General features: G+C 57.0%; 172 protein-coding genes, 3 tRNA genes and 3 pseudogenes (1 of these 178 running past the window's edge). 92 read left to right on the plus strand and 86 right to left on the minus strand.

Features of this window, described 5'->3' with window-relative positions; translation table 11 throughout:
- Nucleotides 1-10 precede the first annotated feature (10 nt).
- Together ACIX8_RS10320 and ACIX8_RS10325 are read right to left on the minus strand one after the other, a co-directional pair.
- A complete protein-coding gene (locus ACIX8_RS10320; protein ID WP_044176528.1) occupies nt 11-715 on the minus strand; it encodes a hypothetical protein in 705 nt (234 codons plus the stop codon).
- Between the two features lie 87 nt (nt 716-802).
- Nucleotides 803-1,390, minus strand: a complete 588-nt coding sequence (locus tag ACIX8_RS10325; RefSeq protein WP_044176530.1) for a hypothetical protein — start codon at nt 1,388-1,390, stop codon at nt 803-805.
- Nucleotides 1,391-1,553: 163 nt separating this feature from the next.
- Here ACIX8_RS10325 and ACIX8_RS26525 point away from each other — a divergent pair, with 163 nt between their 5' ends.
- From ACIX8_RS26525 to ACIX8_RS10335, 3 genes are all read left to right on the plus strand, one after another.
- Nucleotides 1,554-1,787, plus strand: a complete 234-nt coding sequence (locus ACIX8_RS26525) for a tyrosine-type recombinase/integrase (protein ID WP_223295552.1) — start codon at nt 1,554-1,556, stop codon at nt 1,785-1,787.
- A 95-nt stretch (nt 1,788-1,882) separates the two neighbouring features.
- Nucleotides 1,883-1,974: transfer RNA gene (locus ACIX8_RS10330), tRNA-Ser, on the plus strand.
- A 220-nt stretch (nt 1,975-2,194) separates the two neighbouring features.
- Entirely contained in the window at nt 2,195-3,763 is a 1,569-nt protein-coding gene (locus tag ACIX8_RS10335; protein WP_223295509.1) for an FAD-dependent oxidoreductase, read from the plus strand.
- A gap of 56 nt (nt 3,764-3,819) precedes the next feature.
- Here ACIX8_RS10335 and ACIX8_RS10340 read toward each other — a convergent pair whose 3' ends face one another.
- The gene (locus ACIX8_RS10340) at nt 3,820-5,682 is read right to left on the minus strand and encodes an APC family permease (protein ID WP_014265285.1); all 1,863 of its coding nucleotides are present in this window, start codon (nt 5,680-5,682) and stop codon (nt 3,820-3,822) included.
- Between the two features lie 94 nt (nt 5,683-5,776).
- Complete coding sequence (locus ACIX8_RS10345) at nt 5,777-6,280, minus strand: GNAT family N-acetyltransferase (protein ID WP_014265286.1); 504 nt, start codon at nt 6,278-6,280, stop codon at nt 5,777-5,779.
- A 173-nt stretch (nt 6,281-6,453) separates the two neighbouring features.
- On the opposite strand from ACIX8_RS10345, the gene ACIX8_RS10350 reads away from it, so the two are divergent.
- The 3 genes from ACIX8_RS10350 to ACIX8_RS10360 are packed head-to-tail and all read left to right on the plus strand — an operon-like array spanning nt 6,454 to nt 7,596.
- A complete protein-coding gene (locus tag ACIX8_RS10350) occupies nt 6,454-7,023 on the plus strand; it encodes an RNA polymerase sigma factor (RefSeq protein WP_014265287.1) in 570 nt (189 codons plus the stop codon).
- 10 nt (nt 7,024-7,033) lie between these two features.
- Entirely contained in the window at nt 7,034-7,378 is a 345-nt protein-coding gene (locus tag ACIX8_RS10355; RefSeq protein ID WP_014265288.1) for a hypothetical protein, read from the plus strand.
- Between the two features lie 17 nt (nt 7,379-7,395).
- Complete coding sequence (locus ACIX8_RS10360) at nt 7,396-7,596, plus strand: hypothetical protein (RefSeq protein WP_014265289.1); 201 nt, start codon at nt 7,396-7,398, stop codon at nt 7,594-7,596.
- 46 nt (nt 7,597-7,642) lie between these two features.
- On the opposite strand, the gene ACIX8_RS10365 is transcribed toward ACIX8_RS10360, so the two are convergent.
- The 3 genes from ACIX8_RS10365 to uvrB are packed head-to-tail and all read right to left on the minus strand — an operon-like array spanning nt 7,643 to nt 10,295.
- Nucleotides 7,643-8,068: a type II toxin-antitoxin system VapC family toxin gene (locus tag ACIX8_RS10365; protein ID WP_014265290.1), complete on the minus strand. Its 426-nt coding sequence runs from the start codon at nt 8,066-8,068 to the stop codon at nt 7,643-7,645.
- Nucleotides 8,068-8,268: a hypothetical protein gene (locus tag ACIX8_RS10370; protein WP_014265291.1), complete on the minus strand. Its 201-nt coding sequence runs from the start codon at nt 8,266-8,268 to the stop codon at nt 8,068-8,070. Before ACIX8_RS10370 ends, ACIX8_RS10365 begins: the two co-directional genes overlap by 1 nt.
- Before the next feature lie 35 nt (nt 8,269-8,303).
- On the minus strand, nt 8,304-10,295 hold the full coding sequence (gene uvrB, locus ACIX8_RS10375; RefSeq protein WP_014265292.1) for an excinuclease ABC subunit UvrB: 1,992 nt from the start codon (nt 10,293-10,295) through the stop codon (nt 8,304-8,306).
- A gap of 31 nt (nt 10,296-10,326) precedes the next feature.
- On the opposite strand from uvrB, the gene ACIX8_RS10380 reads away from it, so the two are divergent.
- Both ACIX8_RS10380 and ACIX8_RS10385 read left to right on the plus strand, forming a co-directional pair.
- Entirely contained in the window at nt 10,327-10,926 is a 600-nt protein-coding gene (locus ACIX8_RS10380) for a histidine phosphatase family protein (protein ID WP_014265293.1), read from the plus strand.
- 93 nt (nt 10,927-11,019) lie between these two features.
- Nucleotides 11,020-11,736 (plus strand): annotated as a pseudogene (locus ACIX8_RS10385) (ABC transporter ATP-binding protein); the annotation flags it as partial.
- Nucleotides 11,737-12,131: 395 nt separating this feature from the next.
- On the opposite strand, the gene ACIX8_RS10390 reads toward ACIX8_RS10385, so the two are convergent.
- The 9 genes from ACIX8_RS10390 to ACIX8_RS10430 all read right to left on the minus strand — a co-directional run bounded on the left by ACIX8_RS10390 (nt 12,132) and on the right by ACIX8_RS10430 (nt 20,859).
- Nucleotides 12,132-12,680, minus strand: coding sequence for an N-acetyltransferase (locus tag ACIX8_RS10390; protein ID WP_014265295.1), 549 nt, complete (start codon nt 12,678-12,680; stop codon nt 12,132-12,134).
- The gene (gene argH / locus ACIX8_RS10395; protein WP_014265296.1) at nt 12,673-14,184 is read right to left on the minus strand and encodes an argininosuccinate lyase; all 1,512 of its coding nucleotides are present in this window, start codon (nt 14,182-14,184) and stop codon (nt 12,673-12,675) included. The genes ACIX8_RS10390 and argH overlap by 8 nt, the downstream gene beginning before the upstream one ends.
- Before the next feature lie 132 nt (nt 14,185-14,316).
- The gene (gene argG, locus ACIX8_RS10400) at nt 14,317-15,657 is read right to left on the minus strand and encodes an argininosuccinate synthase (protein WP_014265297.1); all 1,341 of its coding nucleotides are present in this window, start codon (nt 15,655-15,657) and stop codon (nt 14,317-14,319) included.
- Between the two features lie 58 nt (nt 15,658-15,715).
- Nucleotides 15,716-16,159, minus strand: a complete 444-nt coding sequence (locus ACIX8_RS10405; protein WP_014265298.1) for a DMP19 family protein — start codon at nt 16,157-16,159, stop codon at nt 15,716-15,718.
- A gap of 17 nt (nt 16,160-16,176) precedes the next feature.
- Entirely contained in the window at nt 16,177-17,313 is a 1,137-nt protein-coding gene (gene argF, locus ACIX8_RS10410; protein ID WP_014265299.1) for an ornithine carbamoyltransferase, read from the minus strand.
- A complete protein-coding gene (locus ACIX8_RS10415) occupies nt 17,306-18,568 on the minus strand; it encodes an aspartate aminotransferase family protein (protein WP_014265300.1) in 1,263 nt (420 codons plus the stop codon). The genes argF and ACIX8_RS10415 overlap by 8 nt, the downstream gene beginning before the upstream one ends.
- A complete protein-coding gene (gene argB, locus ACIX8_RS10420; protein WP_014265301.1) occupies nt 18,565-19,347 on the minus strand; it encodes an acetylglutamate kinase in 783 nt (260 codons plus the stop codon). Before argB ends, ACIX8_RS10415 begins: the two co-directional genes overlap by 4 nt.
- Nucleotides 19,344-20,426, minus strand: coding sequence for an N-acetyl-gamma-glutamyl-phosphate reductase (argC, locus tag ACIX8_RS10425; RefSeq protein WP_014265302.1), 1,083 nt, complete (start codon nt 20,424-20,426; stop codon nt 19,344-19,346). Before argC ends, argB begins: the two co-directional genes overlap by 4 nt.
- Entirely contained in the window at nt 20,419-20,859 is a 441-nt protein-coding gene (locus ACIX8_RS10430; RefSeq protein ID WP_014265303.1) for an arginine repressor, read from the minus strand. The genes argC and ACIX8_RS10430 overlap by 8 nt, the downstream gene beginning before the upstream one ends.
- A 202-nt stretch (nt 20,860-21,061) precedes the next feature.
- Between ACIX8_RS10430 and ACIX8_RS10435 the strand changes: the two genes are divergently transcribed.
- Together ACIX8_RS10435 and ACIX8_RS10440 are read left to right on the plus strand one after the other, a co-directional pair.
- Complete coding sequence (locus ACIX8_RS10435) at nt 21,062-25,609, plus strand: glutamate synthase large subunit (RefSeq protein ID WP_014265304.1); 4,548 nt, start codon at nt 21,062-21,064, stop codon at nt 25,607-25,609.
- A gap of 167 nt (nt 25,610-25,776) precedes the next feature.
- Nucleotides 25,777-26,925 (plus strand): trans-sulfuration enzyme family protein, encoded by a 1,149-nt coding sequence (locus ACIX8_RS10440; RefSeq protein ID WP_014265305.1) that lies wholly within the window; start codon nt 25,777-25,779, stop codon nt 26,923-26,925.
- 78 nt (nt 26,926-27,003) lie between these two features.
- Here ACIX8_RS10440 and ACIX8_RS10445 read toward each other — a convergent pair whose 3' ends face one another.
- Entirely contained in the window at nt 27,004-29,178 is a 2,175-nt protein-coding gene (locus ACIX8_RS10445) for a hypothetical protein (protein ID WP_014265306.1), read from the minus strand.
- 204 nt (nt 29,179-29,382) lie between these two features.
- Between ACIX8_RS10445 and ACIX8_RS10450 the strand changes: the two genes are divergently transcribed.
- From ACIX8_RS10450 to ACIX8_RS10480, 7 genes are all read left to right on the plus strand, one after another.
- Nucleotides 29,383-30,546, plus strand: a complete 1,164-nt coding sequence (locus ACIX8_RS10450; protein ID WP_014265307.1) for an acyl-CoA dehydrogenase — start codon at nt 29,383-29,385, stop codon at nt 30,544-30,546.
- Nucleotides 30,547-30,710: 164 nt separating this feature from the next.
- Nucleotides 30,711-31,202 (plus strand): pantetheine-phosphate adenylyltransferase, encoded by a 492-nt coding sequence (gene coaD / locus ACIX8_RS10455; RefSeq protein WP_014265308.1) that lies wholly within the window; start codon nt 30,711-30,713, stop codon nt 31,200-31,202.
- A complete protein-coding gene (locus ACIX8_RS10460; protein WP_014265309.1) occupies nt 31,202-31,828 on the plus strand; it encodes a class I SAM-dependent methyltransferase in 627 nt (208 codons plus the stop codon). Before coaD ends, ACIX8_RS10460 begins: the two co-directional genes overlap by 1 nt.
- 48 nt (nt 31,829-31,876) lie before the next feature.
- Nucleotides 31,877-33,070: a pyridoxal phosphate-dependent aminotransferase gene (locus ACIX8_RS10465; RefSeq protein ID WP_014265310.1), complete on the plus strand. Its 1,194-nt coding sequence runs from the start codon at nt 31,877-31,879 to the stop codon at nt 33,068-33,070.
- 57 nt (nt 33,071-33,127) lie between these two features.
- Nucleotides 33,128-34,276: a mannose-1-phosphate guanylyltransferase gene (locus tag ACIX8_RS10470; protein ID WP_014265311.1), complete on the plus strand. Its 1,149-nt coding sequence runs from the start codon at nt 33,128-33,130 to the stop codon at nt 34,274-34,276.
- 14 nt (nt 34,277-34,290) lie between these two features.
- Nucleotides 34,291-35,733, plus strand: a complete 1,443-nt coding sequence (locus ACIX8_RS10475) for a phosphoglucomutase/phosphomannomutase family protein (RefSeq protein ID WP_014265312.1) — start codon at nt 34,291-34,293, stop codon at nt 35,731-35,733.
- Nucleotides 35,730-36,398, plus strand: a complete 669-nt coding sequence (locus ACIX8_RS10480; protein ID WP_014265313.1) for an HAD-IA family hydrolase — start codon at nt 35,730-35,732, stop codon at nt 36,396-36,398. The genes ACIX8_RS10475 and ACIX8_RS10480 overlap by 4 nt, the downstream gene beginning before the upstream one ends.
- Before the next feature lie 5 nt (nt 36,399-36,403).
- Here the strand turns inward: ACIX8_RS10480 and ACIX8_RS10485 are convergent, their stop codons facing one another.
- The 3 genes from ACIX8_RS10485 to ACIX8_RS25935 form a co-directional block, all read right to left on the minus strand.
- A complete protein-coding gene (locus ACIX8_RS10485) occupies nt 36,404-39,769 on the minus strand; it encodes a TonB-dependent receptor (protein WP_014265314.1) in 3,366 nt (1,121 codons plus the stop codon).
- Between the two features lie 363 nt (nt 39,770-40,132).
- Nucleotides 40,133-40,903 carry a 3-deoxy-manno-octulosonate cytidylyltransferase gene (kdsB, locus tag ACIX8_RS10490; protein ID WP_014265315.1) on the minus strand — a complete coding sequence of 257 codons (771 nt, stop codon included), beginning with the start codon at nt 40,901-40,903 and terminating at the stop codon, nt 40,133-40,135.
- The gene (locus ACIX8_RS25935; RefSeq protein WP_014265316.1) at nt 40,903-41,046 is read right to left on the minus strand and encodes a hypothetical protein; all 144 of its coding nucleotides are present in this window, start codon (nt 41,044-41,046) and stop codon (nt 40,903-40,905) included. The genes kdsB and ACIX8_RS25935 overlap by 1 nt, the downstream gene beginning before the upstream one ends.
- Before the next feature lie 216 nt (nt 41,047-41,262).
- Here ACIX8_RS25935 and ACIX8_RS10495 point away from each other — a divergent pair.
- The 3 genes from ACIX8_RS10495 to ACIX8_RS10505 all read left to right on the plus strand — a co-directional run bounded on the left by ACIX8_RS10495 (nt 41,263) and on the right by ACIX8_RS10505 (nt 45,362).
- Nucleotides 41,263-41,339 (plus strand) — tRNA-Met (locus ACIX8_RS10495).
- 136 nt (nt 41,340-41,475) lie between these two features.
- Nucleotides 41,476-42,717, plus strand: coding sequence for a S41 family peptidase (locus ACIX8_RS10500; RefSeq protein ID WP_014265317.1), 1,242 nt, complete (start codon nt 41,476-41,478; stop codon nt 42,715-42,717).
- Between the two features lie 176 nt (nt 42,718-42,893).
- Nucleotides 42,894-45,362, plus strand: a complete 2,469-nt coding sequence (locus ACIX8_RS10505; RefSeq protein WP_014265318.1) for a penicillin-binding protein 1A — start codon at nt 42,894-42,896, stop codon at nt 45,360-45,362.
- 530 nt (nt 45,363-45,892) lie between these two features.
- Here the strand turns inward: ACIX8_RS10505 and ribF are convergent.
- The 4 genes from ribF to ygfZ form a co-directional block, all read right to left on the minus strand.
- Complete coding sequence (gene ribF / locus ACIX8_RS10510) at nt 45,893-46,861, minus strand: bifunctional riboflavin kinase/FMN adenylyltransferase (protein WP_014265319.1); 969 nt, start codon at nt 46,859-46,861, stop codon at nt 45,893-45,895.
- The gene (locus tag ACIX8_RS10515; RefSeq protein WP_014265320.1) at nt 46,861-47,664 is read right to left on the minus strand and encodes an MBL fold metallo-hydrolase; all 804 of its coding nucleotides are present in this window, start codon (nt 47,662-47,664) and stop codon (nt 46,861-46,863) included. The genes ribF and ACIX8_RS10515 overlap by 1 nt, the downstream gene beginning before the upstream one ends.
- 3 nt (nt 47,665-47,667) lie before the next feature.
- Complete coding sequence (locus ACIX8_RS10520) at nt 47,668-48,339, minus strand: DUF1844 domain-containing protein (protein ID WP_014265321.1); 672 nt, start codon at nt 48,337-48,339, stop codon at nt 47,668-47,670.
- A gap of 116 nt (nt 48,340-48,455) precedes the next feature.
- Nucleotides 48,456-49,409 carry a CAF17-like 4Fe-4S cluster assembly/insertion protein YgfZ gene (gene ygfZ, locus ACIX8_RS10525; protein ID WP_014265322.1) on the minus strand — a complete coding sequence of 318 codons (954 nt, stop codon included), beginning with the start codon at nt 49,407-49,409 and terminating at the stop codon, nt 48,456-48,458.
- A gap of 114 nt (nt 49,410-49,523) precedes the next feature.
- On the opposite strand from ygfZ, the gene ACIX8_RS10530 reads away from it, so the two are divergent.
- On the plus strand, nt 49,524-51,125 hold the full coding sequence (locus ACIX8_RS10530) for a hypothetical protein (RefSeq protein WP_014265323.1): 1,602 nt from the start codon (nt 49,524-49,526) through the stop codon (nt 51,123-51,125).
- Nucleotides 51,126-51,394: 269 nt separating this feature from the next.
- Here the strand turns inward: ACIX8_RS10530 and ACIX8_RS10535 are convergent, their stop codons facing one another.
- Nucleotides 51,395-53,641 (minus strand): tetratricopeptide repeat protein, encoded by a 2,247-nt coding sequence (locus ACIX8_RS10535; protein WP_190273765.1) that lies wholly within the window; start codon nt 53,639-53,641, stop codon nt 51,395-51,397.
- An 86-nt stretch (nt 53,642-53,727) separates the two neighbouring features.
- Here ACIX8_RS10535 and ACIX8_RS10540 point away from each other — a divergent pair, with 86 nt between their 5' ends.
- On the plus strand, nt 53,728-54,564 hold the full coding sequence (locus tag ACIX8_RS10540) for a hypothetical protein (RefSeq protein WP_150110567.1): 837 nt from the start codon (nt 53,728-53,730) through the stop codon (nt 54,562-54,564).
- Nucleotides 54,565-54,566: 2 nt separating this feature from the next.
- On the opposite strand, the gene ACIX8_RS10545 is transcribed toward ACIX8_RS10540, so the two are convergent.
- From ACIX8_RS10545 to ACIX8_RS10555, 3 genes are read right to left on the minus strand one after another with little or no spacing between them, the layout of a single operon-like run.
- Nucleotides 54,567-56,060 (minus strand): efflux transporter outer membrane subunit, encoded by a 1,494-nt coding sequence (locus ACIX8_RS10545; protein WP_014265326.1) that lies wholly within the window; start codon nt 56,058-56,060, stop codon nt 54,567-54,569.
- Entirely contained in the window at nt 56,044-57,297 is a 1,254-nt protein-coding gene (locus ACIX8_RS10550; RefSeq protein WP_014265327.1) for an efflux RND transporter periplasmic adaptor subunit, read from the minus strand. The genes ACIX8_RS10545 and ACIX8_RS10550 overlap by 17 nt, the downstream gene beginning before the upstream one ends.
- Nucleotides 57,294-60,470 (minus strand): efflux RND transporter permease subunit, encoded by a 3,177-nt coding sequence (locus tag ACIX8_RS10555; protein ID WP_014265328.1) that lies wholly within the window; start codon nt 60,468-60,470, stop codon nt 57,294-57,296. Before ACIX8_RS10555 ends, ACIX8_RS10550 begins: the two co-directional genes overlap by 4 nt.
- Before the next feature lie 137 nt (nt 60,471-60,607).
- Between ACIX8_RS10555 and ACIX8_RS10560 the strand changes: the two genes are divergently transcribed.
- The 4 genes from ACIX8_RS10560 (at nt 60,608) to ACIX8_RS10575 (ending at nt 65,050) form a co-directional block, all read left to right on the plus strand.
- On the plus strand, nt 60,608-60,892 hold the full coding sequence (locus ACIX8_RS10560) for an ArsR/SmtB family transcription factor (protein ID WP_223295510.1): 285 nt from the start codon (nt 60,608-60,610) through the stop codon (nt 60,890-60,892).
- 81 nt (nt 60,893-60,973) lie between these two features.
- Nucleotides 60,974-61,471 carry a NuoI/complex I 23 kDa subunit family protein gene (locus ACIX8_RS10565; RefSeq protein WP_014265330.1) on the plus strand — a complete coding sequence of 166 codons (498 nt, stop codon included), beginning with the start codon at nt 60,974-60,976 and terminating at the stop codon, nt 61,469-61,471.
- Between the two features lie 163 nt (nt 61,472-61,634).
- A complete protein-coding gene (locus ACIX8_RS10570) occupies nt 61,635-63,362 on the plus strand; it encodes a TldD/PmbA family protein (protein ID WP_014265331.1) in 1,728 nt (575 codons plus the stop codon).
- Nucleotides 63,359-65,050, plus strand: a complete 1,692-nt coding sequence (locus tag ACIX8_RS10575) for a metallopeptidase TldD-related protein (RefSeq protein WP_014265332.1) — start codon at nt 63,359-63,361, stop codon at nt 65,048-65,050. Before ACIX8_RS10570 ends, ACIX8_RS10575 begins: the two co-directional genes overlap by 4 nt.
- A 10-nt stretch (nt 65,051-65,060) precedes the next feature.
- Here ACIX8_RS10575 and ybaK read toward each other — a convergent pair whose 3' ends face one another.
- From ybaK to ACIX8_RS10595, 4 genes are all read right to left on the minus strand, one after another.
- Complete coding sequence (ybaK, locus tag ACIX8_RS10580) at nt 65,061-65,546, minus strand: Cys-tRNA(Pro) deacylase (protein ID WP_014265333.1); 486 nt, start codon at nt 65,544-65,546, stop codon at nt 65,061-65,063.
- A 17-nt stretch (nt 65,547-65,563) separates the two neighbouring features.
- Nucleotides 65,564-66,268: an ATP-binding cassette domain-containing protein gene (locus ACIX8_RS10585; protein WP_014265334.1), complete on the minus strand. Its 705-nt coding sequence runs from the start codon at nt 66,266-66,268 to the stop codon at nt 65,564-65,566.
- Nucleotides 66,269-66,275: 7 nt separating this feature from the next.
- Nucleotides 66,276-66,725, minus strand: coding sequence for a cytochrome c maturation protein CcmE (locus ACIX8_RS10590; RefSeq protein ID WP_014265335.1), 450 nt, complete (start codon nt 66,723-66,725; stop codon nt 66,276-66,278).
- Nucleotides 66,726-66,805: 80 nt separating this feature from the next.
- A complete protein-coding gene (locus tag ACIX8_RS10595; RefSeq protein WP_014265336.1) occupies nt 66,806-67,924 on the minus strand; it encodes a Gfo/Idh/MocA family oxidoreductase in 1,119 nt (372 codons plus the stop codon).
- Between the two features lie 385 nt (nt 67,925-68,309).
- Here ACIX8_RS10595 and ACIX8_RS10600 point away from each other — a divergent pair, with 385 nt between their 5' ends.
- From ACIX8_RS10600 to ACIX8_RS10610, 3 genes are all read left to right on the plus strand, one after another.
- Nucleotides 68,310-69,806, plus strand: coding sequence for a TolC family protein (locus ACIX8_RS10600; protein ID WP_014265337.1), 1,497 nt, complete (start codon nt 68,310-68,312; stop codon nt 69,804-69,806).
- A 2-nt stretch (nt 69,807-69,808) separates the two neighbouring features.
- Nucleotides 69,809-71,050 (plus strand): HlyD family secretion protein, encoded by a 1,242-nt coding sequence (locus tag ACIX8_RS10605; RefSeq protein ID WP_014265338.1) that lies wholly within the window; start codon nt 69,809-69,811, stop codon nt 71,048-71,050.
- 172 nt (nt 71,051-71,222) lie between these two features.
- Complete coding sequence (locus tag ACIX8_RS10610) at nt 71,223-72,179, plus strand: VTT domain-containing protein (protein ID WP_014265339.1); 957 nt, start codon at nt 71,223-71,225, stop codon at nt 72,177-72,179.
- 84 nt (nt 72,180-72,263) lie between these two features.
- Here the strand turns inward: ACIX8_RS10610 and ACIX8_RS10615 are convergent, their stop codons facing one another.
- On the minus strand, nt 72,264-73,004 hold the full coding sequence (locus ACIX8_RS10615) for an energy transducer TonB (protein ID WP_014265340.1): 741 nt from the start codon (nt 73,002-73,004) through the stop codon (nt 72,264-72,266).
- Nucleotides 73,005-73,161: 157 nt separating this feature from the next.
- On the opposite strand from ACIX8_RS10615, the gene ACIX8_RS10620 reads away from it, so the two are divergent.
- From ACIX8_RS10620 to mpl, 10 genes are all read left to right on the plus strand, one after another.
- Nucleotides 73,162-74,391: an acyltransferase family protein gene (locus ACIX8_RS10620; protein ID WP_044178350.1), complete on the plus strand. Its 1,230-nt coding sequence runs from the start codon at nt 73,162-73,164 to the stop codon at nt 74,389-74,391.
- Between the two features lie 48 nt (nt 74,392-74,439).
- Entirely contained in the window at nt 74,440-76,029 is a 1,590-nt protein-coding gene (locus ACIX8_RS10625; protein ID WP_014265342.1) for a UbiD family decarboxylase, read from the plus strand.
- 24 nt (nt 76,030-76,053) lie between these two features.
- On the plus strand, nt 76,054-76,791 hold the full coding sequence (locus ACIX8_RS10630) for an acyloxyacyl hydrolase (protein ID WP_014265343.1): 738 nt from the start codon (nt 76,054-76,056) through the stop codon (nt 76,789-76,791).
- 59 nt (nt 76,792-76,850) lie between these two features.
- Nucleotides 76,851-77,714: an S-methyl-5'-thioadenosine phosphorylase gene (gene mtnP / locus ACIX8_RS10635; RefSeq protein ID WP_014265344.1), complete on the plus strand. Its 864-nt coding sequence runs from the start codon at nt 76,851-76,853 to the stop codon at nt 77,712-77,714.
- Between the two features lie 100 nt (nt 77,715-77,814).
- Nucleotides 77,815-78,741: a PfkB family carbohydrate kinase gene (locus tag ACIX8_RS10640; RefSeq protein ID WP_014265345.1), complete on the plus strand. Its 927-nt coding sequence runs from the start codon at nt 77,815-77,817 to the stop codon at nt 78,739-78,741.
- Nucleotides 78,738-80,459 carry a hypothetical protein gene (locus ACIX8_RS10645; RefSeq protein WP_014265346.1) on the plus strand — a complete coding sequence of 574 codons (1,722 nt, stop codon included), beginning with the start codon at nt 78,738-78,740 and terminating at the stop codon, nt 80,457-80,459. Before ACIX8_RS10640 ends, ACIX8_RS10645 begins: the two co-directional genes overlap by 4 nt.
- A 69-nt stretch (nt 80,460-80,528) precedes the next feature.
- Nucleotides 80,529-81,305 (plus strand): MgtC/SapB family protein, encoded by a 777-nt coding sequence (locus ACIX8_RS10650; protein WP_014265347.1) that lies wholly within the window; start codon nt 80,529-80,531, stop codon nt 81,303-81,305.
- Nucleotides 81,302-82,117, plus strand: coding sequence for a diaminopimelate epimerase (gene dapF, locus ACIX8_RS10655; RefSeq protein ID WP_014265348.1), 816 nt, complete (start codon nt 81,302-81,304; stop codon nt 82,115-82,117). Before ACIX8_RS10650 ends, dapF begins: the two co-directional genes overlap by 4 nt.
- 55 nt (nt 82,118-82,172) lie before the next feature.
- Nucleotides 82,173-83,066: a S66 peptidase family protein gene (locus ACIX8_RS10660; protein ID WP_014265349.1), complete on the plus strand. Its 894-nt coding sequence runs from the start codon at nt 82,173-82,175 to the stop codon at nt 83,064-83,066.
- A gap of 2 nt (nt 83,067-83,068) precedes the next feature.
- A complete protein-coding gene (gene mpl, locus ACIX8_RS10665; RefSeq protein ID WP_014265350.1) occupies nt 83,069-84,547 on the plus strand; it encodes a UDP-N-acetylmuramate:L-alanyl-gamma-D-glutamyl-meso-diaminopimelate ligase in 1,479 nt (492 codons plus the stop codon).
- Here the strand turns inward: mpl and ACIX8_RS10670 are convergent.
- Nucleotides 84,544-85,203 carry a leucine-rich repeat domain-containing protein gene (locus ACIX8_RS10670; RefSeq protein WP_014265351.1) on the minus strand — a complete coding sequence of 220 codons (660 nt, stop codon included), beginning with the start codon at nt 85,201-85,203 and terminating at the stop codon, nt 84,544-84,546. The two genes, mpl and ACIX8_RS10670, sit on opposite strands and share 4 nt — an antisense overlap.
- A gap of 116 nt (nt 85,204-85,319) precedes the next feature.
- Here ACIX8_RS10670 and ACIX8_RS10675 point away from each other — a divergent pair, with 116 nt between their 5' ends.
- Nucleotides 85,320-86,006, plus strand: a complete 687-nt coding sequence (locus tag ACIX8_RS10675) for a lysophospholipid acyltransferase family protein (RefSeq protein ID WP_014265352.1) — start codon at nt 85,320-85,322, stop codon at nt 86,004-86,006.
- A 37-nt stretch (nt 86,007-86,043) separates the two neighbouring features.
- Here the strand turns inward: ACIX8_RS10675 and ACIX8_RS10680 are convergent, their stop codons facing one another.
- The 9 genes from ACIX8_RS10680 to murQ form a co-directional block, all read right to left on the minus strand.
- Entirely contained in the window at nt 86,044-86,742 is a 699-nt protein-coding gene (locus ACIX8_RS10680; protein ID WP_014265353.1) for an SPOR domain-containing protein, read from the minus strand.
- Between the two features lie 23 nt (nt 86,743-86,765).
- Nucleotides 86,766-87,440: a hypothetical protein gene (locus ACIX8_RS10685; RefSeq protein ID WP_014265354.1), complete on the minus strand. Its 675-nt coding sequence runs from the start codon at nt 87,438-87,440 to the stop codon at nt 86,766-86,768.
- Nucleotides 87,437-87,925, minus strand: a complete 489-nt coding sequence (locus ACIX8_RS10690; RefSeq protein WP_044176546.1) for an NfeD family protein — start codon at nt 87,923-87,925, stop codon at nt 87,437-87,439. Before ACIX8_RS10690 ends, ACIX8_RS10685 begins: the two co-directional genes overlap by 4 nt.
- A gap of 62 nt (nt 87,926-87,987) precedes the next feature.
- Nucleotides 87,988-89,610: a tetratricopeptide repeat protein gene (locus tag ACIX8_RS10695; protein ID WP_014265355.1), complete on the minus strand. Its 1,623-nt coding sequence runs from the start codon at nt 89,608-89,610 to the stop codon at nt 87,988-87,990.
- A gap of 8 nt (nt 89,611-89,618) precedes the next feature.
- A complete protein-coding gene (locus ACIX8_RS10700; protein ID WP_014265356.1) occupies nt 89,619-90,164 on the minus strand; it encodes a Uma2 family endonuclease in 546 nt (181 codons plus the stop codon).
- A 44-nt stretch (nt 90,165-90,208) separates the two neighbouring features.
- On the minus strand, nt 90,209-91,489 hold the full coding sequence (gene murA / locus ACIX8_RS10705; protein ID WP_014265357.1) for a UDP-N-acetylglucosamine 1-carboxyvinyltransferase: 1,281 nt from the start codon (nt 91,487-91,489) through the stop codon (nt 90,209-90,211).
- Between the two features lie 78 nt (nt 91,490-91,567).
- A complete protein-coding gene (locus tag ACIX8_RS10710; RefSeq protein WP_014265358.1) occupies nt 91,568-93,664 on the minus strand; it encodes a pyrroloquinoline quinone-dependent dehydrogenase in 2,097 nt (698 codons plus the stop codon).
- 72 nt (nt 93,665-93,736) lie between these two features.
- The gene (locus tag ACIX8_RS10715) at nt 93,737-94,171 is read right to left on the minus strand and encodes a hypothetical protein (RefSeq protein WP_014265359.1); all 435 of its coding nucleotides are present in this window, start codon (nt 94,169-94,171) and stop codon (nt 93,737-93,739) included.
- Nucleotides 94,172-94,532: 361 nt separating this feature from the next.
- Nucleotides 94,533-95,459: an N-acetylmuramic acid 6-phosphate etherase gene (gene murQ / locus ACIX8_RS10720; protein ID WP_014265360.1), complete on the minus strand. Its 927-nt coding sequence runs from the start codon at nt 95,457-95,459 to the stop codon at nt 94,533-94,535.
- 150 nt (nt 95,460-95,609) lie between these two features.
- Between murQ and purH the strand changes: the two genes are divergently transcribed.
- From purH to ACIX8_RS10740, 4 genes are all read left to right on the plus strand, one after another.
- A complete protein-coding gene (gene purH / locus ACIX8_RS10725; RefSeq protein WP_014265361.1) occupies nt 95,610-97,187 on the plus strand; it encodes a bifunctional phosphoribosylaminoimidazolecarboxamide formyltransferase/IMP cyclohydrolase in 1,578 nt (525 codons plus the stop codon).
- 151 nt (nt 97,188-97,338) lie between these two features.
- Complete coding sequence (locus ACIX8_RS10730) at nt 97,339-99,429, plus strand: tetratricopeptide repeat protein (protein WP_014265362.1); 2,091 nt, start codon at nt 97,339-97,341, stop codon at nt 99,427-99,429.
- A 25-nt stretch (nt 99,430-99,454) separates the two neighbouring features.
- The gene (gene dgt, locus ACIX8_RS10735) at nt 99,455-100,624 is read left to right on the plus strand and encodes a dGTP triphosphohydrolase (protein WP_014265363.1); all 1,170 of its coding nucleotides are present in this window, start codon (nt 99,455-99,457) and stop codon (nt 100,622-100,624) included.
- 94 nt (nt 100,625-100,718) lie between these two features.
- Nucleotides 100,719-100,793: transfer RNA gene (locus ACIX8_RS10740), tRNA-Glu, on the plus strand.
- Nucleotides 100,794-100,915: 122 nt separating this feature from the next.
- Here ACIX8_RS10740 and ACIX8_RS10745 read toward each other — a convergent pair.
- A complete protein-coding gene (locus ACIX8_RS10745) occupies nt 100,916-102,061 on the minus strand; it encodes a tyrosine-type recombinase/integrase (protein WP_014265364.1) in 1,146 nt (381 codons plus the stop codon).
- 129 nt (nt 102,062-102,190) lie between these two features.
- On the opposite strand from ACIX8_RS10745, the pseudogene ACIX8_RS26530 reads away from it, so the two are divergent.
- From ACIX8_RS26530 to ACIX8_RS26535, 3 genes and pseudogenes are all read left to right on the plus strand, one after another.
- Nucleotides 102,191-102,442: pseudogene (locus ACIX8_RS26530) on the plus strand (NAD(P)-binding domain-containing protein); the annotation flags it as partial.
- Nucleotides 102,443-102,515: 73 nt separating this feature from the next.
- On the plus strand, nt 102,516-102,737 hold the full coding sequence (locus ACIX8_RS26175; protein ID WP_044176551.1) for a hypothetical protein: 222 nt from the start codon (nt 102,516-102,518) through the stop codon (nt 102,735-102,737).
- A 114-nt stretch (nt 102,738-102,851) separates the two neighbouring features.
- Nucleotides 102,852-103,016: a YbhB/YbcL family Raf kinase inhibitor-like protein gene (locus ACIX8_RS26535; protein ID WP_223295512.1), complete on the plus strand. Its 165-nt coding sequence runs from the start codon at nt 102,852-102,854 to the stop codon at nt 103,014-103,016.
- 231 nt (nt 103,017-103,247) lie between these two features.
- On the opposite strand, the gene ACIX8_RS10760 is transcribed toward ACIX8_RS26535, so the two are convergent.
- From ACIX8_RS10760 to ACIX8_RS26330, 4 genes are all read right to left on the minus strand, one after another.
- Nucleotides 103,248-104,633 (minus strand): amidohydrolase family protein, encoded by a 1,386-nt coding sequence (locus ACIX8_RS10760; protein WP_014265365.1) that lies wholly within the window; start codon nt 104,631-104,633, stop codon nt 103,248-103,250.
- Between the two features lie 91 nt (nt 104,634-104,724).
- Nucleotides 104,725-105,960, minus strand: coding sequence for an MFS transporter (locus ACIX8_RS10765; protein ID WP_223295513.1), 1,236 nt, complete (start codon nt 105,958-105,960; stop codon nt 104,725-104,727).
- Between the two features lie 115 nt (nt 105,961-106,075).
- Nucleotides 106,076-107,386, minus strand: coding sequence for a glycerate kinase type-2 family protein (locus ACIX8_RS10770; protein WP_014265367.1), 1,311 nt, complete (start codon nt 107,384-107,386; stop codon nt 106,076-106,078).
- Between the two features lie 728 nt (nt 107,387-108,114).
- Nucleotides 108,115-109,137: a sigma-54 interaction domain-containing protein gene (locus ACIX8_RS26330; RefSeq protein ID WP_014265368.1), complete on the minus strand. Its 1,023-nt coding sequence runs from the start codon at nt 109,135-109,137 to the stop codon at nt 108,115-108,117.
- A 213-nt stretch (nt 109,138-109,350) separates the two neighbouring features.
- On the opposite strand from ACIX8_RS26330, the gene ACIX8_RS10780 reads away from it, so the two are divergent.
- Complete coding sequence (locus ACIX8_RS10780; protein ID WP_014265369.1) at nt 109,351-111,675, plus strand: winged helix-turn-helix domain-containing protein; 2,325 nt, start codon at nt 109,351-109,353, stop codon at nt 111,673-111,675.
- 99 nt (nt 111,676-111,774) lie between these two features.
- On the opposite strand, the gene ACIX8_RS10785 is transcribed toward ACIX8_RS10780, so the two are convergent.
- On the minus strand, nt 111,775-112,110 hold the full coding sequence (locus tag ACIX8_RS10785; protein WP_014265370.1) for a winged helix-turn-helix transcriptional regulator: 336 nt from the start codon (nt 112,108-112,110) through the stop codon (nt 111,775-111,777).
- Nucleotides 112,111-112,395: 285 nt separating this feature from the next.
- Here ACIX8_RS10785 and ACIX8_RS10790 point away from each other — a divergent pair, with 285 nt between their 5' ends.
- The 12 genes from ACIX8_RS10790 to ACIX8_RS10845 all read left to right on the plus strand — a co-directional run bounded on the left by ACIX8_RS10790 (nt 112,396) and on the right by ACIX8_RS10845 (nt 123,731).
- A complete protein-coding gene (locus tag ACIX8_RS10790; RefSeq protein ID WP_014265371.1) occupies nt 112,396-113,136 on the plus strand; it encodes an SDR family oxidoreductase in 741 nt (246 codons plus the stop codon).
- An 87-nt stretch (nt 113,137-113,223) separates the two neighbouring features.
- Nucleotides 113,224-114,135, plus strand: a complete 912-nt coding sequence (locus ACIX8_RS10795) for an SDR family oxidoreductase (protein WP_014265372.1) — start codon at nt 113,224-113,226, stop codon at nt 114,133-114,135.
- Nucleotides 114,136-114,169: 34 nt separating this feature from the next.
- Nucleotides 114,170-115,297: an alkene reductase gene (locus ACIX8_RS10800; protein ID WP_014265373.1), complete on the plus strand. Its 1,128-nt coding sequence runs from the start codon at nt 114,170-114,172 to the stop codon at nt 115,295-115,297.
- Nucleotides 115,298-115,344: 47 nt separating this feature from the next.
- A complete protein-coding gene (locus tag ACIX8_RS10805) occupies nt 115,345-116,520 on the plus strand; it encodes an NAD-dependent formate dehydrogenase (RefSeq protein ID WP_014265374.1) in 1,176 nt (391 codons plus the stop codon).
- Nucleotides 116,521-116,613: 93 nt separating this feature from the next.
- Nucleotides 116,614-117,090 (plus strand): nuclear transport factor 2 family protein, encoded by a 477-nt coding sequence (locus ACIX8_RS10810; RefSeq protein ID WP_014265375.1) that lies wholly within the window; start codon nt 116,614-116,616, stop codon nt 117,088-117,090.
- A gap of 117 nt (nt 117,091-117,207) precedes the next feature.
- A complete protein-coding gene (locus tag ACIX8_RS10815; protein ID WP_014265376.1) occupies nt 117,208-117,837 on the plus strand; it encodes a hydrolase in 630 nt (209 codons plus the stop codon).
- A 98-nt stretch (nt 117,838-117,935) separates the two neighbouring features.
- Complete coding sequence (locus ACIX8_RS10820) at nt 117,936-118,688, plus strand: SDR family NAD(P)-dependent oxidoreductase (protein WP_014265377.1); 753 nt, start codon at nt 117,936-117,938, stop codon at nt 118,686-118,688.
- Between the two features lie 74 nt (nt 118,689-118,762).
- A complete protein-coding gene (locus tag ACIX8_RS10825) occupies nt 118,763-120,484 on the plus strand; it encodes an FAD-dependent oxidoreductase (RefSeq protein WP_014265378.1) in 1,722 nt (573 codons plus the stop codon).
- 153 nt (nt 120,485-120,637) lie between these two features.
- Nucleotides 120,638-121,441 (plus strand): alpha/beta fold hydrolase, encoded by an 804-nt coding sequence (locus ACIX8_RS10830; protein WP_014265379.1) that lies wholly within the window; start codon nt 120,638-120,640, stop codon nt 121,439-121,441.
- A gap of 88 nt (nt 121,442-121,529) precedes the next feature.
- Nucleotides 121,530-122,339 carry an SDR family NAD(P)-dependent oxidoreductase gene (locus ACIX8_RS10835; RefSeq protein WP_014265380.1) on the plus strand — a complete coding sequence of 270 codons (810 nt, stop codon included), beginning with the start codon at nt 121,530-121,532 and terminating at the stop codon, nt 122,337-122,339.
- 98 nt (nt 122,340-122,437) lie between these two features.
- A complete protein-coding gene (locus ACIX8_RS10840) occupies nt 122,438-123,262 on the plus strand; it encodes an inositol monophosphatase family protein (RefSeq protein ID WP_014265381.1) in 825 nt (274 codons plus the stop codon).
- 31 nt (nt 123,263-123,293) lie between these two features.
- Complete coding sequence (locus ACIX8_RS10845) at nt 123,294-123,731, plus strand: RbsD/FucU family protein (protein ID WP_014265382.1); 438 nt, start codon at nt 123,294-123,296, stop codon at nt 123,729-123,731.
- A 116-nt stretch (nt 123,732-123,847) separates the two neighbouring features.
- Here the strand turns inward: ACIX8_RS10845 and ACIX8_RS25205 are convergent, their stop codons facing one another.
- From ACIX8_RS25205 to ACIX8_RS10875, 6 genes are all read right to left on the minus strand, one after another.
- Nucleotides 123,848-123,991 carry a YjbQ family protein gene (locus ACIX8_RS25205; protein ID WP_083836661.1) on the minus strand — a complete coding sequence of 48 codons (144 nt, stop codon included), beginning with the start codon at nt 123,989-123,991 and terminating at the stop codon, nt 123,848-123,850.
- A gap of 23 nt (nt 123,992-124,014) precedes the next feature.
- Nucleotides 124,015-124,260 carry an NAD(P)H-binding protein gene (locus tag ACIX8_RS10850; RefSeq protein WP_044176557.1) on the minus strand — a complete coding sequence of 82 codons (246 nt, stop codon included), beginning with the start codon at nt 124,258-124,260 and terminating at the stop codon, nt 124,015-124,017.
- A gap of 1,656 nt (nt 124,261-125,916) precedes the next feature.
- The gene (locus tag ACIX8_RS10860; protein ID WP_190273766.1) at nt 125,917-130,359 is read right to left on the minus strand and encodes a cellulose biosynthesis protein BcsC; all 4,443 of its coding nucleotides are present in this window, start codon (nt 130,357-130,359) and stop codon (nt 125,917-125,919) included.
- A 95-nt stretch (nt 130,360-130,454) separates the two neighbouring features.
- Entirely contained in the window at nt 130,455-131,579 is a 1,125-nt protein-coding gene (gene bcsZ, locus ACIX8_RS10865) for a cellulose synthase complex periplasmic endoglucanase BcsZ (protein WP_014265386.1), read from the minus strand.
- Nucleotides 131,576-135,943, minus strand: a complete 4,368-nt coding sequence (bcsA, locus tag ACIX8_RS10870) for a UDP-forming cellulose synthase catalytic subunit (RefSeq protein WP_014265387.1) — start codon at nt 135,941-135,943, stop codon at nt 131,576-131,578. The genes bcsZ and bcsA overlap by 4 nt, the downstream gene beginning before the upstream one ends.
- Nucleotides 135,940-136,842 carry a ParA family protein gene (locus ACIX8_RS10875; protein ID WP_014265388.1) on the minus strand — a complete coding sequence of 301 codons (903 nt, stop codon included), beginning with the start codon at nt 136,840-136,842 and terminating at the stop codon, nt 135,940-135,942. The genes bcsA and ACIX8_RS10875 overlap by 4 nt, the downstream gene beginning before the upstream one ends.
- 122 nt (nt 136,843-136,964) lie before the next feature.
- Here ACIX8_RS10875 and ACIX8_RS25210 point away from each other — a divergent pair, with 122 nt between their 5' ends.
- The 5 genes from ACIX8_RS25210 to ACIX8_RS10905 all read left to right on the plus strand — a co-directional run bounded on the left by ACIX8_RS25210 (nt 136,965) and on the right by ACIX8_RS10905 (nt 144,114).
- A complete protein-coding gene (locus tag ACIX8_RS25210) occupies nt 136,965-139,760 on the plus strand; it encodes a response regulator (protein WP_014265389.1) in 2,796 nt (931 codons plus the stop codon).
- Nucleotides 139,757-140,698: a diguanylate cyclase gene (locus tag ACIX8_RS10885; RefSeq protein ID WP_014265390.1), complete on the plus strand. Its 942-nt coding sequence runs from the start codon at nt 139,757-139,759 to the stop codon at nt 140,696-140,698. The genes ACIX8_RS25210 and ACIX8_RS10885 overlap by 4 nt, the downstream gene beginning before the upstream one ends.
- Nucleotides 140,699-141,159: 461 nt before the next feature.
- The gene (locus ACIX8_RS24545; RefSeq protein ID WP_190273767.1) at nt 141,160-142,281 is read left to right on the plus strand and encodes a GGDEF domain-containing protein; all 1,122 of its coding nucleotides are present in this window, start codon (nt 141,160-141,162) and stop codon (nt 142,279-142,281) included.
- A 21-nt stretch (nt 142,282-142,302) separates the two neighbouring features.
- On the plus strand, nt 142,303-142,509 hold the full coding sequence (locus ACIX8_RS10895; protein WP_223295514.1) for an oleate hydratase: 207 nt from the start codon (nt 142,303-142,305) through the stop codon (nt 142,507-142,509).
- 1,215 nt (nt 142,510-143,724) lie between these two features.
- A complete protein-coding gene (locus ACIX8_RS10905; RefSeq protein ID WP_044176567.1) occupies nt 143,725-144,114 on the plus strand; it encodes an Arm DNA-binding domain-containing protein in 390 nt (129 codons plus the stop codon).
- 139 nt (nt 144,115-144,253) lie between these two features.
- Here the strand turns inward: ACIX8_RS10905 and ACIX8_RS26335 are convergent, their stop codons facing one another.
- Entirely contained in the window at nt 144,254-147,679 is a 3,426-nt protein-coding gene (locus ACIX8_RS26335) for a beta strand repeat-containing protein (protein ID WP_150110570.1), read from the minus strand.
- Between the two features lie 932 nt (nt 147,680-148,611).
- Between ACIX8_RS26335 and ACIX8_RS10920 the strand changes: the two genes are divergently transcribed.
- Nucleotides 148,612-149,040 carry an OsmC family protein gene (locus ACIX8_RS10920; RefSeq protein ID WP_014265394.1) on the plus strand — a complete coding sequence of 143 codons (429 nt, stop codon included), beginning with the start codon at nt 148,612-148,614 and terminating at the stop codon, nt 149,038-149,040.
- Nucleotides 149,041-149,179: 139 nt separating this feature from the next.
- Here the strand turns inward: ACIX8_RS10920 and ACIX8_RS10925 are convergent.
- The 3 genes and pseudogenes from ACIX8_RS10925 to ACIX8_RS10935 form a co-directional block, all read right to left on the minus strand.
- Nucleotides 149,180-150,181 (minus strand): annotated as a pseudogene (locus tag ACIX8_RS10925) (nucleotidyl transferase AbiEii/AbiGii toxin family protein).
- Nucleotides 150,174-150,527: a DUF6088 family protein gene (locus ACIX8_RS10930; RefSeq protein WP_014265395.1), complete on the minus strand. Its 354-nt coding sequence runs from the start codon at nt 150,525-150,527 to the stop codon at nt 150,174-150,176. Before ACIX8_RS10930 ends, ACIX8_RS10925 begins: the two are co-directional and overlap by 8 nt.
- Before the next feature lie 701 nt (nt 150,528-151,228).
- On the minus strand, nt 151,229-151,543 hold the full coding sequence (locus ACIX8_RS10935) for a tyrosine-type recombinase/integrase (protein ID WP_317623998.1): 315 nt from the start codon (nt 151,541-151,543) through the stop codon (nt 151,229-151,231).
- An 88-nt stretch (nt 151,544-151,631) separates the two neighbouring features.
- On the opposite strand from ACIX8_RS10935, the gene ACIX8_RS10940 reads away from it, so the two are divergent.
- The 4 genes from ACIX8_RS10940 (at nt 151,632) to ACIX8_RS10955 (ending at nt 156,640) form a co-directional block, all read left to right on the plus strand.
- Nucleotides 151,632-152,246, plus strand: coding sequence for an ECF-type sigma factor (locus ACIX8_RS10940; RefSeq protein WP_014265396.1), 615 nt, complete (start codon nt 151,632-151,634; stop codon nt 152,244-152,246).
- A complete protein-coding gene (locus tag ACIX8_RS10945; protein WP_014265397.1) occupies nt 152,236-155,070 on the plus strand; it encodes a serine/threonine protein kinase in 2,835 nt (944 codons plus the stop codon). The genes ACIX8_RS10940 and ACIX8_RS10945 overlap by 11 nt, the downstream gene beginning before the upstream one ends.
- A 34-nt stretch (nt 155,071-155,104) precedes the next feature.
- Nucleotides 155,105-155,749, plus strand: coding sequence for a rhodanese-like domain-containing protein (locus ACIX8_RS10950; protein ID WP_014265398.1), 645 nt, complete (start codon nt 155,105-155,107; stop codon nt 155,747-155,749).
- 357 nt (nt 155,750-156,106) lie between these two features.
- Nucleotides 156,107-156,640 carry a sigma-70 family RNA polymerase sigma factor gene (locus ACIX8_RS10955; protein ID WP_014265399.1) on the plus strand — a complete coding sequence of 178 codons (534 nt, stop codon included), beginning with the start codon at nt 156,107-156,109 and terminating at the stop codon, nt 156,638-156,640.
- Between the two features lie 222 nt (nt 156,641-156,862).
- On the opposite strand, the gene ACIX8_RS10960 is transcribed toward ACIX8_RS10955, so the two are convergent.
- Nucleotides 156,863-157,279, minus strand: a complete 417-nt coding sequence (locus tag ACIX8_RS10960) for a secondary thiamine-phosphate synthase enzyme YjbQ (RefSeq protein WP_014265400.1) — start codon at nt 157,277-157,279, stop codon at nt 156,863-156,865.
- Between the two features lie 48 nt (nt 157,280-157,327).
- Nucleotides 157,328-158,440 (minus strand): hypothetical protein, encoded by a 1,113-nt coding sequence (locus tag ACIX8_RS10965; RefSeq protein WP_150110571.1) that lies wholly within the window; start codon nt 158,438-158,440, stop codon nt 157,328-157,330.
- Nucleotides 158,441-158,877: 437 nt separating this feature from the next.
- On the opposite strand from ACIX8_RS10965, the gene ACIX8_RS10970 reads away from it, so the two are divergent.
- Complete coding sequence (locus ACIX8_RS10970; RefSeq protein WP_044176577.1) at nt 158,878-162,300, plus strand: TonB-dependent receptor; 3,423 nt, start codon at nt 158,878-158,880, stop codon at nt 162,298-162,300.
- Nucleotides 162,301-162,528: 228 nt separating this feature from the next.
- Nucleotides 162,529-164,877, plus strand: coding sequence for a GH92 family glycosyl hydrolase (locus tag ACIX8_RS10975; RefSeq protein ID WP_150110572.1), 2,349 nt, complete (start codon nt 162,529-162,531; stop codon nt 164,875-164,877).
- Between the two features lie 65 nt (nt 164,878-164,942).
- Here the strand turns inward: ACIX8_RS10975 and ACIX8_RS10980 are convergent, their stop codons facing one another.
- Both ACIX8_RS10980 and ACIX8_RS10985 read right to left on the minus strand, forming a co-directional pair.
- The gene (locus tag ACIX8_RS10980) at nt 164,943-165,644 is read right to left on the minus strand and encodes a hypothetical protein (RefSeq protein WP_014265404.1); all 702 of its coding nucleotides are present in this window, start codon (nt 165,642-165,644) and stop codon (nt 164,943-164,945) included.
- 145 nt (nt 165,645-165,789) lie between these two features.
- Nucleotides 165,790-166,431, minus strand: a complete 642-nt coding sequence (locus tag ACIX8_RS10985; RefSeq protein WP_014265405.1) for a TetR/AcrR family transcriptional regulator — start codon at nt 166,429-166,431, stop codon at nt 165,790-165,792.
- Nucleotides 166,432-166,551: 120 nt separating this feature from the next.
- On the opposite strand from ACIX8_RS10985, the gene ACIX8_RS10990 reads away from it, so the two are divergent.
- The 4 genes from ACIX8_RS10990 (at nt 166,552) to ACIX8_RS11005 (ending at nt 169,694) form a co-directional block, all read left to right on the plus strand.
- Entirely contained in the window at nt 166,552-167,331 is a 780-nt protein-coding gene (locus ACIX8_RS10990) for a VOC family protein (RefSeq protein ID WP_014265406.1), read from the plus strand.
- A gap of 96 nt (nt 167,332-167,427) precedes the next feature.
- Nucleotides 167,428-167,913, plus strand: coding sequence for a VOC family protein (locus tag ACIX8_RS10995; protein ID WP_014265407.1), 486 nt, complete (start codon nt 167,428-167,430; stop codon nt 167,911-167,913).
- Between the two features lie 141 nt (nt 167,914-168,054).
- Nucleotides 168,055-168,414: a hypothetical protein gene (locus ACIX8_RS11000; protein ID WP_014265408.1), complete on the plus strand. Its 360-nt coding sequence runs from the start codon at nt 168,055-168,057 to the stop codon at nt 168,412-168,414.
- A gap of 188 nt (nt 168,415-168,602) precedes the next feature.
- Nucleotides 168,603-169,694, plus strand: a complete 1,092-nt coding sequence (locus ACIX8_RS11005) for a mechanosensitive ion channel family protein (RefSeq protein WP_014265409.1) — start codon at nt 168,603-168,605, stop codon at nt 169,692-169,694.
- Nucleotides 169,695-169,851: 157 nt separating this feature from the next.
- Here ACIX8_RS11005 and ACIX8_RS11010 read toward each other — a convergent pair whose 3' ends face one another.
- The gene (locus ACIX8_RS11010; RefSeq protein WP_014265410.1) at nt 169,852-171,366 is read right to left on the minus strand and encodes an alkaline phosphatase family protein; all 1,515 of its coding nucleotides are present in this window, start codon (nt 171,364-171,366) and stop codon (nt 169,852-169,854) included.
- A 236-nt stretch (nt 171,367-171,602) separates the two neighbouring features.
- Between ACIX8_RS11010 and ACIX8_RS11015 the strand changes: the two genes are divergently transcribed.
- The gene (locus ACIX8_RS11015; RefSeq protein WP_014265411.1) at nt 171,603-173,279 is read left to right on the plus strand and encodes a multicopper oxidase family protein; all 1,677 of its coding nucleotides are present in this window, start codon (nt 171,603-171,605) and stop codon (nt 173,277-173,279) included.
- Nucleotides 173,280-173,295: 16 nt separating this feature from the next.
- Here the strand turns inward: ACIX8_RS11015 and ACIX8_RS11020 are convergent, their stop codons facing one another.
- Nucleotides 173,296-174,087, minus strand: a complete 792-nt coding sequence (locus tag ACIX8_RS11020) for a TIGR03435 family protein (protein WP_014265412.1) — start codon at nt 174,085-174,087, stop codon at nt 173,296-173,298.
- A gap of 304 nt (nt 174,088-174,391) precedes the next feature.
- On the opposite strand from ACIX8_RS11020, the gene ACIX8_RS11025 reads away from it, so the two are divergent.
- From ACIX8_RS11025 to ACIX8_RS11035, 3 genes are all read left to right on the plus strand, one after another.
- A complete protein-coding gene (locus ACIX8_RS11025) occupies nt 174,392-175,039 on the plus strand; it encodes an HD domain-containing protein (RefSeq protein WP_014265413.1) in 648 nt (215 codons plus the stop codon).
- Nucleotides 175,040-175,065: 26 nt separating this feature from the next.
- Complete coding sequence (locus tag ACIX8_RS11030) at nt 175,066-175,986, plus strand: NADP-dependent oxidoreductase (RefSeq protein ID WP_014265414.1); 921 nt, start codon at nt 175,066-175,068, stop codon at nt 175,984-175,986.
- Between the two features lie 192 nt (nt 175,987-176,178).
- Nucleotides 176,179-177,756 carry a Gfo/Idh/MocA family protein gene (locus tag ACIX8_RS11035; RefSeq protein ID WP_223295516.1) on the plus strand — a complete coding sequence of 526 codons (1,578 nt, stop codon included), beginning with the start codon at nt 176,179-176,181 and terminating at the stop codon, nt 177,754-177,756.
- Nucleotides 177,757-178,028: 272 nt separating this feature from the next.
- Here the strand turns inward: ACIX8_RS11035 and ACIX8_RS11040 are convergent, their stop codons facing one another.
- Nucleotides 178,029-178,694 carry a trimeric intracellular cation channel family protein gene (locus ACIX8_RS11040; RefSeq protein WP_014265416.1) on the minus strand — a complete coding sequence of 222 codons (666 nt, stop codon included), beginning with the start codon at nt 178,692-178,694 and terminating at the stop codon, nt 178,029-178,031.
- Nucleotides 178,695-179,307: 613 nt separating this feature from the next.
- Here ACIX8_RS11040 and ACIX8_RS25940 point away from each other — a divergent pair.
- Nucleotides 179,308-182,745 (plus strand): hypothetical protein, encoded by a 3,438-nt coding sequence (locus ACIX8_RS25940; protein ID WP_014265417.1) that lies wholly within the window; start codon nt 179,308-179,310, stop codon nt 182,743-182,745.
- A gap of 219 nt (nt 182,746-182,964) precedes the next feature.
- A complete protein-coding gene (locus ACIX8_RS11050; protein WP_044178389.1) occupies nt 182,965-184,410 on the plus strand; it encodes a GH1 family beta-glucosidase in 1,446 nt (481 codons plus the stop codon).
- Between the two features lie 96 nt (nt 184,411-184,506).
- Here ACIX8_RS11050 and ACIX8_RS11055 read toward each other — a convergent pair whose 3' ends face one another.
- Nucleotides 184,507-184,695 (minus strand): hypothetical protein, encoded by a 189-nt coding sequence (locus tag ACIX8_RS11055; protein WP_014265419.1) that lies wholly within the window; start codon nt 184,693-184,695, stop codon nt 184,507-184,509.
- A gap of 77 nt (nt 184,696-184,772) precedes the next feature.
- Nucleotides 184,773-185,642, minus strand: a complete 870-nt coding sequence (locus ACIX8_RS11060) for a Rossmann-like and DUF2520 domain-containing protein (RefSeq protein ID WP_014265420.1) — start codon at nt 185,640-185,642, stop codon at nt 184,773-184,775.
- A gap of 173 nt (nt 185,643-185,815) precedes the next feature.
- On the opposite strand from ACIX8_RS11060, the gene ACIX8_RS26540 reads away from it, so the two are divergent.
- Nucleotides 185,816-186,364 carry an RBBP9/YdeN family alpha/beta hydrolase gene (locus ACIX8_RS26540; protein WP_014265421.1) on the plus strand — a complete coding sequence of 183 codons (549 nt, stop codon included), beginning with the start codon at nt 185,816-185,818 and terminating at the stop codon, nt 186,362-186,364.
- A gap of 90 nt (nt 186,365-186,454) precedes the next feature.
- Here the strand turns inward: ACIX8_RS26540 and ACIX8_RS11070 are convergent, their stop codons facing one another.
- Nucleotides 186,455-188,941 carry a S9 family peptidase gene (locus tag ACIX8_RS11070; RefSeq protein WP_014265422.1) on the minus strand — a complete coding sequence of 829 codons (2,487 nt, stop codon included), beginning with the start codon at nt 188,939-188,941 and terminating at the stop codon, nt 186,455-186,457.
- Between the two features lie 205 nt (nt 188,942-189,146).
- Nucleotides 189,147-189,530, minus strand: coding sequence for a hypothetical protein (locus ACIX8_RS11075; protein ID WP_014265423.1), 384 nt, complete (start codon nt 189,528-189,530; stop codon nt 189,147-189,149).
- Between the two features lie 609 nt (nt 189,531-190,139).
- Here ACIX8_RS11075 and ACIX8_RS11080 point away from each other — a divergent pair.
- Entirely contained in the window at nt 190,140-191,570 is a 1,431-nt protein-coding gene (locus ACIX8_RS11080) for a DUF418 domain-containing protein (protein ID WP_014265424.1), read from the plus strand.
- 290 nt (nt 191,571-191,860) lie between these two features.
- Here the strand turns inward: ACIX8_RS11080 and ACIX8_RS11085 are convergent, their stop codons facing one another.
- The 5 genes from ACIX8_RS11085 to ACIX8_RS11105 all read right to left on the minus strand — a co-directional run bounded on the left by ACIX8_RS11085 (nt 191,861) and on the right by ACIX8_RS11105 (nt 199,821).
- On the minus strand, nt 191,861-192,103 hold the full coding sequence (locus ACIX8_RS11085) for a hypothetical protein (protein ID WP_014265425.1): 243 nt from the start codon (nt 192,101-192,103) through the stop codon (nt 191,861-191,863).
- 225 nt (nt 192,104-192,328) lie between these two features.
- A complete protein-coding gene (locus tag ACIX8_RS11090) occupies nt 192,329-193,159 on the minus strand; it encodes a GDSL-type esterase/lipase family protein (RefSeq protein ID WP_014265426.1) in 831 nt (276 codons plus the stop codon).
- Nucleotides 193,160-193,243: 84 nt separating this feature from the next.
- Nucleotides 193,244-195,589 carry a GH92 family glycosyl hydrolase gene (locus ACIX8_RS11095; RefSeq protein WP_014265427.1) on the minus strand — a complete coding sequence of 782 codons (2,346 nt, stop codon included), beginning with the start codon at nt 195,587-195,589 and terminating at the stop codon, nt 193,244-193,246.
- A 30-nt stretch (nt 195,590-195,619) separates the two neighbouring features.
- The gene (locus tag ACIX8_RS11100) at nt 195,620-196,912 is read right to left on the minus strand and encodes a glycoside hydrolase family 71/99-like protein (RefSeq protein WP_014265428.1); all 1,293 of its coding nucleotides are present in this window, start codon (nt 196,910-196,912) and stop codon (nt 195,620-195,622) included.
- 173 nt (nt 196,913-197,085) lie between these two features.
- Nucleotides 197,086-199,821 (minus strand): RICIN domain-containing protein, encoded by a 2,736-nt coding sequence (locus ACIX8_RS11105; protein ID WP_014265429.1) that lies wholly within the window; start codon nt 199,819-199,821, stop codon nt 197,086-197,088.
- A 158-nt stretch (nt 199,822-199,979) separates the two neighbouring features.
- Here ACIX8_RS11105 and ACIX8_RS11110 point away from each other — a divergent pair, with 158 nt between their 5' ends.
- A complete protein-coding gene (locus ACIX8_RS11110) occupies nt 199,980-202,157 on the plus strand; it encodes a polysaccharide lyase family 8 super-sandwich domain-containing protein (RefSeq protein WP_014265430.1) in 2,178 nt (725 codons plus the stop codon).
- A gap of 24 nt (nt 202,158-202,181) precedes the next feature.
- On the opposite strand, the gene ACIX8_RS11115 is transcribed toward ACIX8_RS11110, so the two are convergent.
- A complete protein-coding gene (locus ACIX8_RS11115) occupies nt 202,182-205,448 on the minus strand; it encodes a glycoside hydrolase family 2 protein (RefSeq protein ID WP_190273769.1) in 3,267 nt (1,088 codons plus the stop codon).
- A 161-nt stretch (nt 205,449-205,609) separates the two neighbouring features.
- Entirely contained in the window at nt 205,610-207,163 is a 1,554-nt protein-coding gene (locus ACIX8_RS11120; protein ID WP_014265432.1) for a VWA domain-containing protein, read from the minus strand.
- A gap of 255 nt (nt 207,164-207,418) precedes the next feature.
- Here ACIX8_RS11120 and ACIX8_RS11125 point away from each other — a divergent pair, with 255 nt between their 5' ends.
- Nucleotides 207,419-211,348, plus strand: a complete 3,930-nt coding sequence (locus ACIX8_RS11125) for a TonB-dependent receptor (RefSeq protein WP_014265433.1) — start codon at nt 207,419-207,421, stop codon at nt 211,346-211,348.
- A 133-nt stretch (nt 211,349-211,481) separates the two neighbouring features.
- On the opposite strand, the gene ACIX8_RS11130 is transcribed toward ACIX8_RS11125, so the two are convergent.
- Together ACIX8_RS11130 and ACIX8_RS11135 are read right to left on the minus strand one after the other, a co-directional pair.
- On the minus strand, nt 211,482-212,495 hold the full coding sequence (locus ACIX8_RS11130) for a LacI family DNA-binding transcriptional regulator (RefSeq protein WP_014265434.1): 1,014 nt from the start codon (nt 212,493-212,495) through the stop codon (nt 211,482-211,484).
- A gap of 61 nt (nt 212,496-212,556) precedes the next feature.
- A complete protein-coding gene (locus ACIX8_RS11135; protein ID WP_044176585.1) occupies nt 212,557-213,267 on the minus strand; it encodes a hypothetical protein in 711 nt (236 codons plus the stop codon).
- 354 nt (nt 213,268-213,621) lie between these two features.
- Here ACIX8_RS11135 and ACIX8_RS11140 point away from each other — a divergent pair, with 354 nt between their 5' ends.
- Together ACIX8_RS11140 and ACIX8_RS11145 are read left to right on the plus strand one after the other, a co-directional pair.
- A complete protein-coding gene (locus ACIX8_RS11140; RefSeq protein ID WP_044176586.1) occupies nt 213,622-213,918 on the plus strand; it encodes a hypothetical protein in 297 nt (98 codons plus the stop codon).
- Between the two features lie 240 nt (nt 213,919-214,158).
- On the plus strand, nt 214,159-214,482 hold the full coding sequence (locus ACIX8_RS11145) for a hypothetical protein (RefSeq protein ID WP_014265436.1): 324 nt from the start codon (nt 214,159-214,161) through the stop codon (nt 214,480-214,482).
- Between the two features lie 55 nt (nt 214,483-214,537).
- Here ACIX8_RS11145 and ACIX8_RS11150 read toward each other — a convergent pair whose 3' ends face one another.
- Together ACIX8_RS11150 and ACIX8_RS11155 are read right to left on the minus strand one after the other, a co-directional pair.
- Entirely contained in the window at nt 214,538-215,335 is a 798-nt protein-coding gene (locus tag ACIX8_RS11150; RefSeq protein WP_014265437.1) for a HugZ family pyridoxamine 5'-phosphate oxidase, read from the minus strand.
- 84 nt (nt 215,336-215,419) lie between these two features.
- Nucleotides 215,420-216,550 (minus strand): YncE family protein, encoded by a 1,131-nt coding sequence (locus ACIX8_RS11155; RefSeq protein ID WP_014265438.1) that lies wholly within the window; start codon nt 216,548-216,550, stop codon nt 215,420-215,422.
- Nucleotides 216,551-216,648: 98 nt separating this feature from the next.
- Between ACIX8_RS11155 and ACIX8_RS11160 the strand changes: the two genes are divergently transcribed.
- Entirely contained in the window at nt 216,649-217,410 is a 762-nt protein-coding gene (locus ACIX8_RS11160) for a ThuA domain-containing protein (protein WP_150110574.1), read from the plus strand.
- A gap of 71 nt (nt 217,411-217,481) precedes the next feature.
- On the opposite strand, the gene ACIX8_RS11165 is transcribed toward ACIX8_RS11160, so the two are convergent.
- Entirely contained in the window at nt 217,482-220,835 is a 3,354-nt protein-coding gene (locus ACIX8_RS11165; protein ID WP_044176588.1) for a TonB-dependent receptor, read from the minus strand.
- Nucleotides 220,836-221,232: 397 nt separating this feature from the next.
- Between ACIX8_RS11165 and ACIX8_RS11170 the strand changes: the two genes are divergently transcribed.
- Both ACIX8_RS11170 and ACIX8_RS11175 read left to right on the plus strand, forming a co-directional pair.
- The gene (locus ACIX8_RS11170; RefSeq protein WP_014265441.1) at nt 221,233-223,668 is read left to right on the plus strand and encodes a GH116 family glycosyl hydrolase; all 2,436 of its coding nucleotides are present in this window, start codon (nt 221,233-221,235) and stop codon (nt 223,666-223,668) included.
- A gap of 77 nt (nt 223,669-223,745) precedes the next feature.
- Nucleotides 223,746-224,504 (plus strand): ThuA domain-containing protein, encoded by a 759-nt coding sequence (locus ACIX8_RS11175; RefSeq protein WP_150110575.1) that lies wholly within the window; start codon nt 223,746-223,748, stop codon nt 224,502-224,504.
- Between the two features lie 27 nt (nt 224,505-224,531).
- On the opposite strand, the gene ACIX8_RS11180 is transcribed toward ACIX8_RS11175, so the two are convergent.
- The 4 genes from ACIX8_RS11180 to ACIX8_RS11195 form a co-directional block, all read right to left on the minus strand.
- Nucleotides 224,532-226,571 (minus strand): beta-N-acetylhexosaminidase, encoded by a 2,040-nt coding sequence (locus tag ACIX8_RS11180; RefSeq protein ID WP_014265443.1) that lies wholly within the window; start codon nt 226,569-226,571, stop codon nt 224,532-224,534.
- A gap of 118 nt (nt 226,572-226,689) precedes the next feature.
- Entirely contained in the window at nt 226,690-227,826 is a 1,137-nt protein-coding gene (locus tag ACIX8_RS11185) for a redoxin domain-containing protein (RefSeq protein ID WP_014265444.1), read from the minus strand.
- A 37-nt stretch (nt 227,827-227,863) separates the two neighbouring features.
- Nucleotides 227,864-228,667: a sugar phosphate isomerase/epimerase family protein gene (locus ACIX8_RS11190; protein WP_014265445.1), complete on the minus strand. Its 804-nt coding sequence runs from the start codon at nt 228,665-228,667 to the stop codon at nt 227,864-227,866.
- 122 nt (nt 228,668-228,789) lie between these two features.
- Nucleotides 228,790-229,992 (minus strand): ROK family transcriptional regulator, encoded by a 1,203-nt coding sequence (locus tag ACIX8_RS11195; RefSeq protein ID WP_014265446.1) that lies wholly within the window; start codon nt 229,990-229,992, stop codon nt 228,790-228,792.
- Between the two features lie 313 nt (nt 229,993-230,305).
- Between ACIX8_RS11195 and ACIX8_RS11200 the strand changes: the two genes are divergently transcribed.
- A protein-coding gene (locus ACIX8_RS11200; protein WP_014265447.1) for an SIS domain-containing protein crosses the window boundary here: on the plus strand, nt 230,306-230,686 show its 5' end (the start). Its footprint extends 723 nt past the window's final position; the window shows 381 of its 1,104 coding nt (coding positions 1-381); it begins with the start codon at nt 230,306-230,308; the stop codon falls past the right edge of the window.

Consider the following 230,686-nt stretch of genomic DNA (forward strand, 5'->3'; position numbering starts at 1 on the left):
ACGGTACAAATTATGTCGTATTCCTAATAAATCGAAATCGGTGTCGGTCAAACCTGATAGAAAAGACATGGTTTAAATCTTCTCCTCCGTCTTTATATCGGGCTGTTAGCTCGTACTCCATTTCGGTTGTCTCGTTTGGGTAATCCCGAAGGAATTGACGAAACATAGTACTTCCGATATTTCCAATCTTGCTACGATCCACTTGTCCCAACGATGGATAACCAACACTTTGTATGTCAAATGTAAGCGTGTTACGGGCGCGAGAATCAATGTGTGGAAGTTCGTCGAAACACAGAGAAAACTTCCCCAACTTCGAAATAATTGGATCAAATCGCACATCCGTCGGGATTCTTCCACATAGATGATGGATGTAGAACTGGACAGGAGAACTTGTTTCCATCCAAGATCTTTCGCCTTCGGCACTGCCAATATCCAAACTGAGTTTAGGCCGCTCATCGAAATACCTTTGCTCAAGCTCCTTAACGGATTCTTTGGCTGCTTCTCCTTTGAGAAACTCGATTCTCCAAGCCTGAAACGTAGAAATAGATAGCCCCAGCACAAGTAAGGAGACATAGACGGTCTTTGGGGGAGAAGACCACCATTGCATTCCTTGCCCAAACCCAACAATCCCTACGGTTGCTGATGCGCCAACCCAGCCATACCAAGCGCTAAGTACGGCTATCACCCATACACGCACCTGGTTGATAGTCTTCATGTGTTGATTGTCCATCACCATGAAGCCCTATACCAGGGAGAAAACAGATAAACGTCCGGGTTGTGCCCGCAAGCGCTGGGTGAGATGTTACTTGGCGTGGTTCCCGAAGTCATAGCCGCCAAGTGAACTAGCCTGATTAGCCTTTGCCATAGCGGCTACGTCGGGAATTATCGTAAAAAGAATGAATTCTCCCAACGGCAATGGTTCCTTGCTAGTGACGAGATAGATCTTCTCGCCCTTCTTTTCCACTGTAATTGGGATCAGAACCTTTGGGTCTAATTGGGCATTGATACCCGTCCACATCCGATAGCTTGCCATCGAAAGCTCTCGTCGATCCTTTTCTTCCTGAAAGCGAGCGAGGGTGATGTCACGTCCGGTGTCCACAGTGCCAACCAGGCACATTGCGAATGAACTGTCTGGAAGTTGATATGGTGATCTGGCCTCGCGGAATTGAGCTTTCACGCGCGCCTTTGCTGCTCCATAACTGAAAGCAGCGCCAGCAACATTTGTTGTCTTAAACCCGGTGGAATGGCTAGGGTCCATACCAAGCCATGTCGTGCCTTGCAGGTAATAGGCTCCCGAAGCTACTGGACAGTCAGGTAGTACGGGTTGCGCGAAAACGCTCAAAGGCGCACACAGGGCGGCTGCGAACACAGCAAAGGCAGTGATTTTCATGTGAAGTGACTGTACCATTCTAGCCGCGTAGAAGGCGAGAACAAATCACATGACCGATCTCCGCTCAACAAGTAGTTGAAGATACATATTGTATAGTTCAAGGGAGAAGGGGGAAGTTGATGGCCCGGCTTTTTCGAGTGCACGCGGTGTTGAAGGGGCAGGATTGCAGAGCGCTAGAGGTTGGTTTAACCCTGCGCTCGGAGATGCCAAGATCAAAGGCTACACATGGCATTGCAATAGACATACGTTCACCAGTAGACTGGTTATGGCCGGGATCGACATCTACACAGTCGGGAAGTTACTCGGTCACAAGTCACTGTCAATGACGATGAGATATTCGCATCTTGCTCCTGCACACAATGCAGCAGCCGTTGATAGATTGGTGCCTGTTTCGTAAATCGCAACTGGCACCACAACTGACACCGCATATTTAGACTGCAACGGGCTGCAATCTGAACGGGTGTAAGTTGTTGATAGAAAGCAATATAACGCGGAGAGTTGGCAGAGCCCGGTTGAATGCACCTGACTCGAAATCAGACATCGTCGCAAGGCGATCGGGGGTTCGAATCCCTCACTCTCCGCCATTTCCTTTCTTTGTTTCTCTCTAAACAATAGGTAAATGATGACAATAGGTAAATGGCGCTAAGGCGTTCGTTTTCGTGTTGTTGTCCTCTTAACGCGACGTGTGCCTCAGGATGGTGGGACAATAAAGGCATGATTACGTCCGATGAGTTGAATAAAATTCCAATCTTTGCGTGTTTGGAAGAACCTGAGCGGCAGAGGTTCGCCAACAAAGCTGCAGACATGCACCTGAAGTCTGGAGAATGGCTCATTCGTGAAGGAGATATCCCTTATTTCTATGTTCTCCTCGAGGGTGATCTTGCTCTGATCAAGGACGTTCTGGGACAGCCGCGTGAATTTCATCGATATAAGGTCGGAGCCTTCTTCGGAGAGGTTCCAATTCTGATGGGCGCTCCCGCCTTTGTATCCGTCCAGGCAAAGGCCTGGTGTCGCATTGCGCGATTCGACCGCCAACAGTTGCAGGAGTTGATTCGCGATTCCGCCGCATGCAGCGCCATCATTCTCCAGACCATGAATGCGCGCCTGGCCAGTGTGCAAGAGTGGATGAAGGAGATACCTTCCTCGCGCGTGTTCATCGTGGGCTCGCAGTACGATACGGACTGTCGCGACATTCGTTCGTTCCTCTCGATGAACCGCATCCCTTATGAATGGGTAGACCGCGAACGCGAGCCGGACCGGGTGCCTATATGCCTGCCGAAGGATTCGAGCGGTCCAGCGGTCATTGTCGATAGAGCGTTCTGCGTCGGACAGCCTCCGACGGTACGCAAAGTCGCGGAGGCGTTGGGGATTCGCACCACGCCGACCCGGGAAAACTATGATGTCGTCGTCATCGGGGGCGGCCCTGCCGGTCTGGCTGCGGCGGTGTATGGCGCTTCAGAAGGCCTGTGCGTGTTGTTGATTGAGCGCAACGCCGCCGGCGGGCAGGCGGGGACCTCTTCGCGCATTGAGAACTATCTCGGTTTTCCGAACGGAATATCGGGTGACGAGTTGAGCGAGCGTGCGCTGCGGCAGGCAGGACGTTTTGGCGCAGAGATGGTGCTGACTCGCGAGGTACAGAACATCGAGCCGATGACGGGCGGCTATTGCGTGGAGATGGATAGCGGCGACCGTGTGATGACGAAGACCGTAATTCTGGCCACAGGCGTCGATTGGCGCAGGTTGGACGCCGAGGGCGTCGACGAACTGCTGGGACGCGGCGTGCTGTACGGCGCTGCCCGTACGGAGTCGCCAACGGTGATCGGCAAAGATGTTTTCATCGTTGGCGGCGGCAACTCCGCGGGGCAGGCTGCGATGTTCTTCTCCAACTATGCGAACTCGGTGACGATCCTGGTGCGTGGGGCAGGGCTTCATCTCAGCATGTCGCAATATCTGATCGACCAGCTCGCGAGCAAGAAGAACATCTCGATCGAACCATTTACGCAGGTCGTATCGGTGGGGGGTGGGGATCATCTCGAGACCCTCTGCACCAGCACGAAGGGTTCAGCGCCACAGACGCGGAAAGCGGATGCGCTCTTTGTCCTGATTGGAGCGGATGCCAACACCGGCTGGCTGCCGAAGAATCTGCAGCGTGACGAGAAGGGATACATCTGCACGGGACGCGATGTCATGGACCTGCCGAACTGGAATGGCTCGCGTCCTCCGTTCCTGCTGGAAACCAATCTGCCGGGGTTCTTTTGCGCCGGCGACGTTCGGCACGATTCCATCAAGCGCGTGTCGAGCGGCGTTGGGGAGGGAAGCATGGCGATTGCGTTTGTGCATCAATACCTGGCGCTGGATCAGAAGGCGAACTAATATAGCCCTCCAGTCCTGACCATCCCCTAAGGCTCATGCAGATATTTGCATGAGCCTTACAGGTACCAGGGGATGTTGATGACCGTAATGCGCTGATTGCCGCGGACGAGCAGCATGAGCTTGAGCAGTTGTGCACGCTGGTTGTGAAGCGGCGTCTGCCACCAGTGTTTGACGACCAGTTCGGGGACGAGGACGGCGATCTGGCACTCTGGGTGCTCACGTTCAAGCTGGAAGATGTACTCGACCAGAGGCAGCAGGACGAAGCGATAGGGCGAGGGTAGGAAGACGAGCCTGGGGAGTGGTTTTCCTGCAATCTGAATGGGCTCTGCGACGTTGCGTTGCCACATTTGCTCGACCTCGTCGCGACACTCTTCGGCATCGACGTGGACAGCTTCTACTCGCTCGCTGAGCTTCATGGCAAAGCGCAAACCCTTTTCGGTGATACGAGTCCAGCGATCGAGCGGAACGACGACCAGGGGATGGGCGAGGTTCTCGACGTGCATGGGGCGATCGATGTTGATCTCACGCGCGACACGGTCGTAGTGCTTCTTCACTCCGGCCATTAGTAGAATCAGCGCGGGGATGAGGATCGCGGTGATCCATGCGCCTTCCCTGAACTTTGTGACGAGTACGACGATGAGGGTGATGCCGGTGGCAATCGCGCCGATACCGTTGACGATCATGCGCTGCCGTGTGCCTTTTCCCGGGTACTTGTACCAGTGCACCACCATGCCGGCCTGAGAGAGCGTGAATGCCAGAAAGGCACCGATAGCGAAGAGCGGGATCAGGCGATCGGTGACGCCGCCGAAGATGATGAGCAGCGCACCGGTAAAGCCTACCAGGGCGACGATGCCGTGAGAGTACAGCAGGCGGCGGCCGCGAATTTTGAAGACATGCGGAAGGTAGTCGTGCTGTGCGATGGCGCGGGTAAGGCGCGGGAAGTCGGCGTACGAGGTATTCGCAGAGAGCGCGAGGACAGCGAGGATGGAGCCGATGCTGACGTAGTAGAACCAGCCGCGTCCCATGACGGCAGAGATGAGTTGCGAGAGAACGCTTTGATAGCCGTTGCCGGTGGGGTCCGTCGCCCCGATGTTATAGGCGCGGCAAAGAAGCGCGATGCCGGCGAGGAAGACCATCAGCAGAATAATGATGATGGTGAGAGTGCGTTTGGCATTCTTCTGCGTAGGGGCGCGGAAGGCATTGACTCCGTTGCTGACGGCCTCGACGCCGGTCATGGCTGTGCAGCCGCTGGCAAATACCTTGAGCAAAAGCCAGAGGGAGAGTGCCGAGGTGACGGCGGGGAGATGGGGTGGTGCGATGACTGGAACGGGATGTCCGTGAGCTGCCAGGGCGCGAATGCCGCCCAGGATGATGACGACCAGCAGGGAACCCAGGAAGAGATAGGTAGGGATGAGGAAGGCTGTTCCGGTGTCTTTGACTCCACGAATATTGATCAGCGTAAGCAGGAGCAGAATGGCGAGGCAGAGCGCAAGGGTGTGGGGCTGGAGGAGGGGAAAGGCTGAGACCAGCGCTCCGACACCGGCGGAGATTCCAACGGCGGCGTTGAGGATGTAGTCGATCATCAGCGCGGCGGCAGCCAGCAGGCCGGCGGTTTCGCCAAGGTTCTCACTGGCCACGGTATAACTGCCGCCACCGTTGGGATAAGCGTCGATCGTCTGCATGTAGGAGAAGAAGACGATGGCGAGCAACCCGATGATGGCAAAGCTGATCGGGACGATGTGAGCGATACCGGCTACGCCCAGGGGAATCAGCAGTGTGAGAGCGGCTTCAGGGCCGTAAGCGGCGGAGCTGAGGGCGTCCAGGCCGAAGACAGGAATACCCGAGATGGGCCCTATGTGTTCGGCACGTTCCTCGGACGTTGCGAGGGGCTTGCCTGCTAGAAGACTGAATAACGACATCTGCGCTCCACCTGACCGGTATACGGCCAAGCTGTGGCCGCATATAAGGTTTATGGAGAAGGCATAAGGAATCCATAAAGCAGGTCTATAGTGCTTAATTAAGCTGCTTCTCGTAGCAGAGGAAGTTCAGGCCGGGGCGGAAGTCCAGCGTGATTTCGCCGGCGAACGTATAGCCGAGTTTAGGGAAGAGTCGCTGCGTTACCTGGTTCTGGGTGTTGGTATCGACACGCAGTTTTGCGATGCCGCGTTCGCGCGCAACGGTCTCGGCTTGTTGCATGAGGGCTATCGCAATGCCGCGACCGGCGAAGTCCGGATCGACGGCGATGCGGTGCACGACGATGGCGAGTTCGTGGATGTCCCAACCTACCTGGGCGTATTCAGGGGACTGGTCGGTGGTGATCGCTGCCATGCCGGCCAGGGTTCCGTCGACGTCTGCGACCCAGAGTTGGCTGAGCTGCACGTCCTGGGCGAAGACCTCGGGGTTGGGATAGCGGTCATCCCACTGCAGGTTTCCGGATGCCCGCATCAGGGGGACGACACGTCGTACGATCTGCATGATGTTGGGGATGTCATCGCTGGTAGCTAGTCTGATCTGCATTGCACTTCTTTCCATAGCTTTCTTAGTTTTTCATAGAGGATTTGCTCTAGAGGTCGGTATTCGTTACACGTTCTGAAAAGATTTTTGAGATCTCTGCAATATTTCGCGTTTCCATCCGTTAACACTGCATGACCTCGAGTGCGCACTCGTTGCATGACTACGAGAGGAGCAGGATGCCTGGCAAAGAGTGGACGGTCGACGAACAGGACCAGCTCCTTGCAGAGGCATTGAAGCGCGACGAACCGCGCTTGAGAAGCTTTATTCGCAAGCGCGTACTCGATACTGCTGACGCGGAAGATGTGCTGCAGGATGTCTTCTACGAGTTGATCGCAGCTTATCGACTGATGAAGCCGATGGAGCAGGTGACGGCGTGGCTGTACCGGGTGGCACGCAATCGGATTACGGATCTGTTTCGCAGGCAGAAGGCCGTGTCGTTGAACGACCCGATTGCCGATGATGACGAGTCGCTAGCCTTTGAGGACCTGTTGCCAACGCCGGATGCTGGGCCGGATGCGATCTATGCGCGCAATCTTTTGCTGGAGGCACTCGATGCGGCATTGGATGAGCTGCCTGCGAACCAGCGCGAGGTTTTTGTAGCGCATGAGTTATTGGGGCGCAGCTTCAAGGAGTTGTCCGAGGAGACAGGTGTGAGTGTAAACACGCTGCTTGCCCGGAAGCGCTATGCGGTGCTGCATCTGCGAGAGCGGCTGCAGGAGATGGATGAACGGTTTGGGAAGAAGTGAGGTGCGAACGATGAAAGCTTTGAAGGTTCTTAAGATTGTGGCGATTGTCGTGGTGATGTGCGTCGTCGCCGGATTTGTAGTGATGCACCTGTGGAACTGGCTGATGCCCAGCATCTTTGGATTGCGGGTGATTACCTTCGCGCAGGCTATCGGATTGCTGGTGCTGAGCAAGATTTTGCTGGGTGGATTCCATCGGCATGCCGGCGGACGGCATGGGTGGAAACGGCACATGGAAGAGCGCTGGGAGAAGATGACTCCTGAAGAGCGCGAGCGGTTTCGCTCGGGCATGCGCGGACGCCGTGGGTGCGGGTTTGGCCGTTCGGTTGAGACGAGTGCGGAACAAAGTGCGCAGTAGGCGCGTAGAGGATTGTAATGATCGTGAGCAGCATGAAGCTGGAGTTTTCAGAGGCTAGTTGGGCTGTGCCCGGCAAGTCGAGTGAGCGCGTGCGACGGATGTTTGAGCGCGTGATCGGACGCAATGATGTAAAGGCTGTGGAGGAGAGGGCTATGGAGCAGATGTCGTTAGCGGAGTTGCTGTATCACGTGCTGGTGGGCGAAGGAACGGAAGCGTAGGTAAGGTGCGTTTGAGCACTACACTATGCGAGCAACGTCGGTGCAGTTATTTGAGTGTGTAAGTAAGATCTACTATACGCCCAATGCCAGGAACCGAGAGCTTTGTAAGTTGAGAGTCGACCGTGATGAATACGTCCGCTTTTGCACTTGCCGCTAGCGCCAAATGGATGGAATCTGCAGGCGCTGTGCGATGAATAGCACGTAGCTCCGCGAAATGCATGGCCGTCTCGGCAGTGAATGGCATGATTTCTACGGCAGCATCTGCGAGAAGAAGTCGCCTGTACGATGCAATCGTAAAGACATCATTGCGGCGTACAGGCATAACCAGGACTTCTGCTAAGAGAAAATTGCTTGTGAGAAGCGTATGCTTTCCAGCGCGAATCTTCTTGAGCAACTCCTGAGCGGCTATGCCAAATTGAGCGTTGCCCTCAAGCAGGTAAATCCAAACCATTGAGTCGAGGTAGATCCGCATCAGGAGCCGTGCTCGTCTGTCCAGGCTGCACGTTCCGAGTGAATCCAGGCTTCCGCGCCGCCAACTTCGGCGTAGGCTTCCTTCGCCGTTCCAAAGAGGGACAGAATTTGATCCCAAGCCTCATCGTAGGTCAGGCGCTTTTCGGCAGCCCCCAAGATAGGCATATTGTCCGTGATGGGGTGAACAGGATGGGATGCCATCTTCGTACTCCTATGTGTAAATTTTACTCTCGCGGTTAGCTGAACAGAAACTCTTTTGTACGAAGCTCCTTCACTGTATCGCGGAGTTTCGCAGCCTTCTCGAATTCGAACTTCTTTGCGGCCTCGCGCATCTCGGTTTCCAGCTTGGCGATATACGTGTCGAGTTCCGCCTGCGTTGCGATATCAGGCATTCCGGTCGCGTCTTCTTCGGTGAGGTCGGCGTAGTCGGCCTTGAGCACCGTTGCCAGCGAGTCGTTGATGGAACGGATGACCGTCTGAGGCGTGATACCGTGCTCTTCGTTGTAGGCCACCTGCTTTTCGCGGCGGCGGTCGGTTTCGTCGATGGCACGGCGCATCGAATCCGTCATCTTGTCGGCGTAGAGGATGGCACGGCCTTCGAGATGGCGCGCGGCGCGGCCGATGGTCTGGATCAGCGATCCCTGAGAACGCAGGAAGCCCTCTTTGTCCGCGTCGAGGATAGCGACGAGCGAGACCTCAGGTAAGTCCAGGCCTTCGCGCAGCAGGTTGATGCCGATAAGCACGTCGTACTCGCCCTTGCGCAGGTCGCGAAGAAGCTTGATGCGTTCGAGGGTTTCAATCTCGGAGTGCATATAGCGGCAGCGCACGCCGACCTCGGTGTAGTAGTTGGCGAGGTCTTCAGCCATGCGCTTGGTAAGTGTGGTGACGAGGACGCGCTGATTTTGCGCGGCACGGTCGCGAATCTCCGCGAGCAGATCGTCGATCTGGCCTTTGACGGGGCGAATCTCAACCTGCGGGTCGACAAGCCCTGTGGGGCGAATGATCTGCTCTACGACAACGCCGGCGGACTTGGTGAGCTCATAGGGGCCGGGAGTCGCGGACACATAGACGATCTGTCCGGTGCGCGTTTCGAACTCTTCGAAGCGCAGCGGGCGGTTGTCCATCGCGGAGGGCAGGCGGAACCCGTAGTCGACGAGGTTCTGCTTGCGCGAGCGATCGCCGTGCCACATGCCGTGCAGTTGCGGTACCGTGACGTGCGACTCGTCGATGAAGATCAGGAAGTCGCGAGGGAAGTAGTCGAGCAGCGTTGGCGGCGGCTCGCCGGGCAGGCGTCCGGAGAAGTGGCGCGAGTAGTTCTCGATGCCGTGGCAGAAGCCGACGGACTTGATCATCTCCAGATCGAAGCGGGTGCGCTGGTGGATGCGCTGCGACTCGACCAGGCGGCCCTCTTTTTCGAGCTGGGCCTCCCAGTCGGCGAGCTCGCTGAGGATGTTGTCGATGGCCGTCTTCTTGCGCTCGGGCGCGACGACGTAGTGCGACTTGGGATAGATGGGCAGGCGCGAGTACTTCTGTTTGACTGTGCCGAAGAGCGGGTCGATTTGTGAGAGGCTGTCGATCTCATCGCCGAAGAGTTCGATGCGGAAGGCGTTTTCGTCGTAGGTCGGATAGACCTCGATGACATCGCCGCGCACCCTGAACGTTCCGCGGCGGAAGTCGACATCGTTGCGTTCGTAGAGGATTTCGACCAGGCGGCGTGTGATGTCCTGGCGCTTGATCTTCTGGCCCTTTTCGAGCAGCAGCAGCATGCCGTAATAAGCTTCTGGCGAGCCGAGGCCGTAGATGCAGGAGACCGAGCTGACGATGATGGCATCGCGGCGTTCGAAGAGGCTGCGCGTGGCGGAGAGGCGCAGCTTGTCGAGCTCGTCGTTGATCGTCGATTCCTTTTCGATGTACAGATCGCCGGCGGGAATGTAAGCCTCCGGCTGGTAGTAGTCGTAGTAGGAGACGAAGTATTCGACGGCGTTATTGGGGAAGAACTGCTTGAACTCGTGGTAAAGCTGCGCAGCCAGCGTCTTGTTGTGTGCGAGGATGAGGGCTGGACGGTTCAGTTCCTGGATGACCTTGGCCATGGTGAAGGTCTTGCCGGAACCGGTGACGCCGAGCAGCACTTGATCCTTGTCTCCGGCGTTGAGACCGGAGACAATCTCGGAGATGGCGCGCGGCTGATCGCCTGCTGGCTTGTAGTCTGAGACGAGCTGAAAGTCCATCCTTGTAGGATAAGGCAAAGGGGAGGCGAAGATGCCTGAAGAGAAGACAGAGTTGTGGCTGGTGCGGCACGGAGAGACCGAGTGGAGCCTGGATGGCCGGCATACGAGCTGGACGGATATTCCACTAACCGACCACGGACGGCAGCGTGCCGTGGAGCTTCGTGAGTTCCTGGCGGGGAAGAAGTTTGCCGCCGTGTTCGTGAGCCCCAGGCAACGGGCGCGCGAGACCTGTGAGATCGCCGGCTATGGCGATGTGGCTGTGATTGAAGACGGTTTGCAGGAGTGGAACTACGGCGAAAGCGAAGGCAAGACGACCGCTCAGATGCGCGCCATTCATGGGCCGAACTGGAGCGTCTGGACCGATCCGATCATCGGCGGCGAATCGGTTGAAGCGGTCGGCGAAAGAGCGGATGAGGTGATTGCCAAGGCTCTGGCCGCGGCGCCGCAGGGCGGCGCTGTCGCTTTGTTTGCCCATGCTCATATCCTTCGGATTCTGGCTGCGCGGTGGATCGGATTGCCTGCTGTTGGCGGCAAGTTATTCGGGTTGGGGACGGGCAGCGTCAGTGTGCTCGGACACGAGCGTGAGACGCGCGTGATCTCCAGGTGGAATCGTGGATTCGAGAGCGAGTAGACGATTTACAGTAGAGAGGTGACGACCGATCCGATCATCCAGCTTGAGCATGTAAACGTAGCCCGGGGCAACAACATCATTCTGCACGACCTCAGCCTGACGGTACGAGCGGGGGAACATCTCGCGATTTTGGGGCCGAATGGTTGCGGCAAATCGACCCTGTTGAAGACAGTCACCTGCGAGCTCTATCCGATCGTGAGCCCGGAGACGCAGGTGCACATTATGGGCCGTGCGCGCTGGGACCTTACGGAGTTGAAGCGGCGCATGGGGGTTGTTGCCGCCGATCTTCCTGGACGGCAGACGCTTACGACCACTGGCTTCGATGCCATCCTCACGGGCTTCTTCTCCAGCTCGACGCTCTGGCCAAATCTCCACGTGACTGACGCCATGCGCGAGCGTGCGGAGGAGGTTCTGCACCTTGTAGGTGGGGAGAAGCTGCGGGATAAGTTTGTCGGCGAGATGTCGGCAGGGCAGCAGCGGCGCATCATGATCGGCAGGGCGATGGCCGGAACCGCCGGTGAAGCGCAGATGCTGTTGCTGGATGAGCCTTCGAATGCGTTGGACCTTGCAGCCCAGCGCGACCTGCGTGAGATGTTGCGTGGCTTGGCCCAGAAGGGCGTTGCGATTTTGCTCATCACCCATCACATCGCGGATATTCTGCCGGAGATCGAGCGCATCGTGATGATGCGCGACGGCAGGATTGTTGCCGATGGATCGAAGAAGGAATTGCTCACCGCCGAACGGTTGAGTGGATTGTTCGGTGGTGAGATTCATATGACCGAGCGAGATGGGTATTGGAACGCGTGGTAAAGGCAGAGTGCAGAGAGTAGAGCGCAGCCCTTATCTTTGAGCGCAAGGCCATTACAGATGGCTACAGGCGGCCTTACGCAAGAGTCTTGCAGTGGCACGGAACCCAGCCCCGAAGGGGCGGTATATCCCAGCCTGGGGCGCAAGCCCCAGGTAAAGAGATGGATGGAGGGAGGGCTGAAAGCCCGATATATCTCGGTTGCACGGGCGAGATATATCGGGCTTTCAGCCCTTGATTTGCTGTATGGCCTCACACCTGGGGCTTGCGCCCCAGGGTGGGATATACCGCCCCTTTGGGGCTGGGTTTCGTGCCAATTCAAAGCTCTTGAGTAAGGCCCACCTGTGTAATGGCCTGCCATCAAAGGCAAGGCTCTTCTCTACACTCTATCCTCTGCTCTTCATCGCCCGGTACCTGTCGATGTAAGTTGAAGCGTAACGAGTTCGGGTCTCTGCAGCTTGCTGGGGCCGAGCACGGCGACGTTCGGCAGTGGGCCGCGCACCATGGCGACTTCGTCGCACGCGTAGAGGCGTGGGCAGGTCTGGCAGTCCTTGTAGATCTTGTCCGGCATCGCCGTGCGGTCGGCGACGCGGAAGCCGTAGTGATCGAAGAACTCGGGGATGCGCGTGAAGAGGCAGACCGACATCACTTCGTGCTCTTCGGCCTCTTCGATCAGGGCCTTCAGCAGGAGGCCGCCCGCACCGAGGCCCTTGGCCTCCGGCTTTACGACGATGGAGCGCACCTCGGCGAGGTGCGGCCCGTAGAGATGTAGCGCGCCGCAACCCAGGAATTCATCGTCGCGTTCGGCTACCGTGAAGTCGCGGATGTTCTCGCAGATCTCCGCATAGCTGCGGCGCAGGAGAGTGCCGTCGCCAGAGAGGGAGTTGACGAGATCGAAGACATTGCGAGCGTCTTGTACGTGCGCCTTATGGACGCGAATCTCAGCCATGCGCTGCCTCCGTATTTGCAGGATGCAGATCTTCAGTACGCATATTCAAGACGCGCAGCTTCGCTTCCTGGAGAGCTTGTTTGACCCGCGATGTTGCCGTGCCTCCGGTGACATCGTGGCAGTCGAGCGTCGCCCGGAGGCTGATAGCCGCGAAGAAGTCTTCGCTGAAGTGCTCGCTGAGCTGTTGCAGGTCGGAGAGCGGAAGCGCGTTGAGCTCGAGGCCCTTGTCGAGACCGAGGCGGACGGCGTTGCCGATGATCTCGTGGGCCTTGCGGAAGGGAACGCCCTTGTTCGAAAGATACGTTGCCGCAGCCATAGCGTTGAGGTAGCCGGTCTCGGCTGCGGTCTGCATCTTGTCGAAGCGGAATTTAAGGGAGGACGTAAAGCCGGGAAGAACGCGAAGAACGCCGCTGAGGGTGTCGGCGACGTCGAAGATCTGTTCCTGGCCTTCTTGTAAATCTTTGTTGTAGGCGAGCGGCAGACCCTTGATGAGCGTGGCGAGCGCCGTGGCTGCGCCAAGCAGTCGCGCGGACTTTCCGCGAGCCAGCTCGGTGAGGTCGGGGTTCTTCTTCTGCGGCATCGCGGACGAGCCGGTGGAGTAAGCCTCGGGAAGATCGACGAAGCCGAACTCAGCCGTGGCATAGAGGGTGAGCTCTTCGGCGAAACGTGAGATGTGGAGGCCGAGGGTCGAGGCGGCCTGCGCGAAGTCGAGCATGAAGTCGCGGTCGCTGGTGGCATCCATGCTGTTGGGCGTGGGGGCGGTGAATTCGAGGGCTTCGGCTGCGATGGAGCGGTCGAGCGCGAGTGTGGCGCCGGCGACAGCCCCGGAGCCGAGTGGGCAGAAGTTCATGCGGACACGGGCATCGGAGAAGCGCGAGGAGTCGCGCTCCAGCATGCTGACGTAGGCGAGCAGCCAGTGCGCGACGAGGACGGGTTCTGCGCGCTGCAGGTGCGTATAGCTGGGCATGACGGCATCGCCGGCGAGTTCGGCGAGGCTGATGAGGGCGGTGCGCCAGTCGCGCAGGTCGGAGAGCGTCTGGTCGATGGCGTCGCGGACGAAGAGGCGCATGTCCGTGGCGATCTGCTCGTTGCGGCTGCGGCCGGTGTGGAGCTTGAGCGCAAGGCTGCCGACCTCGCGGGTGAGCTCGAGCTCGACGTAGTGATGGATGTCCTCGGCCTGCGGTGCGCTGGCGACGATGGCCGCGCCGATCTGCTGGGTGCTGCTGGTGTACTCCGGTTGGCCGGAGGTGGCAGAGATGCGATGTGCCCAGGCGTCTGTGCGCTGGCCCACGGCCTCCAAGCCGCGAAGCATCTTGTCGAGCTCGTCGGGCGTGAGGATGCCGGCGGCTGCGATGGTGCGGGCGTGGGCGCGGCTGGCGGCTACTTCTTGCGGGAGGAGGCGCCAGTCGAAGGGGAAGGAGCGCTGCCATTGCTCGAAGTCGTAGTCGAGGGGTTCACGGAAGCGGCCGGACCACATCTTTGCGGATTGTTGTTGTTCTGACATCGTTTGTTACAGCCTCAATCATTACTGCCTGTTCAGAGAAGGATATTTCTTTAGCGAGAATGCAGGGCCAGAGGCCCGACTTATGGTGGTGGCTGGTATGAGTCGGGCCTTTGGCCCTCAACTGCAGAGTCGTTACTCCTTGTCGTTGGCGCTGCTTAGTTGCGGCATCTCGGAGCCTTTGCTGAGCGTGAGCAGGCCGCTTTGAGCGTAGGTGATCAGCTTGGCGCGTGTGTCGGTGATGTCGAGGTTGCGCATGGTGAGTTGGCCGATGCGGTCGCGTGGAGAGAAGGTCGATTCGCCCTTCTCCATGGTGAGGCGCTCGGGTTGGAAGGTGAGATTCGGCGAATCAGTATTGAGGATCGAGTAGTCGTTGCCGCGGCGCAGTTCGAGGGTCACCTCACCGGTGACGGGCTTGGCGACCCAGCGCTGTGCGGCTTCGCGCAGCATGATGGCCTGGGGATCGAACCAGCGGCCCTGGTAGAGAAGACGGCCCAGCTTGCGGCCGCTCTCGCGGTACTGCTCGATGGTGTCCTCGTTGTGGATGCCGGTGATCAGGCGCTCGTAGGCGATGAACAGCAGAGCCAGGCCGGGCGACTCGTAGATACCGCGGCTCTTGGCCTCGATGATGCGGTTTTCGATCTGATCGCTCATGCCGAGGCCGTGACGGCCGCCGATGCTGTTGGCTTCGAGCATCAGGGCCACAGGATCTGCGTAGTCCTTGCCGTTGAGGGCGACAGGGAAGCCTTCTTCGAAGCGGACGGTGATCTCTTCACGCTTTACCTCGACGTCGTCGCGCCAGAAGGCGGTGCCCATGATGGGGACGACGATCTTCATGCTGCTGGTGAGCAGCTCGAGGTCCTTGGCTTCGTGGGTCGCGCCCAGGATGTTGGAGTCGGTCGAGTAGGCCTTTTCCGAGGACATCTTGTAGCTGAAGCCGGACTTCTGCATGAAGGCAGACATCTCGGCACGGCCGCCGAGTTCGTCGATGAAGGCGGCGTCGAGCCACGGCTTGTAGACCTTGAGCTCGGGGTTGACGAGCAGACCGTAGCGGTAGAAGCGCTCGATGTCGTTGCCTTTGAAGGTCGAGCCGTCCCCCCAGATGTTGACGTCGTCTTCCTTCATGGCGGTCACCAGCATCGTGCCGGTGACGGCGCGGCCGATGGGGGTCGTGTTGAAGTAGGTGACCCCGGCGGTGGTGATGTGGAATGCGCCGGACTGCAGGGCAGCGATGCCTTCGCGAACCAGCGGGCCGCGGCAGTCGATGAGACGGGCTTTTTCGGCGCCGTACTCGAGCGCCTTACGCGGGATCTCGTCATAATCGGCTTCGTCGGGCTGACCGAGGTTGGCGGTATAGGCGTAGGGCAGCGCGCCCTTCTGCTTCATCCAGTGCAGCGCGGCGCTGGTGTCCAGCCCGCCGGAGAAGGCGATGCCAACCTTCTGGCCGACGGGCAAAGATTCAAGAATTACGGACATGGATGCTGACCTCAATAGCTGTGCTTACAAAACAAGTGGTGTAAGCGAGTTAGATTACTTAGTTGTTGAGTTGAAGGAAAACGTCACTGTGTTTTGCCACGTATTCTTCCATTCGCTGCCATACGCTCTCGTCTCCACAAACCTCGTCGCCGAGAGTAAACAATTCGCTAGTCTCGTCGAGCGTGCTCATGAATTCGTTCCTCTTCTCTTCATTCATTTCTGGATGATCGAACGGAAAGAGTGCGACAGCTCTATCGAGTTTGTTCGCTGCTTCCTGTGCCCCAATTTCACGGTAAGCATTCGAGAAAACGGAGTACGGAGGAGTATGGGGAAAGTCGTTTTCAAAGATGTACCGGAACCCGCCGTTGTCGATCATTGCTTGTACGGTGTAAAGAATGGCGACGGGTTGCAGCACAGGCGGAAGCTTGGTCGGGTCACCCCCAACCTCATCGAGCTTTTTGTAGACTGCTTCTGCTGCCAGATCTAATTGCGACTTCTCCACATCTATTCCTTTACGTACTAGCGTTTGCTGCGGGCCTGCAGGCCGCCGCGATTGCGATGAGAGGGGATGCGCTTGGCTCCGCCGAGCAGCATGAGGATGATGGCCTTCTGCGCGTGCAGGCGGTTCTCAGCCTGGTCGAAGACGACCGACTGCGGCCCGTCGAGCACGGCGTCTGTCACCTCGGCTCCGCGGTGGGCGGGGAGGCAATGCATGAAGGCGGCCGACGGTTGGGCGAGCGCCATGAGTTCTTCGTTGACCTGGAAGGGCTTGAAGATGGGCGCGCGGCGTGCGGCTTCGTGCTCCTGGCCCATGCTGGTGCAGACGTCGGTGTAGATGGCGTCCGCGCCCGTGGCGGCCTTGATGGGATCGTGCGTGAGCGTGAGCGAGCCGCCGGTGTTCTCCGCGATCTCGATGGTCTTGTGAATGATGTCCAGCTTGGGCCCGAAGTTCTTCGGGGTCGCAACGGTGCAGTGCGCTCCGAGCAAGGCGGCTGTCAGCATGAGCGAGTGGCAGACGTTGTTGCCGTCGCCCACGTAGGTGAACTTGAGGCCCATGACCGAACCGAAGCGCTCTTCCAGCGTCATGAAGTCGGCGATGGCCTGGCAGGGGTGCTCGATGTCCGAGAGTGCGTTGATGACGGGAATCTTGGCGTTCTCCGCCATCTCGGTGACGGTGTCGTGCGAGTAGGTGCGCAGAACGATGACGTTCATCCAGCGCTCGAGATTGCGCGCAACATCAGGAATCGACTCGCGCTCGCCGAGCGGAGAGCTTGTCTGGTCAACGAAGACGGCATTGCCGCCGACGGTGTTCATCGCGGTCTCGAAGGTCAGCCGCGTGCGCAGCGAGGCCTTCTCGAAGAACATCACCATCTGCTTGGCATCGAGTGCGTGGCGGAAGTCCTCGGGCTGGGTTTTAACGGCGTGGGCCAGTTCCATAATGGCAGCCATCTCCGGCACGGAGAGATCGGTGATGGAGCAAAGGTCACGGCCTGCGAGACCCTTTGCGGTCTCGGTGAAGGCGCTGTCGGACTGGATGCCAAGAGTAATGGCGGGCTTCGGGATATCGGTGAGGCTCTTGTGATTCATAGCTGTGGTCTTGTTCTCTTCGTTGATGTCTATCATGTCGTCTGCGTTTTCAGCGGCCTTGTTATCCATTTGCTTCTCCAACCAGCGTGGCGCTGGATTTGCTGTGGAGCGTGAACAGCTCGTCAAGCGCAGCGACCGCATGGTCGACGTGTTCGCGCTGAAGGATATAGGGAGGAAGGAAACGCAGTACGGTTTCGTGAGTGCGATTGAGGATGATGTGGCGGGCTAACATGCCGCTCAGGATCTCTTTCGCAAGGTCCGCGGATTCGATTTCGATGCCGATCATCAGGCCGCGTCCGCGAACTTCCTTGATGACGGTGTGCTTTTGCTGCAGGTCACGCAGGCGCGAGACGAAGTAGCCGCCTACGTCGTTGATATGGTCGAGCACCTTTTCCTGCTTCATCGCATCGATGACGGCGATGGCCACAGCGGTAGCCAGGGGATTTCCGCCGAAGGTGGTGCCGTGCATCCCGGGCGTGATGGCGCGGGCGGCCTCTTCGGTGCAGAGCATCGCACCGATGGGAACGCCGCCGCCGAGCGGCTTGGCCAGCGTGGTGACATCGGGCTGAATGCCGTACTGCTGATAGGCGCACCAGGTGCCGGTGCGACCCATGCCGCTTTGGATCTCATCGAGTAATAGCAATGCTCCTGTCGAATCGCAGAGTTCGCGTGCCGTGGCCAGGAACTCCTGCGAGACGGGGTTGATGCCGCCTTCGCCCTGAATGACTTCGATGGCAATTGCGCAGACATCGCTGGAGAACGCTGCGCGAAGTGCTGCAACGTCGTCGAAGGGAACGAACTCGACATCGGGCATCACGGGAGCGAAGGGGGAACGGTACTTCTCCTTGTGCGTCGTGGCGACGGAGCCCATGGTGCGGCCGTGGAAGCTGTGTTCGAGCGCCAGGAACTTCGTTCCGATGTTCTTGCCTTCAGAGCGCAGCAGGCCTGCATGAGCGCGGGCGAGCTTCAGCGCGGCCTCCCAGGCTTCAGTGCCGCTGTTGCAGAAGAACACGCGGTCCATGCCGGTGATCTCGGTCAGGCGCAGTGCGAGCTCCGTGGTGCCGCGATGGTGGAAGAGGTTCGACGTGTGCAGAAGCTGGCGGCTCTGGGTAGCGATGGCCTCGGTGATAGCCGGATGGCCGTAGCCCAGGGCGCAGACGCCGATGCCGCTCAGCAGGTCGAGGTAGTCGTTGCCCTTTTCGTCGCGCAGGTGCACGCCTTCTCCGCTGACAAAGAGCAGGGGATAGCGTTCATAGGTCTGCAGCAGAAGCTTCGATTCGGCTACCTGCAAGTCCTGAAGTGTATTGCCTGTTGCGTGGTTCATGCGACCATCACCTCCGTTCCATCGTTTACGCGTGAGTTCAAGAGATCGGGGAGAACTTTGGCGCTCTCTGCGGGAAGGATACGCACCCGCTTGACCCCATGCATCAATGCTTCCTTACAAGCGTTCAGTTTCGGCAGCATGCCGCCGGAGACGACCGACTGCTCTTCCAGGGCTGCAACCTCCTTAAGCCGGAGCCAGCGCATCACCTTGCCGTCAGCTCCTTTGACACCCGGTACGTCGGTAAGAAAGACGAGGACATCGGCCTGTGTGGCTACAGCACAGGCCGAGGCCATCTCGTCGGCGTTGATGTTGTAGTACTCACCGTCGAAACCGAGCGCTATAGATGAGATGACAGGAACGGCTCCCATGGTCCAGATGGCATCGAGCCACTTGGGGTCGGTTGCCGCGATTTCGCCCACAAACCCAAGATCCGGTGTGGTTTTTTTCTTGCGCGCGCGGAAGACGTGACCGTCGCCTCCCGTCAGGCCGACTGCCTGTTGTCCGCACTGGTCGAGCGCTGCCACCAGCGATTTGTTCACGCGGCCGCCGAGCACCATCAGCGCGGCATCGCGGGTTTCCGCATCGGTGATGCGCAGGCCGGCGACGAACTCGCTCTTTTTACCCATCTGCGCGAGCAATTTTGTGAGCTGTACGCCACCGCCGTGGACGAGGGCAACCTGGTTGCCGTCCCTGGCGAGATCGGCGACGGACTTGGCGCAGAGCTGCAGCAGGTCGGGTCTTTCGAGCGCTGCGCCGCCGAGCTTTACAACATATTTCATAGCAGTCCTTCTGACTCATGCCATCCGGCCATGAGGTTCATGTTCTGCACGGCTTGCGAAGCCGCGCCTTTCAAGAGATTGTCGAGACACGAGATCACGACGAGACGCTTCCCGTCGGGAGAAAGTTGAAATCCGATATCGCAGAAGTTGTTGCGGACCACGTGTTGAATCTGCGGAAGCATGGGAGAGCGGCGAACGCGAACCATCGGACTACTGATGTAGAACTCGTCGAAGCAATCCTGGATTTTCTTGATGCTGCCCACTTCATTTAAGCGTACGTAGATTGTTGAAAGGATACCGCGTGGGATGGGCAACAGGTGCGGCGTGAACTGAATCTGCTCCGTGGTGAGGTGGAGCTGTTCGAGCATTTCGCCGGTGTGCCGGTGTCCGAAGACTGCGTAGGCTGAGAGGTTATCGGCGGCGTACATGAAATGGGTTCCGGGCGACGGGGTTTTGCCCGCGCCGCTGACGCCGGACTTCGAGTCACAGATGATGCCGCAGTCGAGATCCGCAAGGTTGGCGCGAAGCAGAGGCGCGAGCGCCAGGATGATCGAGGTCGCATAACAACCCGGATTCGCGACGAGGCGGGCATTCGCGATGGCGGGACCGTGCAGCTCCGGCGAGCCGTAGACAGCCTCTGCTTGCAGGGTGGCTGCGGCAGCAGGGTCGGAATCTGTGAGCTTGTAGATGGCGCGATTGTCGGCCTCTTGCAGACGCCACGCGGCGCTCAGGTCGACGACCTTGATGCCGTGCGCGAGGGCGATGGGCGCCCACTCGCGAGCCTGTTCATGGGGGGTCGCGAGGAAGAGCAGCTCGATGCCTTCGCGCTGGAGCTGGTCCCAGTCGAAGGGAGAGACACTGAGATTATCGGCGTTCGCGAGGCCGGAGAGCTGGGGATGCAGGCTGGTCAGCGCGACCGATCCACCGTCGGCGCCGGGACCGTCCATACGGCCCAGAAACATGGGCGGCGTTAGAACCAGGCGTGGGTGGCAGAGAAGCAGACGCGCGAGTTCGGCCCCGGCGTATCCGCTGACGCCGGCCACCGCCGTGCGCAGCGTAGTGGCAACTGTTTTAGGCAATGTAAGCCTCAATTCGGGTTTTTAAGATCTCTGCTCTACGAGCATCGGCGCAGATGATCAATACAGTGTTATCGCCGGCGATGGTTCCCACCACCTCGTCCCATTCTTCATAGTCCATGCCGGCGGCGACAGGCTGTGCTCCGCCCGTCGTCGTGAGAACGACGAGAAGGTTCTGAGCCTGGCGTACCTCGAGGCTAAAGTTCCGCAGAACATCCTGAAGCATGGGGAAGTCATTCTCCTCATGCTCTGCGCCGTTCGGCAGCGCGTAGCCGCCGGGGCCTTTCATCAGCTTCAGTTCGCGGATATCGCGGGAGAGTGTTGCCTGCGTTACATGGATGCCTTTGCCGGCCAGTTTGCGCCGCAGTTCGTCCTGGTTGGTGACGGAGGTCTTTACCAGGAGGTCTTTGATCGCGTTGTGCCGGTGACTTTTCATGCATTATGCCGTTCCTGGTCCCGAATTTTTAAGCAGAGAAATGCGTGACGAAAAATCAGCCACGCACTGTGCATAAAAATCCAAACACTATGTATAAATATACATGAGCCCTGCGTCAAGACCTCGTGGCGCGCCGCTCAAAAATACTTGTGGAGAAACGTCCGGACTTTCCTCCAGTGAGTTTTCGGACGTATAGTGAACCATGGACCAGTCTTATCCAGAACGACAAGGGCGTGCTTCCAGAAAGCGCGTTCACGAAGAGCAGTCTCTGCAGGGCTCCACCGGTACGGTTGCCAGCTCTCTGATTGACGCTCGTTTCGAGCATGACTCCTGCGGCGTGGGCTTTGTCGCCTCCGTCCTTGGTAAAGCGAGCCACAAGATTTTGCAGGATGCGTTGACGGCTTTATCGCGCCTTGAACATCGTGGCGCGGTGGCATCCGATGGCGCCAGCAGCGATGGCATTGGACTGATGTCCAACGTGCCGCGTGAGCTTTTGCTCCGTGCCACCGGTGTTGAGTTGAGCGACTCCGCGTTGCTGGGTGTCGGCATGCTGTTTCTTCCCCAGGATGAGACGCGGGCTGAAGCTGTGATGGAGAGCTGCCTGGCCTCGCAGGACCTCGGCGTTCTGGCGTGGCGCGATGTTCCGACGCGCCCGGAAATTCTGGGTGAGATCGCCCTGAGCACCATGCCGAAGATTCGCCAGGTGCTGGTCGCCGACATTACAAGAGACGATGCTGCGGATTCGATGGAGCGCAGGCTCTATCTCGCGCGCAAGCAGTTCGAACGCGCGGAAGAGCTGAAGGAAGTGACAGGCTACGTCTGTTCGCTCTCGTCGACGACGCTGGTCTACAAGGCCATGTGCCTGGGTCGTCTGCTGCCTGAGTTCTATCCCGATCTCGCGTCGCCGGAGTACGTTACGAGCTTCGCGATCTTTCATCAGCGCTATGCGACGAACACCCTGCCTGCGTGGCATCGTGCGCAGCCCGGCCGCAAGCTGGGACACAACGGTGAGATCAACACCGTGTGGGGCAACCGCGCCCGCATGGATGCTCGCGATTCCACGCTGCCGGTGGAGTGCAAGCCGGTGTTGACCAAGGACGGAACAGACTCCACGTCGCTGGACGAGACGATTGAGCTGCTCTCGCAAAATGGACGCACCATCGCTGAGAGCGTACGCATGCTGTTGCCGCCCGCGATTGTGAAGCGCGTGCATCCGTTCCTGAAGTACCACAACGATTGCGCAGAGCCGTGGGATGGACCGGCGGCGATCTCGTTCAGCGATGGCGTCGTGGTGGGCGCGGCCCTGGACCGCAATGGCCTGCGGCCTTGTCGTTACGCCATCACGAGCGATGGGCTGATGGTAGCGGGAAGCGAAGCCGGGCTGGTCGATCTCGATCCGGAGACCGTGATCGAGAGTGGACGGTTGGGACCGGGCGAGATGATTGCCGTCGATATGGCGGAGCACATGATCTACCACAACGAGGAGATGCTGGACGCGTTCGACGCGAAGGCAACCTACGCGCTGCTGGTGGAAGATGCGCCGCTGGAGGCGATTGACGCTCCTGAGATCAGTGCCGACCTGGCGGGTCTGCAGCGCGGATTCGGATACACCAAAGAAGACGTCAACATGATCCTGAAGCCGATGGCAGGAACGGGCAAGGATGCCGTGTGGTCCATGGGCGACGATACGCCGCTGGCCTTCCTGGCGCGGTCGCCGCGGCCTCTGTATGCGTTTTTCCGGCAGCGGTTTGCGCAGGTCACCAACCCGGCGATCGATCCGTTGCGCGAGGCGATCGTCGTCTCGCTGCACACGCGTCTCGGCCCCTGGCCGCACATGCTGGACAAGAATGCGCCGTTGCCGGGCATCTCGCTTAGCTCCCCCTTTCTGTCGCTGGGACAGCTTGCGGCCCTGCGTGCGGACAAGTATCCGCATAGCGATGCTCTACAACTCAAAGAGATGGCATGCCTGTATGCGCCGGAGACTTCGCTGGAACAGGCGATCGTCGATCTCTGCGCGGATGCTGTCAATCTCGTGCGTTCGGGAGCCAAACTGCTACTACTGACTGACCGTGGTGCCAGCACCAGCAAGCTTCCTGTCCCGATGGCGATGGCCACCGGGGCTGTCCACGAGGCACTTGTCGTTGCGGGGCTTCGTACGCTGTGCGGTCTGGCGGTCGAGGCAGGGGACTGCCGCGACATCCACCATGCGGCTGTGCTGATCGGCTATGGCGCAGGCGTGGTCTGCCCGTGGCTGGCGCTGGAGACGGCGCGCAGCCTGCAACCGGAAGGCGTCGACGGCGAGAAGATGATGTTGAAGGCGCTCGATGCCGGGCTGGCGAAGGTCATGTCGAAGATGGGCATCTCCGTGGTGGACAGCTATCGCGGGGCGCATCTGTTCGACATCCTCGGACTCCATGCGAGCGTGGTCAATACCTGCTTCCCAAATACTCCCGCGCCGTTGTCAGGCATCGGATTCTCCGAACTGGATCGCCGCTTGCGCCTGGGCTGGCAGCCGCCTGCTGAGGCTGCGCCGACGACCGACCTGCCGGACTTTGGCTGGGTGCGCTTCCGTAAGGCCGATTCGGCTGAGCCGCATATGTGGCAGCCACCAAACGTCAAGGCTTTGCAGACTGTTGTGGGCAGCGCCCGCGGTGTTGCGGCCAGCACCGATCCGGCCAGCGCCTTTGCCATCTTCAGCCGCAATGTGGATTCCGTTGAGGCGGTTACGCTGCGCGATCTGCTGGAGATTCGTCCGGCTGGTGCAGAGTTGGCGCTTGACGAGGTTGAAACGCCCGAGAGCCTTTGCAAGCGCTTCATCGCGAGCGCCATGTCTCTTGGCTCGCTGAGCCCAGAGGCGCACCAGACCATTACGCAGGCGATGAACTCGCTGGGTGCACGCTCGAACACGGGTGAAGGCGGAGAAGATCCGGCTGTCTATCGTCCGGCGGGAGCTACCCCTCTCGGTGGCCCGGAGGGCGGCGGAGCCACGTTGGCTGCGTCCTCAAATCAGAGCGGTGGAACGGCGGTTGCGGAGCTTGTGGCTGCGCCTGCGGTGCATGGCTCGCTGAATAACAAGATCAAGCAGATCGCTTCCGGACGTTTTGGCGTTACGGCGGAGTATCTGGCGCACGCCGAAGAGATCGAGATCAAGGTTGCGCAGGGCGCCAAGCCTGGCGAAGGCGGACAGCTTCCAGGGCACAAGGTCTCCGGGCTGATCGCTCGCCTGCGTCATGCGCAGCCGGGGGTTTCGCTCATCTCGCCTCCGCCGCATCACGACATCTACTCGATTGAAGATCTCGCACAGCTCATCTATGACCTGAAGCGCGTGAACCCGAGGGCTGCGGTGGGCGTCAAGCTGGTCTCGAGCTGCGGCGTCGGTACGGTAGCGGCGGGCGTTGCGAAGGCCTATGCGGACTTTATCGTTATCGCCGGAAACACCGGTGGCACCGGTGCTGCGGCGTTGTCGAGCATCAAGTACGCGGGTAATCCGTGGGAGCTTGGTCTGGCCGAGGCGCAGCAGTTGCTTCGCACCAATGGCATGCGTGACCGTGTTCGTCTGCGTACCGATGGCGGCATTACGACGGCTCGCGATGTGCTGGTTGCAGCCCTGCTGGGAGCGGACGAGTATGCGTTTGGAACCGCTGTGCTGGTCGCGCTGGGTTGCGACATGGCGCGCCAGTGCCATCTGAATACCTGTCCTACCGGCATTGCGACGCAGAAGCCGGAGTTGCGCGCGAAGTTCCGCGGTAAGCCGGAGCACGTCGTTCAGTTCTTCCGCCAGCTCTCCGCAGACCTGCAGCGCCTGCTGGCGAAGTTCGGCCTGCCCAGCCTCGAAGCGGCGATTGGCCGTGTCGATCTGCTGGAGCAGGTGCGCTTTGACGGCAATCTCGATCTCACCCCGATGCTCTCTGCTGCGGGGGATGGTCCTACGCGCTGGATGGGCGTACGCAATGAACGACCGGGTCAGGACCATCCTTTGGATGATCCCTGGACGAAGCCTGCCATTGCGGCTGCGCGGGAGGGCAAGGCTTACTCGGTGAGTGCGATCATCTGCAACGAGCATCGCGCTGTTGGCTCAAGGCTTGCGGGGGAGTTGTCGGTGCTGCGCGCCAAGGGCGAACTCGATGTCGCGGATGTGACCTTCGATCTTGAAGGCACGGCGGGGCAGTCGTTCGGAGCGTTTGCGGCTACGGGTATGAAGCTGGTGCTCACCGGTCAGGCGAATGACTTCGTAGGCAAGGGCCTCTCCGGTGGCGAGTTGATCATGCGTGCGGTTGGCCGTGCTGCGGAACGCAGTGACGAGCATGTGCTGCTGGGCAACGTGGCGCTCTACGGTGCGACTGCGGGTAAGCTGTTCGCTGCCGGCCGCGCAGGTGAGCGGTTCGCCGTGCGTAACTCAGGCGTGACGGCGGTGATCGAAGGTGTGGGCGACCATGCCTGCGAGTACATGACCGGCGGTGAGGTGGTCATCCTCGGCGAAGTGGGCATCAACTTTGGCGCTGGTATGACCGGCGGCACGGCGTGGGTGCTCGATAACGCGCAGACGATGATTCGCGACGTTCGTTATCACACGGAGTTCCTGGAAGCACAGGAGTTCGGACAGGCGGAGCCGGAGCAGCAGGCTGCTCTGAGGAGGCTGATCGAAGAGCATGTGAAGCGCTCGGAGAGCACGCTTGGAACGCGGCTGCTGCAGGACTGGCAGACGGCTTCCAAGAACTTCGTGTTGTTTACGCCGAAGCCCCAGGCTTAGGACAGGCAACTGCAAACGCAGAGTACGCCAAGAACGCCAAGTTTGCGCAGAGTTACTTTGCGTCAACTTAGCGTTCTCGGCGTACTCTGCGTTTGTCTTTGGGATGCTCGTCGCAGTTCTATACCATGATCTAGTGCGAGCCTGTGGGCCGCCGGGAAAGAAGAGCCATGTCAGACTCGAAATACGGTTTTGCCACACGCGCTATCCATGACGGGCAACAGCCCGATCCTTTGACCGGTGCCGTGAACGTACCGATCTACCTGACCTCGACGTACCAGCAGGAAGCGATCGGCAAGAACAAGGGCCACGAGTACGCCCGGCTCACCAACCCCACGCGCGATGCTCTGGAAGAGAGCCTGTGCTCGCTCGAAGGTGGTACCTCGGCGCACTGTTTCGGTTCGGGCATGGCGGCGATTACGGCGCTCTGCACGATGATGAAGGCTGGAGACCATGTTGTCTGCTCGGACAACGTGTATGGCGGCACCTCGAGGCTCTTCGACAAGGTGCTGGTGCACTATGGTTTGACGTTTACCTATGTCGATACGAGCAACGCCGAGAATGTGCGTGCCGCGATCCGTCCTGAGACGAAGCTGGTTCATATTGAAACGCCGACAAACCCGATGATGTCCGTGACGGATATTCGTGCGGTGGCTGAGATCTGCCACGCGAAGGGTGTTGAGTTGAGCGTCGACAATACCTTTCTGTCGCCGTATCTGCAGAGGCCCATCGAACTCGGCGCGGATATTGTGATGCACTCGACGACGAAGTTTCTCAACGGGCACTCGGATGGTCTGGGCGGTGTACTGGTTTGCACGAAGCCCGAGCAAGCGGAACGCTTCCGTTTTGTGCAGAAGTGCACCGGTGGCATCCTCTCGCCGTTCGACAGCTACCTGCTGTTGCGCGGCGTAAAGACGCTGGCCGTGCGCATGAAGCAGCACGACACGAATGGCCGCGCTGTTGCGGAGTTCCTGGTGGAGAAGCTTGGCGCGGATAAGGTGTTCTATCCGGGGCTTGCGACGCATCCGCAGCATGAACTGGCGAAGCGGCAGCAGCGGGGATTTGGTTCGATGTTGTCGCTCGAGTTGGGGTCGCTGGAGAAGGCCAATGCCTTCGCGTCGCGGCTGAAGCTGTGCTATTTGGCGGAGTCGCTCGGGGGCGTTGAGACGCTGATCTGCCATCCGGCGACGATGACTCATGCGGCTGTTGGTGCGGAGGGGCGCGCTAAGCTGGGGATCACCGATGGGTTGATGCGGATCTCGGTGGGCATTGAAGAGGTGGAAGATATTATTGCGGATCTGACGCAGGCGCTGGCGTAGTTGTCTTTCGTCGTCATCCTTCAGCTACGCTTCAGGATGACGACGAAAAACAAACAACAGCGACAACTCTGCTGATCTTTACAATGTCTCCTGAAACTGAAACGCCTCGATACGATTAGCGAGATCGGCTTGTGCGGCATCGAGCGCTGCGGTGCGTGTCTCCAGTTCCTTCTGTCCGGCGGCAATCGCGTCTTCGGTCTTGTTCAGATCCCCAACGAAGCGGTCTCTTGAACCTTTATCGGCATTTTGCAGTGCGGTGATGTTGGCGCGCTGACGCTCCTCGTCGCTGTGCAGAGATGTCAGCTTTGCGTTCGCCTGGTCGACGGCGGTTTGCGCATCGGCTACGTGGCGGCGAGCTTCAAGGATCGGCTGCAACGCTTGTTCCAGTGCCGGGTTGTGATCGGCCGAATTTAGGATCAGGGCAAATTGGTTGTCGTCCGAGCGCAGGAGTTGATAGGCCGTGTAGCCTTCGTGTTTGCCTCCGACGTGCAGACGAACGGTTTCGCCCGAGGCGGCTTCTACGCGGAAGCGATAGACGGTCGGCGTCGTCTCCGTGGGCTTGGGGTCGGAGTCAAGCGTGAAGCCCTTCACGACAGGATGTTCCAGCACCACGGTGCGCCGGTCGGCGGCGGCGTTGTGGATGACGTAAGTGACCTCGCTGACGTCCGCATGATGGATGTTCAACACGCCTTTGGCCGCGCTGATCTGTGTGATATGGGTTGAGTCGTGACGGCTCTCGGTCGTGACGTGTACAGCCTGGTCGGCGGCATAGGAGAGCAGGCGCTTCTCGCCAGCGTGGATGGGATCGAGCAGGCCTTCTCCGCCGAAGCTGCCGTCTTCGACGATGGAGAAGCTGCCGCGGTCGAGCGTCAGTCCGCTGGTGTTGGTGATCCACAGCGCACGCAGCGGCTGTGAGAGGCGATTTCCGTTTGAGGAGACCAGGGTGACGCGGTCAGCGTCGACCTTGGCCTGTAGGATGGGCACCAGGGCAGACTCATTCTTGCGAATGGTGATGGGGTCGGCGAGCTTGTACTCGAAGAAGTCGTCGAAAGCGGCTGTGTTGGTGTTTGCCGTGAGAGAAGCAGATGCCGCCTCTTCGTAGGATCTAGAAGACGGCGGGAGAGGAGCGGCAACCATCCCTGCGACGATGCCTCCACGCCGCACCTTGCTCTTGGTAACTTGTAGCTGAGAAGTTGCTGACACCTCGACGGTATCTGAGGCTACGGGAGTATTTTCTAGTGGTTGTCCTTCCTTGGCCACTTCGATGCTGCTGTCGAAGGTCTGAGGTGTAAGCTGCGCTTCCTGGGCGATAGGAATCTCGGGACGCCGCGAGTAGATAGGATCGGACAACGGCTGGATAAAGCTCTGCGGAGAACCTGCGATCAGAGACAGTTGTACGTTCACCCAGTCGGTTCCCACTGTGTTATCGACGACCGCCCAGCCTTGCAGCGTAGCCTTCTGTGCGGTGCCTGCATTGGCAGAGTCCGTGAACAGGATGCGATACGTGGACTTCCAGATGGGCACCTCCGAGATGTAGCTGACACGCAGCTCGCGTGTGCCGGTGCCGCGATCGTCGAGGGTGAGGTGACGGAGCCCCTGCGAGCGGCTGCCCGCGAGCAGCTCGAGATAGCGGCTGACGTCTTGATGCAGAGCTGTGTCGAGCAGATGAACGCTGCTGGTTGAGGTTAGTTCCAGCGTGCGAACCTCACCCGTGTCGGAGACGACGGTGAGGAAGTAGTGGTCGATGGAGGGTTTCGAGTCATTGTCATTCTTTTCCGGAACGCTACGAATCTCCATCGAAAGCAGGCGACCCGTAATGGAAGTGCCTGAAGCGTTTACCTCAATACGTGCCCCTCGAATGGCAGTATAGAAATCGGCAGCCGTCGCGTCAGTGCCCAGCGCCAGCGGCAGACTCTTGAGCTGCTGGTCGAGTGGCGTCGTGGAGTTGTAGCCAGCTCCGGAGATGCGGCCTCCGTTCAGATCGATAGCGGTCAGCGACTGCAGGACATCGTTGAGCTGTGCGGTTGTGAAGTCGATGGTGACGGCGGCATTGCCGGTCACTCGGCCTGTGTGCTCGAAGAATCCGACGCCGTTCTTGTACAGCGAGACGTGGGTGACGGGCAGATTGGTATCGTGGTCGGTTGCGGTCGTAGCTGCAACAGGATGCGGTGCTGGGCTTTTCTGGGCGGAGGCAAGGGTCACGACGAGGCCGAGATGTATAGCGAGGAGGGTAGTAATCGAGGACGGGCGCATGGGTTTCCTTTGCTGGAACATGCTGGAGCCATTTTGTGACTCCGCTGCTGATAGAACGAGGCCCTGGAGAGATCTTGCAAGAAAAATTCTCTTTAGTTCTGGAATTTAGACACCGGGGCCCCCGAAAACGGCATACGACGCGAACGGAAACCTGTGCCGTCACAAGTGTGGTAGGGTGGTAAGTTTTCTGAATGGAGGCCATTCGTGGCGGTATCTGGGCTGGGTTTTGGGTTGAACGAAGAGCAGGAGCAGCTTCGTCGCGAGGTGCGGGCGTTCGCGGAGCGCGAGATTGCGCCGCATGTTTCGGAGTGGGATGAGAAGAGCGAGTTCCCGCATGCCGTGGTGAAGAAGCTGGGAGAGATGGGGCTGATGGGCGTCATCTTTCCGGAGGAGCTTGGCGGCTCGGGCATGGGGTACGTGGAGTACGTGCTGGCGATCGAGGAGCTGTCGCGCGTTGATGGAAGTGTGGGCATTATCGTGGCCTCGCATAACTCGCTCTGCACGAACCACCTCATGCTTGGCGGCAATGACGAACAGCGCAAACGCTGGATCCCGAAGCTCGCCAGCGGGGAGTGGCTCGGCTCCTGGGGGCTCACCGAGCCAGGTTCGGGCTCTGATGCGGGCGGCATGCGCACGACGGCGATGAAGGTTGACGGTGGCTGGTTGCTGAATGGCTCGAAGACCTTCATCACCAACGGAACCTATGCAGACTGCGCGCTAGTACTCGCGGTGACGGATAAAGAGAAGTCGACGCATGGCGGTATCTCGGCGTTTCTGGTCGAGAAGGGAACCAAGGGCTTCCGGCCAGGCAAGAAAGAGAACAAGCTGGGCCTGCGCGCCAGCGATACGGCGGAGCTGATCTTCGAGAACTGCCTGATCCCTGAGGAGAATATCGTCGGCAAGCTGGGTGAGGGCTTCAAGGATGCGATGCGCGTGCTCGATGGTGGTCGTATCTCGATTGCGGCGCTCTCGCTCGGCATGGCGCGCGGAGCGCTCGATGCCGCGATGAAGTATGCGCAGCAGCGGCGGCAGTTCGGGAAGGCCATCAGTGAGTTTCAGGCGATCCAGTTCAAGCTGGCGGATATGGCGACGCAGCTTGATGCCGCGTGGCTGCTGACAATGCGCGCGGCCCGCACGAAAGATGCCGGGCAGAAGGTGACGATGGAAGCGGCGATGGCCAAGCTCTATGCCAGCGAAGCGGCCTGCCGCATCTGCGACGAAGGGGTTCAGATTCACGGCGGCTATGGCTTTATCAAGGACTATCCGGCGGAGAAGTTCTATCGCGATGTGAAACTCTGCACGATTGGCGAGGGAACGAGTGAGATTCAGCGGATGGTGATTGCGCGGGAGTTGTTGAAGGGGCGGTAGAGCAGGGCATAGGGCCCAGGGCTTAGGGTTCAGGGCATAGAAATCCAAGTTGCCAAAGCTGGAACGATCTCGTTTTCTAGACCCTGGACCCTATGCCCTGACCCCTTACTCCCAGCCCTGAGCCCTGTCCCCTATACCCTCACTCACGGTATGCTCACAGTGCGATGCAGACTAAGGCAATTTATCCCGGAACCTTCGATCCTTTGACTAATGGCCACCTCGACCTGATTGCGCGAGGTGCGAAGATTGTCGATCAACTGGTTGTCGCAATTCTGCGCAATTCAGAAAAAGGTGCGCCACTTTTCACGGCTTCGGAGCGGGAAGAGATGATTCGTGAGGCGACGCTGGGCCTGGGGAATGTGTCGGTGGCCACCTTCGACGGCCTGCTGGTGGACTTTGCCCGTTCGCAGGGGGCGAAGGCTGTCCTGCGTGGTATCCGCGCAGTCTCCGATTACGAGTACGAGTTCCAGATGGCGATGATGAATCGCAAGCTCGATCCCGAGTTGGAGACGCTGTTCATGATGCCGGCGGAGAAGTACACCTATGTCAGCTCGCGGCTGATCAAAGGCGTGTTTCACCTTGGCGGAGACGTGAGTTCGCTGGTTCCTCCGTTGGTGATGGACCGCCTGAAGAGTAAAGTTCCGGGGGCAATCTAGTGGCTGGGCAGGGTGTGGGGCCGCTTAGCGTTCAGGAACAGTTCGGACAGATCGACATCTACGTCTTCGATCAGATTCTGCGCGGAAATATTGGGCCGGGGATGCGTGTGCTCGATGCGGGCTGCGGGTATGGAAGAAACCTGGTGCATCTGCTGCGGGAGGGTGTTGAAATCTTCGCTGTGGATGGGAATGCCGCAGCCGTGGAGCATGTACGCGCCCTGGCTGCCGAGTTGGCGCCTCAACTTCCGGCGGAGAACTTCCAGGTCAGTGCGATCGAGAAGATGAACTTTCCGGACGGATTTGCCGATGTGGTGATCTGCAATTCGGTACTGCATTTTGCACAGGATGAGGCGCATTTTCTTGCCATGGTCGAGGAGCTTTGGCGCGTGTTGCGGCCTGGGGGGATGCTTTTCTGCCGTCTGGGATCGAGGATCGGGATGGATTTTGAGCGGGTAAGAAAGAATATCTTTCGCATCGGGGATGGTTCCGAATGGTTTCTGGTGGATGAGGCGGTCCTGTTGCGGATGACCGGGCAGATGAACGGGCTGCTGGTCGATCCGCTGAAGACGACAATCGTTCAGGATTACCGTTGTATGACGACCTGGGTGGTAAGGAAGCGAAGATGATCGCGCAATAGGCTTTATCTCCACCGCCAAATCTGAAAGACTGGAAGTATGAGTCCCGAACCAAGCAAGAAGATCCTGTCCGACCGCATCAACCGTATTGAAGTCTCGGCCACGATGGCCATTACCGCCGAGGCCCTGAAGATGAAGGCGCAGGGAATCGACCTGGCCGACTTTGGCGCGGGTGAACCCCACTTCGCTACTCCGCAGCACATCAAAGACGCTGCCATTACCGCCATTGAGAAGAACTTTACGCGCTATACCGCCGTTGCGGGCGTTCCGGAGGTCCGCAAGGCCATCGTCGACCGCCATGCCGCGGACTTCGGCTCCAACTACACGGTAGAGGAGTGCGTCTTCACCACGGGCGGCAAGCTCGCCCTGTTCAATGCGATCCAGGTCCTGGTCGACCACGGCGATGAGGTCATCCTGCCAGTTCCGTACTGGGTCAGCTTCAAGGACATCATCCAGTACGCGGGCGGCAAGGTCGTCTACGTGCAAAGCTCGGAGAACGAGAACTTCCGCATCACCGCGAAGATGATCGAAGCGGCGATTACGAACAAGACAAAGGCGATCATTCTGAATACGCCGTCGAATCCCTCCGGTGCGGTGGTCAGCCCCGAGGACCTCGAAGCGATCTTGCGGCTGGCGCACTCGCGCGGCATCTATGTGCTGCTCGACGAGTGCTATGTCTATCTGACGTTCACCGGCAAGGTGGTCAGCGGCGGCTCGTTTACGGACTGCAAGGAGCACATCGTTGTGCTCGGCTCGCTTTCGAAGACCTACGCGATGACCGGCTGGCGTGCAGGATTTGCGCTGGGTCCGAAGACGATCATCTCGGCGATGAGTAAGCTGCAGTCGCAGAGCACGTCGAACACCGCGAGCATGGTGCAGCAGGCCTCCATCGCGGCGCTGACGGCCTCGCAGGACTGCGTAGCCACGATGCGTGCCGACTACATTACCCTCCGCGACCGGATACTCGAAGGCTTCAAGACGATTCCGGGCCTCACCTGCACGGTTCCCGAGGGTGCTTTCTATGTGTATCCGAACATCAAGGCTTTCCTCGGCAGGGGAGAGGTCAAGACGGCCTCTGACCTGGCAGCGAAGCTTTTGAGTGAAGCCCATGTCGTGGTCGTTCCTGGTGAGGCCTTCGGCACGGACGAACATATCCGGCTTTCCTATGCTGTTTCGGCTGATGTAATCGATAAAGGAGTTCAGCGGATTCGGGAATACCTTTCGAAACTCTAATGAGATAGGCGCGCGGCTACTTCTGTAGTCGCGCGTTTGGCCCTTAAAGGAACATCTATGCCTCCTGAAACAACGAAGTCTAAACCAGCATTTGCAGCGGTTATTCTTGCCGGCGGAAGCGGAACACGCTTTTGGCCACGCAGCCGCCGGGCCCGCGCCAAACAGGTACTTCCGCTGGATGGCGAGCGGACGATGATCCAGCAGACCGTCGCCCGCCTGGAAGACATGATGCCCGACCACGACGTCTGGGTGATCACGAACAATCTGCTCTCCGATCTCATCACCACGCAGTTGCCGGAGGTCTCCCAGACCCGCATCTTGCGGGAGCCTGAGGGCCGCAATACAGCTCCGGCCTGTGGCCTGGCGGCGTTCCTGCTGGAACGCGAAGCGCCTGAGACGATCATCGGAATCTTTCCCTCGGACCATACGATCGGCAACGTCGCACGTTATCACATGATTCTTCGCGCCGGCATCAAGCTCGCTGCCAGCGGACCGAATATGGTCGTTCTGGGCGTGCCGCCGACGCGTGCGGAGACTGGGTACGGCTATATCGAGCTCGGAGCGGCCGTAACGCCAACGACGGTCGGCGGCGAAGCGATTCCAGTACGCCGGGTTCGCCGCTTTACGGAGAAGCCCGATGCCGCGCACGCCAGGACCTTTCTGCGCTCCGGCAACTACGTCTGGAACAGCGGTATGTTCCTGTGGAGCGCGCGCACCCTGGCGGATGCGATCCGCGAACATGCTCCTGCCATGGCGCCGCTGTTAGAGAAGATTGCCGCGGCGTTTGGAACACCGGAGTTCGATCAGGTCTTTGCCGAGCTTTATCCGCAGTGCGAGTCCATCTCGATCGATTACGCGGTTCTTGAGCCGCGTTCCGCAAAAGGGGAGGCCGCGTCCGAGCTGTACTGTCTGCCGGCAGACTTTGCGTGGAACGATCTTGGTTCCTGGGCGGCGCTGCACGAGTTCGTCTCCGAGAGCAAAGAGCCTCGGAACTGCAACGTAATCGAAGCGGGACATGACGTGCAGATCGGCTCTTCGGGCTGCTATGTCTACTCTCCGGGGAAGGCTGTAGCCCTGGTGGGGGTCAAGGATCTGGTCGTTGTTGAGACCGGAGACGCGCTGCTCATCACCACGCGCGACGGCTCGCAGGATGTAGGCCGTGTGGTTGCGGAGCTGAAAAAAGCCGGACGCCACGATCTGATTTAGGGATTCCAGACAAAATGAATGATTTGAAGACAGTTGTGAAGTTCGGGACCGACGGCTGGCGCGGCATTATCGCTGACGACTTTACGTATGAGAACGTTCGTGTGGCTGCGCGGGCGATTGCGCTCTACGTGCTGGAGCACGAAGACTCCAAGGCTGGTGTCTGCATAGGCTATGACACACGCTTTGGCTCGCGCTCGTTTGCGCGCGTCGTCGCCGAGACGCTGGCTGCCGCAGGCGTGCCGGTATTTCTCGCGAACAAGATCACTCCAACACCGGAGCTCTCGTTTGCCGTGCGGGAGCGCAAGGCTGCGGGTGGCGTCATGATTACTTCGAGCCACAACCCCGCCGAGTGGAACGGTGTGAAGTACAAGGCCACTTATGGGGGCTCGGGCAAGCCTTCTATCATCAGCTCGATTGAGAGCTATCTGCTGAAGCCTGTCCCGCAGGCCGCGACGCCCGCGAAGATTGAAGAGGTGGACTTTGCGCCGGACTACATTGCAGCGCTGGAGTCTTTTGTCGATCTCAAGGCGATCAAGGCTTCGGGCTATCGTTTCCTGATCGACACCATGTATGGCGCGGGCCGCGGATATGTTGCCGGCATCTTTGAGCGTGCGGGGATTCCATATGTCGAATTCCGGAGTGAGCTGAACCCCACATTTCTCGGGATCAATCCTGAGCCGATTCTGCCGCACATTGCGGCAACGCAGAAGGCAGTTGTCGCTGAGAAGTGTGCCGCCGGCCTGATCACCGATGGCGATGCCGACCGTATCGGCGCTGTCGATGAGCATGGCAACGTCGTTGATGCACACAAGATATTCTCTGTCCTGCTGCAGTGGCTGTTGGAGCGCAAGCAGTGGCCCGGCGATGTAACACGTGCCTTCAACACAACGAAGATGCTCGACCGCATCGCGGCGAAGTATGGCCGCACGCTGCACGAGCACGGTATTGGCTTCAAGTATGTCGTCGACCTGATGCTCGAAAAGGACATTATGATTGGCGGCGAAGAGTCCGGCGGTGTCGGTATCTCGAAGCATCTGCCGGAGCGCGACGGCCTGCTGAACAGCCTGCTGCTGGCCAATGTGATGGCCGACGAGAAGAAGACCCTCGGGGAACTCGTTGCGGCATTGCAGCAGGAGTACGGCGAGCATCAGTATGGCCGCGTGGACATGCATATCGACGAGGAGTTGAAGCAGTCTGCGATTCGCCGGGCGAAAGCAGGCGTTGCAGAGGTTGCGGGGCTGAAGGTGCTGCGCATCGAGACGCTTGACGGCATCAAGTTCTTCCTCGACAACCCAGCCTGTGCGGACAAGCCGAAGGCGGCGGAGACCTGGGTTCTGTTCCGTGCGAGTGGAACGGAGCCTCTGCTGCGCGTTTACTGCGAAAGCTGCAGCCAGGAGAGTGTGCAGCAGGTGTTAAAGGCTGCGCAGGCGTTTGTGCTGCAGGGAGACTCGAAGTGAGTCATCAGGTTTCTACCGAGGCTGCAGCGCTGCTCTTCGACAACGACGGTGTTATTGTCAGCTCCATCGCCAGCGTAAATCGTTGCTGGAAGATTTGGGCCGCGCACTATGGCGTTCCCAATGCCGACAAGGTTGAGATTGCCCACGGTACTCGTGCGGTTGAGATCATGAAGAATCTGGCGCCCGATGTCGATCCCGTCGAGGGTTTGAAGCTGATCGAAGACATGGAGATCGCGGACGTGGCGGATGTGGAAGTTCTGCCGGGCGTTCGAGTTTTGCTGACCAGTCTTCCTGCGAATCGCTGGGCGATTGTGTCGTCGGCGACGCATCGGCTGCTGGTCGCAAGGCTTCAGGCGGCGAAGCTGCCCGAGCCGGAGTGGATCGTCAGCGCGGACCGGGTCGTGAATGGCAAGCCGCATCCTGAGCCGTATCTGCTGGGCGCGAAGCTGATCCAGGTTGCTCCGGAAGATTGCATCGTCGTAGAAGATGCACCGAGCGGAGTGAGTGCGGGCAAGGCGGCGGGTTGCCGTGTGCTCGGGGTGCTGGGTACGCACAACGCAGATGAACTGCGGGCTGCGGGTGTGGATTGGGTTGTCGCCTCGCTGGAGCATGTGCGGGCAGAGTCTGTGGCCGGTGGCCTGAAGGTTACCTTCGATACGGTTTAGAAAGTTTAGAAAGATAGCCGCGCGTTCAACTGCATCGTGCGGCCACCGACCGTAACTTGAGAGATGCTGGTGCCTGTTCCGGAGAAGGTCGTGATGCCTTGAGCGTTTGGCGAACTGTCGGGGATGAGTGTCTGGTTGGGCGGCCCGAAGCTCGGGTGATTGAAGGCATTCGTGCTGTCAGCGCGAATCTGGAGTTGGATCTCGTTGTGCAGCGTGAAGGTCTTTCCTAACGAGAGATTCACTACACTCAGCCCTGGCCCTACCAGGCTGTTTCTCCTCATGTTGCCAAAGGTGCCGTTGGCGGGCAGGCCGAACGCGGCTGGGTTGTACCAGTTTTCAATGGTGCGATGCTGCGGCCTGGGATTGCCTATCAAGTTCGGATACCAGCTCCCTGCCTGCGAGTAGGAGTTATTATTGCCGCCAATAGAGGGCGTATACGGGTTTCCCGTGTTAAAGATCATCGTCGAAGAGATCTGCCATCCACCCAGGGTTTCATCTACAAAACGGTTATTGTTGAGGAATAGCTTGTTCTTGCCGACAGGAAGTTGATACACAATATTGCCCTTCAGCGAGTTACGAACGTCGAAGTTCGACGATCCGTAGTTTGCGGAAGGCTTATAAGAGTTCTGGTAGATCTGGGTTCCTGCGATTCCACCTTCCGCGGAAGAGTCCTGATCGTCGAGGAAGTGGGACCAGACATAGTTGAAGTTAAAGCTCAGCCCCGAGGTCAGGCGCCGAGTGATGGAAGTCTGCAGGGAGTTGTAGTTGGAAACAGCATTGTTCGTACTGCCCGAGATGCTTTGATAGACAGGATAGGGGCGGGAGTTCGGACTATCGTTCGGGCCCAGTAGATTTTCGGGAACCTGATTGATATCCACCGGGAAGCTCAGGTTGAATCCGTGGCTGGCAACATAGGCGGCCTCAATCACCATGTTTGGTCCGAGGGTGTGCTGGACTGCAACGTTCCATTGATAAATCTGGGGAACGGGCGTGTGGTACTGGTTGTACGTCACACCCTGCCCATTGAGCGCAGTGGGATCGGTTGTGGAGCCGATGAAGGGAAGGTTCGATCCCTTCGAATCGAACACCACGACAGGCGTGATGCCGTTGGTCTGGTCGGTCACATTTCCTTGCGTGATGACGGCGTTTCCGAGACCGGCTCCGTAGGTGTTTGTGCTCCAGTTATAAGAAAAGATGCCGAAACCGCCGCGAATGGTCATCGTCGGGTCAGGAGACCAGTTGAAGCCGACACGAGGCATCACCGTGGTGAAGACATCGGACTGCAGCGATGTGCGCCCGTTCGCGTGCGTAGAGGCATACCAGATGGCTCCGTCAGTGTTGGTTGCCGGATTGAGCACTGTCGGATCGAAGGCGGCAATGTTGTTCTTCACCTCATTCCAGCCATGCTGGATCTGATAGCGAAGGCCGAGGTTCAGGGTGAAGTTAGGGCGCAGTTTGATATCGTCCTGGATAAACAACTGGGGTGTTTTAAGGCGGGCTCCATATTCAGGCTGCACGCTCGCATTCCAGGAGTTCACCTGCCCGAGCAGAAAGTCCGCATAGGTCAGGCCCGTTGTGGCGTCCCCGACTGTTGATTGAGTGTAAGCACCGTTGAACGTGAGGCTACCGCCATTAAATTGGCTGCCATTTACCTGGTTCGCCTGCCACATCATGAACTCGCCACCGAAGTGCAGGATGTGTTTTCCGCGAATCATCGTCACGACATCCGACGGATCGTAGACGAATTCTTTCTGGAAGACCTGGAATCCTGAGTTCAGCCCGAAGCAACAACTGCCTGAGAAGTTCAGATTCGGGAAGATGTCGGCCTTGGCGAACTGCCAGCCGATCTTCTGCGGAATGCCCTGATTCAGTGACTCAGGAATGTAGTAGTTCAACTCCGACGTAAACCCCATGCGTGCTTCGTTGATTGTTGTAGGGTTGATATTCCACACATCGGAGACTTGCGCGGCATTGCTGTCGACGTCGCCTTTTACGCAATCCATGGGGCAATAGGCGAGTCCAATCCCGTCGTTCGTGGTGGGGTTATCTCGTTGGGTATCGGTCATGGTGAGCCGATTGTTCGGGGTAATGTCGTAATCGAGGCGTCCGAAGTACTTTGTATAGGGCAGGGTGACCGGAGCGAAGTAATAGAAGTTCGAGTTCGGCACTCCCTGGGAGAAGCTGGATGGCGTGGCGTTTGGCAAAGGGAAGTATGCATTCAGTGCCTTAGACACCGGGTCCATCAGGTTCGCGGGAATCTTGTTGCCGTATCCTTCCTGGGCGAAGGATTTACGGGTGACGATGGGTCCATTCGCGGTCTGTGTGATGACCTGCGAGGTTGGATCGTAGATCGTCGGCAGCCCGGTAAAATCGCCATTGCGCATGGCCAGTGTCGGCACTGTTATAAATCCGGAATAAGCGGTGTTGTTGTTGGTCTTATCGAAGTCGAAGTAGAAGAACATTTTCTTCTTGAGGATGGGGCCGCCGATCGATCCACCGAAGTTGTTGTAGCGGATGGGCGTCACTGGAACCGGGGTTCCGAATCCATAGTTCGCGGCGTTCAGGGCATCGTTCTGAAAATACTCATAGGCCGATCCGTGGAACCGGCCAGTGCCGCCCTTGCTGATCTGGTTGAAGATGATGCCGCCGATTCCGTATTGCGCGGAAAAGCCGGAGGTAATCACTTGAAGTTCCGAGACGGTCTCGAAGATAGAGACGTCGGCATTACCGCTGGAGGGTAACGTCGTCATCGATCCGTCGGCAAGAATGGCACTGTAAGGAAGATTGCCATTCGCTGCAACGAATTGCTGCGGATCGTTGCTACCCTGCCAGCCGTTCGCCAGAGATGTGCCCTGGGTATTCCCCTGCGCGCCTGGCAACAGAATCGCAAAGGTCTCCCAGTCCGTGCCAACATTGGGTAGTTGCGACATAGATTTCGCATCGAGCGTGGTCGACTGCTCACTGCTCTCTGTTTCAAGCAAAGGCACGTCGTTGGCGTTGACTACGACCTGCTGTGTCGTCGATCCCACCTTGAGCTGTGCGTTGACCGTCGTGGTCCCTACCTGCAAGGTCACGGGCCCGCGGACGACGCGTCCGAAACCGTCCTTTGCAAAGGTGACCGTATAGTTTCCTGTCACGATCGACGAGGTATCGAAGAGTCCTTCCTTGTCGGTGACGTAGTCTTTCGATACGCCGGTATCGACGTTGAGCACCTCAACCTTTACGCCGGGCAGGAGTGCGCCGGAGGCATCGGTAACGGTGCCACGGATATCGCCGGAGTTCGTGCTCTGAGCGGAGGAGGCTCCAGGAAAGTACATCGCTAGACAAAGAAGCATGCTTGCGCCGACGGTCTTGGAGAAATTCAGCTTCATAAGCAGTCAACCCCTGAAACAATCCGTTATGCAACTTTCTGTCCGAATATGCCGAAAAGAGGCGGACAAAGCCGGACGGTCATGTTGTATGGGCTAAATCAAATCACTCTCTTACTTACTTTGTCAACGTTACTAATAAACTATTTCGCCCAAAATAGAGATCGTCGTTCCTCGTGAGTATGGGCAGGAGGGACAAACTGCAGGTCTCTCCACTACGCCTCGCATGAAACCGCGAGGCTCCGGTCGAGATGACAATTTAGGGGTGATTGCTGCTCCAAATGCCTTGAAAAGGCCAGGTTGAAGGTCCCTGTGCTCAATGTATTCGCGCTTGCGCGAATAGCCTATACACCCACGGGAGAGATACTAAGAGGCCCGGTTTCCTGTGAGAACCGCCGCCACTCTGCGCAAGTCTTCTTCCGTATCGACACCCACGGTGTCGTATGCGGTGGCGGCGACGTAGAGTGCGAGGCCGTTTTCCAGCAAACGCAGTTGTTCCAGGCGCTCTGTCTGCTCCAGTGCTCCCGGGGCCAGGGCGGCAAAGCGCTCCAGGGCTGCTCGGCGATAGGCGTAGAGGCCAAGGTGCTTCCAAACCGGGGCATGGCCGGAGCCGTCCCGGTCGTAGGGAATCGTCGCCCGTGAAAAATAGAGGGCGCGGCCATCGTGGGCCGTCACGACTTTGACCGCATTGGGGTTGTTGAGGTTTTCGGGGGTGCACAACACCTTCAGGGTTGTGACCTCGACCTGCGGCAGGGCAAACGGAGACAGGATGTCGGCGATGTGCTCGGGGCGGAGCAGCGGTTCGTCGCCCTGCACGTTGACATAGATCTCCGCCTCAACCGTGCGCGAGACGGCAAAGAGCCGGTCCGTACCGCTGGGCAGCTCGGGAGAGGTCATCACGCACGGCCAGCCGCGTTGCCGGCAAAGGGCCTGGACTTCCTCAGAATCGGCGGCAATGACGACTTCATCCAGAAGAGGGCAGGCCTTCGCGGCCCGATAGACCCAGGCCAGTAGAGGCTCCCCGGCAATCTCACGCAGCACCTTGTTGGGCAACCGTGTGGAGGCCAGCCGGGCCGGAATGACGCCAACGACGCGGCCATAGGGCGCCCCAGAGGGAGGAGGTGCGGAAGCCGCCATCAGCGCAGGATCTCCGATTTCTTGTTCTTGCGATAGAAATAGATGGCCACGCCAATGATGATCGCGAGGAGAATGCCCAGGCCGATCGCAATGAGGGTCAGGTAGTGCAGAATCCCACCGAGTTTGTCCTGAAGATCGTTCATAGCTGCCGCAAGGCCTGATCCTGACGGCCAGTCTCGTATTTTATGCGTTTCAGTTGCGAGTCGTGAGTTGCGAGACCCGAGCCTCATCGCTCGCGACTCGAAGCTGGAGGCAAATATACGACTTAGGCTGTTGAGGTTTGACCTGCGCTGCCGTGGCTTCTATGATGGAGAAGCGGCTGTCGTCGCGGCCTCGCCGCTTGATACAGTCTCCCACCAGGCGGTGTAGCTCAGATGGTTAGAGCGACGGACTCATAACCCGTAGGTCACTGGTTCGATTCCAGTCACCGCCACCAATTGCTACGCCTCGGCGTCGCGATTTCTTCGAGTCAGGGTATCATTCCGATATCGGGGAAGATATAACAAAAGTCCCCATAGAGCGTCTCATTCTCTATAGTCGTAACTGCCCCCTTGGGAGGGGGATTTTCGCATATGCCCAAGAGCGTCAAGATTTCGCTTCTCGCTGTATCCGTTCTTCTTGTCCTGTGCATCTTTCTCGGTGTGAATGCGCATGGTGTTCGCGCCGCGGTCGACCAGTCCCAGGAGGGCGCTTACCGGCAGATCAACGTCTACGGCGAGGTGCTGCAGCACGTCCAGAACGACTACGTAGTCGACCCGAACATTCCTGCTGTCACCGAAGGCGCTTTGCGTGGCCTGCTGGAGTCGCTCGATGCGGATTCCAGCTACCTGCCCCCCGCCGATTACAAGGCCTACAAGGCCGATAAGGGCGGCAAAGCCCAGGTTGGCCTGAACGTCTCCAAGCGCTTCGGCTATGCGACCATCGTCTCGGTCGTTCCGGGAAGCCCGGCGGATAAGGCAAACCTGACGGACGGCGACATCATCGAGGCGATCGGCAACCAGGATACGCGCGATCTTTCGCTGGCAATGATTCAGCTCCTGCTCGAAGGCGCACCGGGAAGCGAACTCCAGATTTCGGTCATTCGCCCGCGCAAGGTGGACCCGGACAAGATCAAGCTCAACCGTGCCGTTGTCTCCGAGCCTGCAGTGGCCGAGACGATGTATGAGAATGCCTCGATCCTCTCGCTGAAGCCGATGGTGATCGACCATGAGCACGTGCAGCAGATTGAAGCCAAGCTGAAGGCCATGAATAAGGCCGGCAATAAGAAGATCCTGCTCGACCTGCGCGATGTCTCGGCGGGCGATATGGCTGAAGCCACGCGGCTGGCCAACTTCTTCCTGAAGTCCGGAACGATTGCCACCCTGGAAGGGCAGACGTTCCCCAAGCAGACCTTCACCGCAGATGCCGCCAAGTCGATCAATACGACCGCACCCCTGGTGATTCTGGTGAATCGCGGTACCTCGGGGCCGGCTGAGCTGGTGGCCGGAGCGGTAGCCGATAACAAACGCGGCGATCTGGTTGGAGAGAAGACCTTTGGCGAAGGCGCACAGCAGAAGACGTTTGAGCTTCCCGATGGCGCAGCGCTGATCCTCTCGATTGCTAAGTATGCTTCTCCTTCGGGCAAGAAGTTTGAGGATGAAGCGGTTACTCCGGGCACGCTAGTAGCCTCCAACATGGACGATCTGGATTCGGATTCGGACGATGCCTCCAGCTCCGACACGACCAAGACGCCTGCTCCTGTGAAACATCCTTCGGCTCCTGTCGACGATCAGCTCACGAAGGCTCTCGATATGCTGAAGGCAAAGCAGGCGTAGGATCTGCTTAGAATTTTTATGCTTGTTTCTGTTGGACACGAAAGCCAGCCTTTTCAGGGCTGGCTTTTGTGTCCGTCCAAGCAACCCTTTACCGCGTTTATGTTTATGCAATTGCTATGGATACCTGGTAAAGCCAGCGAAATCACAAGGCCCTGCATGGTAAGGTGGGAGCTACCGTGCCGAGCCCGTTGAACAGCGAGGGCAAGAAGCTCTCGAAGCCATCAGCAAGCGATACCCGTCGAAGCGACGACCGCTCCGCTCTGTGGCGTGCGATGCGTACCTTTCCGTTCCGCGAACCGGAGTATCGTAGCCGGAGAGTCGCGGGTAAGGCTGCGTTTCTGCTCTTGCTGGGGGCCTCCGCGATCTTCGGCATCATGGTGGGCCTGCTGCTGGTCTACTCGATCAATCTGCCGCAGATGGCCGACCTGGAGCGCTACCGCCCCAGTACGACGACTGAACTCTACGACATCCATGGCAAGGTCTTCGGCTCGTTTGCGCTGGAGCGCCGCGTTGTCGTGCCGTACTCGGACTTTCCGCCGGTGCTGCGCGACGCGATCCTGTCCATTGAGGACAAGGACTTTGAGAGCAATAGCGGCATCAATATGATTCGCATGGTCGGTGCGGCGTGGCATGACATGCACTCCGCCCGCCGCTCGCAGGGCGCTTCGACGCTTACGATGCAGCTCGCGCGCAACCTGTTTCTGTCCTCCGAGAAGACCTATGGCCGCAAGGTGCAGGAGATCTTCCTGACGCTGCAGATCGAGCGCCACTTCACCAAGTCGCAGATCTTTACGCTCTATGCGAACCAGATCTATCTGGGGCGCGGAACGTACGGGTTCGAGGCCGGCTCGGAGTATTACTTCAGCAAGCATGTTCGCGATCTCACGCTATCGGAAGCAGCCCTGCTGGCTGCCTTGCCGAAGGGGCCGGAGTCGTACTCTCCGGTGCGCTTTCCCGATCGCGCGTTGAAGCGCCGCAATCTCGTGTTGAGCGAGATGTTCAGCGATCACAAGATCACCGCTGTCCAGGCCGAAGCTGCCAAGGCCGAGCCGCTCGGATTGCATCTCGAAGCTCCCGCCAACATCGAGGCTCCCTACTTCGTGGAAGAGGTTCGGCGCCAGCTGGAGGCCGAATATGGTGTCGACGAGGTACATGGCGCAGGGCTGCGCGTGTACACGACGCTCGATCTCGATCTGCAGCATGTAGCGGAGAAGTCGGTTCTGGATGGGACCGCGGCTTACGAGCGGCGTCACGGCTGGAAGGGGCGTCTGCAGAATGTGATGGGCCCGGATGGGGACCTCGATTCCTATAAGCATGCTGACTGGACGCAGCCATTCATCGATGGAGCGTATTTTCATGCGCTGGTCGTCTCCGTCTCCGCGACGAAGATGGTCGTGAAGATCGGGCAGCAGTTGGAGACGATGACCACGCCGGACTGGGCCTGGACGGCGACTTTCAAGGCGACGGACCTCGTACAGGTCGGCGACATCGTGTACGTCAAGGTGATTGCGCCCGCAGGCGGAACTCCGCGCGTGGTGCTCGAACAGGACAGCGGCGCGCAGGCCTCGATGATGGCGATGGACAACGCGAACGGCGAGGTGCTGGCGATGGTCGGCGGACGTGACTTCGCGATCTCGCAGTTCAACCGCGCTACCCAGGCGCAGCGCCAGGTAGGTTCTTCGTTCAAGCCCTATGTGTACACGGCGGCCTTTGAAGCCGGTGCGAAGCCGTACGACACCATTGTGGACGGCCCAACGAGCTTCTACACGCCGAATGGCCCGTATACGCCGCACAACTACGAGGCCAACTTCAGGGGAACGATGACCCTGATCGATGCCTTCGCCGAGTCGCGTAATATTCCCGCGCTGAAGCTGGCGGATCGTGTCGGGATCAAGAAGGTGATCGAGGTAGCGCATCGCTTCGGCATCACGAGCAACATGCCGAACTTCCTGCCGGTAGCGATCGGCGCCGCCGACATCAGCCTGGCCGAGCAGGTTGCGGCTTACAGCGTCTTCCCGAACGATGGCATCCGCATTGCGCCGCACTACATTCGCAAGGTGTCTCAGGCTGATGGATTGCCGCTTGAGCAGAAGACGCCCGAGGTCAAAGAGGTCATCTCGCTCGAGACGGCGCGTCAGATGATGCTTCTGCTGCAGTCGGTGGTGCAGCAGGGAACAGCCGCTGCGGCATCGCAGATGAAGCATGCCTTCGGCGGCAAGACGGGAACCACGAACAGCTATACGGACGCCTGGTTTATCGGCTTCTCTCCGTCGGTCACCTGCGGAACCTGGATCGGTTTCGACAACCGGCAGACCCTGGGCGATAAGGAGACCGGTGCCAAGGCCGCTCTGCCGATGTGGATGGACTTTATGAAGGTCGCGGTCGCGGGCAGACCGAACGAGCAGTTCTCGAAGTTCAACGCGCCGAAGAAACAGCTTGAGGTGCCGATGGCTCAGCCATCCGTCGAACAGGCTAAGCCTGCCCATCGTGACGAGGATACGGACGACGATACGGATAAAACGCAGTCTGCGCCTTCTCCGGTCCCCTCCAATGACACGCCGGATGATGACGCTCCGGCGAAGCCAGCGGCGAAGGGGCCTGCAAAGGCGTCTTCAAAGACTCATGTAGTCGTACGGTCTCGGTAAGTAGGAATAAGGTTAGGGCTTGGCGTCAAATTGCTTCTGGAACGAAATCGAACTGTGCAACCAGTTTGTTGAGGCAGGGGCGGAAGGGCATAGCTTCAGCTATGCCGTACAAGCCACTCCGAAGGAGCCTACAGCTCTGCCGAAGGCCGGAGTGAAGGCGTAGCCGCAACGACTGGATTGCCTTCTTTGGTTGTGGTGAAACCGCCACCCAAGCCACGAATCCCTCCCTAGCCAGCTCTGCACAGCCTTGGCTGCACCGAAAAAAGCAATTCAGTCGCTCCGGCTACGCCTTCACTCCGGCCTTCGGCAGAGTGGTATTAGATGGTTGCACAGCTTTTGCGGCATGGCTGAAGCCATGCCCTTCCGGGGCTTGCCTCACGATGCGATTTGCACGCCTCAAGTCTCAACCCCAAAACAGCAATTTGATGACACTCTTTAGGGCCTTTGGCCCTAAAGATCAAATGGGGCGCAGCCTGTGAATGCGTGTCCGTAATGAAACGTGGCTTGTCTAGCAGCAACGTGAACTGCTTTTAGTGCAGGGAGACATGCAGCGCATCGCATAGCGTAAAGTAGCGTTGCGCGCGCCGAACGTCGAGGCCGATCTGTGCGCGTAACGCCTCGGGATTCGGGAACCGCTGCTCCCCGCGCAGCCTGTAGAGAAACGTCATCTCAAGCGGACTTGTCTCGTCCAGATCGATCGGTTCGAAGTCCAGGAGGTGGGTCTCCACCGCAAAGGAGTCGGCGCCAAAGGTTGGTCGATTGCCTGCGTTGGTGACTCCGCGGAAGACGCGGGCCTGGTCTCCCGTGCCCACGCGCAGGGTTGTGATGTAAACGCCGTGCGCGGGCAGAAGGTCTCCATAGGGGGCGAGGTTCACTGTCGGCACGGTGTAGCGGGTGCCGTAGCCTCGGCCCGATGCCGGGGTGCTATGAATGCTGAACGAGCGTCCGAGCAGGGCGCGTGCCTGGGGAAGCTCTCCGGTGGATACGAGCGTGCGGATGCGGCTTGAAGACACTGCTGCGCCGCGCAGGATGTAGGGCTCGTAGGCTCGAACGAGGAAGCCGAGTTCACGCCCTATCTGCGACAGGCTGTCGATGCCGGCTTCAGCCCTGTGGCCGAAACGGAAGGTCTCTCCTTCGTGGACCTCCACTGCCTGCAGACCGTCGCGCAGAACGCGCTCGGCAAACTGTCGGGCGGTCCATAGCCTTAGCTCCTCGGTGAAGGGAAGCACCAGGGCCAGATCGACGCCGGTTTGATCGAGGAGCTCAAGTTTTTCCGCGAGCGGTGTGATGAGGGGCAGGCGTGAGGTGTTGTGCAGAATGTGTGCAGGGTGCGGATCGAAGGTAACGACCGCGGCGCGCGCGCCGATCTCGCGAGCACGCGCGATGACAGAGGCGACCACCATGCGATGGCCGCAATGAACGCCGTCGAAGTTGCCGATGGAGACAACGGAGGGCGAAGGGAACGAGTTGAGTTCAGCAAGCGAACGAACGATCTGCATCAGGCGATCTCGGGAATCTCGAAGTCTAATTTGAGGCCGTCATGCGCGAGGCGAATGTGATCGGGCAGCGAGGCGTTGGTGGATTCATGGTCCAGGTCATGGCTGATGTGGGTAAAGAAGGCACGCCGGGGCGCGATCTTCTCCACGAGCTCAATCGACCGTGCCAGGTGCGAGTGGCTGGGGTGCGGTTCGCGCCGCAATGCGTCAAGGATAAGAATATCGAGCCCTTCGAGCAGAGGCAGGCTCTCGGCGGGGATGTCGCTCATGTCCGTGAGGTAGGCGGCGGAGCCGAAGCGGTACCCGGCGATGATATTGCGCCCGTGGATGACGGGCACACGAACGAACCGCGCGCCGAACAGGTCGACGGCCGTACCGGTAGCGGTGCCGAGACGATGGATCTGGACGCGCGCGCTGGTGGGGTAGCGGTCTACCTTGCGGAAGGTGTACTCGAAGACTCGTTCGATGACCTGGGCTGTGTCGTCGTCCGCGTAGAGCGCGATGCCTTCGGGGGTGGCGAAGCTCAGAGGGCGCAGATCGTCCATGCCGAGGATGTGGTCGGCATGGCTGTGGGTGTAGAGCACGGCGTCGACGCTGCGGATGCCTTCGCTGATCGCCTGGGCATGGAAGTCCGGACCGGTATCGACCAGCACGTTGTGCCCGCCGTAGCTGACCTGGATCGACGGCCGTGTGCGCCGATTGGGCGAGCCCGGAATCAGTGCGGAGTTGCAGACAGCACAACCGCAGCCGAGCGTGGGCACGCCCATCGACGTACCGCTGCCGAGGAATGTAAGAGTTGCCTGCATTGACTAGCGAACGATGCTCGGGCCGTTCTGGCCGCTGGGGGGCATGCCGGTTCCGGGAGCGCCCTGCCGGCCTGCGGCCTGGCGGGAGAGGGCCTGGGTGATCTCGAGGAAGCCCATCTGCATCTCGAAGAGGGCCGAGCGTACCAGCTTGTCTTCGGCTTCGGAGAGATTGCCCCTGGTCTTCTCGGCCACGACGGCGAGCATATCGACGGACTGGCGTGCGCCAAGCAGGTCGACCTGCGGGGTCTGGCCGGGTTCGGCGGTGCCGCCGAGCTGGATGATCGCCTGCATGTAGATCGACTGCACGAGGCGGTCGAAGGTCATCTCGGGCAGACGGTCCATGCCCGGATTGGTGGCACGAATGGCGGTGTCCAGGCGCTCGACGGTGGCGTTATAGGCGCGCGCTGCCTGCTCGCTCTGCTCCGCCGTAGGTGCGGGGGGAAGCTCTTCGCCGGGCTCGACGTCGGTGGCTTCTTCAGCCGCGGGCTTGTCGGGAACGGCCTGAGGGCCGGTTAGCCGGGCGGACGAGTCGTAAGCGTCCTGTGGGGGCTTGGGCTTCTCGAGCGTTTCAGGGCGCGCGGGTTTGGGTTCGGAGGGGGGAGCGTCGGGACGGATGTCACCTTCCGCGGTGAACTTGCGACGATCGTTGACGACAAACTCTTTGATTTCGGCCATATTGTTCTCAATGATATTGGATGCCGGCGGCCATCGTTGCGATTGTTGCCGGAATTGCTTGTTGTGGTGAGCTCTGGAAAAGGGGTCGGTTGAGCTACGAGCTAAGAGGGGTCGAGCTATGAGGTTCCTGGGCTGCGGGGGATAGCTGTGCCGCCAGCGTAGGTGAGGGGCTGGTGGGTATCCAGCGCTTCGCGGCGGATATAGCCCAGGGCGAGCAGCGTGGGGCCTTCAGGCAGCGGCACGAGCGCGGCGCTGGTGAGCTCGCCGACCGGCTTGCCGTTGGCTTCGATGGGGGCGGGCAGAGTGGGCAGATCACCAATGAGACGGAAGGCTGTGAAGGTGCGATGCACCTGTCCACGCGAGCGGATGCGCTCGACGATCTCCTGGCCGAGGTAGCAGCCCTTGTTGAAGTGCAGGGCGTGGGCCTGGGCGGTCTCCTGCGGCAGGTCGCGGTCACGGATGTCCTGGCTGAAGAGCGGTGTGGCTTCGATGAGCCGGAGCTGTTCCAGGGAAGCTGAGGACACCTCGACTGCTCCGGCGTTGCTTAGGTTTTCGCGGAGGAGCGCGATAGAGGCCGGATCGTCCCATAGCTCATAGCGGGGAATGGAGCCTGCGGCAGGGGCGAGCAGCAGAAGCGATTTCGCATGGCTGAGATGCAGCGGGTCGAGTGCTGGCAGTTCTGAGGCAGCAAGAATTGCAGGGGCTTTCGCGCCAATTAACAGCAAGCCTTGCTTCTCCGTGTAAGCGGGAGAGAGCTCAACATCGTCCATGATGATGAAGCGATCAAGATGCTGCTGGATAGATTCGACCTGACTGGTGGAGGTCTCGAGGAGAAACTCGTCGCCATCGCGATAGATCGTGCCGTCGCCCTGGATACGGCCCTGCGCGTTTAGCAGGAAGTTGTAATTGCCCTCGCCGGGAGCGAGCGATTGAATGGAGTTGGTCACCATGCCATTGAGCCAGCGCGTTGCGTCCGGGCCGGTGATGCGCAGGAAAGCCCGGTCATCGAGCGGGGCAAAGGCGGCGTTTTCGAGGATCTGATGGAGTTCGTACTGGGTGTCGTCGGCCATGGTTTTCGTACCTCTCAATGATTTCACACAACGGCGAGCAGAATGCATCTCACTCGAAGGACGTCGGCACTATCTCTGTATGAGATGACAGCGCTGCTGTTTAGGCGTCAAAGCATGGGTACACTTGAAGAAGCAAAGTACATTGGAGGCGGTTTGAGCTTACGGCGAGCGGTTGGGTCTTTGGTGGCGGTGATGGTGCTGAGCGCGGCTCTGCCGTCCTGGTCGCAGGCAGCTTCGCCCGCGAAACAGGATCCCAAGCCTACGCCTTCGCCGCAGAGTGGCGCCACGTCCCCTCAAGTGGATTTACGCCTGACAAAGTTGCAGGAGAGGCAACTGCTGGCGAAGCTGGATGACACCTTTCACTTCGTCAGCAAGGACACCGGACTCGAGATCAAGCGGCCGATCAAGAGCAAGTTCACCTCTCGGGATGAGGTAAGCAAGTTCCTGCGCAAGAAGTTCGACGAAGACAAAGACACCAAGCGGATGGAGAACAGCGAGCTGGTGTTGAAGAAGTTCGGGCTACTGGATCGTGACTTCCATCTGCGGCCTTTCATGCTGAGCCTGCTGACCGAGCAGATCGCCGGCTTCTACGACAACAAGACCCAGACCATGAACCTGCTGGACTGGGTTCCGCTGGATCAGCAGGAGCCTGTGATGGCCCATGAGTTGACCCATGCGCTGCAGGACCAGCGCGTAGGGCTGACGAAGTGGGAGAACCAGGAGCAAGAGGGCATTGCCAAGGACGTAGGCGAGGACAACAAGCATATCCAGACGGACGAGGTGGACACCGCCCGCGAGGCCGTGCTCGAAGGGCAGGCGATGGTGACCTTTGCCGACTACATGCTGCGGGATTCGGGCAAGACCCTGAAGGACATGCCTCAGGTGGGCGAGCAGCTGCGAAGCGGCGCTGGAGATATGGGCGATTCCCCGGTGCTGGCGCGGGCTCCGTTGTTGCTGCAACAGTCCTTGTTGTTCCCGTATTCGGAGGGCCTGGCGTTCGAGCAGGAGATCCTGGTGAAGACCGGGCCTGCCCACGCCTTTGCCGGTGTGCTCGACAATCCGCCGAGTTCGAGCTTCGAGATCATGCATCCGGATAAGTTCCTGGCCCATGTGCCGGTGCCGGTGATGCGGATGCCGGATATTCATCCTCTGCTGGAAGAGGCAGGCTATGCGCCGTACGACATCGGCGTGATGGGCGAGCTCGATGTGCGGATGACCGCAGAGCTGTTTGGCGGCCGCCCGTTGGCCGAGGCGCTGGCTCCGAACTGGAACGGTGGCCTCTACTACGCGGCACAGCGCAAGAACGCGACTGAGGCAGAGAAGCAGACGACGGCGTCGTTGGCACTGCTGTACAGCTCACGATGGAAGAACGACGACTCGGCCCGTAGCTTCTTTACGGTGTTCGAAGAGGAGTTGCCTCGGCAGTATGACGGGTTGAAGCGCCGCAAGCAGGATGAGAAGGACGAGACCGAACGGGTGTACTCGACCCATGAGGGTGATGTGTTTCTCTCGGTCGTAGACGACCGCGTGTGGGTGAGCGAGGGCTTCGATCTGGCATTGGCACGCAAGCTGCGCGATGCCGTGGATGGAGCGCAGGGTGTTGGGCCGATCCAGGTGGCTTCGTCTGTGAAGGGGAAGGAACTGACAGCCGGCCTATCGCATTGGATGGGCTCGCTGGGAGTGGTGCTGCCTCGTGTGGATGCGGTTTCGCGGTAAGGTAGCTCTGCACAAGTTCAGACTGTAAGCTATTTTGCTTTTGTTCTGGGTGTTGTTTTTCTGGTTGTCATTCCGAGCGAAGCGAGGAACCTGCTGTTCGCTTGTGTCGCCACAGCATCTTCCATGGCTATAGTTCTGGCCATGTGTTTTCAGGGAATACGAGCGAAGAACGGGAGATAGCAGGTTCCTCGCTTCGCTCGGAATGACAACCAGAAAAGCAAAGACAACAACAGCAAAGGCAGGTTATCGTGCTGCGGGCATTGCTGCCTTCAGCGTGGGATTTGACTCATGAGTGACTCTGCCTTTTCCTGGGCATGCAGAGCCTGATCCTGTCTTCCTGTGGCCGTGTACATCGCGGCCAGGATCTTCCATCGTCCAGCTACCGCAGGGGTCTCCTGCACGGCTTTCTCTTCTGCTCTAACGGCCGCAGGCCAGTTCGATAGCTGACTGTAGGTTGCCGCTTCGGCATCGTACAGGTCGGCTTTTGCCGGGCCACTGTCTGGTAATACCTGCGATGCCTTCTGCAGTGTCTGTAACGCTGTGTTCGCCTGACCGTTGAGGACTTCTGCTTTGGCCAGCGATAGTTCGACTGAGAATTCGGGCTGGGCAGCTAATCGCAAGGCTCTCTGAAAGGCGTGGATGGCTTCGGGATAGCGTCTCTGATTCGCGTAGAGCAATCCAAGCTGATACCAGGCGGCATCGGACTCGGACATCTTCAAGCTGCTGCGGAAGGATTCCCCTGCGGCGTCGAATTCACCGCGCGAAGCTTGAAGCTGTCCGTTCAGCAGAACGAGCGAGCGGTCGTCCCGCGCAATCCTCCCGGCACTCGCAAGCGCTTGCTGTGCCTCATCGTTCCGGCCCAGCAGGAAATAAAGAACAGCCGCATTGGCGAGCTTCTGATAGTGCTCCATGCGCAGGCGTCTGCTCTGGGGAAGATTCCCATCGTCGACAAGCTGCTGATGTTGGCAGTCAACCCTGAGAGCAGAGAGCTCGGCCTGCGGCAACGCGCCGTCGCGCACAAATACGATGGCGGTTGTATCGAAGTAGACCGGCACCCAGTTTCGGCTGCTGCAATCCTCGCGTAGCGGGACCTCTTCGATTCCCCAGAAGCGGGAGAGAGGCAGGATGACGGTCTTGATGTGATACGTTGCAACGGCCTGGTTCCACTCTTCAGAGTCGAGAGGCAGATGCGTGAGTTTCAATTGTGCGGAGACGATTCGATCTCCAAAGGGGAGGTAGCGGCCATCGGCAAAATCTCGATAATGCGGGCCCAGTCTCCAGGTGAGATAGCTGCTCAGATTGAACGTGGAAAAGAGTTCTGTCGGTAGATGATTTTTTTCTATGAAGGCTGCTGCCTCCTGCGGCAGCCACCACGAAGCTCCTGCGCCAAAGAGAGTAATCCGATCCTCACGGAGAGAGGTGCGGTCTGTCACGATGTCGTGACAGCGCCAGGCCACAAACGATAGAACGGCAATCATTCCTGCCCAACGCAATCCTGGCCATGTGGCGAAACGTTGGAGATGATGCTGAGAGCTTGCTCTCTCTGCAAAGGCTTCGCCTGCGATCAGGCAGGCAACGGGGAGAAAGACGCCCTGCGTTCGAGACGACCAGAGACAGCTCCCAAACGCCAATGAAAGAAAGAGTGCGAGTCCGAGCTGTCGTTTGTAAAGCAGGAAGACCAGCGCAATTGCAGAGGCTGCAAGCATCCACCAGATGGCGCTGAGAGGTGAGAGCAGTTGCAATCCTCGCCAGGAGAATTCGCGATACAGCGGCGTCAGCTCTCTGATGACATTGGCTTGCAAGGCCGAGATGTGTTCCTGTGCTGCGATAGCCGCGTAGATGCGAAAACCCCACGGGTTCAGAAGCGTGCAAGCGAAGCTTGCAGCTATCCACGGAGCTGCCAGCTTTAGTTGACAGAGAGCCCTGCTCTGTTTGGTTTTCTGGATGCAATCGACGATCTCCGCGGCGATGTAACCCAGCATGAGTCCCAGGCCGGAGATAAAGCCGGTGTGCAGATTGACCCAGAAGATCATGAGGAAAGGCAGCAGCCACAATCGGCGGCTGTCCCTTCCCAGGTAATGATCAAGGAGCACACGAGTATAGGCTGCTGCAATCACAACGGTAAAGATTCCTGAGCGCGGAATCATCTGTCCGGCGAGTGCGGGGACGGCAAGCAGAAGCAGTATGAGTGTTGATGTCTTACTGCGCAACGCGACGATAGCCAGCGTTGCGAGCAGCGCCACCGCGCAAAACCATGAGATGGCTGCATAACCGCCGAGGTGAAACAGATGTCGAAAGACGATGCCCGCAAGAGACGGGTAGATCCACGGCGCTCCCGGTGCTGTGTAAGAAAGCACATCGCCGGAGGCCAGTGGGTTGCGGGCATCCGCCATCTGCCAGCCGAGATCGAAGTCCACTACGGTCTGGAGACCGGCAATGGCTCCATAAAGCATCACAAGCGTCAGCAGGATGAGACGGATCGATGGGGATCGGGTTTGGGCGGAAGAATCTCGCACCGACATCTCTTCCAGAATGCCATTGCCGTGTTGAATGTTCCAGCCCGCCTCTCCTGATACGATGGCACCAACAGATGCGGTTCGCTATGACTTCCAGGACATTGTCCGCGGCCATCTCGCTTGTTGCATTCTTTGGATATTCGTCCGCGCTGTGTGCGCAGGCGGCAAAGACGCCTACGCTGGGAGAGATCCTGCAGCGGCTGGAAGCGAATCTGAACCACTACGACACGGGTGTCCCGAGCTTCTTCTGCGATGAGCATGTCATCTCGAAGATGGAACCTGGCGTGCGCGATCAGGATACGATTACCGACTCCGTCTTCCGCCTCAAACGTACTGCCGACTCCGATCACACGACCGCTCTTGTAGAGTCGCGCGAGATCAAGAGCGTCAATGGCAAGCCGCCAACGAAACGGGACCTGAAGGGGCCGACCGTGGTGAGCGGCGTGTTTGAAGGCGGGCTAGCCGTCGTCTCGCATAATCAGACAGCTTGCATGCGCTACGATCTGCAACGGATTAATCGGAAGCGGCCGACCGATCCTTACATCGTTCGCTTCGCTACGGCTCTTACCCCTGAGAACACTGCCGATTGTCTTCTACAGGAAAAGAGCAAGGGCCTCGTCTTCATCGATCCTGCATCCATGCAGATCACGCATCTGGAACTCACTACCCCACGTCACACCATCATCCCGGGGAATGCGTATGAATCGGCTGTTGTCGGCAAGCGGGACCTCACGGTGGATTATGCGCCTGTACTGCTCGGCGGCCAGAGCTTCTGGATGCCCTCTACCATCACCTCGCGCAACGTCGGTGGTATTGGAACCTTTGACGTGACTGTCTGGTCGTTCCAGGCCACCTATCGCAACTACCACAGGCTGGAGGTCACCTCGCGCATCCTTCCTGCCGGCGAGGTTCCTGGGCCATGACGTTACTGCCATCCTCCGCCGAGCGCGGCATAGAGCTGTACCAGGGAAGCAGCCTCCTGTTGCTGCGCCTGGGCCAGGAGTAGCTGTGCCGAGTAGAGATCCGTATCGGTAGTGAGCACCTCCAGATAGCTGGTGTTTCCGCCGGAGTAACGCAGACGTGCCAGCCGCACGGCATCGGTTGCGGACTTCACCAGTTCTGCCTGGGCTTCGCGATGCTCGCGGGTCTCTTTGTAGGAGACCAGGGAGTTGGAAACGTCCTTGAGCGCGGTGAGGATCGTCTTGCGATACTCGAGCAGCATCTCCTGCTCCTGTGCCTGGGAGAGGTGATAGTTGTTGCGAATGCGGCCGCCATCGAAGATCGGTTGTGAGATCGTTCCGGCGGCGTACCAGTAGCCATTCTGTACAGCGAAGAGGGACTGCAACTGGTTGCTCGACGAACCTCCCAGGCTGGTGAGCGAGATCTGCGGGAAGAACTGCGCCTTGGCGACTCCGATACGGGCGTTGGCTGCGACTAATTTTGCCTCGGCCTGTTGGATGTCCGGGCGACGTTCCAGAAGCTGCGACGGCACGCCGACGGGCACCTCCTGTGGATGCGGCTGCTCGGCTACCGGCAGGCCACGGTCGATCGCTTCGGGATTATGACCGAGCAGAATACTGAGAGTGTTCTCCTGCGCTGCAATCTGGCGGCGCAGATCAGGGAGGTTGGCCTCGGCCGTATGAAGCAGCTCCTCTGCCTGGCGTGTGTCCGCGAGCGAGCCCGCGCCATGCCGTTCGAGCGATTGGGTGAGCTTCAGCGAGTCCTGACGAGCCTTGATGGCGTTCTGTGTGACTTCCAGTTGGGCGTCGAGGCTCCTTAGCTGAAAGTACGCCTCGGCAACGCCTTCTACGAGAGTAGAGCGGGTTGCTTTCTGGGCCCATTCGCTGGCCAGCAGATCAGCGCGCGCGGCTTCGGTCTGGCGGCGATACATGCCCCAGAAATCGAGGTTCCACGCTCCCGATCCGCTGAAGCCTCCTCCGTTGAAGAAGGAGTTGCCTGGTGTGCCGTTGGCGTTATTGCTGATGAGTGACGGAGGCGCCTGCAGTGCGGTGTAGCCGAGTCCGGCAGAGACAGAGGGGAGCTGCTGGGCATGTGTGATGCCGAGCTGCGCCTGGGCCTCCAGAACGCGCTGGGCTGCGATGTGCAGGTCCAGGTTATTTTGCAGGGCCTCCGTGATGAGGCGTTTCAGGACGGGGTCCTGAAAGATCGATGCCCATTGCTGATCGGAAAGAGAGGCCGTTGAGGCCGCAGGAGCGATGTCCGGCGCGAGGATTCCGCGATAGCTTTGCGGCGTGGTGTCGACGGGACGCTTGTAGTTGGGGCCCACTTTGCAGCCGACCACCATCAGCGTCAGCACGCCGGCGACCAGGGTTTGCACGATTCTCTTCACGACAACGTTCCTTCTGGAGGGTTCAGCCAACTCCATGGGGCAGACGGGATGTTCAGCGCACTTCGACATGTTGACCCTCATTGAGCAGATCGCTCGGACTGGCTACGAGCGACTCCGAGCCCTGTAGCCCTGCAAGAACTTCGACCTGTGTTCCCATGTCTTTTCCGATGGAGACCGGGGCGAAGTGGATGGTGTGGTCGGCGTTCACGATGACGACATGCATTCCCGCGTGGTCGACGACGAGAGAGCTGGTCGGAATGATGAGAGACGTGCGCTGCTCGGGCAGGGTGAACTTGATCTGTGCATACATGCCCGGCAGCAGGGAACCGTCCTTGTTGTCGACCTGCACTTCGGTCAGCATGGTGCGGGCTGCGTTATCGAGAGCACCGGCGTTGCGGATGACTGTTCCCGTGTAGGAGCGCCCTAGACGTTCTTTGACATCGACGGCTGCCTTCTGGCCATCCTGAATGTTGACCGCCTCGGACTGGGGCACGTCGACCTGGATGCGCAGCGTGCCGCTCTGCGCAATGCTGAAGAGCGGTTTGGCTGTGCTTCCTCCGCCAGTGCTGACGAGATCGCCGCGCTCGACGTTACGTGCAGTGATGACGCCATCGAACGGAGCGACGATGCGTTCGAAGCTCTGCATCTGCTGCAGCCGTGCTACGTTTGCGTGATTGGCCGTGACGCTGGCCTGGGCGGCTGTGATGTTGGCATTGGCTGCGGCTACATCGGCAAGCCGGGCGTCGTGAGCCTGCACGGCCTCATCGACGATCTGTTGTGAGATCGCGTGCTCTTCGCCGAGGGGAACATCGCGCTCCTTGGTGAGGCGAGTCAACTCCGCGTTGGCTTTGGCCTGCGCGAGCGCAGCCTGGGCCTGCTGAAGCGATGCCTGCGATTGGGCAAGGGTGGCAAGGGCCTGGAGCAGTTGCTGATCGATCTCAGGCGAAGAGATGACAGCCAGTACCTCGCCTGATCTCACCTTCGTGCCGATGTCGACGTTCCTGCGGTCGAGGTAGCCATCGACGCGAGCGAAGAGGTTGGCGCTGTAGAGCGGCTCGATGTTGCCGGGCAGCAGGAGTTCGGAGGTGGGCTCGCCCTTCTGCGCATGCACCAGCGAGACGACAGGGTGTGTCACGCTGGATTCGTTGACTGCAGCCAACGCCTCTCGCTGCCGCGCCAGGCGTGGAAGGACGCCGATAGCGACCAGGATGGCCAGGATCACGACAACTCCAACTACCTTGACGAAGGGGCTGCCGGATTTTTGCTGGGTCTTCTGGGTGGGGACGGTTTGAGTCTGCTGGGTCATGCTGCCTCCTGTGGCGTGCTGGCATTTTTTCCGTGGATCAACGTGAACATCAAGGGAACGAAGAAGAGCGTGGCGAAGGTCGCGACCGTGAGGCCGCCGATCACTGCACGCGCCAGCGGCGCATTCTGCTCGCCGCCTTCGCCCATGCCCAGCGCCATCGGCAACATGCCGACGATCATGGCGAAGGCGGTCATGATGATGGGCCGCAGTCGCGTGAAGCCGGCTGTGATCGCGGACTGGAGAGGATCGACGCCCTTGGCGCGAAGCTCATTGGCGAAGGTAACGAGGAGGATCGAGTTGGCTGTGGCTACGCCGATGGACATGATGGCGCCCATGAGGCTGGGGACGTTGAAGGTCGTCTGCGTCAGGAACAGCGCCCAGACGATGCCGCAGAACGCTCCGGGCAGCGCGCAGATGATGATGAACGGATCAAGCCAGCTCTGGTAGTTGACCACCATGAGCAGGTAGACCAGCATGGCCGCGAAGGCAAGGCCGAGGCCCAGACGATCGAAGGCTTCGTTCATGCTCTCGACCTGTCCGCGCACGACGATCGTGGTTCCCGCTGGAAGGTTTTTGCTCTCTTCCTTCACAATCTGGTTGACCTTTGCAGCCACTGTGCCGAGATCGCTGTCCTGCGTGTTCGCGAAGATGTCCAGAACCGGCGCACCGTTATGGTGGTTGATCACTACGGGGAGAATGGCAGGAGTTAAGGTGGCCATGTTTCCCAACACCTCTGTGCGATTGTTCAGAGTGTGGATCGGGATAGGGGTATTCTGCAGTGCGTTAATCGAGTTGATGTTGTACTGCGGGGTCTGCGCGGCGACGGTGTAGGTGATGCCCATCTTCGGATCCAGCCAGAAGTTGGGTTGGACCTGAGCGCTGGAGCTGAGCGAGATGTAGATGCTGTTGGCTACGTCCTGCTCTGTAAGACCAAACTGTGCTGCCCGCACGCGGTCAATATCGAGATGGAGATCGGGCGCGTCGAGGACCTGGTGCATATGGACGTCCACCGCTCCCGGAACGGCAGCCAGGCGCGCGCGCAGGCGACGGGCAACCTCGTAGTTGGCCGGATCGTAGCCTCGTACCTGGACATCGATCGGAGCAGGCAATCCAAAGTTGAGGATCTGAGTCACCATGTCGGCGGGCTGGAAGAAGAACGTGAGATCGGGGAACTGCTGCTGCAGCTGCGACCGCAGTTCTTTCATATATTTCTGCGTCGGGCCGTGATGTTTCTCATCCAGTGCGATCAATACCTCTCCATCGGCACTGCTGATGGTCGCGCCATCGCCGAAGGCATAGTTGAAGGTCTCAGGGGTCAGCCCGATATTGTCTGTGATCAGTGTGATCTCGTCCGCGGGGATGGTCTTACGTATCTGTTCCTCCACCTGGCTGAAGAGCACCTTGGTGGACTCGATGCGTGTTCCCGGTCTGGCGCGTATGTGCAGCTTGATCTGTCCCGCATCGACAGAGGGGAAGAAGTCTCGACCGATGAAGGGAAGCAGGACAAATGCCGTGGACATGAGGGCGATGGACACGAACAGCGCAGGCTTGCGATGGGCCAGTACAGTTTCGAGAGCCCGTGTGTAGCGCGTCTGCACCCAGGTGTAGCCCTCGTTGAAGCGGTCATGCACGCGTCCGAAGAAGGAACGCGTGGGCTTAGCCAAAGTCTCGAGATCGAAGTGGCCTTCGAAGGTGTGCTCGGCTCCGAGCATGTAGTTGACCAATACCGGAACCAGTGTGCGGGAGAGGACATACGACGCCAACATGGCGAAGACGACGGCCAGTGCCATCGGCGTGAAGAGGAACTTCGCCGGACCCGTGAGGAAGACCACCGAGACAAAGACGATGCAGATGGTCAGCGTGGAGACGAGCGTTGGAGTTGCAATCTCGGAGGCGCCGATCAGTACGGCTTCGCGCAGTGGCTGGCCGTCCATGTGGCGATGAATGTTTTCGATGGTGACGGTTGCATCGTCCACCAGGATGCCGATGGCGAGCGCGAGGCCTCCGAGGGTCATGGTGTTCATCGTCTCGCCCATGGCGCTAAGGACGATGATGGAGCTGAGAATCGAGAGCGGGATGGAGATGGCGATGATCAGCGTGCTACGCCAACTGCCAAGGAAGAGCAGGATCATCAATGCCGTCAAAGAGGCTGCAATCACGCCTTCCCGCAGGACGCCCACAATCGCGGCTTTTACAAAGATCGACTGATCGAAGAGTTCCGTGATCTTCAGACCCTTCGGAGCCGCTGCACGGGAGGCGGGCAGCACGTCGTTCTTGACCTGGTTGACGATATCCAGCGTAGAGACAGAACCCGTCTTCATGATGGAGAGAAGGGCCGCCGGTTTGCCATTAGCGCGGGCTACATTCTGTTGCACGGACCAGCCGTCTCGCACATGGGCAACGTCCCGCATATAAACCAGCGATCCATTGACGGTCTTGATGGGGACGTCGTTCAACGACAGTGCGTCGACCGGACTGGAGTTGGTGCTGACGGTATATTCACTGTTGCCGACTTTGGCTGTTCCCGAGGGAAGCGTAACGTTTTGTGAATTGATCGCCGCAGTGATATCGATGGGGGTCAAGCCCTTGGCAAGAAGGGCATTTTGATCCAGATCGACCATGATCTGGCGTGCGACACCACCGTAGGGTGTAGGTAGAAGGGTGCCGGGAACGGTGCTCAACTGCTGACGGATGCGGAACAGGCCGTAGTCGTAGATCTCCGATTCGGAGAGCGTATCGCTCGAAAGCGCAAGCTGGATGATCGGCACCGTGGAGGCGCTGAAGCGCAGGATCCACGGGGGATTTACGCCAGTCGGCATGCGGAAGCGAATGGAGTTCACGGCCGCGCCTATCTGCGCCGTGGCGGCGTCGATGTGTACCTGGGGCTGGAACGAAATTTTGATAACGCTGGCGCCACTGGTCGTCTGTGAATCGATGGCCTTGATGTCGTTGACCGTGGCCATCACGAACTCACTGAAGACCGTGATTCTCTGCTCCATCTCCTTTGCAGGCAGCCCTGTGTAAGTCCAGATTACGGTGACTTCAGGAATATCGATGTCGGGAAAGATGTCGGTCGGCGTCGTAGCGATCGCTGAGAATCCCAGAACCAGGATCAGGATCGAAGCTACAATGAACGTGTAGGGCCGGTTTAACGCAAGTCGAACAATCCACATCTTGATCTCTCCATTTGCAGAGCACTTCACAAGCAATCAGCGCAATGGATAGTTAGATGGCTATCGAAATAGTTGGATTCAGAAATGTGTTTCCCGACTCCAAATCAAGGTTGTCGCGTCTCATAGATATGGAAAAAATGACGGACGATGAGGTCGCGCAAATAGGGAAGGCCCTGGGGGATCCCAACCGCCTGGCCATCTACACCCAGATTGCGGAGCATGAGGAACTATTCTGTGGCGAGATGCACGCCAAGCATGTGATCTCCGCGCCGACGCTGTCGCACCATCTCAAGGTGCTGACGGACCTGGGGCTCATCACCTCTCGCAAAGAGGGACTCAACGTCTACTACCGTGCGCTGCCGGAAAAGTTTGCGAATTACCTGAAATATCTAGGCCAGATCGGCTCGAAGCGCAATCGGTAATCGAGCGTCCGATCCTTTGCCGTTCACTTGTTGAAACTGGACGATAACGCGGTGAGGGCAAAGACGTATACTGGAGATCTTATGTCTATTATCCGCAACGTCGCCGCCATTGCGAAGGGTATGAGCATCACGCTCCGAGAGGGTTTCCAGCCAACCGAGGTGGAGAACTATCCGGATGGTAAAGGCCCGCTGCGCGGTGCGCAGCTTCAGGAGCGTTTCCGCGGCAAGCACCAGTTGCAGCGCGACGAGAACGGCCTTGAGAAGTGTGTGGCCTGCTTCCTGTGCGCAGCAGCCTGCCCCGCGAACTGTATCTACATCGAGGCGGCGGAGAACACCGAAGAGGTCCGCATCTCCTCGGCCGAGCGGTATGCGAAGGTCTACAACATCGACTACAACCGCTGCATCTTCTGCGGCTACTGCGTGGAAGCCTGTCCCACCGATGCGATCACGCACGGACACGGCTTCGAGCTGGCAAGCCTGAATGCAACCAGCATGGTCATGCGCAAGGAAGATTTGCTGGTGGCCATCTCGTCGGGGCTTCCGCAGTCGAACAAAGAGCATGCAGAGGTTCTGGCTTAGAGACACAGCAGCAAACGAGATCTATCAGCGGCGGGCCTTCGGGTCCGCCGTATTGCGTTGGAAGGCTTGTGATCTGACCGTTTCCGGGTGCGTTTCCTGATCTAAATCCGTTAATCACACGATGGTATGATGGCCGCTCAATCGTTGGACTGTTGAGGGAAACTTGAAGACTTTGTCGCTGCTTCGCGCCATCTCCTGCCCGTGCCTCGTAGCTGCTTTCCTGTCCTGTACCGGCACCGCTCAGACGGCGAGGAGTGGCAGTGTTTCGCCGGTGCTTAGCGCCGCTAAAACGGAGCTCGACCGGGACTTCGCAGAGCTCAAGAAGCAACCCGTTGCCCCCTATTACCTGAGCTACGAGATCATCGACTCGAATACGGCGACGGTTTCCTCGAGCTTCGGGGCGCTGGTGCATAGCGGTTCAGCTCATCGTCGTACCGCGCATATCGACGTCCGGGTGGGCGATTATGCTCTCGACAATACCCACCAGGTCCGCGGCAAAGGCCCAAGCCTGGGAGCCAGCGGTATCTCCAGTGTTGTCATCCCTGTCGATGACGATCCGCTTCCTATCCGCTCCGCGTTATGGATCGAAACCGACAAACGCTACAAGCGCGCCCTCACGCAACTGTCTGCCGTCCAGACCAACAACCAGGTCAAGGTTGAGCAGGAAGATAAGTCCGACGACTTCTCGCACGAGAAGCCCGAGCAGGCGGTTGAACCCATCCCCGAGGTGACTGTGGACCGCAAGCTATGGGAGGAGAAGACCCGCAAGTACACAGCGCCTTTCCATCGCTATGGCGATCTCTTCAACGCAACCGCCATCCTCACGGCCGATCAGGAGGCGCGCTGGTTTGTCTCCAGTGATGGCTCCATGATCCAGACTTCGACGACCTACTATCGTCTCTTCATCGAAGCCACCTCAAAGGCTCCTGATGGCATGGAACTTCCGCGCTATGAGTCCTTCGCCGCGCTTACTCCGCAAGGGCTTCCCGACGACGCCACCGTACTGAAGGCCGTGGACAAGATGATTGCGGATCTCAAGGCTCTGCGTGCCGCGCCTATCGTCGATCCCTACACCGGTCCTGCGATTCTCTCCGGCCGAGCGACTGCCGTCTTCTTTCATGAGGTCTTCGGCCATCGGATCGAGGGGCATCGCCAGAAGAATGAGGCAGAAGGACAGACGTTTAAGAAGATGGTGGGCCAGCAGGTGCTGCCGAGCTTTCTCTCTGTCGACTTCGACCCGACAATCAAACGTTATGGCGGGGTGGATCTCGTCGGCTCCTACACCTTTGACGACGAGGGTGTCAGGGCTCGTCCCGTGGTATCGGTGAAAGATGGAGTTCTCGAAAACTTCCTGATGGGACGATCGCCGATTGAAGGGTTTCCGAATTCAAACGGACATGGCCGGGCCCAGGCAGGCTTCGAGCCTGTAGCGCGTCAATCGAACCTGGTCATCGTCAATTCGAAGCCCGTTTCGCGTGAGGAGTTGAAGAAGCTGCTCATCGCCCAGATCAAGGAGCAGAATAAGCCCTTCGGTCTCTACTTCGACGATATTCAGGGAGGATTTACGCTTACGGGCCGTTCCATTCCCAACGCGTTCAATGTACAGCCCATCATGGTCTATCGCATCTATCCAGACGGCAGGGAAGAGTTAGTGCGTGGCGTGGATCTTGTCGGCACGCCGCTCACGGTCTTCAGCAAGATACTGGCTGCCGATGACGAGAAAGCCGTCTTCAACGGCATCTGCGGAGCGGAATCGGGACAGGTTCCGGTCTCTGCCAGCGGCCCGGGCATCCTTATCTCCCAGATTGAGGTCCAGAAGAAGGCGAAGTCCCAGGAGCGTCCGCCGATTCTGCCTGTACCCTTTGCGGCGGCACAAGGAGGTGCGAGATGAAGAGACATCTGCTCGTTCTCGGCCTCTTCCTTCTTGCCTCGTCGCATCTGCGTGCTCAGCAGGATGACGTCGAGACCCGCGCCATGAGGGACGAGATGCAGCGCTCCATGAAGCAGCTTCATCTCGAGGGGATGGACGGCCCTTATTACATCGCCTATAAGATCGTCGACGCCGATACGCTCGAAGCCCGAGCCAGCCTCGGTTCGCTCGTCTCCAGCGCGGAGAGTCGCAGCCGTGTTCTGTCTGTGAGTGTGCGGGTAGGAAGCTACGACCTGGACAACACCAACTTCTCACCAGCGGGGGGAGGCCTGGCCGCTCTGCTTGGCTCCCTCGCCAGCGGCAACACGGTGCTGCCGGTGGACGATAGCTACGACGAGCTTCGCCGCAAGATCTGGCTGGCTACGGACTCCGCCTACAAGAAGGCCGTTGAAGATCTCTCTGCCAAGAAGGCAGCACTATTGAACAAAAACAGGGACGAAAAGGTTCCGGATTTCAGCAAGTCGTCACCGCACCAGGAGTCCGAGACACTTCCCCTGGTCCACGAAAAACTTGCTGACGCCGAGCATCTCGTTCGTATTGCATCCGCGGTCTTTCGTACGCTGCCTTCCGTTGAAGCCTCCGAGGCGCAGTTCGAAGTCAGCAACACGACAGAGCATTTTCTCAACAGCGAAGGCACGACGTACGTTCGCCAGATTCCCACGCTCTACTTTCAGTCCTCTGCTTCGATGCAGAACGTTACCGGCGAAATCTTCAGAGATTCCTACTCCGTCTATGGACGGTCGCTTGCCGAACTGCCAGCCGAAACAGCCCTGGTACAGGGCTCGCAGGACGTCGTCGACCGTCTAACGGCGCGGCGAAAGGGGCATGTAGCCAAGCGCTACAACGGCCCAGTCCTGCTCGAAGGCCAGTCCGCGGCGGAGCTCTTTGCGCATGACTTTGCCCCTTTGCTTTCCTCTCGAATGCACTCCGGTGGGGAGGGCGGTTCACTCCTGGCATTGCTCACTGGGGCTAACACCACTTCGACCTCCAGCATGCTCAATAAGGTAGGCAGCCGAGTCCTTCCGGAGTTCCTCACGGTTGTCGACAATCCGCAGCTTACGCAGGCGGAGGGGCATACGCTCTTCGGGAACTACAAGTTCGATGAAGAAGGGACGCCTTCGCAGGAGACTGTTCTGATCCAGGATGGATTTCTGAAGACGCTTCTTACTTCACGGGCGCCTGTACGCGGCATGTTGCAGAGTACGGGAAACATGCGGGAACGCGGCATCCTTGCCGGCAATCTTTTTTTGAACTCGACAAAATCCGCTTCGACGGATGAGCTCAAGACGCAACTCATCGACCTTTTGAAGGCACGGAACCTCGAATTCGGCATCATTATTCGACGACTCTCTGGGAATATTGCGACCGAGTGCTCTCGCGTGTACCCCGATGGCCATGAAGAGGCTCTCCGCGACGCACGTGTGGCCGAAGTGACGGCCAGCTCATTCAAGGATATTCTGGCCGTCTCCAAGGACCGTACTGTGTATACCGAGCGTGTGGCGGCTAACTCGCTCGCGGGGCTGTTGTCTCATGGGGATCTCATCACCTACGTTGTGCCTGACATGCTCTTTGAAGATATGACGGTGGAGCATGTCCCCAACGAATCTCCCAAGCTGCCTGATATTCCAAGCCCTCTGGCTGCGAATTGACCAGTATTGGTTAGGTCTTGGTGAGATCCGCCAGCTCGGCGTTGGTGGCGCGGAGGTAGTCCGCAGGCTTCATGAGAAGCTGCAGGCCGCGCTGCCCGGCGGAGATCGAGAGAATGTCGAAGAGTTCGATGGTCTCGTCGGCGAAGGCGCGAAAAGGCTTTTTTGCGGAGAGCACTGTTACGCCGCCGCGGATGTAGCCGGTGAGCGGTTCCACTTCTTTTAATGCGGCCAATTCAGCGTTGCGTGCTCCAGCAGCGGCGGCGAGTTTCTTGAGATCGAGTTCGCTGTCGCCGGGAATGACGGCAAAGATGTGTTCCTTGTCGCTGGTATGGGTGAGTAGCGTTTTGAAGACCTGCTCGGGCGGCAGACCGATCTTGTGCGCGACCGAGATCGCGGTGAGATCGTTGGGATCGACTTCGTATGGGCGTAGTTCGTATGCGATGCCGAGGGAGTCGAGCAGGCGTGCGGCGTTCGTCTTGGTGGGCTTCGGTGGCATTGGGTTTCGAGAACGAGTTACGAGTTTTGAGCAGCGAGTTGCGAGATCTCTTCGCGCTCCGCGATGCGGCCTTCGCGGAGGGTCAGGACGAGGCTTGCCAGGGGGTGTGCGAGCTCCGGCTGATGCGTGGTGAGCAGCAGCGTGCGCCGGGTGCCGTGGACTGAAGGTGTAGCCAGGTAGTTTCGCAGGCGCTCGACCATGCTGCGGGCTGAGGCGGCGTCGAGATTGGAAAAGGGTTCGTCGAGCAGAAGCAGGTCGGGCTCGGTGAGGAGCACGCGGGCCAGGGAGGCGCGTTGACGCATGCCCTGCGAGTAATCGCCGACGCGACGCGGGAGCGCGGGGTCCAGGCCTACGTCGCGTAGCGCCTGTTCCGGAGAGAGGGGGCGGGGAGCCTCGTCGGCATGCAGGCTGGCGAAGTATTGGAGATTCTCGAGGCCGGTGAGTTCGTCGTACAGCATGGTCGCGTGGCTCATGGTGGCGACGCGGTGGCGCTGATCGATTGGCTTTCCGCCGAAGACCGAGACCGTGCCGTAGCTCGGCGTGGCGAGGCCGGCGACGAGCTTCAGTAGAGTGGATTTACCCGCGCCGTTCTCTCCGAGCAGGACGACGCTGGCCCCGGCCGGAAGGCTCAGCGAGACGTCGCGGAGAGCGGCGAAGTTGCCGTAGAGGCGCGAGACGCGATGAAGGACGACGGCTTCGTCAGATGCGGGGAGACTGGTCACGGATGGGTTAGTTGTTGAGCTTTGCGACGTTCCCTGTGGGGGCTGCGCTGGGCTTGGCGGCAGGGGCGTACTTGCTGGCGCACTTGGCCTGGAGCTGGGTCGCGTGGAAGACGCCGTCGCGGCCATAGGTGCCGATGGCGAGGGCCTGGGCATCATCCTTGAATGAGTCAGGTGGCGGCTCCGCGCCCTGGTAGTTCACGCGCAGCAGCTTACCCTGTTCCACCAGCGTGAAGGTGGCGTTGGTGCCGACGTGATTGATGCTGCCGGGCTGGACGTTGCCGGCCACGCGCAGGTGGCGGGTGTAGGCCCTGTTGCCCAGCTGCTGCAGCTCGCCGATGGTGACGTAGTACTGCTTGGAGTCGCCTGAGGCGGAGAGGGCGAGCCAGGCGACGGTCGCCAGAACGATCACGCCTGCGATGATGAACTTTACCGGGGACTTTTGGCTCTGATTCTTCACAATGAATTTAGTTTATCGCGAGCCCACCCATCGCATGGCAATCCTGTGCGATGAATGGGCTCCCGACAAAAATCTGACAATTATTCGAAGGTAACGGACAGGGTGCGCCGCTCGTGGCTGCTCTGCCGTGCCAGCTCCAGCAACTGGATGACGCGGAAGCCGTCCTCGGAGGGGATGGCCAGCGGAGCTTCGCCGCGAATGGCGTCTCGAACGTTGGCATAGAACAGCCGGTAGTCGCCGGTGACGCTGGGATAGGGATTGCGGGCGATCTGTATGGGCTCGTTCAGGTCCGTTCCGACGGCCAGCGTGCCCCAGGCCGATTCGGGTTCGGGCAGCCAGGCTTCCGGGGCTCCCAGTTGTGGCGGGCGGGCGCCGCCGAGCAGGGCAGACTCCTGCGGATCGAGGCCCTGTTTGGTGTAGCTGCCGAGCGTTCCGTGTACGCGGAAGCGGGGCGAGGCGTTGGCTGCCAACATGGTGGCGTGGCACTCGTAGCGCAGGCTGCGGGTGTCGCCGTTGGCGGATTTGACGTCGTATTCGAGGACGATGTCGAAGGCGTCATCGATATCGGTCTTGTCCCGGTCGGTGCGGACGCTGCCGGTGATGCGCGCGGGAAGTCCGAAGAGTGCAACCGCCTGATCGACGAGATGCGGCCCGAGGTCGAAGAGCAGACCGTTGGGGTCGCCTCCAATCTCCTTCCATGTGCCCGCACGTTGCAAGGGGCGAAAGCGGTCGAAGTGGGCCACGACCTGGGTGATGCGTCCCAGCGTTCCTTCGCGATGCAGCTTGCTGATGGTAAGGAAGTCGGTGTCGTAGCGGCGATTGTGGAAGGGCGCGAGGATGCGGCCGTACTGCCTGGCGAGGTCGATCAGTGTGCGGGCGGCAGTGGCGCTGGTGGTGAGGGGCTTGTCGACGACGACGTGCTTGCCGGCCTGCAGGGCCTGGGAGGCCAGGTCGAAGTGAGTCTCGTTGGGCGTGCCGACGACGATGAGGTCGATGCTGGGATCGGCAAAGGCCTCTTCGGGAGAGCGCAGGATGCGGGCGGTGGGATAGGCGGCGGCTGCGGTGTCGCCGGAGCGCTGGACGATGGCCGTGAGCTCCAGTCCGGGAACCGCGGCGACGAAGGGGCAATGGAAGACCTTGCCGGCGAGACCGAAGCCGAGGACGGCGGTCCGAATGGGGGCGGGGGAGGGAGTGCTCATAGGGGCTATCGTACGAGAAGGAAACAGGAATCAGGAAGTGCCCCGGTTCTCCGGTTGTATTTCATGAGCTCACGGCCAAAGCCTGTCATTTCTCCGCTCCCGTTGGTCGGTCGAAATGACAGGCCGTGGGGTAGGTTTGTAAGTACAGTGATGTGCCAACCTGACCGCATTTGATCCAAGCCCTGGCAATTCCTTCCAGAGGGCTGTTTCCTCGTTTCCTGTTTCCTCTCCCTACAATTTCCGCAGCAACTTTTGCATACATCCCGGGGGAGGGTGCATCTAGTACTAGGAATAGTCTTTAGGTCTACGAGGAATAGTCTTTGCGTCTGGCAGGTGGCAGGAAGATTTATAACCGGGGCGTGGTAAACGATTTAGCATGAGAGATATGGTCAAAGTGAATAAGCGTGCGTTTCCCAATGCGCTCGCCCTTCTGCTGGCGGTGGCAGGTGTGCCGGCAGTGGCGCAGAGCAGCGGAGGCAGCAGCACTACTGACTCATCCAGCAATATTCAGTCGGTGACGGCGGTGCAGCAGCAGCTTTCGCAGCCAGGGCCGAGTGTCACCCCGTCGAGTGCGGCCGATTCCTCTTTTCGCGGCAGTATCGTTCGTGACAAGGCGACGGGCGACGTATTGCAGTTGACGCTCGACGATGCCATGCAGCGCGGGTTGCGCAATAACCTCGGGCTGGTATTGCAGACCTCCAACGAAAAGTCAGCCAACGGACAGCGTTTGCAGCAGCTCCAGGAGCTTCTGCCGACCGTGAAGGGCTCGGCTTCGATCGAGGTGCAGCAGATCAACCTGGCGGCGTACGGCCTGAAGTTTCCGGGGCTGAACCCGATCATCGGACCGTTCCAGGTGGTGGATTTCCGGGCATATCTGACGCAGAAGCTGGTGGATCTGCAGTCGCTCGAGAACTACATCTCCTCAAGGCATAACTTTGAAGCGGCAAAGCTCAGCGCACAGGACGCCCGCGACCTGGTGGTGCTGACGGTCGGCAATGCGTATCTGCTGTGCATCGCGGACGCGGCCCGTATCGAGGCCGTGAAGGCGGATATGGCGACCTCCAAGGTATCGCTCGATCAGGCGACCGCGGCGCATGAGGCGGGCACGAGTCCCAGGCTCGATGTGCTGCGGGCCCAGGTGGACTATCAGAACGAGGATCAAAACCTGATTGCGACGACGAACCAGTTGGCCAAGGACAAGCTGGCTCTGGCTCGGGCGATCGGCCTGCCGCTGGAGCAGAAGTACGAGCTGGCCAATACGGAGCCCTTCGCGGCGTTAGATACTCCCGATCCCGAGACTGCCTTTCAGGCGGCGCTGAAGCAGCGCAAAGATCTGGCAGCGATGGCCGAGCAGTTGAAGGCGGCGCAGGCGAGCAAGAAGGCGGCGTTTGACAGCCAGTTGCCCACGGCGAGCTTCAGTGGCGACTACGGCGATATGGGCACGACGCCGGGTCACTCGCACGGAACGTTTACGGCGACGGGGCAGGTATCGGCTCCGATCCTGCAGATTGCCAAGACGCGCGGCCAGGAAGAGGTTGCCGGGGCGCAGTTCGATCAGACGCAGGCGAAGCTCTCCGACCAGGTGCAGCAGGTGAATGCGGATGTTCGCGATGCGATTCTGGACATCCAATCCTCGGCCAAGCTGGTTGAGGCGACCAAGAGCAATGTGGACCTCGCGCACGAAGCTTTGAGCGAAGCGCAGCAAAGATTCAAAGCGGGTGTCGAAGACAGCCTGCCGGTGTCGCAGGCCCTGTCTGCGGACGAGCAGGCGAACGATCAATACATCAGCGCGCTCTACCAGCACAATGTTGCGAAGCTTTCGCTTGCACGGGCGCTGGGTGTGGCGTCGACGAACTACAAAGACTATCTGGGAGGGAAGTAAGCGTGGCCGATCAGAACGAACAAAAGAATAATCAGGGCGCAGAGAACGCGCCTGAGGCGGAACCGGCACCTAAGAAGTCAAAGAGGGGCATTGTCCTGGTCGTGGTCTTGATCCTGGCGATTGCTGCAGGCTTCTATTTCTGGCGCTCCACCTTTACCGAGGATACCGACGACGCACAGGTCGATGGCGACCTGTACCAGGTCAGTGCGCGTGTTGCCGGCCAGGTGGTACACGTCGACGTCACGGATAACCAGTTGGTGAAGGCCGGCGACCCGATTGCCGAGGTAGATCCCAAGGACTTTGAGGTTGCCCTGGCCCAGGCCAATGCAAACCTTGCCAGTGCCCAGGCGGACCTCGAGCAGGCGAGAGTAAACCTGCCCATCACCCACGTGAATGTGCGTACCAGCGTTTCGACCTCCGGGTCGGATGTTCTGGGAAGCCAGGCATCCCTGTCACAGGCCCAGGCCAATGTGGCGGCAGCCCAGTCTCGTGTGGACCAGGCGCAGGCCAATGCGGTGAAGGCCCAGCTGGATGTGGACCGTTACACGCCGCTGGTGGCCAAGGACGTGATCTCCAAGCAGCAGTTCGACGCTGCGGTGCAGCAGGCTGCGGCGACGAAGGCCGCGCTGGCTGAGGCGGAGCGTTCGGTCAAGGCCCAGCAGGACCAGGTAAGCTTCGCGCAGCAGCATGTGGCGCAGTCGCAGGCGCAGGCCCAACAAAGCGCTCAGAACGCTCCCGGCCAGGTGAAGGCACAGCAGGCACGCATCCAGGCGGCGATCGCCGAGGTGGCGCAGGCCCAGGCCAAGGTCGACCAGGCTCAGCTGAATCTTGGGTACACGAAGATTGTTGCCCCGATTTCGGGTATCGTCAGCAAGAAAAATGTGGATGTGGGCGAGAACCTCAGCGTTGGGCAGGATCTGTTGACGGTAGTTCCGCTGGACAACCTGTGGGTCACGGCAAACTTCAAGGAGACCCAGCTCAAGCAGATGAAGGTTGGGCAAGAGGTCGATCTGAAGGTGGATGCGCTCGGCGGACGGAAGTTCAAGGGCGAATTGCAGCAGATTGGCGGAGCCACGGGCTCGCGGCTCAGCCTGTTTCCGCCGGAGAACGCGACGGGCAACTATGTGAAGGTTGTGCAGCGTATCCCGGTTCGTATCAACTTTACGAACCTGGAAGCCGAAAATAAGGATCACGCGCTACGGCCTGGCATGTCGGTCACACCGGATGTAACGGTAAAACAATAATCGACTGCTGGTTGCTAACGGACGAAACGTTGAGCCGTCCAAAAAACAAGACGAGAAGAGACAATGGCCCGGAGCAATCCGGGCCTTTTTTTCTTTATGCGACTCGCAAGGTTTGCGAACATCTACTTAGCATCAGAACAAGTAAGTTTATATTGCTTGGAAGGGAACACTTATGACTTGGATGATGGGCTTGCTGCTGCGTCACACGTACTCGGTGATCTTTGGCTGGGTATTTGTGGAGCAGGCCGGCCTGCCGATTCCCAGTATTCCTCTGATGCTGGCTGCGGGAACCATGAGCGCTGCCCATAAGGTGCATGTCGCCTATGCACTGCCGGTGGTGATGCTGGCGTGCCTGATTGCCGATTCCATGTGGTACTTCCTGGGCAAGCGCTACGGCACCAAGGTGCTGGATCTGCTGTGCCGGTTTTCGCTGGAGGCTGCAACCTGCGTGAGCAGGACGCAGGGGTCGGTGACCAAGCGCGGCGCCTTCACGCTGCTGTTTGCGAAGTTCGTCCCCGGCCTGAGCACGATGGCCGCTCCGATTGTGGGACAGGCAAAGATTCCCTATCCGACCTTTGTTATCTACGACATGGCCGGTACGCTGATCTGGGCGAGCGTGTGGCTGTTTGCCGGACGCTTCTTCGGCGATCTGGCCAAGCGCAGCAGCGATTTCTTCGCCGCGCTGGGACACTTTGCCGGCCTGCTGGTGGTATTGATGGTGATTGGCGTCGTAGTTTACCGGTTGGTAAAACGGCGTCAATTTGTCACAGAGCTGCGCGGACTTCGGCTGGAGCCGACCCAGTTGCTGGCTATGATCGACGATGCCAAGCGGGAGGGTAAGGAGCTTCCGTTCATCGTAGACCTGCGGCATCCGCTCGACCTGCTGCCCGATCCCCGCGTGCTGCCCGGTGCCCTGCGGATTGGGCCCGATCAGTTGAAGGAACGCAGCATGATGATCCCGCGCGATCGCGATATCGTGCTTTATTGCACGTGTCCGAGCGAGGAGACCAGCGCCAAGGTGGCGATGGAGCTACGTCGCATGGGTGTGCGGCGGGTGAGGCCGCTGCGTGGTGGCCTGCAGGGATGGAAGGATGCTGGCTTTCCGTTAGAGATTATCGAGCTGGTCTAAATAGAGCAGTTATCAGGTGTCAGTTCTCCATTTTCAGTGTCTTTCCTGACAACGGAGAACTGACAACCTACTTTAAAGGCCGTTTTAGCCACTGATTTTAAAAGAGATGCTGAACGTGGTTTCGACCTCGGTGGGTTGGTTGTTCAGCAGATACGGGCGGTAATGGGCTGCGCGGACGGCTTCAAGAGCCGCAGCCTGAAGCATGGCCGGGCCGCTGACGACGTGAGCGCTTTCGATGTGGCCGGTCCTGGAGATGACCGCCTGTATGATGACCGTGCCTTCGGTATGGGAGAGCTTCGCGATCTGCGGGTAGTCAGGGCGGATGGGCGCGAGCAGCATGCCGCTTGAGACTCCCGAGGAGATATGCGTGGGGCCGCCACCTCCCGTTTTTGGAGTCGCTACGACGACATGTGGAGAGGAACTGCCGCCGGGGTCCAGGCTGAAAGGCTGACTGGGGGCGCCCATGCCAAGGCCCAGTGGGTTGGCAGTCGGAGCGTTGCTGGGGGAGGTGCTTTCTATGAAGGTGCGAGTGACCCCTGAAGGCGCATTTGTGGCGGGTGCCGTGGGTGCCGACATGGGGGAACTGGATGCGCTTTCCATGCGAACCCGGGGACGAGGCGGAGGCGGCGGGGGTTGAGGTGGGCGCGGCGGCGGCGCGATGAGCGTCATCATGGGCGCGCGCAGCTTGATGGCCTCCGGGTGGAGCAGCGGCACTGCGATGATGGTGGCGGCGATGGCTGCCTGAATGGCAACCGAGATCACGGTGGGCCAGCGATTGCGGGCTTTTAAACGTGTGGTGGATTCGACGAGAGATCCTTCAAACATGGCGGCACCCCGATGTGAGATCGATGGCGCATCCAGGCGAGGAATGCGATTACTGGCTTAGACACCGCTGTGAAGCTTGATGTTCCCCTTGCATCTGAAGAGGAAGCGATTTGAGTTCGCCGTGACGGGGCAGGGTGTTCGCGAGATGATAGGACAGATGGCTATTACGCAGACGGTTTCGCAAACAGTTTCGCAAACAGAGAGAACGGTTTCGAAGCCGGGACGGGTGCTGTCGGTAGACGTGCTTCGCGGCATCACGATTGCGCTGATGATCCTGGTCAACGATCCGGGCGATTGGGACCATATCTTCGGGCAGCTGGACCATGCTGCCTGGAACGGCTGGACGCTGACCGACATGGTCTTTCCGGCGTTTCTGTTCCTGATGGGTGCGTCGATCATCTTCTCGCTGCAAGCGCGTATTGCACGGGGGAACTGCAAGGGCACGCTTGCCGGGCATATCTTTGCGCGCGCGGGAAAGATTCTTGCGCTGTACTGGGTGCTGGCCTTCTTTCCGCGAATGCACTGGACCATCCGCTGGTTTGGCGTACTGCCGCGTATCGCGCTGTGCTACCTGCTGGCGAGCCTGGTGCTTCTGGCGACGCGACGGGTGCGTGTGCTGATTGCGATCGTTGCGTTCCTCCTGGTGGGCTACTGGGTGCTGCTGCGGTGGGTCCCTGTGCCGGGACTGGGGACGCCGATGCGGGACATTCCGTTTATGGACCAGAACGCAAACCTGGCCTCGTGGATAGACCGCGGGGTGAGCTCCTGGTCGCTGCGGTGGCTGCATACAGGCACGCTGTATCGCAAGACGCGAGACCCTGAAGGCCTGCTGAGCACGCTGCCCGCAGTGGCTACGACGCTGCTGGGGGCTTTGGCTGGGATGTGGATGATCAACGGCCAGCGCGTGGTGAACGGAATGCGCCGGATGCGCATTGGACTGGCGGCGATGGGAGTGGCTGGAGTCGCCGCAGGAGTTCTCTGGTCGCGATGGTTTCCGATCAACAAGAACCTTTGGACTTCAAGCTTTGTGCTGCTCATGGCGGGATGGACGGCCCTGGCGCTTGCTGGCTGTTCGTGGCTGATCGACGATCGGCCTCAGCCCTGGCCGCGCTGGCTGCGCATTTCGAGCTGGCCCTGGCTGGTATTTGGGTCCAATGCGATTGCAGCGTTTACGGTATCGGTCATCCTTGTGAAGGTGCTGCTGTTCTTTAAGATTGCGGATTCGGACGGCGATAAGAACAACCTCTGGGGTGTGATCTATGAGTCAGTTTTTGCGCGCAATGGATCGACGAACTGGACATCGCTGGCATTCGCGGTAAGCTTCGTGGTGATTTGTTTTTTACCGAACTGGTGGTTATGGCGGAAGAAGATCTTTCTGAAGCTGTAGGGCGTGGTTCGGAAGTGAAGAAGGCAACAGTAACAACAGGAGAAGATTTTGGGATACGAAAGCTTGCGGGATTGGTTGAAGGCGCTGGATCGGGCGGGCGAGTTGACGCGCGTCAAGGCGGAGGTATCACCGATCCTGGAGATGGCGGAGCTGGCCGATCGGGCGTCCAAGAGCGGCAAGGGCACTGCAAAGGCCGGTGGTCCGGCGCTGTTGTTCGAGAATGTGACCGGCTATAAGGGCACGCAGGTGTTGATGAACCAGTTCGGGAGCGAGCGGCGGATGAAGATGGCGCTCGAGGTCGATCACCTGGACGATATCGCCAAGCGCATCGAGACGCTGCTGCACCCGGTTGCTCCCGCGGGTTTCATGGACAAGCTCAAGATGCTGCCGATGCTGGCAGAGGTTGGAGGGTTCTTTCCGAAGCGGATCGAGGCCAAGAATGCGCCGTGCAAGGAAGTCATTCTGCGGGGTGCGGATGTTGATGTTCTGAAGTTTCCGGTGCTGCAGACCTGGCCGCAGGATGGTGGGCGATTTATTACGCTGCCCTGTGTCGTTACGCGTGATCCCAAGTCAGGGAAGCGCAACGTCGGCATGTATCGCATGCAGGTCTATGACGGAAAGACCACGGGCATGCACTGGCAGCGCCAGAAGGTTGCCGCGGAGCACTTTCGCGAGCGCATGCGTGGGGCGACCCAGGATGCTGCGGGCGCTGTCGATGTCATGGCTCTGACTGCAGGTGGAACGACGGCGGCCGTCGATACCAGCAGTGTTCCTCAGACCGTGCTGACGAAGATTCGCGGCGAGCGGATGGAGGTGGCGGTAGCCATCGGCACCGATCCGGCGACGACGTTTTCTGCGATTGTGCCTGCACCCCCTGAGGTAGAGGAGTACCTGATCGCGGGCTTCCTGCGCCAGAAGGCTTTGGAGATTGTGAAGTGCGAGACGGTCGATCTCGAGGTTCCGGCGACGGCGGAGATCGTGCTCGAAGGCTATGTCGAGTTGGGTGAATTGCGTACCGAAGGGCCGTTCGGCGACCACACAGGTTTTTACACGATGCAGGATGAGTACCCGGTCTTTCACATCACCTGCATCACGCATCGCAAGGACCCGATCTATGCGGCGACGGTGGTGGGCAAGCCTCCGATGGAGGACGCGTGGATGGGCAAGGCCGTAGAGCGCATCTTCCTGCCGCTGATGAAGCTGACGCTGCCGGAGATCGTCGATGTGAACCTGCCGGCGGAGGGGGTGTTCCACAACCTGATGATCGTGAGTATCCGCAAGAGCTATGCGGGACAGGCGCGCAAGGTGATGAACGGCATCTGGGCGATGGGGCAGGCGATGTTCACCAAGTGCGTGATCGTCGTCGACGAAGACTGCGATGTGCAGGACGTAGCCGAGGTGACTCTGCGGGTGACGAACAACATCGATCCGGAGCGTGACATCCAGTTCACGCTGGGACCGGTGGACTCGCTGGACCACGCGTCGCGGCTGCCGAACTTCGGCAGCAAGATGGGGATCGACGCGACGCGGAAGTGGGCTGCGGAAGGGTTTACGCGTCCCTGGCCGCAGATGCTGACGATGCCGGCAGAGGTGAAGTCGAAGGTGGATCGCATCTGCAAGGGGCTGGGGATTGAGTAAAGAATTCAAGAAACCGGGGATTGAATGCGAATTCGCGTATGCGGAGTGGTTCTTGGTTGTTTAGTCTTTGCAGGGAGCATATCCGCTCAACAAACAGGCGCATTCAGCAGGAAGAACACGTGGACTGTTTTCGCGGAGTACTCCAATACCTCAAGCCATATCGTTGCGGGCGCGGCGCGGCAGAGAAAACTTGCCGATCTGGGCTTTGCGTATACGCGGCGTGTTGTGCGATTTTGGGGAACCGACCTGAGCTATCAAGCTGAACTGCGTCCGGTGATGTTTGAAAGCGATCCTTTACAGATCAACAGGTACCAGTTCACCCCTTCGGGAATCAGTTTGCCATCTCCGGCCTCTGAGATTCAGACCGCTACGGTGGTATCTCCATGCCAACCTGGTTCTGGGAAGAGTATTTTCCCAGGCGGGACAGAGACCTATAACACTACTTGCGGCCGGCAATGGACCTTTGGAGAGGGCTTTTCTCCGGTGGGCTTTAAATACTCGATGAGGACGCGGCACAAAATACAGCCGTTTCTCATCGGAACGCTCGGGTACATGTATACGAGCCGACCGGTGCCTGTTTCCGATGCGGAGTCCTTCAACTTCCTCATCGATGTGGGGGCGGGTGTAGAGGTTTTTCGTTCGAAGACGAAGTCGATTGCGGTGGAATGTCGTGTGCATCACTTTTCCAATTGGGACACGGCTCAAGACAATCCTGGAACGGATAACGTGATGTACAAAGTGTCTTACAGCTTCGGAAAATAGTGTGGACGGTATACTTTCCAAGGCACTAGTACGCTGATTTTGATTGTAGGAGACAGGGTTTGTCGAAGGCAGAGATTGGAATTATCGGTGGCAGCGGTTTGTATGGCATGGCAGGACTTACGGAAGTACGCGAAGAACGTGTCGAGACACCGTTCGGAGACCCCAGCGACCCATTTGTCCTTGGTAAGCTCGAAGGCCGCAACGTTGCCTTTCTGGCACGGCATGGCAAGGGCCATCGCATTCTGCCAAGTGAGCTGAACTTCAAGGCCAACATCTACGCGATGAAGAAGCTGGGTGTGACGAGCATCCTGAGCGTGAGCGCGGTAGGCAGCCTGAAAGAAGAGCACAAGCCTACGGACTTTGTGATTCCCGATCAGTTCATCGACCGTACGTTCGACCGCACGGCGACGTTCTTTGGCAATGGGGTTGTAGGCCATGTGGGCTTTGGCGACCCGATATGCCCGATCGTGAGCGATGTGTTCGTGAAGGCTTGCGAAGAGGTAGGCGTCGTCGGCAAGAAGGGCGGCACGTATGTGTGCATGGAAGGGCCGCAGTTCTCGACACGCGCGGAGTCTAACCTGTATCGCTCGTGGGGTGCGGATATCATCGGCATGACCAACCTGCAGGAGGCGAAGCTCGCCCGCGAGGCTGAGATTAGCTATGCGACTCTGGCGATGGTGACGGACTACGATTGCTGGCGCGAAGGCCACGACGATGTGACCATCGAGCAGGTGATTGCAGTGATGCATCAGAACTCCGGCAACGGGCAGAAGGTCGTGAAGGCTGCCGTGCGATTGATGCCCTCGGATCTGAGCGCAAGTCCCGCACAGACGGCAGCGAAGTTCGCGATCATGACCGATAAGGCGGTTATTCCGGCGGAGACGAAGGCGAAGCTGGATGTGCTGTTTGGGAAGTATTGGTAGCCCTGCGGGCTTTGGGAATTTGAACAGCTAAGAGCCATGAGGGATTGAGCGAAGAGGGATACTTTTCGCTGGGATTGCATGGTGATTTGAGGGAGAAGATTTGGCGATTCTAGTTGTAGGTTCGGTGGCGTTCGATTCTCTGGAGACGCCCAGCGGCAAGCGCGAGCGGGTACTGGGCGGTGCGGCGACGCACTTTGCCTTGGCGGCAAGTTTCTTTACCGATGTGCGTGTCGTCGGCGTGGTGGGGGAAGACTTTCTTCCTGCGCACGAGGCGGTGTTGACGTCCAAGGGCGTGGATACGACGGGCATCGAGCGCGCTCCAGGTTTGAGCTTTCACTGGACGGGCAGTTATGTGAAGGACCTGAATGCAGCGGATACGCTGGCGACGGACCTGAATGTATTTGCGGAGTTCTCGCCGAAGATTCCGACGAGCTACGAGGATTCGGACTATCTCTTTCTCGCGAACATCGATCCTGTGCTGCAGGCACAGGTGCGGTCGCAGATGCCCCGTGTGAAGATGGTGGCGGGCGACACGATGAACTACTGGATCGGAGCCCATCGCGAGAATCTGTTGAAGGTGCTGCGCGAGCTGGATGTCCTGCTGATCAATGATGGCGAAGCTCGGATGCTGAGCGGAGAGTCGAATGGGCTGCGTGCGGCCGAGAAGATCATGGAGCTGGGGCCGAAGTCGTTGATCGTAAAGCATGGAGAGTATGGCGCAACCGCCTACTTCAGCGCTCGGAGCTTTGGTGATGGCGTAGCGCGGCGGCCCTTCCGTTCGCCGACGATGCCGCTGGGCGAGGTGATGGATCCGACCGGCGCAGGCGACTCGTTTGCGGGCGGGTTCTACGGTTATATCGCTTCGCAGAAGACGTTGACGCCGGAGGTATTTCGCACGGCGATGTTCTATGGCAGCGTCATGGGTTCATTCGCCGTGGAGCAGTTCGGTACGGAGCGTCTGCAGAAGACGACAAAAGCTGAGATCGAAGAGCGCTTCGCGCACTTGAAGGAGATATCTCACCTGTGAAGAGAGCCCGTCGAGAGCCGTTTGCAAGGAAGATAGAGCGGCGGCGATTTTGGCTGGAACAGGCGCCCGGATATAACCCCGAGGCGGTGCAGCCGGTCGTTCGCGGGGAGACGTATGCCCTGTTTACGACGGGAATCATCTTGGGTTTCTTCGCGCTGATGGTTTGCTATGCGAAGGGCTATCTGCTGCTCTATGGCGATGCTGTCGCGCACCTGGGAATTGCGCGGCGGATCGTAGACGCGCGCTATCCGGGCCTGGCGCAGTTGGGCGGTGTTTGGCTGCCGTTGCCGCATCTGCTGATGCTGCCGTTCATCGGCAAGATGTCGATGTGGCAGAGCGGCATGGCTGCGGTGCCGATGTCGGTCCTGAGCTATGCGGCCAGCGTTGCGGGCATGTGGCGGCTGGGCCGCCGGATGCTGCGTCCGCGCTGGGCGCTGGTGGCAACGGCGTTCTACGCCCTCAATCCGAACCTGCTGTACCTTGCTACGACCGCGATGACCGAGACGGTGTTTCTTGGGCTGCTGGTGTGGACCGTCGTGGTAACGATGGAGGGTATCGCGGCTTTGCGTGCGGGGCAGGTGGGGGTGGCTCGCATCCGCATGGTGGTGGCAGGACTGCTGATCCTGGGGCAGGTGTTTACACGCTACGATGGCTGGATCGTTGGCTCAGCCGTATGGTGCTGGTTTGCGGTTGCGGTCTGGCGCAGCGAGGAATCGCTTCGGCAGCGTGTGATGCCGGTGTTCCTGGTCTTTACTGCAATGTGCGTTGCGGGGCCGCTGGCCTGGTTCTGGTACAACCATCACTTCGAGCATGACTGGCTAGACTTCCTGCGTGGGCCGTACTCGGCGAAACAGATTGAACGCAGGACCGCGCCTCCGGGGCAGCACTATCGCGGCTGGCATAACGTCGGCTGGGCAGCGCTGTTTTATACGCGCACGGCACAGATCGATGCTGCGGCATGGGAGACGGGATTTGGGCTGATGCTGGCCGCGATCTATGGTCTCTGGCTGACTTGGAAGAGGCGTGCGACTGCGGAAGCCCGGAGCTTGGCGGAGTCCGTTGCTCTGCTGCTGTGGGTGCCGCTGCCGTTTTATATTTACTCGGTTGCCTACGGTTCGGTGCCGATCTTCATTCCTCAGCTCTGGCCGCACTCCTATTACAACGCTCGCTATGGCATGGAGATGTTGCCCGCGCTGAGCCTTTATGCGGTGCTGGCGGCGGAGAGGCTGGATGTGTGGCTGCACACGAAGACCGAAGGAAAGCTGAAAACCAGTGCACAGCTCTGGCAGCCTGTGGCGTTGCTGCTTTGTGCGGTTAATTGCGCCGTGATGGTCTATCGCATCCCCCCGGTGCTCAAAGAGGGCATTGTGAATGCGACGACACGTGTCCCGTTTGAAAAGCAACTGGCGATCGTGATCGAAGAGCTGCCTCCGGATGTCCCCATCATGATGTCGACCTCGGCGCATATCGGCGTCGTTCAGGTTGCTGGACGGACACTGCGCAGCATGGTCAGCGAGAACGACAACGACTCCTGGCAGGCGGCGCTGGCCGATCCGGCGGGGAAGGCTGACTACATCTTCGCGATGGAGGGTGATCCGGTGGAAGCGGCGGTGAAAGCGCATCCGCAGGGATTGACCGAGCTTGAGGTGATCTGCACGACAGGCCAGCCCTGCACGAAGGTGTATCACTCGACTGTATGGAGCGCGGGCGCGAAGTAGTTCAACCATCAACGGGACGACTCACACAGGGTACGTCCATCGACGCCGTCAGAGTAGTATCCTGACCCGATGGTAGATCCGAGCCACATCCATTTCTCGACGTTCGAGCAGATGATCCTTTCGGGGGCCGCGACCAAGCGACTGCTGATGGCATGCGCGATGGGCGGCATTGTGGGCATCGAGCGGGAGTGGCGGCACAAGGACTCAGGCCTGCGCACGAACCTGTTGATCTGCATGGGGTCGGCACTGTTCACGATCATGAGCGTGGTGCTGGCAGGGGATTCCACGGCGAACCATGGGCAGGTGGCCGCCAATATCGTGCAGGGCGTTGGGTTCCTGGGCGCGGGTCTGATTCTGCACACGAAGAATCGTGTGCTCGGATTGACGAGTGCCGCGACGGTGTTCGTGGTGGCTGCGATCGGCATGACCTGCGGGGCCGGGCTGTACATCGAGGCCCTGATCGCTACAGTGTTGGTGCTGATCTCGCTGCAGGCTGTGGGTGCGGTGGAGAGCAAGTTGGGATGGAAGCGCTATCCGATGATCTATGAGGTACGCGCGGATGTAGGGTCCGCTTTGCCTCGGGCGATTGTAGGGGAGGATAAAGCCGAGGCACTGGCAGAGGATGTTGCGTCCGCCTTGCATCGGATGCAGCGTGCGATCTTGAAGGTGCTGGACTCGGCAGGACAGCGATTGTCGGTGCTGGAGCGCGATAACGTGGCCGGCATAGAGCGGGTTGCCTTTACGGTCGTGGCGACTCGCCGCACGCACGATCGTCTGCTGAAAGAATTGCGAGCGAGTGATGCGACCGACCAGGTGGCAGTGTTTCGAGATACGGAGGAAGAGTGAGCGGGATTGGGTTTGTGAAGGCGCATGCGTGCGGTAATGATTTTCTGGTGATCGAAGAACGAGAGGCCAAAGGAAAGCATGCATCGATGGCGCAGAAGCTCTGTGCTCGCAATACAGGTATCGGGGCGGACGGCATTGAATTTCTCGACCGTCGAGCAGATGGTTCGTTCTTCCTGCGATTGTTCAATGCGGATGGCAGCGAAGCCGAGTTGAGTGGCAATGGTACGCGCTGTGTTGCGGCATGGCTGGCGGCGAGCGAGGGGCGGCAGGAGGTCGCTCTGGGCACTCACGGAGGGATAAGGACCTGCCGTCTGATTGAACGCAAGGGCGCGGAGTGGTGGATTGAAAGTGCGATGGGTGTGCCTCGCGTGATGCCGAGGGCTATTGAAATTGCAGGCGTCAATGGTGTCATCGAAGGCGCCATGGTGAATGTTGGGAATCCGCACTATGTCATCTTTCCAGATAGCGAAGACTTTAGCAGCCATGGCATGAGCTGGCAGGAACTGGGCGCAAAGATCAGCGTCGATCCTCTGTTCAAGTTTGGAACGAATGTCGAGTTCGTTCGTGTATTGGCACAGGACCAGATTGAGTTTCGTATCTATGAGCGCGGCTGCGGACCCACAACTTCGTCAGGAACGGGGACCTGCGCATCGTCGTCCGCGGCGATGACTCTACGTGCTGTTGCTCGTGAATTAGCGGCTGTGGCGCAGGGTGGGACGCAACGGGTGGTCTGGCGGGACAGTACGAGCGAGATGATGCTTACGGGGCCGGCGGAGATCATCTGCAAGGGCGAAGTGGAGTTTGGCGGGTGAGAGAGATTTTGGTGCTTTCAGTTTCGAGAGTCGAGTTCCGAGCGGCGAGTTTCCTATGCTGTTGAGACAGGGAAGTCGTGTTGCCGTGGTTTCGCCTGCGTCGGCGGCGAAGGCGGAGCTTGTGGAGAGTGGCGTTGAGCGGCTCCGCGGGTTTGGCTATGAGCCGGTGGTGATGCCCCACGCTCTGGCGCGCGGGCCGCTGTACTATGCGGGAACTGCAGAGCAGCGCGTGGCTGATCTGCATGCGGCTTTTGCGGATGCCTCGATTGAGGGAGTTCTCTGTACGCGTGGTGGCTGGGGATCGGCGGAGCTTTTGCCTCTGCTGGATCGTGAACTGATTTGCGCGAATCCCAAGGTGTTTGTGGGATACAGCGACCATACGTCTTTGCATACGTGGTTCTGGAATGAGTGCGGCATGCGCACGTTCTATGCTCCGATGGTTGCGGCGGACTGGTCGAAGGACGACGGTGTGGACGAGCGCACATGGCGTGCCGCGATCGAAGGCCATGGCGCGTGGAACGTGGGTGCAGAGGATGGATTGCGTGTTCTGCGTAACGGCAGTGCTGAAGGGCGGTTACTGGGGGGATGCCTGGCGATCCTCGAAGCAGGGTTGGGAACGCCGTGGTCGTTGAAGCTCGAAGAACCTACCGTGTTGTTCGTGGAAGATATCGGGACCAAGCCGTACCAATGGGACCGGATGCTGCAGCACCTGAAGTTTGCGGGCATGATGAAGAATGTGCGGGGCGTCGTGCTGGGCGATATGAGCGCGAACGTTCAGCCGAACGAGATGGAGTTGCTGGAGGCTGCGTGCGTCCATGCCCTGCGTGATTTTGAGGGCCCCATTACGATCGGCCTGCAAAGCGGCCACGTGTCGACGCGGAACCGTTCTGTTCCGCTAGGAGCCTGGGTCGCGATGAAGGAAGCTGAGATGAAGGAAGTGGCGGGCTGACGATGGCAAAGCATGTGCATTTGATTGGGGTGTGTGGAACGGCGATGGCATCGCTGGCAGGGATGCTGCGGGCGCAGGGACATCGTGTCACGGGTTCGGATATGGCGGCGTATCCGCCGATGAGCGATCAACTGCGGGCGATGGGGATTCCCATCATGGAGCCCTACAGCGAGAAGAATCTCGATCCGAGGCCGGACCTGGTGGTGGTCGGCAATGCGATCTCGCGCGGCAATCCGGAGCTGGAGCGCGTGCTGGATGAGCGGATTCCCATGACGTCGATGGCTGCCTTGATTCACGATGAGTTTCTGCAGGATCGCGAGTCCCTGGTCGTCTGCGGAACGCACGGCAAGACGACCACGACGAGCATGCTGGCGTGGATCTATGAGACGGCAGGGATTAGGGAACAGGGATTAGGGATTAGGGAAGATGGCACTGCAAGATGGACACCTTCGTTTTTGATCGGAGGTGTGGCGGAGAACTTTGGCACGAGCTTCAGGGTTCAAGAAGGCACGCGACCCTTCATCCTTGAAGGCGATGAGTATGACACGGCGTTCTTCGACAAGGGGCCGAAGTTTTTGCACTACTTTCCCGATGCCGCCATCCTGACGCATGTGGAGTTCGATCATGCGGACATCTATACGGACTTGAATGCGGTCAAGACGGCCTTCAAACGCATGGTGAACCTCATCCCTCGGCGCGGGCGGCTGCTGGCTTTCGATGGCAGCGAAAACGTGACCGAGTGTGCGGCGAAGGCCTTCTGCGCAGTGGAACGCTATGGCTTCAAGGAAGATTCGTATTGGCAGGCTGTCGATATGAAGCACGAGGGCGTCGTCACTACCTGGACGCTGCTGCGAGGTGGAGTAGAGTTTGCGAAGCTGCGGCTGCCGATGGCCGGCGAACATAACGCATTGAACGCCACGGCTGCAGCTGCGCTGGCCGCAGGGCAGGGGATTCCTGTGGAGGCAATCGTCGAAGCGCTGGCTACCTTTAAGAGTGTGAAGCGGCGGCTCGAGGTGCGGGCCGAGGTGGCTGGTGTGACGGTGATTGACGACTTTGCGCATCATCCGACTGCCATTCGCGAAACCTTGCGGGCGCTGAAGAGCGCCTATGCCGGGCGGCGATTGTGGGCTGTGCTCGAACCGCGTTCCAATACGCTACGTCGCAACGTCTTCGAGCGTGAGCTGGTTGAGAGTCTCTCTCTGGCGGATGAAGTGGTGCTGGCGGGAGTCTTCAAGAGCGATGCGATTCCGGTGTTGGAGCGACTGGAGCCGGAGCATGTTGTTGACGCGTTGAACGCGAGACAGGTTCCTGCAGTGCTGTGTGCCGATGCCGATGCGATTGTGGCGGAGATTACGCCGCGAGTGCGCGCCGGAGATGTGGTGGCGATTCTGTCGAACGGTGGTTTTGGCGGGATTTATACCAAGTTGCCTCAGGCGCTGGAGAAGCTGCCGAAGGCTGTCGTAGCGGGGACGCTGCTCTAGTAGTAAACGGCGCAGCCTCGCGCTTCCAGTGTGGCGATCCACTCTGGAAACACGAAGTCGTTGACCCAGCGGAGATCGAGTTTCTCCAGTCGCGGCAGTTCAGCGATCGAGGCGGGCAGATGCTCAATCGGGTTTCCACGGAGATCGAGTTGGCGGAGTTCGCGTAGCGCCGAGATTGCGTCAGGCAGCCTGGTCAGCTTGTTGTTCCTGAGGTGAAGCTCGCGCAGTTGGGAGAGCTGCCCAAACGACTCAGGCAGTGAGGCAATGGCATTGTCTGTGACCCGGAGTTCGATGAGGCTTGCCATGCTGCTGATGCATTCAGGGAACGTCCCGAAGGCGTTGTTGCTGATGTTCAAGTAGCGCAGCCGCGTCAGCCCTGCGAATGCAGCTGGCAGCGAGGCGAGACGATTGTCGTGCAGGTAAAGAAAGTCGGCCAGGTGAGGCAGCTGCCCGAGGGATGCGGGAACCTGTGTGAGCTGGTTGTGACCCAGATCAATCATGCGGAGCTCTTGGAGCTGTCCGATCTGCTCAGGGATCGAAGAGAGGTCGTTGTCGGCGAGGATCAGGGCTTCAAGTTCGCGTTGCTCCCAGACGTACTCGGGCACGGATCCGAGGTGCTTCTTCCAGAGGTTCAGCGTCTTCGCGATATCTCTCAAGGATTCATCCTAATTGCTCTTTTATGACCGATGAGAGGGGACAAGCATAAGAGAGAAGTTGAATCGGTCCACTGGAGAGCACGATATCCTAAAGGAACATGTTTGCTGCTCTTCGGATGTTGTTTGTGTTCGTAACTTTAGGCGTGCCGGCCGCGCTGGTGGGGATTCCGTGGTCAGCCCTGCGGGGTAACTTCCGCGCCATGTACCGGTGGGGAATGGGAACGGCCCGTTTGGGCATACGCGCAGCGGGAATTCGTGTGCGTATCGAGGGACTGGAAAATATCCCGCAAGGCCGCTCCTGCATCTTCATGAGCAATCATGTATCGAACCTCGACGCGCCGGTATTGCTGCCCTCTATTCCGGGCATGGCCAGTGTGTTTCTGAAGAAGGAACTGATGCGCATCCCCCTGTTGGGAACGGCGATGCGCATGGGAAAGTATGTTCCGGTGTCGCGTGGGCACTCTCGTGAAGAGGCCCGCAAGAGCGTAGAAGCTGCAGCAGACGCGTTGCGTTCAGGCATGCACATCTTCGTGTTTCCTGAGGGGACGCGATCGCCGGATGGAAAGCTGTTGCCCTTCAAAAAAGGCGCGTTTTTTCTGGCGGCGGAGACCGGGGCACCCATGGTTCCGATCGTGATTCGTGGAACCGAACGCATGATGAGCAAAGGCAGCTTGAAGGTTATCCCCGGCGAGGTAGTTGTGCGATTTCTTCCGGTGATGGAGCCTGAGGACTTCGCCACACGCGAAGAGTTGATGGCTGCTGTGCGCGGGGAGATGGAACGGGTGCTGGCGCAGGGGATCTGATTCAGCTTCGAGCAACGGGGAGTTGAGCGGCGAGGGGTTACTTGACGATGGCGTTGTAGCCGTCGGCGAGCAGACGTTGGCGCATGGCGTCTGCATCCTTGTGATTGCTGAAGGGGCCTACCTGAATGTGGATCAGCTTATCCTGGGGCTCGCTATGGGCTGCGACTGTATATCCCTTACGCTGCAGCGCTCCGACCAGCAGACTGGCGTCCTCCTGATGGGAGACGGCGGCTACCTGCACAACGAAGGAGCCTACTGGCGTTGTCGAGGGAGTCGGTGGAGGCGTTGGATGGCTGCTGGAAGCTGACTCGGATACAGGAGCCGGCTTTTTGGTGGGGACGGGTGCCTCGGTCGCAGTTGTCGTAGCCGGGACATGCACGGGCGCGGAGGGCCGTGGGCTGGGTGCTTCCGGCGCATCCTCTGTGTCGTCTGATTCGTTTGTTGCGGCTACCGGTTTAATCGCAGGAGCGTTCGTGTGGCCTGCTGGAGAGCCTGCTGCGGGTTTGAAGGTATTGAATGTGGTCGAGGAAGCATCGGAGGTATCCGATGTGTCGGACGCGGCGGCGACAGGCGGAGCCGATTTATGGCCCATGTTGTAGCCGAAGGCGAAGAACAGCGCGCACAACAGAGCAAGACCGAAAAAAATACCGAGAACTGAACCTGTACCCAGGGTCAGTTCCCGATGGTTTTGCCGGCCCTGAAGATCGTCATCGTCGTCGTCAAGAAGGTGACTCATGGAAGTATGAAGACTCCGGAAGATCAGAAGCGCATATAAAAGCCGACAGTGGGCTCGGATGTGATGGTGTGCTGCTTGATCGTGTAATAGTTCTGGCCGAAGTCGGGAGCCAGATAGAAGAGTTGGCGGAAGGAAGCGCGCAGGCCGAAGTGGCTGGAGAAGTACTCCTGCTGGATGCCCGCCGAATAGTAGTAGGTGGCACGAGCCTGCGAGGGCAAGCTTTCACCGCCGTGCCGGGTCGGTTTGAACTCTGTCGTACCCAGACCCGCAGAGACAAAGGGTTGAAAGCCGAAGATGTGGTGTGCGGGGGTGACGATGTACCCGAGGGTGTACTCGTTAGCGCCCGTTTGAACGGCGATCGGGGGCTGTGGATACGAGAAGTTCTCGGTATAGCGGGCATAACCGAAGTTGAATTCGAAGCCGACGAGAGGTTTCGCGATATAGCGAATGTTGACCAGAGCGCCGACGGTGTTGGAGGGCTGCTGCGTGAGGAAGCAGGGCTGCCCGGGGGCGCAGTCCGGAGCATCGGGACGAAGAACCGGCCCGGAGACGGTCTTGCTGAAGATGCCAGCGCCACTGATGCCGAGGTCGAGGCGGGAGAGCTGACGGTCGAGCACCGACACCTGCTGAGCGCCGGCGCTGCCGAACGTGGATGCCAATACGGCTGCGGCGAGGAAGAGCGAAACTTTGCGAATCAAGACTTGAGGGCTCCGGGGCGCGAAGTGCGCGCTCGTTCTAAGTCTAAACCCTTGTTGGCTCGGGCGCGGCGGGCTAGACGGGTGAGTAGTGAGGTTCCTGCTCCCAGGATGAGACCGCAGCCCGTGGCAACGGCGACATGGACGTGAGGTCTGACTGCTCCGGCGGTGAGGTGCAGGAAGCCAAAGATCAGGGCAGCGGTTGCTGAAACTGCAAGCAGCAGAGGCGTTTGACGCAGCAGGTCGAGCAACAGCAGGCCCATGGCAATAGCGATAAGGACGACTCCGGAGACGTTTATCGGCGAATGGAGGAGTGCTGCAATTGCCAATAGCGTAATCAGGAGACCTACCGCGCCAGGGAAGATCGTTCCAGGCCGGTTGAGTTCGAGATAGATCAGCAGCAGTCCAAGAGTGAAGCAAAGGATGGCTGTATCCGGAGAGAGTGGAAGCCGGGGAGCGATTGCCATGGCTGTGCTGGCGAAATACAAGGGGATCTCCACTTCGCTACGCTCAGGTCAAATATAAGAAATTCAGTCAGAGCCCTATCCGTTTACGGGATACTTTGACCACGCTGCTGAAGATTCTGGCGCAAGGCCTGCGCGGCGGTGTTGGAGGGCTCAAGGCTCAGCGCTCGCGATACGTCGTCGGCGCAGCCAGCCAGAAGATTGTCTGCGAGATCGAGTCGCGCGAGGACGAGATACGCGGTGGCGCTTGGCTGAATCTTGAGAGATTTGCGAGCCTCATCGCGAGCTTCTGCGGCATTGCCGCTAGCTTCTCGGACCTGGGCGAGGCCGACGTGGGCAGCGGCGCTGTTGGGGTCGGCTGTGAGAGCGGATTGAAACTCGCCTTCCGCTTCCGGCAGCAGGCCCTGGGCCAGATAATCGCGGCCTAGCTGGGTGTACTCGGTCGCCTGCTGGGCTGGAGGAAGCATGGCCATGCGTGCCGCGCGCATCTGGTCAAGCTGGAAGGCGGCCTGGCGGAGACCGGCCTCCGAGTAGTTACGGCGGATGCGCTCGACCGGGCTGAAGGAGTTGGTAGCGCTGTCGGTGAGCTTCGTTCCGGCAGGAACGAGGCTGAGGTGAGCCCGCAGCGATCCGGCTTCGTTGTCGTTCGGCTTGAGCTTCAGGGCGGCGTCGGCTTCTTTGAGCGCGCCGGCGGTGTCTCCACGGCGAAAGAGGGCGATGGCGAGGTTGTAGTGGTAGTCCTCGTCGGAGGGGTCGGCTGTCGAGGCCCTCTGGAAGAATGCCGCACCGTCTTTGCCCTGACGGCTAAGCGCTACGGCCTGATCATTGACTACTTCCGGCAAAGGAAGCCTTGTGGCCACGAAGGCGAAGGCCTGTTCAGCGGCTGCATAGTTGGCGGAGTTGAAGTGGGCCAGTCCGAGATAGAAGTTGGCTTCCAGCGCAAGACGGTCGCTGTGCGGCACCTTCGCCAGGGTCGTTGCGGCGGCAGGGAAGTTGCGTACCGTGTACTGTTCTTTGCCGAGCGCCAAGAGAGCCGCCGCGTAATCGGGCACGATGGCCACCGCTGCCTGCAGTCGCTTGATGCGCTCATCGGCTGCGGGAGCGTTGGTGCCGCGAATGTAGTTCTCGAAGGCGGAGAGTGGGACGGCGCCGGGCGCGGCAATGAAGGTGCCTTCGGCCACATTGAAGTGAGGATCGATGTTCCGCGCGACCTTCCATGCGATGGCGTTTTCGGCGTCGAAGAGCCGATTGAGCGGGGCGCCGTCTTCGATAGGCGCGGTAAGGCTGAGCGCATCGACGGAGAGGACTCGGGCCTGAATGGTGATCTGGTCGTTCGCTATGTTGTAGCTGCCGACGATGACATAGTTCGCGTCAAGCTGTTGTGCGATTTTGATCGTGGTGGCGCGGGAGGGCTTGAAGCCAGCCGGCAGCCCGAGGTGATCGAAGGCGAAGAGCCGGTCATCGTGAGAGATGGTGAGGAAGCCGGCGGAGGTAAGGCGCTTGCTCAGGGTGTCCGGGAAGGAATCGCCGACCCAGTTGAGGGAGGGATTGCCGGAGCGGTTGTCGAAGGGAAGGACAAGAACCACGCGGCCGCCGGCCTGCTGGGACTGTGCTAACGCCGGAGCGGCGAGGGAGGCGAAGATCGCCGTGAGAGCGAGGATCGCCGTGAGAGCGAGGATCAGGGCGAAGGGCTTCGACAAGGACCGCATTAGGTCGATTATAGGCGGTCGGCGGCGACAAATTTCTTGTCGAGTTTCGCAAACGCTTCCGTGAGGTCGACGTGGATAGGGGTCCCGGAGACAGTGAGGTTCGTGAAATCGGCTTCGTGCAGGCCTGTGGCATCGAAGGTATAGGCGATGCGACGGAGCGGATCGATAAGCCAGATGTTTTCTACGCCCATCGAGAGGTAGTCGGCGAGTACTTCCTTTGCACGTGAGATACGGTCTTCAGGCGAGAGAATTTCAATGCAAACGAGGGGCGGAGTGGCTGTGACCTGTTCGCGAGGTGCATCGCTGCGCAGTATGGCTACGTCACAAACCCGAACACGGTCTGATGTAACACGGATGCGTTGTTCTACAACGGGATCCGTACCCCAAGACTCCTCATTGAGGGTGAAAACAAAGTAAAAGAAGCCTTGAATTTTTCCGTGCTCGTATTCGCCCAAGTGGCGCTCCTCGATCTCGCCATCAACGAAATCGGCGTCAGGGTGATAGCTGGTGCGGAGGTACTCGTCGATGGAGAGCAGTGCGGGTGTGGTCGCCATAGGACACCTCTAGAGAAATTATGCGCCGGGGATGGGGCCTTCGGCTACTTTTTGCCGAAGACCTCACCCATGCGTCGAATCTGTGCGCCGACGCCGCGGAGCTTTTCTTCCATGCGCTCGTAGCCGCGATCCATGTGGTATACGCGGTCGAGAATGCTCTCTCCGTCGGCCACCAGCGCAGCCAGGACGAGAGCCGCCGAGGCGCGGAGGTCCGAGCACATGACGGCAGCCGATTGGAGTTGAGCCCCGCCGCGAATGGTGGCGGTGCGTCCGCTGACCGAGATGTTCGCGCCCATGCGGTTCAGTTCGCCGACGTGCATGAAGCGATTCTCGAAGATGTTCTCGGTAACGACCGAGGTGCCTTCTGCCTGGGTCAGCAGCGCCATGAACTGCGCCTGCATGTCGGTGGGGAAGCCGGGGTACTCTTCGGTAGAGATATCGACGGCCTGGAGCTTGCCACCGGAGTGGACGCGCACGTTTTCCTTGCCGATTTCGAGCTTGACGCCACACTGCTCCAGCTTTCCGAGGAGTGCGCCCAGGTGTTCCGGGTTGCAGCAATCGACGTTGAGGTCGCCGCCGGTGATGGCTCCGGCGATGAGGAAGGTTCCGGCCTCAATGCGGTCGGGGTTGATGCGGTGGCGAGCGCCGTGAAGCTTGGCAACGCCCTTGATACGGATCACTGAAGTGCCTGCGCCCTCGATCTGTGCGCCCATGGCATTGAGCAGCGCGGCGAGGTCGGTGACTTCGGGTTCGCGGGCGCAGTTCTCAAAGAGCGATTCGCCCTCGGCAAGCGTGGCGGCCATCAGAAGGTCTTCCGTGCCGGTGACGGTGATCTTGTCGAAGACGATGTGCGTGCCTTTCAATCTGTCGGCACGAGCTTCGAGATAGCCATGCTCCTGCGTGATCGTCGCACCCATGGCTTCGAGGCCCTTGATGTGCAGATCGATCGGGCGTCCGCCAATGGCACAGCCGCCAGGCATTGCGACGCGGGCCATGCCGGTGCGAGCGATGAGCGGACCAAGCACAAGGGAACTCGCGCGCATGGTCTTGACGATCTCGTATTTGGCGACGGGGTCGGAGAGTACGGCGCACTGGATGGACGTACGGTGCTGTGCTCGGCCATAGCCCAGCTCGACCTGCGCTCCCATGCTCTCGAGCAGCTTGCGCTCGGTCTCAATGTCGTGGACCTGCGGGATGTTCTCAAGGATGACCTCATCCTCGGTGAGGATGGCGGCTGCCATGCAGGGAAGCGCGGAGTTCTTCGCGCCGGAGATTTTGATGGTGCCGAGCAGCGGGTTGCCGCCACGGATAACGAACTTGTCCATCTGTACAGTCTACGAAAGGGTGATGAGGAAACGGGTGCCGAAGTTGGTGCAGGGGCAAAAGAGGCCTGGTTGACTGGCTTATTTGTCTAACGCGAAGGCGATCAGGGTATCGTCGCGTTTTTCGTTGAGTCCGGCATGTCCCCCGGCGGCGACGACCAGAAACTGTTTGCCATCCAGGGTATAGGTCATCGGAGTGGCTTGAGCGGGGGCCGGGAGCGAGGTGCTCCATAACTCTTTTCCACTGGAAGAGTCGAAGGCGCGGAGTTTGGCGTCTCGTGTGGCTGCCGCGAAGACGACTCCTCCGGCAGTGACGATGGGGCCACCCAGCGTCAGGGATCCGGTAGGTTGACCTGTGGTGTCGATTCCCAGGGGCGACTGCCAGGCGATGTGACCAGTATTGAGGTTTAGCGCCGTTACGGCTCCCCAGGGCGGCGCCGTGCAGGGATTGCCATCGTGGTCGATGAGCGGCTGGCGTTTCAGCAGGTAGGGAGAGCCGCGTTGCGGAGAGATCTCCGCGCCAAAGTGCGGGATGCCGTACTTCATCGGGAAGAGGCAGACCCATCCGGCGATGGAGGCTACAGCCATGCCTGCGAGTAAGCCACGAAGTCCGGGATTCCAGCGTTTACGGCGCAGGCAAAAGAGAAGAAGCGTGCCTCCGGCCAAATACAGCCAGATGGGCCAGTCGCGAAGGATCGGTTCAATCTCGCGTTGCCATAGAGCAGCGGGAGACCGGCGGTCGACGAGTTGGATCGTAAAGGGAACACGGTTGTTATTAACGTAGAGAATGCCCGTGGCAGGATCGAAGGCAAGCGAACCCCAGTTCACTCCTCCGAGGCTACCTGGATAGAGCAGGGTTCCAGTGAGACTGGGCGGAGTATAGATGCCGCTGTAGCGCAGGGCTGCGAGCTGAGTCCGGCAAAACTGGGTGTTGGCCTCGCTGCGTTGCCAGCCTGTGTTGTTTTGCTCTGGAGGGGCAAGAGGCGCGAGCGGTGGAAGGCTGGAGAAGGGTTGCGTTGGAGAGGTGATCTCACTGGGCACGTCGCTCTGTGGGACTGCACGCTCTTCGACAGGATAGAGCGGCTGTCCTGTGCGTCGATCGAGGACGAAGACTTGACCTGCCTTGGTGGTGATGGCAATCGCCGGCGTTGTGTTGTGGAAGGTGAAGAGAAGCGGCTCTGCGGCTACGTCGTAGTCCCAGAGATTGTGATGGACGGTCTGGAAGGCCCAGACCTTTCGACCGGTGCGGGCATCGAGGGCGATCACGGAGTCGGCATCACGGTTGTCGCCTGGGCGCAGGCCACCGTAGAAGTCGGGCGAGGCGCTGCCGGTGGGTACAAAGATGAGGCCGAGCGCTGGGTCGGCGGAGATGACGCTCCAGGCATTGCCGGCGCCGGTGCGTGGGTGCTGTGCCGCAGCCCAGGGCAGTGGCTCCCAGCTCCAGAGCAGGCGGCCGGTGCGCACATCGTAGCCGCGAACGACGCCGGATTCGACATCGACCTGCTGGTTATCGGCGACAGTCGAGCCTACGACGACGACATCGCCGAGGACGGTTGGGGGCGAGGTCAGACCATAGCCTCCGATGCCGGTGTAATGAACGCCCTCGCGAAGATTGACATCTCCGGAATGCCCAAAGTCCGTGCAGGGCTTGCCGGTAGCGGCATCGAGTGCCAGCAGGCGCGCATCGATGGTGCCTAAGAATACTCGGGTGGAGCAGGGAGCCGTGGACCGGGTGGAATCAGGAGAGGTTGGCCAGAGAGCCACGCCGCGCGAGGTGACGATCATCTCTTCGTGCTCCGGTTTAACGCGTGGGTCATATTGCCAGAGAAGTTTGCCGGTGGTGGCCTCTACAGAGAAGATGACGTCGAAGGGAGAGGTGAAGTAGAGCGCATGGCCACGGAGAAGGGGGGTGGTCTCAAACGAGGCGTCGTTCAGACCTGTGCGCTGGGCGTCGAGCGCGTGGGTATGGAATGTCCAGACAGGATGAAGGTGTGCGAGATTATCGCGGGTGATCTGCGTGGAGCTGGAATAGCGCGTGCCGCCTGCGTCTCCTCCGTAGGTGGGCCAGCCTTCGCCTGCGGGAGTTTGTTGCGCGCAGAGAGTAGACGTCCCGAACAAGATTGCCAGTGAAAGAAACCAGAGTTGGGAGGTGGCTGAGGAACTCGTGCAGCGAGACATGGTTCGAGTGTAAGGGAGCGCAAAAAAGCCTCCGCGAGACTGCTCGTGGAGGCTTCTATTTGAAGGAGTGAGTTATGCGGTTGGCGGCGTGGAGGGCTGCTGTTCCTGGCCGTGGCCCCTGTGTCCGTGGTGCATGGATTTCAACTGCTGGAGCTGATCGGGGGTAAGGACGGTGGCGAGCTGCTGTTCGGCGGCCTCGTGGATCGCCTTCATCTGTTGGTGCATGTCCTGCGGGGCGAGGGTGGTGTCGGCGTGGAGGGCGGTGAGCTTCTGGTCGCGATCTGCCAGGATGGGCTCGACCTTGGCTTGCTGGTCTGCCGTGAGGTTGAGCTGCTTGGCAAGCCTCTTCGTCTCGTGTTGTGGATTCGGCGCGTGATGGTGGTGGTGTGCCGGGGCAGCGGCGGGCTGCTGCGCGTCGGGCGCCGGAACTGTCTGGGGCTGCTGCGCGAAGGCGACTGAGCCGGCGAGTACGAGTGCGAGTGCTGCTGGGAGAAGTGTGCGTTTCATCGAAAGCTCCTTGGCGCGGCGCTGTGGATGAAACGCCGCTTGCTGTTGGAATAAACACGGCTTGAGGGGAATGTTGCGTCGGCTGTTAGAGCTTCGGATGGGGTGATTTTGCCTTTGTCTTTCTGGTTGTCATTCCGAGCGCAGCGAGGAACCTGCTGTCTCCCGCTCTTTGTTCGTACAACCAGAAAACATATGAGCTGAATAAGAAAGGGGTGGGTTTGTGGCGACGGGTAATGTTTGTGTTGACACTGGCGAAAAACGGGAGACAGCAGGTTCCTCGCTGCGCTCGGAATGACAACCAGAAAAACAACGGCGACAACAAGAAAACAAAGACAATGCCAGACGACGCGCGCTTCGACGCTTAGAGCTCGAGCCTGGAATCGTCGATCGCGAGACGAACATTGCCATCGGACTTTTGCAAGCGGCGCACTGCTTCCATCTTGTCGACGTTGGCCTTGAGCATAACGACGGCGATAGGAATCGACTTGCCCGCGGATTTGATCGTGCGGATCGCGGTTTCGCGGTCGATATCGCAGAGCTTCATCAGGACGCGGATACCGCGTTCGACGAGCTTTGCGTTCTTCATGTGAACGTTCACCATCAGGTTGTCGTACACATAGCCGAGCCGGGTCATGGCGCCGGTGGTGATCATGTTCAGGATCATCTTCTGCGCGCTGGAGGCCTTCATGCGGGTGGAGCCGGAGACGATCTCAGGACCGACTTCGGCGCAGATGGTGACGTCAGCAACCTGCGAGAGGTCGGAGTCGGGATTGCAGGTGATGGCTGCGGTCTTGGCTCCGCGTGAGCGGGCGTATTCCGTGGCGCCGATGACGTAAGGGGTGCGTCCGGAGGCTGAGACGCCGATGACGATGTCCTTGCGCGTGGGGCGGCGGCGGGCGATATCGCGCTGGCCCAGCTCGGGCGAGTCTTCGTTGACGTCCGAAGCGCTGGCGAGGGCCTTGGGGCCGCCGGCCATGATGTATTGCACCTGTGAGGGCGCCGTGGAGAACGTCGGGGGACACTCGGAGGCGTCCAGTGCGGCGATGCGTCCGGAAGAGCCGGCACCGACGTAGATCAGCCGTCCGCCATCGCGCAGCGAGCGCGCGACAGTGTCAATCACCATTGCGATCTCGGGCAGGGCTTTTTTTACGGCTGCGGCGACCTTGGTGTCATCGTGGTTGATGATGCGCGCAATATCGATAGCGGATTTCGTATCGAGACCGGTTGACGCGTCATTCGGCTTCTCCGTGGTAAGAGTTTGGAGGTCGGCGGGCATGCGTTGCTGCATTGGCTTCTCGATCAGGGACGGCGAAGACGACATAGTGTGAGTAGCGTTGGATTTACGGTTCTGAAGCATTCTAAATCAAAGCGTGCATGTCTGGCTTGCAGGGGATTAGATGCACTCCATCGCAACACACAGATTAGAATGGTGGACGACATGAGCGATCAGAAAGTTGTACGGCGTGCCCTGCTGTCTGTAACCGACAAAACGGGCTTGGTAGAGTTTGCGAAGACGCTGGCTGGATTTGGCGTTGAATTGGTTTCGACAGGCGGCACGTCTAAGGCGTTGCGCGATGCGGGCCTCACTGTCCTCGATGTGGCCGAGTTGACCGGTTTTCCGGAGATGCTCGATGGCCGCGTGAAGACGCTGCACCCGGTGGTGCATGGGGGCATCCTGCATCGCCGCGGCGACCCGGCGCATGTGCGCGCGGTGGAAGAGCATGGCATTGGGGCGATCGATATGGTCGTCGTCAACTTGTATGCGTTCGAGAAGACGGCTTCGCGCGAGGGCGTCAAATTCGAAGAGATTATCGAGAACATCGACATTGGCGGCCCCTCCATGCTGCGCTCCGCGGCCAAGAACTTTGAGGATGTCGCGGTCGTCACGAGCGTGCAGGATTACGCCTCGTTGACGGAGGAGCTCAAGGCCAACGAAGGCAAGTTGAGCTATAAGACTCGCTGGCAGTTGGCGCGGAAGGCCTTTGCGACGACAGCCGCTTACGATGCGGCGATTGCCACGACCCTGGAGGCGATGCCGGACACCCCGGGCGAATCGGCAAAGACCACGGAACTGCCGGCAACCCTGCGCGTCATCGCTCCTCGCAAGGCTTCGTTGCGCTACGGAGAGAATCCCCACCAGTCTGCGGCGCTGTATGTGGATGGCTCGGGCCTGGGCATTGCCGATGCGGAGCAGTTGCAGGGCAAGGAGCTCAGTTACAACAACCTTGTCGACCTCGACGCCTGCTGGGCGCTGGTGAGCGAGTTTGATGCCTGCGCGGTGGCGATCATCAAGCATACAAACCCCTGTGGTGTGGGGCAGGGAACGACCGTAGAGGAAGCTTATCTTCGCGCCCTGGCTGCCGATCCCGTGTCGGCCTTCGGTGGAGTGATCGGTATTAACCGCACCGTAGACGGCGCAGCGGCGGCAGAGATTGCCAAGCTGTTCGTCGAGGCTGTGGTTGCGCCGGAGTTTACTCCCGAGGCGCTGGCTGCGCTCGGGACGAAGAAGAATCTGCGTGTGCTGCGTATCCAGCCGGCGAGGCCATCGCGGATGATCAAACAGATCTCGGGCGGTTACCTGGTGCAGGACGAAGACAGTGCGATGGTGCAGCCGGATCAACTGACGGTCGCGACCACGCGCAAGCCGACGGAGGAGGAGCTCAAGGCTCTGCTCTTTTCGTGGCGCGTGTGCAAGCACGTCAAGTCGAACGCCATCGTCTATGCACGACTCGATGGAGGCTTTGGGCAGACGGTAGGCGTGGGCGCAGGGCAGATGAGCCGCGTCGATGCCGCGAGGTTTGGCGCCATGAAGGCGGCCCTGCCGCTGCAGGGAACTGTCGCCGCTTCGGACGCCTTTTTCCCCTTCCCGGACGGCCTGGAGTTGATTGCGGAATCAGGCGCTACGGCGGTGATTCAGCCGGGTGGCTCGGTACGCGACCCTGAGGTGATTGCTGCCGCAGACCGGTTAGGGCTGGCGATGGTCCTCACGGGGATGCGCCACTTCCGTCACGGCTGAGAAAAGCCAGGGATTAGGGCACAGGGATTAGGGATTAGCTTCAGGCATTGCTAATCCCTAATCCCTGTGCCCTAATCCCTAGCTTTCAGCATCCAAACCCTGTACAGTGCCGTCTAAGGAATTAGAACGAGCGTTTTCAGGATCTCTGCCCATGAGCCCAGCTTTTCGTACTTCACTTTTGCCTCTCTGCTTTACCGTTGCCTTTGTCTCGTTCGCTGCCACCGGCAGTATGCTCGCGCAGAATGCGACTGCGAACGCGGTTGCCCCCACTTCGACCGATCGTTCTTCCGCGTACTATCACTACGGCCTGGCCAAGATCTACGAAGATGAGGCCTCCGGCAATGGCCGCCAGGACCTCGCGACGCAGGCGATCGAACAGTACAAGCTCGCTCTCGATGCTGATCCCGGCTCGCGTATGCTGCAGGACGGCCTCTCCAACCTCTATTTCAAGCTGGGACGGATTCGTGAAGCCGTTACGGCTGCGCAGGACCAGGTAGCCAAGCACCCGGATGACGCCGATGCCCATATGTTGCTGGGACGGGTCTACCTCCGTTCGCTTGGCGACGGCCAGAGTCCGCAGTCCAGCGATATGTTGCAGATGGCGATCAAGGAGTACGAGAAGATCGCAGAGCTTAAGCCCAACGACCTTGAGACGCATCTGCTCCTGGGCCAGCTCTATGGCCTGAATCACGATTCGGCCAAGGCCGAGGCGCAGTTCAAGGCAGCACAGCAGATCGACGGATCTTCCGAAGAGGTCGTGTTGAGCATGGCCCGGCTCTATTCGGAGCAGGGTGATCTGCAGCGCGCCGCGAAGGTGATCGCCGATGTGTCGGAAGATGACCGGAGCGCCCGCATGGATTTTGCGCTGGCCGGCATTTACGACCAGCTGAAGCAGCCAAAGCAGGCCGTTGCGGCATATCGGGCCACACTCGACCAGGACCCCGACAATACGGATGCGAAGCGCGGATTGGCCAACGCCCTGATCGCCAACGGCGAGACCGATGCCGCGGCAAAGATCTTTGCGGAGATCATCAGCTCCGATCCGCAGGATGCGCAGTCTCTGATTCGGGAGGCCGACATCCAGCGCCAGCAGGGACACTACGAACAGGCTCTGGCGACGCTGAAGAAGGCCGGAGCTTTGGTCTCCAACAACCTCGAGCTCAACTACAACGAGGCGCTGGTCTACGATGCGCTCGGACGTTACGACGAGGCCATCAAGACCCTGAAAGATATGCTCGCTTCGACCGAACAGGCCGACGGCAAGTATGACGACCAGGCCCGGGGCAACCGTGCGTTATTCCTGGAGCGGCTTGCGATCGTCTACCGCGAATCGAATAAGACGCAGGAGGCCGTAGAGGCCTATAAGCAGATCCAAGCGCTGGGCGGCGATTTCCAGGCGCGTGGCGCCGATGGTCTTGTTCAGGCCTATCGAGACGGCCATCAATGGCCTGAGGCCCTGCGCGCTGCGGCCGACGCGGCCAAGGCGATGCCGACGAACCGTGATATTCAACTGACCTATGCCAGCCAGCTGGGAGATGCTGGCAAGCTGGATGAGGCGATCAAGCTGGCCAATGCCCAGTTGAGCGGCAAGACCCCTGGCACGCCGGAAGACCGGATCGTTTATTTCACGATTGCCGATATCTATTCACGGGCGAAGCGCTGGAAGGAAACATCGGCAGCTCTCGACAAGGTGGAAGCCCTTTCTGCGAAGCCTGAAGATAAAGTCTTCCTCTATTCGTACAAGGCCACGATTGCGGACAAGCAGAAGATGTTCGATGAGGCGGAGTCTGAGTACCGCAAGGGGCTGGCGATCGATCCGCAGAGTGCGGCTATCCAGAACGACTACGGATTCATGCTGGCGGACCGCGGCATTCGGCTGGATGAAGCCGTCACCATGCTGAAAAAGGCTGTAGCCTACGATCCTCAGAACGGCGCTTTTCTGGATTCGCTGGCGTGGGCTTACTACAAGCAGGGGCAGTATGCGCTTGCCGAAGACTACGCGCAGAAGGCCGTTGCGCGAGCCGGCAACGATCCAACGGTGCTTGACCATCTAGGCGAGATCTACGCCAAGACCGGTAAGCTGCCGCAGGCGGTGGTCCAGTGGCAGAAGTCTCTGGCGCAATACGCTACCTCGCTTGCGCCTGAGGCCGATCCATCCGATGTCGAAAAGGTGCAGCATAAGCTGGAAGGCGCTCGCGTCAAGCTGGCCCATGCGAACATCACTCCGGAAAATAGCCACTAGGGATTTCCGGCTAAACTAATAAGGAATGATGTTAAACCTGCAAGCTTGTGGCGTCTTCGGCGAGATCGAAGAGCAGTTATCGTCGCGCGCCTTTCCAGCCCCTCCCAGCGATGGCCGCAAGCCGTTCGAGAGGGACCGTGACCGTATCGTGCAGGCGCGCGCGTTTCGTCGCCTGGCAGGGAAGACGCAAGTCTTTACCAGCCGAGCCTCCGACCACTTTCGCAGCCGGCTGACCCATACCATTGAAGTGGCCCAGGTAGCCCGGCAGGTAGCTGCGGCCCTGGGGCTCAACGTTGACCTGGCGGAGACGCTGGCTCTGGTTCATGACATTGGGCATCCGCCCTTTGGGCATGCTGGCGAGCGTGCCCTGGACGAGTGCCTCAAGCGGCATGGACTTCGTTTCGACCACAATCTCCATGCGCTGCGGATCGTCGAGCGGTTCGAGCAGCGTTATGCGGGGCATCGCGGCCTGAATCTTACGTTGGGAGCGCGTGAGGGCATCATCAAGCACTCGCGTGACTACAGCGAAGGCGAGCACCCGGAGCTGGCGGAGTATTTCCTAAGCCAGCGGCCACCGCTGGAGGCCCAGATCATCGACCTCGCGGACGAGATCGCTTACCTGACCGCCGATCTTGACGATGGGGTGGAGTCCGGCCTGCTCGAGGTGCGGCATATTCGCGACCACGTCGGAATCCTGCGCAAGAGCTATGCCGCGGTCCAGCAGGCACACGCCGGAGCGCAGGAGAAATACATCTTCCACGACGCTCTGCAGGCCATGCAGAAGACGCTGGTGCTGGATCTCATTCGTACGACGCGGGAGAATGTGGCGGCCATTGGGGCACAGTCGTTGGCGGATATTCGCAACTCCGACCATCGCCTGGCGGTCTTTTCTCCGCAGGCGGAGGCCGAGCGCCTGGAAGAGAAGCGCTATCTCTACGACACGCTGTACACCTGTCCGGAGCTGGAGCTCGAGCACTCGAAGGCCGCAGAGGTTGTGACGGAGCTGTTCGATTTCTGGGTGAACGAGCCGGAAGAGCTGCCTGAGGCGTATTACGCAGAGGTCGAAAGCGAAGGCCTGGCTCGGGTTGTGGCCGATTACATCGCGGGCATGACCGATAACTTCATCCTGCTGCGGTATGCGGATGTGCGTCGTAAAGTCCGCACCAGTCTTGCTCTCTGGCCTAAACGACACTAGTGTTGGCCTCAGGACTCACAGGGGAGACTTGCCTTTGTCTCCAGGTGTTGTTAGCCTTAAGGAATTGAGCAAAGCGAAGCCTCGCGTTGCATGCGTCCCCGTCGTCCAGTGGTTAGGACATCGCCCTTTCACGGCGGTAACACGGGTTCGAATCCCGTCGGGGACGCCAAATACTCTCAACAACTTACGGGACTTTCGCCTTATATTCGAAGGTGCAAAAAGCCACATTTTGGTGTCCTTTTTGCACCCTCAAACGTGGCTCGCTCCAGCTACGCAGTCCAGATGATCTCGTCATCCCCCTTCGGAATATTCAGGTGAAGTGAAGAGTGAAAGCACCGCTGCTTGAGCAGCGCGCTTGGCCGGGCCGACCGCTTGCGTATAAACATCGAGGGTAGTTCGCAGGGAGGAGTGCCGCATTAACTCCTGCATGACTTTGAATTCAACTCCGAGACTTCTGAGCAGAGTAGCGTAGGTACGTCGAAAGGTGTGCCATCCGATTTGCTTATGGATGCCCAGCTTTTGGGCCGCTGGCTGAATGTACTTTCGTAGAATCACCGGTCCCCAATAGGGCTTTCGGCCATTGTGCAATCGGCTTGCGAATACCCAATCGTCCTGAGTCTTGAAATTGCAATTGGGCCTCCAGGCTAACAAGGCCGCTGCGAGTCGGTGATGCAGCGGAACTGGTCTCTGAGACGACTCTGTTTTGCAGGCGCCTACGACTCCACAAACCATTGATCGAATCACGTTCAGTTCTCCATGTTCGAAATCAACGTCACGCCATTTGAGGCCAAAGATTTCACCTTGTCTCAACCCTGTTGAGGCGGCCAACAGGACCAGCGTGCGTTCGCGCAGGGGAAGGCTCTCAACCAAAAGCTTGATTTCAGAGCCTGTCAACACATCCGGCGTATGCAGCCGTTTCGCTCCTTGACGAACGAACCGGATCGGATTGTGATCGAACAATTCGTGCCGGCAAGCGTGATTAAAGAGAATCGAAAGAATACTTCGCAGCTTGGAGCGTGAGCCGCGAGCGAGATTGAGACTACGCAGCCATGCTTCCACATCCGTGGCCTTAATCTCGTCCAACTTGCGAGAACCCCATTGCGGTCGAATCCATCGACGAATGTAGCCGCGATATGTTTTTATGGTTGCAACGCTTCTCAGGCTGATGCTGGACCGAAATTCCCATTGTTCAAAATGCTCACATAACTGATCGACTGTAATCGCGCCAACATGATCATGAGGGGATCGCGAGTTTACCTCGTAAATCAATGGCAACGTAGCATGGCGTACGGCGGCCTCGTCGGCGTATTGGTCGATAGTTCCGATAACCTGTCTGTGATAAACACGTCGACCATTCAGATCCTTGTCTGACCAGCGGAATTGCCAGACACCCGGACCATTCTTACGAGTCATTTGAATAACGCTACCTCTTTGCATATTCACCTCCTTACTGGAAACGTGCATTGTTGCGCGATTCTAGGGTCCCAGCACCTATTTTTAGATAGCTAGAACACTTCTTTTTGTCGTAACTGACCGACGCGACACTAGCGGGCAGCAGGGCGCGCAAGACCACAAGGTATGCAGATGCGCGCGGTGCAGGTCAGTAGCAGAGAACCGAAAGCTGTCGATGGAACCTTCGCAATCATGGTTGGAGGCAAAGAATCTGTACTCAAGGAAGCGGAGCCGATACTGCTAGCTATGGGCTCTATCGTCACGCTCACAGGACCTATTGGCGCTGGCAAACTGGCCAAAATCAGATCATTGTGGCCTGCAATATCGTCGACATGGGGGAAGCGTTGGGCTGCCCCAAGCGGATAGGGCATAACAAGCTCTCTTCTCCGACCTTGCGAAGCTGGATGCGTGCTCTGCTTCAAGCGGCCAGTAGGCAAAGGTGGACGCACCTGTTGCCTACACCATCGCCACCAAACCGAAGCTGGTACAAATCAGCACAGCGTACACGACGCCGCAGGAGGGAAGTGCCATTGTGCCGCATGGCAAGTACTTCGCCATCGCGCCAGAGAAGCCAAAGGACAAGGGACAGGCGCAACAGCCTCAGTACAAGACCTGCCAATTCACGACGGAGACCATCACCCCGCCGTTCCGGTGCGGCTGATGAAGCGCGATCTGTTGTTTGTGGCGGAGTGTGACAGCGATGCTGAACGAAAACCATCTCACCGCCCTCGCCCGTTAACATGGCATCAAGCCCGCGAAAGAGAACGATATCTTGTTGCACCATTACGTTTTCACCCTTTACGCACTCGATGTGCCTCATCGCGAAGTGAGTGGCGACTCCACTGGCGCTAACGTTCGAGCGGCACTTGACTGCCACATCATCGCAAGAGACACGCTAACCGGGACCTACTCGTTGAATCCGCGTTTACAGAAAAGCTGAGGCCTGAATATCATGGAAGAGACCTTTGCCTTCCATTCTCCAGTAGTGATACTCCATTGAATCCTTCGCGGAGAACATCCATGCAAAGGCCAGCGCGCCCATGAGCGATGCCCCGATGGGGTTTGCCGTCGGATCATGAACCTGTACCCGAACAGCCGATGCGCGCCTTCGATCGTCAGCGAAAATATGTCTGCCATCTCCAGCAACGACTGAGGCCAGCCCGTCGATGCTCTATCGAGTGGCTGCGAGTTGTTTGAGCTTGGTTTGAAGCTGCATGAGATCTTCTTGCGACAGATAGCGACCGTCGCTGACGACGGCCTCAATCTTGCGCGTATTGGCGATGTCCACCAGAGGGTTCGCATCCAGCAGAACGAGGTCGGCAATCCGTCCGGGCTGGACCGTTCCAAACTCATCGAGCCGGTTGAGGAACTTGGCTGGATTGAGCGTAGCCGTCTGCAGCGCCTGGAGCGGAGTAAAGCCGGCCGCGACGAACCGCTGTAGCTCCAGATGCAGGCTGATGCCAGGAATTACATCCACGCCCGCGGGAGTGTCCGTGCCCGCCAGAAACGGAACGTGGGCAGCATGGAGTTTGCGAACGATCTCCAATTCGTGGAGCACGAACTCTTTGCGCACCGGCAGCGGATCCACGTCGAGGGTCTTCATGATTCCTTTTTGCGCTGCGGGCCAATGCTTTTCCACCCACGAGCGAGGAGCATATGCCAAATCAGGGTCTTGGCTGTAGTCGATCGCGTCGACCAGCCATTGCCCCCGCTCCCAGAAGAGAGTCGGGCACTGCCAGACCTGCTTTTGCGCAAGAAGTTGAATGATGTTGTCTTCCAGTTTGGGGTCGTAGCTAGCGAGGAACATGCCTACCGTCTTCTTACCGGTAAGGTACTTGGTCTCATCCGGAGAACTAGCCTCAAAGATGCCGATCAGATGCTCGAAGGTGTGTTGGCCGGCGGCGATAGCTTCCGAGGCGCGGATCGCATCTGGAACGTGGCCTTCATAGATGATGCCAACCTTCCTGGCTTCGTCGGCGATGGCGAAGTATGCTTCACGGGGAACGCCGGACTGGACCTTGATGAAGTCCACGCCACGGCTGTGCAGCATATCGACCGCCTGTCGTCCATCTGCAGGAGTGGTGATGGCAATGGCTGCCCGATAATGCGATGTTGGGCCATCCAGCATGGGGCCGGAGACGACCATGCGGGGGCCGAGCAGGTGGTGTGCGGCGATCTCGTCGCGGGCGTGAAGCACAGGATCGAGTGCGCTGCCCATGTCGCGGATGCCGGTGATGCCGTTGGCCAGGAACAGTGGCAGCACGATATCCGTTCCATCGGCAGCGGTGCTGTCGAAGTAGACGTGCGTGTGCATATCCCACAGACCGGGGATGAGATATGCGCCATGCGCGTCGATGACCTGTGCAGCCTTGGGGGTGAGCCGGCTGCTGTGCGCCACGCGGGTGATGCGATTGCCATCAATGACGACGGTTGTGTCGGATTGGATGGTGCCGCTTACCGTGTCGATGACGTTGGCGTGGGTAATGGCAAGGGTCTGTGCCTGAGCGGCAAGTGCCCACAGTGGCAGAGAGAAGAGAAGTTTTTGTAGGGGCTGCACGCATCCATAGTAATGGGAGGCAATGGCATCCGGCCTGGATCAGAGGTCGTTTGCCAAAAGAAGGCAGGCAACGGCTATGCAAAAACTCGTCTCAGTCTTCCTTCGATGTCTCTTGAAGTTGCTCCAAGGATGAATCGCGCCTAAACACACACGTAAACATCCCGACCATCATTCCCGCTGCAGTCACCGTTAGTGCCAAGGAAAAGTGATGTGTCTTTGCCACGAAAAGCCCTATCAGATATGGACCAAGCAGTCCTCCTATGTTGCCGATAGCATTGATCGTCGCAATAACTACTGCGCGTTCGCTTCCACTCCCGGAACGCACTGAGCCCCAGAAGATAGGCATACCTGCGAGGACACCTGAGGCTGCCATCGCAAGTCCCGCCTCAGCCAAGAAGGTCGTTCTAGTGGCTGCAAGCGCAAACCCTACGCCAGCGAGCGCGAATGCTGCCGCCAAATGATATTGAGGTCTTGAGCTGCGGTTCGCATACAGACTCCACACGATAAGGGCTGTGCCACCAACCGCGAAGATCAGCGATGTCGTCCAGCCGATCTCGCGAAACGAAAGCTCAAAGTTTTGCAATATTCGCGGAATCCAGAAGCTCAACGTATACAGACCTGACATGAGCAGGAAGTAGGTTGCAGATGGCAGCGCGGCGAGGCGGAGAGTTTGAGTCAACAGCCCGCCCGACCTTTTTCCGGTGTCTTGTCCTTGATTATCTTCACGATAGATTGCACTTAGTAAGGCGACCTTCTCGCGAGGTGCAAGCCAAAGTACATCCTCAGGCCCCGAAGCCAAAAGACGCGGGACTGCCAGTCCGAGTAGTACTGCCGGCAACCCTTCCAGAAGGAATAGCCATTGCCAACCGCGCAGACCATAAAGCCCTGCTAATTCCATCAAGCGGGTAGAGATGGGAGCACCGATGATCGAAGCGAGTGGAATGGAGACTGTGAAGAACCCCATAACGCTTGTGCGGCGTGATCGTGGCAACCACATGGAGATGTAGAGGATGATTCCAGGAAAGAATCCGGCTTCTGCCGCGCCGATGAGGAAACGGGCAATCGTGTATGACGTTGCACTGTGAACGAATGCCTGCATCGACGAAACGACGCCCCAAACAACCATGATTGCGCCGATCCAACGGCCTGCACCTAAGCGCGCCAACGTCAGGTTGCTGGGTACGGAGAACAATAGATAGCCCGCGAAGAAAACCCCTGCAGCTAAGCCATAGGCGCTATCGCTAATCCCGAGATCGCGGTTCATTGTGAGCGAAGCGAAACCTACATTCACGCGGTCCAGGAATGCGATCACGTACAGGAGGACCAAGATGGGTATCACGCGCCAACCTATACGACGAAAGATAGGCTCAAGTGATCGTCCCGATGTAGCGTCCACATTCACAGTCATATCTGAGTCCAGAGAAGTCCGGCTGCGCATCCCGCTAAGCCTCGACGATTAAGACGCGAATATCGCGAAGGTTATTCCCGCTGGGTCCGGTGACAATCGAGGCCCCGATCGTATCCAGCAATGGAAAGCTATCGAAATGCAGGAGATGGTTCTCTGGGTCGAGGCCAAGCTCCTGCGCCTCCATCCAGGTCTGTCCATCGATAATTGCTCCGGCAGCTGGACTATTGCCATCGAGTCCGTCGCTGCCTGCACTGAGCACTGTAACATTCCGGCGCTGTTGGTGTAGGAGGCGAGCGCACATGAGCGCGAATTGCTGATTTCGACCTCCGATGCCCACCTGCTCGGGTAAGCGGACAGAGATCTCGCCGCCAGATATCAGACAGTGTCGGCCGCCGCTTTCTTCAAGGTCAGAGATGCGCTTTAGTAGATACCTCGCGGCTTCTTCTACGAACCAATCATCACAAGTCATATCGATGGTTACGTGAAATCCATCGGCCGCCGCGATCTCGCTCGCTTGCTCAAGAAGGGCGTCCTCAGAAAGAAGGCACAGTACCTCCGAACGAGAAAAGCACGAATCCTCTGGCTTCACGGTGTCCGGAAGTTGAGGATCGTTGAAGAAGGACATGATATTTGGAGGCAAACGGCTAACGAGTCCTTCTCCAGTCAGAATCTGCCGGCATTCCTCGACAGTGGACGTGTCTGGCAACGTCGGTCCCGACGCGACAACGTCCAGCAGATTTCGTGGCACATCCGAGACGATCAAGGTCACTTGTGTCGCGCGTCCCGCAGCTCTTGCCATGCGTCCGCCCTTTACCGCAGAGAAGTGTTTGCGTACGCAGTTCATCTCTGTGATTGGTAGCCCCGAGTGAAGGAGGGTCTGATAGAACGCAGACGTCTCCTTCACCGAAATCGATGACTGCAGAGGCAATTCACACATTGCAGATGCCCCTCCACTGATTAAAAAGAACACCAACGTGTGCTCCGTGGCGCTTGCAAGCAGTGCGAGGACCGCTTCGGCGGCCTCGCGTGACTCCAACGTTGGTAGTGGGTGTCCGCCAGTCATATATCTCAGCCTTGTGTCTTTTGTCTCTACGGCCTCCCCCGATACGACGAGACCACGGACCGGCAGCCCTTCTAGGATTTGCGCGGTGGCGTATGCCATTTCCGCCGATGCTTTACCAAGCGCGACTATCAAAACGGAGTCGAAGTCTTGTAGAGAGAACGTTCTGCCCGCGACTAAGAGCTCGTTCTCAAAGCGGGTGACATTTGTCCGTATGGCCGCGCCGACGTCAATCGATTGCATTGTCCGTTGAAACAGCGCCCGTGCATATTGCCGAAGATTCATAGTTCTCCGAGTTTAGGTTTTGCTGAGTTGTAATGCTGTGTTTTTTACAGTCACGGTGCAGGGATTTTACAGTGATGCCCCCCGCGCCCATAGGCGTAGGCAATGAGGAGGCCAGGATGAGAGCTCGAGTTTCGCCTCTTACCCAACGATTCAACTCGCGACCTTCGCGACGCTTTCATCGGACCTACTTAGGCGTGACGATACAGAGAATATCGGGCTGTCGAGATCCGCACTAAGGTTTGCAGGTGCTTCGCCGTCCGGAACCCGAGAGCCAGATGCTGGTGGCCAATCCGGTACTGGAAGGTGTGAGCCGTCCCAACCAGAGTGCTGGTGCTCGATTTCGGACCCCAACTCGTCCCTCAGTCATCTTGTTACGGTTACATTCACGTTCTATATATAGATGCAAAATTGAGAAAATGAACTACTTAGCAAAATTCTTGAATGGAATTTAGGAGAAGCGGTAATCGGAAGATGATGCCACCGGGGACTACAAGCGTAATCTCGGTTCCGGAACTCGCAGAGCTGACGAGCGTAAGAGTAGCGCCGATCCGAACAGCTCGTTCTCGCATCCCTTGTAGCCCGAAGTGTCCTTCTTTGCCCAGTTCTGCTACAAGGCTGCCTTCTCGGGCAAGGGAATAGCTGCTGCGTCGACACTTTTTCCCTGTTTCAATGGCTCCAGATGAAACCGATCGATATGACCCGTTCCTGAAATAGTTTCTGCCTTCCCGTTAGGATGAGGATACTGAAGCAGGGCAAGAGATGGCCTCGTTGGAACGAGAAACTCCGAGTTTGCGCATCTTCGCGATAAGGGTCGTACGCTTGAGACCGAGTTTTGTTGCCGCCCCCATAGGACCGCCGATTACCCAATCCGTCTCCTTGACAGCTTGCAAAATATGATCGAATTCCATCTGGGCGAGGGTTTTGGGTGCAGACGAAATGCATTCTCCTGGCCGATCCAGGCCCTCAAGAGGTGCTCGAAGCACCAAACCAGGCGAAAGAATGACGGCTCGTTCTATGAAGTTCTGCAGTTCGCGCACATTCCCCGGCCAGTCATGCTCCACCAGAGCTGACATCGTTTCTTCTGGAATTGTCTCTACTCGTCGCCCCATGCGACGAACATAGTTGCCAACAAATGCTCTAACCAGCATTGGAATATCTTCACGGCGATCTCTCAATGGAGGAACGAAAATTGGGAAGACACTTAGTCGGAAAAAGAGATCGCTACGAAATTGCTTTTCCTTGACCATTTGCTTCAGATTGCGATGGGTCGCGGCCACGATGCGCACGTCCACCTTTTGAGTCAGGTTACTGCCTAGTCGTTCGAACTCCTGTTCCTGCAGGACCCGCAACAGCTTCGCCTGGAGTTCAAGAGGGATGTCGCCAATCTCATCTAGAAAGAGTGTGCCTCCGTTTGAGAGCTCGAAACGACCAAGCTTCCTGACAACCGCACCCGTGAAGGCTCCCTTTTCATAGCCAAACAGCTCACTCTCCAGGAGACCCAGAGGAATTGCGGCACAGTTGAACCTCACGTAATTTTGGTCGCTGCGTGGGCTGAGATTGTGAATTGCACGGGCGATCAATTCCTTCCCCGTCCCTGTTTCCCCCTCGATCAGGACTGTGGAGTCGGTCGAAGCTACCGTGACGACTTGATCCAAGGTCCGGCGCAGAGGAAGGCTGTTGCCTATGATGCCTTCAAAGCTGTCGCACATAACGTCGCTGTGTTGCGGAACTCGTTCTTCTGTGGTCGTCATATTCATCTCACATTTACGGTCTGACTGCCTCCAGTTTCTCCGGCGAGAGGTGCCGCGTAAATGCAACAGCGATCAATTGCCAGTCAAACCGCACTCTAAATCTCACATTCTGCGGGGCAGGAGTTCGTTTCCGGTAAACTGGGTTACGTCCAGACACAATTTGAGCATTACTGGCGGATCAATAGAACATTGGTGGCTGACTTTCAAAATTCTATGAAACCCGATCAGCCAGTTCGTGCGCAGTTCGGAGCGTTTGAGCTCAACCTGAAGACTGGTGAGTTGCGTGTTCCTGAGCCGGGCCGGGAAGACCGAAAAATCCTTTTGCAGGAGCAGCCGTTTCAGGTGCTCCGGCTGCTGATCGATCACCGCGGCGAGATCGTGACTCGCGAAGAAATCAGAAGAACGCTCTGGCCAAACGATACGAACGTCGACTTTGACCACAGTATTAACGTGGCCGTCGCAAGCATTCGTCGCGCACTCAGCGATTCCGCGTCGCAACCTCGATACATCGAAACGGTCGCGCGACGAGGCTATCGGCTCGTTCTTCCGGTAGAGTTGGTGGAATCTTCCAGTCATGAGCGCACTGCCGAGGGCGTGGAGCAGGAGTCGGCTCAGAGTTTGTCGCGAGCGATCCCCCCTTGGAAGTGGATCATATCCGCAACGCTACTGCTTGTCGCAATTTCCGGGGGCGGATTCTATTGGCGGGGGCTTCACAGACCGAAGCTTTCGGCGGAAGACACCATCGTAGTGGCCGACATAAGCAACCAGACCAGCGATCCCATATTCGACGACGCTTTGAATACTGCTCTGCTTGTCGAATTGCAGCAGACTCCGTTTCTGAATGTTCTCGGAGCAGATAAGGTGCGCGGAAATCTAAAGCTGCTGAACCATCCGATGGACGCAAAGATAACGCCGGAGATTGCGCTCCAAATTTGCAATCGAACCAATAGCAGGGCCGTCGTTGCAAGTTCCATTGCGGATGTTGGCAATCATTTCCGCATCGAGCTGAGAGGAATCGATTGCAAGTCTGGAAAGACGTTCGCTCGTTCTTCGCAAGATGTTGGGAAGCGGAGTGAGGTTGTACATGCTTTAGGTGTAGTTGGGAGCCACTTGCGTAGCAGGATGGGTGAGCCAAAGACCTCGATACTGAAGTTTGATAAGCCACTTGAAAAAGCGACCAGTCAATCGGTGGAGGCGTTGCAGCTTCTGACTAAAGGATATAGACAGCACTTTTCGTACGATCTGTATTCGGCAATCACATTTTATCAGCGCGCGATCGATATTGATCCGTCCTTCGCATTGGCATACGCGGCACTCGCAGCCAGGTATTCCAATCAGGACGACGTTGAAGCCGCAAGAGCAGCGGTGGAAAAGGCATACGCGTTGCGAAACAACCTCACTGAACAGAACCGCTTCCAGGTTGAGTCCCTGTATTTCGATATCGGCACTTGGGAATTGGAAAAGGCTCAGCAAGTCCACATGGAATGGGCGCAAACATTTCCAGAGGATCCGAGAGCCCACGTCAACTTTGCGAGTAGCCTGCGATATTTAGGACAATATGAAAGATCTTCCACAGAAGCGCGGGACGCAGTCCGCCTGCTGCCGTCCGGCTCAACCTATTGGGCTCTAATGACTGCCGCCATTTTGTCTGGCCAACTGGACGGTGCCAAGGGCATATTTGAAGAGGCACAGGCACGTGGGTTCGACACAGATCAGTTGCATCTATTGCGTCACTTATTGGGGTTTCTACAGCATGATGAATCTGCCATGAAAGAACAACTTGTGTGGTCTCACGGCAAAAAGGATGTCGAGTTTGAAATGCTCTGGAGGGAGTCCGGCGCGCAGATGTATTATGGCCAATTCCGAGAGGCTCATCGCTTGTTTGAGCACATTACAAGTTTGACGCCAGGGAGCGGACCCTCCTATGAATTCAGGGAACCCACTGCATTACAGGAGATTGAAGTTGGCAACTTTGCGGAAGGTCACCGCCTGATAGCGAATGCTGTCCGTAAAGACCGTAGTCGGAACGAGCGGTTAAGTCTAGCTCTGATATTCGCCCGAGACGGGAACTTGCAAGAAGCTCGCCAACTGGCCGAAGCCATCAATCATGAGTTTCCGTTGGATACCCTGACCCAAAACTATTGTCTTCCCACAATCTGGGCGGCAATAAAATTGCACGAGAATGACCCGGCTGGCGCTATCGAGACTTTGCGTCCCGCACTTCATTACGACTTCGCTTACCCGAATGCCTTCAATGGTGTCTATCCTGCTTATATTCGAGGAATCGCCTATCTCCAAACCGGTGATGGCCGCTCGGCTGCCGTCGAGTTCCAGAAGGTCGCCGATCATCCAGCTATTGTGGGAAGGTCTGTCGTCGGAGCGTTAGCACATTTACAGCTCGGACGTGCACAAGCGATGATGGGTGACAAAGTCGGGGCACGCAAGTCTTATCAGGATTTTCTGGCGCTCTGGAAAGACGCCGATTCCGACATTCCCATTTACAAACAGGCCAAAGCCGAATATGCCCGTCTGCAGTAGCGATTAAAGGCAGCAGACCGTTTCCGCCAGGTATTCCGAATCGCTTCTCCGGGATCACTTTCCTCTTGTGTGGCGCACGCCGCCTCGCAGGGGAGAAGTCTATTGGCCTCTCTGAGCTCTTCCGCATGATGCTTTCCCCAGTCCTCCAGAAGCGACAAGATCGGCATGAGGCTTTATACCCAACGGAGTCAGCACATAATCTATGCGCTGCGGCTCGTTGGGAAAGGTCGCGCGCGCGATGAGGCCGTGCTCTTCCAGCACACGAAGCTGTTCGGTGAGAACCTTCTGCGATATGCCAACGATCTGATTTTCTAATTCGCAGATTCGTTTCGGACCCTCGAGTAGCACATAGATGATGACCGCCTTCCAGCGGCCGGAGATAACGCCTAGCGTTCGTTCGAGCGGTAAGCCCGGAAGGTTTTTCGTGATTCTCATCTTGCACACCAAATTGTGTGCAGATTGAAAACCCTGTTGGATCTAGTCTGCCTCTTAGGTGGCACCACGCATGGAAGCACTCATGCCTGGATTGCTCTACACAGTTGCCTATCGATGCCTCTGTTTTGGTCGCGTCATTATTTCGACAACTGACATCCGAACTGGTATTCCGATGACACCTTAAGGACAACGGAATGCCCTAAATCAAATGATTTATACGCTTCGTCGATTGGTTACACAAATGCTTGTTGCATGCGTGAGAACAAAAGCAAAAAGGAGAGCGAAATGACAACAACCTCAACAAAGAGTGCCTTGGTTACTGGAGCTTCTGGCGGCATTGGACGTGCAGTTGCAAAGAGGCTCGCACAGGATGGGTTTGATATCGCCGTGCACTACGCCGGAAATCCAGACAAAGCAAATGCCATCGCGGCAGAAATTAAAAATGCGGGTGTCAACACGATCACGCTTCAAGCAGACATTGCAAATGCGGCGGATGTAGAACGGCTCTTTAAAGAAACACTTGCGGCTTTCGGCAGGCTTGACGTTGTCGTCAACTCCGCCGGAATTATGCCGATGCTGCCGATTTCTGGCGGCGACATCGAAAGCTTCGACAAGGTGGTTGCAACGAATTTGCGCGGCAGCTTCCTCATCATGGGCGAGGCCGCGAAACATCTCACAGCGGGCGGGCGCATTATCGCTTTCTCAAGCAGTGTAATTGCAAAATCATTTCCAAATTACGGCCCTTACATTGCAACGAAGGCTGGAGTTGAAGGCCTCGTGCGTGTGCTTGCGAATGAACTTCACGGCCGGAACATCACAGTGAACGCGGTGGCCCCTGGTCCGGTTGCAACTCCATTATTCCTAAAGGGCAAAACCGACGCGCAGATCGCTGAATTCGGCAAACTTGCTCCGCTCGAACGCCTGGGCCAACCAGAAGACATCGCTAACGTTGTGTCCTTCCTCGCTGGTCCCGATGGTGGTTGGGTAAACGGGCAGGTACTACGTGCCAATGGCGGTTTCGCCTAAACGCTTAAGGCGTTTATGTGTCTTGGTTCTCGGGAACCGATTCCTAGTTCTTATACCTGCAAGGTGAATAAAGACGGAGGAAAGTTTATGAAAAAGATCATCGTCATCACGGGTGCATCGAGCGGATTTGGGGCACTAGCGGCCCGTGCACTGGCAAACGCCGGCCACACAGTTTACGCAAGCATGCGCGAAACCTCAGGCAGGAATGCTCCCCAGGTCAAGGACGCGGAAAAGTACGCAGCCGACCACAAAGTGGACCTCCGTACTATCGAACTGGACGTCTCGTCTGAGACATCGTGCAATGCCGCGATCCAGCAAATCATCTCCCAGAATGGGCGACTGGATGTTGTTGTTCATAACGCTGGTCATATGGTCTTTGGTCCGGCCGAAGCTTTCACGCCAGAGCAACTTGCGGAGCTATACGACGTCAACGTGCTCAGCACTCAACGCGTCAATCGGGCAGCCTTACCCGAACTTCGCAAGCAGCGGAATGGTCTTGTGGTCTGGGTATCGAGCAGCAGCGCAGCGGGAGGTACCCCTCCCTATCTTGCTCCTTATTTCGCTGCCAAGGCCGGCATGGATGCCCTGGCCGTGGTCTACTCGCGTGAGTTAGCGCGCTGGGGCATCGAGACATCTATCATCGTTCCCGGCGCCTTTACCGGCGGAACGAATCACTTCGCACACGCCGGACATCCTGCGGACGCAGCACGTGCTGCGGAATATGACTCCGGTCCCGATGCTGGCTTAGGAGATCAGGCACTCAAAGGCTTTGCCTCCATCGTGCCCCCGGATGCAGATGCCTCCGCTGTCGCGACAGCGATCGTAAAGGTCGTCGATGCTCCCTTCGGCAAGCGGCCGTTCCGGGTACACGTTGATCCGACGCAGGACGGTGCGGAAGTCGTCAACGCAGTCTCTGATCGAGTGCGCGCCGAACTTCTCCGTCGCATCGGTCTTGGCGACCTGCTGGAACCTCGGTCGTATGGCGAGAAATCACACTAACCCTATTGTCCGGTCTTCGAGGGAAAGAGCATCCATGTCTGCTCCCACCAATATCGTTTCCAGTGGATCGGTGAAGACGCTTTTTTCGCCGATCCGCGTCGGACCGTTGACGCTCTCACATCGTGTAGTGATGGCACCTCTCACGCGGCTGCGTTCGCAAATTCCTGGGGACGTTCCTGTCGACCTGATGGCCGAGTATTACGGGCAGCGTGCATCAGAAGGCGGTCTCATCGTCTCGGAGGGTGCCACAGTGTCTATCGGTGGCCGTGGCTATCTTGGTGCACCTGGCATCTATTCCGAGGAACAGATCGCCGGTTGGCGAAGGGTCACGGAGGCAGTCCACGCAAAGGGTGGGTATATCTTTCTGCAACTCTGGCATGTGGGGCGCGTGTCCCATGTCGACATGACCAACTGCGAGATGCCTGTCGCACCTTCGGTTGTTCCATTCGAGGGGATTGTCGTCACCCGCAATGGTTTCGTGCCGCCTTCCCCTCACCGAGCGCTCGAAATTGAAGAGATTCCCAAGCTGATCGGTGAGTTTCGCAAAGCAGCATGGAACGCCAAAGCCGCAGGTTTCGACGGTGTTGAGATTCATGGCGCCAACGGCTACATACTCGACCAGTTTCTTCAAGATGGTACGAATAAGCGCACGGACTCTTATGGGGGGCCAATCCAGAATCGCGCCCGCCTCTTGTTTGAAGTTCTGGATGTAACCGCAGCTGTATGGGGAGAGGACCGTGTCGGTGTACGGCTCTCGCCCAACTCCACATACAACGCGATGTTTGATAGCGACCCTGAAGCGACATTTGGTTATGTGGCCGATCGGCTTAACCGCTACGCCCTTGCCTATCTCCACGTCATTGAACCTCGCGTCAAGGGTATTGAAACAGTAGGCGAAGGCCAACCTCCCGTAGCGTCCGCTCTGCTACGAAAAATTTATAAAGGGAACATTCTCGCCGCAGGTGGTTTTGATCCCGCAAGCGCCGAAGCCATCATCGAGAGAAATGACGCCGATATGGTCGCCTTTGGCCGTTATTTCATCTCCAACCCGGACTTACCAAAACGTATTCAACTTGGGCTGCCGCTTAACGACTACGATCGCGAAACGTTTTACAACAATGATGCACGAGGCTATACCGACTATCCGTTCTATGACGAGTAATTCATCGACTTCAACGCTACTGAACTGGCACACGCGAGGAGAAGAACATGGCAAAGGTATTGTGCGTTCTCTATGATGACCCCACTTCTGGTTACCCACCTCTGTATGCCAGGAACGCTATTCCCAAGATCGAAAGGTATCCGGACGGACAGACCGTTCCTAATCCGAAGCATATTGATTTTGTTCCCGGAGAGCTTTTAGGTTGCGTCTCAGGAGAGTTGGGTCTACGAAGCTATCTCGAAGATCTTGGGCATACCTTCATCGTTACTTCCGATAAGGAAGGCCCAAATTCTGTGTTTGAAAAAGAGCTGCCCGATGCCGATATCGTGATCTCGCAGCCCTTCTGGCCGGCCTATCTCACTGCCGAAAGAATCGCAAAGGCGAAGAAGCTGAAGCTGGCGCTGACCGCCGGGATCGGTTCGGATCATGTTGACCTCAACGCTGCGATCAAAGCCGGCATCACTGTCGCTGAAGAGACCTTCTCCAATGGCATTTGTGTTGCCGAACATGCGGTCATGATGATCCTGGCGCTGGTCCGAAACTATCTTCCATCGCACAAGATTGCCGAGGAAGGTGGCTGGAATATCGCGGACTGCGTCTCACGCTCCTATGACCTCGAGGGAATGCACGTTGGGACGGTTGCCGCAGGCAGAATCGGACTTGCCGTCCTGCGTCGCCTCAAGCCCTTCGACGTCAAGCTCCACTACACTGCCCGGCATCGCAGTCCCAGGGCGATTGAAGACGAGTTGGGCCTGACGTACCACGCAACGGCCGAAGAGATGGCCGAGGTCTGCGATGTGATCAGCATCCATGCCCCGCTTTATCCTGCGACGGAGCATCTCTTCAACGCGAAAGTCCTGAATAAGATGAGGCACGGCTCTTATCTCGTGAATACTGCGCGTGCCGAGATCTGCGATCGGGACGACATCGTCCGCGCACTCGAAAGCGGTCAACTCGCGGGCTATGCGGGAGATGTCTGGTTCCCGCAACCTGCGCCGGCCAATCATCCCTGGAGGAACATGCCACATAACGGAATGACACCGCATATGTCAGGCTCATCGTTATCGGGACAAGCGCGTTACGCCGCAGGGACACGAGAGATTCTGGAGTGCTGGTTTGAGAACCGCCCGATCCGCGACGAATATCTGATTGTGTCGAATGGAAAACTCGCGGGAACCGGAGCCAAGTCTTATGGTGTCGGCGAGGCACCAAAAGGCAAGTAGCGGAGCCATTGAGCCCATGCCAGAGTTGCGGCTTGTAGCTAAGAGCCAATTGACTATTGTTGACTTTTCAATCCCAGAAATGGAGGCACGACCATGAGTACAAAACAAATGCCAAACCCCGCACCACCCTTTACACGCGAGACCGCCATTCTGAAAGTACGTCTCGGAGAGGACGGATGGAACACCAGAGATCCTGAGAAGGTCTGTCTGGCATACACCGTTGATAGCCACTGGCGTAACCGAGCGGAGTTTGTCACGGGCCGGGAAGAGATCAAACATTTCCTGACACGAAAATGGCAGCGTGAGCTGGATTATCGGCTTATCAAGGAGTTGTGGGCTTTTAGCGACACTCGCATCGCGGTTCGCTTCGCTTATGAGTGGCACGATGATTCCGGCAACTGGTTTCGGTCTTACGGGAACGAGAACTGGGAGTTCGACGAGAAGGGCATCATGCATCATCGCTACGCATGCATCAATGATCTCCCGATCAAAGAGTCTGAACGAAAGTATCACTGGCCTCTGGGACGCCGTCCGGACGATCATCCCGGATTGACTGAGCTTGGTCTATAGACGACTGCGGTCTCGCCTGAACTACGTTGTCGGCGACAACGTAGTTCAGGTATAGCCATTGCGCCGCGCTTTTTAGCGCAGTCTGCTCGTCCATCAGGGTATCTAAGAGGGGGCAACATGAGTGGTATCGAATCATTACTGAAACCTGAAGAGTGTGCTTTGCTTCTCGTCGATTTCCAGGCGGGGCTAGCCTTTGGCGTGGAGTCGATCTCGCGCCAGGCCATCGTCGATAACGCGGTGGCCCTTGCGCGGACGGCTGTAGTCTTTGAGATCCCCATTGTCGTATCGACTTCGGCTTCAAAGGTCTACAGTGGCCCTCTTCTGCCACCGCTGCAAGCGGTTCTGCCCGACGTCAAGTCAATCGAACGGCGGAACATGAATGTATGGGAGGATGAGACGGCTCACTCGGCAATCGTGGCGACCAATCGCAGGCGGTTGATTGTGGCTGGGTTGCTTACCGAAGCGTGTGTCTCGTTTCCTGTGCTGTCTGCTCTCAAAGAAGGTTATGAAGTCTTCGTTGTCGGTGACGCTTGCGGAGGGCTGACGCAGACCGGGCATGCACTCGCCCTGCAACGAATGGAACAGGCTGGAGCGCAACTCACAAGCTGGATTCAGGTACTGCTGGAACTCCAGCGTGATTGGACGAGGCACGAAACCTATGAAGGTGCCCGAGCGATTGTAGAAGCAAACGGTGGTGGATACGGTATCGGGTTGGCCTACGCGCACACCATGATTCATCCGGTCTGAGCCGCTTCCGGTTCTGCGCTGTTGCCATCCAGCGATTGTCTTTATGCCTCTGAGCAGCTCTGCTCCCTCTGTGTTTTGGGAGCGAAAGGAAAGATCACATGGAATCCTTACAGAAACATGTCGTCATCATTACTGGCGGAAGCTCCGGAATCGGACGGGCTGCGGCTCTGTCTTTCGCTGCGATGGGAGCTAGAGTCCTTATCACTGGCAGACGGGCAGCAAGTCTGGATGAGACAGCGAAGGACCAGCCGAATATAGAGACTCTGGTCGCCGACACGGCAGAGCCGAAAGACGCGGCGCGGACGATAGCCCGGGCCATCGAGCTCTGGGGGCGCATTGATGTTCTAGTCAACAATGCAGGAGCGGGGGCGATCATGCCGCTGGCAGACGTTACGGCCGAACGAATCCTCGACATCTTTGCGGTCAACGTTCTAGGTCCATCATTGCTTGCAAAGGAAGCGCTTCCTTACCTGAAAGAGAGGAAGGGTTCAATTATCAATATTTCGAGCACGTATGGCTCAAAACCAGGCGCGGCACTCTCACACTATGGTGCGAGCAAGGCCGCACTCGAATACCTGACTCGTAGTTGGGCTTTGGAGTTGGCGCCCTTCGGAGTTCGCGTGAATGCAATAGCTGTCGGCCCAACAGAGACAGGAGCGCTGGAGGGCATGATGGGGCTTTCAAGACAACAAGCCGAGGCCGTTAAGCAGCAGGAGCGAGAGCATATACCGCTAGGGCGGCGGGGTCTTCCCCGCGATGTCTCCCGCTGGATCGTTTCATTTGCCGACCCAACTTCCGACTGGATCACCGGTCAGGTCTTAGGCGTCGACGGTGGACTCAACCTGATTTAGCGGTCGCGGACGATCACCCTCCCCATCATTCTTCATATGTATTGATTCAGCACGCCCCTCGAGGAATAACAGCGATGGTCACATCGTTCGAACTCGCACAGATACCGCTCTTCGAGCTTTTGTCGCCAGTACAAAGAGAGAAGATCTCCAGGACGGCTGCAGATCTTCGGGTACGAGCTGGAGAGTGGCTGGCTCAAGAAGGTGACATTCCATCATTCTTTGTGGTGCTTGAAGGTAGCGTCGAGTTCCTCAAAAAAATTGGTGGAGTAACAGAGCCGATGATTGTGTATGAGGCCGAAGAGTTTTTTGGAGAAGTTCCTCTTCTGCTCGGCGCCAGGGTACTGGTTGGACTTCGTGCGCGCGTGGATTCTCGAATACTAAGAATTGATAGGTCACAGTTTCTCGAACTGATCACCGAGTCGAGGTGTTGGAGCGATCGGATTCTGGGAGCCATGGCTACACGAGTACGCAGTGTTCAGGAGACAATTCGTCGAACACGAACAGAGAGGGTTGTCCTTATCGGAGATGAGATGCACGCACAGTGCCGTGGCATCCTGACTTTTCTTTCGCGTTGCGGTATTCCATATTGTTGGATTGATCGAACGTTCGATATAGATCGTCTTCCTGAGAATCTACTTATACCGACCGAAGGGTTGGTAGCAATTGTGGACGGGCAAAAGATATTGCCTGAGCCGACAGAAAGCGAAATGGCCGAAGCGCTTGGCATTCAGACGACACCATATGCTACCGCCTATGATGTCGTCATTATCGGAGCCGGCCCTGCGGGCTTGGCCGCGGCAGTCTGCGGCTCTTCAGAAGGTCTCAAAGTTCTGATCGTAGAGCAAGCCACGCCTGGGGGACAGGCGGGAACTTCTTCAAGAATCGAGAACTATTTGGGGTTCCCGGGCGGGATTTCTGGAGACGAGCTCAGTGATCGAGCACTCTGTCAGGCGCGTCGCTTCGGCGCGGAGATTGTGATTACCAGAAGGGCCGAGCGAATCGACGTAACTGGTGAGGAAAAGACCGTCACACTGAATGAAGGCCTGAAGGTTCGTTCGCGTTCAGTTGTGCTGGCAACGGGCGTCGATTGGCGCTTACTCGAGGCAGATGGAATTGAAAAGATGATCGGCCACGGAGTCGTTTACGGAGCATCCAGGACCGAAGCAATGGCCGTGATCGGAAAGCACATATTCATTGTCGGTGGGGGGAATTCAGCGGGGCAAGCCGCAATTTATTTCTCGGGCTATGCAGCCGGCATTACGATGATCGTCCGCGGGAACGGTCTCGCTCAGAGCATGTCGCAATATCTCGTCGCAGAGATCGAGAAAAAGACGAATATCCGCGTGGAGGCGCATACGGAGGTTACGTCGGTAAATGGCGTCTTCAACCTTGAAGCTATCACTACAGCGGATCGCAAAACGGGAGATATCAAGACCCGGAAGATAGATGCTCTATTCGTCATGATTGGCGCAAAGACAGACACTGCATGGCTACCTGTTGAAATGCTCCGCGATGAGCACGGTTACGTTTGTACCGGAGGAGACGCCCATGGTAGCTGGCCACTTTTGCGCTCTCCGTATCCGCTAGAAACGACCGTGCCAGGAATCTTTTGTGCCGGTGATGTTCGCCACGGCTCAATCAAACGAGTCGCCTCAGGAGTTGGCGAAGGAAGCACAGCCATCACATTTGTTCATCAATATCTGGCTCTCTCGAATCAGCTTTCCAGCCTGGAACTCTTGTGCCATCAGGAGCGAAGAGAGCCTCGGGACGGTGTGGCTCGTCAAGCTGCGCTTTGATCTCTGTTCACAAAGGAAGGCTCAAGCTATACAGCACAACAGGTGAAACGTAATTGAATTGACGATCGAATACTCAGGTTGTCAATCGATCTTCAGACGGAATAAGCGGCACAGTTCGCCGCATCCCTTCCCAACCAGTACAGGAGTGCATCAATGCAAGTGATAAAGAGAGATGGAATTGCTTTAGCTTACGAGGACCTTAACCCAGGGGCGCCACCGATTATCTTTGTGCACGGATGGAGTTGCGATCATGCTGTTTTTGCGCAGCAGGCAGAGTTCTTCAGCCGATCTCACCGTGTCGTCTCGGTCGATCTTCGTGGCCATGGCAACAGCGACGCGCCGGATCAAGACTATACGATGGCTTCTTTCGCGGATGACCTTGCGTGGCTGTGTGGTGAACTTGCATTGGTGAGACCGATCGTTGTGGGCCACAGCATGGGTGGAAATGTAGCTCTCGAGTTGGCGGCCCGTCATCCAGAGGTTCCTGCTTCGATCATTTTGATTGATTCAATCATTTCTTCGTCCCAACCGTTTCGCGATTCACTGCAACCGGTCGTTGAAGCCCTGGCAGGGCCGGACTACGTTACCGCGTGCCGGCAGGCAATGGCGTCGACATTACTTCCCACAGATGATGAAGAAAAGAAAAGGATACTGATTACATCCTTGCCGAAGGCCCCGCAACACGTTCTGACATCCACTCTCAAGAACCATCTGTTGGACTATGATTCGACCTCTGTTGCCGCAGGCTGTCATGTGCCGGTTGCCTATATAGGCGCAGCAATCTTGATGACTGATCTGATTCAACTTCAGAGGCTCACACCACAGCTTGTTACCGCTCAGACTTTGGGATCAGGCCACTTCTCTCCTCTGTTTGTGCCCGATCAAATCAACACGATGATTCAGACTTTTCAGGACGTCTACTCCCCTAAATCGGAAAACAGTGGAGCGGGATTGTGACAGGATGTCTTGCTGGATCATTGATGAGATAGCGAAGTTGGAGAAGACATCGTATTACGGATTCGATCTATCAAAGAGGAGCTGATTTATGGATTTACATCTTCACGGGAAACGGGCGCTTGTTACTGGGAGCAGTTCTGGAATTGGTGCCGAGATCGCAAGAATGCTTGCTTCGGAGGGAGCTAAAGTAGTCGTTCATGGGCGCGACAAAACACGAGCGAGGGCAGTGGCCCAAAGGATTGAGAGCGCTGGAGGTCAAGCATTCGTGGCGCTTGGGGATCTCAATTCGGAAGCCGGGGCTGCAACTGTTGTTGAGACAGCTCAACAAGCCTTCGGCGGTGTCGATATCCTGGTAAACAATGTTGGCGGCTCTGCCAGTGTTGCGCATCTTTCATGGTTCGATGCTCCACTCGAGGAATGGGCAGAAAATTATCAGCATAATGTGCTCGTCGCAGTCCGTCTCGTCAAAGCTCTTGTTCCCGCTATGCGCGAGCGCGGTTGGGGCAGAGTGATTCAGATTTCGTCGCGGAATGCTATCTCGCCGCATGTACAGTTTGGCGGGTATGGTGCAGCGAAAGCGGGGCTCAATAACTTCACTCTCAGCTTGTCGAAAGCTCTATCCGGAACGGGAGTGACATCCAATGGAATCATGCCAGGATTGATCGACACGCCTCAGCTAGATTCCTGGTTCCTTCAGATCGCTGAGAAGCATGCGGGGACGCAAGACCCAAAGGACGGACGGCAATATGTTCTGAAGAATATTGTCCATCAGACGGTTGATCGACTAGGTGAGCCTAAGGACATTGCGGCGGCAGTTTGTTATCTCGCAAGCCCGCTCAGTGACTTCATGACAGGAACGACGTTCAGAATTGACGGAGGCTCAACGCCGACTGTTTGATGATGGATAGCAATAAGGCGAAAGAGAGACTGTCGACAAGATCGAATTCAGGAAAGAGAAACAGATAGCTTAGCGGTTGCACGTACAAGGAGATCGTTTTGAATACCACCCATGCAATGCCCATTGCTCCAAGCGAGGCTCTACGGAAACGCTTTGAGATCGCACGCGAGGTGATACTGGAGGCCGGAGCTTTGGCAAACGGTTATTTTCGCAGGATCGGAACCCTTACGGTCAAGAGCAAAGGTTCGCATGACCTGGTCAGTGAAGCCGACGTGAATACAGAGGACTTGATCCGCAAGAGCTTCGCCACGCATTTTCCGGAAGACGCGTTCTTCGGCGAAGAAAGTGGCATGACGGACCTCAATCACGCGTCCGGTATCTGGGTCGTTGACCCCATAGACGGGACGCAACCGTTTCTTTGCGGAATGCCGAACTGGTGCGTCTCGATTGCGTTTGTATTGAACGGAACATTAGAGTTCGGTCTAATTTACAACCCTCCTTGCGAGGAGTTGTTCGTCGGAGGCAAGAGCTTCCCGGCTACAGTCAACGGTGTCCCTCTTCGGACCAATCCCGGGACCGACTTTTCGGCGGGCTTGGTGAGTATCGGCTTCTCACCTCGGTCTCCACACGCCTTCCTTTTTGACTCCTTGACAAAGCTCCTCGCGGGCAAAGGCATGTTCTTCCGCAACGGCTCAGGAGCCTTATCGCTCGTGTACGTCGGTGCTGGCCGTCTTTTGGGGCATGTCGAGCCCCACATGCACTCATGGGACTGCCTGGGTGCAATTGCGATCATCGAAGCGGCCGGGGGCAAGGTGAACGATTACCTCACTGGCGATGCCTTGCGTAATGGAAATCGGGTCGTTGCCGGCGCACCTAGAGTGTTCGACCAACTCGATACGCTTCTCGAGCGTGGAGAAGGCTAAGTGCAGTCCCCAACCGAATCAAGGAGAAATCATGCTTAAAGGAATTGACCCACTTCTATCCCCGGAGCTCCTCAAGGTGCTTAGTTCAATGGGGCACCGTCACGAGATTGCCATTGTGGACGCAAACTACGCCTGCGATCCGGGCAAGGTGAATGTTATCCGGCTGGACGGCGTCCCTGCGCCCGCAGCGTTGCGGGCGGTCCTTTCCGTACTGCCGCTTGAACGAAATGACCCTGAAGGTTGCTGGCGAATGATTGCCAAGTCCGACCCCGCCAACGAACAACCCATCTTTCTTGAGTTTCAACAGGCAATCGCCGAATTCGAAGACGTGGAGATGAAGCTGGGTACGCTATCTACGGCTGACTTCAAGGACCGTGCACGAGGCGCCTACGCCGTGCTCGTCACCGGAGAGAGACGTCCCTACGGCAACATTCTCTTGCGCAAAGGCACAGTGAAGCTAACTAAGTAAGGAAGCTGCTGGCGTTCCCTAGGGCAACGGTTACGGAACACGCTTTCATGCTCTTAATAGCTATGAGGAATACGCTCTAGAAGATGTTTCCAATATCTCGACCTAGACCTCTGTGCTCAAAAAGAAAGGTAGACCTCCTGCCAGGTGCCCAGCGCGAGAGCGAGCTTCACCACAGATATGGATAATTGAACCTGAGTCAGTGCCGTCTTCAGATGAGCTGGCATGTTGTCTGGACCTTCAGAGTCACAAAGATGTGGCATATAAGTGTTTTATTATGAGGGTTTTATGGATTCTTCTGCGACACCCTGCAAGCCTGTGTAAACGTGTGGAAAACGGACACCGCCGCCGCCTCCTTGAACCCATCCAGGTCGGAAATATCCCCGCGACACACCTTGGCGCCGAGCGCGGACACCGCCGCTGCGGACGCGTCCGACCTGGCTAAGCAGGTGACCTCGTGGCCAGCGGCGATGAGGTCGGGGATGATGTACGAGCCGATATGGCCGTTCGCGGAAGCCGTATTTTTCGCCACAGCGGAGCTCTTCGCGCACCATGTACGCATCATGGCATGGAGGGAAGGGGCGCGTCACACGCAGCGGACAGCAAATCCGCTTGATGCTCGGGGACCCCTTGGGGACCCATTTGACTGTTTGTTGCTACACGAAGGATGCGTTCCGATGGCTTCCTGCGCATGTGTTTTGTTGCAATTGCGGTTTACCCGGGTCAAGGAAGCGGAGCTCTGGGTCTATCGTCACGCTCACAGGACCTATTGGCGCTGGCAAACCCTGGTCAGCGAAGCCCACCAGCGTCTGGCTGGTCACTTTGCCGTTAGTTGTGGACCTAAAACGACAGGCGACCGCAACCGTTCGCTGAGAAAGCGATGGATAGTTCATGGATCTCACAAACACCGTGGACTGTTATTTAGTCCCCATGTGCGAATGACCCGGTCCATCAGCGCGTTTCACGCGCCACATTGCATTGTTTTCCGGATTCAAGTCGGACGTTGCACGAATTGGACTAGCAGCCATAAGGCCCAGCAGATCAAGCCTAAGATGAAATGCGAGGGCCCGGTGTGCGCGTGACTGAGGTGGAAGGAGGGCTGGCTAGCAGAGAGGGAATGTGTTGTAGTCGTGCATTCTTTGTATCGATCTCAGTGAGAATCTCAGGGCAGCAGTATTGATTAGAGGATATTCTTTTCATAGCGCAGTTGCGGAAGATCATGGCAACTCGTGGCGTCACGGTCTAATTCAGATTCACGAAAATTACGAAGGCCAGTCCATTGCGCGCTAGCCTTTTGTTGTGCGCGGTGTGGGGGCTTTCGGACTGTAAGGTCGCTCGCTCATAGCGGCTGATTCTTTTGGTGTTGTTCAAACGAGAGGAATCGCCACTGGCAATCAAGACAGCGGTAGGGTTTTACCAAAGGCAGAAGCCGTTCCAGAAGTTTGCGATGCGCCCGCAATGAGTCAATCGATTTGCAACGAGGGCACTTTCGCAAGGCGGTCATGCTGGAACCTCAATATTAGGTTGTAAAATTGCTGGCCATTTGGAGTGGAACACCGTAATCTACCAGTTACCAGGTTGTGCGCTCTATCCATTAGCTGGTGCAATCTTCGCAAGTGCCAGTACCTAGTGGTTCTCCACATTTTGTACATGTGGGATCAACCTTTCTCCATAAGAAAGAGATTTCATAAAGCGCTTCATTGGAGGAGTTCCTTGAGGCACTGAGATGGATAGGACAGTGCCCGCTTGCAGGGGGAGTGTTACTGGAACAGTATTGATATCTGAGTCTCGTGTCCACACTTATTAAGTCCATCGTGTATTGTCAATTTACATCTGCGCGTTTTCTTCGTTTGGGCCTCGGACAGGGACGGCGAACGTGCATCGACGACACGGATGCGGGAGTAAGGCCGCATGTGCTGCACTTGCAAGAGCGTGATTCTTCTCGATGACTGGCCCGGCGGCGAGCGTACGCACACCTTTTGGGGCGTTGAGTTCCCGGATATCAAGAGCTGGCTGACGGATGGCCGCAAAAGAAGGTTCGATCATGCTGACACGATCAGGGACCTGATTTCCCGCACTCCTACCCATCGTGATCTAGCCGCCCGAGAGACTTTGGACTCTGCCTTCAGACTGGCGAAGACGGTATCAAGCTTGACTGATCGGTGAGCAATACGCAAAGCTGAGCGGGTCACGGAATCAGCAAGGGCCGCAAGCCCTGGCTTTTGATCAAGCCGGTTGGACCGCTCGGAGACTCCAAGGATTGTGGGTGGAAGGCATAACGCAGAAAGAATCCAATTCGATCGTTGTTGTATTCATTCGCATTGTCCAGGCTGAAGAAGGCACCAAGATGCCAATTTTTGGTAATTAGGTAGGCACCTTCTCCGGTCAGATTGTAGTTCACTCCCACACTGGTATGTTCCGTGGTGAATGGGTTCTTTGCAGCAACCTGCAGAGAATTATCGATTGGAAAGTAGGGACTGGCACCTTCCTGGAAGGCCTGAATGCCGGCGGCGCCGGCGATTTGATAATGGAATCTCGTGCCATGGTGGCCATCAAACGTGACTGGAATGTTGCTCAGTAGGTAGGCTTCCGGGCTGAAATAACCTCCATTGCCATAGGTGAATAATCTTTGATTGTTTGCGTAGTGCATTCCAAAGAAATTCATTCCTACTGTAAGTTTTCCATAGTTTGGGTTCTCCCAAACGGACCAATAAGCTCCACCGTATCCGTCGATACGACGGTTGTTCTCAACATGATGTCCCGTTATATATTGGCCGCCGATCTCCATATACCAACCCGAGATGCCATCTCCATGGTTGACCTGTACGGAAGCCGCATTAGTGATTACGCCACCCCAGATATTTCCACTGTAAGACGATGTAGCCGATCCGGGATCGTATAGACCAGCATAGGAGAGCTGCGAGTCCTGTATCGGTTGACGTTCAAAACTCAGAGTTACGGGACCTGCATTCGGTTGAAGAAGAAAACGTCCCGTTACATTTTCTACGGGGAAGCCATGGGGAGTATAGCCCAGAGCGGCGCCAACGCTACGCGTCCGAAGTTGCAGTTCACCGCCAACACCTGAGGCGGTCTGGGCGTTGGAGACGGCGCCGAGGGGAAGGGTTCCCAATTGGTAGGTCGCCCCCGCATCCGTCGTTCCGCCCTGGAGAAGAGTGGGGTGCACCACTAACGTAAATCGGGCTCCAGGGTTGATCATCGCGGCCCCTTCGACATCGGCGCTGAAGATCGTAAGCCGGTCGAATCCAGATTGGCCATTGTGGTAATTGACCGAAGAGTCTCCCCCTAGATAGGGACTGGAGCTGCTTTCGATTGCGTCCAGATGATCCTGTATCTGTTGCCGCGGTGTCAAAGGCTGCGGCACGATATTTGAAGAGCCTGTCAACGGCGGCAGAGCTTCAGTTTGCGATGGGACGGGGGTGAGCATTGCGTCTAACAGCGTTGAGTCTGCCGTTGGGATGCTCTCTCCTGTGTTGAAAGTCCTGTGCCTTGGAGGCGTATTGTCTCGAAGCGTCTCCTGGAGGGGCTGGTCAGACAGGGTGCCATGCGGGATTGCGGGGTAGTGGGCTTCAGCTTCAGACACGGGCAGGTCCGGCGCTAATCCAGTTGCTGCTTCACGATGTGTGACTCGGTTGATATGCGGATTTGCTGCACGTGGGCTGTAGTCTGGGGCGTTTGCGACATGTGAATCTTCATTGTTGTTCGTCCTTGCGGAGTATGAGGTTGCCGTGTGAGACACCGTTGCAGGAGGTGGGATGAGGTCATCATGGTATGTGTCAGTCGCCAGATCCTGATTGACCGCAGGCTTGTGGGAGCTCTTTCGCCGTGCCGCAGAGGTTTCGCTTGGAGGCAAAGATGCGTAGCCGCCTCGTTCCTCGACTTCGGAGTGCGCGATTAGATTGTCGTCCGAATTCGATGTCGAGCGTACTGGCCAAAGAGCTTCTCTGTTGCTACGGCTGGTGTCCGCTATCTCGTCGAATTGATTCTGATTAAGCTTGTCGTTAGACGAACTCAACATACGGAATAAATCCTGGCTGGCAGAGGATGCGCCCCTGTTGGAACCTGAAGTGACGGTCGATGCTGTGAGCTCGGCTATGCTTGGCGGTCCCGCTGCCTCCAAGGCTGCGCGATAATATGCTGCCGCTTTCCGAGAATCACCTCGCTTCACCTCGAATTCGGCTGCAAGTTCCAGGATCTTCCCATTTTTCCCAAAGCGATCAAGCGAAGTCTGTAGCCAGGATAGTGCCTGCTTTTGGTCGCCTGCGGCGAGTGCCGCTCGAACCGCCGCTTCGCAGATAGAGGCATCTGCTTTGGAGATGTCCTGCCGGTTATAGAGCATGACGGCGCGTTTCGGATCTCCGTCCGCGGCGTAGGCGGCCGCGAGGGAATTGTTGATCGAGATATCGGAAGGGAAGGCCCTGAGCGCCGCGGCTAGTACGGCGAGGGCCTCTACATGCTTGCCAACTAAATTTAGTTGGGCTGCGCGTTGAACCGCCCATGTTGCGTATAGCTGGGTAAGCTGCGCTTGCTGGCTTTCCGTGAGAGCGTCGTTATTGCTCAGATTCTGGATCACGTGGGAGAGGCGCGCGTCCTGGCCCGATTGCAGAAATAACCACCCTTCCTGTATCTGAAAGCTGATCGGAGGACTTATTCCCTGGCTGGCATAGATATCATTGGCCTGCTCCATAGCGTCAAACGCTCGTGCCTTGTTGCCTGCACCGCTGTATATCGATGCCAGGGTCTGCTGATACTCGGCATCATTCTGCAAGGTAGCGCTTAGATCCTCTGGCATCTCTCGGATTTGCCCAAGGGCCTCACGGTCGCGAGTCGTGGCGTGAAGTGCCTCGATCCAACCGATCCAGGCCTCCTTCGACCCCGGATGCTCATCTACGATTCGAGCGTATTCTTCCACGGCATACTGCTTGTCACCGCTCGATAGCTCCATCGAAGCCAGTTGCAACCTTATTGAAAGAGACGGGGCGATTTTGAGGGCCCGGTTGAGAGCCTCCCTCGCCGCGCTTATCTGATCCTGCGACTGATAGATGCCTGCCAGCATCGACAAAAAGCCAGGGTTATCCTGTTCAGTGGAAGATACGGAAGCCGGCATCTGCCGAAACTCTCGGAGTGCCTCCGCATCCCGTCCCGCCAGATGATCCGAGCTTACAAGTCCGCTCCAGGCATCGCCGTTATCGGAGTCTGTCGTAAGTATTCTTCGATACACCCGCGAGGCCGTGTTATAGCGCTTCGCTGCCAATAAAAGGGAAGCGTACCGTAGTTGGGCCGCGGTTGAGGATTCATTATCGCTGTCAGCTTGCGCCAGGGCCAATGCGCGAGTCAGGACGTGATCGGACTGGGACTGCTGGCCTATCGCAGCATAGTCGGCTGCAAGCGATTGGAGAAATTCAGGATCATTCTCGAGCTTTGTGCGGAGATTTACGGGAATGCGCTCCGCAGTGCTGATGGCCGCCGAAAATTCGGCAGATTGCGATTGGGCGAGAAAAAGGCCGCGCCAGGACAACGACGATGAGCTGTCGACCCGAACGGCGCGTTCCAGATAAGGCACCGCGTCCTTGGGGTGGCCGGTTCGAAGAAAAGCTCCTCCGAGGGCCGACAAGGCATCCGGGTTATCCGGTTTCAACGCCAGAGCGCTACGATAGTTTGCAATTGCGGCTGTTGTGTCGTCCGAATCAAGGGCGCTTTGTCCTGTCTTCATGAAGCTGAAGAATCTCGAAGTCGACAAGGCCTGCATGAGGCTTGCATCCTGATCTCCCCCAGATCTGGCCTGTTCAAATTGATGCACTGCTTCGCTGAAATCCTGTTGGCGCATACTCACGTAACCGAGCCCGGCATTGGCCTGTCCATGAGTTACTTCATGTGCAAGGGACGCGCGAAAATGTTGGTCGGCCAGCAAGAGGTTTCCGCTGTTCAGCGCGCGATACCCTGCAGCTAGTTCTACTCCAGACATCGGAGGACGCTGCTGGGGAGTAGAGGGTTCTGATGCAGCCGCCAGGCTGGAACCCTCAGAACGTTCGGCCCACCCCAAGGCTTGTTTGAGCGCATCCCCTGCATCTTGATTATTGGGGTAACGGCGCAGAAGTGATATTCCCTCTGTTCGAGTGTTCGCGTCATAGGTGAGGACTCGGCCAAGAGTGACGGAGTACCGCTCATCGGATGGAAATTGCTGTGCCAGTTTGCGCAAACCTTCGATGGCATGAACACGATCGGCCGGTAGTGCAGCCTCTGTATCGTAGTACACCAGTGCTACTTCTCCTGCTGGAGGATTCTTACCGTAGAGTTGGCGATATATTTCCATCGCCTCGCCGTATTTGCCGGACTTTGTAAGGATGGCGGCCTGGTGCAAAAGTTCAAGGTCTGAAGACTGTGTATGAATTGCCAGCAGATCTCTAATCGTTGTTTCGTTCGCGCCTGATTTTCGCAGTCGTTGAATATAGATATCGGCGGCCTCCTGATGGCCCTGGCGCATCTCGGCCCCAGCGAGATCTCGCAGCGCTTCAATATTGTTGGGATCGGCGGCAAGGACCTGCTTCCATGTAGAGATAGCGAGATCCAAATGACCACTTTGAGCCTGTGAGGTTGCACGATTTAGCAGCATCTTGATCGCTGGCGAATCTGCCGCCGCTGCCCGAACAGGGGCACTGACAATTAAGCAGAACACAATCGGTAACAGTCTTTTCAGTACAGGAGAACTCATCTTTGCCATGGAACCTCCAACTCGCCATTGCTCTGGATATGGAAGCGATGCTCCGTATAGCCAAGTGCGAACATTGCTAAATTCTGGTCGTAATACCGGGGAGGTTGCCCATATAAACCTGTGCCTGTTGACAATGCATCCTTCAGGCGTTTCTTCTGCTGTGCGACAGCTTCAGGCGCCCGAGATTCCTGTAGAAAAGGGATAAGCGCCGCAGAGAAGGAAATTGGGCCATCCCCCCGGACCTCTGGCTTATCTTCGATGACGAACTCCGGAGGCAAAGGGTGTGTCCTCATGTAGGAGGTCATTCCTGAAAGCGCCTTCAGGAGATCATCACGGCCGTGAGTGTTCGAAGACGTAAGACCGGCCCAGAGGTAGACACGGATGGCATCATAACTTCCTGTCGCCTGTTCTGTACTGAGATCAAGGGGAGGTGTAGAGCTCATTGTTCCATCAGGCTCTATCTTTATCCAATCTGGAGCAAAACCTGCAGCAGTTCCTCCGCGAACAAGAGAGGGCAGAGATGCCGCCATTGCTCCCCATGGGCCTTCAGGCTGTACCGTGGCAGCCGATTGCAAGAGAAACAGTGGCATGTAACTGGGATTCATCACGGTCATTCCATCATGCTCAAATCCCGTTTGCGCCGGCAGAAGAATAGGGAAAGAGTGCACATGGGACACTTCTTTTTCTGCGATTAACTTGAGTAGCCCCATCCCGGTATTTGCATAGACCGGAGACTTCCACAGCCTCCCTGCCTGAATGAGATCGTAGGCTATCCATAGGTCCGAATCGCTTGCAGAGTTAGTATCTTTTATTCCCCAACTCCCGTCTGTTTTTTTACCCCAACTCCAGGCCGGAAGAGTTGTTTCGATCGTGCCGCCTGCCAGGTTATTCACGGTCCAGAGAAATAAATGGTCGAAACGTGCCCGATCATTAGCGACGAGCGCGAAGAACATGGCATAGCTTTGCCCTTCGGAGGTTGTCAGGTCGTCACGATCTGGATCTACAACGCGGCCATCCTCTTGTATGAAGTGGTTGGCGTAGCTGGTCCATAAAGGCCATGAAGATTGCGGGATCGAACTCAATCCGAGCGAAAGCAGAGCCGCGATGATCTGGATTGTCATGCAAGATCCCCACGTATCCGCACTTCAGCCCTGTGCTTCAGGCGAGCGTGCAGCCAGGGAGCCCAGAGCAATCCCATAATGAACGGAAGCAAAACACCTATCCAAGGGTATTGATGCATCCATGCGCGAACTCTTAGAAAAGCCGAAATGTGGCCTATATGGTAGCTGGATTGACCGACTACAAAGGAATCAAAATGCGTGCCATGCTGCATCGCAACGTTACCGTGAATATCGCCAGAAGAGGCGATATCTAAAAACGCGGGGAACAGGTTTTGCATGCTTCTTCCCAGTATTACGACTACAACAGTTCGACGGCTTCGTGATGGAGACTCCATCATTTCGATGAGTGAATCGAATGGGGAACTAAGGCTAAGGTCGAGTCTCGACTGCTCCTTCGCTCCCGATATATCGCTGAAGGATTCCATATTGAGATGTGAGAGCTTGCCCCAAAGCTGCTGCACCATGGAAAACATCGTGTCTAGATGTCGGGTAAGTCCCGCGTCCTGCAGGACAATTGGTAGCGTCGCTTCAATCTCGGGATTGGTGGCAATATCGCCACTGCTGCCAATAATCAGCAGGTCACGATCCTCATTCAAGTTACTGGTGGTCCCTACCTGAAAGCGCAGTGCAGGATAACCTGTCTGTGCTCCGAAATATGAGAGCAAATCGAGCATCGTTGTGATTTCGCGCTCGGAAGGTCTTTCAGGCAAAATAACCGTCGTTTGAGAGAGGTCTGCATATCGTGTAAATGGAAACCCAGCATTTGCAAAAAGCTCAAGGTTCGGCAATTTAGACCAATGCGGAAGTTGGTGTAAATCCAAATTGGAGGTAGGAAGAATTGTTCCCGTTGCATCCGACGGTGGAATGGGATGGCAGAAGTCTTTTGTCCTGGAGGGGAAGAGGAACTCGAAGAGAAGCGTATTGGCAAAAGGACGTAGATTAGTAACCGGAACAGGAATATCAATATTCCGTGCCGCGGTATTCCCGCCCTTGGAACTGACCGGCAGATAGCTTATCGGGGATCCGTTGAGGATTACTCGGAGGTAAGCCTGTTGAGATGGGGGAAGGTGTTCGGTGATGTATTGAAGCCTCAGCTTGATTGCCTCCTCATCTCCAAAGAACAGGTCAGGAGGCAATCGAACATACGAAGGAATTGGTTGTGATCCATCGCTGCGCAGCACATTCGTTTCGGCATAGCTCCATAGCGAGGATTTGCTTGTCGTCTGCACCCACCGAGGCGCATCATCGATGCTTCGCCCCGAAGGAAGTGGATGGGGTTCTACCGCCGCACTTTCGCCAGAAAACGCTCCCCCCGCTGCCAATGCTTGAGCTGCGGCCAGCACCTGGCTATCATCGTCACCGCTCACGACAAGCAATTTTGTAATGCCGTCTACCGGGTTTACGCGAAGTGCCAGATGCGGTCCGTACACGCGTTCTCCAAGCGATGCAAGCAATGGAGAATTATTAGGAGCAACAATGATCGTGTTCCCCGGGGCCAGTCGCCCGATCGAGACAGGAAATGTCAGCTTGTGAGAGTTAGCCTGAACACCGAACCACGACGATACTGTGCCCGCTGCTTGCAGGAGCAGGACCGAAGGAGATGCTCCGAAGGTAACCCTTATGCTCGTGGAAGATATGCTTTGCTCTTTCTCGTAGAAAGGCGCCGGAAGCGATGTCAAATCATTCGCAAAGGGTAAAAGGGAGCCTGTCAACTCAAACGTCGAAGTTGGTTGTATCTGTGCCCATAGTCGTGCATCACCCGGGTTTTCACATTGCGCGCTATAGTGTCCACGAAGACGAACGTCAAGAGTATTCCTTGTGGCGAGTAACTCGCTAGGGACTGGAATATCTGCATTGAGAATCGCAATATTCCCTCCGGTGGATGGAGCCGGCATTGCAAGATTCGCAAGAGTTGTGTTGTTGAAAGATACGATCAGAAGGCTTTGTTCTGAGAGCATATCCGGCGAAAAACGATATTGCAGATGCAGCATGCCACTCTGTGCAACTTGCGATTCGCTTAGGACAAGAACCGCGCCCGCTGAACTATCAGCGCCACGAAGCATCATCCCCTCTTTCAATCCTGCATCTGCTAGTGAGATATTGCTATGAAAGTGAAGAGTGTCAGTTTCGACCGTATGATGTTCCTGTGCCCGTAACAAGGCAGGGAAGAACATGATTAAACACAGCACGAGGGTTGCGGCAACTCCCGTTGCCTCATCGAGTGGCTTTGACTTTCGGCGGGGTATAAAGCTTGTAATCGAATACCTAATCCCACGCAGGGATAGGCGGATGATTGTAGCGAGGCTTTTAAGCGGGCGATCGTCAGGATGCTTTTCCGTGATCCACGCATTCGCGTTGGAGTATAAAACCAGGGTTAGAAACTCTTCCTGTTCGAGCGAGAGCGGCAGGTATTCGAAGCGAAGATTTGTTCCGTTGCAATAGACAACTCGCGCCGGAAGGGTTACATCTTCCCCCGATGGATAGATAACATCGATCAAAGATCCCAGTTTGAAAGGGGCAGCCACGCCGAGTGTAAGGGCCCCTCCGCCTAACGAAAGATCGACAGACATACCTGGAGTGATGACCCCAGTTGCAGAGCGAATAGAGAACATCATCTTTCGATTGAGCCGAATACTGCTTCGTTTCTGCTGAGCTTCGACCGCCACCGCATTGGCCGTACCCAGGATGACACAATTAAAGAGTATCCAGAGGACATTCATGAGCACTGCGCCCTTATGGTCCCTGTTGTGGACGAAAAATCTCCATGGTGCCATAGCCAGACCGATGTAGTTAAAGAGAAGAAGGAGTCGATAGGGTCGCGCTATTGTTTTGTCAAAATAGCGCTCCTTGACGATTCCTCCCTTGGCCGTGACATTGAAGGTGCCCAGCTTGGGATTAATCAGGGCGAGGATAGTCGGTCCCAAAATGTAGGGCGCCAACACCGTCTCATAGATCTCATTCCAGAAGGAGTGTCGATATTTCCCCTGCAGGCGAGAGTTGGTCATTGTGGAAAGGATGAGATGGGGAAATGCATAAGCGGCGATTGTGATCCACAAGCCGGGGATATTGCGCAGCCCAAACAGCATATAGACCAGAGGGGCAGTCAGAAAAATTAGTCGCGGTAGTGCATACAAAAAATGCACCATTGCATTGAAGTAGCACAGGCGTTGCGCGAGTTTGAGCCCTCTCACGAAGAGGGGATTGTCGATTCTGAATATCTGGACCATTCCCCGTGCCCAACGGATGCGCTGCCCTACGTGCGCTGAGAGGCTCTCTGTCGCGAGACCGGCAGCTTGAGGGATGTTTATATAGGCGGTATTCCATCCGCGGGTTTGCATTCGTAGTGAAGTGTGGGCATCTTCTGTAACCGTCTCTACAGCGATGCCACCAATCTCTTCAAGTGCTGTTCGGCGTAGTACAGCGCAGGACCCACAGAAAAATGTCGCATTCCATAGATCATTGCCATCCTGCAGCAGGCCGTAGAAAAGTTCTCCCTCATTAGGAACAGTGCCGTAGGTCTTCAGGTTCCTTTCAAATGGATCTGGGGAATAAAAATGATGTGGGGTCTGCAGCATCCCGAGCTTTCGCTCTTTTACAAACCAACCCACCGTCAACTGTAAAAAGCTGCGTGTCGGCAAATGATCGCAATCGAAGATCGCCACGAGGGGAGATGTCATCTTCTTGAGGGCGCTGTTGATATTTCCAGCTTTAGCGTGCAAGTTGTCATTGCGAGTGATGTAGCCAATGCCGATCAGCTTGCAGAATTCATGAAACTCTTGCCGCCTGCCATCATCGAGCAGGTAAACATGCAGTTTATCGCTTGGGTAATCGATGTTAACGGAGGCCAGGACAGTCGACCGCACAACAGAAAGTGGTTCGTTGTAGGTTGGAATCAGCAGGTCGACGTCCGGCCACGTCTCAATATCGGACGGCAAGGGAACGGGCGGACGCCGTAACGGATAAATCATCTGGAGAAATCCCAGCAACAAGATTGCAAATGCGTACATCTCGGCGGCCAGCAGGAGAAACATGAAGAACAGCTCTGTTGGATGTAAATCGACGCTAGGATTCGTTACGGCCAGATAGACCTGCGTGACGCGCCAAACGGCATATCGGCAGGTCGTGAGCATTGAAGCAATAATCAACATCAGCGTCGCAACATAGGCGCGCGAGAACGTATAGAGCACAAACCCGACGGTTAGCGTCAATGTTCCGACGATCGCCTGTTGCTTCCAGTCAAAACGTAAGGTTACATACTGGTAGGTGAGTAATCCGAAGATAAGGTATAAGATCGCTCGGCTGGCGCGGCCCCAAATACTATCATTACTTCCAAGAGTGCCCCACAGAAAGCCGAGTCTCTTCATCGCTCACTCCAGCGTTGCCCTATCTTTATTCGTGCTGGTTCCGGAAGTTGGATCCAGCGTACGATCTCATCGCAAACGGTTACTGCCTGGGCCTCTGGGGCATAGGACGGCAAGACAATGCCATGGACCATAGCCTGTTGAACCTCTGGTTGCCTGTATATGACCGAAGGAAACAGATGCCCTCCTAACGATTGGGCGAGGAGTCTATGGATCTCTCTTGACGAGGGAGAATCATCCATTTGGTTCAGGACGAACATGACTCGCGCAGGAACGGTATTGAGTCCGTCTAGAAGAAATTTCACTGCTAACGCCAGGCGCACTGCAGACGCGTCTGGCAAAAGCGGGACCAGAACGATGTCACATCTTTGAAGATGAGCTAACAGCGTCGTGCCTGATAAGCCACCCATATCAAAGAGGATGCAATCCAAAGACATAGTCGAGATAAGGCTGGTGAGATCGGGAGCTACAGCATCATCCTGGGTGCAGACTGCAATATGAACGGCTGACTCTCCGCCTTCCGGAGCGAAGAAAGAGCGCATACCCGGGCGTAGTTCGGTTGCCCCATAGTGAAAGGAAAGGGTTTGCCAGGGAGATGTGTCGATGAGCAACACCCGCTTTTCACGACGACAAAGCATACTGGCTAAACTAGCCGCGAGGGTACTTTTGCCTGATCCCCCCATTGACGAAAAAAAACCAACCTGAATGCGCCCTTCGCGTTCGGGTACAGCCTTTTCAGGTTCTTCCGTGTATGTGGAGACTTGTCCTCGGCGCCGCGTAAATGGTTTGTAGTGAGCTTGATCTAGTTGAAGGCTGGAAAAGAGTGCTGTCACATCACTACTCGGCTCTACTTGTTCCAGCGAATCGTGAGATTCTGGGCTTGCTTTGTTTCTCTCCGACATAGGACGACCTTTACTCGACGTTAAACACCGGTCAGGAAGCTAGATATTCAGCTTAGAGAGAGTGCTTTACGATAACACACTGTAGTATTGGGTGGTCCTGGAACATAGAAAAGGTGTGCGGTATGGAGATACACAGTCCTGCTCTAGCTGGTTTCTACGACATGCGCATGGTTGGCTTGTCAATAGTTATTGCCGTCCTTGCTGCGTACGCAGCTTTAGATCTCGCCGGTCGTATCACCGCAGCTCGTGGGTGGGTTCGGCTGACTTGGTTGTGTGGTGGATCCATTGCGTTTGGCATTGGGATCTGGTCCATGCACTTCATCGGCATGGAGGCGTTTCATCTACCGGTACAAGTGAATTACTACCTGCCTACAGTCCTGCTCTCGATGCTTGCAGCGATTTTGGCTTCATTCGGCGCTCTTGCGGTAGTGAGCAGGGCAACTATGGGGACCTTGCGTGCTTTGGGTGGGGCCGTCTTCATGGGGTGCGGAATCGCAGCCATGCACTACATCGGTATGGCTGCGATGCGCCTACCTGCGATGTGTGTTTACTCTTACGGAATCGTTCTGCTATCGGTCGTTCTGGCAATTGCTATCTCATTCATTGCTTTACTGTTTGCCTTCAAATTTCGGAAAGACGCTTCAACCTGGAACTGGCGCCGATTCGGAAGCGCGATTTTACTCGGGTTGGCTATTCCAATCATGCACTATGTCGGAATGGCCGCCGTTAGTTTTCACCTCATGCCAGGAAAAGACTCCAACCTGGTGAATGTAGTTAGAGCGAGTGATCTTAACACCGCCGGAATTGTAATTATTACCCTGGCCCTACTCGGCATTGTCATCTTGACCTCTGTACTGGATCGCCGTTATTCCCTGCAGGCTGTACAACTTGAATTAAGCGAACAGCGTTACCGCATGATCGAAGCCGAAGCTGCGGGACGAGAGAGAGTCAGGGCTGCCGAGGCCAGCAGCCAGGCGAAAAGCGAATTTCTCGCGAATATGAGCCACGAAATTCGCACTCCCCTTAATGGAATTATCGGAATGACCGATTTGGCTCTTGAGACGGAGCTAACTCAAGAGCAGAGAGATTATCTGGAAACGGTTAAGCTTTCAGGCGATGCATTGCTCAATGTAATCAATGACATCCTCGATTTTTCAAAGATTGAAGCCGGAAAGATCGAGTTGGAAGAGATTGACTTCAACCTCTGCAACTGTATTGAGGGGACGCTCAAGACCCTTGCTTTGCGAGCGGATGAAAAAGGTCTCGAACTTTTATGCGACGTCTCTCCGCATATTGCGGAGGTGGTGTCCGGCGATCCGGGACGGCTGCGGCAAATCCTTCTTAATGTGATCGGAAACGCTATCAAATTTACAAGCAAGGGAGAAATTTCGCTCAAAGTAAAATCCGACCTTATCGAAGAGAAAAAATCCATCCTTCATTTCATCATTACCGATACCGGGATAGGTATCGCTCCTGAAAAACTGACGACGATCTTCGATTCGTTTAATCAAGCGGATACATCGACAACACGTGAATTTGGAGGCACTGGTCTTGGACTCACAATATCCAGATGCCTTGTCGAGATGATGGGGGGCAAGCTCTGGGTTGAAAGCGAAGTTGGCGTCGGTTCGCAGTTTCACTTCACCATTCCTATGAAATATGTCGATACACCCATCGAAGTCGACCACATTGTTCAGGACAAGGCTCTGAATGGAGTGAAAGTCTTGATCGTTGACGATAACCGGACGAATCGGCGCATCCTGGAAGGACTTTTGACACGGTGGGGTATGGTTCCGACTGTTGTTTCTGGTGGTGAAGAGGCGTTAGCTAAGCTGCATGCTGCAGTTCAGTCTGGAGTTCCGTACGATCTGGTTCTAACCGACATGCAAATGCCTAATATGGATGGGTTCGGTCTTGTTGAAAATATAAAGCAGAAAGCCGACATTTCGACTGCAACCATCATGATGCTGACCTCAGGTAGTAAGCGTGGTGACACGGCGCGATGTGCCGAGTTAGGCATCGCAGCCTACTTGCTGAAGCCGGTGCGTCAAGTCGAGCTGCGGCAGGCGATCTTACGCGTGCTCCAGGCGAAGGAGCAGCACGGGGAAGAAGGTAATATGGTGACCCAATCCACCTTGCGTGAGGAACTAAGTTCCGCAAAGGTTTTGAACATTCTCCTCGCGGAGGACAATGCCATCAATCAAAAGCTTGCGAAGCGCCTTTTAGAAAAACGCGGTCATAAGGTTTCGGTGGCGGAGAATGGAAAAGAGGCACTCGCCGCGCTCGAAAAATCTTCGTTTGATTTGGTCCTGATGGATGTTCAAATGCCGGAGATGGATGGCCTCGAAGCCACGAGGACACTTCGTGAACGAGAGAAGCTCACTGGATTCCATTGCCCTGTTGTCGCAATGACTGCATTAGCAATGAAAGGCGATCAAGAACGTTGCCTGGAAGCAGGTATGGATGGTTATCTCTCTAAGCCGATCAGTTCTCAGGCACTTGATGCGATGCTCGAAGGCTATACGGCCTCAATCGCTCCTCTATCTACGCAATCGGAATCTGAATCTGCTGACACCTCTATCAATACTGAAGAACTGATGGCGAGAATCGATGGCGATCAGGTGCTCCTTGGAGAATTGACAGAGATCTTTAGTAAGGATTACCCCCAGCAAATTCAAATTGCGCACGCAGCTCTAGTGACAGGAGATAGCAACGCAATCCGCCGGGTAGGGCATGCACTCAAGGGAGCTATGGCGAACCTTGCTGCGCCAAACGCCAGCAGGCTGGCCGAAACGATGGAAGCGATGGGTAACTCAGGGGATCTGTCGCTTCTGCATTCAACTTTGACAGAACTCCAGAGGGAGTTGCAGAAGGTGGAAATCAGGCTACAGGAGCTCTGCACGGAGCCTGTCCAATGAAGATATTAGTGGCTGATGACGACCCCGTTTCTCGTCGCTTAATGCAGAGCATGCTGGAGCGCGGCGGTTATGAGGTTATCGTTGCTGCGGATGGTCTAGCAGCATCATTGGAGCTATGCCGCCCAGATGGACCAAGGCTTGCAGTGATTGATTGGATGATGCCGGAGTTGGATGGACCTGAGGTTTGCCGCCGGGTCCGCTCTCGGCAGGACGCGCCATATGTCTTTATCCTGCTTCTAACCTCCAAACAGTCTAATGAAGATACTGTTGCGGGTCTGGAGGCTGGTGCGGATGATTACCTGACCAAACCATGCAATGCTGAAGAGTTGAGAGCTCGCTTACTGACAGGGCAACGCATTCTCCAATTGGAAGACACGCTGGTTGAAGCACGCGAAGCTATGCACTTTCGTGCGACGCACGATGGGTTGACTCAATTATGGAATCGCTCGGCTGTTCTCGCCTTATTGCAAAAAGCTATAGAGCGTTCCATGAATGGCGGCAACGCGATATCGATTTTGCTTTGTGACATCGACCATTTCAAGCAGATCAACGACGGGCATGGACATCCTGTGGGAGATGAGGTCCTGGAGCAGTTCGCCCTCCGGTTAAAGAATGGGGTAAGAGCAACCGATTGGGTTGGGCGCTATGGAGGCGAAGAGTTTCTGCTGGTGTTGAACGACTGTAAAGCTGCCCACTTATGGGCGCGGGCTGAGCACATACGCACAATTATTGCGCAAGAACCCTTCGCCACAAAAGCAGGTTTTCTGAATGTGTCTACCAGTATTGGTGCGATTACCTTTGATGGGTTAGCCAGTTCTATGTCGCTGGAATCAATGGTGAAGCAAGCTGATACAGCTTTGTATCGGGCAAAATCCCTTGGGCGCAATCGTGTCCAGTTGGTAGACCAGCCTCTGGTGTTGACTAAATCTCAGGATTAGTCATATCGACGTATTAGCCCTGTAAAAACGAGTATTCCAGACATAATATATAGTCATGAAAACTCATGCCTGAGCGCTCACAAGCTGGCCGGCAAGTCCTCGTCATAGCTGGCGTCCTAGGCTATCTGCTCGTGCACGGACTCGCGGCGTGCTTGCTGCCCGAATCGCTCTCGCCACTCTCCACTCTTGGCATTGTCATAGCTGAGTTGGCTGCAGTAAGCGCATGCTTAACCGTTGCAGGCAAGACATCTGGACAATCCAGGATGCTCTGGTGTCTCCTCGCGCTTTCCCTCTTGCTCCATGTCACGGCCATGTCGCTCGACATGATCGCTGAGTGGCAGGGTAAGACAGCGACTCTGGCTCCTGCACGGCAGGTCCTTTTGGGGACGCTTGATGGCGTGCCCCTTCTGCTCGTTGTATCGCTCCGAGCCGGAACACAGAGAGATCTCCTGTTCCGCATCATGAAGGTCGTTCTCTCGCTGGCTACCGGTGCTCTCTTCTATGTGCTTATTTTTTCTGTTCTACCGATTCACACTAACCCTGAGCCGGCAACGCTGGTCTTTATTTCGAATCTATTTGATGTGCTGGGAATCTTTCTTTGGATTGCGGCTATGATCCGCGTTTTTGGAGCGGATCAGGTAAATGAGCGCCGCTTCTTTGTCTGCCTCTCGATGTTTTTGGGAAGTAGCGCAATCCTGGACTCCGTCCACAACCGCATTCTCATGAAGCACGACTATGTGTGGCTGGATCTTTTCCTGTCTGCGCCTCCCCTCTTGCTGGCTGGGATCATCTTCATGACTTCATCGCGTCCTCTGCCGTCGTTCTACGGTTCTCCGCGCATAGTCCGTATCGTCCGCATCGGCAGTCCCGTATTTCTGAGCCTGGCACTCTTATTGCTGGGTCTTTTCGTTTCCCGGTCTGACTTCTACATCGGGACATCGGCCGTTGTATTATCGATCGGTTGCTACTGCGCCATGAATATCATCCTGCATGAGAGAGCGATCGAAGCTGAAGAATCTCTGGCCCACGCGAACGGAAGACTTACCGAACTCGTCAGTACCGACGGACTTACCGGAGCGCCTAATCGAAGAGCATTTGATCAGAGGATCGACGTTGAAGTCCGCGCTGCGCATCGTTTTGCCCAACCGCTCTCTCTGTTGCTGATTGATGTCGATCACTTTAAACAGTTGAACGATGCAAAGGGACATTTGGCGGGGGATGACTGCCTGGTTCAGATTGCGCAAGCGCTCCATCGAGCACTGCCTCGGGCTACGGACTTTCTCGCACGCTATGGCGGTGAGGAATTTGTCGTCCTTCTACCAGCAACGGATGGTTTCGGAGCCGCGACTGTGGCGCACACCCTTCATAGTGCGATTTCCAATCTCCACCTTGAGCACCCTAGCTCACCCTCAGGAGTGGTTACCGTCAGCATCGGAATTTCCACCTATGATGGTTCCGTACCGCCCGATACACTTGAATTAATTCACACTGCGGATCAGGCTCTCTACCGGGCAAAAAGTCTTGGACGGAATCGGACCGAAATACTTGTGACGAGAGAGGTAGATAAGGCGAACCTTTCTTAGCCTCGATTCGCCGCACATTCTTTGCTCGGAATCCCTCGCATGATGTCCTTCATCACGAGTCAGTTTCTGTGCCGATCCAAGGGCGACCGCCCTGAAGTGGTGCTGGAAGGTCCAAAGAATTTGGCGTTCATGGGCCAGTTCTGTGAAATGCCCGACGATATGGTCTTTATTGGACCGTCTGCCCACATGAGCGCGCTAACGATTGGTTGCAATCGGTGTATCTGCTAATGGGTAGAGATCGCCGGGAATTGCAAGCCGCGGAAGAACGAATTAAATAGAGCGGTTACCGGTTCCGTTTGATCGTCGATGGTTCCTTTTCTCCGAATCATGGTAGCGAGAAGTCTGTTTCTTTCGTCGAGCGTCAAGGCTTCAGAGAGTTGATTTCGCGTAGATGGCTCTGTCAGCCGATGGGCGTCTTTGCCTAGCAGGAATGATCCGGCTAGAGGGAAACACCATGAAGGACACATTGCAGGAGCGCAATAAGTCACTCGTACTGAAGGCCTTCGAGACGCTCTTCAACCAGCGCGATTATGAAACTGCGGAGCGGTACTGGTCTCCTCAATACATTCAGCACAGTGCCCATATCGAACCTGGGCGCGAAGAGTTCTTCAACCTTTTTAGACGCCGGCATTGTTCACTAGCACGTTCACCTTGCCCAGAGTCGCGCTGAGCCGTGCAAGTCGTATCAACTTGATTCTTGCCCAATGGCAACGGCAAGTAGCTGGCGAGCCCACCAATACCCCGTTGCGGATCGTCGATCTGCTGGCCGCAAATCCCTTCATTACCGCAACGGGCATCGCCGGCGAACTAGGCGTCGCCGGGCAGCTTGTTTGGTTCACTCATAGGGTTCAAGCGCGCAAATAGAACCGCGTCGCTATTAGCGATATACAGGAAAATCGAAAATAGTGAGTTCGCTTATTAGCGCTGGGGGTGATCGAGATCGAGCAATCATTTCGACTGATCTGTCGTGCTCCACAGACTCTCCCTACTCGTCGCGGACCTTGTGGAGCACGATAGCTGCCAGTTGCTGTTTCTTAGAATCTTACCGATGCACCCTGCTTCTCAGCATTCACTTACAGTTGCGGTTACTTCAGTTCTTTCACGGCGGTAACGTGGGCCTCAATCCCGTAGTGGAAATAAAATGCGGCGAAGTGCGCGGCGAAATAGATCAGTGAGTGCCATTTTCATGGATGGGGAATAGTTTGGGGAATGCTGTGGGAAAGCCTGCTATCCACTTTACTTTCAATGTCCGTGAATCCCTGGGGGCAACCAATACACCCATTTACCGATCTTCCTCGTACCTCTCTGAACATCCTCGCACGCGAGGATGTTCTTGTTTTTGCAAAGACTTACACGAAAATAGCGTGCGAAGGGGGCCGAGGGGGTGCGACCAGAGCCACCCTTTTCATTGGGGAATAAATTCCCCAAACTTTGGGGCACACGATGGCACTGACGATCAAAGAGATCAAAAATGCGAAGCCGAAGGACAAGAAGTACAAGATGCTCGACGGAGGGGGGCTCAGTCTGCTGGTCTTGCCGACAGGCACGAAGCTTTGGCTTTGGCGCTATCAGTTCAATGGCAGCGAGAAGAACATGACATTTGGGGAGTACCCAGTTGTCGCTCCCAAGGAAGCTCGAGATCTTCACTTCGCGGCGAAGAGGCTACTAGCTACTGGCATCAATCCGATGGCGGAACGCAAGGCAGAGGCCGAAGCGAAGCAGCAGAAGTTCAGAGCGCTTGAACGCGAAGCTGATAGCAGTTTCGCGAAGATCGCCCGAAAGTGGTGGGCATGGTGGTCGATTGGCAAATCTCCCAGGCACGCAAGCTCTTGAAGGTCCGAACGGTCAGGGTGGCTACGTACAGTTTGATTCAGTCAACGCGCTCGCGGAAGCAGGTGCTCATGTCGACACCTATCGTGCAACCGCGATAGATCGCCCCTACATGGCTCTAGCTTCACTGGACTCGTAACCCTTAGGGCCGCGTTCCGAGCGTGTTGTTGGTGGTGCCGGTTACGGTAGGTGTTACGACCGGAGCGGCACCGCCGATGATCTTGGTCACAGAGTTATTGCCTTTGTTGGGTATCCATACCGAGCCTGAGTTGTCGATGATGATGCCGGTTGGCGTGCTAATGCCTCCGCCCTGGTATCCGGTGCTCGGTGTCACCGCTGTGCCGGTTGAGCTGAGAACGCTGACAGAGTTATTGGCATTGGCGGCCCAGACCTGGCCCAGGCCATCGATGGCCAGCGACGTCGGCTTATTGACTCCGGCCGCAGCGTTGCCGGGTACCGCGATGACTGTACCCGTACTCGTAAACTCGGTGACAGCACTGGTTCCGTTGGCAACAGCCCAGACATCGCCGGCGTTGTCGAAGGCCACGGCACCGTAGGTACCGACCGTACCCGCTGTGCCCGCGCTCCCAGCCTGTGTTCCGGTTTCGGAGAGGCTGTCTAATGTACCGTTCGCGTTGATCACCCAGATCAGGCCGCCTTCCACTGTGAGCGCCGCGGTCGCAGCGGCCCCTGTCGGGCCATTGCTGGAAGTGATTGTGCTGGTCGTGTCATTCGCAGTTTCTATCGTGTTGCCCTTCACTTGCACCGCTACAGAGCAGGACGAGTTCGCCCCCAGGATAGGCTCCGAGATCGAGAAGGTCCCGCCGTTGACGTTGAAGGACCCGCAGGTCCCAGCGAGGAACGACACGAACGTGATGCCTGAAGGCAGCGTGTCCGTGTACTGCATATTCGTGAGCGCTACCGCATTCGGATTGGTCACCGTGATGGTGAGCCGTGAAGTATCTCCCACAGGGATCGTCGTCGGATTGAAAGCCGCCGAAGCCACCGGCGCAGTGAGCAGGTTGAGGTCGAAGCTGGCGCTCTGTGCCTCAATCACCGCCGTGGGCGCATGGAGCGTCAGGCCCGCATTCAGCTTCAGCCCACTGACTGAGGTCGCATTGGTCGCGGTCAGCGAATAGCTGGCCACACCGTTAGCCGTACTGGTGCTGGCCGAAACGGGCGAGCCGGAGAGCGTGGCGCCGCTGCTCAGCGTCACCGGGATGCTCTCGCTCGCGCCCAGGAAGGGACTGCCGCTTTCGGTCAGGGTAATGGCTACCGGGAAGGCTACGCCTGAAATCTCCGTGGCCGCCGGATCGGTGGTGAAGCTTATCGCATAGTGGCTCTCCACCGCTCCTGAATCCTGGCACGTCGCCGTGCCGTAGCTCGTTGTGCGCGGATCGCCGCGCTGGTCGGTCCCCGTTGCCGTGGAAGGATTGATGTCACAGATCGCCGGCGACCCTGGCAGCGGGACCATCGTCTGGGTCGGCCCACCATAGCTGCCCAGCGACGACAGGGCGACCGTACCCCCTACGAGATTGCCGTTGCTTCCATTGATGGGGCACGTACTTCCGCCACCGGCCCCGCAGTCGCCGCCGGTGTTGCCGGAGAGGATGGAATTCGTGACCGAGAGCGTTCCGTAGTTAAAGATTCCGCCCGCTGAGCCGGAGCTCGCCGAATTTCCGCTGAAAGTACTGTCCGTAATCGTGACAGTCGTTCCTGTATTAATGAACATGGCGCCGCCCGCATACGGTCCTAAGGCAGTGTTCCCGGTAAAGGTGCTGGAGCTAACGGTGACCGTTCCACTGCCTGCACTTACCGCGCCGCCTGGCGCGGAGGAGTTTCCGGTGAAGGTGCTCCCAGCTATGGCCAGGGTGCCTAACGTATAGATGGCTCCTCCACCATTCCCTCCGCCGGTGATAGAGCCCCCCGCATAGTTGTTGCTAAAGGTGGTATTCGTCACCGTGAGGACCCCGAGGTTATCGACCCCGCCCCCTTCGGCTGTGGTATGGCCGTTGGCGATGATCAGGTTACTGATCGAAGCATTGGTTACGCCGCTGGCAACGCTGAACACCGGGAAATTGCTGCTCGATCCGCCGCCGCTCACCGTCACCAGGTTGGTCAGCGTCGTTCCGCTGCCGCTCGTCGCGCCGGTGATGGTCGTGCTCGAAGGAACGCTCAACGAGCTCGCCAGCGTAATCGTCTGCGGCGTCGCAAATACCGTTGGGTCGAAGGTGACATTCCCCGCACCGAAGTCCGCAGCATTGGTCAGGGCCTCACGCAGTGTCCCCTGGCCGCTGTCCGCAGTGGAGGTCACCACAAAGTCGGGTACTGCAGAAGCCGTCAAAGCGGTGGCAATGGGGCCCTTGGTTGTAGAACCATTAACCGAGCCCGTATAGTTGAAGACCGGTGTGGCATCGAACGTTCCACTGCCGGCGCCTGATCCACCGGCGCCGCCTGTCGCACTGGCGCCAAGGGTACCGCTGTTTACCGTGATCAGAGTCCCCTGATTGACAAAGATGTCCGGGCCGGCAGCCGCGCCGCCACCACTGCTTCCATTGCCAAACGGAAATCCAGCAGACCCATTGCCTCCTGTTATCGCTCCAACGACAACACCTCCCGTACCGCCAGCGCCGCCCTCAGAGCCACCGCCACCGCCGCCAACGCCGCCAGCTCCACCACCGTCTTCGGCGCCGCCGCCGCCTCCGCCAAATCCGCCCTTACCTCCAGCCAGCACGCCGCCGCCTCCTCCTCCGCCAAATCCGCCGTTACCGGCGGCGTCAAGAGTCCCATTTGCGCCAGCACTGTTTGTCCCATAACCAGCCCCGCCTGTGCCTGGTGCAGATCCTGGGTTGCCATTCTCGTCTGCACCACCGCCTCCTCCAACGCCACCGGCGGCCCCATCTAATGTCGTTGTACTGCCATTTGCGCCCGGCCCCAGAACGCCGCCACCGCCACCATTCACGTAGGTACCGCTGGCGAGTGCACCATTTCCACCGTTGCCGCCTAAACCGCCGCCGCCTCCTCCGTCACCAGAGCCACTGGCGGAACAACCATTCCCACCGATCGCGCTGTCACTCGAAAAGTAGACATCACTCACCGTTACGGTAGCGGGCGCAGTGATGCCATTCACGAAGAGACCGCCACCCAGGCCGGCGCCTCCGCCTCCGCAGGCAATATGACCCAGTCCGCCATTGCCTCCCTTTCCCACCGCATTGCGTATGAGCAGGTTTTCCAGTTCCACCGTGCCGGTATCGACAAAGAACACGCGGTACGTGCCATTGCCGCTGATAATCACATTGCCCAGTGTCCCGCCATTGATCGTCAGGTTCTTCGTAATGGACGGTAATGGACCGTTCAGCGTAATGGTGCACAGAGTTCCGCAGTTGAACAGGATGGTCGATCCGCTCGTCGCGTTCAGCAGGGCGTACCGCAAATCGCCACTCTGCCCTGGACCATCCCCGGGATTGGTGGTCGTTGCTGCCGCGTCCGTGCTCAGCGTTACGGTCACCGTCTGTGCCGAAAGCGAGGTTCCCACAGCCGCACAGATCGCCACAGTCACAATTTTCATGAGGGGGAAAATCCACTTGCTGCCGCCCTTACGGCCACATCCCATGGGACTCATTTGCTCGCTCCCGTAATACTGCGTATACCGAATCGTGCTTCCGGTTCTTCAGGCCCGATGAAACGGCCTTATTACGCCAAGGCCTGGACGCACGTTGTTGGAACCCAACGCAAAGTGGTTTTTGTGGAGAATGACGTCACCATTTTACTCAAACGGCGTTTTCGCACAATGGCTGGCGAAAAAGTTAGAGTCTCGCCCCGTTCCTCTCCGCATATGCTGTGGCGATTCAAAGCGCGGCAAGGAACGCATCGAGCTGGCGATTGCTCGTGCAAGGAATCCATCCAGCGGAACCCGACATTATTGGCCTGTTCGCGATTGTTCACCTCGCTCTGAAGCCAACAGTTTTACCCGAACTGCTCAGTGAGCTTCCTATGTCCGGGCTATGCCGCGCCCTGCTGCTCGGGAGCATGGGGACTCGCTTTCCAGACGATTTTGGGAAGAAGCCGAGGTCATGAAATCTGCGTGAGATGTGCTCTTATGCCGCGATGCCGATCCGTTATCGGTGAGTGCATCGGGGATTTACCACCAATCGATATGGGACGGAGAGTGGGCGCAAGCCATGCGCAGTTGCAGAGAATAACGTTTTACCTGCACCACAAATCAATAAACCGGGCTTATGGTTTGAGTGGGATGCTGGCCCTAGCAGGCGGCAACCTTGGGACATGCGGTATCGTCCTCAGTATCGGAGGATTCACGCTGAGCATTGCCGGATCATCCTGACGATCGGCTATTTTCAGAAATCATTCAAGAAGCGCTGGTAGACTTTTCGTCGTCCCTGACTGAACTCAACCCGGACCTCGTCAGGTATGACGTTCAATAGGTCAAGACACGCCGTTGCCTTGGGAGCGGCTCGACATAACGACAGAAGGAGAATGAAAATGGCAGAGCTAAAGGCACAAGTTCACTATGGCGAGAATGATTTTTTTATCGGTATCAGTCCGGGTGGCCATGCCTCCATTATGGAAACCAACGGTGAGCGGGCCTCCGCTGCTACGCCGATGGAACTCCTGCTGCTAGCCGTTGGAGGTTGTATGGCCTCTGATGTGGTCGATATTCTCCGCAAGAAGCGCCAAAGGGTCACAGACTACAAGGTTGAAGTAACTGGCGATCGGCGTGAAGACTTTCCACGCAGCTTCAAGTCCATCAAGCTTCATCACATCCTGACCGGTGAATCGCTTTCGGAGGTCGCCGTCAAGCAGGCCATCGAGCTGTCCGATTCGAAGTATTGCAGTGTGTCAGCAACCCTGAGACCGACAGCAGAAATATCCGTCACGTATGAAATCGTTCCTGCATCAGTTGCAGCGTAGTTTGAGTCATTCTTTGCGCTCGTTCACTCGCTATTGATACCTGTAGCTTGCGGCAGCAGGGCAGCAGGCGGCGGGCCATTTCATTCGTCGACTTTGGGAAGATTCTAAGGAACGTTCCCAAGATGTGCATTAACGAGGCTCATTTCTCAGTGTTGATTTTATGTTCCAACGAAGTCAAGCCAGCCAGAATCGCTCCAAATGTTGGAGGCTCCCGGTAGAACATATCGCGCATTGCACGGTAGTCTCTTTCGAGCGCGGGAAGTTGGCTATCGGGAGGACTCAGCCGGAATGAGCCGGGGATAGCCAAGTCGTAACGCGCCCAGGAAGAGTAGTAGAACCGCTCCTTGAATTCGACGACTGATTTCAGCAAGGTGAGGTTGGCAAGCGCAGCCCTCCTGATGGGGCTTTCGCTCAGCTTGTATAGGTCGTAGTAATGCCGCGAGTACCGTGCAGGAACAGCGCCGGGACGATGGGCTTACTGGTGGAGGATCGTTGCCTTTTCCCAGAACGTCCGCTCGGCATCAATCGCGATGACCTCAAAGGCAGGATTGGAGAAGGCGTCGGAAAAGGCTTGAGCAGCGTATGCCTTGATGCTGTGAGAGCTGGAAGGAACCCACGACGCAAGCGGCCCAATCTCCAAGCGGACTGCAGGCCGGATATATTCAGCCTCAAACGCTGCCGGGTAGAACACGTTGACAGTATGTGGGGCGGCGTCGTCGATTCTGGCGACTACGCTAGAGATCGAAGCGAAGAGGTGGTTGAGTTGAGAGAGCAGCGTGTCGCGGATGTACGCAACTGCCCTATCGTTCATCTCTTGGTTGTGACGGGTTTGCTGTGTCTTGGAGGAGGTGGCTTGGTAGGGATTGTTGACGCCCTCTTGGTCATAGCCAAGAAGGCGCCAGTCGAGAACCAAGTCGATGTCTTCCGAGAAGCGGTCAATCAGCCCGAAGACCTTGGAAAGGCTTGTGCCATCTTTGAAGACTATTTGATTCTTCAAAGCCGGCTCCGCAAAGAGGAGTTTGAGAATCCAGCAAACCCAAAAATCCTTCTCGACAATGGCGGGATTCATCCCGAGCCGGCTTGCCGACTCTCGGAATAGATCCCGCCTGTCCGAGGCTGGTCCAGCGGCAATCTTATCCATGAACGGCCTCTTGAGTGATCTGCTGGATAGCGCTGTACACCCAGCCAGTCGCGGTTTTAGTATCTGCTAAAACTTTGGCCCGTAACGATACTGGGAGCCATGCCCGGATCTTCGAGACGATCTCTGAGGTAATTTGCTCCTGCCCAAGCGACTTGAGCGCCTGAACGATCAGTCCGCTTTCCTCGAGGTTGAAGCCCGACTCCTTCAATGCCGTGTGCTCGAAAGCCAAGGTAGTATTCCCAACCCGATAGACCCGATCTGGTCCATCCGAGAGATAGACGGTGCGGGCGGGAACCCGTGTATCTGCAAACTCAATATGAAGTTCCTGCGTGTTGAATAAGAGCACGTCTTGAAGGCACAAAAACGCCGGGTATCTGCCGTGCGTATCCCACCGTGATCAACTGAGGGAAGAAGGGAAGTAAGCCAAGCTGGTTTGGTTCCCCGCGGACCAACCCGATGCCCACATAGTGTGCTGTGGCTTTGTGGCATTTTTGTGGCAAATACCGCCATTTGGGCCGGTTTTACCGGTTTTGCCGTCTCATAAGTGCTTTGCCGTCAATACTTTGCTCCACGATAGCCACCTTCACACGGGGGAAGTCGTAGATTGCCATCCCGGAGGAGCTGCTCTTCAATCGCAAAATCAATTTTGTGCGAAGGTAGCGGATATCCAAGGGAAGCGACGCTCAAGGGCTCAACCATTCGTAACGATCCCAAGAGATCGATAATGTTTGGATCATCCCTCCATCGAGCCATAGTGGGCACTTTCGCAACCTGCGGTTAGGCGAAACGGGATGGAAAACGGCGGATCTTTCATGCTCTACAGAAGCTCCGCGACCGTCGTGGAGCTTCTGTGGAGCATGACTGCTGTTAGCTACTATTTCTTAGAGTTTTACCGATGCACTCTACTTCTCAGCCGTTCGTTGCAGTTGTGATTTACTTCAGTTCTTTCACGGCGGTAACACGGGTTCGAATCCCGTCGGGGACGCCAAATCATTTCAACAACTTAGCGCAAATCCCTAAAATCTGCCACCGTCCGATAAGAAAAAGCTATTTTTCGGATGGAGTTTTGCCGACTGAAAAACCAGCCGGGTTACTTGCCCTGAGCCGCACGTTTGGTTCCCTGATGGCTTGGGCATACAGATTGAGGGTGATACTGCTATTGGCGTATCGCATCAGTTCCTGAACAGTCTTCACGTCCTCGCCATGCGACTTCAGGATCGTCGTGTAGGAGTGACGGAACGTGTGCCATCCCACCTTACCGGTGATCATCGCTCTCTTTGAGAGCGGGCTTTCTTCCTTATTTGATGGTGTTTGATAAAGTTCGACGGTAGGACCCAATCCCAAAGGCAATCGCCTTCGCAACGACCTGTTCTTTCAACAAGAAATGCAGGGTTATCACCTGTGGGGCGTTCATGCCGGGGCGTGCTATTTTCTGAAGAGGAGACTCTGAATGTCCAAGGGGGCGCCCCTCAGTGCAGCACTAGAAGGTCGGGGTGATGTAACCAGTCTTCTCGCTCTCTGGAGTCGAGGAGATGATTCAGCCCTCGAACAACTCACTCCCATTATTTACGACGATTTACTTCGCCTCGCCAAGGCAAAGTTGAGACGCGAGTATGGCGATTGCACGCTTGAACCAACGGGTTTGGTTCACGAAGCCTATCTCCGGCTGGCTGGCCAGAGCAAGGTACATGCTGAAAGTCGTATCCATTTCTATGCGATTGCAGCCAATACCATGAGACGCGTGCTGATTGAGCACGCGAGAAACCATAACGCTCAGAAACGGGGCGGCGGGATGAGGATTACATTGCAAACGGGGATGGATATCGCCCAGGAGCGCCCGCCGGACTTTATCATGCTGGATGAAGCCCTTGGACGACTGGCACAAATTGATAAAAGGAAGAGCCAAACCATCGAACTTAAGTATTTTGGCGGTCTGAGTACGGAAGAAATTGGTCTGCATTTAGGGATTTCGGTGGCGACTGTCGGCCGCGAACTCCGCCTGGGACAAGCATGGATACGCCGCGAGATGTCAGGCGCTCTGATCGATAACAAAGATGAAAAGTGATCGTTGGCAACTGATCGAGGAGATCTTTCAGGGAGCCCTGGACCGGCCATCGGAGGAACGGAAGCAGTTTGTCGAGCAGGCGTGTGGGAATGACAAGCAACTACGCTCCGAGATCGAGTCTCTTCTTGCAAGCGACAATGACGCCGAGAGCGTACTCCATTCCGTGATAGCGAAAGACCTGAAGGAAATGACGAGTACTTCAGGCCCCTCGGAGATCGGACTGCGCCTTGGCCCCTATCTTCTGGTGCGCGAGTTAGATAGCGGGGGGATGGGGGTTGTGTACTTTGCTGTCCGTTCTGACGATCAGTATTTCCAGATCGTGGCTATCAAAACGATTCGCAAGGGGCGCGACTCAGAGGAGATGGTTCAACAGTTTCGCATGGAACGGCAGGTTCTGGCGACGCTAAACCACCCGAATATCGGTGCCATTCTTGATGGAGGCGAGACCGAAGATGGTCGTCCCTTCATCGTGATGGAGTATGTGGAAGGTCAGCCGATCACGCTTGCCAGCAAAAACCACAACCTATCGATTCGGCAACGCATTGAACTATTTCGTTCAGTATGTTCCGCCGTTCACTACGCTCATCAGAAGCTGATCTTGCATCGAGACATCAAGCCAAGCAACGTGATGGTTACGCCGGAGGGCATGGTCAAGCTCATTGACTTCGGAATTTCAAAACCGCTGGTGCCGCAACCGATTCAAGGACATGTTTCCTCTGCGAAAACCAGCTCCAGAATGATGACTCCTGACTATGCAAGCCCGGAGCAGCTTCAGGGAAAACAACTGACCACTGCTACTGACATCTATTCTCTGGGAGTCCTGCTGTTCGAGCTTCTGACAGGTTCGCGTCCCTATAAGCTTCAAAATCTGTCGGACGCCGCAGCGGAGCAAGTCGTTTTCAAGAAAGATAGCTGGAAGCTAAGCCTGGCTCCAGATCTGCCTCGCCGGATCCGAAAGGAGTTATCGGGAGACCTCGACGGGATTGTACTGAGGGCGATGGATCCCGATCCATCACGACGCTACCTGTCGGTTCAGCACTTTGACGAGGATCTGTTTCGCTACCTGGAAGGCAGGCCTGTTTCCGCGAGAAAGACATCCGCTGCCTATCGATTGAGAAAGTTGATGCAACGCCATAAGACAGCGGTGGTTGCGACATCTGCCGTCTCTGTAGCATTAATTTTTTCTCTCCTCATCGGTTCGAGGCAATCTCGCCTGGCCGATCGTCGAGTGCGGCAGGTTCGGACGCTTTCGGACTCCGCTATCTCGGATATGACCGACAAGCTCCAACATTCTTCCGCCTCCGCAGAGACACAGGCAGCAATTTTCCGCAGTGCGCTCCGGTATTTGGATGGACTGCAAAAGAGCACTGGAAACGACCCTCGATTATTGCTTGAACTGTCCAAAGCTTATGTGCGCGTTGGCGACCTGGAGGGGTCACCCTCGGTTGCCGATTTGGGCAACTCGGATGCTGCCATTACCAGCTACCAGGGAGCTTTGCGGGTTGCCATGGAAGCGAATAGCCGAACACCTGGTTACGAGAGCACTGAAGCTGTCATTGAAGCCTATCAACGCCTGGGCAGCATCGAAAAGTTTCTCGGAAGTCTGCATCAAGCGAATGATCATTACCAGCAAGGACTTTTGTTGGCACAAGATTTCTGGAAGCAAAGACCTGCCGATCCGACTCGTATACGGCTTTTGGCGATGAGCTATGCAGGAATCGGCGATGTCAATCTCGGGGGCTTGAATCCGGAGCAGGCATTAGATAGATATTCTGCGGCTTTACGGATATTCGGGGACAATCCAAACGGCGCCGAAGATCATGATCGAATACTGATTAAGCTTTATCTTAACGAAGCGGACGCTCTCAACGAACTTGGCCATCAATCGGAGTCTCTAGCCTACGGTCGAAAAGCGGTGGCTCTTGCCGAGGCTTTAGTGCAAAGGTTTCCATCCTCGGCCCAAGTGCGGCGCGAGCTCTTTTTGGCGGACGAGAAGGTCGTCCTGGTTTTAGCTGGAAGAGACGCCCTGAATATAGGAGATTCCGCGCAGGCGCAGATCTACGCTCGAAAGGCACTTGCGATTGCGCAAATGCTCGTTGGGATCGACAGCACAAATGCTCAGGCAAATTTCGATCTGGCTCTCGCATACCAGGCGATGGGTGACTCTTTTCGCCTTGACAACATGCACATGGCCAGCGTGTGGTATCGAAGTTCGATTACTCTCACGAAGCGGTTGACTCCGATGTATGGCGCGGCCGCGCGGCACTTGATCGCGATACGGGATGAGGCGCTGGCGGAAGTGCTCCCCAGCGAAGCGGACGCGCCGGAGCGGCTGCGTCTTCTTCTGGAAGCAAATCTGATCAGGAGGGAATTGGCCGAGAGCAGTCCGCATGGGCGCCTCCATTTGATGGGATCGTACTGCAAGCTGAGCGATGCGGAACTCGCCGTGAAAGATCTTGCAAAGGCTCGCCAGTACTCGAATGCAGCGTTGCCCTTTCTCCATGAGTTCGGGACGGAGTCTCCCAGTTTGCTGGTTCTGAGAGACGTAGGGTCCTGCTATGAAAGTGAAGGAAATGCACAGTTTCACGCGGCATTGGACCCAACCCTCCCTCTTGCTGCTCGGCATGCTGCCGAAGCCGAGTCGAATGAGTGGTATCGGAACAGTGCAAAGGTGTGGGCAACGTGGAATAGACGAGGCGTAGCTACAGCGGAAAGCGAACAGGAACGGCAAAAGGTAGAACGGCTCCTCAAAAGATCGAGCGATCTCTCCCAGAGAGATAAAGAACAACTGAAATTAGTGGCAAAGGATGATCGAAAACCGTGATGCAGTGCGCATATAGGTAAAGAGGAAGATTCATTTGCCGGAACCATCAGAACTTCAGCAGCTAACAGCAGCCGAGCTGGAGAAAGAATGTCGCCAGGGTGTTCTTATTTTGGACACAAGAGCCGCAGAACAATTTGCCACGTTCCATATTCCCAAAACGCTACAGATTGGCCTCATGGGGCCTTTTGCAAGTTGGGCAGCGATCCTGATCAGGCCTACGCAGCAACTTCTAATCATTGCCGAAGATTCAAATAGTGCCTATGAGGCACAAAACCGTTTGGCAAGGGTAGGTCTCCAAAATGTGATCGGATATGCTCTCGCAGACGAAAAGGCGTGGCGTCGGCAAGGCTTCACGCTCATCAGTCTCCCTATACATCGGTGTGACGATATACGCCAGGCTCTACAAGAAGATCGCCCACTGCAGCTCATCGACGTCCGTAGCCGGGCGGAGTGGTTGAAAGGGCACCTGCCTGGTGCGATCTCGATGCCTTTGCTTGAACTTAGTTCAGATGCCGCATCCGTCGATCTCTCTAAACTCAATGTTTTGTACTGCGAGGAAGGGCATCGAGCGACGACTGCGGCTAGCCTTCTGCTGCGGAGCAACTCCGGCGATCTCGGTATTTTGATCGACGGAATGGAAGGATGGCGAGCCTCCGATTTGCCCCTGGAAACGTCATAGACGAGCGGACGCATCTCGTGTTGATGATTTGCCGGACGATTTCCCAAAAAAATGCAATCGGATGATCGATCTGTAGCCTCCTTTGCGCATTCTAAGCTGAGAAACAAAAACCGCCCTTGTTAAGGAGCAGCGTTTACTGGATCAGCTTGAATGATTGGGCAACTTGAATGGGTGTGGCCACCTGCTTATTCCAAGCGATCGATTCGCTTTCTGTCAGAGAGCAAGCTGAACGCAGGTAAATAGAGGCATCCCAGTGTAAGCACTTCTCTAAAACTATGAATATGGCTGCAGTTATGTAGACATCCACGAATACTTCATCGGCGGTTGCCAAGTCATCATGATCGGAAGCTAATACTTATGCTCTGCGAACACTACGGCTCAGTCGAGGCTTACAGCTCAAGCGTCGAACATATCAATGCGTTATATGGCTACGCGATGGTTTTGACTCGCAACTCTGCGGAAGCAGAGGATCTGGTACAGGAAACGTACGTGCGTGCCATACCGGCAATAAGCAGGCTCCGTGGGGAGAGCAATATAAAAAATTGGCTCTTTAAAATTCTCCGAAACGCATGGCTGAACCAACTGAGGAAACAGAGAACCGGCCCTCAGATCGTTCAATTTGATATGGAGTTTAGTTCTGCAGGTGACTTAGTCGATCCTGGCAAACAATCCTATGAGAGCTATGTGAACAAGCTGGAAGCCGAGCAGGTACGAGCGGCGATTGAACAGTTACCTGCCGAATTCCGAGAGATTATTGTGCTACGCGAATTTGAAGAATTATCGTATCAGGAGATCGCTTATCTTCTGGATTGCCCTACAGGGACAGTCATGTCGCGTCTTGCAAGAGCGCGCTCTAAGCTTCGGGCATTGCTTTCACCAGCCTTTGCATGATCCGAACCCATTCCACTCTGCGACGCGCTCGACGTCACTGGCCAGAACGAGTACGTCGGTTGGTATGGTGGATCCCCCGAAGACGCCGACAGAATTCACTGGAGTTTCCCGCAAAAGCTCGTCATTATGAGTGAGTTCGGTGCCGAAGCCAAGTACGGTAACCACGGCGTGACCAACCAGCACTGGACTAAAGAGCAACAGGTCTACGTCTTCCAGCTTGGATTATTCTCCCACCAGGTGAAGGACGATCTCTCGTCTGTGAGGATGCACTCTGTGCTCAAAAAGGTAGACACCCTGCCAGGTACCCAGTACGAGAGCGCCCTTCACCACAGGGATTGATAATTGAACCTGAGTCAGTGCCGTCTTCAGATGAGCCGGCATGTCGTCTGGACCTTCTGAGTCATGTTCGTACGCTCCATCTTCGGGTGCGATGCGGTCGAAGTATGCTTTGAGGTCGAGACGCACGGTAGGATCGGCATTCTCCTGAATCAACAGCGAAGCAGAGGTATGTCGGCAAAAGACCGTCAATAGTCCGGTCTGCACCTGCTGGCCGCTTGTCCACTGGCTAATACTCGATGTGAATTCGTAGAGACCCTGGCCTCGCGTTGTGATTTCAAGATTGTGCACTGCTTGCTTCAATCGACTCTTCCTCCGCTTTCCTTAAATATTACTTTCCTGTGCCCGCAATCAATGTCCAGTCTCAGGGAGACGATGACAGGCTACTACTTCGAAGGTATCGAGTGACGAGGCCATGGTATTTACGCGGAGCAGGATCTCAAACTGAGCATTGCGATCATAAACGTCGATACCGTGCTCCTGAAGCACTCGGTCTATGGAATCCACATCTGTGACTAACCTGTAGGCCGCTTCCGTGGCTACAGCGTTGGAACCGGCAAGGATCAGAACGTGCCCTGTTTGATTCGGATTCTCGAGCAATCCTATAATCGCAAATGCCTGCCCTGTTCCCCATCCTGGAGACGTAGGAGCATAAACGGATGTCTCTCCGTGTCCGACTCTTCGGTTATTAATAATTTCTTCATGCCGCTTTGGATCATATGTGAAATAGAAATCGAGCCGATCCTGGAAGAGAGCAACCCAGGGATCCGACACTGGGCTGCCGAGTAGTATGAAGTTGTCTTCCGTCTTGAAGTCCTGGGATTGAAGCGCTCTGGCGCGATATGTGTTAATGGGCCCCGATGGGAGCAGACTCCTGACACTGAGGGCGAAGTCGGCATCAATCATAGGAACGTTATAACCCTTGAAGAGCCGTTCTATAACGCTGGAAGGATGATCCAATAGCTGTTGCGTGGGTAAGTAGCGATGGTCTGCGTAGTCCGTGAGTGAAATCGCGCTCCCGGTGAGTCCTTGAAGAGCAACGATGTCGGGATCGCTAAATACAATCTTCAGTTGCTCTCGGCGCGGCAGCATAGCCGCCCACGGCAGACGGTCGGCTTTGGTCGACGGCATGCGGTAGTGATACACGCTCGCCAAAAGACCTAACACCATCAAGGCCATCGCCACCGGCAGGAGGCGACGCCAGATGGAAGACCGTGTAGCCGGTGGTTGCGGAATCTCCTCTGGCTCGGATGGCTGTGGAGAGTTGGGTATCTCTGGTGGGGCAGCCTGCTCAACGAACTCAATGACATAGGCCCCGGGAGGCAGGTCTAGACGGATGTCTGTTTCGACATCGTCATAGAAACGCTTCAGTCGTCTCCTGACGTCGGTCGCAGTCACGCGCACGATCGCATCCTCACCCGTATCGTAGGCAGGATCGCGGCCGAACAGCTGCATCCCAATCATGCGTTCCTTCAACTCGTCGTGCTGGCCCGCCAGCGTCTTATCCAGGAGATGTTGTAGAAACTCACAACTCCTGCGACTTCTGCTGAACGCTCGACTTGTTACGATCCGATCAACATGGTGCCGTAGCTCGTTCGCGCGCGAAACGATCAAATCGGTCCTGAGGGTGAACAAATCTTCATTCGATGGTTCCTGCTTTATCGGGTTCACACGGCGAACATATCAAATTCACGATTCATGACTGTTAAAACTCACGTTAGGAAATAAATCTCATATTTACAGTGACATCCCAAACTGTTACGAATCCGGTCCTAACTACCGGATCGACGGCTGACGTGTGTACATAGAGGAGGAACATTGATTTCACTGCCAGCCGGGAGATGAAAGTGAAGATAAGCCGTCGAGGATTTCGGAATATCGTTTGGGCGCTGGTTTGTTTGATGGGCCTTCACATCTGTATGTACGGGCAGTCGGACACCAGCACGATTACAGGTTTCGTCAAGGATCCATCGGGGGCGATGGTTTCCAACGCACAGGTTACAGCGATATCTGAGGCTACGCAGGAAAGCCATACGGTCACGACAGATAAGAGCGGATACTACTCGCTTTCAAACCTTTCAGCCGGATTTTATTCTCTGTCCGTTCACATACAGGGATTCAAGTCCTTTGAAAGCGTCCACAATAAGTTGGACGCACTGTCGACCTTATCGATCAATGCCTCACTGGCCATCGGTACTTCCAATGAGTCTGTTGAAGTGACCTCGAGTGCGGAGCGTATACAGACCGATTCCGGGTCGGTTCAGCACCTGATCACCGGGGAGCAGATTCAGCATCAGGAACTCAACGGCCGGAACCCGGTCTTCATGGCGGAGTTACTGCCTGGTGTGATCACGGGATCTACACTTGGTGACTTCAATTTCGGCGTTAGTAAGCCGGGCTTCTCCGTCAACGGCGCGGAGTCGACAAGCACAACGGTAACGCTTGATGGCGCGCCTGCCGTTCGTACTCGCGCAAACACGTACGTCATTGGCGCTCCGAACGTGGACTCAACCGAAGAAATTCAAGTGTTGACCGCGGCCTACTCGGCTGAATACGGTGGGGCCAGCGGTGCTCAGGTCCGCATGGTCAGCAAAAGTGGAACGACCGACTTCCATGGAACGGTATATGAATATTTGCGAAATTCGGCATTGAATGCGAATACCTGGTCGCGCAACCAAAGTCCGACAACAAGATTTGCATCACCTTTTCGCTATAACGACTTCGGCTTTGCCGCAGGGGGGCCGATCTGGACTCCCGGTCTGCCATCCACACTGCGCAGAAAGCTCTTCTGGTTTGTGGCCCAAGATTGGATCCGATACAGGTATACAGATACTAATTTTGAAACTGTCCCCACAAGCCTCATGCACATGGGTAATTTCAGCGAATTACTCGGGCCGAACCCGTTTTATAGCACCCCTAAGATCATCACCAACCCCTTTGATTGCACGACCACCAACGGAAAGAAGACCTGCGCGCCGTTTGCTGGAAACATCATTCCGCAAAATCTGTGGAGCTCCAACGGAATGGCTATCCTGAGCGTTTATCCGGAGCCTATTCCGGGGCTGCTCGTCAACGGAGATCAGAACTGGGAAGCTACGGCCCCTCATCCGATCAACCAGAGAAAAGGCACTTACGACTTCGATGTCATTGTGAACGACAGGCACCACATCTCATTTCGGCGAACAGACCTCTCCTATAACGAGTATTCGGCTCTCGATCAGGGGTTGGGGCTGACAGGTTTATTCAAGACGTGGCCGAACCAGACGAACACTCTTTCCTGGGTCTGGAGCATCACACCCACAACGGTCAATGAGATGGGCGGGACTCTTAGCATTGACCGGGTATCACAGCAGGCCGATCTTGCGGATCCGGGCTTTAATCGAAGCAATTATGGAATCAACTATAACTACATCGTTCCCGGGGGTAAGGACCTCAACAAAATTCCGAGCCTAAGCCTGCCGAGTCCTTTCTTTAGTTTGAGTGGTGGGCCCTATCCATCGCACTCCGGTGGGCCGATCTATTCCTACAGGGATAGCCTGACGAAATCATCGGGGAACCATCTCTTCAAGTTCGGCTTTTCATATGACTATCGGGGCGAGGATGACGACGACCAGATCAACATTACAACGGTTCCCGGAGGCAGCAGCAACCAGAACGGAACCTTTACCCTCACCGACTCCTATGCGAATGGCAGCGGTTTAGGTCTCGCCAATCTGGCCCTTGGGCTGGCTGATAGTTATACCGAGATCGGACCGCGGGCATACACGATTTGGCGGGGCGCCATGTATGAATCGTTTGCCCAGGACTCGTGGAAGATTACCCCCAAACTGCACCTCGACTATGGGCTGCGCGATACGATTGCTTTCCCCTTTCACTCCCTGTGGGGGAACGCTGCCTACTTCGATCCCGCTCTGTATAACCCAGGGCAGGCTGTCAGTGTCAACCCCAAGACAGGCCTGGTCGCCGTGGGTAGCGGCAACCAATATAATGGAATGGTCATTCCGGGTCTCTCAGGCTTCCCGAACGGCGCCGCGCAACACGGGGTTTTTCAAGCTACCACTCCCGATGCTTACACGAGCTTGTTCAACCCTGGTTTGCCTCGTGGCTTGGTTGATGCTCAAAATGCCCTTCAGCCGCGCCTGGGAATTGCATACCAATTTACCGATAAGACCGTGATTCGCGCTGGCGGCGGCCGGTTTCTCACTCGAATGGGTTTGCTGGACAACATCTTCCCCGGCGGGAACTCTCCATTCCAGCCTTTCGTCACTGTGTCGGGCATTTCGGTGGACAATCCAGGAGCTGGGTTGAACACTGCCACAGCGCCCACGTTGGCCGTGACAACGTATGACCGCAATATCAGACAACCGGATGCCTGGAACTGGAACGTTACGGTGGAGAGGCAGCTTCCTTGGAGTTCGGTGCTATCCGTTGCCTATGTAGGTCGCCGCGGGTTACACCTCTGGGATTCGGCGGACATCAATGAGCCGCTCCCAGGAACCACGTATGCGAATCCTGGGGTTAACATAGCCGCTTTAGCTCCTTATAAGGGTTTCTCCTCGATTCTGATGGAGCAGAGTGTGGCCAGTTCGAGATACAACTCTTTGCAGATCTTCTGGGAGAGGCGGTTTGTCAGGTCTCTGGGCTTCTCGGCTGCTTACACGCTGGCCAAAAGCATGGACAATAGCTCCAGCTATAGTGACACTGTTCCGGATACGTACGACTCAAGCAATCTTTGGGGCCCTTCCACTTTCGATGTTCGTCAGGCTTTTGTTGCTACTTCTACCTATGACTTGCCGTTTCTGAGAGACAAGCGACGCCTCACCGACAAGATACTCGGTGGCTGGCGGCTCAGCCTCACCGCTCAATTTTTGAGCGGCGCCCCACAGAGCGTCTACACGACGAACACTGACTACGCTGGGGTGGGGGTTCCCGGCCTGCCTCAATTCTGGGTACTGAATGGAAAGCCTCGCTACCCACGCCAGTTCTCGACCGCCTCCACGAGTTCGAATACGTACTTCAGTACGACCACATCCAACGGTAGTCCGCTGTTTACCGCACCTACCCAGGGAACCTTCAACCTGCAGCATGGAATTCGCGACGTAATCTACGGTCCCGGATATGAGGATTGGAACGCGGGGCTATTCAAGCAATTTGCCATCAACGAACGGAATAACTTTGAATTTCGGGCCGAGGCCTACGACGTCTTCAATCATGCCAATTGGTCGAGTCCCGGCATCACTCCCGGTACTTCCACCTTTGGCAAGGTCACCAGCAAGACCGCTCTCTCCCGGCAACTCCAGTTATCGCTACGCTACTCGTTCTAAGAACAAGAACAGGGAGACGGATACTTCTTCCGTCTCCCTGTTTCTCTTTAACGCTTACTCTCAAAGGAGTGCAGATCTTGCTTCGACTTTTGCCCTACTGTCCTATCTTCCTATTGCTCGCAGCATCTTCCCTGAGCCTGCTGTCAGTTGCCCAGACATCGCAAGCGCTAGGTTCTGGGGAGATTGGCCAGCGTGTAGTCGCCAGCGAGGGCAAAAAGACATAGCATCATGGTTATGGCACGCGACGATCGTTTTTCAGCAGAGAATCCAACCCTCCCTTCCTCGAATCCCGTTCAACCAGGCAGACGACGTTTTCTCAAGGCCTCCGGTCTAGCTGCGGCAGCCACCGCGATCAGCCCGGTAGCGTTTGCCGCTTCACCCGAACCACACTCAGGCGCCGGCACAGTTACAGATAGCAAGCCGATGTGGCCTCTCGATGCGGTCAATCTTTTGCAGGGCTCGCAATCGACGCCGGTTTTCTCGCATGGCAACACGCTGCCCATTGCGACAGCACCATTCGGCATGGCGCACTGGACGATCCAGACTCAGGCAAACACTCCCTGGATGTTTCAGCCGTGGGCGCGGCGCACACAAGGGTTCCGCTGCACGCATCAGCTCAGCCCGTGGCTCGATGACTACGGCCATGCGGTCTTTATGCCATTTCGCGGCAACGTACATGCAGACGCCAGTCCACGCGCCTCGTCCTATATTCCGGAAGACGCGGTGCTCACACCGTATTCTCTCCAACTCTTCCTGCTGCGCTATCGTGCCAAAGTCGAGCTGGTGCCCACCGAGCGCTGCTGCGTTCTCTCGGCCGACTTTGAAGCACCCGATCCGGCAGATACGGATCAGACGATTGGCCTGATCCTGGATGTTCCCGCGACTAGCTCCCCCATTACGGCACACAAGGAGCAGAAGCGGGTGCAGTTCACTTCGACCGCGAGTTCCGGGGGGACGCCCGATAACTTTGCGACTTACTATGTTGTCGAGTTCGCGGAACCGTGGGACAGTTTCGAAGTGCAGCCGCACTCCGACCGCCAGAAGAAGGAACAGCAGGTCGCCGTGGTGAAGTTCAAGAGCGGGACGAGGCTGGAGGCGCGCATCGGGACCTCGTTTATCTCGTTTGAGCAAGCGCTGTTTAACCTGCGCGAAGAAGTCGGCGAGCGGTCGCAATCCGCCGTCAAAGAAGCAACAGAGAAGCACTGGAGCGAGATGCTGGAACGCATCGAGATCGAAGGTGCGACGGCAGAGCAGCAGAGGACGTTCTACTCCTGTCTCTATCGCACGTTGTTGTTTCCCCGCACCTTTCATGAGCCTGTGCCCGGCGGCAAGGGCATGCATCACTACAGCGCATTCACCGGCAAGATCTCGCCGGGAGTGATGTATGCCGATCACGGCTACTGGGATGTCTATCGCGCCTGGTATCCCCTGATGTCGATTGTTTTTCCGGAAAAGCTCTCAGAGATACTGCAGGCCTGGGTCAATGCGTTGAACGAAGGCGGCTGGTTTCCGCAGTTTCCGGCACCTGGGTACCGTGCCTGCATGTCCGGCAGCCTGATTGACTCGCTCTTTGCGGATGCGATCGTGAAGGGAATCGGGTCGTTTGACCGCGAGGTTGTTTTCGCCGGGCTGAAGAAGCACGCAACCATGCCGGGCGATCCCGACAAAGGCTATGGACGGGTTGGCGTGGAGAAGTATATGAAGCTGCACTACGTGCCGGCTGACCAGATAGAACAGTCGGTTGCCGAGACCGCCGACGCGGCGTACGGTGACTTCTGTATCGCGCAGATCGCGAAGATTCTTGGCAAATCCGAAGACTACTCCACCTTCATGGAGCGAGCCGCTTACTGGCGAAACGTGTATGACACGGGTGTCGGCTTCTTTCGTGGCAAGAACGCCGATGGTTCCTGGCTCTCACCATTCGACTCGTTCACCTGGGGCAGTCCCTATGAAGAGGGGTCCGCGTGGCAGCATCGCTGGGATGCCCCGCACGCGGTGAAGGATCTCTTTGAGGCGCTCGGCGGTAAAGCGGCGGCGGTGGATGCGCTCGAGAAGATGGTCACGCTTCCACCGATCTTCCACGTCGGCGTATACGGAGGGGAGATCCACGAGATGTCCGAAATGGCAGCTGTCCCCTTCGGTCAGTACGCCCACTCGAACCAGCCTTCACACCACATGCTGTACCTCTTCGCTGAGGTAGGCCGTCCTGATCGGACACAGTTCTGGGTGCGTCGCACGTTGAACGAGTTGTACTCGCCGGACTCTTTTGCCGGCGACGAAGATACAGGTTCCATGGCCGCGTGGTACATCTTGAGCTCACTCGGCTTCTACCAGGTGTGCCCGGGTGTTCCAGAGTATACGATCGGAGCGCCGCTCTTCCCGCAGGCCACTGTTCACCTGCCAGGCGGTAAGACCCTGAAGGTGCGTGCCGAAGGAAACTCCGCGGACACGGTGTACGTTGAAAAGGTTTCCCTTAATGGAGAAGCACGTACCGGCCGAAAACTCTCGCACCGGGAGATCGCTGCGGGCGGCACGCTTCTCTTCAGAATGACCGCCCAGGCACCGAAGACGAGCTAAGCTGCTGTTTTACTCATGGAGCACTCTCTGCCTTGCACTCCGCGCAAGGCAGAGAGAGTGCTGCATCATCGCAGGAGATAGCTACCGATTTCGATCCACCAGGATGATTGGTGAACGTACGTATACTCGGCGATGATCTGCAAGAAGATCATTGCGGGGAGAGCATAGAGATAGACCTTGTGGATACGGCGCTCCACGATGATGTCTCGAATTACGCCTAAGAGAATCAAAGCATCCACTCCAGCGGGTGCGAAGACGGAGGGCAGACTCGGGATGCGTCCGAAAGCCGCTTCTGTGAGTGCGCACGTGGCGATCAACATAAGGCGGCGATGAAAATCCGGGCGTTTACGCCAATAGATCGCCAAAGCAAATGGAACTGCAAAGCAGACTAGTTCCATCACTTCAACGAAGAGGAAAGGCACGGTTGGGAAGGGAAGTTGGCGCTGAATAGCCAATCTCAGCACAGCGGTTGACGTCGTGTAGCCGAGGACGAGGATAGAGACTGCGAGACCGGTGCCTACCCAGCCCAACGTACGATGCAGGCGGACATTGTGTGAGCGGACAAGAGCGGATTGGAGGATGAAGAAGAGCACCCAGGCAGAGAAGACAACGGAGTGCACGTAAACGATCTGCGGAGGCTGGACACGAGGGTGGAGCAGATTCGGGTTGATGGTAAAGCTAAAGCCGTAGACAACAACGACTGCATTCAACAATGACATGAAGAGATAGAAGTAGCGTTCCAGGATGCTCGTTTGCTTTGTTGTCATACACTCCTATAGCCGTCTGGCTGGTCACTTGCTGTTCGCTGTGGATCTAAAACGGTAGGCTGCCACAACCGTTCGCTGAGAAAGCGACGGATGGTTCTTATATCTCACAAACACCGTTGGCTGTTATTTATTCCCACCCAGTCCATCAGCTGAGCCCTCGTTCGACCATCGTCACGAGTCGCTCGCCCAACGCTAGGATCGCCTCGTGTGGCATCCGATAAAGCGGCCCCTCGAGCACCAGAAGTGCCAGTCCGTGGACCGTCGACCATGCCAGGTACTCCGCATCGTTGCGGCTTTTCTTCGTGAGCAGGCCGCTCTCCAGCATGCGATCCAGGGCGAGCGAAAGCAGCTGAAAGGCGTTCAGCCCCATGGATGCGGTGTTTGCCGGGTTGGGCGAATCAACTGGTGGTGGAATCGAGAATGCCGTACGAAACATCCCTGGTTCTCTCATCGCGAATCCCAGATATCCTATGCCCACCGCACGCAGACTCTTTCGCGCAAACACCTGGGGGTCGCGTCCTGGACGGCACTTCTTCATTTCGTCTTCAATGGACGCGGCGACCCGCGACAGGCATGCCGACCGCACCGCATCCAGCAACTCAGCCTGGCCAGCAAAATGTCTGTAAGCCGCATTCGGAGAGACACCCGCCTGCCGTGTTGCCTCCCGCAGAATGACTGCCTTGGGTCCTCCAGCGCGGGCCATATCGAGCCCGGCCGTCACGAGTGCGTTGCGTAGATCACCGTGGCGAAAGGTCTTGCGTTTTTCAATGGTGACGTTCTTTTTCATTGTCCGTTCAAACTAGAGTGTACCGCGCAGGGGAGCATTGTAGACAGCATCCACTTAGCGGTGGTAGCGTATGTGGACGATGTTTACTTCGTAGCGATATATCCCAAATGGAGGTGCGAAATGGCAGACGGATTCATCTGGTACGAACTTGTCACCAATGACATGGACAAGGCAGTCAACTTCTACAAGAAGGTCGTCGGGTGGGATGTCAAGGACGCCGGTATGCCCGGCTTTACCTACATGATCTTCGGTAAAGAAGGCAAAGACGTTGGCGGCATGATGACCTGGGCTGGCGCGGGCGCGCCCGATCTTCCCACTCAGTGGATGGGCCACATTCACACCGCAAAGCTCGACGAAGAGTTGAAGGCTGTGACTGCCGACGGCGGGACGATTGTGAAGCCCGCTCAGGACATTCCCGGCGTAGGCCGTTTCGCGGTCGTGCTGGACCCTCAACAGGTGAAGTACCTGCTCTTCGAACCCGGCAAGGGAGATGTTCCGCCTCGGTTGGATCAGATGGCGGCGGGTAATGTGGGCTGGCATGAACTGCTTACAGATGACGCAGCAAAAGCCTTCGATTATTACTCCAGGCACTACGGTTGGCAGAAGGATTATGCGCACGATATGGGAGCCATGGGTGCCTACCAGACCTTCCGGACCGACCAACCCCTCTATACGGGCGGAATGATGAACCGTAAAGGGCCCGGCATGCCCGAAGGGATTCCCCCACACTGGCAGTACTACTTCCTGGTCGACGACATCGAGGCTGCGCAGAAACGTGTGATCGAGGCCGGAGGCAAGATCGTGCTGCCTCCTATGGACGTACCCGGAGGCTCACGCATCCTGCAGGCCACCGACGACCAGGATGGTCACTTTGCTTTGATGCAGGGACCAAAATCCTGACCGCGCTGAACTTCATCACCGGCGAAGCCGTTCTTCCTTGCGGAAGAACGGCCGCCGAACTTTACGGCGAACGTTAAAACCTGAGAGGAGAGCAACATGTCGGAGAAGATGATCACCTGTCTGTGGTTCGATCACGGGAAGGCCCGCGAAGCAGCCGAATTCTATGCCGCCACCTTTCCCGACAGCCACGTCGGGAAGATAAGCGCCTCGCCCACGGATACGCCATCCGGTCCCGAAGGTCAGGAACTCATCGTTGAGTTCACCGTTTGCGGCCGCAATTTCATGGGTCTCAATGGCGGTCCGCGGTTCGTCTCCAACGAATCGGTTAGCTTTGTGATTCTTACCGACGACCAGGCCGAGACCGATCGACTGTGGAACGCCATCGTCAGCAACGGCGGCCAGGAAAGCATGTGCGGCTGGTGCAAGGACCGCTGGGGCTTTTCATGGCAGATCACTCCGCGCGCGTTGCTGGCGGCGACGAAGGACCCGGATCGCGCTGCAGCCAAGCGCGCGATGAACGCGATGATGACGATGCGAAAGATCGACATCGCTGCGATCGAGGCCGCGCGCACAAAACAGTAGAAGATCATCCACTTAGAGGCGGAGAGCGGCTACGATGAAAGATCTCTTTGTCATTACAAGGTCGTTGGGCCTCTGAAGACAGGATAGTTCTCAAACGACCCGGCTCGAACCGAGGCTGTCCAGGGGCCAGGAGAGAGTGCAATGATCTCGGTTGTGCACATTGGGCTACCGTTGGCGCCACCATGGGTTCCTGCTGAAGAGTGCGAAAAGATTGCGTCGCGCCTGAGAGGCCTTCGGCAGAAAATGGAAGGCGCTGGCTACAGATATGAAGTGATGCATGCCTCCCCAGAAGGAGGACTGGCAGAGCTTCGCAGGCGGCTGCAGAGCGAGCCATGCGATGCTGTGTTGATCGGCGGCGGGGTGGTGGCTGATGAGAAGCTCGCCGTTTTTAAGCAGCAGATTATTGAGGTTACAAAGGACGAGGCACCAGGGGCGAAGGTGCTGGAGTTTGACCATGCGGTGGATGTCCAGACTCTTCTGGAGCTTGCCTTCTCAATCTGATTCAGGATCTTCCGGGCGGAGAAGCTGGGAGACGACATACCGCAACTGGCACTCTGACAGCTTGTATACCAACATCAGAAGAAACTTCAGCCTCTGCTCTTTGTCCACATCTAGCATCCAATCTGTTGCGGGCGATCTAATCTGTTGGACGTGGGGTCAATCGATATCACCCGGGGATAGAGCACAGCATGACGCATGCGTTTCATTTTCAGCACGACTGGTTCTTTGCCATCTTCCTCTTCTGCACAGCCCTGGTTCTCGCCAACGTCATTCATTTCGTTCTCTTCCGCCTCCTGCGCCGCAAAGAGGCGGAGAATACCCATCTTGGGTGGGGGCTTCAGCGTCATCTTGGCGCACCGTCCCGTGCCGTCTTCTTTATCACCTGCCTGCTTATTGTGCTCCCGGTGATTCCGCGCCTGTCCGGCAAGCTGCAGGAGCTGCTGAATCAGATCTTCATCATGGCGCTCATCGCCGCGTTGGGATGGTTTGCGGTTGGCTGCGTCTACGTCTTGCAGAACGTATTCCTCCGCCGCTATGACCTCACCGCTGAGAACAACGTTCAGGCTCGCCGCATCCATACCCAGTTCCAGCTCTTCCGCCGCATGGTCATCAGCCTGGTCATCGTTATCGATGTCGGGGCGTTGCTCTGGAGCTTCCACGATCCGCGCATCTGGCACTACGGCACTGGATTGCTTGCCTCTGCCGGTGTGGCTTCGCTGATCCTTGCCACTGCCGCCAAATCCACCGCTGCAAACTTTCTCGCGGGCCTCCAGATCGCCATCACAGAGCCTATTCGCATCGACGATGTCGTCGTCGTGCAAGGGGAGTGGGGGCGTATCGAGGAGATCACCTCGGCCTACGTCGTCATCAAGATCTGGGATCTACGCCGCCTGATCGTTCCGCTCAGCTACTTCATCGAAAACTCATTCCAGAACTGGAGCCGCGAGCAGAGCGATATCATGGGCACCGCTTTCCTCTATGTCGATTACTCCATTCCCGTTGAGGAACTCCGGGGCGAACTCAATCGCATCGTTCAAGCCTCTGCTCTCTGGGACAAAAAGGTCTGCGGTCTTCAGGTCACCAACCTATCTGAGCGCACCATGGAACTACGCTGCCTGGTGAGCAGCCACAACTCAAGCCAGAATTTCGACCTTCGCTGCCTCGTCCGCGAGCAGATGACGGCCTTCATCCAAAAGAACTACCCCGACGCCTTCCCCACGACACGCTTCTCCGCCCACGCTACCAGTCCAGGTGACCCACCTGTGGCTGGACATCTCTGAGACGGATTGGCTATCCGGAATAAGCTCCTGGGCCTTCACACCCAGCCATTGGATTTCGGGTCAGGGTGTCGGGGTTAAAGCCGGATGGGAACTGGCGTAAATAAAGATAGAAGGGAAGTCGTGCGGCTGCTGACGACTTCCCCTCCTCCTTGATCGATTACCGCTGGCCTTCGAGTTCCCCGGTATCTGGATTCAATACCAGTTTGCGTGCGGGAGAGAGCAGGCCGTTCAACGGGCTGAAATCGAAGACGTCCTGAATCGATCCAGCGATGGCATCGAAGGACTGATCGCCGATGCGGCCAAGATCCCAGTTGTCTTCGATGAAGCGAGTAATGGACGACTGGTCATTGAGTGTGTGCGACACATAGTTTTGCCTGGCATAAGGTGAGATCGCGACGAAAGGAAGACGCGGGCCGTAACCGCAGCGATCCAGGTACGCTCCGCTCCTGGAGGTGCCGCACAATCCCGAAGGCCCCAGCAGCGCATCATTGTTCGGGTCGCTCGAGGTGCTCACGATCGGCGCCAGTACATGGTCGTACCAGCCATCGGAGTCATCGTAGGTGATAAGAATCGCCATACTGTTCCAGTCCGGGCTCTGTTGCAGACGATTGATCGTATTCACCAGGAAGGTTTGCTCTGCGAGTGGGCTCGACGTGGAAGGATGACCGGTTTCATTCGCCGGCGCCTTCAAGAAGGTGACAGCGGGAAGGTTATTGGCGGCCACGGCGTTCCAGAAGTCGGTGAGCGCATACTGGTGGTTTGCCTGATCGGTCGTGCCGATCGTACGCACGGAGGTCGGCCGCAGATGATGAGGATTGGCGGTCGAGGCCCAGTACTGAAAGGGCGCATAGTGATCGTCATACTGGCTGGTGCACTGCGCCTTGCCTGCGACGTAGCTCGTCGGCGTCCAGTCGCCATAGAACCAGCCCCAGGTGACGCCCTTTGCGTTGAGCAGGTCGCCGATGTTCTTGCCGGACATCTCGATCGTCGTGCCGGTAGAGCAGTCGTCGTCGGTGGCATCGATGTTTGCGATGACGCTTCCGTTTGCAACCTTGCCGGAGACAGCGTTGGGAGTCGCACCGTGCGTCTGTCCCGCAATCAAGTTCAGGTGGCCCATCACCGTCGTGCCAAAGGTTGAGCCGAAGAAGTTGTCGCTTATGGCGAAATGCTGCGCGTAGTTCCAGATTGCCGTGACCGTGTTGCCGTCGTAGTAGCCCATCGACAGGTTCGGTGTGCAGCCCGTGCCTGTGCCGCTCAGCAACTCGGAGACCTGATCGATGAGTCCGCCGTTGTACGCCTTCTGCTCATCGGTATAGTGGTTGTCGTTGTCGCAGGTCACTGCCTCCGAGCGATCAAGCCGAAAGGGCGCCACGGCGTCCGGATTCGCCTGAAGCAGAGTCGGTGTCAATCCGTTCGGTGCAGGGGTGCCCGGAAGTGCTGTGAAGCGCGGCTCTCCGGGAGGGTTCGTGGCATTCGGATAGGTGCCGAAGTAGTGATCGAAGGAGATGTTTTCGTCGTAGATCACGATGAGGTGCTTGATCGGAGTGGTCGTCTCAGCTGGCTTCGACGCAGGCTGTTCCGGCTGCAGGAACTGTGCGGAAGCGGACGAGATCGGAACGAGGAGAAGGAGGCCCACCGAAGCAATTTTTTGTAATGCAGTGAATCGTGGCATGAGTTTGACCTTTCGGACCTGTTGTAGAGGTGGCATGACAATGCGTAAAAGACTGCGAGAATATCCTCCGCGCGAAACATTGCGCTGGGATGAAATCTGGAGATGAAATTCTCTTTGTTCATGCCCATGCTTTTGAGTTCGCCAGGAAGGGGCTTCGTGCAATGTGGATTCACGGTACGTTCACACGGCATCCATAGTTTTCCTACATGCGTCTATGCTCCCTCCTGAGTCGGTGCGTGCTCGCCACAGCCGCCTGCGTGACTTTTTCCCTGGAGGCGCAAACTGCGTTATGTCGCCCGCCTGCACCCGGAAGCGTCGTCGCCGAGCCGGAGCAGGTGCGCAGCCGTAATGGACTCCTGGAGTTCGACCTGAACTTCAAAAACATGCAGGATGCCGACGGCCAGGAGGAGTACTGCTATCAATCGTCCAACGGCGGTCGATCTCCCACGTTGAGGGTTCAGCCGGGAGACAAGCTCGTTCTCCATCTCAAGAACTCGCTGAAGCTCGAGCCAGGCGCCGTGAATCCGATGCCGCACTCCGTGGGCATGCCGATCGAATCACCGTGCGCGGACGCGCAGATGACGGCATCCTCGACGAACCTGCATTTCCACGGAATGAACGTTCCTGCTTCTTGCGGTCAGGATGATGTCATGCACACGGCGATCTCACCGAAGAACTCGCCGTTCACCTATCACTTGACGATTCCGGTCGACCAGCCCCCGGGATTGTACTGGTATCACCCGCATCTCCATGGGTTGACGAATGCGCAGGTGTCCGGCGGAGGTTCGGGCGCAATTGTGGTCGAAGGCATCGAGCGCGCGAACCGGCTGGTAGCGGGCATGCATGAACGCACCCTCGTGATTCGCGACCAGTACCTCATCCATCCCAACTCGCAACAGACTGGGCCGGGACTTACGCCGCCCGTCTTTCGCGATGCTGAAGGGGACATTCTTAATACGGGGACGGGAGGAGGGAAGCCGTCGCGCGATCTCTCCATCAACTTTGTTCCAGTACCCTGGCCGGACTATCCGCCTGCGAAGATTCTCAGCAGGCCGAACGACCGGCAGTTGTGGCGCGTCCTCAACGCCTCGTCGCTTACGTTCCTGGATCTGCAGATCGTCGTGGCCGGCAAACCACAGTCGATTGGGGTAGTGTCGCTCGATGGAGTGCCCATCGACGAGAACGGGCTTACGCCGGACCGCGTTTTTTGGACGGACCATATCTTTCTGCCTCCCGCTGCACGAGCGGAGTTCATCGTTAAGGGGATGCCCGCAGGCACACAAGCGCAGTTCATTACGCGCAGCGTGGATACGGGGCCTGCCGGTGAGAACGATCCCGTGCGCCCTCTTGCAGATGTCGTCGTTACAGACCAGGCGCCGGATTTGCTCGCGCTGCCGTCCTCAGCGGATCCGAGGTCTCGCCCGAGTCAGATATGGATCGGCAACGTCCAACCCGCACGGACGCGCAAGCTCTACTTCTCTGAGCAGCCGTCCGACCCGAACCGGCCGGACAGCCCAACGGTCTTCATGCTCACCGTGGAAGGCAAGCCGGCTGCTCCGTTCAATCCGCACCAGACCGAGCCTGATATCGTCGCGCGGCAGGGAGACGTCGAGGACTGGGTCATCGAAAATCGTTCTACGGAAGCGCATGCCTTCCACATTCACCAGGTCCACTTCATGCTCACGCAATGGAACGGCGTTGCCGTTGATGAACCTTTTCTGCGAGACACCATCAACGTTCCGTACTGGCGAGGCCCCGGCACACCGTACCCGAGCATCACCCTACGCATGGACTTTCGAGATCCGAATGTAGTGGGAACCTTCATGTATCACTGTCATCTCCTTGAACATGAAGATGGAGGGATGATGGGGGTGTTGCGCGTTTTGCCTCGAATGGATGACAGAACAAATTGAGTTGATACCGAAGCGTTTAGTTTTCCGTAGGCTGTTCCACGTGATCGATCACCAACGTATCTACCGGCCCCTTTCCGGGTTGCAGCTTCAGTCCAAGCTGCTCCTGGATCGCCGTAAAGAGGTTCGGTGGAGCATCAGCCGCACCATTGTCGGCTGCACCGTTCGCGACGTTATCAGCGGTCCATTGCAGTCGAAAGTCGTATCGGCCCGTGAGGCCCGTCTTGTCGATCACCGTGCGATCCAGTGGAAAGGACAGGTTTCCCACCAGATCCGATAGCGTCACTCCTGTGGCAGCCATATCCGTATTGTGCACATTCATATTGCCGGAGCCTGCCGCATCCGGCGCAACTGCACTCACCTTAAGCTTCGGGCCGTTTTTTGCGACGACCAGTTCATACACAGGAAGCGTCTTGGGCTCAGTATGTGTTTTTAGATGAAAGCGGTCTACAAGAATGGCGGCGAGCATTGCCTGCCGCTGTTCGCGCGAAAGACTGCTCAAGGCCTTCATATCCGGATCTGTCACCTTGGCGTAGACGTCGAACCGCAACGAATCGGCCCATCCGGGCAGACCGGAGATCAGGCCTTCGCGAATTCCGTAGGCATTCACGAGTAGATGTTTGAGTGGCACATTTGTTGCTCGAAACCAGGCGTCGTCGCTATCCACGTGTGTGCCTCGTGAAAGGCCATGGTTCAGCTTGATCACAACGGCGTCATAGACCGGTAATGGAGGTGCGGGTTGCTGGGCGACACCGTTCCGGCAGCAACCCAGAGACGCTACGAAGATGAGCGAAAGCAAAAACTTCGACATGCCAACCTTACGCTGCGGAGAATCAGAAAGTTCCCGCTAGCTGGGGCCAGCTCTCAGTTAGTCCCCATAAGTCGTCTTATGGGCAGCTACTTCGGCCGACCAAGCACTCATGCAGTGTGCTTGGCCATCACCTTAGCAAGTTTATATCTCTATGCGATCCATCTTCAGTAATGACAGCAACAAGATTTTGCCTCAAATCGGATATGTGAAAGCCTGGCGGCGTTCCATGTCCGAATTTGCTGTATTCCTGTCATGGCGCATGCCCCACAAAGACATTACAGTTGACGTCGAAGGAGCAACAACGATGTCAAACTTATCCTCTGCTCTTACCCTTCCCGATTCCTTGCTTGCGAAAGAAGCCACTGATCTCCTGCGTGGGCATTCTACGGATCTGCTCTTTAATCACTCGATGCGTGTCTACTTGTTTGCGGCTGAGCTGGGCCGTCAACGAAAGCTTCGCTTCGATCCTGAACTTCTCTACGTCGCGGCCGCGTTTCACGATTTGGGTCTCATTAAAAAATTCTCTAGCCCAGACGAACGCTTCGAAGTTGATGGTGCAAACGCTGCCCGTCAGTTCCTCACAGCGCATGGGGTCCCTGAAGAGCAGATAGAAATTGCATGGGCAGCCATTGCTCTGCACACCACTCCCGGCGTCACTCAGTACATGCGCCCCGAAGTCGCTCTACTCTATTCGGGAGTCGGTCTCGATGTGCTTGGAAGAGGCTTCGATCAGTTTTCTTCGGAGTTGCGTGAGAAAATCGTGGCCGAGTATCCTCGAAAGCACTTCAAGGCAGGCTTCATCCAGGAGTATTTTGCCGGCTTTGCGCACAAGCCCGGCACGACCTACGGCACCGTGAACGCCAGCATCTGCGAGCGTCTCATCCCAGGTTATACAACTCCTAATGCCTGCGACGTGATAGCTGCATCTCCCTTTCCCGATTCCGACTACTAATACAGCAAGTTCCACGGAGTGAAGCCATGGCAGAGATGAAAACAATGGAGTTTACAGACGAACTGAACCTGCAGTTGGTGAGACGTCCGGTCCCCGAACCGCAAGCGGGCGAAGTCTTGATTCAGGTCTCCGCCGTTGGCGTGACCCCTACAGAGAAGCTTTGGTATCCCACCAGCCACTATGCGGACGGTACAGCCCGATCCAAGGCGATTCCCGGACATGAATTCTCAGGCATAGTCGTGGGGTTAGGTACGGGAGTAACTAGCTACAGACGGGGTGATGCCGTTTTCGGCTTGAACGACTGGTTCGCAGAGGGGGCTACAGCTGAGTTCTGCATAACAAGGCCATCGAATCTTTCTCTGAAGCCATCTTCTCTCTCCCACGTCGAAGCAGCCTCAGCCCCGATTGGCTCGTTGACGGCATGGCAGGGACTGCATGTCCGAGCAAAATTACGGAAAGGCGAACGAGTCCTTATACACGGAGGGGCGGGGGCGGTGGGGCTTTTCGCCGTTCAACTTGCAAAATCGCAAGGAGCGTATGTGATCGCCACGTCGTCCAAGGCGAACATCGATTTTGTAAGGCAGCTTGGAGCCAATGAGGTCATCGATTATCGAGAGCGCCGTTTTGAGGAGGCAGGTCTAGTCGATGTAATCTTCGATACCGTAGGAGGAGAAACCCTGGACAGATCCTGGGATCTTCTCAAGCCTGGTGGCAGGTTGGTCACGATTGCTGCGGATGCAGAATCGAGTACCGATCCCCGAGTAAAGAGTGCTTTTTTCATCGTCGAACAGGATGGAGAACAATTAGCCGCACTAGGCAAGCTTTTCGATTCCGGAGAGTTGAAAGCTTTTGTCAAAGCTGAGCTTCCAATGGAAGACGCAGACCATGCTTATAGTGGCTTGATTGCTGGCAATCCCGGCAAACTAATCATCCGTACGAAAGACTGATCCTCTGTTATCCGATGCAACGCAGCCGGAACGGAGCGAGTCAGTATTGAGAAGTCGCCTTATCGGAGTAATCGCTTCCGCCCCGGTATTCCTGCCGCAGCGCGAGTTTCTCAGACTGACGCAGGCGCCGGCCGAAACGATATCCGCTCGAAGGTCTGGCATCAGCAAGGGGGTCTGTGTATTCTTGTGCGTGTGTCGAACCCAAACGAAAACCTGCTCTCGCTGAATGCCTCTGAGGCCGCGCCCTCCCGTGTCGGCCGTCGTGAATTTATCAAAACCAGCGCTCTCGCAGCCGGTGCCTTTGCGTTTGGCGCGCCTGCAATTGTGCGCGGACAGCATCTCAACAGCAAGCTGAACATCGCCTGCATCGGCATCGGCGGAAAAGGCCGCAGCGATACCGATGCCTGCGCTGGCGAGAACATCGTCGCGCTGTGCGATGTGGATGCAGGTTCCGAGGCCTATCAGACGCAGACCAAGAAATATCCGAGCGCGAAGTTCTACAAGGACTTCCGTCAGATGCTCGATCAAATGGGCGATCAGATCGATGCGGTCACAGTCTCCACGGCGGATCACACGCACGCCATTGTGGCATCGGCGGCGATGAAGAGGAACAAAGCGGTCTTCTGCCAGAAGCCGCTGACGCAAACGATCTACGAGGCGCGCTACCTGCGGAACATGGCCCACGACCGAAAGCTCGTGACGCAGATGGGCAATCAGGGCAGTGCCTCGGACGGTCTCCGCCGCGCGGTGGAGACGATTCAGGACGATCTCATCGGACAGGTGCATGAAGTCCACGTCTGGACAAACCGTCCGATCTGGCCACAGGCCATGGAACGCCCCGCCGGAGAAGACCCCATCCCAGCCACCTTGGATTGGGACGCCTGGATTGGCCCGGCTCCCATGCGGCCCTATGTCGGTAGCCGGAACCCTAAGGACAGAAATGGAGTTTACACGCCATTTAACTGGCGCGGCTGGCAGGATTTCGGTACCGGGGCACTGGGCGATATGGCCTGCCACACGGTCAATATCCCCTTTCGCGCTCTCGATCTCGATTACCCCACAGAGATCGAAGCCATGCCTTTCGGCCGGATGAACAAGGAGTCCTATCCTGTCGGTTCCAAGATCCGATTCGCCTTTCCCAAACGCGAAGCCCGCATTTCTCTTGAGCATCCGCATCTCTTCCACCATTACAAGAAAATCGAGCACGACGCGATGACACTCTGGTGGTACGACGGCGGCCAGCCTGACTCCACAGCTCGTGGCGGCCACGACCTGAGCAACAAGCCGCCTGCGGAACTCACCGCCGATATCGTCGCCCTGCTAGGCAGGCTTCCCGACAGCGGCTGCCTGCTCATCGGCGAAGGAGGCATGGTCTTTTCGCCGGACGATTACGGGAGCAATTTCTTCGTAAAGCTCAAGGGCGAGAAAGAATTCGTCAACTATCTCAAGCATCCGGCCATGGCGCAATACCCGGAGCGCATCCCGCGCAATCGTCATGTCGGGGATTTTGGGCATGCCGAGAATGCCGCGGATCTCGGGCAGGCGCATGCGCTGGAATGGCTCGATGCCATCAAGGCGAACAAACCAGAGATGTGCTACTCGCGTTTTGATATCGGTGCGCGTCTTGTGGAGATCATGCTGCTGGGCTGCGTGTCCTTGCGCGTCGGCCAGAAGATCGAATGGGACGGACCGAAGATGGTTGCGAAAAACTGTCCTCAGGCTGCGCAGTTCATACAGCGGCAGGACCGCACCGGTTGGGCACTTTCCTGATGCAGTCATCCTCCACAACCGAATAGACTGCTGCTTGCGCCTGAACAGTGGACGAAGGGCGCTCCCGGTCACTTCGGGAGAATCAGAACCTTTCGACTGCCGGGAACCGGCGCAAGCTTCGGGGCAGACGGCAACGTTGTGGGATCGGTAACGGTTGCCAACGTGGCTGCGTCTGCAAAGTAGTTATACAGAGATAGACAGCATCGTCTGTCTCTGTACGTCAGCTCATATGCCAGACCAAAAAATGCCTCGGATGGAGCAGTGAACTGAATTTAGTGGCCAGCCAGCCTGGGCAGGTTCCAGTGCCGCCAGACGCTGACCATGCGGAGCAGGAAACATACGGAGATTCCACAGATGGCGACGGGCGTTCGAGGAAGCTTTAGCCGAAGGCCGATCACGACGACCGCGGCTCCGGCGAGGGCAGCCGTGGCATAGACGTCGGCTCGCAGGACGGTGGGTACCTGGGCAAGCAGGACATCGCGCACCGTACCTCCTCCAACGCCGGTGATGCCGCCCATAAGGATGGCGAGGAAAGGATGGATCTTATAATTCAGGGCCTTTTCCGCGCCTGCTACGGCGAATAGGGCCAATCCGGCGGCATCGAGCATGGTCAGGAAAGACGCTGGAATTTCGAGCACAAGCGAGTGCATAAAAAAGGCTACGATCGCTCCGAAAAAAGCGATAGCTCCGTAACGCCAGTCACGGATAGAGTTGGGCGGAATGGCCCCAATGAGCACATCGCGGATGATTCCGCCGCCCAGCGCCGTGACGAAGGCCAGCACTAAGGCGCCGAGCAGGTCGAGGTTGCCTCTAGCCGCCGCCACGCCGCCCTCGATGGCGAAGACCAACGTGCCAAGAAAATCGACCGCCAGAAGAAGTGTGTCCGATGTAGGCCTGAGCAAAGCGGGATAGGACAGAACGCGACGGATCGTGGTCATAACGGGTCTCGTTTGAAGATTAGCTCAATCGGCTTCTTCGTACTCAATATTCACGCTCAACCTGTCGTTCGCGAGAATGCTCGCGAATTCTGACGCGTTCGACCTGGGCAAGGATCGATAAGTCGGCATCACGTCATGGATCATTGCTGACGATAAGCACGTTTGAGGCATTAATCTTCCTTCCGAAGCTCAACCGTGTTCAATGAGTGCTACGCCTTGAAGGCGCCCTACATCCTCTTCAGAACTGCATACTTCCAGACCTCTATTCCCTCAGGCGCTCATCACTGTTGCTGAAGCCAAGACTCGAGCATGAGCCGACTGGATGGGGTCACATCACTGCCGGGAGTTTTACTGTATGAGACGAACCTAGGCTCTGAAACGGCTCTCATGGCGCGTGTCCGGGAACAGCGCACTCAAGAGGATCTGCGTTTTGGCAGGGAATTGCTTCTGTTAAAGAATCAGTTGCTATCAGAAGAGCCAACGTAAAAATGAAACGCCTGGCATGGAAGAGATTGAGTGGGTCATTCATATTGACATGCCTTTGTACCGCGAACTACAAGGCTCGTGGAATTTACAAAGACCATTCATAAGTACAGAAGGCTTAGGAGGCCCCATGTTTTCGAAACAAGGTTGGCTAGCATTCTTCGCAATCCCGTGGCTTTTCATCCTGCTGATCAGTGCGACGGTCAGTCATGCCCAAGTCACCTACACGACATCGTGGGTAGGCAACTCGTATTCGACGATCCCCACGTATGTAGGGAACGGCATGCGGTCCATGTGGGTGGCGCCGGAGGGCGTCGTCTATACCTCGTCCGATTGGGACGAGAGCCAGGGAAGTATCAACGTCTACCAGAACGGCCAAAAAACAACCACCTTCAGCGCTCATGGGGAAGCCCAGGGCGGAGCGGTCGGCGGAGATTCTACCCATCTCTTCGTCGCGTTGCAGTTCAATACCACCCTTGGCGGCAGTGGCTTTGTGGGTCGCTATAACCGGAGCACCGGGGTGCGGGATCTGACGTGGTCGGCGAGCTCGGACTTGACCGAGCGGCGCGCGGACGTCATCACAGGCATCGCCGACACCGGCACGCTGGTTTACGTCAGCGACCATCCCGACAACCTGGTGCGGTGTTACACCATCGCCGGGGTGTGGCAATCGGATTGGAACCTCACGGATCCCGGCGCGGTTGCCGTCGACGGAGCAGGGAACATATGGGTCGCCCAGATGAGCGAGGGGACGATCCAGGAGTTCTCTGCGTCAGGGACCAAGCTGAACACCATCAACATGGGGTCCAGTTCGCGGCCTTCGGCGCTGTACTATGACAGCGTCAATAACCAGTTGATGATCGGCGACCAGGGGCCGAACATGAACATCCAGATCTACGGAAATCTGGCGAGCACTCCGTCGCTGGCGAGCTCCTTCGGCGTGCAGGGCGGCTATCTGGACACGACTACCGGAAACAAGGGACAGACCGGGAGCAAACGCTTCACACGTGTCGTCGGTATTGGAAAGGACACTTCCGGAAACCTGTATGTCCTCAATAATCCCTGGGGTGGAACCTGGGATCTGGGACGAGATGGGAAGACCGATCTTCATGCGTACAACAGTGCCGGCGTGCTGCAGTACACGCTGCAAGCGCTGAACTTCGAAGGCAACGCCGCCTTTGACCCCGGCACAGACGGCGCCGACTTATATGGCGGTCAGGACGTCTTCACTGGTTCGGGCGGGGGTGGATACGTTGGCAACAGCGTCGACTCGCTCGACAATCCCACCGATCCGCGCGTGGACATCACCAGCAACAGTCGAGGGTTTGACTTTGGCATTATGACCAGCGTCAACGGCCATCGAATCCTCGCGGCCGCCGGCCAGAATTCGGATGGTTTCCTGTTTTCGTACTTTCCCACCAATCAGTACGCGTCGATACCCTTCGGCACTCTGCCTGGCCAGACCTCTCCGGCAGGCTACACCAACTACTTCAATACGCTGGCCCGGGTCCGCAACGGGTTTGCCCTCGATACAAACGGGGATATCTGGGTGGGGTTGGACAAGACCAACGCGATCACCCATTACCCACTGACCGGCTTCGATGCCAATGGCATGCCGCTCTACGGAACGCCGACGACCACGCCGACACCGTCGACCATCGCGCCTCTGGGCGGCATCGAGTACATACCGTCCACCGACACGATGATCCTGTTGCAAGCCAATGGCACCGATTGGACTTCTCTGGGCAGCAGGGTTGAGGTGTATCACGGTTGGAAGGCGGGCAACACGACCACCCCCAATCAGGTCATTACGCTGAAGAGCAGCCAGAGTCCCAAGGGGCACGCGGCGGCGGGCAACTATCTGTTCATCTCGTATGTCCATACTGTGCCCGATATCGACGCCTACAACCTTACGACCGGCACCGACGATCTGACGATGACCAGCGCCAATCCTAATGTGGCGGTGGGCAACGATGTGGATTCGATGTACGGCATTCGGGCTTACCAAAAGAACAATGGGCAGTATCTGATCAGCAAGGACAACTACAACAACAACTCGATCGTCATTCATACGATGTCTGTCGGTACTCCACCGCCTGACTTCAGCCTCTCGGACACGCCGGGTTCGCAGACGGTGACGCAGGGCAATAGCACCACGTACACGACGTCGATCAGTGCGCTGAACAGCTTCACCGGCACAACGACTTTGAGCGTGAGCGGATTGCCTTCTGGTGCGACGGCAAGCTTCAACCCCGCGACGGTCACCGGCTCCGGGAGTTCGACGCTGACGATCGTGACGGCGTCGACCATTGCAGCGGGCACCTACGCGCTGACGATCACGGGCACCAGCGGTACGCTGTCGCACTCGGCGACAGCGACGTTGATCGTACCGGGACCGCCTGACTTCGGCGTCTCGGCTACACCGAGTTCTCAGATAGTGGCCCAGGGGAGCAGCACCACCTACACGACGTCGCTCAGTGCGTTGAACGGCTTCACCGGGACAGCGGCTTTGAGCGTGAGCGGCTTGCCAACCGGGGCAACGGCAAGCTTCAGCCCTACGTCGCTCACTGGCTCCGGGAATTCGACGCTGACGGTCTCGACAGCGTCGACAACTCCAACGGGCACGTACCCTCTGACGATCACGGGCACCAGCGGTACTCTGTCGCACTCGACGACAGTGACGTTGGTCGTGCAGGGGCCTGACTTCGGTCTCTCGGCTACGCCAAGTTCGGCGACGGTGCCGCAGGGGAATAACGGTGCCTATACGGCGTCGCTCAGTGCGCTGAACGGCTTCACTGGCACGGTGAGCCTGAGCGTAAGCGGACTGCCTGCCGGGGCCACCGCCAGTTTCAGTCCGGCGTCGGTTGCCGGTTCGGGGAGTTCAACGCTGACGATCTCGACAACGGCAACAACTCCAACGGGGACGTATGTCCTGACGATCACGGGGACCAGCGGCAGCCTGTCGCACTCGTCTACTGTCACTCTGGTGGTCAATATCCCCGCAGGAGGTAATCTGCCGTCGGGTTGGACGGATCAGGATATCGGAAGCGTGGGCGTTGCCGGCAGCGCCAGCTATAGCAATGGTACGTTCATTGTGAACGGTGCCGGGAGCAGCATTACCGGCACGACCGAGCAATTCAACTATCTGTACCAGGCCGCTACTGGAACAAGTTATACCGTTACGGCCCGGGTGCTCAGCATGACCAACACCAACAGCGGGGCGCAGGCCGGCGTGATGATCCGTGAGACGCTTGCCACGGGTGCGACGATGGCGGATATCAATCTCACACCTGGGAACGGCGTGACCTGGCTCGAACGCACGACCACCAATGGCACTGCGAGCGGGAGCAGAACCCCCGGCCTCGTCGCTCCTTATTGGATTCGTGTCGTGCGCAGCGGCAGTACCTTTACCGGTTATTTTTCACCGGATGGGGTGAACTGGACGCAGGAGGGCACGGTCAGCGTATCGATGGCGAGCAATGCATACATCGGACTGGTGGTCAGCAGCAGGAACACCTCTCAGTTGTGCACGGCGACCTTCGATAACGTGTCCATCACCACGCCTTAGCCGGGCGAAGACAGGGCAGCCCCGAAATCTCGTTCGACTTGGGCGAGATTTCGGGGGAGCGCTTATCTCATCGTCTGATCGGAATGTGGCCCAGATCGTGCCATCGACATGTCAAACCAGCGTTCTTGTCCATGCTGAGCGCCAATCGCTCGAATTGAGTCACTGCTCCCCGTAACGTGTATGCCTGCGCTACGATGGGAGTGGCTGATGACAAAACGCATGAATCGTAGAAATTTTGCCCGACTACTCGGCTTGTCGGCGAGTGTTGCCGCCCTACCGGCAACTGCAGTGACTCCTTCCTCCCCCCTCACTAGCGCCACGCGAGAGCGTGGATTCCCAAAGGGATTTTTGTGGGGCACCGCGACCTCGGCCTATCAGATTGAAGGCGCGCCCACGGAAGACGGTCGTGGCCCCTCGATCTGGGACACGTTCTCGGATGTAAAGACGAACACCTACACGGGTGACAACGGCGATATGGGCGCCGATCACTTCCACCGCTATCGCGAGGACATTGCGCTGATGCAGGAGCTGGGCGTGCAGACGTACCAGTTCTCGGTGTCCTGGTCGCGCATCTTCCCAGAAGGGACGGGAACTCCTAACCCACGAGGGTGGGATTTCTACGACCGTATGCTCGACACCTTATTGGCTGCCGGTGTTCAACCGTTTTGCACGCTGTATCACTGGGATCTGCCGCAGGCGATGATGAAAGTCGGCGGATGGCAGAGCCGGGACACCGCGAAGGCGTTTGCGGATTACTCAGCTTATGCCGTGAAACATCTGAGCGACCGGGTGAAGCACTTCATCACGATGAGCGAGGTGTCTCAATTCGTTGATGGGGGGTACAGATACGGAAGCGATGCCCCTGGACTCAAACTGTCGGATGCCATCGTCGCGCAGGTAACGCACAATGTGCTGGTGGGGCATGGGCTGGCTGTGCAGGCGGTACGAGCGAATGCGCGCGCGGGAACGAAGGTAGGAATTGCTGACAATGCTGTGAGCACCTGCCCGGTGATTGAGACGCCGGAGAATATCGCAGCGGCACGGAAGGCATACCGCGAGATGAATGCGCGATCGCTGACGCCGATCATGGAGGGCCGCTACTCCGAGGATTATTTGAAGGGCCTGGGAGCGAATGCGCCGAAGTTTACGGCTGAGGATATGAAGCTCATCAGCACGCCCCTGAATTTTATTGGGCTGAACGTCTATGAGCCAACCTGGATAAGAGCGAGCGCCGATCCAGGAGGATACGAAATCGTGGACATGCCAAAGAGTTATCCGATCATGGCGGCGAAATGGCTGGAACTGGGGCCGGATGGAATGTATTGGTCGCCAAAACATCTGCAGGCGTTGTGGGGTGTGAAGGAGATCTACATTACCGAGAACGGAGCGGCAAGCCTGGATGTACCGACCAAAACCGGCGAGGTGCTGGATGTGGACCGCATCCTTTTCCTGCGCAGCTACCTGGAACAATTGCAGCGCGCGGTGAGCGAAGGCGTGCCTGTGAAGGGGTACTTCCTGTGGAGCCTGATCGACAACTATGAGTGGTCCGATGGCTATGCCATGCGCTTTGGCATTACCTATGTGGACTACAAGACAATGAAGCGAACGATCAAGCTTTCGGGGCAATTTTATAAAGAAGTGATCGCAAGGAATGGGCTGGCGTAGGAGCGTTCTCTCAATGGTCACTTCATGAGTGAAGTTATTCACCGAGCCGTCTTATGACTTTTGCGCTGAGACGGCCCGAGGCCACCCTGAACATCTCTACGAGGAAGCATTCTCCAGGAAATGGACTTCCAACTTGTCCGCACGAACAACGTCCAGCACTTTGACGACTCGTTCTGAACCGGGAGCGAAGATCTCATCGCCTGACTTGGGTAAAGGCGCTCCGTGAGGATAGTCGATTTCGTTGTTTTCCCCGGACGTTACGTCTTTGAATAGAACCAGTGGCATTTGCATTGACCTCTACGAATTAAGGTTATCACTGCGGCTCCTTTGGGGGAGCCATTTGTCTGATTTCCAGCCGTGTCTCAGATCGACCTCGCTAGAACTTCCTCGATTTGCCGAATCGATTCTTTGGAAGCCCGACCATTTTGTAGCGCAAGACGAGCCGCTAGCTTTCCCGAGCTGGCATAGGATGCGGCTATCTCGGGATCCCAGGCCTGTAAGGCCAGAAGTTGCGTTTCAACCACCTTTGTCTCTCCACGAGAGATTGGACCGGTAAGGGCCTGAACAGGTCCAAAACGAAATAGATTTTCCAGGGCTTCGGTGGCGATGGGTTTCAGAATCTCAAAGGCGGTCGCTCTCGCAATGCCCGCTTCTACAAGGCAATCGATTCCTGCTGCGACGGTGCTTACAAGATAGTTATTCGAGAAGACGCTCCCCGCGTGGTATACGGCTTTGGCTGCTGGGTCGATGGTGAATCTCTTTCCACCAATCGCGTCCACGGCTTCCGCGAGAACTTGTACAGCGGTTGAATCTCCTTCGAGTGCGCAGAATGTGCCGGAAAAACTCTCGACTGCCAGAGACTCATCAGCGAAGCTCTTAACCGGATGCATGCTGGCGATGCTCGCCCCTCTCGCGCGGAGTGGCGCCAGGATCTCTGAAGAGATTGATCCACTGCAGTGAAACACCACGGATTCGGGTCCGATGCTTGCTGTTTTTGCAAGAGCAGCCGCGCAATCAGCGAGGGCTGAATCGGCGGTAGAGATCATGAGAACGTCGATTTGATCTATTTGACCGACTGTTCCTCCGCCAATGAAGGCGATCGCTTGCTCGGAGCTCTCAGGTGAGCGGTTGACCACGTCTCCGATCTCAAATGCAGCATGTTCCTTCCATAAACGTGCCAGGGTCTTGCCAACCCTGCCTGCCCCCACGATGTCCAACCGCCTCTTGCTCATGTTCTCTCCCACGCCGTATACGATCGGTCTGTTTCAGAATTACACTCCGGAATATAGGGACGTCTGAAATCTCAGATTAAACCTGGTTTCAGAGTCGTCTCGTTCTACCGATGGATCCCTCGTTGCATCGAATCTACAATTGAACTGCGCTTTTGCGCATTGGAGCCTGAATAGTGCGTACGCCGCTTTTGATTCTTCCTGGCCGCAACAACTCCGGACCACAGCATTGGCAGACTCTATGGCAAGAGCGCATGCCCGATGCCGTACGATTGCAGACAGCGAGTTGGGCTGATCCTGATTTGAGCGATTGGATAGCCGCACTGGACCGAGCGATAGAAGCGTGTTCGGCCCCTCCGATTCTCATAGCCCATAGCATGGGATGCCTTTTAAGTGTCTGCTGGGCTCAACTGGACCGTCCGAACCTCTCGATCGCCGGTGCGTTTCTAGTAGCGCCCCCGAACTTCAAACGTGATGGCTTTCCATCTCCATCATTCACCCAGATTCCGGAGTCACCGCTGCCGTATCCTGCTTTGGTGATTGCCAGTACGAATGATCCCTACTGCTCGATCGAAGTAGCTGCCGGGTTGGCAAAAAGCTGGGAAGCAGGGTTCGTTTTGGTCGGGGCTCGCGGTCACATCTCCACGGAGCCAAACAATGGAGATTGGCAAGAGGGTTGGCTTCTGCTTGAAGCGTTCGCTGCTGGACTTCGTGTACAGCTTTGATTAGAGACAGTGGAATCCATACCAATGACGGGTGGTATGGAACGCGGCTAGCCTCTGAGGCTAGCCGCTCTACAACTCCATCCAGGGCTCTTACTGGTTGGGGGCATCGCCGGGGTTCTCGACGCTGGTGGCGTCGGCAGAGAAGTCGTCGACGGAGGGACCACCGGCGGACGGGCCTTCGGCGGTGATGCGGGCGACCTCGGCGGGGCTGCGCATCTGGTAGTTGAGCGGCGGCGTCGCACCGGCCAGGTGGCGGACGAAGAAGTCCCAGCGGCGGCGCGTCATGTACTGTGAGGCCTCGCCGTAGCCGTGGTGCGCGTTGGGGATCAGGATCAGGTCGAAGTCCTTGTTGGCCTTGATCAGCGCGTCAACGACCAGCAGCGTGTTCGAAGGGGGCACGTTGTCGTCCATGGTGCCGTGTGCGAGCAGCAGATAGCCCTTCAGGTTGCCGGCATAGTTCTCGGCCGCCTGCTTCAGGTAGTTGTCCTGCGGGGTATCGTTGTTGACCTCAAGACCGCCCCACTTCTCGTCCCAGTCGTCCTCGTAGTCGCGGTTGTCGTGGTTGCCGCTTTCGGCGATGCCGACCTTGAAGAAATCGGGAAAGCCGAACATGGCCGTGGTGGTCGCGTTGCCGCCGCCGGAGTGGCCCCAGATGCCTACGCGGTCAAGGTCGAGGAAGGGGTATTGTTTCCCGAGGTCCTTCAGACCGGCTATCTGGTCGGGGATCGTGTTGTCGCCCATGGTCTCGGCGTGCGAGTAGAAGTCGTGGAACTTCTTGGAGCGCCACGGTGTGCCCATGCCGTCGATGCAGACGACGACGAAGCCAAGCTCGGCGAGTGCCTGGTCGTCACCGTGGGCCGCTGCGAACTGCCGAGAACCGCAGGAGCCGGTCTGCGGGCCTGGATAGACGTAGTCGACCACGGGATACTTCTTCGATGCGTCGAAGTTCGCCGGCTTCCACATGTAGCCGAAGAGCTCGGTGACACCGTCGCGGGCCTTCATCTTGATGGGGGTCAGAGGCGTCCAGCCGGTAGCGGTGAGCCGGCTGATGTCCTGTTTGCCCAGTGTGGCAAGCACCTTGCCGTCGGCGGTGGAGCGCAGCACGGCGGTCTTGGGCGTCGTTGGCGTGGAGTAGATGTCGACGATGGTCTGGCCGTCGGGAGAGGGTGTAACGGTGTGGTCGGCGTCCTCGGGGGTGAGCAGGCGCTGATTTTTGCCGTCGAACGATGCGCGGTAGTAGTAGGTGAAGTAGGGGTCGCGCGTGGGGCTGTGGTCGGGGTCCTTGCCGCTTTCCTTACCGGTGGCCAGGAAGTAGACGACACGGGCCTTTTCGTCGACGTGGAGTACCTGCGTGACGGGGCCGTCCCCATGAGTGATCTGGTTCTTGAGCTGACCGGTGTTCAGGTCGTAGAGGTACATCTGGCCAAAGTTGGTGCGTTCGGAAAACCAGAGGAACTCGTTGCTCGCAGGCAGGTACTTCCAGTTCACCTTATCCGTGCCGCTCTCGAAGTAGCTGTCGACGTGCTCGTGGTAGACGTCGCGAATCTCGCCGGTCGTGGTGTCGGCGACCTTCAGCCAGGCGTCCTTGTGATCGCGCGAGCTGGAGACAAAGGCCAGGTGTTTGCCGTCAGCGGAGAACTGGACGTCGTCCCAACCGGAGCCGCCGCGACAGCTGACATCGTCGCAGATGGTGGAGCGATGCTGATCGGGCGACATCTTCAGGCGCGTCATCCCTCCGGTGGGCAGGTCGATGACGACGCGCTCGATCATGGTGACGTCCTTGTCGCCGAGCATCGGGCCCTTCCAGTGATCGAGCACCGGATGACGGTAGGTGACGGGCACCAGGTACATGTCGCCGGTCTTGCGCATGTCCTGCTGGAAGGTGGCGATCTTCTGAGAGTCGGGCGACCAGAGTACGATGGCGCGGTCGGAGTGGCTCCAGCCGGCGTCATCGGTAGCGTAGCCATAGTTCTCCACACCGTCGTGGGTCAGCTGCGTCTCCTGGCCGGTCTTCATGTCGTGGAGCCAGAGGTTCCAGTCGCGAATGAAGGCACCCTTGGTCTTGTCGGGCGAGACGTCGTACAGACTGCGATTGCCGCGGCCAGCTGGCGCGTTGGCGGTGGCAGTATCGGGCGTGCAGGTAGTCACGGCGGCATCACATAGGACCTTGCGGCCGGAGACGACGATGCTGAAGCCGCCACCGGGTTCGGGCGTGTACCCGGAAACCTGTAGCCGATGAGTATCCCCGTTGCTCGCGCCGCCCGCGGTGAGCGCTGCCGCCAGCTTCGCGTTGTCGAAGGCTGGCGTAACTGTGCCGTTCGGCGAGGCGATCCTGTAGACGACCTCGGTATTTGCGGGATCGCGGAAGAAGACGCGGCCATCAGGCAGGTAGCTGGGCGCGGTGATGGTATGGTCTACGAGCGGGTTGACGCTGTACCCCATCATCTTTTCGGCGCGGGCGTAGTCGGCAGCCGTATAGGTCTGCTGCGCGTGGGCGGCGCAGGCGAGGAACGCGAGCGGTGCTGCAAAGAGAAAAAGACGGCGGTGCGCGGGACAAGCGGAGAGCAGGGGCGTCACGGATCTTCCTGGGCTGAGATATCAGCGGTATACGAAAGTGTATACGGAGACGTCAGGAGTCCCGCCCAGGTTTCACGTCCAGCCCATTCCGCTTACCTCGGCGCCATGAGCTGCTTTACCATTACAGCCTTCCGTCCTGGCTGGTTCCATGCGCACTGCGGCTTGTGCGCATGGAACCCCACCCAGGGAGCAGGGAAGCCCTGACCTACTTTGTATCTGTCTTTGTTGCTGTCTCTGTCTTCGTTGCTGTAAACGTTCCGTCGTAACCCAGAGGCTTTACGTCGATATCGCCGTTGAGTTCACCTTTGTCGTTATAGGTGCCGGTGTAAGTAAGTGTCAGGGGTTTTCCCTCATACTCGCCGCCATGAACAAAGATGACCTTCGAGCCATCGATCGTCACGGTCGTATCGTATGTCTTTCCATTGGACACGCATGAGCCGCCGATCTTGTCTGCAGTCTGCGTAAAGGTGCAGACTTCGCTGATGGCATAGCCCTGGACGTCCCCGGAGATCGTCCATGACCCAGGAACCGTTGGCTGTGCGAACAAGGCTGTCGTCGAGAGGAGAAACAGAGGCAAAACTAGCTTCATAAAAGTTCCTTTAGTGCAAAGTCCCTCCAATATACATGGGGGAGATCAATAGATCGTGATTGACTCTGGGCGGAACTAAAAGTCTAGTTCCGATCATCCAGAATCATGATGCTGCCGTTCGTATTCGAGCGTCGACCGAAGAGGACAAATCGTCCGCCGGGAGACACCGAGAGTCTGTCGTTCACTGCTTGAGCTGCCTGGGAGAGAGCTTGCGATTTACCCGATCTCATATCGAACCGGAATAGAGTGGTTGACGCTATGGAGGAGGACCGCTTCAGATAGAAAAGACCACTCCCGGAAACTGTCCATGCATGCCACATCCCCGGTCCCAATGAGACCAGGTTTGTATCGTCATTCGGTGCGTCGAGCGATAGCCGTCGAATCTCGGTAGGACCGGCTAGCGGGGTCCTCAAAACTTGGTTTCATCTCGACTTTCGTGCAACCTTTGGTCCGAAGCCTGCGGTATCTGCAAATTTGCTTACGATCTGGGAATAAAAAAAATATTCACGTGTTGTATCCGTGACGAATGGAAATAGAAACATAGCTTCAATCATTTACTGCGCTCAAGATCTGAATCTGTTTCCAAGCTCAAAAATCGGGAGTTTATAGGTGTTAACTGCAATCGACACGACAGAATCAAAAGCATCTTCCGCACAGGTCGCATCCGCTTCAAATGAAGAACTCGCCGGTCCAGTGACAGCCACGGCGCCAGCAAAGCTTTCAGAGCGATTTTCCAGCATCGATGTACTCCGCGGGGTCGCCCTCCTTGGCATTCTCGTGCTAAATATCGATTACTTCGGTACCGTTCAGCTTGCGCACGATATTCCGGTCGGCACTCCAACCAACGATTTTGCCGGTCCCCACGCCCACTTGAATCTGATCCTGTTCATGATCAAGTGGATGTTCTTCGAAGGGAAGATGCGCGGACTCTTCTCCATGCTCTTCGGCGCTGGCGTCATTCTCATGACAACTCGCGCAGAACTTCGAGGAAGCAAGGACTCCGCTGATATCTACACCCGCCGCAACATGTTCCTCATGTTCTTTGGCATCTTGCATAGCATTTTTATCTGGAATGGGGATATTCTCTTCGATTACGGCTTCGTGGCGTTGCTCTTTCTTTATCCATTGCGCAAGCTCAAGCCGAAGACTCTGCTCTGGTCGGGCACCCTTCTCTCCGTCTTCGTGGCGCCTCTCGGCGTCGTTCATCTCCTAGGCGCCGGTCAGGACCTCAGTCTCAGCCGCCAGGCGGCCTCCATTCAAGCCTCAAAAAAGGCAGGAAGCCTTATCACCGCCGAACAGAGCGACCTCCTGAAGCAATGGAACGCTCGTGTCCAATCCCAAAGCCCGACGCCAGCTAAAACTCAGGCACACCTCAAAGAAGCTACCTCCAGCTATCTTCAACAGGTCGCCTCCAACAGCGAAGGACTCCTCGACGGTTTCACGCCTCACCTCGATCTATTGATGGATGTCCTCTCTGCCATGCTCATCGGAATGGGGCTTATGAAGCTTGGTTTCTTCACAGGCGAGCTTTCCTATGCCTCCTACTGGTGGACCGCCATCCTCGGATTCTCGATCTCCGTCCCCTTTTATGCCCTTGGAGCTCTCAAGGTATACTCCAGCGGGTTCTTCTTCCTCGACCTTGAAAAGTGGCTCTTCTTCCCCTACTACCTCACCCGCGAGCCCGGCTCCCTGGCCATTGCCGCCTTCGTGATGATCATCATCAAAAGTGGTTTATTCAAAATCCCGCAACGACTTCTTGCCGCTGTAGGACGAACTGCCTTCAGCAACTACATACTCACGAGCCTCATCTGCCAGACTCTATTCGTCTGGGGTCCATGGAAGCTTTACGGCAAGTTGGGCTACTACCAGCTCATGTACGTCGTCTTCGCTGTCTGGACCTTCAATATTGTATTCAGCTTTCTTTGGCTGAAGATGTTCGCTTTCGGTCCACTCGAATTTGTCTGGCGATCTCTTACTTACGGAACTATGCCGCCAATGCGCCTGGGCCAAAAAAATAACTTGGGGGCGGCACTCGCGTAGCTGTAGTATTTGTTCCCGTCTGTATAGCCTGCGGCCAGTAGAGAGACGTCAAATTTCGTATATATAAGACAAATCCACTGAGATGATCCAACCCGCATAGGCTGTTCGCTTCATGAGTGATCGCTCTCATGAAGCGAACTCGGCTTCCGAAAAACCTGCGGCTTCTCTACTGCGCTTGCTCAACAACCCAGAAGGCTTCCTGCTGATGCATGAAGTTGATCCAAACAACCACGCCGGGCGTTTCTGTCCCATGCCTGCCCGGGACGTGCGTCTCTGGTACCCGCCAGGGTCTACCGACTAGCCCGATTGAAGTCGGGTATTGAAGGTGAGCACGAAGCCTCGAGCCACCGGCTGATATAGACACCGGCGTGGGCTTCGCCGCAGTAGTGGCGCGCGCCGTAGGCCGATGCCGCTTCGGTGTTCCACTTGAGAACCTTCAATTCCTCTGCATTGCACTGAATCATGAACCAGTGGATCGGGTTCGAACTCTCGGTGCCGCAAATCTCACATCGGTACTGTATTACTGCCGCCATGATGAGTCCCTTTCTTGATGGCAAAACCATCCCCTGTGCCGTACGTTGTCCGTGGGTAGACCAAGGATAACTGAAACGGATGAATGGAGATGGCGGGCAGCGCGTCAGGCGGGCAGGACAGCCTTAAATCTCCATCCAAAGCCCCAAATTTCGCGAAAAATCCATCTGCGGTCTTTGTGGCGACCCAATTGAGAGCGCGGTCGCTCGGTCGGACAGCAATGGCCTTTACTTGGCGGCAATGGGAGCATACTTGTCGACGTATGGCTGGAGCGCGTCGGCCCATATGCGATAACCGTCGGCAGCGGGGTGAAGCATGTCGGGCATCATGTCGGTTGAGATCGTTCCATCATGTTGTGTGAGGCGAGAACTGATATCGACAAGGGTTACGCGAGGATCAGTCGTCTCGGTAAAGCGTGTAGCCAGTGCCTGATTGACCTCAGCTAATTTCATGCGATTGGGGTCGGAGGGCGTCCTGCCTCGGGGAAAGACCGACATGAGGATGATGTGAGCCGAGGGGCAGAGGGTTTCGTATTGGCTGACGATAGCCTCTACGCCGCTCGCAATTTCGCCAGAGGTGTTACGAACTACGTTGTTCGTGCCAATCATCAGCACGACTAACTTCGGGTCCACGCCTGTGACCTGGCCTTTTGACAGGCGCCACAGCAAATTCTCTGTACGATCTCCCTCGATGCCAAAGTCCGCAGCACGTCCGGCAAACTTTGCGTCCCAAACGGCTTTGCCCGTTATCTCCCAGCGATTGGTGATCGAATCGCCGTCGAAGAGGATGTCGGCGTGTTTGCCGCTGTACTTGTCAAACTTGTTCTGTACTGTAATCAACCACTCATCACGAGGAGCAGCGTAAGCTGCTGAGTTCGAATCAGGAGGGACCGCGGGGACATAGACTCGCGCCTGCGCAAAACCTGCAACGGATGTGCCCAGGATGCAACTCGCAAGGAGCAGTCGACGCCAAAGGTGCAGGCGATCGAGGCTCGGTGCAACTGCCGCCTGGCGTCGTGTGGGCCAACGGAGAGTTTTATGGGCGATTGTTGTCATCATCGTAGCTGTGTTGTCTCCTCGAGGCGATTTGTGGGCGCTGTTTTCGTGCCTTCCATTCCTTTGTACCCGAAGTATGACCGGCGGTTAGGTCACATCCTGGCTATGCAAGCTAGCGGAAGGGGGCGCTAGCGCTGGATCTGCGCCTAGATTGCGGTTAGGAGCAGATCCCATCTTTATATGGAAGGACGTTCCTGACTTCAGATCGTCATGCGTGAACCAGAGTTTTCCGTAATCATGGCCACTGCGGTCGATGGACTGGATGTAAACCTCATCCGGGTTCGATCGGGTGACGTTGATCACGAACTTTCGACTTTGCGTTGTGGCGATCGTGATGCGGTCGAACAACGGTGAACCGAACACATAGGCTCCGCTTGTCGGATCCGTCATGTAAAAGCCCATGGCGCTCATCACGTACCAGGCAGACATCTGGCCGCAGTCCTCATTGCCCGCCAGGCCGTCAGGCTTATTGTCGTACATGGATTCAAGAAGCGAATGGATTCGTGGTTGCGTCTCGTATGGTGTGTCTGTGTAGAGGTATAGGTACGCAATGTGATGGCTCGGTTCGTTGCCGTGAGCATACTGTCCGACGAGACCCGCGATGTCTGGTGGCGCATCGGGTGGAAGTTCTGAACTCGCGTTGAAGATTCCATCGAGCTTGGACTTCAGGGCGCTACGGCCGCCCATCAGTTCGGCCAGGCCAGCTGGGTCATGTTGTACCGCGAACGTCGCCTGCCAGGGGTTGGACTCCGCATAGTCACGCCACTGCTTGGAGTGCCCCATTTCATTGGGTGCAAAGGGAAGTGCCCACTCGCCGGTCTTCAGGCGAGGCCGCATGAAGCCAGTCTGCTTGTCGTAAAGATTGCGATATCCCTGGGAGCGCTTCTCCAGTGCAATCGAGGTCTCAGTGTCACCCGCCGCCCGCAGAACGCGCGAGACGGCCCAGTCGTCATAGCAGTAATCAAGCGAAACGCTGACGGACTGGGGAAATATATCGCAAGGAATGAACTTGTTTTCTCGATACAGAGGGAGGCCGCGAACGTCGCTCTCAAGGGCCTCCTTGCGCATGACCCTGGCGGCTCTCTGCAGATCGATGCCTGGAAAGCCCTTCGCCACCGCTTCGGCGATGACCACTGCCGAGTGATAGCCGGTCATGCACTTCGTTTCCTTCGCCTGCAGCGGCCAGATGGGCATTCCCATCGCACTCTGTTCGGCCATACGGATAAGACAGTTCATCATTGCCGGTATAAGTTCCGGCTTCACGATAGTGAGAAGAGGATGAGCGGCGCGGTATGTGTCCCAGAGAGAGAAGGTGCTGAAGTTATGTTCGCCGGTCTCCAGCGTGTGGTTCTGTCCATCCATGCCGCGATATCGTCCGTCTACATCGTCGAAGATGGTTGGTGCCAGCAAGGAGTGGTAGAGGGAAGTGTAGAAGATCTGTTTCTGCTTCAGCGTGCCCCCGTCTACCCGGATGCGTGACAGGTTTTCTTCCCAGGTCTGAGCAGCTTGTTCTCTCACCGCATCGAAGTTCCAATGGGGTGCCTCTGCTTCGAGGTTCTTCATCGCGCCCGCTTCGTCGACACCAGAGACAGCGGTCTTCATCAGGATTTGTTCCTGAGCACTCGTCTTGTAATGAAGCACCGCCTGGATCGACTTGCCCTTCAGCTCGGCGGAATGATTGTCTACGCGTTGACCGTCGACGAAGATTTCAAGCGAGTCGAATGGTCGTGAGACCTTCATCGCGAAATAGATCTCGCGTCCGTTGGCCCAGCGAGCAGTGCTCTTTCCGCCGACCAATGTATCGTTGCCCTGGACCCGAAGATTGCTCCATCGCACGACGTTGGGACCGTCGTCGTAGCCATGGGCGAGATCGACGATGAAGTAGCTCTCATCGCTTTTCGGAAAGGTATATCGATGCATCCCTGTTCGCTCAGTTGCAGTCAACTCCGCTGTGATCTTGTAGTCGCTGAGAAGAACGGAGTAGTAGCCCGGTGATGCTCGCTCGTCTTCATGATGAAAGCGCGAGCGGTAGCCCTCTTCCGGATGTTCGCGCGTTCCGGGAACCGTCTTGACGGCACCTGTGCAGGCCATGACGAGGATGTCCAGCATGTCACCGATGCCAGTGCCACTGAGATGGGTATGACTGAAGCCCATGATGGACGAGTCTGAGTAGTTGTACCCGGAGCACCAGTCCCAGCCTCGGTTGTAGGTATCTGGACTGAGTTGCACCATCCCGAACGGCAGCGTGGCACCGGGATAGCAGTGTCCGTGGCCGCCTGTTCCAATGCGGATATCAACGTATTGAGAGACCTTGGCGTTACTCTCCGAGTGGTCAGCATAGGTGTTTGCGATCGTGCCAAGGGATCGCGCTTTCGCAATTCCACTGCAAAGGCTAGCAGCGCTTAGGGCGGTGAAACGTCGCCGTGAAATCATGATGCTCCTGTCTAACGGGGGATTGAATTTTTACTTAGCTGGCTTAAGCGGAAGCTTTTTGGAAGGCGTCGTTTCTTCTACAAATATCTTCTTGATCTGCGTTGTTAGTTGAAGGTAGAAATCCGATGGAAGCTGTTTGCCGTCCGCATCCAGCGTCAGCCAGTAGCCTGGCGTTGGGGCATCGGCGCGACGCGGAGCCGCTTTAAAAATTGCGGTGCCTTCATTGACTTCATCGAACATGGCTATCTTCACCATGCAGGCACCCGCAGTCCGGGCGTTGTAGGCCTGTCGCCAGAAGAATTCACCGCCAAGCCGGGGTATCTGGTTAGCAGGGGACTCCGGCTTCAAGTTGTGCCACGAGAATCCCGGAAAGATCACGGGCATATAGAGCTGATGATTCTTTTGTGTCAGGGCCACGTCAGGCTCCAGATGCGAAGTCTTCCAGTGATCGGCGGCTTCAGGAGAGTTATACCGGCCTACGGTCCAGGGTTGCACTACATCGAGCGCCGCATAGACACTTGCCCAATTCGGATCATGCGTACTGTCTCCAGAGAGGCTGCCCCAACCTGAAGGTGTTCCTCCGATGACGGCTGCTCCTTGCTGCTGGAACCAGCGGATGATCTTCAGCGCGAGTACTGGATCGACGATGTGATGCCCGTCTCCGAAGCCTAGTCCCCAGATAGCGATAACAGGTTTACCGTTCAGCCGCAGGTAGGCGTTGCTGCTGACAAAGCCGTCCCGTTGAAGGTAGGACCAGTCATCCTGGAGTTGTGCGAAGACCGTGTCGAGATGGGCCCCGCTCAGGTCGTACTCCACGGCAAACTTCCGGCCATGGTCTTCCGCCGCGGAGCGAATGTTGTGGAGGACGGCATCGCCCTCACGCATAAGGCCAGGTGTCGAGTTGATGAAGCGCTGGGCCAAAGCTCCATCGATTCCGTATTGCTGCATCCATGCGAAGTGCGTTTCAACGGTTTCTTTGCGATAGGAAGAGAAGACGTATGCCGGTTGACCATCGATGGTTGCGGCAGGAAGTTTGCATAGTGACTTCGAGTCAAGCTCTGAAGTATCGGGGTAAAGATCGATGGCCATCGTGTCTGGAGAGGGCGCGCCTTTCGACCAGTGACTCCATGTGTTCGCGGGAGAGCCGTCACCTGGACACCGAAACCATCCCTGGTATCCGACCAGTACAAGACCCTTGGCTGTGCCGCATGGTTGCTGTACAGAACTCTCCGCGACCGAAGGGAGGAATGCTGTTGTCAGTAATAGACCAGCACTCAAGGTGCGCAGAAGATCGAGGAGGGAACGTTCGAATAGCTTGATCATGGCAACTCTTGAGGGAACAGATTCAGAACAGAAACGTGTGCTGAAAGATCGTGTGACCGCGCAGCGAGACAAGTGTATATGGTAGCGATGTCATATGCAATTGCGGATTTCAACTTTCTCGTGAGAGCACGAGAAGGGGCGCCCGATAGGCGCCCTTTTTCGTTGTCGCTGCTTTAAGGGGTGAAGCCTGTATTTCCACTTCCGGTTGCGCTGAAGGCGGTGGAGGCGGAGTCGATAAAGGGGCTAAAGCCGGTGGGAATGTCGAACACGTCGTTGTTGTCAAAGAGAGCATTCCCCTGGCTGCTCGGAAGGATTTCAATGCCATCCATGCCTGGCGAATTGATGACTTCGTTCGTGATCTGACCGTTTTGCATCGCGACGACTTGCAAGGCATTGAAGGTTGCGTTCACGATGCTGTTTCCCCGCAGGAGTTCATTGGTGACCTGCGTTTCGTCGTAGCTCCAGTTATTACCCACGCCAGCGGTAACCGCGGGTTGTGGTGTGCCGCCGCGGTGCTTGCCGCCGTTCTGAAAGAGGATGTTGCCCTGGATCTTTCCGCTTTCGAATTTGCCGCCGATCGGAAAGAAGGGGCCTGAATCGATACCGTTCTGGCGTGCGCCGCCGGAGCCGATATTATTTGCCACGTAGATGTTGGTGCCTCCATAGATGCCGTAACAATCTGCCCACCATGGGGCGACTACTGTGTTCTGCAACACAGTTGGGCTTTGCATTTGCACGAACGAAGTAACGGCTGGAGGATTGCTTGCGGCGTCATTCACTGCGATACCGTCATCGCCGGTACCACGTACGAAGTTATTGCGGGCAGTCAGGTCGTTTCCGGTATTGGACCCGGATGCGCCATTGCCATTATTGAGATTGATGCCGTCGGCGAAGGAGTTATTGATGCGATTATTCTGCGCCAGGCCACCAGTGCCCTGAACCCAGATGCTGGGCCCCGCGTGTTGAAGCCAAACGCTATCGATCTTCCAGTTGGTCCCCGATAGATTGAGGCCATACTTGTGAGCCTCGCGGTTGCCGTTGCTATCCATCGCGAAGTTCTCGAACGTTCCTCCCGGCCCGGTAATCTGGTTGTTTCCTGTGTAGTTGGCACTCTGGACGTTCCAGTAGAGCGTCGAGTACCACATGCCTGCCCCCTGGAGGGTGACACTGTTGACACTAAGCTGGCTGGACAGATAGTACGTGCCCTCTGGGATCCAGACACTTTCTTTTTTGCTGAAGGCGTCATTGATAGCGGCCTGGAAGAAGGGGGTGTTATCGGTGCCGCTGTTGTTGGGGACAGCACCGTAGTTGACTACCGACAGAGAGTTTGGAGGTTGTGACAGTGGCGCCGGTGGAGCCTCTAGATCGATGGCGTCGATGTCGTAATAGGCGGCGGTGTTCTGGGTATCGACGCGAAGCGCGATGGTGTCGTTAGGCTGCACCGCGGCTCCAGAGATGAAAGCATGTGCCTCGTCCCAGTACATGAAGGCTGATTCTCCTGCCCCGGGTGTTTCGGTTGAGCCGAAGTAGGTGGCGTCTGTTTCATAGGTCCAGGTCTGGTGGGAGTTCATCGGAATGGATTGGCGGAGCTGTCCGTTTACGTAGAGGTTGAGTGTGGCATCGATACCTCCTCCAGTGGGAGCATCTGGAATGGAGTAGCGAATATTGATGGCGGTAATGGGTCTACCCGTCAGGTTGGTCCACTGAACGGAAGATGCGGCTCCGGTAAGGTGTGCATACGCACGACCGGAAGCTTCGATCGCTGCGGTTACGAATTCGGTGGGCTGAGGAACGAGCTGAGAGATGACGGTTGCGCCGTTTTGCAAAGAACCCCACTCGCCTTCATAGGTAACGAAGGGAGTAACTGCGCCGATCTGAACCGGCGTAAGAGTCCATTGCTGCGATGCGCTACCGGACGAGTTATTTTCCGATACCAGTGAGCCGTTACTGGCACTAGCGCCACTGTCCAGATACAGCCCGTTTGAAACACCGGAGATCGTGTAACTACTCCCACTGAGCGGTGTGATGTTCCATTGCTGGGTAGCCGTAGGAGCTGTGGACTGAGTTGTAGCCTCGACGGCCGGAGAACCGGTTGCCGTGGTGTTATTCGTATCCAACGCCAGACCGTTCGAGAGGCAGACCAGCGCATACTTGCCGTTCGGTAGTTTGTTGATCTGCCACTGTTGTCCCGTATTGCCGGCGCTTCCGCTGTACTGAATGACATTCGCTCCCGAAGTCATGGAGTTGTTATTGTCGATGTTCAAGCCTGTAGTTTTAGAGGTCAGCGTATAAACGCCGGTATTCAAGGTCGTTCCGGTGCTAAGCGACGGCAGGACTTCGATGCCGTTGACCTGGGCCAGACCTGCTGCTCCATTGCTGAACTGCAAGGCGATGGTGCCCGTGCTTGATGCCGTCGCAGTGAAGGCTCGTTCTACGGCCATGAACTCGCCGCCTGCTGCCGCGAAGATGTCAAAGTTCGACAGGATTTGCGCGCCATTGATCGCGACGTTGAATTCGCGCTGGCCCACTGCCGTCTTCTGAAACTCGGCGAAGTGCAGCTTCACGGGATAGATCGCACCCGGGGTAAGAGAGGAGACGGTGTACGTGAAGACACCGCTGCGTGCGGTTTGATAGACCGCCTGGGGTGCGGGAACGGGATCGAGAGTGGTGTTGATGGCCGTGGTAGTGGATACGGCGGAAGAGCCGGAGCTATTGCTGAGACCGGTTTCGGCCGCCCAGAGACCGCTGGCCGAACCACCGGCGTGCATGCGTAGTACGGCAGGCACTGGCATAGGCAACAGGGTGGTGGTGGGTCCCTGTTGTGCAACTACCATTCGAGCAACGCCAAAAAAAGCGAGAGCGGTAGTGGCAAGAAAGACAGCTTTTACGGGCACACGACTCATCTTCATAGGTGTTCTCCAGGTTCCAGCGATGGTCAACCCTTGGGGTGTCGGCCGGGATTTGATTCCCGCTCAACCTGGCCATCTTGGAACGCGAGGATTCTATACAAATATGGTATCGTTGTCATATTAATTTTAAGATATCGAAAAAGAGTGAGAATGTTGGTATGAAGATTGTCATTGGACTCGTCTCACTGGCATTAGCCAGCGCTGCCTTGGCGCAATGTCCTCGCTCAGGCCAGGATTCGGTAGCGATTGTAAGGTGCCGTTATATCGAGGAGACTCTCCCCACAGATGCCAACGGGCGCGGACAACTGCAACAGCGGACTGAATTCTTGATGCGCTCGCTGCGGCCTGATGGGACATGGCCTGACGTCAACTATGTCTCGCCACTGCGATCGGAGTGGCCTGCGGCGCAACATCTGGTTCGTGTTCTTTCCATGGCCAAGACCGCGTATCTTGTGCGTTCGGCCGGCCATTCTGATCCGGCGCTCGAAGCCGCCGTCTTATCTGCTTTGCGCTACTGGGTCAAGAAGGATCCGACGAATCCTAACTGGTGGTGGAATGAGATCGGTACGCAACAACTGCTCGGGGAGATCGGGCTGTTGATGCGCCCCAGCTTGACGAACGATGATATGGTTCGCATGCTGCCTATTCTGAAGCGCTCCAACTGGTCGACGTGGACAGGGGCCAATCTCGTTTGGGGTGTGACCAACCAGATTATGCGTGGTGTCCTGTATGATGACGAGCCTGCGGTCGCTCAAGGGTACGCCCGTTTGTATGAAGAGATTAACCAGGTACCCGCGGTGCTGCCCAATGGCAAGCCAGGGGAAGGGATTCAGGCTGACGACTCGTTTCATCAGCATGGGGCCCAGTTCTACTCGGGCGGATATGGCCTGGACTATACGAACTACGCTGCCCGTTACATCTCCTATTCCTGGGGTACGCCGCTGCAGATTCCTGCCGAGAAGATGCAAACGTTCGCGAACTTTGTATTGGATGGCCAGCAGTGGATGGTGCGAGGTGAAGTCTTTGACTATGCCGCTGTTGGGCGTGAGATCACACGGAAGGATGAGGCGGCGGTGCAGCACGACTGGACGCATGGTCCTATCGCTGGATACGACGCGGCGTATACGCTGGCAAACGTCATGACTCATCTGGCAGAGCAATCGGTACCTCGGCAGGGGGAGTTCCGAGCCTTCGCCGATCGCCTCAACGGACAAGCAGGTGCCACTCCACTGACCGGGAACCGGATGTTTTGGGATTCCGATTATATGTCGCACCGGCGGGCGGGATACTCGACCTCGGTGAAGATGTTCTCTACTCGCATTCAGAATTCGGAGATTACGAACAGCGAGGGCAGATGGTCTACCCATCTTTCAGACGGCATGAATCTCCTGTATCGGACGGGAGATGAGTATCGCGGCATCTTCGCGGGCTGGGACTGGGCGCTTGTCCCTGGAACAACAGCGGCGCATGCCTATCGTCCCGATGGAGCACCGGATACGGGCGAACGCAGCATCATTGATGGCCGCGGCAAATCCGACTTTGTCGGAGGAGTCTCTGACGGGACCTATGGGGTTGCGACCATGAATCTCGAAAGAGGTACGCTCTCCGCCAGGAAGTCGTGGTTCTTCTTCGACTCACTGTATGTCGCCCTGGGAACGGGAATATCCAGCGAGAAAGAGAGCGCTCCCTTTTTTACAACGGATATCAATCAAACGCTTCTGCATGGTGCGGTCATCACGAACCTCTCATCGAAAGCCCTGGAAAGCGGTAGCCATACGTACAAGCCAGGAACACTTCGGTATGTTCATCATGATGGGACCGGTTATGTTCTGGGGGATGGCCTCAAAGTAGTGCTCTCGAATGCGCTGCAGAGTGGGCGGTGGAGCAACTTCGGCACGGGGCCCGATGAGACGGTTGAGGTGCCTGTCTTCAATCTCTGGATCGATCACGGTCCTAAGCCAAAGAACGCAACCTATCAATACACCGTCATGCCGGGTGCTACTGTTGAGCAGACCGAGGAGGAATCCACGCATCCAAGCGTGTTGGTCCTCAGCAATACAGACGATCTGCAAGCCGTCTTCGTGCCGAGATTGAAGCTGCTTTCTTTGGTGGTGAGGAAAGAGGGTTCGTTGGATACGCCATTTGGCCGCATCTCCGTCTCAGAACCGTCTGTTGTCATGATCAAGAAAGACATGTCGGGCTATGAGATCACTGCGGCAAACCCCGCAAATCAACCGCTGTCCTTCCGTGTAACGATTGGTGACCGCGAAGCGAAGGTGGAATTGCCTGGTGGTTCGGAGGCGGGCTCCAGCGTATCTGTGCATCTGCCACGCTGAAGCCCGGATCCATGCGAGCGTTGCTCATGGCCGCTGAAAAGCCGATGTGAGCTGGGGCAGGAATGCAGGGTCGCTGGAGACCAATCGAGCGGCGAAGGTTTCGGTCTTTCCGGCGCGCGTCAGGCGAACGACGATGTGGTTCCATCCCTGCACGAGTGCGAGCGGGGGTGTCGTGCCTATAGCGGCCGCAGAGGCTTTGTTGTACACGCTAGTGCCATTCAAGAAGAGTTCGGCCCCGTCGGAGGTCTCAAGGTCCATCGAGACGCGCGGCACATTCGGTTCAAGCAGGAGATTGTCCAACGGCCTGGGGCTTTCGAGCCACACGCTGAGATATTCGACTCCTGAAGGGGGATCACTTCCGGAGGTGTTTTTGTCAAGGTCGAAGGTGCCGTCTTGCGCTGTGAGAGTTACCCAGCGCTGTGTGCCGGCACGATCATTTTCCTTGAAGTTTTCCTTCGAGGCGAGATCGACATCCTTGTCGCTAGGAGCGAAGTGTCCAACAGCGAGCATACGGGCAAGTATGCCTGTGGTGAGGAAAGGCTGGCCGAGGTCCACCTCTTTGGTTAGAGGCGCACCGAGGTTTTCCAAAATAGTGCGGATGAGCGTCTGTACTTTATATTGCGATGACCAGGCAGGCAATGTCGTCACCAAGAGATGCCCATTCCCGACATGGTCTTCGATTAATACAGCTCCATCGGGCTTAGTCTCCCGTTCGGACCGGAGTACCATCGCTGTCTTGGCGTATTCGGGCTGCTTGTTCCATTTCGTCCAGTCGGTGTTACACATAGAAAGCAGTGTGTCGCTCTGAGAGACCAGAGGGCCGCTCAGGCCTTGTGTGATGAACGTTGGTGGGCTCAGCTCGGAGAAGTAAAGGCTCGCAAGCGTGAGGCCATTTGTGGCACTTGATGGTTTGCCAAAGACCAATGAAGAACTCTTGCGGCTGGTGCTGGTGATCTCAGCGGGTAGAAGCTGATTTAGAGTTGCGTTCGTCTTCTCATCGACACCCCAGACGATCACCGTACCTCCCTTGTGCAGCACGTCGTCGATCTGCCCGCGCGCTGAGGCTGCGGGCGGGTTGGCTCCATCGATCACCACGAGATTGGCATTGCCCTCGTTGCTCGGCAAGACACCTGCCTGACGCATCTGTGCTACGAAGGAAGAGGGCGTGGCAGAGAGCAGGATGACTCCTGAAATTTTAGCTTCGGCGGGAAGCTGAGATGGAGCCGTAGCAGGCGGAGCATCGAAGAAGTCTTCGTGGGCATCAGCTCCAGCCGCCTTGATGGCGTCGTAGAGGGGCAGGGTCTGGAACGCGGGCAGGGAAGGATCGTATCCAGGGTTCAGTGTTGTGGAGTAGGGGCCGAGACGCTCCGGTTGTACTCCTGGCTTGCCCTCCACGAAGTCCGGGAAAAAGATGCCGTCTGTCACTTGCGGAGGCCGTGTGGTATCGCGCAAGCCAAGCGGTAGTGGCTTGAGCCCGTACCAGACCATGTTGAAGACGCTTTGGTAATCCGCGTGAAGCTTGCGCTCGAAAGCCAGGGTCTTGAAGGAGTCGTTGGCGATGCCGCGGCCTCGCTGTTCAAACGAGGCATAAGCCGCGTCGCCGTAACTCTTGGCTACCTGCTCAGGAGTAGCGTAGTAAGCGCCGCCCGCCTCGCCGACACCCCACGGTTTTCCGGTCTTCGCTGCGCGCTCTATGGCTGGGTTTCCGCCGTAGTGCACGACGTACACCGGCAATCGGCCGTTCCCGTCATCGTCGCCATCTGCTGATATCCACGGTCGAGTGGGATCGAGCTCCTCGCAGATCTTTCGCCAGAGAGCATAGTGCTCGAGAAGCACATCGTACATGCCGGGTGGGTTGTGAAAGACGCTCTGCACAATGGGCTTCATCTCGTTGCACACGCTCCATCCCATCACGGCAGGGTGATTGCGATCTCGCATCACGAGTTCCGCAACGTGAGAGTTTGTGTCTTCCCAGAAGGCAGGGGAGTCGAGTTTGGGGCCGCCATCGCTGGCCCAGATGGCGGTTTCATCCAATACGACAATGCCCATCTCGTCAGCAACGTCGAGATAGAACTCCGGATAGGGCTGCGCATGCAACCGAACCGCATTAAGGTTTGCAGAACGCATGGCGGCATACCAGGCGCGCGCATAGCGGCGACTCATCTGGGGAATACCCAGAAAGTGCCAGGAGTCGCCTCGCAGTTGAAGGGATTTGCCGTTCAGCAATAGCTCACTGCCTTTGAATTGAAATTGCCGCCAACCGAAACGTTGGTATTTCACATCCATCACGCGGTTGCCCTGGGATAGATGGATCGTCATCCCGTACAAGGTGGGTGATTCGGGCGACCAGAGACTCAGCTTCTTTTCCGTCGGTCTTCGTATTTCTACTGTGACCGTTGAATGTGCAGGGACCGTGGCTGTTGTTAGTGCGACCGCGAGACTCGGCTCCGCAGCGAGGTTCCATCTGGCGTCGGCGTCATCAGGGCCGGTAGCGGGGGCAAGGGAGTTCCATCGGCGGACGTCACCGTCCAGTGTTACGGGCGCATCTAGGTCTGTATCGTTGCGGAGAGTCGCCTTGATCAACAACAGATTGTGATCGACCTGCGGTTCGACAAAAACATCGCTCACGCGCACCCCAGGGACTGACACAAGATCCACATCCTGCCATAGGCCGATGACATGCTGTCCCCAGAAGGAACCTGCCTGATAGATGCGACGGCCGTACTTTCCCTTCTGATCGAAGAGGGAGGCTTTGCGTACACCAATGAGAATTTCATTGACGGCGCCGGGCTTAATGAGATCGGTTACATCGACGTCGAAGGGGAAGAAGATATCGAACTTCGTCGCGGCTGGTTTGCCGTTGACGAGGATTTGCAAATCGCCCGCGGCTGCGGCGAAGTGCAGTAGGACACGATTTCCCGACCATTTTCCGGGGACGCTGACAGTCCGGCGAAGCCATCCCATCTCTGCTTTGTCCCAGGATGCCGGATAGCTCGGGAAATTTCGGAAGTCACCGCCCTGACCCTCCTGATTAGCAAAACTGTTCGCATTCCAGGGGGAGGGAATGCGGATACGAGTCTTTTCCCAGTGTGTAGGATCGGGTGAGGGAAGAGCGGGCGCCGGATCGATACCCTCGCGAAAACTCAGAGGCAGCGCAACCGGCTGAAACTCCCACATCCCATTGAGGCAGAGGTCCGCGCGCCGCTCTAGCTCCGGCCCTTTGACGAAGGAATCTGTAGGGGCAAACTCATGGTTGAAGTGGACGCCGGTTTGCGCACTGAGAGCGGGCATCGTGAGCGACATCGTCGTTAGCGCAATGAAACCCCACCTTTGCTGTCGCAGAGATGAAAAGAATTTGGCAATGGTTTGCGTCTTGCGCGTACGCCGTGCCCCTTGATGAACCATCAGCAATACCTTCACTTTCTTTATGCGCGATCTTCCTTGTACCCAGCTCAGTGTTGAGGGGGAAGGCTCAAATCTGCAGAACCGATGCGGCCGCTTGAATCGCGAACTACGAGGCGAAGCATGCGGGTATCGCTCTTCAGGGGGAGCGTCAGTGTCAACGCCGTGGCGCTTTGCCCTGAGGTGCTTTCGGTTGGGTTTAGCTTTAGCTTGAAGTCCTTCACCGAATTTGTGATCGACTGGTTCTTCTCGTCGAGCGCTGCCAGCACGGCAACGACTGAACCAGATTCGCCGTCTTCGCCTACCGAGATGGATTGGTTCGCAACCAACGCCTTACACGTGATCTGTTGTGCGGCTTTGTCGATCGCGCAACTTTGTATGACGGCGCTTACACCCGTGTACTCCATACGCGAGTTCACGGCCTCATACAGATCGAAGCGCTGTACGCCGATGCTTGTCGCAGCGGGTTCCATGTCTGAGGCGTAGTAGCCCTGGCGACTCTGCACGATGAGGTCCGGAGCGTCGACTCGCACGTCGATCTTTCGGTACTCGCCATCGGAGATGGGAGTGTTGGGGATATAGCTAATCGTGTAGAAGTCCTCTCCCTGATCGAGGCTTTCACGAATCTCCTGTGAGAGATCATTGCGGCCAAAGAAGTAACGGCCGCCGGTATTTTCGACAAACGACTTGAAGGTAAAACCGTAGAGGAAAGGGTCCTTGGCGGGGCCGGTGTGATCCGCATCTTCGTTGAGTCGCAGGCGCTCGTCGACCTCCTCCGGTGAGGATTGTGGAGTTGTATCGATCACATACACTGTGGCCCGTGCCTTCAGCAGGAGGTCAACGGTACTTTGGACGGCATGATGCAAAACTTCGGTCTGGTGGGATGTGCTGGTGTGCATATCCACATTGGGAAAGCTTCTCCCCATCCAGATGATCTCCTTGCTGCCACTTTCGCCGCTGCCGGAAAGAGCGATCTGCTGCAGCGCTGCGAGAGACAGCGTGAACTGGCGCAGAAGATCGTTCATGAGCAGGGCTTCCGGAAGGGTGCCTTTCTGCGAATCTAACGCTTTCAGCAGAACCGCTCGATCACGGGTTAATGGGGCGATGGCTTTAAAGCCACGACTGGTCAGACCTATGATCGTTGTCGGCACAGATAGCATGTCGGGTTGCGCCTTAAGGTAGCGGCTCATCTGGTTGCGGGCGTAGGCTACTTCGTCGAAGGGCGTATTCAGGCCATCCAGTACCAGAATTGTTTCAGCAGCATTGCCCCAGTCCACTCGGCCTAGTTTGTCCTTTTTAGGCAATACCGCTGCTTTCGATGTAGTAGAGGGCAGCTCAAAGTGACGAATGGTCTGCGGAACGCCATTTTCATAGACCGTAAAAGCGCTCTGGGGTAGATTGCGAACCGGTGTTCCGTCCGAGCGAAGAACGACCGGATTCAGGACGACTAGCTGGCTACGAACCCGAACGGTTGGGATTGTTTGATCGGCAGAAGGCTGCTGCGCACAATTCCCCGCAGCAGTGCACCAAGCCATCAGAAGTGCTGCGAAGATACGTGAGGTAGCGTTCAGGACTTTAAACGGCAACGTTGGGGCGTTGTTCATGGATCACCAGGTGGTTCCATCTTCACATACTATGGTTGCGTTGTCATTATGCATCTTGTTTGCGGCAAGCCTTGAGCCTGCATCCTCTGTAGCGCATAGACGAGGGTATTGCAAAACCCTTGAAAATAAGGTCTTGACCACTGTTGACCTGTTCATCTATAAAGTCGACGTCTCTATGTGACATCGCTACCATGTATTGAACCGCTTATCGGCAGCGTCTGTTGCTCATTGCTTTCTTTTGATCGGAGTCTACTCATGTTTCAAGCGAATAAAAAGTGGCCATCACATCCATCATGGACCAGGCTTCTTCTCCTACTCTCGTTCATCCTGATTTTAGGTACCAGCAACCAGATTCGGGCGCAAAACCTGACGGGTCAGAGTTCCTTATCCGGCGTCGTGACCGACAACACAGGTGCTGCTGTTGTTGGAGCAGATGTGGCTGTGATCAACACGGAGACAAACGTAACGACAGACGTCATTACCAACAGTACCGGTTATTTCTTGCAGGACAATCTAAATGCAGGGCACTATGACATCAAGGTAACCGCGAAGGGCTTCCAAACGCTGACACAGAGTGGAATCACGCTGGAAGCCAGCGAGCGGCGCAATGTCCCGGTCAAGCTCAATGTGGGCTCTGAGTCGACTTCTGTGATCGTCAATTCGGACGCTCCGCTGCTCGAAACGGAGTCTGTCTCAACGGGGCAGACGATCACCTCCGCCGAACTGGATTCGCTACCGAATGGCACCAGCTCCATCTACCTGGCGATGTTGGCCCCGGGAACTCAAAGCCAACTTGCGTCCAACTATCAGCAGAATGGTGGAAGCAACTCTCTGAACACGCCAAGCCAGAGCTTTGGCGCCTATGGCCGTATCGGAGCCAATGAGTTCAGTCTTGACGGTGCACCCAATATGGGGAACAACCGTGGAACGGCTATCTCTCCGACGGCTGATGAGCTTGACCAGGTGAAGATCATTAGTACAGCCTTCGATGCGCAGCAGGAGCATACCTTCGGCGTAACGTTTATTCAGACAACCAAGGCGGGGACCAATGATATACATGGCACCGCCCGGCTTCGTTATGACAATTCGACTTTTGATGCCTTCCAACACTTTCAGAAACTGACCTACCTCTATCAACGGCGGATAGCCGGATGCGATACGAGTCCAAAATCAAGTGCCTGCCAACTGGCAACCACGAAGTTCGGACTTCCAACCAACGAGGAATATGCGCCCAGCGGATCGATTGGTGGTCCCGTGTATATCCCCCACGTGTTTGATGGCCGCAACAAGCTGTTCTTCTTTGCGGCTTTTTACCGTATCGGATTTGGGGGTGGGACCCCGAAGGTCGCTGCTGTTCCAACAGCGCAGGAGCGGACAGGCAACTTCTCTGACCTTCCGCAGACCGCGTCGATTCCCACTACCGTGGGTTATGCGGGTAAAGCTTTTGCTCAGAACTGCCCAGGCTCGCCCTTCTTCGGGGCCTATCAGATCTATAACCCTTTCCAAATCACTTTCGACTCGAAGGAAGTTCCGCACCGTGCGCCATTCTGCGGGAACGTCCTCCCCAGCAGTCTTCTTTCAAGCCATCCTCTGGTAGCAGCGGTCAATGCGGCCTACTCCAACCCCTCGCAGGCGAACACACCCACGGGCAACAACCTGAATTACAACGCGATCACCAACGGCACCTATGAGCAGTTCACAAACCGCTTTGACTATGCCTTGAATGAGGCGAATCACTTCTTCTTCCGCTACTCCCTGGGCTACTACACGCTTGCTACAGACGATTTCACCAATACCGATATTGGCCAGCTATCGACGCCGCGTTTCATCAAGAATGCTTCTTTTGGCTGGGCGCACAGCCTCTCGGCAAATACGGTGGTCACAGCCACGGTGGGAGCGTCCGATTACACAGGCAACGGATCTTTCTATCCGAATGAGGCCGGTTTTAGGGCATCAGATCTGGGGCTGCCTTCTTACATTGACGATTACTCTGGAAGTGCCGCAGCGTTTCCCGTTGTCAGTGTTAGTTCCTACACGTCTGTCACCGCGGCCGCGACTAACTATTCGCACTATCGTACGTTGAGTTTTCGGGGCGATGTAACAACGGTTCGTGGTGCACATGCAATCTCTCTCGGTGCAGAGTGGCGTCAACAGAATGTGGCATTTGACGGTGCCGGCTCATTCTCCGGGGCCGGGAGCGCGGGCACGTTCGCTTTTGATAACACGTACACGCAGGAAGGGAACGGTACGACTTCGAGCTTTCCAACTACGGCTGCCGGCACTTCGTACGCATCGCTTCTGCTGGGAATCAACACGAGCGCTTCCATCTATAAGGGCTTGCCCTACTCACGATCAAATCCCTACTACACCTTTTATGCGGGAGACGTATGGCGCGTGACTCGCAAGCTCACCATCATTCCTGGCCTGCGTTACGAGTTCGAATATGGCCCCACCGACAAACACAATCAGCAGATGGTTGGATGGGATCCCAATGCCAGTCTGACGATTGCTCCTGCAGCACGGACTGCCTATGCAAACACGTATAGCACCGCTTCAGCCGCTCTTAAAGCGATTCTGCCACCGTCTATTACTGTGGCGGGTGGTCCAATCTATGCGGGTGTTAATGGGGCTCCGACACGTCAATGGCAGAACAACTGGCGCTTTATGCCGAGACTTGGCCTATCGTATGCCTTCACGCCGAAGACCGTCCTGCGAGCAGGCTATGGGCTCTTCTATGATTCGCTCAGCATCGTGAATGAAAATGGAACCACGTTGAACGGAGGCTTCTCGTCCTTGACGGGACCTGTTGCGACATCCGACACCACGCACTACGGTTCGAATTTCACGCCGGGAAGCACTCCATTGTCCGATCCTTTCCCGGAATCGAACGGCAGCCGCTTTGTTTCGCAGGTTGGTAGCTCTCTAGGCGCCGATTATTACTCAGCGTATGCATCTACGCTGGGTGTGTATAACCATGATCGTGTGCCCGCCCGCTCGAATCGCGTGCAGTTCAGTGTCGAACATCAATTCAAGGCAACAACCCTGGTTCAAATTGCGTATGTGGCGTCACGCACGACGGACATTACCCTGGATGGCAATGCCAATAACACGCACACGAATACAGCAACGCCCACCATCAATTCGACGGCGATTCCTGCTTCGTTCTTCGCTGGGGGGCTAAGCCCCAATGCTCTTTCGAACACCCTTCTAACGCAGAAGGTGGCGAATCCTTTTTACGTAAATAATTTCTCCGGACTGGCGACCACGGATCCGGCGCTCTATAACCAACTCAGCAAGAGCAGCTACTCGACTTCATCAACGATCCAGGTGGCGAACCTGGTGCGTCCGTATCCTCAGATGTCAGGTCTACAGCTCTACCAGTTCAATGGAACCTCGCAGTTTCAGGAGATCCAGGTGAATGCGTTCAAGCGTGTCAGCGATGGATTGACCGCGACCCTTGCGTACCAGTGGAACTATCAGAAGGATCGCGATTACTATCAGAACGCGTTCGACAACCACCCGAGCCTTGAATCCAGCAACCAGAGCCCACCATGGCGCTTCACGGCATCGGCGGTGTATCGCCTGCCTTGGGGCCGCGGACAGCAGTGGCTTCAGCATGGATGGAAAGAGGCAGTTTTTGGTGGGTATGTCCTTGCCGCTACTGCTGAACTTCAGCCTGGTCCGTTACTTAACTTCCCGAACCTGTTCTATGTGGGAGATGTTAAGGCTATTAAGTTGAAGAAACCTACCTATGTTCAGAACGATGCTACCGGCGTCAACTATGTTCAGTCGTTCAACGCTGCGCCTGTAACCACGCTGTCGTATGCGACTGCCGCGAATGGGGCCGTTACCTGTTCTTATACCGGCACAGGGTTCGTAGACACGTTGGTGACGAACTACAGCGTATGCCAACCCAACGCCTACAACCTGAGGGTCTTTCCCACTCATGTCGAGGGTGTACGGCAGCAGGGAATCGCGAACTACAACGCGAACCTGGGTAAGACCTTTTCCCCGACCGATCGCATCAGGTTCACTCCCCAGTTGTATGTGTTCAACCTCTTCAATCACCAGCGCTCGGCGGGGGCAACTACATCGCCGACTAGCACGCAGTTTGGTCAAACGAACTCAGACCAGTCAGGTGCGAACGCCCGAGGGATTACCCTGGCATTTCTTTTGAACTTCTAGGCCGTAGCGAAGGTTGCATTTCAGGGCGGCGGAAGGGCAAAACCTTCCGCCGGTTCCTTATTTAAGGATACAACCGGTTCGTCGAGTCATATCACCCAGAAAGTTCGCCAGATACGTTCGGATTGCGCCTTGTTCAGGCAGCCGGAATGCCTGTGCAGCCACATGAGTTTCGGATGATGAACTCAACAGGTAGCACAAGTTTAATTCCGAATTCGCTTTCCTGATTTTTGGGTGCAGCAATCCGCTCAAAGAGAACGCGAGCGGCCTGTGCCCCAAGGCCTACCGCGGGTTGACGAACGACGGTTAGAGCGGGAGAGAGCAGTTTCGCGAGTTCGAGGTCGTCAAAGGCAACCAGCGCAATCTTCTCCGGGATCTGTAGATTCACCTCACGCAAAGCCTCGAGCATATGGCGCGTGGCGACGTTATTCAGCGTAAAGATGGCTGAAGGACGGTCTGGAGACTTGCTCCACTGCTTTGCAAGTTTTAGTGCGTCTTCGTAGGACTGGATAGATAGGCGTAGTTCGGGCTTGAGGCCCGCAGACTGCATGGCATTGGTATATCCAAGAATGCGGTGGCTCACCGCATGAGATTCCTTGTCGTAACCGACGCATACGATGCGCTTATGTCCATGGCCGATAAGGTGCTCTACAGCGGTTTGAGCGCCGCCGAGGTTTTCGACCACGACTTCGTCCGCCGCGATTCCGCTGAGAGGGCGGTCCAGCGCAACAATGGGGATACCCTCGTGGAGAAACTCGGTAAGGCTGTCATTCGACAAGGAAGGAACGACGATGAGTCCAGCGACACGCTGGCCGATTAGCATCGAGACCTCATTGTTCGAGATGTTCCGATCGTGTTTTGACGCCACAATCAGTGTCATGTAGCCGTGGGCCGACGCATAGCTCTCGATGGCAGAGGCGCATTTTCCGAAAAACGGATCTGCCAGATCTGGAAGGATAAGGCCGATGACCTTCGCACGATGGCCCTTGAGAATGCGAGCCGCCTGATTCGGCCGATATCCCAGCTTGTCAATCGCCGCCTGAATCTTCTTCTTCTTCGCCGCACTGACATAGCTCGTCCCGTTCACGAAGCGAGACACAGTGATCGCGCCCACTCCTGCGACACGTGCAACATCCGCGACCGTTGGCATGGAAGATGGTTTTTTCACTCGAATCTGTTGTGAGCCTCGTTGCAGGGCCTGCCCCCTGGGATCAGATGATGTGACATGCTATCGCATCGACATTGCTTGGCGAACCCGCCAACGTATTCAGGTGCAGCAAAATTTCGAAGTTTCGACCGGCTGCTCCCTGATTCAATCCGCACTTTGCCAGTGTACTGCGCAGACGGCTTTCATCCCCCAGCAGCTTGCCGGCCGCTTCTGTTCCTTCGCCGTTCTCTCCGCCAATCAGCAGGACGCGTCCGTTGCCGTTGGGATTCCGAAACAGGGCGATCAGAGCGTAGGACTCTCCGGTGGCCCAACCCGGCGCGGTGGCGACGTAGGTCGCGGCTTCTCCCGTGTGAGGGTGCGTATTTCGGATGATCTCTTGCGTCGTGGATGGATCAAATTCAAAGCGGAAGTCCAGCCGCTCATTGAATAGTTTTACCCATGGATTGGAGCGTGAGCTTCCCAGAACGATCAGATTCTTGTCATTCTCGATGTCCGAAAGCTGGATCAATCGTGCTCCCCGGACATCGACGGACCTGGACCTTTCGGCCGCAATCCCGGCGGCCAAGGCAACGATCGGCGTATCCACTATAGACGCTTTATCACCCCGCAGGATCACATTGCAAAAGCGGTTCTGTTCCGGAGTTAGCAACTCGGGGTGAGGTACATACTTGTGGTTCGCGTAGTCGGAGAGCGAGATAGGACCGCCGGTAAAACCTTGAATCTCAGCGATATTGGGATCGCTCGTGATGATCATTGTCGGACTTGATCCGGAGATGATCGCGGACCATGGAACCAAAAAGGCCAATCGATTACTGTTCGAACGAACATGCTGCCAAAGCGAAAAGCTGAGGACGACGGTGGAAACGAAAAACGCCGCTGCGACTAAAGGCCAAAGGTGCTTGCCTCGAGTTCCCATGAAAGGGGGGCTCGCTGGAGCGTTTACCGTGGTCGGATCCGGAGTCAAAGCTTGAACGCGAGAGGAAGCTTCTGAGGGCGATGACTCGAAGGAGGGATGCGATTCGATAGAGCGTTCGCGTGTAATTCTAGGGACATAAGAGCCCGGCGGAAGACTGAAGCGAAAATCTACGGTCGCGCCTGAGCGTCCATAATGCCGAAGAAGCCTCTTCCTTACATCGCTGGCTGTGACACGTACGATAGCGTCTTCTCCGGTGTCGTAGGAGGGCAATCGTCCGAAGATCTCAATGCCAAGGATTCTTTCCCGGAGGTTTTCCTGCCGCCCGGATATCGTCTCTTCGACGATGTATTTGAGAAACTGCCCGCTACGATTGCTGCCGCGGAAGGCTTCTCCTTCGAGGATTTCCTTAAGATGACGGCGGATCTCCCGAAGGTGGTCAGGAAGCTTCACCGGGAACGTGAGCTCTTCCCCCTCTTCGTCTACATGTAACGGTTGCGGCATCGGATGTAGCCGCAATTTTAGCATCTGGGGAAGAGCCCGGTCAGATCGGCTCTTTTCCGATGGTGACGAGAACCTGTTAGTTGGGGGTATCTACCGTTAAAACGGTAAGGCGCATTGAATGAGCCATTTAGGAGAGGGGTTACAGCGGCTCCTAACGTTGTTGTCAAACGCCCGCAGGGGGTAGGGTTGTGCTCACGTTCTGACAAGGACGATTGGAGGTATTACCTCATGACGATGGAATTTAGCGGCACGGGAATTCAAACATGGACCAGCGTCGACATCTCGGCGGTAGATATGGCTTCGAAGTCGGTACGCTTTTCATACTTCGGCGGTACGGATCAGATCTCCAAGGACCTTAAAGAGGAGGAGTGCCGAGCCGCCAGCCTGGGCCCGTTCGTCGGCACTCCTTTGAAGTCCCGCCGGTTTCGGGCATTGGCTCGAAATGCTGCGCGATCGGGGAAGCGGCTCGTAATTGAGATTCACGATCAGAACCCCGTCAAGACGATATCCAGTCGGTCAACAACGATGTCCGCCATTCCGCTCTGGCCATAACCGACTCAACCAGGGAGTGGTTCACTGGCAACCGACCGGACGCCGTTCTGTAGATTTAAATCTTTTCTTCGGCTGCTCGAACCATCTCCACGAGTACCTTGCGGGTCTCGTCGGCGGTCTGGACTTCGCGAAGGAAGTTGATGCGCGTACCCTTCATCCCCTCTGCGGTCTTCAGGCGGAGGTGGAAGCCGAGCCGGTCGACCGCAGTCATCGTCGCTTCGGTCGCATAGAGTTCGGCATGAACCTTAGCTAGCAGAATCATCGCGGAGATGTGATCGGCATTCATGTGTCCGAGAATCCTCGGAGCGGACTCTGCGAGAGGATCGATCTTTGCAGAGGTGTAGTCCTCGGCGGTAACCCATCCCATGACGCCGAACCCACCGACGTAGTAGATGTCGAGAGGGTGTAGGCGATAGAAGCCGAAATCCTTGAAGCCTACCCAGGAACGGCTGTTTTCGTATCGAGATAAGTAGATTTCGCGAGCATCGCCGATCTCTTCATCAGATATAGGGAGGACGTCGCCGACGAGTGTTGCGCGTGCGGTGCCGAGAGGGTCTCCCTCGCCCGCTTGTCCCACAAACAGGCTTGCCCGAGGATCAGCCTGAAGGTTCTGGGTGTGCATCGCCATATTGCTGATCAGGAAGATCGGCCGTCCGCTTCCGTCGATGGCATAGGGCATGAGTGAGCCGAACGGATATCCGGCCCGCTTCAGAGAGACGGTGGAGAGCGTTGCGATGGTGCTGAGTGAAACTAGGGTGCGGACTCGCTCAGCATAGGTCGGTTCCGGAAGTTGTGGTGCGCCGGGATCCGTGTATGCGTGCTTGCGAGGTGAATTGATCTCTGTAGTGGGCATCTGTCTTCGACTCCTGCAACTATCGTACGTTGCTCCTGAGCCTGTGATCTAAAGCACTACATCACGAGTGACGATAACGTCAGCCTATTTCTGCGTCGCGATGTGGGATACATCGATGTCCGTAACCGGCTGCTCCCCGTAGTTCGCGGCGTAGACGTGTCCGGCTACAGGGTCGACCGCAAGAGCGTACGGACTCCTGCCCGCGTCATGCGTGCCAATCACTGTATTCTTCATGCCGTCGATCACCGTAATGCTGTTGCTGTGGACATTCGCCACATAAACGCGATTATTTGTAGAGTCGACTGCGACCGCCTGGGGGTGTTTGCCTACGTGCACCGTGGCAATGACCTTCCTTGTTGTGAGATCAATGGCGCTGACGGTTTCATCGCCGTAATTTACGGCATAGAGCACGTGCGTAACAGGATTGATCGCAACCGCACACGGAATAGCTCCGACAGAGATAGTGCTTACTGCGTGGGTCTTTTCATTGAGCGTCACAATATCGGCGGTTCCGGTATGGGCCAAATAAAGAGTGTCTGAAGGTTCATCGAAGGCAAGGCCCCAGAGATGCGGCCCGACCGCAACTTTCGTCATTGCTCCCGTCGCGCCATTGATCATCCGAATATTGGGGTCCTCATAGGTCATAAGAAAGATCGTATTGCTGCGGAGATCGAGGGCGATCCCATCCGCGCTGCCAACCTTCAGTGCTTGTGACGCATTCGTAGCGCCGTCGATGACCGTAACCGCATTACTGTAGGTATAGGTTACGTAGACCTTATTGGTGGCCTCGTTTACCGCGAGCACATAAGGATGAGAGCCGCCTTGAATCGTCGCGATCACCACATCCTGTCCACCGTCGATCACACTGATCGAGTTGCTATCGGTATTGACCACATAGATTCGGTTCGTAACCTGATTGATGGCGAGCGCAATGGGGGCACTGCCCACCTTTACTGTCCGGGGCGACCCGCTTTGCTCGTCCAGGACCGAAACCGTTCCTGCACCCTCATTGACGGCATAGACTTTGTGGTTGGAGGGATTGACCGCAACCCCAAGACTGGTGATCAGTCTGCCCTGCAGCGCGTTGCTCTCCCCATGGGCTCCGCAGGCCACGCCGGCAAGCACTACGGCAGCCAGCACACTACGGGCAGGCAAAGTGCGGAGGAGGCGGGGAATCGAAAAATCAGGCTGGCGATGGCTGAGATGAAGATCCATGTTGTGATACAACCTCGTTAGGTACTATGTTAGCAAGCATTAGAAAGTCCCATGCCGTGCAGCAGAAAAATATTTACTCCGGCAGGAAAGACCTATCGATGATTCGACTCATGCGCTCTCTCAGCATCTTCGCGATACTTGCTTTCACGGCAACAACCCTCTTCGGTCAGACCAAACCTCTTCATGTCCTGGCCTTCTACGCCACCCATGGAGAGCAGGACCATGTGGACTTTGCCCTGCAGGCGATCTCTTTCTTTCAGGAGATGTCCAAACGGGACCATTTCGACTTTGAGACCACCTCGAATTGGGACGATATGAGTTCCAGCCATCTCAAGCAATACCAGGTTGTTCTATGGCTGAACGATGCTCCCTCTACCGCTATGCAGCGAACGGCCTTTCAGGACTATATGGAGCACGGAGGTGCGTGGCTGGGCTTCCATGTTGCGGGGTATATGGACAGTCGCGCAACATGGCCCTGGTTCGCCGATTTTCTCGGAACGGTCTTCTCTGGCAACAGTTGGCCCCCGCTGCCTGCCCGGTTGGACATTGACGATCCGTCGCATCCAGCTGTGAAAGGACTGCCGGCAAGTTATACGTCACCTGCCAACGAGTGGTACAGCTGGCAGCCCGATCTGCGCAAGAATCATGACATCAAAGTGCTGATGACGCTTGCCCCTTCCAATTACCCGCTGGGATTCAAAGATACCCTTACCGGCGGTGATGTTCCGGTTACCTGGACGAATACGAAGTACAAGATGATCTACACAAATATGGGCCATGGCAACAAGATCCTCACCAGCCAGGAGCAGAACCTCTTCTTTGAAAACGCTCTGTTGTGGCTCGGGGGGCGGAATCAATAGATAGCTTTCTCCAAAAAAGAAGCCTGGGGACGACGGATTCTATCCGTCGTCCCCAGGCTTTAGGAGGCACCTCAGAAGGAGAGACGTCCGCCGAGTTGCACGTTACGTCCACCTACCGTCGTGGAACTGATCGTACCCGCGCCGGTCGGTCTGCCGGGGTTGTCGGTTAGGTCGACAGGGTCGTCGAAGTTGGTATCCGGCTGTCCAAAGCTCGGATGATTGAGGGCGTTTGTGGCATCGATGCGGACCTGTAGCTGCACATTGTGGGTGAAGCTAAACGTCTTGCCCAGGGAAGCGTTCAACTCTGTAAGATCGGGGCCGTAGATTGTATTTCTGCCCAGATTGCCGAAGGTGCCGGCAGCGGCGGTTGCGAAGGCTGCCGGGTTGAACCAGCCGTTAATGCCGCGATGCGCAACGGCTGGATTGCCGACAAGGTTGGGGCGCCACGAGCCTGCCTGTGAATAGGACAGGTTAGTCCCGCCATACGTGACAGTGAAGGGATTTCCCGAGTGAGCGACTTCGATCAGCGAGAGTTGCCATCCGCCGGCCACGGCATCGACCGCAGCGTTCTTATTCAGGAACTTCCGATTTCTGCCGAATGGCAATTGATACACTGCACTCGCTTTGAACGAGTTACGGATATCGAAGTTCGACGGTCCATAGTTCGCATGGGGGTCATAGCCGTTCTGGTAGTTCTGCGTGCCGCCGTGACCACCCCATCCAGCAGAGTCCTGATCGTTCAGGAAGTGCGACCAGGTATAGTTTGCGCTGAAGCTCCAGCCCGAAGCTAGCCGTCTTTGCGCCTCGAGCTGAAGAGAGTTGTAGTTCGATATGGCGTTGTAGGTGTCGCCACCGATCCCTTCAAACTGCGGATAAGGACGTCCCGAGGGATCGTCGTTGGGGCCGAGCTGCGACTGCGGAACCTGGTTGATGTCGTGCGGGAACGAGAGATTCGTTCCATGGCTGCCGACATAGGAGACGTTCAGCACGATCTGTTGGGGAAGCTGATGCTGTACGCCGAAGGAGTACTGATAGGACTTGGCTACGGGGGTGTGATACGGGTTGTAGTTGACTCCCTGGCCGTTGTACGCGGTCGAAGAGGTGGAGGCCTTCAGATAGGGCAGGTTCGAACCCAATCCCGACAGGCTTACGACTGGCGTTAGACCGTTGGTCTGGTCGCTTGCGGAGCCATAGCTGTTCGAGCCGAAACCCACACCCGATCCATAAGTATCTGAGCTCCAGTTATAGGAGTAGATGCCGAAGCCGCCGCGGACGACAGTCGTGCTGTTTGGGGAGTAGGAGAACCCAAGCCGGGGTAGAAAGATGTCGTAGACATTCTTTTGCAACTGGCCGCGGCCGTTGTCTCCAACGAACCACATCGCGCCCAAAGTTCCCGTAGCGGTATTCAGCAACGTGGGATCGAAGGTGCCCTCGTACCCGTGGACTTCGCTCCAGCCACTCTGTATCTGGTAGCGAAGTCCAAGGTTCAGGGTAAGGTTCGAGCGGATCTTGTAATCATCCTGAACAAACATCTGCGGGCTGAATTGGCGCGCACCGGAGACAGGCTGGTTATTCGCGCTCCAGCTCTGCACCTCGCCGAGCAGGAAGTCCGCATAACCGAAGCCGCTGCCGACAGTAGAAGGTGTGGCCTGCGTATAAACACCGCTGAAGTTGAACTCGCCTGCCTGCACATTTCCATACGGCACGCTGTTGTTCTGGTATCGAAGCACTTCGCCACCAAAGTGAATGACGTGCTTGCCTCGAACCAGCGTCACTACATCGGAAGGATCGAAGCTATTGCCCACGCCGATATAGTTGCCGCTGTTATAGAGTCCATCGCAGCAGCTTCCGACTCCACCGTTGATGCTGATGTCCGGCAGGATGTCGGCCTTTGCATACTGCAGACCTACCTTCTGCGGAATGCCTTGATTCAGAGTCGAAGGAGCAAACCAATTGCCCTGGCGATTGAATCCGAAGCGGAACTCGTTCACGAAGGTAGGGTTGATGGTCCAGGTGTCAGACAAAAGCAATACATGATCGGCGACATCGTCAAACTGGCAGTTGATCGGGCAGGGTAGCTCGTTCCGATAGAGCGCCTTATTGTCGCGAGAGGTCGCAGCGAAGGTGATTCGGTTCTTGCTGGTGATGTCGTAGTCCAGGCGCCCGTAAAACGTGAGATATGGGTTCTGCACCGGCGTTACCTGGAAGTAGTTGTTTGTCAGTCCTGGACGGTTCGGCGCGGGATAGTAGGCCTGCAGGCCATTGGCCACCGGATCGACCGTTGCGATCTTATTGCCGGCAAATGCACGCCTGCAGGGCTGACCGTTGACTGTGGTCAGCGTGGACTGATCGAAGATCTGGTTCGTCAGGATGACGGTGCCGTCGCACGGATTGATCTGCTGGTTTCCGTTTCCATCGAGCGCCGGACCTCCAAGCACATCGGAGAAGTCTCCACCACGCTCGGCGAGAGTAGGTACGGTTACAAATTCGTCAGCGGATGTATTGGAGATCGTTTTCTCGGTGTTGAAGTAGAAGAACATCTTGTTCTTGAGGATCGGCCCGCTGATAGAGCCACCGAAAACATGCACATGGTACGGCGGAATGGCTGTATTGGGATCGTCAAAGTAGCTGCGGGCATTCAGTTCGTTGTTCTGAAGATACTCGTAGGCGGACCCATGAAAGGTATTCGTGCCGCTTTTGGTGATTTGATTGAAGACCGCTCCTCCGGCGCCGTACTGGGCAGAGAAGGTCGAGGTTTCGATGTTTACCTCTGATATAGTCTCAAAGGTGTTGGTGTCGGTATTAGCGCTTTGCGGGAGAGTAACGGACGCACCGTCGGCAAGGAAGTTCGAGGAGTAGGGAAGCGTTCCATTGATGGATACACCGAGTCCAGGGCTCGCAGCCGGATCACCGCCTTGCGTCGCCGTTCCCGCTGAACCGGGAAGCAGAATGGTGAAGTTATCCCAGCTTTGGCCAACCTGCGGCAACTGCTGCATCGTCTTTGAGTCGAAGGTTGTGCCCTGGTCGCTGGTTTCAGTCTTCAGGAGGGAGGCGTCGCCTGTAACGACGACCTTCTCCTCGATCGATCCTACATGCAGTTGGGCATTTACCGTGATGGTACTTACCGTAAGCGTGATGGGGCTACGCTGCAACGGGGCGAAGCCCTGCCTGGAGAAGTCGATCCGATAGTGTCCGGAGGGAGTTGAGACGGTGTCGTAGAGGCCGTCTTTGTTGGTCGTAAACTGCGTAATCTCGCCCGTATCGATATTGGTGAGCAGAACGGTTGCCCCAACGATCACCGCGTTCGAGGTGTCGGTGACTGTGCCGCGAACCTCACCGGTAGCGGAGCTCTGTGCAACCGCAACGGCTCCTGCGCACAGCAGAAGACAAAATCCTATAAAACAGCCGCACAGCTTACCGAACATGTGTAGCTTCTCCTGAATGAACCCCATCGTTTCGCCTCGTCCTTTCGTCTCTTCCTGTGGCACTCTTATCGCCGGCATCCCGTCTCGACGATGCCCCCGGCAACTTCCGGGCAATGCTTTATGCAGGGCCGCGCATCTCTCGAAAACACCTCCGAAGCCTTAAACCAGGGTGCGTGAAAGAAAAGCGTGACATCCTTCGTAACGTTTAGTTAGTATCTACTCTCAAATGCGACGAATTGGCAAGTGCTTTTTTGCCGGAGGCCGAAAGAACGCTGTCCGGCAAAGAAATCTCAGCCATTCTTTGCCGCAGTTGCAAGGTATGGATTCGGCGGATTCTGCGTTCCCGATGCCAGCGTGAATCTGTGCCTGTACAAAACTTGAGAAGCATTGGAGCACCATGAAACGAACATCGAAGTGGATATCGACCCGTGGCCTGGCATTCCCTATCCTGGCGTTTACGCTCTGCCTTTCAATGGCTTCCACTGCATGGGGTGGAGACGGCATTCCCAAGGCTGCCTGGAAGCGCGCACTGGGATTGCCCTTGGAAAACCCTGGCGTGACGCGCGCGGCTGGCGATATCGATGATGGCTATTGGCAGGGTGTCCCCGTCGGTGGCTTTGGAGCAGGGACCTTTTCCCGCAGCTATCGAGGCGACTTCGCTCGCTGGCATATCAAGGCCGGAGTGCATAAGTATGAGCCGGTGTATGCCAACCAGTTCGCCATGTTCCAGCAGTCCGAGGGGGACGCTCACGGCACGTCGCAGGCGTTGATGAACGGCCATCCCTCCAATGGGGAACTATCCAGTTGGCAATGGGATTATCCAGTCGGGGCGGGGGATTATTATGGGCTCTTCCCGAAGGCGTGGTTTGACTATAAGTGGGACAAGTTCCCCGCGCATGTCACGCTGGAGCAGTTTTCGCCGGTGCTTCCCAACAACTATCGTGAATCCAGCTATCCGGTTGCCGTATACCGCTGGCATGCGGAGAATCCCACCAATAAGACAGTCGTGGTCTCGGTGCTGCTTTCCTGGACAAATATGTCAGGTTGGTTCCGGACCTATACGCGCGACTTCAAAGGGGCGCCTAATCAAGGCAACCACAATGAGTATGTGAGCGAGAAGGTCGGTGATGCGGGAACGATGAAAGGTATCGTCTTCGATAGAAACCGCGCTGGGACGGCTCCCAATGATTGGGATGGGCAGTTCGCCATCGCGGCGATGGAATCGCCCGGTGTGGAAGTCTCCTACCAGACTACCTACCAGGCATCCGGAGATGGCAAAGCTGTCTGGTCGGCGTTTTCCAAAGATGGCAGACTCGCTAACGATGGGAAGTCGTGGGTGAGCGATAAGGAGAAGCTGGCAGGTGCGATTGCCCTGCGCTTCACTCTGCGGCCAGGAGAGAAGAAAGTGGTTCCGATGGTCGTCTCCTGGGACTTTTCCTTGATTCAGTTTGGAGAAGGCAGAAAGTGGGATCGCCGCTATACGGATTTCTACGGAACCTCCGGCCAGAATGCCTGGAAGATTGCTCGTGATGGGCTACTCCATGCCACCGAGTGGAGCGATGAGATAGACAAGTGGCAGGCCCCCTACATTACTGACGAAAGCAAGCCGCTGTGGTATCGCGGGATGCTTTTCAATGAGCTTTATGCGCTAACCGACGGAGGAACGTTCTGGGGGCGCCAGGCCGGCTCAGATGCAAAGGCCACGCCGACCTTCGCGCTGCTCGAGTGTTTCGATTACGCCTACTACGGCACGCTCGATGTCCGTTTCTATGCCTCCCTTCCACTGTTGAAGTTCTGGCCGGACATCGACAAGCAGGTGCTCCGAGAGTTTGCCGATACCGTGCCTAAGGAGTGGCCGGAACAGGGGCTTTGGGTATGGAAGACGCAGCAGGTGGGAGAGCCTATTACCCACAAGCGTAAGAAGATCGGTGCGGTACCGCATGACCTAGGTGTGCCGGAAGGCGATCCCTTTGTCGCCGTGAACGAGCCCGGCTGGCAGGACACCAACGATTGGAAAGACCTCAACAGCAAATTCGTGCTGATGGTCTATCGAGACTATGTTCTTACCGGTCGCAAGGACACCGCATTTCTGCGAGAAACCTGGCCCGCGGTCAAAGCCGCGATCGAATATCTTCGCCAGTTCGATCATGGCGGCGGTGTCCCGGAGAACAGCGGCTATCCTGACCAGACCTATGACGACTGGGTGGTTCGCGGGGTAAGTGCTTATTCTGGCGGTCTATGGCTGGCCGCTCTACGCGCTGGAGAAGAAACCGCGCGTGTGGTCGGCGATACGAAAACAACTGCGGAGTATCACGCACTCTTCCTGAAAGGGCAGAAGACCTATATCTCCCAGCTATGGAATGGCGAATACTTTCGCTATGACACCAGCAGCGAATCCAAAGATGACATCCAGGCTGACCAACTTGCCGGGCAATGGTATGCCAACCTCACCGGTCTCGGCGAGATCGTACCGCATACGATGCAGGTCTCGGCGGCGAAGAAGATCTTCGACGTCAACGTGATGAAGTTTGGCCACGGCGAGATGGGTGCGGCCAATGGCATGACAGCGGACGGCGCCATCCTCACCAACGCAGAGGCCAAAGAGGTATGGGTAGGAACTACACTCGGCTATGCTGGCCTGCTGATGCAGGAGGGAATGAACGATGAAGCTTGGAAGACCACCCGGGGGCTCTATCACGTGATCTACGAAGACAAAGGCTACTGGTTCCGGACACCCGAGGCCTGGGACATCACCGGTAACTTCCGGGCAGGAATGTATATGCGGCCGACAGCCATCTGGGCGCTGGAAATGACCTCTCCCACGGCAAAATAGATACTTCAAGGACACGGAATCGAGGACGGAACGTTATGCAGCGCAGATCAAATATCCTCTCACTACGAAACCCAGCCATGTGGTTGTTCCTCTTGCTGCTCGTTTGCTCGACCGTCGTAAGAGCCGCTGTCCCTGGGCAGGGAACTCCGAAGTTCCGGGTCGTTGCTCTTGCCGAATCGGGCGGGATTCACCAGCCATTCGTCGACGCGGCGAAACTCTGGCTCAACAAGCTGGCATTCGAGAATAATTTCGCCGTCGATTACATTCAGAATACCGATAAGATCGACGACGCCTTTCTCTCCCAATACCAGCTATTTATCCAGCTCAACTATCCACCCTATAACTGGACACCCACGGCCCAGGCTGCCTTCATAAAGTACATCGAGGAGGGCAGAGGAGGGTGGATTGGATTTCATCATGCCACGCTGCTTGGAGAGTTTGATGGTTTCAAAATGTGGCCCTGGTTCTCCAACTTCATGGGAGGTATTCGCTTTACGAACTACATCCCTACTTTCGCGGATGGAATGGTAACGGTGGAAGACACTACGCATCCGGCCATGCAGGGTGTTAAAACTCCATTTCCTGTGAGCCAGGAGGAGTGGTACACGTGGGATAAATCTCCTCGCCCCAATGTTCATGTGCTGGCGAGCGTGGATGAGAAGACCTATACGCCTGATACGAAGATCAAGATGGGAGATCACCCTGTCATCTGGACGAACGAACACTACAAGGCGCGCAATATTTATATCTTTATGGGACATCACCCAGATCTATTTCAAAATCCGGCTTTTACGACCATCTTTAGAAATTCTATTTTCTGGGCTGCTCATCAATAGCGTGCTGCCCGTTGGATGCGAAGACCGTTATTGATTTACAGGTTCGGCTTCGATCAGTACGCGAACCGCTGGTGTGACCACAAGGAACAGCTCTGCATGGGGTGCGGCACTTTCATCCACCTTTGCAAGTTGTTCCTTGCGCTGTTCCGGTGTAACGGGATGCGCCGACTCAATAGAATCGAGTGCGGCTATTCCCAGAGCGCCCAGCACTGAAAGGTTTTGTGACAGCGGAGCGAGTGGTGCTCGCAACATCGAGGTAGCCAGGTAAGGTTCAAGAGCTGCATTGTTATCGCGCCATTGGATAAACCGCTTCCGCAGCTCCGGTCGAGCGGACGGATCGTGAACAGCACGCTGTGCCAGCGCATTGATCTCTCTCGCCTGGTCGCTCTCCGGTGAGACGGCGTCCACTAGATGATTCAGCGGCCTTTCCGCGTCGTACTTCTGCGTTCTTTCTCGGTGATATTCTTTGACCGGCTCGACGGCCCTCGCCAGCGTTTCCAGCAACTCCGGCGGCATATCGTCACCCTCAATGCGGTCCAGCATACGGCTGCTGCTGGTTTGATGTTCCAGGCCGAGATATTCCAGGTTGCGGCTGAGAACAGCCAGGCGGCGATACATGGAGGGAATATCGGTCACCGATTCCGGAGACCATAGCCGCTCAGCGATGGCTCCGAGCCGAGGCCAAAGCCGGTTATCGAGGTTTTCCGGTGTGACGTACTCCGCCCATTGCGCGGCTTCTCCACCAAGAATGTGCGACTTCTCCTCCGCGGTGAGGGCAGCGCTTTTGCCTGACAGAGGATCAACGGCGTAGTGCTGCGATGCGGGATACATCAGGTCGAGATAGTAGCCTGCGGACAGTATCGTCTTGTATCCCATCCTCGCCGCATCTGCCAATGACTCTGCGCCGCGCCAGGATTGAATGAGAGAATTCTTCGGCAAATTGCCGTCCAGAATCTCGTCCCATCCTTCCATATCCTTGCCATGTTTATGAACGATCTGCTCCACGCGTTTTGTGAAGTAAGTCTGCAGGGCGTGATTGTCTTTGATCTTGTGTGTGCGCATCCATGCCTGGATGGTTGCATCCTTGTCCCAATACTTGCCATCCACTTCGTCGCCGCCGATATGAAAGTAACGGTCGGGGAAGAGAGCTTCCATCTCACCAAAGACCGTGTCCAGCAGGACGTAAGTAGCCTCCTGCGTGGGATCGAACGGCGGACGCAGTTTGTCCTGTTCCGAGCGAACCAGTGCTTGAGGCGCGGGGCCAGAGGCCAACTTAGGGTAGGCAACCAGCCAGCTCACCGCATGACCGGGTACATCGAATTCTGGAACTACGCGTACACCACGGTCGCGCGCATAGGCAATTAACTCGCGCATCTGATCCTGTGTATAGAAGAGGCCATCGGAGGCAAGCTCCGTCAACCTGGGGCGGCGTTTGCTTTCTACTCGAAAGCCCTCATCGTCGGAGAGGTGCAGATGCAAAACGTTCAGCTTCACCGCAGCCATTCCATCGATGTTTCGCTCAAGGGCTTCGAACGGCATGAAGTGCCGCGATACGTCGATCATCAGACCGCGCCATGCAAAGCGAGGAGTGTCGTCAATGAGAACGTCAGGGAGAACCCAGCCCTGAGGGCTTGGCCTAACAAGCTGCAGCACGGTTTCAAGACCGTGCATGATTCCCAGGGGATTGGCAGCCGTCAATTCAATTCCTGTTTGGCTGACGGTTAAGTGGTAGCTTTCGTCCTCCGCCAATGCCTGAACATGAAGACCCGGACCTGCGCAGCGGATAACGAATCGCGGCCCCTCCGGGGCTCCGGAAAAGTGATGATCGAAAGGAACCCCGGTACGCACAGAGAGGCTTCGCATGAACCGTGTCAGTGCGTGGTGAACTCGCTCATCTCCACCCGTGAGTTGGATCTGTGGTGTATGTTCCAGATTCAGAAAACCTTCCTGCTGTGTCACGTGCGAAGGCCAGGGCATAAGATTTAGTTCGGCAGCCCCGCAGGGCAGTGCGGCACATAGCAAAAGGACAGCCGTCGTTAATCTATGAATGCCACCGCGTTGGCTCAAGTCTCTATCCTCAGGAAAATGGTTTTAGTGATTACGAAAAACGAGCCAGCCTATGTACTGAGCCAGCTCGTTTCTTGTTGAATTGATGCATTAGATGAGTGGATTTACCGATGCTGCTTTACGGATTCTTCCAGTACTCATTGAAGCCACTATAGTCGGAAGGCATTGCCGCAAGAATCTTCCGGCGCAGCTCCAGCATGTCGACTGAGCCGAGCGAACTATAGAGAACCTTTCCATTGGGTCCGAGCAGTACCGTGTAGGGCACGGCAGACTGCCACTTTGGATCGAATGCCGCTTGCAGTGCTGCTGTATCGTCAGAGGCAAATAGGAGGTTGCGGCTGGTGGCATGTTTCTGCTGCAACAGCCGAAGAACCCCCGGCTTCTCATCCGGCATGTTCGCGGATACTGTGACCAGTTTGAAGCCGCGGTCGGTGTACATGCGGAAGGTATCCTGCAGGTCAGAGAACTCAGCCACGCAGGAGCCGCACCAGGTGGCCCAGAAGCTGACCAGCGTGTAGTTATCACCCGCATTGGCGCGGAGCTTCTTTAAACCCTGAGCATCAATAGGTTCTACCGTGACAGGCTGTGCTTCCAGCTTCTGCTCGTAGGCTGTACGGAGCGGTTCCTTGTCCTGCCATTTCGTCGAGCAGCCGAAGACCCCGGTGTGAGTTACCGGGACAGGCTTATTGGCCAGCAACGCTTCAATCGCATAGCGTGCATCCTGTGTCTTCACCATCTCGATGCGATAGCTATTATCCATGCGGCCTTCGTAGCGCAGGTGACGCTCTTTATCGAAGATGAACACATGCGGCGTAGCCTGCGGGCCATAGGCTCGGGTTACAGACTGGGTTGCGCCGTCGTACAGGTAAGGGTAGTGAAGGTGCTTGTACTGCACGCGAGTCTTCATCTCGTCCAGGGTGTCGCCGATATCGGATGAATCGAGTTCTTCGGTGGTGGTTGCTTTTGGATCATTGCCCTGGATGGCAACGACCGCCACGCCACGTTTGCTGCCCTCTTCGTAGAGCTGTTCGATGCGGCGCTCATACATCTGCGCTATTGGGCAATGGTTGCAGGTGAAGACCACGACAAGGACAGGGCTGCTCGCGTAGTCGCTTAACTTATGGATCTTTCCGTCCACGCCCGGTAGTGCAAAGTTCGGGGCAGGCGAACCCAGAGCTAGGATGGGGTGTGAAGCCTGTCCGTGGAGAGCGAGCGACATGAGCGAGGTGAGGGCAAAGGTAAACAGCTTCCGCATCGTATTTCTCCCTGCGACGGCCTATGGTGAGCCGTAGTTATGCGAGATTTCTCGCAAAGGTAATCTCCTGCACCATATCCCGATCGACGTCGCCTTCTTTCTCGTACTCGACGGCAATCAGCCCGAGAAACTTCTGGCGGTGCAGTTCGTGCATGACTTCAGGAATCTTTGCGGCTCCGGTCCCTAGCAGCACGTTTACTTCGCCGCCCTTTGTCTGGACGTCTTTCAGGTGCACCATCCGCAGGCGTGGCGCCAGTTTACGGATGGCATCGGCTGGATCGTAGCCGCAGGAGGCGAAATGGCCTGTGTCCGCTGTCGCCCCCATGGTGTGGGAAAGTGTGGAAAGCGCGTTCAGAACGTCTTCGGGGCTCTCGTAGGCGAATTTGGTATTCGGAAAGAAATGGTTGTGGATCCCGAAGGTCAGCTTTTCCTGCGTCAGGCGCTGATCGATCCGGTTGAGAATACTCCCCGTTGCGTCGCCAGTGATATTGCTACAGCCCAGCAGCTTCGCGAAACGCACTGCGTTTTCAACGTCCTGGTCATCTTTGAGGGTGGCGGCATAGTACGAGACGCAACGAATGCCGGCGCGATCCAGTTTCTCCCTTGTATCGCGGAACAACTGATCCTGAGGGTGATGCATCAGCATGAACTCACCGCGAGACATCTCGATCTCGCGAATGTGAAGCGCGTTCAACTGAATCACCATGTCGTCTATCGAGAGGCTGTGATAGCTGTACGTGCCTACTCCAACATTGAGTTTGCTGAGAGCAAAGAGGGGTGTAGCAGCGCTGATCAGGCCGCTGGCTGCGGCAAGCTTCACAAAACCTCTGCGCGTCGTCATGGAGGTATCACCCTTGCTGTTTCTTCCGGATCTGGCGGTTTATAAGGTTCGCTAACAAAGTCGCCATGCCAGCCAGTTGACCACATCGGAAACAGGCTGTCAAAAGATATCTGGAAAGGGGTTCAGAGGGCGGGCTGGGGAAGCAGAACGCCGGGGATCGCATCGAGAGCCAGGGAGATCGCACCCCACAGTACGGCACGATTGCCGGGGGCGCTGGAGCCTACCTTGGTTACGGCAAACTCGTCTCCCTCCAGTTGTTTCCGCACCAAATCGATCAGGGCAGGGTGGCTGCCGACTTCTCCGCCGAGGAGAATCAGGCCGGGGTTCAGGATGAGGGACAGATCCACAATGATGTCCGCCACGATCTCCGCCCGGTGGAGAACGATCTTTTCCGCGCGGGGGTCTCCGGCCTGCGCCAGATTCAGGATTCCCACCGCATCGATCTCTCTTCCGGTTCGGGCTGCCTTGCCGGTTTCCTCCTGCCAGCTCTTCAGAATCCCGGAACTGGTGAGTACCATTTCGAGTTCGCCGAACTCATGGATGGTTGGTTGTCTGCGCGAGATGGAAGGGAGACGAAGATAGGCGATCTCTCCGGCAGACCATTGCGAGCCGTGATGAATTCTGCCGCCCAGGAAGATCCCCGCACCAACATTTGTACCGATGTTGATGAAGACAAAGTTCTTTTCGGCCTGCGCCGTTCCGCAGTAATGCTCTCCCAGCGCCGCCAGGTTCATGTCGTTTTCGACGATTACCAGGCAGTTAGCGATCTTGGTGAGCATGACGCGCAAGGGCACGGAGCGCCAGCCTTCCAGTGTGCTGATGGACAGGACGCTGCCTTCCTCTACATTGGTAATCGCCGGCACGCCGACGACCAGCGCCAGCAATTGTTCGCGCGTCTTCTTCTGTTTCTTCAGCAGAGCCTTCAACTCGTCTCCGATGTAGCCGCAGACGGCCTCAGGAGTCGTTTTTTGTTTTAGGAGAGAGAATTTGCTTGTGTCGAGTTCGTTTCCGTTCAGGTCCGTCAGGAGAAGCGAGATACTCTCAGCGGAGATCTCAACGGCAAGCAGGCAACCCCGTTCCGCCTTGAAACGGATCATATCCGGCGGCCGGCCTCCACTGGATTCTCCCTCGCCCAGCGGCTCGACCAGGCCTTCGGCCAGCAGATCCTTCACTACATTGGTGATCGTCGGAGCGCTCAGGTTGGAAGCGCGAACCAGATCCGCCCGGGAACATGAGCCGCATTCGCGCAGAAGCTTCAGGATGCTGTGCGCATTCGCGTGACGCAGGACGGAGGGTCGGCCGATTGGAATAGACTTTTTCTTCACTTTGTTCCGGAGAATATACAGTTCCCAGAGTTACTATATGCCAGCGATGAGGCACAGTCATCTGGATTGTGTGACCCGTACCGCTCTCATAAACCGTCTCATGCAAAGAAGTTCTTGCTTTCTATCTTCCGAGGAAGGATACTAAGTAAACATTAGGAAGTATATGGCTAGAGGCTTGGGGATGAGGAACGCTGACGCTTTGTTCATCCCGCTCAAGGCGGTTTGCGGTGCTGGCCCAGGATTATGCCAGAGGCTGCGTACCCCGTAGAGAAGCAAGCGCGGTTGCTGCGAATTTGCCGGATTGAGGAGTGGAATGGGAGAAGTGAATCAACAAGCGCCACGCTGGATCTCCGGGATCGAGCCCTCGAAGGAACTGCTCGCGGCCAATGGGACGCAGATCCTCGAGATCGAGTGCCGGGAGCAGCCGGATAGGCTTCGCGACCTGATTCGGGCATATCGCAGTGATCCGGCCCTTCGCGCCGAGTTGAAGAAGTTCCGCGATCTTGCAGCAAAGAAAGGGCCAATCCTCTTCATCGGGATGGGCGCCTCCTTCTGCTCTTCCATCAGCGGCTCGGTACTCCTTCAGACGCACGGACGGTCCTCGTATTCCGTCGACGCGGGCGAGTGGCTGCACTATGCGCGGCCGACCTGGGACGATGCGGCATTGTCCGTGCTGCTTACTACCTCCGGTGAG

This window comes from Granulicella mallensis MP5ACTX8 (assembly GCF_000178955.2).
Lineage (GTDB): Bacteria > Acidobacteriota > Terriglobia > Terriglobales > Acidobacteriaceae > Granulicella > Granulicella mallensis.

Coding starts and splice junctions, on each gene's coding strand:
- ybaK (WP_014265333.1), bottom strand. CDS start 65,546: ATGCCACCGAAGCCCACCAAGACGAACGCCGCACGCCTGCTCGACTCC.
- ACIX8_RS26335 (WP_150110570.1), bottom strand. CDS start 147,679: ATGAAAATTGTGACTGTGGCGATCTGTGCGGCTGTGGGAACCTCGCTT.
- ACIX8_RS11110 (WP_014265430.1), top strand. CDS start 199,980: ATGAAGATTGTCATTGGACTCGTCTCACTGGCATTAGCCAGCGCTGCC.
- ACIX8_RS11150 (WP_014265437.1), bottom strand. CDS start 215,335: ATGCCCACTACAGAGATCAATTCACCTCGCAAGCACGCATACACGGAT.
- ACIX8_RS10860 (WP_190273766.1), bottom strand. CDS start 130,359: ATGCTGCTAAATCGTGCAACCTCACAGGCTCAAAGTGGTCATTTGGAT.
- uvrB (WP_014265292.1), bottom strand. CDS start 10,295: ATGGACTTTCAGCTCGTCTCAGACTACAAGCCAGCAGGCGATCAGCCG.
- ACIX8_RS10985 (WP_014265405.1), bottom strand. CDS start 166,431: ATGAAAAAGAACGTCACCATTGAAAAACGCAAGACCTTTCGCCACGGT.
- ACIX8_RS10835 (WP_014265380.1), top strand. CDS start 121,530: ATGGATTTACATCTTCACGGGAAACGGGCGCTTGTTACTGGGAGCAGT.
- ACIX8_RS11185 (WP_014265444.1), bottom strand. CDS start 227,826: ATGCGGAAGCTGTTTACCTTTGCCCTCACCTCGCTCATGTCGCTCGCT.
- ACIX8_RS10365 (WP_014265290.1), bottom strand. CDS start 8,068: ATGCGGATCTACCTCGACTCAATGGTTTGGATTTACCTGCTTGAGGGC.
- ACIX8_RS10520 (WP_014265321.1), bottom strand. CDS start 48,339: ATGGCCGAAATCAAAGAGTTTGTCGTCAACGATCGTCGCAAGTTCACC.
- ACIX8_RS10905 (WP_044176567.1), top strand. CDS start 143,725: ATGGCACTGACGATCAAAGAGATCAAAAATGCGAAGCCGAAGGACAAG.
- ACIX8_RS11090 (WP_014265426.1), bottom strand. CDS start 193,159: ATGATGACAACAATCGCCCATAAAACTCTCCGTTGGCCCACACGACGC.
- ACIX8_RS10360 (WP_014265289.1), top strand. CDS start 7,396: ATGATCGTGAGCAGCATGAAGCTGGAGTTTTCAGAGGCTAGTTGGGCT.
- ACIX8_RS10500 (WP_014265317.1), top strand. CDS start 41,476: ATGCCCAAGAGCGTCAAGATTTCGCTTCTCGCTGTATCCGTTCTTCTT.
- ACIX8_RS10700 (WP_014265356.1), bottom strand. CDS start 90,164: ATGGCGACCACACCCGCACTGCTCTCCATCGACGAGTACCTCCGCACC.
- ACIX8_RS10680 (WP_014265353.1), bottom strand. CDS start 86,742: ATGAGTCACCTTCTTGACGACGACGATGACGATCTTCAGGGCCGGCAA.
- ACIX8_RS11030 (WP_014265414.1), top strand. CDS start 175,066: ATGGCAGAGATGAAAACAATGGAGTTTACAGACGAACTGAACCTGCAG.
- ACIX8_RS11140 (WP_044176586.1), top strand. CDS start 213,622: ATGCCGAAGAAGCCTCTTCCTTACATCGCTGGCTGTGACACGTACGAT.
- ACIX8_RS10540 (WP_150110567.1), top strand. CDS start 53,728: ATGACTTCCAGGACATTGTCCGCGGCCATCTCGCTTGTTGCATTCTTT.
- ACIX8_RS11040 (WP_014265416.1), bottom strand. CDS start 178,694: ATGACCACGATCCGTCGCGTTCTGTCCTATCCCGCTTTGCTCAGGCCT.
- ACIX8_RS10600 (WP_014265337.1), top strand. CDS start 68,310: ATGGTCAAAGTGAATAAGCGTGCGTTTCCCAATGCGCTCGCCCTTCTG.
- ACIX8_RS10810 (WP_014265375.1), top strand. CDS start 116,614: ATGAGTACAAAACAAATGCCAAACCCCGCACCACCCTTTACACGCGAG.
- ACIX8_RS10565 (WP_014265330.1), top strand. CDS start 60,974: ATGTCTATTATCCGCAACGTCGCCGCCATTGCGAAGGGTATGAGCATC.
- ACIX8_RS10945 (WP_014265397.1), top strand. CDS start 152,236: ATGAAAAGTGATCGTTGGCAACTGATCGAGGAGATCTTTCAGGGAGCC.
- ACIX8_RS10370 (WP_014265291.1), bottom strand. CDS start 8,268: ATGGCATCCCATCCTGTTCACCCCATCACGGACAATATGCCTATCTTG.
- ACIX8_RS10730 (WP_014265362.1), top strand. CDS start 97,339: ATGAGCCCAGCTTTTCGTACTTCACTTTTGCCTCTCTGCTTTACCGTT.
- ACIX8_RS10875 (WP_014265388.1), bottom strand. CDS start 136,842: ATGTCGGAGAGAAACAAAGCAAGCCCAGAATCTCACGATTCGCTGGAA.
- ACIX8_RS10650 (WP_014265347.1), top strand. CDS start 80,529: ATGGTAGATCCGAGCCACATCCATTTCTCGACGTTCGAGCAGATGATC.
- ACIX8_RS10620 (WP_044178350.1), top strand. CDS start 73,162: ATGGCTATTACGCAGACGGTTTCGCAAACAGTTTCGCAAACAGAGAGA.
- ACIX8_RS26330 (WP_014265368.1), bottom strand. CDS start 109,137: ATGACGACCACAGAAGAACGAGTTCCGCAACACAGCGACGTTATGTGC.
- kdsB (WP_014265315.1), bottom strand. CDS start 40,903: ATGGCGGCTTCCGCACCTCCTCCCTCTGGGGCGCCCTATGGCCGCGTC.
- ACIX8_RS10465 (WP_014265310.1), top strand. CDS start 31,877: ATGAGTCCCGAACCAAGCAAGAAGATCCTGTCCGACCGCATCAACCGT.
- dgt (WP_014265363.1), top strand. CDS start 99,455: ATGATGTTAAACCTGCAAGCTTGTGGCGTCTTCGGCGAGATCGAAGAG.
- ACIX8_RS24545 (WP_190273767.1), top strand. CDS start 141,160: ATGAAGGTCGTTCTCTCGCTGGCTACCGGTGCTCTCTTCTATGTGCTT.
- ACIX8_RS11010 (WP_014265410.1), bottom strand. CDS start 171,366: ATGCCACGATTCACTGCATTACAAAAAATTGCTTCGGTGGGCCTCCTT.
- ACIX8_RS25210 (WP_014265389.1), top strand. CDS start 136,965: ATGGAGATACACAGTCCTGCTCTAGCTGGTTTCTACGACATGCGCATG.
- ACIX8_RS10380 (WP_014265293.1), top strand. CDS start 10,327: ATGCCTGAAGAGAAGACAGAGTTGTGGCTGGTGCGGCACGGAGAGACC.
- ACIX8_RS11055 (WP_014265419.1), bottom strand. CDS start 184,695: ATGCCACTGGTTCTATTCAAAGACGTAACGTCCGGGGAAAACAACGAA.
- ACIX8_RS10695 (WP_014265355.1), bottom strand. CDS start 89,610: ATGCGGTCCTTGTCGAAGCCCTTCGCCCTGATCCTCGCTCTCACGGCG.
- ACIX8_RS10770 (WP_014265367.1), bottom strand. CDS start 107,386: ATGAATCTTCGGCAATATGCACGGGCGCTGTTTCAACGGACAATGCAA.
- ACIX8_RS10555 (WP_014265328.1), bottom strand. CDS start 60,470: ATGTGGATTGTTCGACTTGCGTTAAACCGGCCCTACACGTTCATTGTA.
- ACIX8_RS10745 (WP_014265364.1), bottom strand. CDS start 102,061: ATGCAAAGAGGTAGCGTTATTCAAATGACTCGTAAGAATGGTCCGGGT.
- ACIX8_RS10415 (WP_014265300.1), bottom strand. CDS start 18,568: ATGAACCACGCAACAGGCAATACACTTCAGGACTTGCAGGTAGCCGAA.
- ACIX8_RS10790 (WP_014265371.1), top strand. CDS start 112,396: ATGACAACAACCTCAACAAAGAGTGCCTTGGTTACTGGAGCTTCTGGC.
- ACIX8_RS10325 (WP_044176530.1), bottom strand. CDS start 1,390: ATGAAAATCACTGCCTTTGCTGTGTTCGCAGCCGCCCTGTGTGCGCCT.
- ACIX8_RS10955 (WP_014265399.1), top strand. CDS start 156,107: ATGCTCTGCGAACACTACGGCTCAGTCGAGGCTTACAGCTCAAGCGTC.
- ACIX8_RS11000 (WP_014265408.1), top strand. CDS start 168,055: ATGATCTCGGTTGTGCACATTGGGCTACCGTTGGCGCCACCATGGGTT.
- ACIX8_RS10660 (WP_014265349.1), top strand. CDS start 82,173: ATGCTGTTGAGACAGGGAAGTCGTGTTGCCGTGGTTTCGCCTGCGTCG.
- ACIX8_RS10940 (WP_014265396.1), top strand. CDS start 151,632: ATGTCCAAGGGGGCGCCCCTCAGTGCAGCACTAGAAGGTCGGGGTGAT.
- ACIX8_RS10715 (WP_014265359.1), bottom strand. CDS start 94,171: ATGAAACGCACACTTCTCCCAGCAGCACTCGCACTCGTACTCGCCGGC.
- mpl (WP_014265350.1), top strand. CDS start 83,069: ATGGCAAAGCATGTGCATTTGATTGGGGTGTGTGGAACGGCGATGGCA.
- ACIX8_RS10975 (WP_150110572.1), top strand. CDS start 162,529: ATGGTTATGGCACGCGACGATCGTTTTTCAGCAGAGAATCCAACCCTC.
- ACIX8_RS10830 (WP_014265379.1), top strand. CDS start 120,638: ATGCAAGTGATAAAGAGAGATGGAATTGCTTTAGCTTACGAGGACCTT.
- ACIX8_RS10340 (WP_014265285.1), bottom strand. CDS start 5,682: ATGTCGTTATTCAGTCTTCTAGCAGGCAAGCCCCTCGCAACGTCCGAG.
- ACIX8_RS10485 (WP_014265314.1), bottom strand. CDS start 39,769: ATGAAGCTGAATTTCTCCAAGACCGTCGGCGCAAGCATGCTTCTTTGT.
- ACIX8_RS10785 (WP_014265370.1), bottom strand. CDS start 112,110: ATGAGAATCACGAAAAACCTTCCGGGCTTACCGCTCGAACGAACGCTA.
- ACIX8_RS11075 (WP_014265423.1), bottom strand. CDS start 189,530: ATGAAGCTAGTTTTGCCTCTGTTTCTCCTCTCGACGACAGCCTTGTTC.
- ACIX8_RS10805 (WP_014265374.1), top strand. CDS start 115,345: ATGGCAAAGGTATTGTGCGTTCTCTATGATGACCCCACTTCTGGTTAC.
- murA (WP_014265357.1), bottom strand. CDS start 91,489: ATGGACAAGTTCGTTATCCGTGGCGGCAACCCGCTGCTCGGCACCATC.
- ACIX8_RS10560 (WP_223295510.1), top strand. CDS start 60,608: ATGACGGACGATGAGGTCGCGCAAATAGGGAAGGCCCTGGGGGATCCC.
- ACIX8_RS10545 (WP_014265326.1), bottom strand. CDS start 56,060: ATGTCGAAGTGCGCTGAACATCCCGTCTGCCCCATGGAGTTGGCTGAA.
- ygfZ (WP_014265322.1), bottom strand. CDS start 49,409: ATGGCCGACGACACCCAGTACGAACTCCATCAGATCCTCGAAAACGCC.
- ACIX8_RS11100 (WP_014265428.1), bottom strand. CDS start 196,912: ATGATCAAGCTATTCGAACGTTCCCTCCTCGATCTTCTGCGCACCTTG.
- ACIX8_RS10970 (WP_044176577.1), top strand. CDS start 158,878: ATGGGCCTTCACATCTGTATGTACGGGCAGTCGGACACCAGCACGATT.
- ACIX8_RS25205 (WP_083836661.1), bottom strand. CDS start 123,991: ATGCCACATCTTTGTGACTCTGAAGGTCCAGACAACATGCCAGCTCAT.
- ACIX8_RS11005 (WP_014265409.1), top strand. CDS start 168,603: ATGACGCATGCGTTTCATTTTCAGCACGACTGGTTCTTTGCCATCTTC.
- ACIX8_RS11145 (WP_014265436.1), top strand. CDS start 214,159: ATGACGATGGAATTTAGCGGCACGGGAATTCAAACATGGACCAGCGTC.
- ACIX8_RS10920 (WP_014265394.1), top strand. CDS start 148,612: ATGGCAGAGCTAAAGGCACAAGTTCACTATGGCGAGAATGATTTTTTT.
- ACIX8_RS10845 (WP_014265382.1), top strand. CDS start 123,294: ATGCTTAAAGGAATTGACCCACTTCTATCCCCGGAGCTCCTCAAGGTG.
- ACIX8_RS11060 (WP_014265420.1), bottom strand. CDS start 185,642: ATGAGCAAGAGGCGGTTGGACATCGTGGGGGCAGGCAGGGTTGGCAAG.
- ACIX8_RS10995 (WP_014265407.1), top strand. CDS start 167,428: ATGTCGGAGAAGATGATCACCTGTCTGTGGTTCGATCACGGGAAGGCC.
- argF (WP_014265299.1), bottom strand. CDS start 17,313: ATGGATAACAAGGCCGCTGAAAACGCAGACGACATGATAGACATCAAC.
- argB (WP_014265301.1), bottom strand. CDS start 19,347: ATGAAATATGTTGTAAAGCTCGGCGGCGCAGCGCTCGAAAGACCCGAC.
- ACIX8_RS10355 (WP_014265288.1), top strand. CDS start 7,034: ATGAAAGCTTTGAAGGTTCTTAAGATTGTGGCGATTGTCGTGGTGATG.
- ACIX8_RS10345 (WP_014265286.1), bottom strand. CDS start 6,280: ATGCAGATCAGACTAGCTACCAGCGATGACATCCCCAACATCATGCAG.
- ACIX8_RS10710 (WP_014265358.1), bottom strand. CDS start 93,664: ATGTCTCGCTGCACGAGTTCCTCAGCCACCTCCCAACTCTGGTTTCTT.
- ribF (WP_014265319.1), bottom strand. CDS start 46,861: ATGCAGATCGTTCGTTCGCTTGCTGAACTCAACTCGTTCCCTTCGCCC.
- ACIX8_RS10470 (WP_014265311.1), top strand. CDS start 33,128: ATGCCTCCTGAAACAACGAAGTCTAAACCAGCATTTGCAGCGGTTATT.
- bcsZ (WP_014265386.1), bottom strand. CDS start 131,579: ATGACAATCCAGATCATCGCGGCTCTGCTTTCGCTCGGATTGAGTTCG.
- ACIX8_RS11115 (WP_190273769.1), bottom strand. CDS start 205,448: ATGCCCGCTCTCAGTGCGCAAACCGGCGTCCACTTCAACCATGAGTTT.
- ACIX8_RS10350 (WP_014265287.1), top strand. CDS start 6,454: ATGCCTGGCAAAGAGTGGACGGTCGACGAACAGGACCAGCTCCTTGCA.
- ACIX8_RS10965 (WP_150110571.1), bottom strand. CDS start 158,440: ATGATTGGGATGCAGCTGTTCGGCCGCGATCCTGCCTACGATACGGGT.
- ACIX8_RS10445 (WP_014265306.1), bottom strand. CDS start 29,178: ATGCGCCCGTCCTCGATTACTACCCTCCTCGCTATACATCTCGGCCTC.
- ACIX8_RS11160 (WP_150110574.1), top strand. CDS start 216,649: ATGATTCGACTCATGCGCTCTCTCAGCATCTTCGCGATACTTGCTTTC.
- ACIX8_RS11105 (WP_014265429.1), bottom strand. CDS start 199,821: ATGAAGATGAGTCGTGTGCCCGTAAAAGCTGTCTTTCTTGCCACTACC.
- ACIX8_RS10435 (WP_014265304.1), top strand. CDS start 21,062: ATGGACCAGTCTTATCCAGAACGACAAGGGCGTGCTTCCAGAAAGCGC.
- ACIX8_RS10390 (WP_014265295.1), bottom strand. CDS start 12,680: ATGGCTGAGATTCGCGTCCATAAGGCGCACGTACAAGACGCTCGCAAT.
- ACIX8_RS10885 (WP_014265390.1), top strand. CDS start 139,757: ATGAAGATATTAGTGGCTGATGACGACCCCGTTTCTCGTCGCTTAATG.
- ACIX8_RS10320 (WP_044176528.1), bottom strand. CDS start 715: ATGAAGACTATCAACCAGGTGCGTGTATGGGTGATAGCCGTACTTAGC.
- ACIX8_RS10615 (WP_014265340.1), bottom strand. CDS start 73,004: ATGTTTGAAGGATCTCTCGTCGAATCCACCACACGTTTAAAAGCCCGC.
- ACIX8_RS10990 (WP_014265406.1), top strand. CDS start 166,552: ATGGCAGACGGATTCATCTGGTACGAACTTGTCACCAATGACATGGAC.
- ACIX8_RS10630 (WP_014265343.1), top strand. CDS start 76,054: ATGCGAATTCGCGTATGCGGAGTGGTTCTTGGTTGTTTAGTCTTTGCA.
- ACIX8_RS10795 (WP_014265372.1), top strand. CDS start 113,224: ATGAAAAAGATCATCGTCATCACGGGTGCATCGAGCGGATTTGGGGCA.
- ACIX8_RS11020 (WP_014265412.1), bottom strand. CDS start 174,087: ATGTCGAAGTTTTTGCTTTCGCTCATCTTCGTAGCGTCTCTGGGTTGC.
- ACIX8_RS10815 (WP_014265376.1), top strand. CDS start 117,208: ATGAGTGGTATCGAATCATTACTGAAACCTGAAGAGTGTGCTTTGCTT.
- ACIX8_RS10800 (WP_014265373.1), top strand. CDS start 114,170: ATGTCTGCTCCCACCAATATCGTTTCCAGTGGATCGGTGAAGACGCTT.
- ACIX8_RS11165 (WP_044176588.1), bottom strand. CDS start 220,835: ATGTTCGGTAAGCTGTGCGGCTGTTTTATAGGATTTTGTCTTCTGCTG.
- ACIX8_RS10515 (WP_014265320.1), bottom strand. CDS start 47,664: ATGCAGGCAACTCTTACATTCCTCGGCAGCGGTACGTCGATGGGCGTG.
- ACIX8_RS10335 (WP_223295509.1), top strand. CDS start 2,195: ATGCACCTGAAGTCTGGAGAATGGCTCATTCGTGAAGGAGATATCCCT.
- ACIX8_RS11135 (WP_044176585.1), bottom strand. CDS start 213,267: ATGATCATCACGAGCGATCCCAATATCGCTGAGATTCAAGGTTTTACC.
- ACIX8_RS11050 (WP_044178389.1), top strand. CDS start 182,965: ATGAATCGTAGAAATTTTGCCCGACTACTCGGCTTGTCGGCGAGTGTT.
- ACIX8_RS11155 (WP_014265438.1), bottom strand. CDS start 216,550: ATGGATCTTCATCTCAGCCATCGCCAGCCTGATTTTTCGATTCCCCGC.
- ACIX8_RS10550 (WP_014265327.1), bottom strand. CDS start 57,297: ATGACCCAGCAGACTCAAACCGTCCCCACCCAGAAGACCCAGCAAAAA.
- purH (WP_014265361.1), top strand. CDS start 95,610: ATGAGCGATCAGAAAGTTGTACGGCGTGCCCTGCTGTCTGTAACCGAC.
- bcsA (WP_014265387.1), bottom strand. CDS start 135,943: ATGAAGAGACTCGGCTTTCTGTGGGGCACTCTTGGAAGTAATGATAGT.
- ACIX8_RS10430 (WP_014265303.1), bottom strand. CDS start 20,859: ATGAAAAGTCACCGGCACAACGCGATCAAAGACCTCCTGGTAAAGACC.
- ACIX8_RS10980 (WP_014265404.1), bottom strand. CDS start 165,644: ATGACAACAAAGCAAACGAGCATCCTGGAACGCTACTTCTATCTCTTC.
- argG (WP_014265297.1), bottom strand. CDS start 15,657: ATGTCCGTAATTCTTGAATCTTTGCCCGTCGGCCAGAAGGTTGGCATC.
- ACIX8_RS11170 (WP_014265441.1), top strand. CDS start 221,233: ATGAAACGAACATCGAAGTGGATATCGACCCGTGGCCTGGCATTCCCT.
- ACIX8_RS10595 (WP_014265336.1), bottom strand. CDS start 67,924: ATGAGCACTCCCTCCCCCGCCCCCATTCGGACCGCCGTCCTCGGCTTC.
- ACIX8_RS25935 (WP_014265316.1), bottom strand. CDS start 41,046: ATGAACGATCTTCAGGACAAACTCGGTGGGATTCTGCACTACCTGACC.
- ACIX8_RS11190 (WP_014265445.1), bottom strand. CDS start 228,667: ATGACGACGCGCAGAGGTTTTGTGAAGCTTGCCGCAGCCAGCGGCCTG.
- ACIX8_RS11125 (WP_014265433.1), top strand. CDS start 207,419: ATGTTTCAAGCGAATAAAAAGTGGCCATCACATCCATCATGGACCAGG.
- coaD (WP_014265308.1), top strand. CDS start 30,711: ATGCAGACTAAGGCAATTTATCCCGGAACCTTCGATCCTTTGACTAAT.
- ACIX8_RS10820 (WP_014265377.1), top strand. CDS start 117,936: ATGGAATCCTTACAGAAACATGTCGTCATCATTACTGGCGGAAGCTCC.
- ACIX8_RS11085 (WP_014265425.1), bottom strand. CDS start 192,103: ATGGCGGCAGTAATACAGTACCGATGTGAGATTTGCGGCACCGAGAGT.
- ACIX8_RS10440 (WP_014265305.1), top strand. CDS start 25,777: ATGTCAGACTCGAAATACGGTTTTGCCACACGCGCTATCCATGACGGG.
- ACIX8_RS11025 (WP_014265413.1), top strand. CDS start 174,392: ATGTCAAACTTATCCTCTGCTCTTACCCTTCCCGATTCCTTGCTTGCG.
- ACIX8_RS10610 (WP_014265339.1), top strand. CDS start 71,223: ATGACTTGGATGATGGGCTTGCTGCTGCGTCACACGTACTCGGTGATC.
- ACIX8_RS10780 (WP_014265369.1), top strand. CDS start 109,351: ATGAAACCCGATCAGCCAGTTCGTGCGCAGTTCGGAGCGTTTGAGCTC.
- ACIX8_RS10530 (WP_014265323.1), top strand. CDS start 49,524: ATGGGTACACTTGAAGAAGCAAAGTACATTGGAGGCGGTTTGAGCTTA.
- ACIX8_RS25940 (WP_014265417.1), top strand. CDS start 179,308: ATGTTTTCGAAACAAGGTTGGCTAGCATTCTTCGCAATCCCGTGGCTT.
- ACIX8_RS10675 (WP_014265352.1), top strand. CDS start 85,320: ATGTTGTTTGTGTTCGTAACTTTAGGCGTGCCGGCCGCGCTGGTGGGG.
- murQ (WP_014265360.1), bottom strand. CDS start 95,459: ATGCAGCAACGCATGCCCGCCGACCTCCAAACTCTTACCACGGAGAAG.
- ACIX8_RS10475 (WP_014265312.1), top strand. CDS start 34,291: ATGAATGATTTGAAGACAGTTGTGAAGTTCGGGACCGACGGCTGGCGC.
- ACIX8_RS11095 (WP_014265427.1), bottom strand. CDS start 195,589: ATGATTTCACGGCGACGTTTCACCGCCCTAAGCGCTGCTAGCCTTTGC.
- argH (WP_014265296.1), bottom strand. CDS start 14,184: ATGTCAGAACAACAACAATCCGCAAAGATGTGGTCCGGCCGCTTCCGT.
- ACIX8_RS10575 (WP_014265332.1), top strand. CDS start 63,359: ATGAAGAGACATCTGCTCGTTCTCGGCCTCTTCCTTCTTGCCTCGTCG.
- ACIX8_RS11120 (WP_014265432.1), bottom strand. CDS start 207,163: ATGAACAACGCCCCAACGTTGCCGTTTAAAGTCCTGAACGCTACCTCA.
- ACIX8_RS10825 (WP_014265378.1), top strand. CDS start 118,763: ATGGTCACATCGTTCGAACTCGCACAGATACCGCTCTTCGAGCTTTTG.
- ACIX8_RS11130 (WP_014265434.1), bottom strand. CDS start 212,495: ATGCCAACGGTCGCGGATGTTGCACGTGTCGCAGGAGTGGGCGCGATC.
- ACIX8_RS11175 (WP_150110575.1), top strand. CDS start 223,746: ATGTGGTTGTTCCTCTTGCTGCTCGTTTGCTCGACCGTCGTAAGAGCC.